This window comes from Nonomuraea dietziae (assembly GCF_014195505.1).
GTDB classification, from domain to species: Bacteria; Actinomycetota; Actinomycetes; order Streptosporangiales; family Streptosporangiaceae; genus Nonomuraea; species Nonomuraea roseola.
On the sequence record NZ_JACIBV010000001.1, the window covers coordinates 277,951 to 501,210 of the forward strand.

Annotated in this window: 227 protein-coding genes and 16 pseudogenes (1 of these 243 only partly in view); 124 read left to right on the plus strand and 119 right to left on the minus strand. The window is 69.1% G+C overall.

Features of this window, described 5'->3' with window-relative positions:
* Together FHR33_RS01385 and FHR33_RS01390 are read right to left on the minus strand one after the other, a co-directional pair.
* Window positions 1-38 carry the 5' portion of an alpha/beta fold hydrolase gene (locus FHR33_RS01385; protein ID WP_183642387.1) on the minus strand. The gene continues 1,180 nt to the left of window position 1, outside the view, so the window shows 38 of its 1,218 coding nt (coding positions 1-38); the start codon lies at window positions 36-38; the stop codon falls past the left edge of the window.
* Window positions 39-232: 194 nt separating this feature from the next.
* Window positions 233-583: a DoxX family protein gene (locus tag FHR33_RS01390; RefSeq protein ID WP_183642390.1), complete on the minus strand. Its 351-nt coding sequence runs from the start codon at window positions 581-583 to the stop codon at window positions 233-235.
* Between the two features lie 988 nt (window positions 584-1,571).
* On the opposite strand from FHR33_RS01390, the gene FHR33_RS48860 reads away from it, so the two are divergent.
* From FHR33_RS48860 to FHR33_RS01410, 4 genes are all read left to right on the plus strand, one after another.
* Window positions 1,572-1,949: a TetR-like C-terminal domain-containing protein gene (locus FHR33_RS48860; RefSeq protein ID WP_221240863.1), complete on the plus strand. Its 378-nt coding sequence runs from the start codon at window positions 1,572-1,574 to the stop codon at window positions 1,947-1,949.
* Between the two features lie 160 nt (window positions 1,950-2,109).
* Window positions 2,110-3,246 carry a sensor histidine kinase gene (locus tag FHR33_RS01400; protein ID WP_183642396.1) on the plus strand — a complete coding sequence of 379 codons (1,137 nt, stop codon included), beginning with the start codon at window positions 2,110-2,112 and terminating at the stop codon, window positions 3,244-3,246.
* The gene (locus FHR33_RS01405) at window positions 3,243-3,932 is read left to right on the plus strand and encodes a response regulator (protein WP_183642399.1); all 690 of its coding nucleotides are present in this window, start codon (window positions 3,243-3,245) and stop codon (window positions 3,930-3,932) included. The genes FHR33_RS01400 and FHR33_RS01405 overlap by 4 nt, the downstream gene beginning before the upstream one ends.
* 57 nt (window positions 3,933-3,989) lie before the next feature.
* Entirely contained in the window at window positions 3,990-4,976 is a 987-nt protein-coding gene (locus FHR33_RS01410) for an NAD(P)-dependent alcohol dehydrogenase (protein WP_183642402.1), read from the plus strand.
* Window positions 4,977-5,227: 251 nt separating this feature from the next.
* On the opposite strand, the gene FHR33_RS52365 is transcribed toward FHR33_RS01410, so the two are convergent.
* The gene (locus FHR33_RS52365; RefSeq protein WP_183642405.1) at window positions 5,228-6,367 is read right to left on the minus strand and encodes a cytochrome P450 family protein; all 1,140 of its coding nucleotides are present in this window, start codon (window positions 6,365-6,367) and stop codon (window positions 5,228-5,230) included.
* Between the two features lie 300 nt (window positions 6,368-6,667).
* Here FHR33_RS52365 and FHR33_RS01420 point away from each other — a divergent pair, with 300 nt between their 5' ends.
* From FHR33_RS01420 to FHR33_RS01460, 9 genes and pseudogenes are all read left to right on the plus strand, one after another.
* Window positions 6,668-7,072 (plus strand): hypothetical protein, encoded by a 405-nt coding sequence (locus tag FHR33_RS01420; protein WP_183642408.1) that lies wholly within the window; start codon window positions 6,668-6,670, stop codon window positions 7,070-7,072.
* A 405-nt stretch (window positions 7,073-7,477) separates the two neighbouring features.
* Window positions 7,478-8,017, plus strand: coding sequence for a hypothetical protein (locus FHR33_RS01425; RefSeq protein ID WP_183642410.1), 540 nt, complete (start codon window positions 7,478-7,480; stop codon window positions 8,015-8,017).
* A gap of 368 nt (window positions 8,018-8,385) precedes the next feature.
* Window positions 8,386-8,970, plus strand: a complete 585-nt coding sequence (locus tag FHR33_RS01430; protein ID WP_183642413.1) for a DMT family transporter — start codon at window positions 8,386-8,388, stop codon at window positions 8,968-8,970.
* Window positions 8,971-9,046: 76 nt separating this feature from the next.
* A pseudogene (speD, locus tag FHR33_RS01435) lies at window positions 9,047-9,379 on the plus strand (adenosylmethionine decarboxylase); the annotation flags it as partial.
* Window positions 9,366-10,157, plus strand: a complete 792-nt coding sequence (dhbA, locus tag FHR33_RS01440) for a 2,3-dihydro-2,3-dihydroxybenzoate dehydrogenase (protein ID WP_183642419.1) — start codon at window positions 9,366-9,368, stop codon at window positions 10,155-10,157. The pseudogene speD and the gene dhbA, both read left to right, overlap by 14 nt.
* Window positions 10,158-10,176: 19 nt before the next feature.
* Window positions 10,177-11,310 carry an isochorismate synthase gene (locus FHR33_RS01445; protein WP_183642422.1) on the plus strand — a complete coding sequence of 378 codons (1,134 nt, stop codon included), beginning with the start codon at window positions 10,177-10,179 and terminating at the stop codon, window positions 11,308-11,310.
* 5 nt (window positions 11,311-11,315) lie between these two features.
* A complete protein-coding gene (locus FHR33_RS01450; protein ID WP_183642424.1) occupies window positions 11,316-12,038 on the plus strand; it encodes an isochorismatase family protein in 723 nt (240 codons plus the stop codon).
* Entirely contained in the window at window positions 12,035-12,367 is a 333-nt protein-coding gene (locus FHR33_RS01455) for a hypothetical protein (RefSeq protein ID WP_183642427.1), read from the plus strand. The genes FHR33_RS01450 and FHR33_RS01455 overlap by 4 nt, the downstream gene beginning before the upstream one ends.
* Before the next feature lie 34 nt (window positions 12,368-12,401).
* On the plus strand, window positions 12,402-14,108 hold the full coding sequence (locus tag FHR33_RS01460) for an MFS transporter (RefSeq protein ID WP_183642430.1): 1,707 nt from the start codon (window positions 12,402-12,404) through the stop codon (window positions 14,106-14,108).
* Window positions 14,109-14,118: 10 nt separating this feature from the next.
* Here FHR33_RS01460 and FHR33_RS01465 read toward each other — a convergent pair whose 3' ends face one another.
* The 6 genes from FHR33_RS01465 to FHR33_RS01490 form a co-directional block, all read right to left on the minus strand.
* Window positions 14,119-15,570, minus strand: a complete 1,452-nt coding sequence (locus FHR33_RS01465) for a hypothetical protein (RefSeq protein ID WP_183642431.1) — start codon at window positions 15,568-15,570, stop codon at window positions 14,119-14,121.
* A 660-nt stretch (window positions 15,571-16,230) separates the two neighbouring features.
* Window positions 16,231-16,659 (minus strand): DUF6623 family protein, encoded by a 429-nt coding sequence (locus FHR33_RS01470; protein ID WP_183642434.1) that lies wholly within the window; start codon window positions 16,657-16,659, stop codon window positions 16,231-16,233.
* Window positions 16,660-16,924: 265 nt separating this feature from the next.
* Window positions 16,925-19,726, minus strand: a complete 2,802-nt coding sequence (locus FHR33_RS01475) for a protein-arginine deiminase family protein (protein WP_183642437.1) — start codon at window positions 19,724-19,726, stop codon at window positions 16,925-16,927.
* A gap of 2 nt (window positions 19,727-19,728) precedes the next feature.
* The gene (locus FHR33_RS01480; RefSeq protein ID WP_183642439.1) at window positions 19,729-22,803 is read right to left on the minus strand and encodes a hypothetical protein; all 3,075 of its coding nucleotides are present in this window, start codon (window positions 22,801-22,803) and stop codon (window positions 19,729-19,731) included.
* 830 nt (window positions 22,804-23,633) lie between these two features.
* Complete coding sequence (locus FHR33_RS01485) at window positions 23,634-24,899, minus strand: serine hydrolase domain-containing protein (RefSeq protein WP_312895305.1); 1,266 nt, start codon at window positions 24,897-24,899, stop codon at window positions 23,634-23,636.
* A 370-nt stretch (window positions 24,900-25,269) separates the two neighbouring features.
* Window positions 25,270-26,256 (minus strand): alpha/beta hydrolase, encoded by a 987-nt coding sequence (locus tag FHR33_RS01490; protein WP_183642442.1) that lies wholly within the window; start codon window positions 26,254-26,256, stop codon window positions 25,270-25,272.
* A gap of 136 nt (window positions 26,257-26,392) precedes the next feature.
* On the opposite strand from FHR33_RS01490, the gene FHR33_RS01495 reads away from it, so the two are divergent.
* On the plus strand, window positions 26,393-26,911 hold the full coding sequence (locus tag FHR33_RS01495; RefSeq protein WP_312895306.1) for a TetR/AcrR family transcriptional regulator: 519 nt from the start codon (window positions 26,393-26,395) through the stop codon (window positions 26,909-26,911).
* Between the two features lie 530 nt (window positions 26,912-27,441).
* Here FHR33_RS01495 and FHR33_RS01500 read toward each other — a convergent pair.
* From FHR33_RS01500 to FHR33_RS01515, 4 genes and pseudogenes are all read right to left on the minus strand, one after another.
* The gene (locus tag FHR33_RS01500; protein ID WP_183642446.1) at window positions 27,442-27,828 is read right to left on the minus strand and encodes a hypothetical protein; all 387 of its coding nucleotides are present in this window, start codon (window positions 27,826-27,828) and stop codon (window positions 27,442-27,444) included.
* Between the two features lie 310 nt (window positions 27,829-28,138).
* A complete protein-coding gene (locus FHR33_RS01505) occupies window positions 28,139-28,432 on the minus strand; it encodes a hypothetical protein (RefSeq protein WP_183642448.1) in 294 nt (97 codons plus the stop codon).
* Window positions 28,433-28,854: 422 nt separating this feature from the next.
* A pseudogene (locus FHR33_RS01510) lies at window positions 28,855-29,088 on the minus strand (lamin tail domain-containing protein); the annotation flags it as partial.
* Window positions 29,089-29,289: 201 nt separating this feature from the next.
* Entirely contained in the window at window positions 29,290-30,093 is an 804-nt protein-coding gene (locus FHR33_RS01515) for a tyrosine-type recombinase/integrase (RefSeq protein ID WP_183642449.1), read from the minus strand.
* A gap of 512 nt (window positions 30,094-30,605) precedes the next feature.
* Here FHR33_RS01515 and FHR33_RS01520 point away from each other — a divergent pair.
* A complete protein-coding gene (locus tag FHR33_RS01520) occupies window positions 30,606-31,001 on the plus strand; it encodes a DUF6766 family protein (RefSeq protein ID WP_183642452.1) in 396 nt (131 codons plus the stop codon).
* A gap of 127 nt (window positions 31,002-31,128) precedes the next feature.
* Window positions 31,129-31,644, plus strand: a complete 516-nt coding sequence (locus FHR33_RS01525; RefSeq protein WP_312895307.1) for a low affinity iron permease family protein — start codon at window positions 31,129-31,131, stop codon at window positions 31,642-31,644.
* A 119-nt stretch (window positions 31,645-31,763) separates the two neighbouring features.
* Here the strand turns inward: FHR33_RS01525 and FHR33_RS01530 are convergent, their stop codons facing one another.
* The 3 genes from FHR33_RS01530 to FHR33_RS01540 all read right to left on the minus strand — a co-directional run bounded on the left by FHR33_RS01530 (window position 31,764) and on the right by FHR33_RS01540 (window position 33,879).
* The gene (locus FHR33_RS01530; protein WP_183642454.1) at window positions 31,764-32,333 is read right to left on the minus strand and encodes a hemerythrin domain-containing protein; all 570 of its coding nucleotides are present in this window, start codon (window positions 32,331-32,333) and stop codon (window positions 31,764-31,766) included.
* A gap of 261 nt (window positions 32,334-32,594) precedes the next feature.
* Window positions 32,595-32,918, minus strand: coding sequence for an isoamylase early set domain-containing protein (locus tag FHR33_RS01535; RefSeq protein WP_183642457.1), 324 nt, complete (start codon window positions 32,916-32,918; stop codon window positions 32,595-32,597).
* 172 nt (window positions 32,919-33,090) lie between these two features.
* Window positions 33,091-33,879, minus strand: coding sequence for a SigB/SigF/SigG family RNA polymerase sigma factor (locus FHR33_RS01540; RefSeq protein WP_183642460.1), 789 nt, complete (start codon window positions 33,877-33,879; stop codon window positions 33,091-33,093).
* A 584-nt stretch (window positions 33,880-34,463) separates the two neighbouring features.
* On the opposite strand from FHR33_RS01540, the gene FHR33_RS01545 reads away from it, so the two are divergent.
* Genes FHR33_RS01545 through FHR33_RS01555 form a run of 3 tightly spaced genes read left to right on the plus strand, consistent with a single transcriptional unit; the run spans window position 34,464 to window position 37,972 of the window.
* Window positions 34,464-36,017: a TnsB C-terminal domain-containing protein gene (locus FHR33_RS01545; protein WP_221240865.1), complete on the plus strand. Its 1,554-nt coding sequence runs from the start codon at window positions 34,464-34,466 to the stop codon at window positions 36,015-36,017.
* A 33-nt stretch (window positions 36,018-36,050) separates the two neighbouring features.
* The gene (locus tag FHR33_RS01550) at window positions 36,051-36,992 is read left to right on the plus strand and encodes a TniB family NTP-binding protein (RefSeq protein ID WP_312895308.1); all 942 of its coding nucleotides are present in this window, start codon (window positions 36,051-36,053) and stop codon (window positions 36,990-36,992) included.
* Window positions 36,993-37,003: 11 nt separating this feature from the next.
* Entirely contained in the window at window positions 37,004-37,972 is a 969-nt protein-coding gene (locus FHR33_RS01555) for a TniQ family protein (protein WP_183642462.1), read from the plus strand.
* A 17-nt stretch (window positions 37,973-37,989) separates the two neighbouring features.
* Here the strand turns inward: FHR33_RS01555 and FHR33_RS01560 are convergent, their stop codons facing one another.
* From FHR33_RS01560 to FHR33_RS01575, 4 genes are all read right to left on the minus strand, one after another.
* Complete coding sequence (locus FHR33_RS01560) at window positions 37,990-38,331, minus strand: tryptophan 7-halogenase (protein ID WP_221240866.1); 342 nt, start codon at window positions 38,329-38,331, stop codon at window positions 37,990-37,992.
* 71 nt (window positions 38,332-38,402) lie between these two features.
* The gene (locus FHR33_RS01565) at window positions 38,403-39,626 is read right to left on the minus strand and encodes an FAD-dependent monooxygenase (protein WP_183642464.1); all 1,224 of its coding nucleotides are present in this window, start codon (window positions 39,624-39,626) and stop codon (window positions 38,403-38,405) included.
* 273 nt (window positions 39,627-39,899) lie between these two features.
* A complete protein-coding gene (locus FHR33_RS01570) occupies window positions 39,900-40,913 on the minus strand; it encodes an NAD(P)/FAD-dependent oxidoreductase (protein ID WP_312895309.1) in 1,014 nt (337 codons plus the stop codon).
* Between the two features lie 74 nt (window positions 40,914-40,987).
* On the minus strand, window positions 40,988-41,923 hold the full coding sequence (locus FHR33_RS01575; protein WP_183642468.1) for an alpha/beta fold hydrolase: 936 nt from the start codon (window positions 41,921-41,923) through the stop codon (window positions 40,988-40,990).
* 230 nt (window positions 41,924-42,153) lie between these two features.
* On the opposite strand from FHR33_RS01575, the gene FHR33_RS01580 reads away from it, so the two are divergent.
* Window positions 42,154-42,903, plus strand: a complete 750-nt coding sequence (locus FHR33_RS01580; RefSeq protein ID WP_183642470.1) for a TetR/AcrR family transcriptional regulator — start codon at window positions 42,154-42,156, stop codon at window positions 42,901-42,903.
* A gap of 229 nt (window positions 42,904-43,132) precedes the next feature.
* A complete protein-coding gene (locus tag FHR33_RS01585; protein ID WP_221240867.1) occupies window positions 43,133-43,633 on the plus strand; it encodes an LmeA family phospholipid-binding protein in 501 nt (166 codons plus the stop codon).
* On the opposite strand, the gene FHR33_RS01590 is transcribed toward FHR33_RS01585, so the two are convergent.
* From FHR33_RS01590 to FHR33_RS01600, 3 genes are all read right to left on the minus strand, one after another.
* Window positions 43,605-44,264 (minus strand): TetR/AcrR family transcriptional regulator, encoded by a 660-nt coding sequence (locus tag FHR33_RS01590; RefSeq protein WP_183642472.1) that lies wholly within the window; start codon window positions 44,262-44,264, stop codon window positions 43,605-43,607. The genes FHR33_RS01585 and FHR33_RS01590 overlap by 29 nt on opposite strands.
* 70 nt (window positions 44,265-44,334) lie before the next feature.
* The gene (locus tag FHR33_RS01595) at window positions 44,335-44,721 is read right to left on the minus strand and encodes a hypothetical protein (protein WP_183642475.1); all 387 of its coding nucleotides are present in this window, start codon (window positions 44,719-44,721) and stop codon (window positions 44,335-44,337) included.
* Window positions 44,722-44,731: 10 nt separating this feature from the next.
* Window positions 44,732-45,322: a recombinase family protein gene (locus tag FHR33_RS01600; RefSeq protein WP_183642478.1), complete on the minus strand. Its 591-nt coding sequence runs from the start codon at window positions 45,320-45,322 to the stop codon at window positions 44,732-44,734.
* A 300-nt stretch (window positions 45,323-45,622) separates the two neighbouring features.
* On the opposite strand from FHR33_RS01600, the gene FHR33_RS01605 reads away from it, so the two are divergent.
* From FHR33_RS01605 to FHR33_RS01615, 3 genes are all read left to right on the plus strand, one after another.
* Window positions 45,623-46,495, plus strand: coding sequence for a recombinase family protein (locus tag FHR33_RS01605; RefSeq protein ID WP_221240869.1), 873 nt, complete (start codon window positions 45,623-45,625; stop codon window positions 46,493-46,495).
* 5 nt (window positions 46,496-46,500) lie between these two features.
* Window positions 46,501-46,968, plus strand: coding sequence for a hypothetical protein (locus FHR33_RS01610; protein ID WP_183642483.1), 468 nt, complete (start codon window positions 46,501-46,503; stop codon window positions 46,966-46,968).
* An 862-nt stretch (window positions 46,969-47,830) separates the two neighbouring features.
* Entirely contained in the window at window positions 47,831-48,778 is a 948-nt protein-coding gene (locus FHR33_RS01615; protein WP_183642486.1) for a sulfotransferase domain-containing protein, read from the plus strand.
* Between the two features lie 8 nt (window positions 48,779-48,786).
* On the opposite strand, the gene FHR33_RS01620 is transcribed toward FHR33_RS01615, so the two are convergent.
* From FHR33_RS01620 to FHR33_RS01635, 4 genes are all read right to left on the minus strand, one after another.
* The gene (locus tag FHR33_RS01620) at window positions 48,787-49,674 is read right to left on the minus strand and encodes an IS5 family transposase (RefSeq protein WP_312895991.1); all 888 of its coding nucleotides are present in this window, start codon (window positions 49,672-49,674) and stop codon (window positions 48,787-48,789) included.
* An 802-nt stretch (window positions 49,675-50,476) separates the two neighbouring features.
* The gene (locus FHR33_RS01625; RefSeq protein WP_030925166.1) at window positions 50,477-51,046 is read right to left on the minus strand and encodes a dihydrofolate reductase family protein; all 570 of its coding nucleotides are present in this window, start codon (window positions 51,044-51,046) and stop codon (window positions 50,477-50,479) included.
* A gap of 441 nt (window positions 51,047-51,487) precedes the next feature.
* Window positions 51,488-51,853, minus strand: a complete 366-nt coding sequence (locus FHR33_RS01630) for a hypothetical protein (RefSeq protein ID WP_183642494.1) — start codon at window positions 51,851-51,853, stop codon at window positions 51,488-51,490.
* Window positions 51,854-52,005: 152 nt separating this feature from the next.
* A complete protein-coding gene (locus FHR33_RS01635) occupies window positions 52,006-53,034 on the minus strand; it encodes a TerC/Alx family metal homeostasis membrane protein (RefSeq protein ID WP_183642508.1) in 1,029 nt (342 codons plus the stop codon).
* A gap of 406 nt (window positions 53,035-53,440) precedes the next feature.
* On the opposite strand from FHR33_RS01635, the gene FHR33_RS01640 reads away from it, so the two are divergent.
* Entirely contained in the window at window positions 53,441-53,593 is a 153-nt protein-coding gene (locus tag FHR33_RS01640) for a hypothetical protein (protein ID WP_183642513.1), read from the plus strand.
* Between the two features lie 443 nt (window positions 53,594-54,036).
* Here the strand turns inward: FHR33_RS01640 and FHR33_RS01645 are convergent, their stop codons facing one another.
* From FHR33_RS01645 to FHR33_RS01655, 3 genes are all read right to left on the minus strand, one after another.
* On the minus strand, window positions 54,037-55,323 hold the full coding sequence (locus tag FHR33_RS01645; protein ID WP_183642516.1) for an ArsB/NhaD family transporter: 1,287 nt from the start codon (window positions 55,321-55,323) through the stop codon (window positions 54,037-54,039).
* Window positions 55,324-55,408: 85 nt separating this feature from the next.
* Window positions 55,409-56,071 carry a response regulator gene (locus tag FHR33_RS01650; RefSeq protein ID WP_183642519.1) on the minus strand — a complete coding sequence of 221 codons (663 nt, stop codon included), beginning with the start codon at window positions 56,069-56,071 and terminating at the stop codon, window positions 55,409-55,411.
* 5 nt (window positions 56,072-56,076) lie between these two features.
* Window positions 56,077-57,114 (minus strand): HAMP domain-containing sensor histidine kinase, encoded by a 1,038-nt coding sequence (locus FHR33_RS01655; RefSeq protein WP_183642522.1) that lies wholly within the window; start codon window positions 57,112-57,114, stop codon window positions 56,077-56,079.
* A gap of 242 nt (window positions 57,115-57,356) precedes the next feature.
* Between FHR33_RS01655 and FHR33_RS01660 the strand changes: the two genes are divergently transcribed.
* The 3 genes and pseudogenes from FHR33_RS01660 to FHR33_RS53735 all read left to right on the plus strand — a co-directional run.
* Entirely contained in the window at window positions 57,357-57,980 is a 624-nt protein-coding gene (locus FHR33_RS01660; protein WP_183642526.1) for an SPFH domain-containing protein, read from the plus strand.
* A gap of 42 nt (window positions 57,981-58,022) precedes the next feature.
* The gene (locus FHR33_RS01665) at window positions 58,023-59,720 is read left to right on the plus strand and encodes a potassium/proton antiporter (protein WP_246451571.1); all 1,698 of its coding nucleotides are present in this window, start codon (window positions 58,023-58,025) and stop codon (window positions 59,718-59,720) included.
* Window positions 59,627-59,836: pseudogene (locus FHR33_RS53735) on the plus strand (cation:proton antiporter regulatory subunit); the annotation flags it as partial. The gene FHR33_RS01665 and the pseudogene FHR33_RS53735, both read left to right, overlap by 94 nt.
* A 60-nt stretch (window positions 59,837-59,896) precedes the next feature.
* Here the strand turns inward: FHR33_RS53735 and FHR33_RS01670 are convergent.
* From FHR33_RS01670 to FHR33_RS49650, 6 genes and pseudogenes are all read right to left on the minus strand, one after another.
* Complete coding sequence (locus tag FHR33_RS01670) at window positions 59,897-60,607, minus strand: cation:proton antiporter (RefSeq protein ID WP_376773087.1); 711 nt, start codon at window positions 60,605-60,607, stop codon at window positions 59,897-59,899.
* A 311-nt stretch (window positions 60,608-60,918) separates the two neighbouring features.
* The gene (locus tag FHR33_RS01675) at window positions 60,919-62,370 is read right to left on the minus strand and encodes an MFS transporter (protein WP_246451573.1); all 1,452 of its coding nucleotides are present in this window, start codon (window positions 62,368-62,370) and stop codon (window positions 60,919-60,921) included.
* A gap of 482 nt (window positions 62,371-62,852) precedes the next feature.
* Window positions 62,853-63,800: an aldo/keto reductase gene (locus FHR33_RS01680; RefSeq protein WP_183642534.1), complete on the minus strand. Its 948-nt coding sequence runs from the start codon at window positions 63,798-63,800 to the stop codon at window positions 62,853-62,855.
* Between the two features lie 647 nt (window positions 63,801-64,447).
* The gene (locus tag FHR33_RS01685) at window positions 64,448-65,089 is read right to left on the minus strand and encodes a WbqC family protein (protein ID WP_221240870.1); all 642 of its coding nucleotides are present in this window, start codon (window positions 65,087-65,089) and stop codon (window positions 64,448-64,450) included.
* 359 nt (window positions 65,090-65,448) lie between these two features.
* A pseudogene (locus FHR33_RS52370) lies at window positions 65,449-65,817 on the minus strand (YdcF family protein); the annotation flags it as partial.
* A 38-nt stretch (window positions 65,818-65,855) separates the two neighbouring features.
* Window positions 65,856-67,184, minus strand: a complete 1,329-nt coding sequence (locus FHR33_RS49650; protein ID WP_246451574.1) for an aminoglycoside phosphotransferase family protein — start codon at window positions 67,182-67,184, stop codon at window positions 65,856-65,858.
* A gap of 243 nt (window positions 67,185-67,427) precedes the next feature.
* On the opposite strand from FHR33_RS49650, the pseudogene FHR33_RS53090 reads away from it, so the two are divergent.
* From FHR33_RS53090 to FHR33_RS01720, 5 genes and pseudogenes are all read left to right on the plus strand, one after another.
* A pseudogene (locus FHR33_RS53090) lies at window positions 67,428-67,814 on the plus strand (LAGLIDADG family homing endonuclease); the annotation flags it as partial.
* A 137-nt stretch (window positions 67,815-67,951) separates the two neighbouring features.
* A complete protein-coding gene (locus FHR33_RS01705) occupies window positions 67,952-69,166 on the plus strand; it encodes a putative type IV secretion/conjugal transfer ATPase (RefSeq protein ID WP_183660634.1) in 1,215 nt (404 codons plus the stop codon).
* Window positions 69,167-69,346: 180 nt separating this feature from the next.
* Complete coding sequence (locus tag FHR33_RS01710; RefSeq protein ID WP_183642540.1) at window positions 69,347-70,174, plus strand: type IV secretory system conjugative DNA transfer family protein; 828 nt, start codon at window positions 69,347-69,349, stop codon at window positions 70,172-70,174.
* A gap of 4 nt (window positions 70,175-70,178) precedes the next feature.
* Window positions 70,179-70,463 carry a hypothetical protein gene (locus FHR33_RS01715; RefSeq protein ID WP_183642542.1) on the plus strand — a complete coding sequence of 95 codons (285 nt, stop codon included), beginning with the start codon at window positions 70,179-70,181 and terminating at the stop codon, window positions 70,461-70,463.
* Between the two features lie 223 nt (window positions 70,464-70,686).
* Window positions 70,687-70,992 carry a hypothetical protein gene (locus FHR33_RS01720; RefSeq protein ID WP_183642545.1) on the plus strand — a complete coding sequence of 102 codons (306 nt, stop codon included), beginning with the start codon at window positions 70,687-70,689 and terminating at the stop codon, window positions 70,990-70,992.
* Between the two features lie 599 nt (window positions 70,993-71,591).
* Here FHR33_RS01720 and FHR33_RS01725 read toward each other — a convergent pair.
* The 3 genes from FHR33_RS01725 to FHR33_RS01735 form a co-directional block, all read right to left on the minus strand.
* Complete coding sequence (locus FHR33_RS01725; protein WP_183642547.1) at window positions 71,592-71,837, minus strand: type II toxin-antitoxin system RelE family toxin; 246 nt, start codon at window positions 71,835-71,837, stop codon at window positions 71,592-71,594.
* Window positions 71,834-72,139 (minus strand): type II toxin-antitoxin system Phd/YefM family antitoxin, encoded by a 306-nt coding sequence (locus tag FHR33_RS01730; protein ID WP_183642550.1) that lies wholly within the window; start codon window positions 72,137-72,139, stop codon window positions 71,834-71,836. Before FHR33_RS01730 ends, FHR33_RS01725 begins: the two co-directional genes overlap by 4 nt.
* A gap of 424 nt (window positions 72,140-72,563) precedes the next feature.
* On the minus strand, window positions 72,564-73,259 hold the full coding sequence (locus tag FHR33_RS01735) for an NAD(P)-dependent oxidoreductase (RefSeq protein ID WP_183642553.1): 696 nt from the start codon (window positions 73,257-73,259) through the stop codon (window positions 72,564-72,566).
* A gap of 362 nt (window positions 73,260-73,621) precedes the next feature.
* Here FHR33_RS01735 and FHR33_RS48870 point away from each other — a divergent pair, with 362 nt between their 5' ends.
* From FHR33_RS48870 to FHR33_RS01750, 5 genes are all read left to right on the plus strand, one after another.
* On the plus strand, window positions 73,622-74,083 hold the full coding sequence (locus FHR33_RS48870) for an NAD-dependent epimerase/dehydratase family protein (RefSeq protein WP_221240873.1): 462 nt from the start codon (window positions 73,622-73,624) through the stop codon (window positions 74,081-74,083).
* Window positions 74,013-74,528, plus strand: a complete 516-nt coding sequence (locus FHR33_RS48875) for an NAD-dependent epimerase/dehydratase family protein (protein ID WP_221240874.1) — start codon at window positions 74,013-74,015, stop codon at window positions 74,526-74,528. The genes FHR33_RS48870 and FHR33_RS48875 overlap by 71 nt, the downstream gene beginning before the upstream one ends.
* Window positions 74,525-75,253: a sigma-70 family RNA polymerase sigma factor gene (locus FHR33_RS01745; protein ID WP_312895310.1), complete on the plus strand. Its 729-nt coding sequence runs from the start codon at window positions 74,525-74,527 to the stop codon at window positions 75,251-75,253. The genes FHR33_RS48875 and FHR33_RS01745 overlap by 4 nt, the downstream gene beginning before the upstream one ends.
* Window positions 75,190-75,447: a hypothetical protein gene (locus FHR33_RS52375; RefSeq protein WP_312895311.1), complete on the plus strand. Its 258-nt coding sequence runs from the start codon at window positions 75,190-75,192 to the stop codon at window positions 75,445-75,447. Before FHR33_RS01745 ends, FHR33_RS52375 begins: the two co-directional genes overlap by 64 nt.
* 119 nt (window positions 75,448-75,566) lie before the next feature.
* A complete protein-coding gene (locus tag FHR33_RS01750; protein ID WP_312895312.1) occupies window positions 75,567-75,908 on the plus strand; it encodes an SDR family NAD(P)-dependent oxidoreductase in 342 nt (113 codons plus the stop codon).
* A 15-nt stretch (window positions 75,909-75,923) separates the two neighbouring features.
* Here FHR33_RS01750 and FHR33_RS01755 read toward each other — a convergent pair whose 3' ends face one another.
* The 3 genes and pseudogenes from FHR33_RS01755 to FHR33_RS01765 all read right to left on the minus strand — a co-directional run bounded on the left by FHR33_RS01755 (window position 75,924) and on the right by FHR33_RS01765 (window position 78,048).
* Window positions 75,924-76,733, minus strand: a complete 810-nt coding sequence (locus tag FHR33_RS01755) for an NAD(P)/FAD-dependent oxidoreductase (protein WP_221240875.1) — start codon at window positions 76,731-76,733, stop codon at window positions 75,924-75,926.
* Window positions 76,733-76,876: pseudogene (locus FHR33_RS01760) on the minus strand (ferredoxin); the annotation flags it as partial. The pseudogene FHR33_RS01760 and the gene FHR33_RS01755, both read right to left, overlap by 1 nt.
* Before the next feature lie 77 nt (window positions 76,877-76,953).
* On the minus strand, window positions 76,954-78,048 hold the full coding sequence (locus FHR33_RS01765; protein WP_312895313.1) for a cytochrome P450: 1,095 nt from the start codon (window positions 78,046-78,048) through the stop codon (window positions 76,954-76,956).
* A 244-nt stretch (window positions 78,049-78,292) separates the two neighbouring features.
* On the opposite strand from FHR33_RS01765, the gene FHR33_RS01770 reads away from it, so the two are divergent.
* Entirely contained in the window at window positions 78,293-78,916 is a 624-nt protein-coding gene (locus FHR33_RS01770; RefSeq protein WP_183642559.1) for a TetR/AcrR family transcriptional regulator, read from the plus strand.
* A gap of 132 nt (window positions 78,917-79,048) precedes the next feature.
* Window positions 79,049-79,309, plus strand: a complete 261-nt coding sequence (locus FHR33_RS01775) for a winged helix-turn-helix domain-containing protein (protein WP_183642562.1) — start codon at window positions 79,049-79,051, stop codon at window positions 79,307-79,309.
* A 292-nt stretch (window positions 79,310-79,601) separates the two neighbouring features.
* On the opposite strand, the gene FHR33_RS01780 is transcribed toward FHR33_RS01775, so the two are convergent.
* The 3 genes and pseudogenes from FHR33_RS01780 to FHR33_RS01790 form a co-directional block, all read right to left on the minus strand.
* Window positions 79,602-79,910, minus strand: a complete 309-nt coding sequence (locus tag FHR33_RS01780) for an NAD(P)H-binding protein (RefSeq protein WP_312895314.1) — start codon at window positions 79,908-79,910, stop codon at window positions 79,602-79,604.
* A gap of 55 nt (window positions 79,911-79,965) precedes the next feature.
* Window positions 79,966-80,037, minus strand: a pseudogene (locus tag FHR33_RS53095) (hypothetical protein); the annotation flags it as partial.
* 445 nt (window positions 80,038-80,482) lie between these two features.
* Window positions 80,483-80,749, minus strand: a pseudogene (locus FHR33_RS01790) (transposase); the annotation flags it as partial.
* 214 nt (window positions 80,750-80,963) lie between these two features.
* Here FHR33_RS01790 and FHR33_RS53100 point away from each other — a divergent pair.
* Window positions 80,964-81,137: pseudogene (locus FHR33_RS53100) on the plus strand (copper transporter); the annotation flags it as partial.
* A 345-nt stretch (window positions 81,138-81,482) separates the two neighbouring features.
* Here the strand turns inward: FHR33_RS53100 and sigJ are convergent.
* The 3 genes from sigJ to FHR33_RS01810 form a co-directional block, all read right to left on the minus strand.
* Entirely contained in the window at window positions 81,483-82,409 is a 927-nt protein-coding gene (sigJ, locus tag FHR33_RS01800; RefSeq protein WP_183642566.1) for an RNA polymerase sigma factor SigJ, read from the minus strand.
* A gap of 5 nt (window positions 82,410-82,414) precedes the next feature.
* Window positions 82,415-83,359 (minus strand): NAD-dependent epimerase/dehydratase family protein, encoded by a 945-nt coding sequence (locus FHR33_RS01805; RefSeq protein ID WP_183642570.1) that lies wholly within the window; start codon window positions 83,357-83,359, stop codon window positions 82,415-82,417.
* Between the two features lie 250 nt (window positions 83,360-83,609).
* Entirely contained in the window at window positions 83,610-83,912 is a 303-nt protein-coding gene (locus FHR33_RS01810) for a hypothetical protein (protein ID WP_183642573.1), read from the minus strand.
* 490 nt (window positions 83,913-84,402) lie between these two features.
* On the opposite strand from FHR33_RS01810, the gene FHR33_RS51500 reads away from it, so the two are divergent.
* Entirely contained in the window at window positions 84,403-84,531 is a 129-nt protein-coding gene (locus FHR33_RS51500) for a hypothetical protein (RefSeq protein WP_281388131.1), read from the plus strand.
* Window positions 84,532-84,713: 182 nt separating this feature from the next.
* Here the strand turns inward: FHR33_RS51500 and FHR33_RS01815 are convergent, their stop codons facing one another.
* From FHR33_RS01815 to FHR33_RS01825, 4 genes are all read right to left on the minus strand, one after another.
* A complete protein-coding gene (locus FHR33_RS01815) occupies window positions 84,714-84,932 on the minus strand; it encodes a ferredoxin (protein WP_312895315.1) in 219 nt (72 codons plus the stop codon).
* A 7-nt stretch (window positions 84,933-84,939) separates the two neighbouring features.
* A complete protein-coding gene (locus FHR33_RS52380) occupies window positions 84,940-85,620 on the minus strand; it encodes a cytochrome P450 (protein ID WP_221240876.1) in 681 nt (226 codons plus the stop codon).
* Window positions 85,617-86,015: a cytochrome P450 family protein gene (locus tag FHR33_RS48885; protein WP_221240877.1), complete on the minus strand. Its 399-nt coding sequence runs from the start codon at window positions 86,013-86,015 to the stop codon at window positions 85,617-85,619. Before FHR33_RS48885 ends, FHR33_RS52380 begins: the two co-directional genes overlap by 4 nt.
* Before the next feature lie 172 nt (window positions 86,016-86,187).
* Window positions 86,188-87,090 carry an RNA polymerase sigma-70 factor gene (locus FHR33_RS01825; protein ID WP_376773275.1) on the minus strand — a complete coding sequence of 301 codons (903 nt, stop codon included), beginning with the start codon at window positions 87,088-87,090 and terminating at the stop codon, window positions 86,188-86,190.
* Between the two features lie 275 nt (window positions 87,091-87,365).
* Here FHR33_RS01825 and FHR33_RS01830 point away from each other — a divergent pair, with 275 nt between their 5' ends.
* Both FHR33_RS01830 and FHR33_RS01835 read left to right on the plus strand, forming a co-directional pair.
* Window positions 87,366-88,241, plus strand: a complete 876-nt coding sequence (locus FHR33_RS01830) for an SDR family NAD(P)-dependent oxidoreductase (protein WP_246451581.1) — start codon at window positions 87,366-87,368, stop codon at window positions 88,239-88,241.
* Window positions 88,242-88,533: 292 nt separating this feature from the next.
* Window positions 88,534-89,001: pseudogene (locus FHR33_RS01835) on the plus strand (IS5 family transposase); the annotation flags it as partial.
* 61 nt (window positions 89,002-89,062) lie between these two features.
* Here FHR33_RS01835 and FHR33_RS48890 read toward each other — a convergent pair.
* Both FHR33_RS48890 and FHR33_RS01840 read right to left on the minus strand, forming a co-directional pair.
* A complete protein-coding gene (locus FHR33_RS48890) occupies window positions 89,063-89,251 on the minus strand; it encodes a hypothetical protein (RefSeq protein WP_221240878.1) in 189 nt (62 codons plus the stop codon).
* A 38-nt stretch (window positions 89,252-89,289) separates the two neighbouring features.
* A complete protein-coding gene (locus FHR33_RS01840; RefSeq protein ID WP_221240879.1) occupies window positions 89,290-89,946 on the minus strand; it encodes a transposase family protein in 657 nt (218 codons plus the stop codon).
* Between the two features lie 591 nt (window positions 89,947-90,537).
* On the opposite strand from FHR33_RS01840, the gene FHR33_RS01845 reads away from it, so the two are divergent.
* The 3 genes from FHR33_RS01845 (at window position 90,538) to FHR33_RS01855 (ending at window position 93,029) form a co-directional block, all read left to right on the plus strand.
* The gene (locus tag FHR33_RS01845) at window positions 90,538-91,017 is read left to right on the plus strand and encodes a cation:proton antiporter regulatory subunit (protein ID WP_183642579.1); all 480 of its coding nucleotides are present in this window, start codon (window positions 90,538-90,540) and stop codon (window positions 91,015-91,017) included.
* 3 nt (window positions 91,018-91,020) lie between these two features.
* Complete coding sequence (locus FHR33_RS01850) at window positions 91,021-92,196, plus strand: cation:proton antiporter (protein ID WP_183642581.1); 1,176 nt, start codon at window positions 91,021-91,023, stop codon at window positions 92,194-92,196.
* 350 nt (window positions 92,197-92,546) lie between these two features.
* Window positions 92,547-93,029, plus strand: a complete 483-nt coding sequence (locus FHR33_RS01855; RefSeq protein WP_183642584.1) for a class I SAM-dependent methyltransferase — start codon at window positions 92,547-92,549, stop codon at window positions 93,027-93,029.
* A gap of 2 nt (window positions 93,030-93,031) precedes the next feature.
* On the opposite strand, the gene FHR33_RS01860 is transcribed toward FHR33_RS01855, so the two are convergent.
* A complete protein-coding gene (locus tag FHR33_RS01860; protein WP_183642587.1) occupies window positions 93,032-93,412 on the minus strand; it encodes a universal stress protein in 381 nt (126 codons plus the stop codon).
* Window positions 93,413-93,628: 216 nt separating this feature from the next.
* On the opposite strand from FHR33_RS01860, the gene FHR33_RS01865 reads away from it, so the two are divergent.
* From FHR33_RS01865 to FHR33_RS01875, 3 genes are all read left to right on the plus strand, one after another.
* Complete coding sequence (locus FHR33_RS01865) at window positions 93,629-93,937, plus strand: SpoIIE family protein phosphatase (RefSeq protein ID WP_221240880.1); 309 nt, start codon at window positions 93,629-93,631, stop codon at window positions 93,935-93,937.
* A 75-nt stretch (window positions 93,938-94,012) separates the two neighbouring features.
* The gene (locus FHR33_RS01870; RefSeq protein WP_183642590.1) at window positions 94,013-94,456 is read left to right on the plus strand and encodes a CBS domain-containing protein; all 444 of its coding nucleotides are present in this window, start codon (window positions 94,013-94,015) and stop codon (window positions 94,454-94,456) included.
* On the plus strand, window positions 94,453-95,745 hold the full coding sequence (locus FHR33_RS01875; protein WP_183642594.1) for an ArsB/NhaD family transporter: 1,293 nt from the start codon (window positions 94,453-94,455) through the stop codon (window positions 95,743-95,745). The genes FHR33_RS01870 and FHR33_RS01875 overlap by 4 nt, the downstream gene beginning before the upstream one ends.
* A 13-nt stretch (window positions 95,746-95,758) precedes the next feature.
* Here FHR33_RS01875 and FHR33_RS01880 read toward each other — a convergent pair whose 3' ends face one another.
* Window positions 95,759-96,223, minus strand: coding sequence for a GbsR/MarR family transcriptional regulator (locus FHR33_RS01880; protein WP_183642598.1), 465 nt, complete (start codon window positions 96,221-96,223; stop codon window positions 95,759-95,761).
* 62 nt (window positions 96,224-96,285) lie between these two features.
* Between FHR33_RS01880 and FHR33_RS01885 the strand changes: the two genes are divergently transcribed.
* Window positions 96,286-97,173, plus strand: coding sequence for an SDR family NAD(P)-dependent oxidoreductase (locus FHR33_RS01885; protein WP_183642602.1), 888 nt, complete (start codon window positions 96,286-96,288; stop codon window positions 97,171-97,173).
* Between the two features lie 175 nt (window positions 97,174-97,348).
* Here the strand turns inward: FHR33_RS01885 and FHR33_RS01890 are convergent, their stop codons facing one another.
* Genes FHR33_RS01890 through FHR33_RS01900 form a run of 3 tightly spaced genes read right to left on the minus strand, consistent with a single transcriptional unit; the run spans window position 97,349 to window position 99,270 of the window.
* The gene (locus tag FHR33_RS01890) at window positions 97,349-98,038 is read right to left on the minus strand and encodes an ABC transporter permease (RefSeq protein ID WP_221240881.1); all 690 of its coding nucleotides are present in this window, start codon (window positions 98,036-98,038) and stop codon (window positions 97,349-97,351) included.
* Window positions 98,031-98,972 carry an ABC transporter ATP-binding protein gene (locus tag FHR33_RS01895; RefSeq protein ID WP_183642605.1) on the minus strand — a complete coding sequence of 314 codons (942 nt, stop codon included), beginning with the start codon at window positions 98,970-98,972 and terminating at the stop codon, window positions 98,031-98,033. The genes FHR33_RS01890 and FHR33_RS01895 overlap by 8 nt, the downstream gene beginning before the upstream one ends.
* Window positions 98,947-99,270 carry a hypothetical protein gene (locus FHR33_RS01900; protein WP_183642608.1) on the minus strand — a complete coding sequence of 108 codons (324 nt, stop codon included), beginning with the start codon at window positions 99,268-99,270 and terminating at the stop codon, window positions 98,947-98,949. The genes FHR33_RS01895 and FHR33_RS01900 overlap by 26 nt, the downstream gene beginning before the upstream one ends.
* Window positions 99,271-99,341: 71 nt before the next feature.
* On the opposite strand from FHR33_RS01900, the gene FHR33_RS01905 reads away from it, so the two are divergent.
* The gene (locus FHR33_RS01905) at window positions 99,342-100,574 is read left to right on the plus strand and encodes a cation:proton antiporter (RefSeq protein WP_183642611.1); all 1,233 of its coding nucleotides are present in this window, start codon (window positions 99,342-99,344) and stop codon (window positions 100,572-100,574) included.
* Between the two features lie 3 nt (window positions 100,575-100,577).
* Here FHR33_RS01905 and FHR33_RS01910 read toward each other — a convergent pair whose 3' ends face one another.
* From FHR33_RS01910 to FHR33_RS01920, 3 genes are read right to left on the minus strand one after another with little or no spacing between them, the layout of a single operon-like run.
* Window positions 100,578-101,012 (minus strand): hypothetical protein, encoded by a 435-nt coding sequence (locus FHR33_RS01910; protein ID WP_183642613.1) that lies wholly within the window; start codon window positions 101,010-101,012, stop codon window positions 100,578-100,580.
* 2 nt (window positions 101,013-101,014) lie between these two features.
* Window positions 101,015-101,719 carry a TetR/AcrR family transcriptional regulator gene (locus FHR33_RS01915; protein WP_183642617.1) on the minus strand — a complete coding sequence of 235 codons (705 nt, stop codon included), beginning with the start codon at window positions 101,717-101,719 and terminating at the stop codon, window positions 101,015-101,017.
* A gap of 34 nt (window positions 101,720-101,753) precedes the next feature.
* Window positions 101,754-102,260, minus strand: a complete 507-nt coding sequence (locus FHR33_RS01920; protein WP_312895317.1) for a GbsR/MarR family transcriptional regulator — start codon at window positions 102,258-102,260, stop codon at window positions 101,754-101,756.
* Between the two features lie 170 nt (window positions 102,261-102,430).
* Here FHR33_RS01920 and FHR33_RS01925 point away from each other — a divergent pair, with 170 nt between their 5' ends.
* From FHR33_RS01925 to FHR33_RS51505, 4 genes are all read left to right on the plus strand, one after another.
* Entirely contained in the window at window positions 102,431-104,065 is a 1,635-nt protein-coding gene (locus tag FHR33_RS01925; protein WP_183642620.1) for a CocE/NonD family hydrolase, read from the plus strand.
* Complete coding sequence (locus FHR33_RS01930; protein WP_183642623.1) at window positions 104,062-105,060, plus strand: NAD-dependent epimerase/dehydratase family protein; 999 nt, start codon at window positions 104,062-104,064, stop codon at window positions 105,058-105,060. Before FHR33_RS01925 ends, FHR33_RS01930 begins: the two co-directional genes overlap by 4 nt.
* Window positions 105,061-105,077: 17 nt before the next feature.
* Window positions 105,078-106,223: an FAD-dependent oxidoreductase gene (locus FHR33_RS01935; RefSeq protein WP_183642626.1), complete on the plus strand. Its 1,146-nt coding sequence runs from the start codon at window positions 105,078-105,080 to the stop codon at window positions 106,221-106,223.
* A gap of 220 nt (window positions 106,224-106,443) precedes the next feature.
* The gene (locus FHR33_RS51505; RefSeq protein ID WP_183642629.1) at window positions 106,444-107,952 is read left to right on the plus strand and encodes a DUF4158 domain-containing protein; all 1,509 of its coding nucleotides are present in this window, start codon (window positions 106,444-106,446) and stop codon (window positions 107,950-107,952) included.
* Window positions 107,953-108,249: 297 nt separating this feature from the next.
* Here the strand turns inward: FHR33_RS51505 and FHR33_RS01945 are convergent, their stop codons facing one another.
* From FHR33_RS01945 to FHR33_RS01955, 4 genes are all read right to left on the minus strand, one after another.
* On the minus strand, window positions 108,250-108,936 hold the full coding sequence (locus FHR33_RS01945) for a sigma factor-like helix-turn-helix DNA-binding protein (protein WP_312895318.1): 687 nt from the start codon (window positions 108,934-108,936) through the stop codon (window positions 108,250-108,252).
* Complete coding sequence (locus FHR33_RS52385; RefSeq protein ID WP_312895319.1) at window positions 108,929-109,174, minus strand: sigma factor; 246 nt, start codon at window positions 109,172-109,174, stop codon at window positions 108,929-108,931. Before FHR33_RS52385 ends, FHR33_RS01945 begins: the two co-directional genes overlap by 8 nt.
* The gene (locus tag FHR33_RS01950) at window positions 109,171-110,103 is read right to left on the minus strand and encodes an NAD-dependent epimerase/dehydratase family protein (RefSeq protein WP_183642632.1); all 933 of its coding nucleotides are present in this window, start codon (window positions 110,101-110,103) and stop codon (window positions 109,171-109,173) included. Before FHR33_RS01950 ends, FHR33_RS52385 begins: the two co-directional genes overlap by 4 nt.
* A 76-nt stretch (window positions 110,104-110,179) precedes the next feature.
* Window positions 110,180-110,563, minus strand: a complete 384-nt coding sequence (locus FHR33_RS01955; protein ID WP_183642635.1) for a DoxX family protein — start codon at window positions 110,561-110,563, stop codon at window positions 110,180-110,182.
* 317 nt (window positions 110,564-110,880) lie between these two features.
* On the opposite strand from FHR33_RS01955, the gene FHR33_RS01960 reads away from it, so the two are divergent.
* Window positions 110,881-111,213 (plus strand): hypothetical protein, encoded by a 333-nt coding sequence (locus FHR33_RS01960; protein ID WP_183642637.1) that lies wholly within the window; start codon window positions 110,881-110,883, stop codon window positions 111,211-111,213.
* A gap of 88 nt (window positions 111,214-111,301) precedes the next feature.
* Here the strand turns inward: FHR33_RS01960 and FHR33_RS01965 are convergent, their stop codons facing one another.
* Complete coding sequence (locus FHR33_RS01965; protein WP_183642640.1) at window positions 111,302-111,697, minus strand: DoxX family protein; 396 nt, start codon at window positions 111,695-111,697, stop codon at window positions 111,302-111,304.
* Between the two features lie 258 nt (window positions 111,698-111,955).
* Between FHR33_RS01965 and FHR33_RS01970 the strand changes: the two genes are divergently transcribed.
* The 5 genes from FHR33_RS01970 to FHR33_RS01990 all read left to right on the plus strand — a co-directional run bounded on the left by FHR33_RS01970 (window position 111,956) and on the right by FHR33_RS01990 (window position 117,067).
* Entirely contained in the window at window positions 111,956-112,699 is a 744-nt protein-coding gene (locus tag FHR33_RS01970) for an SDR family NAD(P)-dependent oxidoreductase (RefSeq protein ID WP_183642642.1), read from the plus strand.
* Window positions 112,700-112,868: 169 nt separating this feature from the next.
* Window positions 112,869-114,095: a cytochrome P450 gene (locus FHR33_RS01975; RefSeq protein WP_183642646.1), complete on the plus strand. Its 1,227-nt coding sequence runs from the start codon at window positions 112,869-112,871 to the stop codon at window positions 114,093-114,095.
* Between the two features lie 290 nt (window positions 114,096-114,385).
* Window positions 114,386-115,216: an SDR family NAD(P)-dependent oxidoreductase gene (locus FHR33_RS01980; RefSeq protein ID WP_183642649.1), complete on the plus strand. Its 831-nt coding sequence runs from the start codon at window positions 114,386-114,388 to the stop codon at window positions 115,214-115,216.
* 104 nt (window positions 115,217-115,320) lie between these two features.
* The gene (locus tag FHR33_RS01985) at window positions 115,321-115,725 is read left to right on the plus strand and encodes a type II toxin-antitoxin system PemK/MazF family toxin (protein WP_183642652.1); all 405 of its coding nucleotides are present in this window, start codon (window positions 115,321-115,323) and stop codon (window positions 115,723-115,725) included.
* A gap of 400 nt (window positions 115,726-116,125) precedes the next feature.
* A complete protein-coding gene (locus tag FHR33_RS01990) occupies window positions 116,126-117,067 on the plus strand; it encodes a tyrosine-type recombinase/integrase (RefSeq protein WP_183642655.1) in 942 nt (313 codons plus the stop codon).
* A gap of 191 nt (window positions 117,068-117,258) precedes the next feature.
* Here FHR33_RS01990 and FHR33_RS01995 read toward each other — a convergent pair whose 3' ends face one another.
* The gene (locus FHR33_RS01995; RefSeq protein ID WP_183642659.1) at window positions 117,259-117,939 is read right to left on the minus strand and encodes a DUF998 domain-containing protein; all 681 of its coding nucleotides are present in this window, start codon (window positions 117,937-117,939) and stop codon (window positions 117,259-117,261) included.
* A gap of 118 nt (window positions 117,940-118,057) precedes the next feature.
* On the opposite strand from FHR33_RS01995, the gene FHR33_RS02000 reads away from it, so the two are divergent.
* From FHR33_RS02000 to FHR33_RS02015, 4 genes are all read left to right on the plus strand, one after another.
* Window positions 118,058-118,513 (plus strand): GbsR/MarR family transcriptional regulator, encoded by a 456-nt coding sequence (locus FHR33_RS02000; RefSeq protein ID WP_183642662.1) that lies wholly within the window; start codon window positions 118,058-118,060, stop codon window positions 118,511-118,513.
* The gene (locus tag FHR33_RS02005; protein WP_183642664.1) at window positions 118,510-119,673 is read left to right on the plus strand and encodes an FAD-dependent monooxygenase; all 1,164 of its coding nucleotides are present in this window, start codon (window positions 118,510-118,512) and stop codon (window positions 119,671-119,673) included. The genes FHR33_RS02000 and FHR33_RS02005 overlap by 4 nt, the downstream gene beginning before the upstream one ends.
* 373 nt (window positions 119,674-120,046) lie before the next feature.
* A complete protein-coding gene (locus tag FHR33_RS02010) occupies window positions 120,047-120,571 on the plus strand; it encodes an IS110 family transposase (protein ID WP_183642667.1) in 525 nt (174 codons plus the stop codon).
* On the plus strand, window positions 120,568-121,341 hold the full coding sequence (locus FHR33_RS02015; RefSeq protein WP_183642670.1) for a transposase: 774 nt from the start codon (window positions 120,568-120,570) through the stop codon (window positions 121,339-121,341). Before FHR33_RS02010 ends, FHR33_RS02015 begins: the two co-directional genes overlap by 4 nt.
* Before the next feature lie 220 nt (window positions 121,342-121,561).
* Here the strand turns inward: FHR33_RS02015 and FHR33_RS02020 are convergent, their stop codons facing one another.
* Both FHR33_RS02020 and FHR33_RS02025 read right to left on the minus strand, forming a co-directional pair.
* Complete coding sequence (locus FHR33_RS02020) at window positions 121,562-123,805, minus strand: alpha/beta fold hydrolase (protein ID WP_183642673.1); 2,244 nt, start codon at window positions 123,803-123,805, stop codon at window positions 121,562-121,564.
* On the minus strand, window positions 123,802-124,749 hold the full coding sequence (locus FHR33_RS02025; protein ID WP_183642676.1) for an ABC transporter ATP-binding protein: 948 nt from the start codon (window positions 124,747-124,749) through the stop codon (window positions 123,802-123,804). Before FHR33_RS02025 ends, FHR33_RS02020 begins: the two co-directional genes overlap by 4 nt.
* A gap of 239 nt (window positions 124,750-124,988) precedes the next feature.
* Here FHR33_RS02025 and FHR33_RS02030 point away from each other — a divergent pair, with 239 nt between their 5' ends.
* Together FHR33_RS02030 and FHR33_RS02035 are read left to right on the plus strand one after the other, a co-directional pair.
* Window positions 124,989-126,173: a sensor histidine kinase gene (locus FHR33_RS02030; protein WP_183659826.1), complete on the plus strand. Its 1,185-nt coding sequence runs from the start codon at window positions 124,989-124,991 to the stop codon at window positions 126,171-126,173.
* A complete protein-coding gene (locus FHR33_RS02035; RefSeq protein WP_183642679.1) occupies window positions 126,137-126,808 on the plus strand; it encodes a response regulator transcription factor in 672 nt (223 codons plus the stop codon). The genes FHR33_RS02030 and FHR33_RS02035 overlap by 37 nt, the downstream gene beginning before the upstream one ends.
* Before the next feature lie 108 nt (window positions 126,809-126,916).
* Here the strand turns inward: FHR33_RS02035 and FHR33_RS49665 are convergent.
* Window positions 126,917-127,097 (minus strand): annotated as a pseudogene (locus tag FHR33_RS49665) (response regulator transcription factor); the annotation flags it as partial.
* A 71-nt stretch (window positions 127,098-127,168) separates the two neighbouring features.
* On the opposite strand from FHR33_RS49665, the gene FHR33_RS02045 reads away from it, so the two are divergent.
* Entirely contained in the window at window positions 127,169-127,789 is a 621-nt protein-coding gene (locus tag FHR33_RS02045) for a hypothetical protein (protein ID WP_183642681.1), read from the plus strand.
* Between the two features lie 25 nt (window positions 127,790-127,814).
* Here FHR33_RS02045 and FHR33_RS02050 read toward each other — a convergent pair whose 3' ends face one another.
* Window positions 127,815-128,597 carry a phosphotransferase enzyme family protein gene (locus FHR33_RS02050; protein WP_183642684.1) on the minus strand — a complete coding sequence of 261 codons (783 nt, stop codon included), beginning with the start codon at window positions 128,595-128,597 and terminating at the stop codon, window positions 127,815-127,817.
* Window positions 128,598-128,818: 221 nt separating this feature from the next.
* On the opposite strand from FHR33_RS02050, the gene FHR33_RS02055 reads away from it, so the two are divergent.
* On the plus strand, window positions 128,819-129,307 hold the full coding sequence (locus tag FHR33_RS02055) for a Tn3 family transposase (protein ID WP_183642687.1): 489 nt from the start codon (window positions 128,819-128,821) through the stop codon (window positions 129,305-129,307).
* 51 nt (window positions 129,308-129,358) lie between these two features.
* Here the strand turns inward: FHR33_RS02055 and FHR33_RS02060 are convergent, their stop codons facing one another.
* From FHR33_RS02060 to FHR33_RS02070, 3 genes are all read right to left on the minus strand, one after another.
* A complete protein-coding gene (locus FHR33_RS02060) occupies window positions 129,359-129,502 on the minus strand; it encodes a hypothetical protein (RefSeq protein WP_183642690.1) in 144 nt (47 codons plus the stop codon).
* A gap of 343 nt (window positions 129,503-129,845) precedes the next feature.
* Entirely contained in the window at window positions 129,846-130,109 is a 264-nt protein-coding gene (locus tag FHR33_RS02065; protein ID WP_183642693.1) for a hypothetical protein, read from the minus strand.
* Window positions 130,102-131,061 (minus strand): LysR family transcriptional regulator, encoded by a 960-nt coding sequence (locus FHR33_RS02070; RefSeq protein ID WP_183642696.1) that lies wholly within the window; start codon window positions 131,059-131,061, stop codon window positions 130,102-130,104. The genes FHR33_RS02065 and FHR33_RS02070 overlap by 8 nt, the downstream gene beginning before the upstream one ends.
* 130 nt (window positions 131,062-131,191) lie before the next feature.
* Between FHR33_RS02070 and FHR33_RS02075 the strand changes: the two genes are divergently transcribed.
* The 6 genes from FHR33_RS02075 (at window position 131,192) to FHR33_RS02100 (ending at window position 137,501) form a co-directional block, all read left to right on the plus strand.
* A complete protein-coding gene (locus FHR33_RS02075) occupies window positions 131,192-132,223 on the plus strand; it encodes a fumarylacetoacetate hydrolase family protein (protein WP_312895320.1) in 1,032 nt (343 codons plus the stop codon).
* A gap of 87 nt (window positions 132,224-132,310) precedes the next feature.
* Window positions 132,311-133,450: an FAD-dependent oxidoreductase gene (locus FHR33_RS02080; protein WP_183642699.1), complete on the plus strand. Its 1,140-nt coding sequence runs from the start codon at window positions 132,311-132,313 to the stop codon at window positions 133,448-133,450.
* Entirely contained in the window at window positions 133,447-134,466 is a 1,020-nt protein-coding gene (locus FHR33_RS02085) for an amidohydrolase family protein (protein WP_312895321.1), read from the plus strand. Before FHR33_RS02080 ends, FHR33_RS02085 begins: the two co-directional genes overlap by 4 nt.
* Before the next feature lie 10 nt (window positions 134,467-134,476).
* Entirely contained in the window at window positions 134,477-135,415 is a 939-nt protein-coding gene (locus FHR33_RS02090) for a VOC family protein (RefSeq protein ID WP_183642702.1), read from the plus strand.
* A gap of 167 nt (window positions 135,416-135,582) precedes the next feature.
* Complete coding sequence (locus tag FHR33_RS02095) at window positions 135,583-136,542, plus strand: MBL fold metallo-hydrolase (RefSeq protein WP_183642705.1); 960 nt, start codon at window positions 135,583-135,585, stop codon at window positions 136,540-136,542.
* Between the two features lie 14 nt (window positions 136,543-136,556).
* Window positions 136,557-137,501 (plus strand): fumarylacetoacetate hydrolase family protein, encoded by a 945-nt coding sequence (locus FHR33_RS02100; protein ID WP_312895322.1) that lies wholly within the window; start codon window positions 136,557-136,559, stop codon window positions 137,499-137,501.
* Window positions 137,502-137,565: 64 nt separating this feature from the next.
* On the opposite strand, the gene FHR33_RS49670 is transcribed toward FHR33_RS02100, so the two are convergent.
* From FHR33_RS49670 to FHR33_RS02120, 4 genes and pseudogenes are all read right to left on the minus strand, one after another.
* Complete coding sequence (locus FHR33_RS49670; RefSeq protein ID WP_246451585.1) at window positions 137,566-138,249, minus strand: hypothetical protein; 684 nt, start codon at window positions 138,247-138,249, stop codon at window positions 137,566-137,568.
* A 95-nt stretch (window positions 138,250-138,344) separates the two neighbouring features.
* Window positions 138,345-138,719, minus strand: a pseudogene (locus FHR33_RS49675) (transposase); the annotation flags it as partial.
* Between the two features lie 335 nt (window positions 138,720-139,054).
* Window positions 139,055-140,029 (minus strand): annotated as a pseudogene (locus tag FHR33_RS02115) (IS481 family transposase); the annotation flags it as partial.
* Between the two features lie 90 nt (window positions 140,030-140,119).
* A complete protein-coding gene (locus tag FHR33_RS02120) occupies window positions 140,120-140,518 on the minus strand; it encodes a VOC family protein (protein ID WP_183642711.1) in 399 nt (132 codons plus the stop codon).
* Window positions 140,519-140,632: 114 nt separating this feature from the next.
* On the opposite strand from FHR33_RS02120, the gene FHR33_RS02125 reads away from it, so the two are divergent.
* The 4 genes from FHR33_RS02125 to FHR33_RS02135 all read left to right on the plus strand — a co-directional run bounded on the left by FHR33_RS02125 (window position 140,633) and on the right by FHR33_RS02135 (window position 143,887).
* Window positions 140,633-141,328, plus strand: coding sequence for a helix-turn-helix transcriptional regulator (locus FHR33_RS02125; RefSeq protein WP_312895323.1), 696 nt, complete (start codon window positions 140,633-140,635; stop codon window positions 141,326-141,328).
* Between the two features lies 1 nt (window position 141,329).
* A complete protein-coding gene (locus tag FHR33_RS51510) occupies window positions 141,330-141,599 on the plus strand; it encodes a WCX domain-containing protein (protein ID WP_312895324.1) in 270 nt (89 codons plus the stop codon).
* 23 nt (window positions 141,600-141,622) lie between these two features.
* The gene (locus tag FHR33_RS02130; RefSeq protein ID WP_183642714.1) at window positions 141,623-142,630 is read left to right on the plus strand and encodes a coiled-coil domain-containing protein; all 1,008 of its coding nucleotides are present in this window, start codon (window positions 141,623-141,625) and stop codon (window positions 142,628-142,630) included.
* A 279-nt stretch (window positions 142,631-142,909) separates the two neighbouring features.
* Window positions 142,910-143,887, plus strand: coding sequence for a DnaB-like helicase C-terminal domain-containing protein (locus FHR33_RS02135; protein WP_183642717.1), 978 nt, complete (start codon window positions 142,910-142,912; stop codon window positions 143,885-143,887).
* A gap of 131 nt (window positions 143,888-144,018) precedes the next feature.
* Here FHR33_RS02135 and FHR33_RS02140 read toward each other — a convergent pair whose 3' ends face one another.
* Both FHR33_RS02140 and FHR33_RS02145 read right to left on the minus strand, forming a co-directional pair.
* Window positions 144,019-145,896 carry an NACHT domain-containing protein gene (locus tag FHR33_RS02140; RefSeq protein ID WP_183642719.1) on the minus strand — a complete coding sequence of 626 codons (1,878 nt, stop codon included), beginning with the start codon at window positions 145,894-145,896 and terminating at the stop codon, window positions 144,019-144,021.
* A complete protein-coding gene (locus FHR33_RS02145; protein ID WP_183642722.1) occupies window positions 145,872-146,846 on the minus strand; it encodes a hypothetical protein in 975 nt (324 codons plus the stop codon). The genes FHR33_RS02140 and FHR33_RS02145 overlap by 25 nt, the downstream gene beginning before the upstream one ends.
* Window positions 146,847-147,261: 415 nt before the next feature.
* On the opposite strand from FHR33_RS02145, the gene FHR33_RS02150 reads away from it, so the two are divergent.
* Complete coding sequence (locus FHR33_RS02150; protein WP_183642725.1) at window positions 147,262-148,359, plus strand: hypothetical protein; 1,098 nt, start codon at window positions 147,262-147,264, stop codon at window positions 148,357-148,359.
* 342 nt (window positions 148,360-148,701) lie between these two features.
* Here FHR33_RS02150 and FHR33_RS02155 read toward each other — a convergent pair whose 3' ends face one another.
* Window positions 148,702-148,998, minus strand: coding sequence for a hypothetical protein (locus FHR33_RS02155; RefSeq protein WP_183642728.1), 297 nt, complete (start codon window positions 148,996-148,998; stop codon window positions 148,702-148,704).
* A 185-nt stretch (window positions 148,999-149,183) separates the two neighbouring features.
* Here FHR33_RS02155 and fxlM point away from each other — a divergent pair, with 185 nt between their 5' ends.
* Window positions 149,184-150,395: a methyltransferase, FxLD system gene (fxlM, locus tag FHR33_RS02160; RefSeq protein WP_183642731.1), complete on the plus strand. Its 1,212-nt coding sequence runs from the start codon at window positions 149,184-149,186 to the stop codon at window positions 150,393-150,395.
* On the opposite strand, the gene FHR33_RS53105 is transcribed toward fxlM, so the two are convergent.
* From FHR33_RS53105 to FHR33_RS02180, 4 genes are all read right to left on the minus strand, one after another.
* On the minus strand, window positions 150,301-150,657 hold the full coding sequence (locus tag FHR33_RS53105; protein WP_183642734.1) for a Tn3 family transposase: 357 nt from the start codon (window positions 150,655-150,657) through the stop codon (window positions 150,301-150,303). The genes fxlM and FHR33_RS53105 overlap by 95 nt on opposite strands.
* The gene (locus FHR33_RS02170) at window positions 150,636-150,863 is read right to left on the minus strand and encodes a hypothetical protein (RefSeq protein WP_183642737.1); all 228 of its coding nucleotides are present in this window, start codon (window positions 150,861-150,863) and stop codon (window positions 150,636-150,638) included. The genes FHR33_RS53105 and FHR33_RS02170 overlap by 22 nt, the downstream gene beginning before the upstream one ends.
* A gap of 105 nt (window positions 150,864-150,968) precedes the next feature.
* Window positions 150,969-151,430: a hypothetical protein gene (locus FHR33_RS02175; RefSeq protein ID WP_183642740.1), complete on the minus strand. Its 462-nt coding sequence runs from the start codon at window positions 151,428-151,430 to the stop codon at window positions 150,969-150,971.
* 288 nt (window positions 151,431-151,718) lie between these two features.
* On the minus strand, window positions 151,719-152,846 hold the full coding sequence (locus FHR33_RS02180) for an SMI1/KNR4 family protein (protein WP_183642743.1): 1,128 nt from the start codon (window positions 152,844-152,846) through the stop codon (window positions 151,719-151,721).
* 146 nt (window positions 152,847-152,992) lie between these two features.
* Between FHR33_RS02180 and FHR33_RS02185 the strand changes: the two genes are divergently transcribed.
* Window positions 152,993-153,190, plus strand: a complete 198-nt coding sequence (locus FHR33_RS02185) for a hypothetical protein (RefSeq protein WP_183642746.1) — start codon at window positions 152,993-152,995, stop codon at window positions 153,188-153,190.
* A 241-nt stretch (window positions 153,191-153,431) separates the two neighbouring features.
* Window positions 153,432-153,833 (plus strand): hypothetical protein, encoded by a 402-nt coding sequence (locus FHR33_RS02190; protein WP_183642749.1) that lies wholly within the window; start codon window positions 153,432-153,434, stop codon window positions 153,831-153,833.
* Window positions 153,834-153,938: 105 nt separating this feature from the next.
* Here FHR33_RS02190 and FHR33_RS02195 read toward each other — a convergent pair whose 3' ends face one another.
* Window positions 153,939-155,279, minus strand: coding sequence for an FAD-binding oxidoreductase (locus FHR33_RS02195; RefSeq protein WP_183642752.1), 1,341 nt, complete (start codon window positions 155,277-155,279; stop codon window positions 153,939-153,941).
* 297 nt (window positions 155,280-155,576) lie between these two features.
* Between FHR33_RS02195 and FHR33_RS02200 the strand changes: the two genes are divergently transcribed.
* The 3 genes from FHR33_RS02200 (at window position 155,577) to FHR33_RS02210 (ending at window position 158,306) form a co-directional block, all read left to right on the plus strand.
* Window positions 155,577-156,506 (plus strand): RNA polymerase sigma-70 factor, encoded by a 930-nt coding sequence (locus FHR33_RS02200; protein WP_183642755.1) that lies wholly within the window; start codon window positions 155,577-155,579, stop codon window positions 156,504-156,506.
* A 301-nt stretch (window positions 156,507-156,807) separates the two neighbouring features.
* Window positions 156,808-157,386, plus strand: coding sequence for a GNAT family N-acetyltransferase (locus FHR33_RS02205; RefSeq protein ID WP_183642759.1), 579 nt, complete (start codon window positions 156,808-156,810; stop codon window positions 157,384-157,386).
* 149 nt (window positions 157,387-157,535) lie between these two features.
* Entirely contained in the window at window positions 157,536-158,306 is a 771-nt protein-coding gene (locus FHR33_RS02210; protein WP_183642762.1) for a PIG-L family deacetylase, read from the plus strand.
* 180 nt (window positions 158,307-158,486) lie between these two features.
* Here the strand turns inward: FHR33_RS02210 and FHR33_RS02215 are convergent, their stop codons facing one another.
* The gene (locus FHR33_RS02215; RefSeq protein WP_183642764.1) at window positions 158,487-159,077 is read right to left on the minus strand and encodes a TetR/AcrR family transcriptional regulator; all 591 of its coding nucleotides are present in this window, start codon (window positions 159,075-159,077) and stop codon (window positions 158,487-158,489) included.
* A gap of 62 nt (window positions 159,078-159,139) precedes the next feature.
* Here FHR33_RS02215 and FHR33_RS02220 point away from each other — a divergent pair, with 62 nt between their 5' ends.
* The 10 genes and pseudogenes from FHR33_RS02220 to FHR33_RS02260 all read left to right on the plus strand — a co-directional run bounded on the left by FHR33_RS02220 (window position 159,140) and on the right by FHR33_RS02260 (window position 165,834).
* A complete protein-coding gene (locus FHR33_RS02220; RefSeq protein WP_183642767.1) occupies window positions 159,140-159,565 on the plus strand; it encodes a DUF6463 family protein in 426 nt (141 codons plus the stop codon).
* 220 nt (window positions 159,566-159,785) lie between these two features.
* On the plus strand, window positions 159,786-160,184 hold the full coding sequence (locus FHR33_RS02225; RefSeq protein WP_183642770.1) for a VOC family protein: 399 nt from the start codon (window positions 159,786-159,788) through the stop codon (window positions 160,182-160,184).
* A gap of 54 nt (window positions 160,185-160,238) precedes the next feature.
* A complete protein-coding gene (locus FHR33_RS02230; protein WP_183642773.1) occupies window positions 160,239-160,577 on the plus strand; it encodes a YciI family protein in 339 nt (112 codons plus the stop codon).
* Window positions 160,574-161,854, plus strand: a complete 1,281-nt coding sequence (locus FHR33_RS02235) for an RNA polymerase sigma factor (protein ID WP_183642777.1) — start codon at window positions 160,574-160,576, stop codon at window positions 161,852-161,854. The genes FHR33_RS02230 and FHR33_RS02235 overlap by 4 nt, the downstream gene beginning before the upstream one ends.
* A 119-nt stretch (window positions 161,855-161,973) precedes the next feature.
* Window positions 161,974-163,404, plus strand: coding sequence for an FAD-dependent oxidoreductase (locus FHR33_RS02240; protein WP_221240885.1), 1,431 nt, complete (start codon window positions 161,974-161,976; stop codon window positions 163,402-163,404).
* Entirely contained in the window at window positions 163,391-163,972 is a 582-nt protein-coding gene (locus FHR33_RS02245; RefSeq protein WP_183642783.1) for a TetR/AcrR family transcriptional regulator, read from the plus strand. Before FHR33_RS02240 ends, FHR33_RS02245 begins: the two co-directional genes overlap by 14 nt.
* Before the next feature lie 298 nt (window positions 163,973-164,270).
* On the plus strand, window positions 164,271-164,858 hold the full coding sequence (locus tag FHR33_RS02250; RefSeq protein ID WP_183659830.1) for an isochorismatase family protein: 588 nt from the start codon (window positions 164,271-164,273) through the stop codon (window positions 164,856-164,858).
* Between the two features lie 200 nt (window positions 164,859-165,058).
* Window positions 165,059-165,229 (plus strand): annotated as a pseudogene (locus FHR33_RS53110) (Tn3 family transposase); the annotation flags it as partial.
* A complete protein-coding gene (locus FHR33_RS53115) occupies window positions 165,177-165,542 on the plus strand; it encodes a Tn3 family transposase (RefSeq protein ID WP_376773276.1) in 366 nt (121 codons plus the stop codon). The pseudogene FHR33_RS53110 and the gene FHR33_RS53115, both read left to right, overlap by 53 nt.
* A 46-nt stretch (window positions 165,543-165,588) precedes the next feature.
* Window positions 165,589-165,834, plus strand: coding sequence for a Tn3 family transposase (locus tag FHR33_RS02260; protein WP_183642788.1), 246 nt, complete (start codon window positions 165,589-165,591; stop codon window positions 165,832-165,834).
* 143 nt (window positions 165,835-165,977) lie between these two features.
* Here FHR33_RS02260 and FHR33_RS02265 read toward each other — a convergent pair whose 3' ends face one another.
* Window positions 165,978-166,622 carry a TetR/AcrR family transcriptional regulator gene (locus FHR33_RS02265; protein WP_183642791.1) on the minus strand — a complete coding sequence of 215 codons (645 nt, stop codon included), beginning with the start codon at window positions 166,620-166,622 and terminating at the stop codon, window positions 165,978-165,980.
* Between the two features lie 104 nt (window positions 166,623-166,726).
* Here FHR33_RS02265 and FHR33_RS02270 point away from each other — a divergent pair, with 104 nt between their 5' ends.
* Together FHR33_RS02270 and FHR33_RS53120 are read left to right on the plus strand one after the other, a co-directional pair.
* Complete coding sequence (locus FHR33_RS02270) at window positions 166,727-167,338, plus strand: NADPH-dependent FMN reductase (protein ID WP_183642793.1); 612 nt, start codon at window positions 166,727-166,729, stop codon at window positions 167,336-167,338.
* Window positions 167,339-167,445: 107 nt separating this feature from the next.
* The gene (locus tag FHR33_RS53120) at window positions 167,446-167,682 is read left to right on the plus strand and encodes an aldo/keto reductase (protein WP_183659831.1); all 237 of its coding nucleotides are present in this window, start codon (window positions 167,446-167,448) and stop codon (window positions 167,680-167,682) included.
* Here the strand turns inward: FHR33_RS53120 and FHR33_RS53125 are convergent.
* The gene (locus FHR33_RS53125; RefSeq protein ID WP_376773088.1) at window positions 167,570-168,028 is read right to left on the minus strand and encodes an aldo/keto reductase; all 459 of its coding nucleotides are present in this window, start codon (window positions 168,026-168,028) and stop codon (window positions 167,570-167,572) included. The two genes, FHR33_RS53120 and FHR33_RS53125, sit on opposite strands and share 113 nt — an antisense overlap.
* Here FHR33_RS53125 and FHR33_RS49685 point away from each other — a divergent pair.
* On the plus strand, window positions 167,961-168,173 hold the full coding sequence (locus FHR33_RS49685) for a hypothetical protein (RefSeq protein ID WP_183642796.1): 213 nt from the start codon (window positions 167,961-167,963) through the stop codon (window positions 168,171-168,173). The two genes, FHR33_RS53125 and FHR33_RS49685, sit on opposite strands and share 68 nt — an antisense overlap.
* Before the next feature lie 473 nt (window positions 168,174-168,646).
* Window positions 168,647-168,931 (plus strand): putative quinol monooxygenase, encoded by a 285-nt coding sequence (locus FHR33_RS02290; RefSeq protein ID WP_183642798.1) that lies wholly within the window; start codon window positions 168,647-168,649, stop codon window positions 168,929-168,931.
* Window positions 168,932-169,147: 216 nt separating this feature from the next.
* Here FHR33_RS02290 and FHR33_RS02295 read toward each other — a convergent pair whose 3' ends face one another.
* The gene (locus FHR33_RS02295) at window positions 169,148-170,146 is read right to left on the minus strand and encodes a helix-turn-helix transcriptional regulator (RefSeq protein WP_183642802.1); all 999 of its coding nucleotides are present in this window, start codon (window positions 170,144-170,146) and stop codon (window positions 169,148-169,150) included.
* Window positions 170,147-170,206: 60 nt separating this feature from the next.
* Here FHR33_RS02295 and FHR33_RS02300 point away from each other — a divergent pair, with 60 nt between their 5' ends.
* Complete coding sequence (locus FHR33_RS02300; RefSeq protein WP_183642805.1) at window positions 170,207-170,794, plus strand: DinB family protein; 588 nt, start codon at window positions 170,207-170,209, stop codon at window positions 170,792-170,794.
* Entirely contained in the window at window positions 170,791-171,252 is a 462-nt protein-coding gene (locus FHR33_RS02305; RefSeq protein WP_183642808.1) for a VOC family protein, read from the plus strand. The genes FHR33_RS02300 and FHR33_RS02305 overlap by 4 nt, the downstream gene beginning before the upstream one ends.
* 27 nt (window positions 171,253-171,279) lie before the next feature.
* Here the strand turns inward: FHR33_RS02305 and FHR33_RS02310 are convergent, their stop codons facing one another.
* From FHR33_RS02310 to FHR33_RS02330, 5 genes are all read right to left on the minus strand, one after another.
* On the minus strand, window positions 171,280-172,251 hold the full coding sequence (locus FHR33_RS02310; RefSeq protein WP_183659832.1) for an NAD(P)-dependent alcohol dehydrogenase: 972 nt from the start codon (window positions 172,249-172,251) through the stop codon (window positions 171,280-171,282).
* Between the two features lie 30 nt (window positions 172,252-172,281).
* A complete protein-coding gene (locus tag FHR33_RS02315) occupies window positions 172,282-172,992 on the minus strand; it encodes a DUF4386 domain-containing protein (protein ID WP_183642811.1) in 711 nt (236 codons plus the stop codon).
* 70 nt (window positions 172,993-173,062) lie between these two features.
* A complete protein-coding gene (locus FHR33_RS02320) occupies window positions 173,063-173,287 on the minus strand; it encodes a helix-turn-helix domain-containing protein (protein WP_183642814.1) in 225 nt (74 codons plus the stop codon).
* 2 nt (window positions 173,288-173,289) lie between these two features.
* A complete protein-coding gene (locus FHR33_RS02325; protein WP_183642816.1) occupies window positions 173,290-173,727 on the minus strand; it encodes a hypothetical protein in 438 nt (145 codons plus the stop codon).
* Between the two features lie 255 nt (window positions 173,728-173,982).
* A complete protein-coding gene (locus FHR33_RS02330; protein ID WP_183642819.1) occupies window positions 173,983-174,411 on the minus strand; it encodes a hypothetical protein in 429 nt (142 codons plus the stop codon).
* A gap of 321 nt (window positions 174,412-174,732) precedes the next feature.
* Between FHR33_RS02330 and FHR33_RS02335 the strand changes: the two genes are divergently transcribed.
* Window positions 174,733-175,941, plus strand: coding sequence for a serine hydrolase domain-containing protein (locus FHR33_RS02335; RefSeq protein ID WP_246451590.1), 1,209 nt, complete (start codon window positions 174,733-174,735; stop codon window positions 175,939-175,941).
* Here the strand turns inward: FHR33_RS02335 and FHR33_RS02340 are convergent.
* From FHR33_RS02340 to FHR33_RS02350, 3 genes are read right to left on the minus strand one after another with little or no spacing between them, the layout of a single operon-like run.
* On the minus strand, window positions 175,929-179,147 hold the full coding sequence (locus tag FHR33_RS02340) for an AfsR/SARP family transcriptional regulator (RefSeq protein WP_183642824.1): 3,219 nt from the start codon (window positions 179,145-179,147) through the stop codon (window positions 175,929-175,931). The genes FHR33_RS02335 and FHR33_RS02340 overlap by 13 nt on opposite strands.
* 42 nt (window positions 179,148-179,189) lie before the next feature.
* Window positions 179,190-179,915, minus strand: coding sequence for a response regulator (locus FHR33_RS02345; protein ID WP_183642827.1), 726 nt, complete (start codon window positions 179,913-179,915; stop codon window positions 179,190-179,192).
* Window positions 179,912-181,138 (minus strand): sensor histidine kinase, encoded by a 1,227-nt coding sequence (locus tag FHR33_RS02350; RefSeq protein WP_183642830.1) that lies wholly within the window; start codon window positions 181,136-181,138, stop codon window positions 179,912-179,914. The genes FHR33_RS02345 and FHR33_RS02350 overlap by 4 nt, the downstream gene beginning before the upstream one ends.
* A gap of 258 nt (window positions 181,139-181,396) precedes the next feature.
* Here FHR33_RS02350 and FHR33_RS02355 point away from each other — a divergent pair, with 258 nt between their 5' ends.
* Window positions 181,397-183,613: an MMPL family transporter gene (locus FHR33_RS02355; protein ID WP_183642833.1), complete on the plus strand. Its 2,217-nt coding sequence runs from the start codon at window positions 181,397-181,399 to the stop codon at window positions 183,611-183,613.
* 897 nt (window positions 183,614-184,510) lie between these two features.
* A complete protein-coding gene (locus tag FHR33_RS02360) occupies window positions 184,511-186,046 on the plus strand; it encodes a SulP family inorganic anion transporter (RefSeq protein WP_183642836.1) in 1,536 nt (511 codons plus the stop codon).
* Window positions 186,047-186,135: 89 nt separating this feature from the next.
* On the opposite strand, the gene FHR33_RS02365 is transcribed toward FHR33_RS02360, so the two are convergent.
* Both FHR33_RS02365 and FHR33_RS02370 read right to left on the minus strand, forming a co-directional pair.
* Entirely contained in the window at window positions 186,136-187,326 is a 1,191-nt protein-coding gene (locus FHR33_RS02365; protein WP_183642839.1) for a TolB-like translocation protein, read from the minus strand.
* Window positions 187,323-187,826 carry a SigE family RNA polymerase sigma factor gene (locus FHR33_RS02370; RefSeq protein WP_183642842.1) on the minus strand — a complete coding sequence of 168 codons (504 nt, stop codon included), beginning with the start codon at window positions 187,824-187,826 and terminating at the stop codon, window positions 187,323-187,325. Before FHR33_RS02370 ends, FHR33_RS02365 begins: the two co-directional genes overlap by 4 nt.
* Before the next feature lie 290 nt (window positions 187,827-188,116).
* Here FHR33_RS02370 and FHR33_RS02375 point away from each other — a divergent pair, with 290 nt between their 5' ends.
* Complete coding sequence (locus FHR33_RS02375; protein ID WP_183642845.1) at window positions 188,117-189,139, plus strand: LacI family DNA-binding transcriptional regulator; 1,023 nt, start codon at window positions 188,117-188,119, stop codon at window positions 189,137-189,139.
* Here FHR33_RS02375 and FHR33_RS49690 read toward each other — a convergent pair.
* The 3 genes and pseudogenes from FHR33_RS49690 to FHR33_RS02385 all read right to left on the minus strand — a co-directional run bounded on the left by FHR33_RS49690 (window position 189,131) and on the right by FHR33_RS02385 (window position 191,376).
* On the minus strand, window positions 189,131-189,532 hold the full coding sequence (locus FHR33_RS49690; protein ID WP_246451598.1) for a hypothetical protein: 402 nt from the start codon (window positions 189,530-189,532) through the stop codon (window positions 189,131-189,133). The genes FHR33_RS02375 and FHR33_RS49690 overlap by 9 nt on opposite strands.
* 37 nt (window positions 189,533-189,569) lie before the next feature.
* Window positions 189,570-189,932, minus strand: a pseudogene (locus FHR33_RS53130) (class I SAM-dependent methyltransferase); the annotation flags it as partial.
* A 49-nt stretch (window positions 189,933-189,981) separates the two neighbouring features.
* Window positions 189,982-191,376, minus strand: coding sequence for a hypothetical protein (locus FHR33_RS02385; protein WP_183642848.1), 1,395 nt, complete (start codon window positions 191,374-191,376; stop codon window positions 189,982-189,984).
* Window positions 191,377-191,475: 99 nt separating this feature from the next.
* Between FHR33_RS02385 and FHR33_RS02390 the strand changes: the two genes are divergently transcribed.
* Together FHR33_RS02390 and FHR33_RS02395 are read left to right on the plus strand one after the other, a co-directional pair.
* Window positions 191,476-192,132 carry a response regulator transcription factor gene (locus tag FHR33_RS02390; protein WP_183642851.1) on the plus strand — a complete coding sequence of 219 codons (657 nt, stop codon included), beginning with the start codon at window positions 191,476-191,478 and terminating at the stop codon, window positions 192,130-192,132.
* On the plus strand, window positions 192,129-193,274 hold the full coding sequence (locus tag FHR33_RS02395; RefSeq protein ID WP_183642854.1) for a sensor histidine kinase: 1,146 nt from the start codon (window positions 192,129-192,131) through the stop codon (window positions 193,272-193,274). The genes FHR33_RS02390 and FHR33_RS02395 overlap by 4 nt, the downstream gene beginning before the upstream one ends.
* Before the next feature lie 67 nt (window positions 193,275-193,341).
* Here the strand turns inward: FHR33_RS02395 and FHR33_RS02400 are convergent, their stop codons facing one another.
* Both FHR33_RS02400 and rsgA read right to left on the minus strand, forming a co-directional pair.
* Window positions 193,342-193,911 (minus strand): GNAT family N-acetyltransferase, encoded by a 570-nt coding sequence (locus FHR33_RS02400; protein ID WP_183642857.1) that lies wholly within the window; start codon window positions 193,909-193,911, stop codon window positions 193,342-193,344.
* Window positions 193,908-194,984, minus strand: a complete 1,077-nt coding sequence (rsgA, locus tag FHR33_RS02405) for a ribosome small subunit-dependent GTPase A (protein ID WP_246451604.1) — start codon at window positions 194,982-194,984, stop codon at window positions 193,908-193,910. The genes FHR33_RS02400 and rsgA overlap by 4 nt, the downstream gene beginning before the upstream one ends.
* A 405-nt stretch (window positions 194,985-195,389) precedes the next feature.
* Here rsgA and FHR33_RS02410 point away from each other — a divergent pair, with 405 nt between their 5' ends.
* Window positions 195,390-195,887: a GNAT family N-acetyltransferase gene (locus tag FHR33_RS02410; protein ID WP_183642860.1), complete on the plus strand. Its 498-nt coding sequence runs from the start codon at window positions 195,390-195,392 to the stop codon at window positions 195,885-195,887.
* Window positions 195,888-196,037: 150 nt separating this feature from the next.
* Here the strand turns inward: FHR33_RS02410 and rox are convergent.
* The 3 genes and pseudogenes from rox to FHR33_RS02425 all read right to left on the minus strand — a co-directional run bounded on the left by rox (window position 196,038) and on the right by FHR33_RS02425 (window position 199,734).
* Window positions 196,038-197,463, minus strand: a pseudogene (gene rox, locus FHR33_RS02415) (rifampin monooxygenase).
* A gap of 394 nt (window positions 197,464-197,857) precedes the next feature.
* Complete coding sequence (locus FHR33_RS02420) at window positions 197,858-198,991, minus strand: ricin-type beta-trefoil lectin domain protein (RefSeq protein ID WP_183642862.1); 1,134 nt, start codon at window positions 198,989-198,991, stop codon at window positions 197,858-197,860.
* Between the two features lie 212 nt (window positions 198,992-199,203).
* Window positions 199,204-199,734, minus strand: a complete 531-nt coding sequence (locus tag FHR33_RS02425) for a PadR family transcriptional regulator (protein WP_183642865.1) — start codon at window positions 199,732-199,734, stop codon at window positions 199,204-199,206.
* Between the two features lie 55 nt (window positions 199,735-199,789).
* On the opposite strand from FHR33_RS02425, the gene FHR33_RS02430 reads away from it, so the two are divergent.
* Window positions 199,790-200,563 (plus strand): alpha/beta fold hydrolase, encoded by a 774-nt coding sequence (locus tag FHR33_RS02430; RefSeq protein WP_183642868.1) that lies wholly within the window; start codon window positions 199,790-199,792, stop codon window positions 200,561-200,563.
* A gap of 30 nt (window positions 200,564-200,593) precedes the next feature.
* Here FHR33_RS02430 and FHR33_RS02435 read toward each other — a convergent pair whose 3' ends face one another.
* A complete protein-coding gene (locus tag FHR33_RS02435) occupies window positions 200,594-201,115 on the minus strand; it encodes a CGNR zinc finger domain-containing protein (RefSeq protein ID WP_183642870.1) in 522 nt (173 codons plus the stop codon).
* Between the two features lie 26 nt (window positions 201,116-201,141).
* Between FHR33_RS02435 and FHR33_RS02440 the strand changes: the two genes are divergently transcribed.
* From FHR33_RS02440 to FHR33_RS02460, 5 genes are all read left to right on the plus strand, one after another.
* Complete coding sequence (locus tag FHR33_RS02440) at window positions 201,142-202,494, plus strand: MFS transporter (protein WP_183642873.1); 1,353 nt, start codon at window positions 201,142-201,144, stop codon at window positions 202,492-202,494.
* A gap of 75 nt (window positions 202,495-202,569) precedes the next feature.
* Entirely contained in the window at window positions 202,570-202,803 is a 234-nt protein-coding gene (locus tag FHR33_RS02445) for a hypothetical protein (protein ID WP_183642876.1), read from the plus strand.
* A 246-nt stretch (window positions 202,804-203,049) separates the two neighbouring features.
* Window positions 203,050-203,355, plus strand: a complete 306-nt coding sequence (locus FHR33_RS02450) for a PadR family transcriptional regulator (RefSeq protein ID WP_312895326.1) — start codon at window positions 203,050-203,052, stop codon at window positions 203,353-203,355.
* Window positions 203,352-204,230: a hypothetical protein gene (locus FHR33_RS02455; protein ID WP_183642883.1), complete on the plus strand. Its 879-nt coding sequence runs from the start codon at window positions 203,352-203,354 to the stop codon at window positions 204,228-204,230. The genes FHR33_RS02450 and FHR33_RS02455 overlap by 4 nt, the downstream gene beginning before the upstream one ends.
* A gap of 31 nt (window positions 204,231-204,261) precedes the next feature.
* Window positions 204,262-205,092, plus strand: a complete 831-nt coding sequence (locus FHR33_RS02460) for a hypothetical protein (RefSeq protein WP_183642886.1) — start codon at window positions 204,262-204,264, stop codon at window positions 205,090-205,092.
* Between the two features lie 73 nt (window positions 205,093-205,165).
* On the opposite strand, the gene FHR33_RS02465 is transcribed toward FHR33_RS02460, so the two are convergent.
* From FHR33_RS02465 to FHR33_RS02480, 4 genes are all read right to left on the minus strand, one after another.
* Window positions 205,166-205,597: a carboxymuconolactone decarboxylase family protein gene (locus FHR33_RS02465; protein ID WP_183642889.1), complete on the minus strand. Its 432-nt coding sequence runs from the start codon at window positions 205,595-205,597 to the stop codon at window positions 205,166-205,168.
* A 113-nt stretch (window positions 205,598-205,710) separates the two neighbouring features.
* Window positions 205,711-207,102, minus strand: coding sequence for a Dyp-type peroxidase (locus FHR33_RS02470; protein ID WP_183642891.1), 1,392 nt, complete (start codon window positions 207,100-207,102; stop codon window positions 205,711-205,713).
* 26 nt (window positions 207,103-207,128) lie between these two features.
* Window positions 207,129-207,797 (minus strand): HD domain-containing protein, encoded by a 669-nt coding sequence (locus FHR33_RS02475; RefSeq protein ID WP_312895327.1) that lies wholly within the window; start codon window positions 207,795-207,797, stop codon window positions 207,129-207,131.
* 5 nt (window positions 207,798-207,802) lie between these two features.
* On the minus strand, window positions 207,803-208,147 hold the full coding sequence (locus FHR33_RS02480) for a DUF3817 domain-containing protein (protein WP_183642897.1): 345 nt from the start codon (window positions 208,145-208,147) through the stop codon (window positions 207,803-207,805).
* 183 nt (window positions 208,148-208,330) lie between these two features.
* Between FHR33_RS02480 and FHR33_RS02485 the strand changes: the two genes are divergently transcribed.
* Both FHR33_RS02485 and FHR33_RS02490 read left to right on the plus strand, forming a co-directional pair.
* A complete protein-coding gene (locus tag FHR33_RS02485; RefSeq protein ID WP_183642900.1) occupies window positions 208,331-209,293 on the plus strand; it encodes a GlxA family transcriptional regulator in 963 nt (320 codons plus the stop codon).
* Complete coding sequence (locus FHR33_RS02490) at window positions 209,290-209,892, plus strand: DJ-1/PfpI family protein (RefSeq protein WP_183642903.1); 603 nt, start codon at window positions 209,290-209,292, stop codon at window positions 209,890-209,892. The genes FHR33_RS02485 and FHR33_RS02490 overlap by 4 nt, the downstream gene beginning before the upstream one ends.
* A gap of 92 nt (window positions 209,893-209,984) precedes the next feature.
* Here the strand turns inward: FHR33_RS02490 and FHR33_RS02495 are convergent, their stop codons facing one another.
* On the minus strand, window positions 209,985-210,569 hold the full coding sequence (locus FHR33_RS02495; RefSeq protein ID WP_183642905.1) for a TetR/AcrR family transcriptional regulator: 585 nt from the start codon (window positions 210,567-210,569) through the stop codon (window positions 209,985-209,987).
* A gap of 64 nt (window positions 210,570-210,633) precedes the next feature.
* Here FHR33_RS02495 and FHR33_RS02500 point away from each other — a divergent pair, with 64 nt between their 5' ends.
* The 3 genes from FHR33_RS02500 to FHR33_RS02510 all read left to right on the plus strand — a co-directional run bounded on the left by FHR33_RS02500 (window position 210,634) and on the right by FHR33_RS02510 (window position 214,163).
* On the plus strand, window positions 210,634-211,677 hold the full coding sequence (locus FHR33_RS02500; protein WP_183642908.1) for an FAD-dependent monooxygenase: 1,044 nt from the start codon (window positions 210,634-210,636) through the stop codon (window positions 211,675-211,677).
* 103 nt (window positions 211,678-211,780) lie between these two features.
* On the plus strand, window positions 211,781-212,965 hold the full coding sequence (locus FHR33_RS02505; RefSeq protein WP_183642911.1) for an MFS transporter: 1,185 nt from the start codon (window positions 211,781-211,783) through the stop codon (window positions 212,963-212,965).
* 226 nt (window positions 212,966-213,191) lie between these two features.
* Window positions 213,192-214,163 (plus strand): MBL fold metallo-hydrolase, encoded by a 972-nt coding sequence (locus tag FHR33_RS02510; RefSeq protein WP_221240892.1) that lies wholly within the window; start codon window positions 213,192-213,194, stop codon window positions 214,161-214,163.
* A gap of 109 nt (window positions 214,164-214,272) precedes the next feature.
* Here the strand turns inward: FHR33_RS02510 and FHR33_RS02515 are convergent, their stop codons facing one another.
* Complete coding sequence (locus tag FHR33_RS02515; RefSeq protein WP_312895328.1) at window positions 214,273-215,157, minus strand: alpha/beta fold hydrolase; 885 nt, start codon at window positions 215,155-215,157, stop codon at window positions 214,273-214,275.
* 105 nt (window positions 215,158-215,262) lie between these two features.
* Window positions 215,263-216,243, minus strand: a complete 981-nt coding sequence (locus FHR33_RS02520) for a hypothetical protein (RefSeq protein ID WP_183642917.1) — start codon at window positions 216,241-216,243, stop codon at window positions 215,263-215,265.
* Between the two features lie 517 nt (window positions 216,244-216,760).
* On the opposite strand from FHR33_RS02520, the gene FHR33_RS02525 reads away from it, so the two are divergent.
* The 3 genes from FHR33_RS02525 (at window position 216,761) to FHR33_RS02535 (ending at window position 221,857) form a co-directional block, all read left to right on the plus strand.
* Window positions 216,761-218,203: an MFS transporter gene (locus FHR33_RS02525; RefSeq protein ID WP_312895330.1), complete on the plus strand. Its 1,443-nt coding sequence runs from the start codon at window positions 216,761-216,763 to the stop codon at window positions 218,201-218,203.
* 103 nt (window positions 218,204-218,306) lie between these two features.
* Complete coding sequence (locus FHR33_RS02530) at window positions 218,307-220,145, plus strand: ABC transporter ATP-binding protein (protein ID WP_183642924.1); 1,839 nt, start codon at window positions 218,307-218,309, stop codon at window positions 220,143-220,145.
* Entirely contained in the window at window positions 220,142-221,857 is a 1,716-nt protein-coding gene (locus FHR33_RS02535) for an ABC transporter ATP-binding protein (protein ID WP_183642927.1), read from the plus strand. The genes FHR33_RS02530 and FHR33_RS02535 overlap by 4 nt, the downstream gene beginning before the upstream one ends.
* A gap of 42 nt (window positions 221,858-221,899) precedes the next feature.
* Here the strand turns inward: FHR33_RS02535 and FHR33_RS02540 are convergent, their stop codons facing one another.
* Window positions 221,900-222,391: a nitroreductase family deazaflavin-dependent oxidoreductase gene (locus FHR33_RS02540; protein ID WP_183642930.1), complete on the minus strand. Its 492-nt coding sequence runs from the start codon at window positions 222,389-222,391 to the stop codon at window positions 221,900-221,902.
* Window positions 222,392-222,521: 130 nt separating this feature from the next.
* On the minus strand, window positions 222,522-223,118 hold the full coding sequence (locus tag FHR33_RS02545) for a TetR/AcrR family transcriptional regulator (protein WP_183642933.1): 597 nt from the start codon (window positions 223,116-223,118) through the stop codon (window positions 222,522-222,524).
* Window positions 223,119-223,260 lie beyond the last annotated feature (142 nt).

Consider the following 223,260-nt stretch of genomic DNA (forward strand, 5'->3'; position numbering starts at 1 on the left):
GGCACGATGAGCAGCCCAGCCGCTGCCTTTGCTCTCACGCTCTCGCGCTCGCTGTCGGCTGTACGGCCCGGCCCACCGCCCTCATCGCTCATGCCACGTCAACGTTCGGGCGTGCCGTCTTTTCTCCGTCCTCGAAGAAGGTTCGACACGCGCATGGATGGCCGCAGTGAGCCCGACGTAGCGCTGAGACACCTGACCTGCTGCGGTCTTCGTCCCCTCGTTCTGGGACGGCTCACCACGTCGCGATGCCGAGCAGCAGCGGGGCCATGGAGACGGCCGCGAGCACCGCCGGGATCAGGATTCCCTTGAGGTCCTTGACCCGCAGATGCGTGACCACCGCGCCGAGGAAGTAGAGCACGACGCCGACGGCGGCCGTGCCGCCGAGGGGACGGTAGAAGATCCCGGCCAGCAGCCCGAGCGCTCCGGCGATCTTCGCCACGGCCAGGAAAGGGAACCAGTCCAGCGGAACCCCCAGCTCGGTCATGGTCGCCGTCACCCCCTTCTCCTTGGCCAGCAGGAGACCTCCCGAACCCAGCAGGAGCAACGACAACAGGACGGCGACGACGACAAAGGCGATGAACATGGGTCTCTCCAACAAGGGTCCGGCGCCAACGAAGCCGGTACAGGTCCGGGGTGGCGCGGTGAAGCGGTCTGAGGACACTGTGACCAGGCCGACGGCCCACCGGAAGGCCCTGGTAAAGGGGGTACTGGCAGGGACACGATCAGCGGCCGGCGCCCCAGTAGGCTGCGATCGTGAGTAGCAACACACTGGGGGAGTTCCTTCGGAACCGGCGCGAGGCCGTCACCCGCCCCAGGTCGGTCTGCCCGGCGGGAGCAGACGGCGCACGCCCGGTCTGCGCCGGGCCGAGCTGGCCGCGGTTGCCGGGATCAGCGTGGAATACCTGACGGCTGTGATGCGCGACCGGCCTGGACGGAACGGGCGCACCGGACTCCGGCCCTCCCCGCGGTGCCGTAGCGCGGAGCTGCTCCCTGTGTAGTAGTCCGGCCGGTCGTCGACCCCGGTGGGGTGGCGCAGGGGCTTGGCGGACGTTCCCGTTCCATCACACACACGTCCCGGGCGCATCGGGCGCTGGGAGGCGTCGAGGGGCCGGTTCAGGTGGGCGGCGAGGACCAGCCAACGGCGGCGCCGGACTAGGACTAGGGAGAGGGCAGAAACGACCAGCTGCCCCAACTTGATGCGCGACTAAGTAGAGCGGTTGCTGTGGTCGTTCACGGTGTGTAGTCCTGGACCAGCATGGTGATCTCCGTGCCGTCCGAGGACTTGACGGTGGCGGTGTGGAAGGAGCGGAAGTGTGGGTCCAAGATCCTGAACGGCGACGACCCGACGCAACTGCCCCCACCGGGTGCGTGATCAGCGGGGTCTCGCGGCTCGCCGGCGACCTCGGAGGGCTGCCGCCACGACCTCCTCGCACGCCCGCGCCGCGGGCGGTCACGCCCTGGAGACCGGGTCCGGCCGAGATACGGCCAGAACCGGCCGCGAGCCATCCACCTTCGGTGCGAACGTTGCGCCCAAGGCGGACGACCTGGAGCTGCACCGCACTCGGGCGCAGGTGGTGACGAGGGTGGCCGAGGAGGAGTTGACCGTGCTGCCCCAGCGGTACCTCCTCATCTACGGCACCCCCGTCCCCGGCTACCAAGCGCCCGAGGACATCACGCTCATCTCATCCGAGATCATGGCGATGCTGCTCGACGCCGGCTCGGCGTCAGCCCCGGAACGCCCCGCCACGCCGTTCGACAGCCATCTGGAGCACCACCGGGAGTGGGCGGGCAGCCACCCCGCCCCGCCCGCGGTCCTGCACCAGGCCCTGAGCTTCTGGACCCGGCTGCACGGTGTCCTGTCCCTGGAACTCGCCGGCCACTTCACCGGAATGGGCTTCGACCCTGCCTTGCTCTTCGCAGCCGCACTGGACGACCTGCTGGCGCACTGAGCAGGGACGAACCTGTGTGAGACACCGGACTTGTCCGGTGTGCTGTGCCCCCACGGGCATGGAGCAGGTCACACCTCAGTGCGGCGCAGCCCCGCGATGAAGCCGTAGTTCGGGGACCTGACCACCGGCTGAACGGCAGACGCCCCCGTACCATGAGGGCGTGCACGGCCTCATGCGCTCCGTGTGGAACGAGCCGCCTCCCCCCGACCCGCCGGCGCGGGTGGGGCGCGACTGGGCGCTCGCGGGCGTGCTCGTGCCGGTCGCGGTGCTGGAAGGATTCCTGCGGCCCGACCTGCCCTGGCGGGTCCTCGCGGTGGCCGTCACCGTCGCGCTGGTGCCCACCCTGCTGTGGCGCCGGACCCGGCCGCTGCCGATGCTCGCGATCGCCTTCGGCGTCACGAGCGTGGTCGCGCTGCTGACCGGCGGCGACGCCGGAGAGACGTACACGCTGGCGTACCTGCTGCTGCTGGTGTACGCGCTGTTCCGGTGGGGGTCCGGGCGCGCGGCCGTGACCGGGCTGGCCCTGACGCTCGTCTCGCTCGGCCTGTCGATCGCCGTCGGCCGGATCGGCCCCGCCGACGCGGTCGGGGCGGGCGCCGTCATGGTGGCTGCCATCGCCCTGGGCACCGCGTTCCGCTACCGGGCCAGGGCACGGCAGCGCGAGCTCGACCAGGTCAAACTGCTCGAGCGCGAGCAACTCGCCCGCGACCTGCACGATACCGTCGCGCATCACGTCTCGGCCATGGCGATCCGCGCGCAGGCGGGCCTGGCCACCGCGGCGTCGCGGCCGGACTCCGCGATCGAGGCGCTGCGCGTGATCGAGGCCGAGGCGGCGCGCGCCCTCACCGAGATGAACGCCATGGTCCGCGTCCTGCGCCGGAACGAGCCGGTGGACCTGGCGCCCGGCCGGGGCATCGGCGACCTCCCGCGACTCGCCGGCCGTGACCCGTCCGGCCTGACCGTCGACGTGGAGCTCTCGGGCGACCTCGACGATCTCCCTCCGTCGGTCGCCGCGGCGATCTACCGGGTCGCCCAGGAGTCGGTCACCAACGCCCGGCGGCACGCGCGGCACGCCACCCGCGTCGAGGTGCGCGTCGCCGCCGACGCCACGTCGGTGCGCCTGCGCGTGAGCGACGACGGCGACGACGCGGGCCGCCAGAGCGGGTCGTCCGGGTACGGACTCATCGGCATGATCGAACGCGCGGTCCTGCTCGGCGGCACCTGCGTGGCCGGCCCCGATCCCGATCGGGGCTGGACGGTGACCGCCGTGCTGCCCCGCGCCGGGACGGCGACATGACCATCCGGGTGGTCGTCGCCGACGACCAGGAGATCGTCCGCACGGGGCTCTCGATGATCCTCGGCGCCCAGCCGGACATCGAGGTCGTCGGCGAGGCCGCCGACGGGCGGCGGGCCGTCGAGCTCGCCCGCCGCCTGCGCCCCGACGTGTGCCTGTTCGACATCCGCATGCCCGGCCTCGACGGTATCGAGGCCACCCGGTCCCTCGCCGGGCCGGCCGTCGCCGATCCTCTCGCCGTCGTCGTCATCACCACGTTCGACCTCGATGAGTACGTGTACGCCGCCCTGCGGGCAGGCGCCCGGGGTTTCCTGCTGAAGAACTCCGGCGCCGCCCTGCTCTCCCAGGCCGTCCACGCCGCGGCCAGTGGCGACGCGCTCATCGCGCCGAGCATCACCGCGCGGCTGCTCGGCGCCTTCGCCCGCACCGGACGCGCCACGCCCTCGGTCCACCCGGTCGAGGCGCTCACGTACCGAGAAGAACAGGTGCTCGCCACCCTGGCGCTGGGCCGCACCAACAGCGAGATCGCCGACGAGCTGCGCATCTCGCTCAGCACCGTCAAGTCGCACATCGCGAGCCTGATGGCCAAGCTCGGCGCCCGCAACCGCGTCGAGCTCGCCATGTGGGCGTACGAGACCGACCGTGTCCAGCCGGCCGATCGGCCGCCGAACCGGCGTACTTTCGGCTGATGAGCCGTGCGGACGGCCTTTCTACGCTGATGCTCCGCAGTGAATGAGGAGACGGTGATGAAGGCGTTCGTTCTGCGCTCGTACGGTTCTCTCCGGTTGGCCGAGATCGACAAACCCCTGCCCGGCGACGACGAGGTGCTCGTCCGGGTGCGGGCCACTTCCGTTCAACCGTACGACTGGCACTTCATGAGAGGGCAGCCGTACATCGCGCGCCTGATGGGCGGCGGGCCCGGGCTCCGAAAGCCCACGTTCGCCGTTCTAGGTGCCGACGTCGCGGGTCACGTCGAGGCGGTCGGCCGGAACGTGACGGACTTCCGCCCCGGCGACGAGGTGTTCGCCATGCCCAAGCAGGGCGGCTTCGCCGAGTACGCCCTCGTCGCGGCGGCGGAGCTCGCGCCCAAGCCGAAGAACCTGACCTTCGAGCAGGCGGCGGCGGTGCCGTTGGCGGCCAGCACCGCCCTGCTGGCGCTGCGCGACCAGGGAGGGGTCCAGCCGGGGCAGAGGGTGCTGGTCAACGGGGCCTCGGGAGGCGTGGGCACATTCGCCGTGCAGCTCGCCAAGGCGTTCGGCGCGGAGGTCACCGGCGTCTGCGGCCCCCGCAACGTGGACCTGGTCCGGTCGCTCGGCGCGGACGAGGTCGTCGACTACACCAAGGAGGACTTCACCCGGACCGGCCGACGCCACGACCTCCTGGTGGACATCGCGGGCAGCCGCTCCGGACGCGCCTGCCGCCGGGCGCTGACCCGCAAGGGAACCCACGTCCTCGTCGGCGGACCGGGCGGCCGGTGGCTGCAACCCGCCGGCCGCATGGTCGCGACGCTCGCGGCATCGCTGTTCGCGTCGCAGCGCACGGTCCTGACGGACGTGGTCCGCTGCACCGCGAACAAGCGCAATCTGATGACGCTGACCGAACTCATCGAGGACGGCAGGGTCATGCCGGTCATCGACCGCAGCTACCCGTTCGAGGAGATCCCGGCGGCCATCGCCTACCAGGAAGAGGGCCACGCCGCGGGCAAGGTCGTCATCGGGGCCCGGCTCCAATAGCTGTCGCTCCAGCGGCCCCGGATGTGCTTGAAGGTCGAGTCGACGCGTGGGCGGCCTGCTCCCGCTTCTGCAGAAAGCCGCTGAACGACGATGAGCCGGCATCGCAGAGGTGGATCTTGGCTTCACTTGGCCGAGCGTGAGGCCGGTCGGCCCACCCGCTCCATACCGGTCAAGAGCTGACCCGGTGAGCGGGACGCGCGGGAACCGGTTCGGCCCGGCAACCGTGGGCTGCAGGGCCATCCGATGCCACGTCAGGGCTTGGCGATACCGAGGTTGACCGGCAAGGACATCGGGCCGACCGTGAAGAACGACGGGGAGTACGGGATGTCGTCGGGGTCGATCGCGAGGCTGAGCTCCGGCAGCCGCCGGTACAGCGAGGCGAGCGCCAGCCGACTCTCCAGCCGGGCCAGCGGCGCCCCGATGCAATACCGCGGGCCGTGGCCGAAGCCGAGGCGTCCGGCCTGCTCGCGGGTGATGTCGAACTGGTCCGCGCTGGTGCCGTACTCCGCCGGATCGACGCCGCTCGCCTGGTAGACCACACCCACCGCACTGCCCTTGGGGATGTGCACCCCAGCGATGGTCACGTCCTCCGCCGTGAAGCGGAAGCTGGTCATCATCACCGAGTGGCGGTAGCGCAAGGTCTCCTCCACCACGTCGGCCCACCGGTCCTCGGCCTTCGCCAACCCGAGCTGGTCAGGGTTCTGGGCCAGTGCCACGACAGCGTGCCCGAGCAGATGGACGGTGGTCTCGTGGCCGGCGACGAGCATGAGCCACAGCACGCCGACCAGTTCGTCGGTGGTGAGCCTGTCACCTTCGTCACGGGCCTGAACCAGGCCGGAGGTGAGGTCGTCGCCCGGTTCGCGCTGCTTGCGCTCCACCAGTTCGTGCAGGAAGGCCTGCAGGTTGTTCTGCGTCGTGAACGCCACATCCGGCGGAGTGGTGTGCGCCAGCAGCGCGCCGGTCCAGTTTCGCAGCCGGAGCCGGTCCTCGGCGGGCACACCGAACAACTCGCAGATCACCCACATCGGCAGCGCCTCGGTGAAGGTGGGAACCAGGTCGACGCCGTCACCGGCGGCCACCACGTCATCCAGCAGGCCATCGATGATCTGCTGGATCCGCGGCTCCAATGCCTGCACCCGGGCCGGGGTGAACGCCCTGCCGACCAGGCCGCGCAGCCGCCTGTGGTCGCCACGGTCCATGGTCGACAGGTGACCGCCCTGAACGATGGCGCGAAGCGGCCAGTCCTCGGGGATTGATCCGTCGTGCAGAGCGGGCCAGTGCCGGGGATCCCTGAGGAAGGTCTTGTTGTCCCCGGCGAGAATCTCGCGTACGGCCTTGTGGGTCAGTGCCAGGTAGGCAGGCACACCCCCGGGGAATTCCACCTCCACCACGGGAGCGATCTCCCGTAACCGGATGCAGGTATCGAGAAGGTTCTCGTCAGCGGCAGGGAATGAGGGGAGGGTTGGCGTCATTTGACCCCTTTGGGGGAGGAGTGACAAGCGATCTCATCCAACATCCGTTGTGATCCGCAAACAACACGAGTCAGTGATCAGTAGCGTGACGGTTACCTTGCGTTCCCGCGGTTGCCGCCCGCCCGCGCGAGTGAGGCGAGATCCGGGACATCCGGATCGGTGCCTGCTCGCGCGCTGCCGCACAACACCCCCGAGCAACTCCAAGCCGTAAGCGACTGCATGCCCGTCGGCGGCCCTTCCGTCAATACCAACCCCAACTGGCGCGACCCGGCGCACGGCACCGTGGCGGATTTCCGCATGCTGGCGGAATACCGGGATAAGAATGGCTCCACCGCCCTGGTCGGTAGTGCCAAGGGCTTCGTCCTGTGCACGCCGAGCAAGGAGACGCCTGATCCTCCGGTGTTCACCTACTGGGGCAACAAGGCGCCGGGGAATCTGGCCGGGTTCTCCGGCAAGCTCAGCGTGGACGTCTACGCGGTGCACTACTGGTCCGGCCAGGGCAAGTCACACGACAACTACGTGCGCGTCGTCGCTGGTCGGGTCGCCTCCGACGTGCGCCGGGTGACGATCGACTGGTCCTCTGGGCGGCGCACGGACGCTGTGGTGACGGCGGCTTCTTCATAGCCAGGACGCCCGCCAAGACCGTTCGGAGCAAGGACCCAGGCGACGGGCCCGCACGATATATCGACTCCCCTCCCGTCACCGTGACCGTCCATGACGCGGCGGGCCGGATCATGGGGCAGCAGCAGAACGTGAAGTTCGGGTGGCGCGGTCCAGGAAGTCTCGGATGAGCGGGACGATCTCGCCGAGGCTGCCTTACGGGGTCCTAAGGAACCGGATGTTGAGGACCGGTGCCGAGCAGACCCAGCTGGCGCGCTAGGCGGAGGAATGGGCTGGGGGCCCAAGACACTGCCGCCGCGCTTTACCCTCCTGGTGGGGGTGGTATCTCAGTGGGGCCGGTCTGCGGCGGCTCGTCGTCCTGCTCGCCGGTGGGCGTGCGGCATCGACCCCGCCACCGGCAATACCACCGTGTACACCGGCCTCGCGCTCGGTGGCGCCCGTCCCTATACCTTCGCCACCGGCAGCCTGCCCGCTGACGGGCTGCGGATGGCTGCCGACCTCACCGTCATCACCGGTCATTGCCTGTGGCCTGAGGACGCCGTGCGCTTGGTGACGACGACCGGCAGACGCATGTCGCTGCTGGCTCTGCGCAGCTGCCGGCTCGTCGACGTCCCCGCGATCGTGTCGATCGAGTGGGACGGACCGGAGCTGACGGTGTACGAGATTGAGTCCTGCGCTCGGCTTGCCGGCTCCGTCGCCGTGCTGGCTGCGCCCGCCGGCTTGCGCCTACCGACGACGATCGCTGTGCAGTTGCCGAGGCTGCAGTACTACGGAATCGTCGAGCCTCTGCTGCGCAGCGGCAAGATGTGCCCGGAGCTGGGCGTTCACCTGTTCGACCTGAGACGATCATCGCGGGCGGCTCATCGCGCATTGGGAGCGGCAACTCGAGCTGCGGCTGCCGGCCGGCTGGCGCTCGTGGATCGAGGTGAGCGCCCGTCTCGAGCTTGATCACTTCGCTGATCGGGTCTACCACGGTCTGACCCGGGGGCGCGTTCTCGGCGTCCATGATCTTCCCGCCGCTGACCGGTGCGACCCCGTCATCGCGGCCGTCCTGCGCCACATGCGGCCGCGGACTGTGGCCGAGCTGGGCGTGGCCACCTATGTCGCGCAGTATCTGCGGGCGGGCGTGGGCGGCGGTCTGGCCGTCGCGGTGGAAAACGATCCCGAACGGCGCATTCTGAGCACGGCCCGCCGCGTGGCGCCCGAGCTTGGTACCCACCGCGGGGGGCCGGTTCGGATGGTGGGCCTGTATCCGCTGGGCCGTCTGTGGGCGACGCAGGCCGGGACCGTGACCCGGCCCGACCTCTACGCTCGGGATGGCCCTCAGCCTGCCGGGGGTGTGGCTGCTGGATGGCGCCATCACCTCGTGGGGGGACCGCACCGGCACCCTGTTGATCATGGCGGGCACGCTGTGCGCAGCCGCCGGCTCGGTGCTGGCCGCCAGGCTCATGCGCCACCGTCTCGGCCGGCCGCCGCTCGACCCGCTGTCAGTCACCGTCTGGCAGTTCACCATCGCGACCGCCGCGTTGACCATCGTGCTCATCCCACTGAATCTGGGCACGCCCTTCGCCTCGACCCCCGAGCTGACCCATTGGGCGGCCGCAGTCGCCAGCGGAGCCGTCGGCCTTGCTCTTCCCTACGCCCTGTTCAACCGAGCGGTCGTGGTGGTCCCGGTGGTGGAGGCGTCGCTGCTGCTACAGCTGACCCACGTCATGGGCGTCGGCGCAGCGGTCGTCCTGCTGGGTGAACGGCTCACTCCGGCCCAGATGGCGGGGGCGGCCCTGACCGTTCTGGCCGTGGCCCTGCACATCCTCAGCACCATCCAGCGTGCGCCCCGCTACCAACCGGCCCACGGCCGCCGCGGTGTCCACCGGACCTCATACGTAAGGAGCATGATGTGATCAGCGATCTTCTCTTTGGTAAGGCGTCGTCGCAAGCGTCAGCGCAGGCCCCGGTCAGGCTGCATACGCGGGGCCGCACGTGATCGCCACCCTGCGTGGCGTGGACGCCGCTGTCCTCAACGACGAAGTGCGCCTGCGCAGCGCGCTCGCACAAGCCCTGCTCACCGCCCGCGCCACCATCCTCAGCATGCACAGCGAGCGCTTTCCCGTGCAGGGTGTGACCCTGTTCGCCATGCTGGCCGAGTCGCACGCGAGCGTGCACACCTGGCCTGAGGCGGGCGTCGCCGAGGTCGACATCTACACCTGTGGGCCCACGACCGATCCCATGGCGGCGCTCGAGCATCTCAAGCACCTGGTGGGCTGCACCCAGTCCGAGCATCTGCTCCTGGAGCGCGATGTCCACGCGTGAGGCGTCCCTGCACGACGGGATCGACGGCAAGGTGGCCCTGGTCACGGGGGCCGGCCGGGGCATAGGAGCCGCAGTCACCAACGCGCTGCTCGCCGCCGGCGCGACCGTCGCCGCCGCCGATCTACTCATCCAACCCAGCACCCCGCGCGGCGCGGTGCCCTACCTACTGGACGTGCGCGACGCCGGCGAGGTGGACGACGTCGTCGCGGCCGTGGAACGCGATCTCGGCCCGATCGACATCCTGGTCAACGTTGCAGGCGTGCTGCTGCCGGGCTCTGTAGAGGAAACCGACCTCGAGCAGTGGCAACAGAGCATCGCCGTCAACGCCAGCGGCGTCTTTCTCGTCTCTCGCGCGGCCGCCGCGCGGATGATGCCACGCCGGCGCGGGGCGATCGTCACGGTGAGCTCCAACGCAGCCTCGACACCACGCATGGGCATGGCCGCCTATGCCGCCAGCAAAGCGGCCGCCTCCGCCTTCACCCGCTGCCTCGGCCTGGAGCTGGCCGGGCACGGCATCCGCTGCAACGTCGTCTCACCTGGATCAACCGACACCGACATGCTGCGCGCCCTGCACGGCAGCAAAAGCAAGACCCTCGCTGAGGCGTGGAAGACCACGATCAACGGCGACCTGACCACCTACCGGCTCGGCATCCCTCTCGGCCGCGTGGCCGCGCCCCACGACATCGCCGATGCCGTGCTCTACCTCGCATCCGACCGAGCCCGCCACGTCACCATGCACGACCTCGTGGTCGACGGTGGCGCCACTCTGCAGGCCTGACCGACCAGATGGGATCTCCATGCCACAACTGACCACCGCCGCTGATCCGCTGGCGGACTACGACCGGGCGACCAGCGTGCTGGTCGCCTCTTCCCGAGGCACACTTCTCACTCACGGGATCCGCGCCGCCGTCGACGGCCGCCTCGACACGCTGCCCGCGCGTGCGGCCGCCATCCTCGGCGCGGACGAACTGGTGGCCGGAGCAATCTCCTTCGACGGGGTGGCGGACCTGCTCGTGCCGAAATCAGCGATCTGGTCGCCAGCGCTGCCTGCAGGCGCACCGGCCTTCCTGCGTGGCGGGTGGTCGACCCGGCCGTTGCCCTCCCCGGCCGACTACATCCAGGCCGTACGGCAGGCGCTGGTCGAGCTCGGCACAGGCCGCCTGGACAAGGTCGTGCTGGCCAGATCCTTGGAGCTGCGCTCGAACGAGCCCGTCAACGTGGCCGAGCTGCTGCGACCGCTGCTCGGCCACGGCCACGGCTACGCCTTCGCCGCGCCGCTGCCGTCCGGCACCACGCTGGTCGGCTCCAGCCCCGAGCTGCTCGTCTCCCGCCACGGCCTGAGCGTGGTCAGCAACCCGCTGGCCGGATCGGCCGCACGCAGCCCCGATGCGGCCGAAGACCGGCGCCGGGCTGCCGCCTTGCTCGCCTCCGCCAAGGACAGGCGCGAGCATCGCTTCGTCGTCGAGGCTGTCACCGAGGCGCTGCAGCCGTACTGCGCTCATCTGGACGTGCCGCGCGTGCCCGAGCTGACGAGCACCGACACCCTGTGGCATCTGTCCAGCCGGATCGTCGGCACGCTGCGTGATGCGGACACCTCGGTGCTCACGCTGGCCGCCGCCCTGCACCCGACCCCGGCCGTGTGCGGCACCCCGACCGCCGAAGCCCGGCAGCAGATCCAGCGCCTGGAGCCGATCGACCGCGGCCACTACAGCGGCTTGGTCGGCTGGATGGACGCCCGCGGCGACGGCGAGTGGGCGGTGGCCATCCGCTGCGCCGAGGTCGCCGAGAACACCCTGCGCCTGTTCGCGGGCGCAGGCATCGTCGCCGGCTCCAACCCCCCCGCCGAGCTCGCTGAGACCACCGCCAAGTTCCAGACGATGCTCCACGCGCTCGGAGCCGACATCGACGCCCGCCACCTCGAAAGGACCTGACCATCATGGCGCTTCCCTCGATCAAGCCCTACGCGATGCCGACCCACACCCCAGCCAACCGGGTCGACTGGCAGCCGGACGCGAGCCGCGCCGTGCTGCTCGTGCACGACATGCAGCGGTACTTCCTCGATGCCTTCACCGCCGACGCTTCGCCGCTGCTGGAACTGATGGCGAACGTCGGCGCGCTGCGCGAGCAGTGCACGAACCTGGGCATACCCGTGATCTTCTCAGCGCAGCCGCCCGCCCAGCGCCCGGACCAGCGCGGCCTGCTGCTCGACTTCTGGGGCAAGGGCATCCCAGGCCCCGACGAGGCCGAGATCGCCCGGCAGTTACGCCCCCGCGACGACGAGCGCCTGCTGACCAAGTGGCGCTACTCGGCCTTTCAACTGACGGACCTGGCTCAGCTGATGGCAGAGCTCGGCCGCGACCAGCTCATCATCTGCGGCGTCTACGCCCACATCGGCGTGCTGATGACCGCCGGCGAGGCGTTCCAGCGCGACATCCAGGCGTTTGTCGTCGCTGACGCCGTTGCCGACTTCAGCCGCGAGCACCACGAGATGGCGCTGAGCTACGCAGCCGAGCGGTGCGCGGTCACCATGACGACCACGCAACTCAGCCGCGCGGTGGCCAAGGCGACGCCACTGCCCCAGAGCGGCTCCGCCGACTGGGACATCCCGCTCGTGTCGTTGGCCCAGGACCGCGTCGCCACCTTGGGGACGAGGGCATGAGTGCCGTCGGCGAGCGCCTCTGGCACATCTCGCCGGCCGACGGCCAGCCGCCTCATGGTCACCGTCAGCCAACCGTAGATCCGGGAACCTACTACGAACAGCTGACCGGTGAGCTCACCTATCGGCCGCCAGCCCGATCCGGTCGACACGTGCAATCAAGGCCTTGGGTGCCGGATGACCTGGTGCCCACCGATGTGCTGCCCGCGATCCGCGCCTGGCCGCAAGGCGAGGGCCTCACCCTGCGGCAACGTGAGGCCCTGCTCAGCCTGCGGCAGGCCGCTCAAGAGGTCATGTCCGCCTTTGCCGAACACCCCACACACGCCAGGTGATCCCCGTCTCAGCGCCGATGACCGGAGGCTGATCATGACTCTCACCCGCACCCCCTCAAGCACCGCGGTTCCCCATGCCACGCCGGTATCGAGCTCGTCGAGCTCGACTTCGGGGAGCCATCGGCGCAGGAAACGCACCCGCCACACCGGAATGTTCATGGTGCTCGGCTGCGGGACGATGGCGCTGGTCATGGGCGACACCATGGCCGGGACACTCGCCGTGCCGCTGGTGGCCTCCCACCGGCTCGGCGCCGGGGTCGCCTTGGTCGACCTGCAGTGGATCGCTAGCGCCGCGGCGATCACCTACGCCGCCGCGCTGGCCGCCGCTGGCCGTTTGGCCGACGCGGTCGGTCGCCGCCGGGTGTTGCTGGCCGGACTCCTGATCTTCGCCCTCGGTGGCGCGGCCGCCGCCATCGCCCCCGACCTCGTGGTGCTGGTGGCCGCGCGTGCCCTGCAAGGAGCCGGAGCGGGCGCGATCGTGCCCGCCTCCCTGGCGCTGCTGCTGACCCAGCTGCCGGCCACCCGCCGCGCGGCGGCGATCGGCGCATGGTCGGCCTCCTCCGGGCTGGGCGGCATCCCGCTGCATGGCGCTGGCGGCTGGCTGGCCGAACTGTGGAATTGGCGGCTGCTGTTCGCCCCCGCCGCGGTGGCCGGCCTCCTGCTAGCGGTCGTGGCGATGATGCTGCCAGCCGACCGCGGGGATCGGGCCGATCGGTGGCGACGCGTGCCGGATCCGATCGGCACGCTGATGCTGCTCGGCGGCCTTACCGCTCTGGTGCTCGCCCTGTCCAAGGGCCAGCAGTGGGGATGGCCTTCGCTGCTTGGGCTGATCAGCATGGCCTTCGGCATGCTGCTGATCGCGCTCGTCCGCTCCTGCGGTCATCGAGCGCCGGCGATCGACCTGACGCTGTGGCGGCGGCCGCGATTCCTGCTGGCCGCGCTGATCGCGCTGATGTATGGCCTGGTGTCCCTGGCGCTGCTGTCCACCGCGCCCTTTCTACTGCGGCACTGGCAGTTGCCCCTCCCGCTGATCGGGCTGGCGCTGGCGCCGCTGTCAGCCAGCGTGCTGACCTCCAGCCTCCTGGCCGGGCCGCTGGTGCGCCGCCGCGGCGTCCGGCCGGTGATCTATATCGGTGTGCTCGTCGTCGTCGGCGCCGCGCTCTGGCAGCTACAGGCGGGACTGCGGCCGGAACCTCAGCTCGCACTGTGGATGGCCGCCTGCCTGCTCATGGGCGTGGGACTGGGCATGATCAGCACCGGCGCGTCAGCGGCCGCCACCCTGACAGCAGGCAGCGACCATTACGCCTCGGCTGTCGGCGCGAGCATGACCGCCCGCCAACTCGGCGGCGCCATCGGCGTGGCCGTCGGCATGCTGCTGTTGGAGCACCCGCCGCTGCGCGGCCCGATGCCCGGCAACAGCGCGGTGTTCGCTCTCATCATCGGCGGCGTGGCGGTCGCCGGCTTCGCGGCTCTGTTCCTCCATCCGACAGCTGCCCCACCCGCTCCTGCGACCAAGGCCGCCGGTGGCAGTGACGCTCCCATCGGTGCGCCCGCCGCTCAGCGTTCGGCGCCCGCGCCTGCCACGCCCGGCCCAGTGCCCGCTTCAGCCGCGTCGTTGAGTCCGATCCCCGTGTTGGCAGGCCAGCTCATCGAAGCGATCGACTACGTGCTCGCCAGCCAGTCCACGTCAGTACGATCGCCCCGCAACCGGATCCGGCAACCCGCGGGCCGGCAGCCTTAGCTCGCGGCGGTCAGTAACTGGCCAGATCACCGACGCTCATCGCCCGCTGGTAGGCGCGGATGCTGGCTTCCACCTCGCCGCACTCTTCCAGCTCCGCGGCGCTGTCCGCGAACGCCCGGGATGCACGCCCAGGAGCCTTCATCTGCTCCAGTTGCTCACCAGTGGTGGTACGTACCTCGGCTGCCGCTTGCATCTGCTGACGCGCGCGCAGGGTGTCGGCGACGAGCAGCCGCGCGTCAGCGACGAGGTTGAGCGCAGCAGGGTGCCGGGTGGCGATCTCCTCAGCCTGCCGCGCCGCTGCCTCAACGTCTCCGGCCAGGAGCGCCGCGCGGGCCAGCCACAGCTGGCAGTAGCCTAAGTCGATGGCGCTGGCGGCGCTGCCTGCCAGCTCTTGCTGGGCGATGAGCAGCATCTGGCGCGCTCTGGCATGCTCGGCCGGGCAGTAGATGAGCAGGTTCTCGGCCAGCCTGGCTCGCAACCGGCCTGTCGAGCGGGGGTCGGTGAGGTGGGCGTGGGCGGCCAACGCCCGCTCACCCAGGTCGGCGGCCAGGCTCGCATCGCCGTCGATGGCCGCGACCGTCGCGCCATTCCAGCAGGCGGCCCGCAGCGCCCGCGGTGTACCCAGTTGCTCGGCCGCTTCCAGCAGTTGGGCGGCCAGGGCCCGGCAGATCGTCTGTTCCCCGCGTTCGATGTAGGCGGCCAGCAGCGTGGCGCCGAGTTCGATACCCCGGTCGGTCCAGCCTCCGGGCAGTTCCCGGGTGAAGGTGATCTCGCCGATGTTGACGCTCGCTGACAGGTCACCGACCTCGCGCAGGCATCGGCATAATGCCAGGGCGATGCCTATCCGGTGCTCGGTCTCTTCGCGGTCTTCGAAGGCCATCGGGGGCAGTTGCTGCTCATCGAGCGGCGCCAGGACGGCCAGCAGATACGTCAGGCGCTCGATGGCCTCGGGCAGGTCCCCATCGGCCTCCGCGGCCAGAGCCAGACCCAGTTCGGCCTGACACCACAGATCGGGGCGGCTGCCCAGGGCCGGATCATCGACGAGCGCGGCGTACTGGGCGCGGGCCTCGGCGGCCAGGCCTTCAGCGAGCGCCTCGTCTGCTCTGGCGAGCTCCTGCCTGATCTGCGCGCCGCGGTCTGCAGGGAGCCCATGGCGCAGGACCAGCGGTGAGCACCCGAGCGTGGCGGCCAGTTCCCGCAGCTCCTGCGCGGTGGCGTCGACGCCGTCTTCGAGCAATGTGAGCCGCCGGGTCGAGAGCTGGGATCCACTGAGGTCGTCCAGCGTCAACCGGCGCTGGTGTCGAAGGCCTCGCAGAATCACGCCCCCATGCATATCGGTCAGCATTCCACCGCCCTGGTCGCGATCTGCCTCGCATTCGATCAATGCGAACCGATCGCAGACACAAGCTGGGCAGATCACCACCCTTGGTGTCACCGACGCGAGGTCACCCAACGTGATCATGTTGTGGAGCAGACGACCGGCTGTCACAATCAGGGCCGGTCTGCAAGCTGCTCGACCGCGTGTCGACACGTCAGGAAAGCAGGAGGTTCGCTGTGCGTTCCCGCCTGGGACACCGCGTCCTTGCCGTCAGCGCCCTCATCGTCGCCGCGGTGCTGGTGACCTCTACCTCGGCTGCTGCTGACCCTGAGCCGGGCGCGGCTCCAACGGTCGTGGGAGCGGTTGGCAATCACTGCTGCTGAGCGGGCTAAACGCAGGCTCTTCCAGCCGGCGTCGTATGGCCAGCGCGTCGTCGGGAGTGGTTTCGTCGAGCTACTTCCACCTCGGCCCGAGCGCGCCGCCGAGCTTTGAGACCGCCACCGTCGACTCGCCGGGCGGGCCGTGGTTGCTGCACCACCTGTGCCATGGCGCCGGTGGTGTTCAGCGTTTCTCTCCAACTTGGTCGTCGTCCGGGCCGCTACCGGGGAAGGGAGGAAGCGATCCCGCCAGATGCTGTCGTTCCGCGCTGAGGTCGATGACAGCGACCCAGTCGTGCGCGCTCCACCTCTCCAGATCGTCTGCCAGGGCCTCGAGGTCGACCGCAGCTATGTGTGCACACCCGGCACGCCCTCAAACCGGCCACCGTCACCCCAGCTTCACCCTACCGGGATTCGCCGAAACGGATCATTCCCAATCGGCGCCGAATCCTGCAAAAAAGAACGTTACGTCGAAGACCGCATCTATAAACATTGTGACACTTAGCCCGAAATTAATGGTGTGGTCCATCAGAATTGTATTACTGGACGATATTGTGAGCCTGTTCCCGCATATAAACACCCCACGATCTGCTATCAGATTATTGTTGTCGAATATGTGTACTCTGGTAATACATTCATTGCCGGCGGTTGAGTTTGACAGAATGAATATGCGCTTAAGTTTCTGGCGTGCACCCCCTAGGAATACAGGTGTAGGCATCGGAACGTGAAACCATTGTTTGGTATTTCTTTTTAGCTTCACCTGCGTACCGAACCCAAAGCGCTTGCACTCATTGAGGAGCTCGGGCGTCTCAGGGATGACTGCATTGCCGTGAGTCCACATCGCCGTAAGCGCCATAATTCCTCCTAGTTATTGAGTAATCGATCTGTGGGTCATCTTCGGCATGCAGGCCAAGGCTTCACCGGCGCGGACGAGCGAATCTTCCACCGCTGGCAACTACCCAGCTGAGCAAATCTCCACTTCATCGCATCGCCAGCGCCCACGCGCTGGCACGGCAGACCGATCTTTCCGGGTCAGCAGAACCTGGCCGGTGCCCCGCTCCACAACGTCGCCGAGGATGACGGGGCACGCAGATGGTTGGGTGATGGCCTTGATGAGGCGGTCACCGCCACCACTTGAACGCGGTGGGGGCGGTGCGGAGAACATTGGTGCCGCAGTGGATGGAGCCCAGGCGGACGTGGTAGTACCACGCCTCCACCCAGTGCACGCGGTACCCGATACGCTCAGCGACCGCCTCGGTCCAGGCTTCGAACAGGTCGACCTTGTCTTCCGGGATCTGCAGCTTCCGCCATCCCTTCCCGCGGAGGGAGCCGCTGGCATCGAAGGCGCCCGGGTTTGCCTGAATGATCAGCTGGCGTACTTGGGCTGGTGTGTGCTTCGGGGGGAATCCGTCCAGGAAGGCGGAGGCCAGCTTGTCGGCGTCAACGTCGCCCTCTCCTCTGTCGCCCCTTACGGTGGAGCCCTGTCGTGCCCAGAAGAATGTCCGGTTGAGGCCGCGGGCGCGGAGCCATTGAGGAGTGAAGCGAGCGGGGTCCACGTCTCGAAGCTGTTCAGCCACCTGGCGTAGCACGCGGGTGGCGGAGTCGACGGTCATTCGTGGGCCGTGCGGCCGAGGGATGATCAGATGGTTGTCGGCCACCTGCAAGTTGGCCATGTTGGGGGTGAAGGCTGCGGTCTGCCCGGTGGCGTGTGAGCGGCTGTCGAAGAAGACCGGGATCTTCTTGATCGGGATGCTGCCGTACATTTTGGTGAGCTGTTCCTCCACCTGGGGGAGTTGCCCCTTGGCCGGGATCAGCTCGCCATTGGGGCCGCGTTGCGGCCCAGCCGGTTCGAGGTCCTCCAGGTCCGCGTTGACGTTGTCGCTGAAGTAGGCCAGTTCATAGATCGAGATGCCGGCGGGGAAGGTCCGGGCGGGCGGAGTCTGCCATGGGGAGTCAGGCAGCGGAAGGTTGTGGGTGGTGACGGGGAATTTGGCGTTTTCGGCCGCCAGGGCTAGGTAGATTTCCGGCGGCTCGGTGGGTAGCGCCTGGCCCGGATTGTGCCGGTGCAGCCACTGCAGGCCGCGGAGCAGGTGGGTGAGGGGATTTTTGCCCTGGTTGTTGAGCCGCGTCCGAAGGTTGTCGAACTTCCACTTCTCATATGCGCTGGCGTCGGGGGCGGACAGCCCGGCATAGAACTCCTTCGCGGCCTGCTCGAAGATCTTCTGCGCCACAAGCGGGGACGCGCGCAACACCGTGCCGAGGCCGTTGTGCGGATCTTTCAGATCGGGGACGAAGGCCAGCATCTCGTCGACGTGGCCCACGTCCAGCCAGCTCGTGTCCACTTCCAGAATGTCTTGGCGGCCGCGGAACTGCCCGCGCAGGAAGGAGAGCAGGTCCGGGTCCATGTCGGTGACCGATGGGCCGTCCGGCCGGCGTGTGGTCACGTTGCCGACCACGACCACTCCCGCCGGGGCGCTCTTGGTCGGTGGCCCGACTTCGATGTTGCCCCCGTAGTTGTGACTGGAGTGCCACAGGTGCAGCCGTTCTTCGAGTCGGCCGACTTCGTCCTTGGTCATCATGAAGTCGCGGGCGGGGGCGGCGCCGGCGGCCGGTACCCGTAGCCGCAGTTGGGGTGGCGGACCGTAGACAGGCATGTCCACCACGATGGCTTTGACCTGCTTGTCGGCGTCGCGGATGAGGAGGTCGAGTTTGGCCTGTTGGCCCTTCCACGGTGAGTCGTCCCGCTTGGCCGCCGCCTGGGCGGTGATCTTCAGCCATTCCAGCAACGGCAGCAGCTCGTGGCGAGACTTCCACAGGTCGGCCCCTGGCTCCCCGAGTGCCTTGGTGACCGCGGCCACGTCGCCGTCGGTGCCGATCCGGCCGATGGTCTCGAACATCTGCCGGCGCAGCGTCCGGACCTTGGTCATTGTCGTCAGTGCCCGGTCGCTATCGGCGAAGGTCATCCGGGTCTGCTGCCCGCGAGGGTCGGTGATCGTCAGCTCACGGTCCCAGAACGCCTGGCAGACTCCCAGGTCCTGGCTCAGGAAATGGCTGGACAGCACCGAGCCGAGGTTACGTCCGCTTCCCTGCGCGGCGTCGGATCTGGTGCGCGGCGCGTGCAGCAGGACCCGTTGCAGCCCGTCGGGGGTGTGGGTGAAGCCAAGCTGATACTGGTCCTGTATCCAGGTGTCTCCGCCGTGCAGCTGACCCGGGATCAGCATGAGCGGTACGCGCAGGCGATCCAGGACGGCTCGGATGTCGGCCACGGATGGTCCGTTGTCGTCCAACGGCTTGGCCGGGTCTGTCTCGAGCACCTCGCACATGTAGAACCGTTCGAGCCGCCCCGCATTGCCGATGAGCACCAGCGGGGCCAGCACGAACCGCGCCTCATCTTCGATCACCGGGCCGGTGGCGCTGTCGCGCTCCAGCCAAACCTTGATCAGGCTGCCGGGCGGACCGGCGGGTGTCGTCCCGGGCGCCGGACTGAGCAGGCGGTTGGTCGCCGGGCTCGCCGGCAAATCGACCGACTCCAGAGCGAGCTTCCTGGGGAACGGTCTGGCCGGGAGCGGGTAGCGGGCCCGCTTGCCGGCGCCGACCGGCGGGATCCGTTTGCCGCTGGAGTCGATCACAGCGATCCTCGCCGCGTCCTCGCTCATCAGCACCACGAACACCTGGCCCGGGGGAGCGGTGCTGACCAGCTCCACCTGCACCCGGATCGGCTCGTTGTCCCCCGCGGTCTTGACGTGCAACTCCCGGTCCGGCCGTACTGCGCCGTCCGGGCTCACCACGCTGGGCAGGCGCCGGGTGTCGGCGTCCAGGTTGGCCCGGAGCACGGCGCCGCGCCAGCGTGCTGCCCACTCGGCGTCCTGAGCGGTCAACCGACCGTTGCGGTCGTAGTCGGCGTGGAGACGATACGCGCCCATCGTCAGCCGTCTCCCACTACGCCGTCGCCCGCAGTCGTGCGGGTTTTGTCCGATGAAGCCGGACCCGCGTCCAAAGACGCCGGGGCACCGGTTTCGAGCTCTGACGGCATGCGCCCGTCAGCGCCGCTTTCCAGCGTGACGGTGGTGGCGGGGCGGAGCGCGTCGCGAAGCGGCGGCACCTCGCTGACGTCCTGGACAAGCACGAGATCAGTGGGCACCACCACCTCCCAGGGCTTGGAATTGGCCGGGTACGGCACGCCGCCCTCGATTTTGCCGAGGTTGGCGGTGATCTCATCAATGATCGGCACATACAGACCGTCATCGACCCGGGGCACGTCGTTGCCCTCCCAGATGTTGCCCGTATGGACGAAGTAGGCCACCGCGCTCTCGAACCCGGGCCTGACCGGCACCTGCACGCGGGCCGCACCGGCGCGCAGGAACGCGGCGAAGTCAGGGTCGGAGTCGGTGATGTTGAGCGCGGAGATCCAACGGGCCCGGCGCCCCCACATGTGGGGGTAGAACACGTACAGCATGTTCTGCCACTCGAACGCGTTCTCTAGGAACCGGATGAATTTGCCGTTGGCGTTGGCATTGGTCAGATGCAGAACCGGCTCGATGACCTCCCCTGGAGTCAGCGGCGGCTGGAAAGAGTCGAGATTCAGGTCAGGCTTTTTGGCCAGCATCATGATGACCCATTTCTTCAGCTCGTCCCGTTCCACACGCCGGTTGATCAGCGGGTTCCGGCCGAACTGCTGGCTGCTGCGCTGCAGTTCGCGCTGCGCCTTGCGCTCGTTGTACTCCGCGAGCTGCTGCTGATAGGCCGCCATGATCGCGTCGAAGGCCTGGTGCTGCCAGCGTGAATGGGCCTCGCTCGTCAGCACACTGTGCACGTCGATGCCGACCGCCCAGGAAAACGACACCACAGAGATCGAAACGGAGAGCTCCTTCTCCTTGGTGAAAATGGATGCGCTCTGCGCCCCCCATGAGTCCATGAAGTTGAAGATCTGCCCGCCGACCACGATCTGGAAGGCGTGCGGCCCACTGGGATCAAACAGGTGAGTGGCCTGAACAGTCACGGCTGAGGCCGAGTAGCCCTCGGGCACCTCGATCTTCCCGGCCCGCCCGTAGTTCCCGAGGGTGGCGCCGTCCTGCTTCTCGAAGAAGGTCGTGGTGCGTATCGCCGCCGGCATCGCCGGGGCGTTGACGACCCGATACTTCGCGACCAGGTCGCCGTACGTGCCGGGGCCGATGTGCGACGGCCTGAGCGGGAACCCCGCCACGGTGGGTGCGGTCGGCTTGACCAGTTCGCTGTCCTGCGGAGGGTTTTCCACCAGGCCGTACAGCAAGTACGCCGCCGGCTCGGGCACGACGAAGTCGAACATGAGCCGCTGGCCGTAGTTGAAGACCTGCGCGTCGTACACCTTGTTCATCCACCGGTAGATGCCGCGGTTGTGCTTCGCGGTGGTATTGGCGAAGCCGTGCCGGTTGTTCTCCTCGAACTCCTCCAGCGTGCGCCGGCGGACCAGGGTGCGGACCCGCTCACGCACCTTCTCCACGGTGCGCTGGGTGACCTCCTGGGAGAACGATGACGCTTTGCGCTGCGATTCCTCCGTGGTGGTGGAGTAACCGGCCTTGAGACTGGAAGTGAACGACACCGCCGGGCCGAAGCTGCCGCTCACCTGCAGGCCGGCCTCGATGTCGAGTTGGCTCTTGACGTGCTTCTCGGCCTCGTTCTGCAGTTCGTTGCGCTGGGTGGACTGCAGATCCTTCTCTTTTTCGGTCTCGACCTCCGTTTCGGTTTCGGTGATCTCTTCGATCTGGGTCAGCCGGCGGGTTCCGCGCTCTCTGGTCTCCCCTGCCATGACATTCTCGACATGTGCGAGTTCGCCCAGCTCGTATGCCTTGATTTTCTGCCGTACCACCAGCAGATCGGCCACTCCAGCCTCGGAGTGCTGGGGCACGGGCGGAGGCGCCGTGATCCGGCGGGTGTCGCTCAACGCCTCGCGGAAGCGTTGCACGTCGATCTCGCCGCCGTCGAAGGCGATCAGCCCGGTCGCCGCAATGTCGGAGATTTGACCGCTGGCATGGTGCATCTCCGCCTCGATCAGCGTGATCGCCTGGAACGGCATGACCTCGCCGGCGCGCAGGCCGAGCCGGTCCAGCACGGCCCGGGCCTCGTCGCTCAGCAACGCCACGCCCTCCGCCGAGAGCCGCGGCTGCACCGCCCCGCCGTCCAGTGGCGCATCCGGCGATGTGTCACCAGCCCGATCGGCGTCTTGGACGTCGCCACGCGCCATGTCGCCGTTCTCCTCCACCGGCGCGGTCAGCCGCGAGTACACGAGGTGGCGGCCGCCCATGATCTGGCGCAGCAGATCTCGGCGGGCGTGCTCCAGCGACGCGAGCCAGGCCCGGGCCTCATCCTGCGTGTGCGTTTTGGCGGACGGAGGCTCGACGGGAGCCGGCTCCTCGCGGACCGTTGCGAAAAATCGCGGCAGCATCGCAGGGGTGCCCGCGATCATCTCTCCGAGAGACTCCTGCGAGTCTTGAGTACTCACTTCTCTTGTGTACGATCCAGCCGGGGCAGGGGTGGCTGCGTCCGTCGGGGGGCGCCCTGCCAGCCTTGCGACAAGGCCCAGGAGCTTCGCGTCGAGCAGGTCCTGCTCGCCCGCATCGGTCTCATCGCCCAGCAGGATCGTCGTCAGCAGCCGGTCGGTCAGTCGGGCTCGTGTCCCGGCGTACTCGTCGCTGGCCACCATGTCGGCAAGCGACATTCCATAGGCTTCCTGGACCAGGCGGTCCAGGCCAGCCGATGCCAGCTGGTCTCCCTGATGCTCGTAAAACCACGTCCGCAGCGGCCCGAGGTCAAGCAGCCTGTCGGCGGGCGTCGAGGAGTCGTCTGATTCGGAGTAGTTCCGAGCGATTTCACGGAGCCTCTTGCGGTCAGCGCCCTCGGCCGCCGCCGAGGACAGCCGCTGGAAGAGCCCGGAGGTCTCGGAAAGGATGGTCAGGCCGGTCGTGGTGACCGCTGCCTTCGCTGGACGGACGGTTATGAACCGGAAGATGCCTTCGCTTGCCACTGTTACCTCGCCATAGACGATGCGCTGGTGTATTACGGGGCCTTGATGACGCGGCCCAGTGCGTCTGTCGTCGTGGCGGTATGAATCTGATGCCGAGAATGTCACATATTGCAGCCATGACGTCACTATGTGCAATATCCAGTCTGGTGACCTACCAAACGCGCCGTGCGCCCCCACCCCTCCGCCGCCCGCCCCCCGCTCTGGCTGACGTGGGACTTCGTCGCGCCCGGCGTGTTGTCGGAAGGCTCATCCGGTGTCCGACGACTTCCCGGACGTGCACACCTAGGGGTCCCGGGAGCAATCGCGGAAAATCCAACAGATATGGGTCTGACCTGCATGGATGGAGCTTGGCCCGTCGTCCCCTGAGCGTGTTTCTCAAGGAGACTCAGCAGGTCAGCAGCAGCATTGTTGGTTTCACCGCCATTACTACCGGCCCCCCAGCCCACACCGCGCGCATCGAGGCGGAGATGGACGCGGCCGCCCTGGCCGAACTGCACCAGGCCCGCGCCCTACAGGAGTTGCAGGCCGCCGCCTTGGCTCGCAACGACGCACAGCAGGACGAGCGCGCGGCCACCGAGCGAGTCCGCCAGGCCGCCATCGCCGCGCGCAGCCGGCGTCTCGGTTCGACGCCTCGCGGACGTCGGCAAGGTGAGCGTCGGCTCCGTCACCAGGCCGCATGCCCGGCTTCGCGCTGGGCATGCGACCTGTTCCGTCCTGTCCCGTCGTGTGACCCGGCCCCGGCCCGGTGCAGTGGACGCCGAAAAGCCTCCTGCCGGCGTCCTCAGCCGGCGAGCCTGCGGCGCTGTGGCCATGTAACCGAACGCCGGAACCTACGAGGCGTTCTCGGCCTGGGCGTCTTCGTCGCCGCACAGCGCCTGCTGCTTGAAGGCCGAAAGTGCGTCATCGATGGGGTGGTGCTGCGGCCTACCCGAAGAATCGATCTTGTTCCACCTCACGAGGTTCACCGCGACCGACAGCTGGCGCTTGCCGTCGGCGCGGATCCACGTCTCCGTTTCGGCCCCCCAGACCGTCCCGTCGTTGCCCCAGAAGGTGCCGCAACCCGGGATCTTGAGCTCGTGCAGGCCGAGGCCATAGATGATCTTCTGCCCGGACTGGCTGATGGCCGGGCCGGTGCGCTGCATCTGGGCCAGCGATGACGGCTTGACGATCTTGCCGTCGAGCAGCTTGCCGAAAAAGCGGTTGAGATCCTCCATGGTCGATACCAGCGAGGCCCCCACCCCTGTCCAGGACATGTCATAGACGCTGTAGTCGCGCGGCGGGTCGATCAAGCCGAAGAACGCCTCGTACATCCGCGGGTGCGGTCCCTTGATACGCGGCCCGACCGGAAACATGGTGTGCTTGAGCCCGGCGCGTTCGATGACGTTCTGGGTGATGTACTTCTCGGCGGTGGTACCGGTCACCTTCTCCAGGAGTTCGCCGAGGATCAGGTAATTGGTGTTGGCGTACACTCCCGGCGAGCCTCCGGGCTTGCCGACGGCGGGCGCCTTGAGCCCCATCTCGATCAGTTCAGCCGGGGTAAACCGCCTGAACCGGTTATCGTCCAGGCTCTTGGGTGACATGTCCGGCAGAGACGGAAACTTCTGGAGGGACGGGAACGCATAGCCGAGGTACTCGGAGATGCCGCTGGTGTGGTTGAGCAGCATCCGAACCGTGATCTTCTTGCCGCGTTCGCCCGGCACCAGCTGCGGCAGATAGCGGCCGATCGGCGCGTCGAGCTCGATTCGCCCCTTCTCAACCTGCTGCAGGACTGCGGCGGCGACGAAGGTCTTGACGAGGCTGCCGACGCGATGCCGCATGCCGGGCGTGACGGGACGGCCGGTCTTGAGATCGGCCACCCCGGAGGCGCCGCGCCAGATCTGGCCGTCGGAGCGCACCTCGGCGAACACGCCCGGCATCCCCGCGCGGTGGACATCGTCCATGGCGGACTTCAGCCCCGCAGGAGCCAAGCCGGTCAGCGGGCTCGTGCTTCCGGCCAGCACGACTTCCGTCTCCCTGGGCGCGGGAGCCGCCGTCACCATGCCCGCACCGACACTCAGTACGGCCACGCTTGCGCATGTCACCAGTCGAATCTTCACAACACTTGTCCTTTCATGATCAATGAATGCAACGGGGATTCTCCCCGTGTTGTCCGTCCCGCCTCGCTCGGCGCAGAGCGGCGCCGAGTTCGGGCCGGGGCAGCGTCAGCGAGCCTGAGAAGCGCGAGCCGGAACGTCTGTGGCAGGTACGCCACCTGCACTTCGCCGCCGCGGCCGGGGTGTATCTGCCGGTCGCCTTCCTGGCAGGTCTGGCCGGGGCGAGCCCACCGGTGACGATCACCCCTGAACATGGCTGCGTCGCGGTCGGCGGCTGGACGTTCGTGCCCGGCACGCCATGGGGGTTGAGGAAATTCCCCGTATCCCGGCTGGAGCCGATGATGTGGAACAGAAACCGGCAGGCCGGGACCCGTCATCCAGCGAGGAGGCCCCGGAGGAACTCAACGATCTCCGCCCGCGCGGCCTTCGCCTGCGGCACCACGCCCGGCATGCTGAGGAACGCGTGCGTCGCTCCGGGATATTCGGTGAGCCGCGCGGGCGTCCCGGCCGCTCGCAGTCGTTCGGCGTAACAGCGGCCGTGATCGGCCAGCGGGTCAAGGGTCGGCACCACCACGAGCGCCGGGGCCAGCCCGCTTAGATCGTCGGCATGCAGCGGCGACATCGCACGAGGATCCGTTCCCGGCGGAACGGCGAACCGGCGGAGCAGCCGCATGTACGACACGGTGAGGGTTGGGCTGCTGGCGTGCTCGGTGAACGAGGCGTGGTCGTACATCGTCGAGGTCAGGTCGACGGCGGGGTTGACCAGCACCTGCGCCCGCAGCAGCAGGCCTGACTCCCTGGCCCGGATCGCGGCCAGGGCGGTGACCATCGAGCCGGTGCTCTCACCGAAGACGGCGGTCCGCGCCGGGTCGACTCCCCACTGCGCGGCGTGCGCCACCACGTGCCGGAGCACGTCCCAGCCGTCGGCGACGGCCGCCGACAGCGGAGTCTCCTGGTCGAGGAGGCGGTGCTCGACCGAGACGACGACCGCGGGCAGTCGCGCGGCGAGGTGGCTGTTGACCCAGTCGCTCTGCGCCGCCGTGCCCACGAACCCGCCTCCGTGCACGTGGAGCACGAGCGGCAGGTCGTCGCGACCGGCGTCGCGCCCGGACGACGGACGGTACACCCGGACAGGGAGCCTGCGGCCGGGCAGCGCCACCTCCTGCCACTGGATCGCGGCGCCGCGGTCCGGACACCCGGTGACCACCCGCCCCAGACGGGATGCCCGCTTCCGGTTCTCCGCGTCACGGTAGGCGACCAGCTGCTCGGCCGTCATCGCCGACCAGTCCGGCTCCTTGCCCAGGGCGCGCAGCAACCGGATGCCCAGCGGCGGCCGCTCCGTAATGGTGACCTCGCTCATGTCTTCTCCTCCGCCGAATAGTTTCGCTACCGCAAGTATCGATACCGAGAGTAGCGTAAGGGGATATCGTGTGGCCATGAGCCGAGCGAGCACATCCGCCAGACCGCCCGGTCGTCCGCGCTCCGGCGTCAACGCCGTGGTCTTCGCCGCGACACTGAGCACGATCGACGAACTCGGCTACGCGCGTGCCACCGTCGACCGCATCGCCGCCGCGGCCGGCGTCGCCAAGACGACGATCTACCGTCGCTGGCCGTCGAAGGGCGAGCTGATCGTGGACTGTCTCCTGGACGCGTTCGGCCCGATACCGCTGGAGGGCGCCGGTCGAGCCGAGCTCATGTCCTCGGCCGTCCGCTGGATCGCGGCGAAGATCGGCGAGCCCGGGGTAGGCGACGCGTTCGCAGGCGTGTTCAGTGACGCCGTCAGCGATCCGGCCCTGCGCGTGGTTCTGTCCACGCGGCTGCAGGACCGCTACCGGCTCGCGCTCCAGGACGCGCTCGGCGAGCCGGAGCACCGGGTCCTGTTCTTCATTGACGTCGTCGTCGGAACCTTGCTCCACCGGATGGGCATGACCGGCGAGCCGATGGTCGACGCCGACGTCGCCGCCCTGGTCGAGATGGTGCTGCCGTACTTCGCTGACGGTGCCGGTCCGACCTAGACCTGGGTCTCGAGGAACATCGGAACCTATCGTGCGCTTGTGCGCACCGTGACGATCTACCGCAGATAACTGCCGAGTATCTGCGGTATCAAGCCCTGCCGACCTCTGCGGAGCGGGGGCGGAAGTCCTTCGGGAGCGGCTCACTCCAGGCGGATATCTGCGATAGCGCCTCGGCTTGTCGTTCCACCGGTCACGCAGCATGCAGACGCCCGATCCGGTTCCGATGTTCCTCGCACCCCGAGCTCACCGCCGAGCTGGCCGACGCGCTCGCCGCCATCCCCGCCGTCGACCAGGGCCAGGGCGCCGAAGTCGAGCCGCCGACCGGCTGGGAAGCCGAACTCGGCGAGCTGGCCCACCGCCTGACCAGGCTGGCCACCTCCATCACCACCAGCGCCCGTGAGCACCAGGCCGTCGCCACCGACTGGCGCCACGCCGCCCGCACCGCCGGGATTCGTCGTGCGCCGGCGCCCACCGCGGTGGGCAACGAAAGCCTCGTGCCTTGATCCCACGGTGAGATCTCACCGTGAGATTTATTGACTTTCCGCGACCGGTTCCAGCGGATAGGTCGCCGGCCAGAAGGCATCACGCCCGGGCTCGGCGAGGACCGTGGTGGCGCCGGTGTCGGCATCGTGCCGGCGGAACTCCATGGTCACCACCAACCCCTCGTCGTCCTCCTCCTCGTCGTCCTCCGGGCCGACGAGGAGGATGCGCACCCGGGCGCGCCCCTCCATCCGCCACCGGAACGCAAGCGGCTCGTCCTCGCCGAAGAGGGCCGAGTACGAGCGCAGCAGGCCCGTCCCGTCCGCGGCGAACACCACCTCCTCGCCGACGAGCGCGGCCGCCGTACCCAGGGCCGAACGCCAGCGCCCGACCGGTCCACGCTCCAGCATCAGCTCACGCCACGCGGATTCCCGCAACGCGCCACCACCCTGCCCCGCTCCGTTTGCCTGGAGTCTCTCGTACCGCCCCGGCGGTCCTGACGCAGGATGCCGCCGCTGGACGGACCGAACCCCGGAGGGGCCGTGGCCACCAGACAGCCTCAACCCGGGGTGCCACCGGAATACGGCTGGCATGGGCCGCCGAGCGGCGGGGACTTTTCGGACGGCGTTCGCGCAGGTGGGCTTGCCGTCCGAGAACGTCCGTTTCTGGACGGCGAGTGGTTGACCTTGCACCGTCGCAGGTCAGAGGATCGGCGGCCCGAATCCTCCGTATTCCGGTGGCACCCGACTAGAGGGATCTCGGGGTGGTCGTGGGCGGTGCGGGCCAGGGATCGCCGCAGTTCGCGGCCAAGGCTTCGGCTCGCTGCCGCACGTCGAGGGCGCGGTCTTCGGCGTCTTGCGCGAGGTAACGGGAGCCTTCCTCTCCCAGGGCGTCCACCAACCAGTGCAGCACCTGCGCCCGCCGTTCGAGGTAGGCCAGGCGTTGGTCGAGAGAGGCGCGTGCGTAGTGCTCTGCGTCGTTCAACAGGGCGAGGACGTCATGAACGCCGCCCGGCTCGCGCTGAGGAGCTGAAGTGGTCACCCACGTGACGGTACGCCGCCGCGCACAGCCCGCGTCCTGCAAACGACCGTCCCGATAACGGTAGTTTTCGGGAGCCTCCACGGCCCCCAGAGCCTGCACCTCGCATGATCATGTTGTTGTCGGTCTGCGGGGGTTCGATGTCAGTGAATAACGAGGGCGGACCGCGCGGCCGCTACGGTCAAGGCGGGGTGCCGTTAAGAAACGTGCGATGAGCCGCCAACCGCGCCTGAGCTGGGGCGAAGTGGGGGACAGGACGAAGATCTCAGGCCGGGTCTGGCGGATCGATGGCTGCGATCGACAATGGTTTAGATCGACTTTGAGGCGGTTCGGGCGTACCGCTGGCACAGACGCCGCCAGAATGCGGACGATGACGGCGAAGCGCCCGCTCCCCTACGGGTGGGCGGGGCGCCTGCGCTGCTTGATCAGCAGTTCTTGTAGTCATACCTCGTGCTGTCGTAGCCGCACGAGTCGATCAGCTTGCCGCGGGCGTTACGTACGTAGGCGACGTCTTCGTCGTTGTTCCACACGTACGCCCGCCGCCCCCAGTAGACGGTGGAGGTGCCGTCGCTGCCCTGGCCGGAGCGGATGGTGAGCTTCTTCTTGGCGCCGAGGATCACGCCCTCGATCGTGTAGGTGTAGCCGGTCTTGTCTTTGACGGTCCAGCCCTTTTCTGTTGGGGCTCCTGATCCGAGATAGCCAAGCGCCGCTCACTCTTCCTGAGAGGGCGATCGCGAGTCGTTTCACGATTCGGTGAGGTAGGCCAGGATGCGCTGGGCGGGGTGGCGGTCCGGCTGGTAGGGGGAGCGGTCGTAGCGGCCCGGAACTCCTACAGCTCCGGCCGGCCGCCATGCGGTTGATCAGTGGGTACGGCGGCGGGGTGCCAGGACCTCGGTGACCTTGGCGATGGCTTCGGCGCCGGGTTTGACGTAGCGCATGGCGGTGCGGGGGTTCTTGTGCCGGGTCTTGCCCATGATGAGCTGCAGCGGTACTTCGGCTTCGCCGAGGTGGGTGGCGGCGCTGTGGCGCAGCTGGTGCAGGTCGAGTCCGGCGTACTTGTCCAGCAGGACACGGGCGCGGTCGTAGCCGAGGCGGACGCGGCCGGTGTGCGGGCAGATGTCGGCGGCCGCCGGCCGCCGGGCCGGGACCGGGCGGCGCTCGGACAGGAACAGCGGACCGTGCGTGCGCGTGCTGCCATCGGGCAGCCGGAGCAGGCGGGGCAGCAGGTGGGCGGTGCCGCTATCCCAGTACACCCATTCGATCGCGCCGCCCTTGGAGCGGACGGGGGCGCGACGGTGCTCCAGATCGAGGTCCTCGACGTTCAGCGCGAGGATCTCCGCGGCCCGGGCGGCCGTTTCATAGAGCATCCGCCACAGCGTCTTCTCGCGCAGCGGGATGTCGCGACGGGACAGCAGCCGGTAAATGGTGGTCTTGGCGACCGCGCGGGTCTCGTCGACTTTGAGCTGGCGGGCGACGAACGCCACTGCGTCGTCGTGCAGCTCGGCGCGGCCTCGGGGAAAGCGCCCGAACCGGCCGTAGAACTGCAGCAGCAGCGCGTACCCGAGCTGCGTGTCACGGTGTTTGACCGCGACCAGGTCCTGCTCGGCACCGACCAGCGTCCAGTGCTCGACCAGGTCCCCAAGATTTAACGAGGATCGATCCACAGCCGCAGATCATTCCGTCGGCCACAACCCCGGCAACAGCCCTCAAACCAAGATCATCTATTTGGCGGCCGGTGTCACGCTTCTTACCAACACCCCCCGTAGGGTCAGCACGACAGCCGAGCCGTCCCGGCGCACGGTGATGCGCAGCGGCCCTCCACCCCCGGACCTGTCCCCCGAATCCCACGATCACCACCTCCCACCAGGCATTTCCCCTCCAACCAAGAAGAACGCTCCCCGCATGGCGCCACGCTGCCGCGTTACGGATTCGTCGCGCGCCCGCGAGCATCCCGACGGGCGACGAAGGCCCGCGCCCCGCCGCCGAACCGCCCACCGCACCATGAGATCGAACGGTGAGTTTCGGGAGTTTTGCGAGGCTCAGATCGAGCATTGTGTGGCCTGGCTCGAAGCCCAACTGTGTCGACAGGGCTGAGACGTTCGTTTGGAACACCGCACTTGTTTGGAATGGGCTGGTGGGGCAGTTGAGGATGACTGCTACCAATGGAAGGTACGCCATGTCACAGTCGACTGTCCCATCCAGCCCTCGCGCAGATAAGCCCTTCACCAAACCTCGTTTTACCAAGGCTTATTCTTTCGCGCTGGTCACGGGCGCTTTCTTCTTGTTTTCGTGGCTGGGGCAGTTCATCTTCCAGATGATCTCCTTCCGTAATGAACAGAGCGAACACGGCCAGGAGTTCGCCTGGGTCGAGTATCTGCCCCAGTTCTTGGCCTCCACGCTGGAGAATTGGCAGTCGGAGTTCTTGCAGCTGATCTGGCAGGCCGCCGGACTAGCGGCGTTGTACTACTGGGGTTCATCTCAGTCCAAGGAGAGCGACGAGCGCATGGAGGCCAAGCTGGATGCGCTATTGAAAGACCGTGGCATTGATCCAGGCGATCTCAGCCACGACTGAGCCAAGCCCCGTCATACGCCGAACTGGCGGGCCGCTGCTCGTTGGGCGTGGCTCCTGCACAGATCACTCAGCGCCTGATCATTTCGTCGATTCAGGTACTGGTGCCGACGGAAATAAGGTCTTCGGCGTGGTCTCCTCCGCCGTACCGGTGCAGGTGAGCGAGCGTTTGCCGGCTGCCCCGGCGGATACCTTCCCTTACTTACTACGCAAGGGTGTTGTCATGTCTGAGACCAAGCCTGACAAGTCGAAGCCGACCATGCCGTCGGAGGTGAGCTCGCGGCTGTCGTTGTTCGACCGGTTCGCCACCGCCGCGGCAGGCTTCGTCTCCCGCGGCTGGTTCTTCGCCATGTGCGTGCTGCTGGTGCTGGTGTGGGCGCCGTCGTTCTTCCTGATCGGCGATCTGGACACCTGGCAGTTGATCATCAACACGTTGACCACGATCGTGACGTTTCTGCTGGTCGCGCTGCTGCAAAACACCCAGACCCGGGCCGACGAAGCGGTGCAGCACAAGCTCAATGCCATCGCCGAGGGTCTGGCCCAGCTGATGACCCAGATCGCCGAGGACCAAGACGACAAACCCCTGCGCGGCGACGTGAGGGAACTGCGCTCGGCTGTCGGGCTGGAGGACAAGGAGAGCGCCTGACCTGCAGGCCACGCACCGGATACGCCCGCCTGTGCGTGACACGCCGGCATGCCAGCACGCCGGCATGCCAGCACGCTGGCGTGCTGGCATGCTCGCGCCGTCAACGTCTCTCCTGCCGGTCAGTCTTTGCCGCGGCCGCTGAGCGCGTCGCGCATCCGGTCGATCAGCCCGGTGGCCGGTCCCATCATCTTGTTGGCCGGTGGTGTGTCGGGCGCGGCCGGATGCGGCCTGGTCGGGGCGACCTTCTTGATCGCCTCCACCTTGCGGCCCAGCTCGTCCAGTTGCTCCGGGCTGGCGGCGCTGCGCAGCCGCAGGAACAGATCTCCCTCTTCCTCCGCGATGTGATCGCGGATCTCGGCCATGAGTCGTGCCAGCAGCTCGGCGTGCCCGGGCTCGCCGGCGTCGGTCCGCTCCAGCTGCTTCATCGTCTCTTCGGCCTGGGCGTGCTCGGCCAGCTCACGATCGGCCAGCTTGTCGCCGTCGGGAAGAATGTCGCGGACGGCCGGATACAGGTAGGCCTCTTCGGCGACCGAGTGGCGCACCAGCTCGATGATGACCTTCTCGGTGAGCTTCTGGCGCCGCTCGACGTCGGCCGTGCCGAGCTGCTCCAGCTCGGTGAACATCTCCTCCACCTCGCGGTGGTCGTGGGTGAGGACGTCGATGACGTCGTTGCCGGTGGGTGTGCTCATGCGCTGTGGTCCTGTTCCTTGGTGTGAAGACGGTTGCGGGTAGGGCGGCCGCTGCCCCTGACGGCACGACCGCAAACCGTCCCGATCCAAAGCCGACAGCGCCTGCCAGAAAGGCCAAGCCTGTTCGGCGGCACGACCGGGCGCCTGCCTGGATGTCTGGCTGCTCGACCTGGGCGGCGCACGGCCGTGGGATGCACCGCCGCCGCCCACCCCTGCGTCAGACGCGGGAAAGGGAGCCAGGCGGCGGCAGCCGATCAGTGGTCAGGCCGGCTGCGGTGCCGAGGCCGGCTCTCCTGACGCCACGGCGGGAATGTGCACGATGCCGCCGCGCTCGTCGTATTGGTCGGCCTGCGGGTCGTCGAACCATATGCCGCCCTCGCGCAGGTAGCGAAAGGCGAGGCTGAGGCCCTGTGGCACCTGCACCGTGACCGTGTGCCGGCCGTCCTGGCCCACGGTCATCGGGTGGGCGTGGGGGTCCCAGTCGTTGAAGTCCCCGACCACCGAGACGGGCCCGCTCACCTCGCCGGGCAACGAGAAGGTGAGCGCCACCAAGCCCTGCTTGTCCGGTTCGCTGCGCGAAATCATGCTTCCCCCTGCATTAGTGACGGATGTCGCCGCTTTCTGTCGTCCTACCGGTCGATCCCACCTCCGGTCATTTCCGCCGCGCCGTCCATGACGGGCTCTTGACCACCGTGGCGGCGTCCCCTCAACCCCCCGCAGATGCCGATGCGGTCATCCGGCCCCCAGCCGCGCTCTTTCATCCGCCTACGGGTCCGCCTTCGGCCGCGAGTTCGGCCCGCAACCCGTCGAGAACCGCGCGCAGGATGCGCGATACGTGCATCTGGGAGATGCCGACCTCGTCGGCGATCTCGGCTTGGGTCAGATCGCCGTAGAAGCGCAGCAGCAGGATGTTCCTCTCCCGCGACGGCAGGGCGTCGATAAGAGGTTTGACGGCTTGGACGTCGATGAAGACATCGAGGCAATCATCCTGGTCGGCGATGAGGTCGCCGAGGCAGCCGTCCTCGTCGCTGACCAGGCGGGCATCCAAGGAGTACGTGCTGTAGGCGGCGGCCGCCTCGAGAGTGAGCAGCACTTGCTCGTGCGTCAGCTGCATGTGCGCTGCCAACTCGGCGATGGTGGGCGAGCGCTGCAAGGACTGAGCCAGATCGAAGACGAGCCGGTTGAGCTCCGAACGGCGTTCCTGGCAGACGTGCGGCACCTTGACGGCCCAGGCATGGTCGCGAAAGTGCCGTTTGACCTCCCCGGCCATCGTGATGGCCGCATATCCCCGAAACTCGTGGCCGAGGCCGGCGTCGTAGCCGTTGATGGCCTTCATCAAGCCGAGGTAGGCGACTTGGAGAAGGTCCTCCACCGGCTCTCCGCGATTGCGGTAGCGACGGACGATGCTGTTAGCCAGCCAGCTGTGCATCTGCACCAGGCGTTCACGTATGCGCTCCCGATCAGGCCGTGAGGTCTCTGGTCGCGCCATGGCCGCCAACAGCTCTTCGGCGGTCATCGCGTCAAGCGTGATGTCCTGGACAGCCATCCCCGTTTCCTTGCTGTGAGACGGTCGCTGTTGAGGACAGCTAAGCCGTCGGCACGCCTATTCGGTCAGGGGCGAAGCCTGCTGCGGATCTTGCTGTCGCCTTCCCCTCGTGAAGGGACATATTCCCCCTCTGGCGTCGGCCTCTCCTTAGAGATCCCCCAGTACTCCTGAAGATTCCCAGACGTTCCCCTCCGCGTTCCTGGACTTCCGGACAGGTCTACGCGTGCGCGCGACCGAACCACGGTGGCGTCCGCCGCCCTGGTTGAAACCCGTCCCTAAAACGGTCGTTTACGGGACGGTGCCGAATCGAGCGGGAAGCGCGTTTCCCCAGGAGCGACCGTCCCGAAAGGCGTTGTCACTTTTCGAAGTCGTGTGCACGGCTGTCCTGGGCGTTCCGGGATCTGTGCAGAGGACTACGAACATCCGGTGCGTCCATAGTCCTGTGCGCTACCGTGCGTTTTGTTCCGTACTCGTGTGCGCGACGGTGAGGTCCCGGCATGGACAGCGGGCGGGCGCAGATCGTCGAGCGGGGCGTGCTGACCGCCCCGAATGAGACGTGGGACGTAGCCGTACGCCGGGCCGAGGTGATCGGCCGGCTGGCCGCCGGGCTGCGGGTGGGATTGGCGGCCGCGGACGCGGCGGCGGCCGAGTTGGGCCTATCGCGGCGTCAGGTGTACGTGCTGCTGGGGCGGTGGCGTGCGGGTGAGGGCGTCGTCTCAGACCTGCTTCCCCGGCGCTCCAGCGGCGGCCGGAAACTCGGCCGGGTGCCGGCGGCGGTCGAGACGGTGATGGCCGAGGTGATCCGTTCGCGGTATCTGGACCGGCAGCGGCGATCGGTGGCGGCGGTCTACCGGGAGGTCGTACGCCGGTGCCGGTCCGGCGGGCTGCCGGTGCCGGCCCGCAGCACGCTGGCGCGGCGGATCGAGGCGCTGGATCCGGCGGCGACCGCCACGGCACGGGAGGGCGCCGACGGGGCGCGCCGCCTGCGGCCGGCAGGCGGGGAACCGCCGAGCATCGAAGGTCTGCTGCAGCAGGTGCAGATCGACCACACGCCGGTCGATCTGGAGGTGGTCGATGAGCGGCATCGGCTGCCGATCGGCCGCCCCTATGTCACCGCGGCTATCGATGTGGCCAGCCGCTGCGTGGTCGGCCTGGTGATCACGCTGGAGGCGCCCTCGGCGCTGTCGGCCGGGCTGTGCCTGGCGCACACCGTGTGCGACAAACGGCCGTGGCTGGAGCGGCTCGGCCTGCAGGCGACCTGGCCGATGAGCGGCAAGCCGCACGAGATCCACGTCGACAATGCTGTGGGATTCCGCAGCGAGGCGCTGCGCCGGGGCTGTGCCCAGCACGGCATCACGCTGACGTACCGGCCCAAGGGCATGCCGCACTTCGGCGGCATCATCGAACGGCTGATCGGCACGATGATGCAGATGGTGCACGAACTGCCCGGCACCACTTTCTCCAACCCGGCAGAGCGCGGCAACTACGACAGCCAGGCCACGGCGGTGCTGACCGTCACCGAGCTGAACCGGTGGCTGGCCCTGGCGGTGGCCGCCTACCACGGCCAAGTGCACGGCACGCTGGGCCAGACCCCGGCCGGACGGTGGGCCGAAGGGCTCGCGGCCGGCGACCGTCCGGCCACGGTGACCAGCGAGACCGCGTTCCTGGTCGACTTCCTGCCGGTGATCCGCCGGACGCTGAGGCGGACCGGCTTCACGATCGACCACGTGCACTACTACAGCGACGCGCTCAAGCCCTGGATCGCCCGCCGCGACGGGTTGGAGAAGTTCGTGCTGCGCCGCGACCCGCGCGACATCTCCCGAATCTGGGTGCTGGACCCCAACGGGCACACCTACCTGCCGGTGCCGTACCGGACGCTGTCGCGCCCGCCGATCAGCGTGTGGGAACAGCGCGCCGCCATCGCCCGGCTGCGTCAGGACGGCCGCGCCCAAGTCGATGAGAACGCCCTGTTCGCCATGGTGGAGCAGATGCGGCAGATCACCGAGACCGCGGCGGCCAAGACCCGCCGGGCCCCGCCGGGAGGTCGAGCGTCGCTCGGCGACCCCCGCCCCGCGAGCAGCTTCGCCGGCGCCCCTGCCGCCGACCTCGCCGCCGGTCGAGGGGTGCGTGGACGATGAGCCGGTGCGGCCGTTCGAGGTGATCGAGCAGTGGTGAACAGCGAACCGAAGACCGGGCCGGAGATCGAGCTGGAGCCTGGGCTGGCAGACCTGTCGCACCTGCATGAAAGCGCCTGGCCGGTGGCCCGGCTGTCCGCCGCCGAACGGCTGGCCCGGGTACGGGCGGATCGGTGGATCGGCTACACCCGCGCCACGCAGGCGCTGGACCAGCTGAACACGTTGCTGAACTGGCCGGCCAAGCAACGGATGCCGAACCTGCTGGTGATCGGGCCGACCAACAACGGCAAGTCGATGATCCTGGAGAAGTTCCGGCGCCTGCACCCGCCGACCTCGCACCCGGACGCCGAGGAGATCCCGGTGCTGATGGTGCAGATGCCCTCCGACCCGCACGTGGCCCGTTTCTACACCGCGCTGCTGAGCGCGCTCGGCGCGCCGCTGCGCCCCCGCCAGCGGCTGGCCGAGCTGGAGCAGCTCGCGGTGCGGCTGCTGCGGCAGGCAGGCGTGCGGATGCTGGTGATCGACGAACTGCACAGTGTGCTGGCCGGACGCGACGGGCCGCGCCGCGAGTTCCTCAACCTGCTGCGCTTCCTGGGCAACGAACTGAAGATCCCGCTGGTCGGCGTCGGCACTCGGGACGCCTACCTGGCGATCCGCTCCGACGACCAGCTGGAGAACCGCTTCGCGCCCTTCGTGCTGCCGCGCTGGCAGCCCGGCCGGGAGGCGAGCACGCTGCTGGCCAGCTTCGCCGCCGCCTTCCCGCTGCGCCGCCCCTCCCACCTGGCCACCCCGGAGATGACCGACTACCTGCTGACCTGCAGCGAGGGCACCATCGGGGAACTGGCCGCGCTGCTCACCGAGACAGCCGCCGCGGCGATCGAGTCCGGCGAGGAGGCCATCAACCAGCGCACCCTGCTCATGGCGAGTTACGTCGGCCCGACCGAGCGGCGCCGCAAGTTCGAACGCGAGCTGGTGTGAGGTCCGCGCCTGTGCCGAATGGTGTGCGCCGCTGGCCCGTTCACCCCGAGCCCGGCCCCGGCGAGGCGCTCACCTCATGGCTCAGCCGTCTGGCCGGGCTGTACCGCCTGTCGGTCGAACAGCTGCTGACCCATAACCTCGGCCCGGCGTCGGCGCAGTTCGACCTCGTACGCCTACGCGACGCAGACCTTGACCACCAGGTACCCGCTGCCGTCTTGCGCGCGCTCGCCGCGCGGACCGGCATCGCGGTAGGCCGGCTGCGCCGGATGACGATCTCCGGGTGTGTGCCGTGGCTGGCGGACACCCTGGATCCCGCCGACGGCCAGAAGGCCTTCTCTGCCTATGTCCGGCAGGACTCGGTGCTGCTGCCGCCGGGCCGGGCCGAATATCACGTCGTCAAACGCTGGGTGCCCTGGCTGCCGGCGCGCAGCCGCCCGTGGCGGTCGGCACGACGGGTCTGCCCCACCTGCCCAGCCGACCGCGGCATCCTCCTGCTCGCCGCGCTTCCCCTCATGATCAGCTGCGCGGAACACGGATGCCGCCTGGAACGAGTCCACGAGGTTCGCCGGGCTCACCGCTACGGCGAGCCGATGACCCCCCGCCCGGTCCCCGACGCCGTTGCCGCGCTGGACCGGCTCACCTTCGAGGGCATCGCCACCGGGAGCGTCACGCTGCCCTCGCGCACGGTGCACGTCGGGGAATGGCTGCGGCTGCTGCGGACGCTGCTGGACGAGGTCAGCATGGTCGCGTCCCGGGCCGGCCCCGGCTCGGCCGCCATGCTGCACCAGGTCTGGGACGCCGTGGACTTGCCGTTCCGGGCTGGCCTGAACCTCTGGCGGCCGTACGAGCGGCTGAGCCCGGCGCGTCAGGAAGCAATGCTGCAGGCGGCGGCCACCGCGATGCAACTGGCCGCAGACGGGAGGATCATTCCCGGTGGCACGCTCGGCGCGGCGCTGCAGCCTGCTTCACATCGGCGGTAAGGCAACGCGCCTCGGCGTTAGAGGGCCGCGTCGGTGTCCGCGGTGGCCAGCATGCTGTTGATGTTGGCGCCGGCCATGCCGGAGGCGAAACCGCGGCCCATGTTCGGCAGGTCCTGCACCGGCAGGCTCAGACCTTCCAGGCCCTGGGTGCGGGCCTGCATCTGCGCGGCGACCGCGAGGACGCGGCGGGCCACGACCTGGCCGTCGGCCAGGCGCACCCCGGCGAGGGCACCGTCCTCGTCGTTGACGACCTCGGTGACCGGGGTGTCGATGATGCGGATGCCGCGGGCGGCGAAGCGGGCGCGGCTGTCCTCGTCCAGGTCAGTGCCGTGGGTGAAGTAGGTCAGGGTCGTGGTCATATCCGGCCGGAAATTCCCGCTGAGCCACCGGTAACGCGATCGCGTCCCCGCTCGTATTCGAGGAACTCCACTCACGCTGCAGCGGCGGCGATATCCAGACTTTTCATCCGTGCCCTGTTGGTCATCATCTTGGCGAGCAGCCGGCCGGCGATCGGCAGCCGGGCGAGGCGGATCATCATGGACCGAAGCAGCAACTCGGCGCGGTTGCCTGGGGTGAAGAAACCGCGCATGCTCACACCGCTGCCGAGGTGGTGGTCGATGAACGGGCGCAGGTGGTCCTCCCAGTCCTGCAGCGCTCGTGGCACGTCGTGCGGGTGGCGTTCCAGCATGGTGCCGAGCAGGTCCGCCCCGGCCAGGCCGGTGGATGCCCCCATGCCGGAGTAAACGGTCAGGCACCACGCGGCGTCGCCGACGAGCACGACTCGGCCGCGGTGCCAGTGGTCGAGGTGTACCTGCTCGGCGGAGTCGAACAGGTGGTCCGGGGCCTTCTCGAACTGGTCGAGCAGCCAACCGAGCGTGGAGCCGGTGGGCTCGGGGCCGTAGGCGGCGCGCAGCGAGTCGATGGCCGGCCGGGTGAACTCGGCGTCCACGTCGTCGGTGCGGTAGGAGAACAGCACCGACGGCGGACGGTCGGCGAACGAGAACACCCACACCGATCGGCCCGCCTCGGCCATGAGCAGCCCGTCCTGTAGGCGGTAGCCGGGTACCGGCTCGGGCAGGCTGTACACGGCGATCATGTAGTTCAGCCGACGGATCGGGCTCTGCTCGGGCTCGAACGCAAGCCGGCGCACCGTCGAGCGCAGTCCGTCTGCCCCGACCACCAGGTCGAACCGTTCGACGGTCGTCGTCTCCGTCGTCAGGTCGCGGATCTCGACGCCCACCCCGTCGAGGTACTGGTCCAGCGCGATCGGCACGGTCGAGTACCGGATCTCGACCCCGTCGGGCAGGGCGGTGAAGACCGCGTCTTCGATGTCGCCCCGCATCACCATTCGAGACCCGCCGAACACATCGGCGTAGCCCACACCGCGGCGGCGCCGGCCCGTGCGGTCGACGTCGAAGCTCACGCCTTCCGGAGCAAAGCGATTCGGCACCGCATCGGCGATGCCCAGCCGTTCGGCGGCGGCGAGCCCGGTCCCGAACAGGGCGATGAAGTATCCGCCGCGGCGCCGCTCGGGGGCCTTCTCCAGCACCACCACGTCCCAGCCCGCGCGATGCAGTCGCAGCGCGGAGGCAGTCCCGCTGATCCCGAGGCCGACCACCAGGGCCCGCTGACGCGATGTCGTGTTCTTGTCCATGACCCGAATGGGATGGCGCTCCGACATTGTCGTGTCCTCCATCTGGTTGGGGTGGGTCGGCCGTTCAGGAAGCCGAGGATGTGGAGTCGTCGAGGCGGGCGAGGAAGTCGAGGAGTGTGGCGTTGACCTCGGCGGGACGCTCCTGCTGCTTGCTTGCTGGGCATGGCTGAAAACCGCCTGGAAACTGATCGGTTTCCACCTGGGAAAACAGATCGGTTCCCCACCAACGAAAGTGAGGGAGCGGGTGACGGGCTGAGATCTCAGGGCTCAAGATCATCCTGTGGCCCCTTTTGGGCCTACCTCGGCGATCCCCTGGAGGGCCGCGTCGGTGTCCGCGGTGGCCAGCATGCTGTTGATGTTGGCGCCGGCCAGTGCGCCGGCCGCTGCGGAGGCCCCGACCTGGGCGACCGGATCGGTGGCGTTGCCGGCCACCCACACACCCGGCACCTCGGTGGTGCCGGCCATGCCGGAGGCGAAACCGCGGCCCATGTTCGGCAGATCCTGCACCGGCAGGCCCAAACCTTCCAGGCCCTGGGTGCGGGCCTGCATCTGCGGGCCGACCGCGAGGACGCGGCGGGCCACGACCCGGCCGTCGGCCAGGCGCACCCCGGCGAGGGCACCGTCCTCGTCGTTGACGACCTCGGTGACCGGGGTGTCGATGACGCGGATGCCGCGGGCGGCGAAGCGGGCGCGGCTGTCCTCGTCCAGGTCAGTGCCGTGGGCGAAGTAGGTCAGGTCCTCGGTCAGCTGACGGAACAGAAACGCGTGGCCGATGGAGGCCGCGCCGGTGGCGAGGATACCGATGGGCTCATCGCGCACCTCCCAGCCGTGGCAGTACGGGCAGTGCACCACACTGTGCCCCCAGTGCTCGGCGAGCCCGGGCACCTCCGGCAGCACATCCGTGAGGCCGGTGGCCACCAGGATGCGGCGAGCGGTGATGCTCCGGCCGTCGGCCAGGGTGACGGTGAACCGCAGGTCCCCGTCCGCCGACGGGGCGGCAGACTCGGCCGAGACCACCTCGCCGAACACGACGCGTCCGCCGTACTGGCGCACCTGCTCCCGGCCCCGTCGAAGGATCTCCGGCGGCGGGGTGCCGTCCAGGGCGATGAGGCCGTGCACGGCCTTCGCGGGCGCGTTGCGCGGGGAGCCGCTGTCGATCACGACGACCGAGCGGCGGGAGCGGGCGAGGATAAGTGCACCGTTCAGCCCCGCGGCGCCCCCGCCGATCACCACCGCGTCGACGGTCCCCTCGGCCAGTGCGTCGCTCGCGTACGGAGGAGTCGTCACAGCCATGGCCTCCTGCCTTTCCATATCAGTCATGGTTCGGTCAACCCTTCGAGTTCTGGGTGGTTGGAGGGGGGTCAGCTGTTCAGAAAGCCCAGGATGTGGTCGGCGACCGTCTTGGGCTGCTCCAGGTGCAGGAAGTGCCCTGCGCCGGGTATGACGATCCGTTCGAGGCCGTTGGTGAACAGGTCGTCCATGCCGTCGCTCAACTCCACGGACATGCAGTTGTCGTCGGCCCCGTGCAGGTAGAGCGACGGGACGGTGAGGGCACCGAACGCCCGGACTTGCAGGGATTGGGTCGCCTCGTCCGCGGGGGGCGTGAACAACTGGCGGTAGTAGCCCAGGATCTCGGTCAGGACTCCTGGAGCACCCAGGGTTTCCTTGAGCGCGGCACGCTCCGCGTCCGGCAGTTCGTAGCCGGGTGACCATTCCCGCCAGAGCCGGTCGATGAAGGCGAAATCGTCGAGCTCGACGGCCGCCTCCGCCATGGCCGTCTGGAAGAAGAACATGTACCAGCTGCGTCGCTGCTGGTCACCGTCAGTGACCAATGCGGTCAGCAGTTGACGGCCATGGGGAGCCGCCATGGTGACAAGCTTGCGGACACGCCTCGCGTCGAGGCTCGCTGCCGCGTACGCCGCCCCGGCGCCGAAGTCGTGACCGATGAGATCCGCCTGCTCGCGCCCGAGCGCTTTGATCAGGGCCAGGACGTCCTGGCCGGTCGAGGCAATGCGGTAGGAGCCGTCGGGGGCCGCGCCGCCGGGCCAGTATCCGCGCTGTGCGGGCGCGACCGCCCAGTACCCTTCCTGCGCAAGACGGTCGAGAATCCCTGCCCAGCTGGCGGCATGGTCGGGAAACCCGTGGAGGCACACAACGAGCGGCCCGCTGCCGGCCTCAAGGATCGGAACCTCCAGCCCGCCTGCCTGAACCGTCCGATGACGGACGCGGTCGGTCGCCTGGGACCCCCTGGCCGGGGAGCCCTCGCCAGACGACGGTCGCTGGGTCACCTGCGTCATGAGTTCAACCCCCAAGCCGCCTTCGCGGCGTCGCGGTCCGGCAAGCCCGGACCAAGTAGCAAGTACGGCTGACGGCGACCAGGACGCTGACGCCGATCACGGAGCGATCTGCTGGAACATGTTTGAGCGGAATCGCTTAATTGCCCATCGATGTGCAGATTAGTTTATTGCCCATCCATGTGCAAATATCGCGATGACTTCCTCCTCCCACCCGCCCTCGAGGTACCGACGTGACCAGCCGACCAGCACGAACACCGACGACGAGGCCGAGACGGTCTCCGGCCCGGCCCCACGAGACGCCGCCCCCTCCTGCTCCGACTTCGACTTCGTCCCCCTCGCCGACTTCGACCTCGACTTCGGCGCAGCGTCGGGACGCGCGGGCCACCCGTGCCCGGATCCTCGACGCGGCTCGGCGGGAACTGACCGGCGACCCCGACAGCCGCCTGGAGGACATCGCCGGTGCCGCCGGTGTGGCCCGGCGCACCGTGTACGTCCACTTCGCCGGCCGGACCGCGCTCGTCGAGTGCCTGGCCGCCGAGGCCGCGGAGGCGATCCGGCGCGCCGTCGCGGGTGCCCCGGCCCCGACCCCCGACGCCGCCGCGGACCTGGCGCGATTCGTCCTCATGGTGTGGCCCGTCGGCGACCACTACCGCACCCTCATCCGGCTGGCCCGCGGCCAGGACCTCACCCCCGCACGCGTCGACGAACTGCTGACCCCCGCCCGCGACATGGCCACGAGGGTCCTCGCCCACGGCTGCCGACAGGGCGTCTTCCAGACCACCGTCCCGCCCGACCCGCTCACCCGAGCCATCGAGGCCCAACTGGCGACCCTGCTTGACTGCGTCGAGCGCGGCCTGTGGTCCGACGACGGCACCAGCGCCGCAACCGCCGCCCTCATCGCCGCCGGAGTCGCCCCGGACACCGCCGCCGCGAAGGTCGATCACGTACGGAAGACCGGGTCGCCCCCGAGTCCCGTCTGAAACCCGTGCCAGTACCCCACTCGCACTCACACAAATGTCCGCCCCCAACTCCCTGTCCCCCGAAGCCCTTTGGAGGAGGGCCGATGTACCGCCCCCGCCCCGAGCACGACCGTGACCAGGAGTGCGAGTTTCGTACTCGTACTCGTACTCGTACTCGTACTCGTACTCGTACTCGTACTCGTACTCGTACTCGCACGAACCCGCCGACGGCTCCGACCGCCCGCTGCCGGTGACCGAACTCGCCCTGCGGATGGACGGGTTGACGAAGTCGGACGACGACAGCCAGGCCCGGGCCCGCTCGGCGGAGGCGACCGTCTTCCTGTCGTACGCGGACCTGTCCGACGCCCTAGGCCTGGAACTGACCCAGGGCTACGGTTCCGACCGGATCCGCGCCCGCGTCCTGACCACCCTCGGCTTCGAGGTCACCGCGACGACGACCGTCTCGGCGGCCTCCGGCAACCGCGTCACCTTCAAGGACTTCAAGGTCGCGGGCCGCGTCGCCCTGCCCGAGGCCGGTGAGAAGTTGCTCGGCCAGGTCTTCGCCGAGCCGATCGCACCGCGGAACATCCCCGACGGCCTTCGACTGCGCTCGGTCACCACCACGGAGCAGGGCCTCACCGCCCACTTCTCCGGGCAAGTCGGTCACCTTCCGCCGCGACGACGCCCGGGACACCTCGTCGAACGGGTCGGCCGGAGAGAAATCAGGTGCCGTGGGCCGGAAGAGCCGTAGCCATCGCCGACGCAACCTCCTCGACCACCGCGCTCGCCCGATCCTCCGGCACGCCGGCCGCGATGAGGGTGGCCGTGGCGATCCGGTGCCCGTCGTCCTCCAGCGCGCCGGTGTTGACGGACTCCACCAGAGCTACGATCATCGCCATCAGGCCTGCGCTCTGCACGGCCGGCGGCAGATGGGAGTGGAAGACGCCGTCCCGCTGCCCGCGCTCCAGGATCCCGGTGGCGGCCTCCCGGGCCGGCGCGAGCACCTCGGTGACGCGCTCGGAGCCGAGGTCCCGCCGGGTGAGCGCCAGCAGCATGCGGTAGCGGTCGCCCACGGGCCACATCTGGAGTACGAACCGCGCCAACGCCCGCTCGGCCGACTCCGCCGGCTCTCCCGACTCCGGCCCGGCCTCCACCATGTTCCGCAACGTCTCGGCGGCTTCCTCGGCGAGCGCCTCCAGCAGCGCAGCCCGCCCCGGGAAGTGCCCGAAGAGGGTGCGCCGGACGACTCCGGCGGCCCGCGCCAGCTCCTCCAGCGTGACATCGGGGTTCCGCCCCAGCTCCTCACGGGCCGTGGCCAGGATGCGCGCCCGGTTGGACCGCGAATTACGGCGCAGCGGCTCGCGGGCCACGTGCTTGCTCACGGAGAACCTCGCAGCATCAAAGGACGGACGAACGACCCCCATTTTGTCACGCCGAGCCGAAGCCCCCGTATCACGCCCCACCGGCCGCTGCCTCACGCGGGACCCGCCCCACCTCGTGGCCCGAAGCTCGGCCGACGCAGAACCGAGCGCGCCCGGTGCGGCCCTCGCGCTTGTTCCTCGACGAGAGCCCCGGCGCGCCGGGCGCCGCCGCCGACCTCGTCCGTCGCGGCCATCCCACCGGCCACCCCCGTCGGATCAGACCGCGAACTCCCGGAACAAGCCCGGAGTTCATCGCTGACTCCAGGTAGTTGCGAGCGTCGGGCAGCGCGCTCTTCCGCTCCTCGTCGGTCAGCTCGTCCCACGTCGGCAGAAACGTGCAGTCGTGGGCGAACTGCTGGCGGGCCTTGGCCAGGGCCAGCACGCGCGGGTCGTCGAGCGGGATCTGTGGCAGCGTCACGGCGTGCTCCTCAGGGAGTCGGGGGCTGGTCTGTGAGGTTGCCCTCGGCAGCGGCTGCGAGGGTCTTGTGGACGACGCCGACGGAGACCTTCACCCCGGCGGCGATGGTGCGGATGGATTCCCCGCGCCGGCGGCGGTCGAGGATCGCGGCGCGCTTGTCGTCGTCGACCACGGGGCGGCGGCCTCCGACCTTGCCTTGCTTGCGGGCGGTCTCCAGGCCGTTCTTCGTCTTGCGGACGATGTCGCGGCGGCGGTCCTCGGCCAGGGCGAGGGCCAGGTCGAGGATGAAGGAGCGCTCGGTGTGCTCGCCGGCGCCGATGCCCTCCAGGACCTTGACGCCGATGCCTTGCTGGAACAGGTCGTTGAGGACGATCAGTCCTTCCAGGAGGTTGCGGCCGAGCCGGTCGACCTCCTGGACGGTCAGCAGGTCGCCCTCGCGGATGTAGGACAGCGCGGTGAGCAGGTCGGGCCGGTCACTGGTGGCGAGCTTGCCGCTTGCCTTCTCCTCGATGACCTTCAGGCAGATCGGATCGAGGGCGTCATGCTGCCGCTGGGTGTTCTGCTTGTCGGTGCTGACCCGGACAAGTCCGATGAGCGCCATGGCGAAGCACCTCCGTTCATCAAACGTCACGCGCGAGGTATCTGAACGGTAGCAGGGAACGGCCGAAGATGAACGGCAAAATGAACATCCGAACCGGACACAGCGCACGGAGATCCCCCGTTCAGCCGGCTGTCCTTGTCGCGTTCGTCAAACGCTCGTTAGATGAACGCCACACCTGACGGCACCCGGCAGCGCAGACCACTTCGCGCATCCGTGCACACCACTTCGAAAAGTGACAGTCGTCCCGAAACCACCGCTTCATTTCTTGAGTTTCGGGACGGTTTTAGAGACGATGGACTCGTGAACGCCCCCACCGTCACCGCCACCAAGCCACACAGCCCGGCCAACGCGATCCGGATCGGCTACGCTCGCGTCTCCACCCGCGCCCAAGACCACCTGTCCCAGATGCAGGCCCTCGAAGGCGCGCACTGCCGCGAGATCGTCGAAGAGACCGCCAGCACCCGAAAAGATCGGCCCAAGCTGCGCGCCACCATCGAGCGGATGCACGCCGGCGACACCCTGGTCATCTACAAGCCCGACCGCATCGCTCGCAGCATGAAGGAGCTGCTGGTCTTCCTCGAAGACGAGCTCGCCCCGCGCGGCATCAACCTGGAGATCCTGTCCGGCATCTGCGCCGGCCTGCACCGCCCCAACGGTCAGACCATCGCCGACAAGATGCTGTTCATGGTCGCCGCCATGGCCGCCGAGATGGAACGCGACCTGATCAGCGAGCGCACCCTGGACGGCCTGGCCGCCGCCCGCGCCCACGGCCGCACCGGAGGCCGGCCCCCCGCGCTGGACGCGGACAAGCTGGCCGCCGCCCGCGCCCGCCAGGCCCGCGGCGAGTCCATCACCGCCATCGCCAAGCACCTCGGCGTCGGCCGCTCCACCCTGTACCGGGCCCTGGAGGAGGAAGACCGGCCCGCCGCGGCGACGACAACGGCCGCGCCGATGGTGGAGGCCGCGGTGACGAAGCAGGCCGCGCGCATGCCCTCCAAGGCCGAAGATGAAGCGTGCGACGCCGCCACCTACGCCATGGCCACCGCGCTGCAGGAGCGGCGCCCGGCTGCCTACCGCGCCATCGTGGATGACCTCACCCCGGCCGAACGTGACCAGGTGAGCCAGGCGTGCGTCCGTGCGGCCGCCCGCCGCGACCGCGACCAGAAGGGCTGACGACCATGGCCACTCCCACCCCGGCCCAAGCGCGTGAGCTGGCCGCCCGCGCCGACCAGCTGGCGGCCGCGATCGAGGTCCTGCGTGGCGAGCTGCGAGCGGGCGAGGACGCGCTGCACCGGACCGGCTACCGCCTCGATGACGCCGCCAGTTGGGTCCGCCAGGTCGCCAAGGATCTACAGGCGACCGCCTCTGACATGGCCCGCCTGGCCGCTCTCCCGGCCGGCGCCTGCGCCGTGCCGTGGGGCGTGTGCCCCGAGCACGGCAACACCCTCTTCTCCAGCGGCGGCGTGACCGCCTGCAAGAGCGCCGGATGCCGTCGCGCCTGGGGCTACAACCGAGACAACACCCCCTGCGCCGAACCCGCCACCCACCGCCTCACCGACGCCGACGGAGTCGAAGCGCTGATCTGCGACGGCCACGCCATCGACGCCCGCAACCGACTGATCGGCGGGCGGATCGAGCCGCTGTAAGCGTGTCCGGGACTGCAGGAATCAGCCCCGGACACGCACCCCAATCACACCACAGCCGCGGGCCCCGGCGTCATCTGACACCGGGGCCCGCAGCACGTATGGCCCGAACTCCTTGCTCGCCGGCCCGGATGGAAGGGCCGGAGGTCACCGAGCGTGATCGTCTCAACGTCTCAGTCCTCGCGCGCGCCTGCACACGTAGGGGCAAAGGCACGGATGAGACGAGACATTGAGACGATCACGCTTCGTGATGGCGCGGCACGTCCCTACCAGCCGCCGATGTCACGCCGGAGGTAGCCGCCCGTCGTCCTCGGAGTCGGCGCCCAGCCGGGGACATGCCCCCCAGCCATTCCCCCCGTCGTCGAGGCCGGAGCCCACCCGCCCACGTGTGCTGTGTGCCGCATCTGTCCTCCACGTCCGTTCGCGAAAGGCCGATCCTCGCGGCGACGGCCAGCCCGGGGCAAGAGGCCAAGGCCAGAAGGCCGGGCCAGATGGTTTCGTCCCGTCGGCCGCCGTTGCCGGCGGGCGACGCAACGTCCTCCTGCCCTTTCCTTCACTCCTTGTTGAGCGCGGGGAAAATGTCCATCGCGCAGATCTAATGTCAGTAGGAGCAGGGCTCTTAAACCGGTCGTGAAGAATTGGCTCTGTCTCACTCAATGGGGTCGAGCTGGCGGAGGTTACGGCCGGCATCGGATTCGAGGTCCTACCCACAGCTATCCGGACCGTGCTCGACCGTCGCGATGCTCACCGCTACTCGGCGCTGACCGTCTCTACCAGCGGCTGGCTACGACGGCTTGACTGGCCCCGCTCGGGCGGCTTGATCTGACGGTTGACGGCCCGATCTGGCTGCTGCCACTCTCCCCGCATGGGCTTGGGGGAACGCGTTCGCTACCAGACCTCCTTTACGGACTCGGCCCGCTGGGATGGGTTCGTGTTCCGTCCCGGCGACATCGTGATCAGCACCCCGGCGAAGTGCGGCACGACCTGGCTGCAGATGATCTGCGCCCTGGAGATCTTCAAGAGCGCGACATTCGACCGGCCGCTCGACCAGATCTCGCCGTGGCTGGACGTCCTGCTGCGCCCGCTCACCGGAGTGCTGGCCGACCTCGAGGCACAGGCGCACCGGCGGATCATCAAGACCCATACGCCCCTCGACGGATTGCCCTTCGACGACCGGGTCACCTACCTCTGCGCAAGCCGGGACCCCCGGGATGTGGCCGTGTCCTTGGACAACCATGCCAGCAACACCGACCGGGCCGTGTCCCTCGCATTGCGGGAGGATGCCGTGGGCGCCGCGGTCCTTGACGAGTTGCTGGCCGCCGCTCCGTCCCTGCCGAGCGGGACCGCGCGCGAGCGCTTCTGGTCCTGGGTCAATCCGGCCGCGCCCGGGAAGGCTGTGTCCGACCTGGAGATCATGCTTCACCATCTAGACACGTTCTGGCAGGTCCGCGACCAGCCGAACATCGTGCTGCTGCGCTACGAGGACCTCCTTGATGACCTCGAAGGGCAGATGCGCTACATAGCAGCCCGGCTCGGGATCGCCATCACCGAGACAGCCTGGCCGGACCTAGTCCAGGCCGCCACGTTCGCGGTCATGAAGGGCCGGGCCGTCGAGCTCGCGCCCGAAGCCAGCCACGACGGCTTTTATCACGATCGCAGCCAGTTCTTCCACAGCGGATCAACAGGCCAGTGGCGGCAGGTCCTCAGCGAGGAGGAGCTTCCCCGGTACGCTGCCCGAGTCGCCGAATGCGCGCCCGCGGACCTTGCCGCCTGGATCCATCGGCCCGCGCTGCCGGCGGCAGGCAACCTCTAGGGCGTGTTTCATAAGCCGCGGAGCCACTCGTTGATCGCAGCGATGGTGAGTGTGGCCTCGAAGCGGACAGCGAGCTTGTCGTACCGCGTAGCCATGGCACGGTTCTGTTTAAGCTGGTTGATGCCACATTCCACGGCATGACGCTGACGATAGAGGGTGGCGTCGAAGGCTGGAGGTCGCCCGCCCTTGGAACCCTTCGCGCGCCGGTGAGCGTCCTGGTCGGCCTTACTCGGGATGCATGCCTTGATCCCACGCCGGCGCAAATGATCGCGGTTGGCCTTGCTGGTGTAGGCCTTGTCGGCCAGGACCCGATCGGGACGAGTCCGGGGCCGGCCACCACCAAGACGGCTGATGCGGATCTTGTTCAGCACTGGGATGAACTGCGGGCTGTCACCCCGCTGACCGGCCGTCACCAGCAGGGCCAGGGGTTTGCGGCCCTGCTCGCAGACCAGGTGTGTCTTGGTGGTCAGCCCACCGCGTGAACGGCCCAACGCATGACCGTCCGGTTCGCTGTGCACCCCACCAGGCGGTTCCTTCTGCAGGTGACCGTCCCGGCGTGCCCCAGCGGCATGCTGGTGGGCCCGGCTGATCGTGGAGTCCACACTCGCCGTCCAGCCGATCTTCCCGGCGGCGTCCGCGTGCGCCTGCAACGCTGCCAGGATCTTCGACCAGGTGCCATCACGCTGCCAGCGGCGGAACCGGCCATACACCGTTGACCAGGGCGCATAAAGCTCAGGGACGTCCCGCCACGGCGCGCCGGTCCGAATCCGCCAGCGGATCCCGTCGATCAACTGCCGCCTGCTCCATTTCGGCGGACGACCGCGGCCCGAAGGGGCGGGTAACAGCGGTTCCAGCGCTGCCCATTGCCCGTCGGTCAGGTCGTGCCGCCTCGTCACCGCTACGCTGGCCACGAGGTCTCCGGTACTTGGCTCTTCTTGGTCGTTGAACCAACTACCGGAGGCCTCGTCGTTTATCGATGACCGCCACGCCGCAAGCCCTCAAAGACCCTTTTGGAAACACGGCCTAGGGGCGCGGTGCATGAGTGATGACGCGCCGGAGCTGACCGCGGAACTGGTGGCGGACGGCGTCGTGCCGTCGCAGCCGGTGATCTCGCACGACGGGTGCCAGTACAGCCTGCGCCTGACCCGCGGCGACCCCCTGGCCGATCCCCGGCCGGCGCCAACTCGAGCGCGTCCACGAACTCGGTGGCGATCTGCACCCACTGCCCATCGCTCAGCAGCGGATCGGCGGGATGCAGGTGCAACCCGCAATGCCAGACCGGCCGGTAGGGAGGCCGGACCCCCGCGAGTACCGGCTGGTCCAGCAGCGTGGCCAACCGCAGCACCGAGAACCCGCCGCCTGGCTATGTACGTGAGTTGCGGAGGCGTTTGTTGCTGGGACAGGGAAGGCGGCTTCGTGTGGTGAGGGGTGATGTCGCCGAGTTTTGACGGCAGTAGGGGTTCTTGCGGTGGGAGAGTCGGTGTGCTTCTCCCGTTTGGGGCCCCATGCGCATATCGGCGACCAAGGTCGAGCTGTATACGGCGATTCGCAACGTTTGCCCTGTCCGCTACCGGCACCTCGGGGCGATGTCCCCCGTCGATATGTCCGCGCGTTCGGGGGCACTGCCAGCGCGGCCAACGCGACTCCGAGCCGTCGTTCCGTCGCGAGGGAGCGGCCAACGTGCCAGGATAAATCACGTCAAGCCGTAACTCGCGTGGGCCGGTATCGCAGGGCGACCGCCCCCGACCGGAACTCACGGCGGTCCACGGGCTCGAGCTGGATGCGCTCGCGCAGACCGGCGAGCAACGTCGGCCCGTGTCCGGCAAGGACCGGCTGCACAAGGAACTCGTACTCGTCGATCAGTCCCAGATCTGCCAACGCCAGGGGGAGCGTCACGCCACCCACCCACAGGCCCTCGCCTGACTCCTGCTTGAGCCGCTGAACCGCTTGCCCGAAGTCGCCTCGCACCAGCTCGGCATTCCAATCGACCGCGCTCAGCGTGCTCGACACAACGTACTTCTTCGCCCGGTCGATGGTCTCGGCGAACGGGATCTGCCACTCATCCATCCAGTCAGGCCACGTGTCCGTGGCCGGCTTCCGCCACGCCGACTCCATCATCTCGTAGGTCACCCGGCCGAATAGCAGGGCATCGGCTCGCTCCATCTCAGCGGTCCAGTAACGCATCGACTCCTCGTCCGGGGGGAGCCCTGCCTCGTGATGGCAGCAGCCGTCGAGCGTGACGTTGATCGAGTATCGAAGTGGTCTCATCTCGTTGCTCTCCCTTGATGCGCGCAGCGCGTTTTCACCGGACGTCTACTTAGACGACTGTCGGCGCCATTTCTCATCGGCGCCGACCGCGGCCTGGTCCACCGCATTCAGGGCTGGCTCACCGAACGCTGCCTGACCGTGCACCTGCTCGACCCCACCGGCCTGCCGGATGTCGAACACCCCAGCGCCTACCAAGGCCCCGACTGGTGACCGGCCGGGCAGAGATGACGCGCGAGGACGGCATGGAGAGTGACGTGGACCATCACCTCTTCCAAATCCGGCTCCAGACCGGCGCACTGACCATCTGGGAACTGGGCGACCTGCTCGGCATCCACCCCCCACCTGCTGCACACCATGCAGCTCGAATACCTTGACCAGCTCCCCATCAAGACCATCATCGAGCTCGCCCGCCGCCTCGACATGCACCCGGCCGACCTCATCTCAGACCTCGACTCCGTCCTGAGACACCCGCGCGACCTCGAACCGCACATGCCCCGCCAGCAGAGCGGCGAGCTCGCCGACGACGCCCAAGCTCTGCTGGCCGCCCTCGCGCACGCCGCCGTCCCGCTCCTCATCGACGACATCGCCACTGCCCTGCAATGGAGCCTGCAGCGCGTCTACGCCGCCCTCGATCACGCCCGCGCCCACCCCGAGCTCGCCGGGCCGCATGCGATCGAGCGCATCCCGCCCCAGACCTACCTCCTGCGCCCGCGCCTGGACCTGCTCAGCCGTGCCCAGCAGCAGGCCATCCACAGCGCCGCCGACTACCATGTTGGACGTCAGGAGAATGACAGTGCTTTGCGACACGTCGTGTCAGTAACCGAGTGTGAGGGCATCAGGCTCAGAAGAGCGTGTCCAAAAGCATCTCCCCACCCGCCGAATAGCCCGGCAGGTCACAGCCATAGGCGCAAAGCGCTCTGGCGGCCCGAAACTCTTCCCTTCCAGAACCATGCACCTGTTCAGGGCCCCTTCGCCTTCTGCCGCTCGACAATGGCCGTGCGCCGACGGTCGCGCCGGTTGGCGTGCACGCTTGTGAGCGTGACGGCGACCAGGACCGCGACGATCACCCCGAGTGAGGCCAGGGTGGGAATCTCCGGCATCTGCGGCCAGATGCCGTGCGCCCAGTGCAGGACGAGTTTGACGCCGATGAACGCCAAGATCACGGCGAGCCCGTGGTTGAGGTGGCGCAGCTTGGTCAGCGCGCCGATCAGCACGAAGTACAGCGCCCGCAGGCCCAGAAGCGCGAAGGCGTTGGTGGCGAAGACCAGGAACGGGTCTTCGGTCACGCCATACACGGCGGGCACCGAATCGACGGCGAAGACGATGTCGGTGGCGAAGACGGCCACGATCGCCAGCGCCAGCGGCGTCAGGGCGCGGCGGCCTCGCTCGCGGACGATGAGGCGGGGGCCGCGGTAGTCGTCGGTGACCGGCATGAAGCGCCGCAGCAGCCGGATGGTGCGCATGGCGGAGATGTCGACCTGCTGCTCCTGGCCGGCCAGCGCGTCCTTGACGAGTTTCCCGGCGGTGACGATCAGGATGGCGCCGAACAGCAGGAACGCCCAGGTGCCGCTCTGTAGGGCGGCCGCGCCGAGCGCGATGAAGATTGCCCGTAGCACCAGGGCGCCGACGATGCCGTACAGCAGTACGCGTTGGGCCAGCGCGTCCGGGACCGCGAACGCCGACAGCAGCAGCATGAACACGAACAGGTTGTCCACCGACAGCGACTTCTCCACCATGTAACCGGTGAAGAACTCGACCGCTGTCGCGGAGCCGAACGCCTGCCACACGAAGGCGCCGAAGGCCAGTGGCAGCGCCAGGTAGAAGATCGACCATCCCAGCGCCTCACCCATCCGCACATGGTGCGGGCGTCGCGTCAGCATGAAGTCGGCGGCCAGCAGCACCGCCAAAGCGGCCACCGTGATGGTCCACAACTGCGGCGAACCGATCGTTTCGAGTGACGCCGTGATGTAAGCCGTCTGGGCTGGCATGGGGCCTCCTCGAACAGCCGAGCGTGTTCGAGGTCTCCTTCACCCGCACCGCGGGCGGCCGTCCGGGGACGCTGCCTGAGGTCCGTACTGACCGGGGCCGGCGCTTGGGAAGTACTCCCCTCGCCTTTCAGGCTAGGCCACCTGCTCGAGCACCTCCACCCCCTCATCGCTAACGGGAGGCCCGCAGCGGCCGCTCATGGCCATTGACCGCCATTCTGGACTGGGCGGATAGTGGAAGCACACGAAGGGGAGTACCCGCCGATCGCTTAGCCGATCGACACCCCGATCGTCACCACGGCCCCTGCCAAGGGCCCGGCGGGGTGGCCCACCCGCCCGTCGCGGAGGGCGCGGGAAGACCTTCGTCCCCATGACCGCATGGTCGTGGCGAGACGAAGGGAAGGCTCACATGTCCATCATCACCGAGATCCTCACCGGCATCCTGCTGCTGCTGGCCGCGCTCATCAGCGCCGCCGCCCTGTGGGTCGGACCACCGCGATCACACGCAGATCGACACCGCCGCAACGGCTCCTGGACACAGTTTCCCGACGACAGGGTCTGAGGATCACGCGGCGTAGGTGCCACTGGCTGGAGCGACAGGTCTTGGGCAGCGCTCGCCACATGGTGCGTCAGTGACAGCGCAACCCGTCGATTCTTCTATCTCAGGGTTCGACGAGGCCGGTACGGATCGCGTAGCGGGTCAGCTCGAGCCGATCCCTACCGCGCCGATCGGCTCCCCGTGGAGGACGCGCTCAAGCGCGTTGTTGGACGCGGAGAAGATGTCAGTGGGGGCGCGGATTTAATGTCAGCGCCTTGGTACCTCGGCCGCGCGACAGGATGCAGACGATCTCGTCCTGCGGATCCTCGATACCTCGTCAGCCGCGCCACGGCCACGCCCGGCCGTCCTCGACGGGCGACGTGCCCGAGACGGCGCGGCGGCGCTGACGAGCACGGATCGACTCCGCTCCATTGCGCTGCCGAAATCCGATGCCAGGCCGGAACCGCTCACATGAGATAGCGCAGCCACAGGTAGGGCGTGGCTATGGCGATGGTGACGACGGTGACGATCAGGCCGTACTTGGTGAACTGCCAGAAACTGATCGGGGTGCGGTTGCGGGCGGCGATGCCCAGGACGACGACGTTGGCCGCGGCGCCGACGGCGGTGGCGTTGCCGCCAAGGTCGGCGCCGAGCGCCAGCGCCCACCACAGCACCTGCGCCTGCTCGCCACCGTTCGCCTGGACGAGGTCGGCGACGATAGGGCTCATGGTGGCCACGTAGGGGATGTTGTCGACGATGGCCGAGATCCCGGCCGAGGCCCACAGCAGGCCCATGGTGGTCAGGGCGAGCCTGCCTTGGGTCGTCTCGGTGGCGGCTTGTGAGATCTGCCCGATGACGCCGGTCTTCACCAGTGCGCCGACCATGACGAACAGCCCGGCGAAGAACACCAGGGTCGGCCATTCGACCTCGGCGATGGCGTCCTGGGTCCGCACCTTGGTGGCGGCGACCAGCACGCCGGCGCCCAGCAGCGCGACCACTGACGGCTCGTAGTGCAGCACCGGGTGCAGCACGAACGCCGTCATCACCAGGACGAGCACGGCCAGGCTCTGGGCGAGCAGCTGCCGATCGCTGATCGCCTCCCGTTCGTCCAACTGCAGGACGTCGGCGGCGCGGTCCGGGTCATAGCGGAAGGACTTGCGGAACAGGATCCGGCACAGCCCGATGAAGACAGCCAGCAGCACGACGACGAGCGGGGCCAGGTGGAGGAGGAAGTCGTTGAAGGTCAGCCCGCTGCGGCTGGCGATGATGATGTTGGGCGGGTCGCCGACCAGGGTGGCGGTGCCGCCGATGTTGGAGGCCATCGCCTCGGCGATCAGATAGGGCGCGACCGGTAGTGCCAGCCGTTCGCATACCAGGAAGGTCACCGGGGCGATCAGCAGCACGGTGGTGACGTTGTCCAGCAGCGCCGAGGCCAGCGCCGTGATGACGACCAGCAGCACCATCAGGGCGAACGGCCGGCCTTTGGCGCGTTTGGCCGCCCAGATCGCCAGGTACTCGAAGATGCCGGTCTGCTTGAGCACCCCGACGATGATCATCATGCCGAGGAGGAGGAAGATGACGTTCCAGTCGATGCCGGATTGCTCGGAGAAGAACGCCGCCTGGGCGTCGGTGGCGTGGATGGCCAGCATGATGCCGGCTCCGCCGAGGGCGGCGGTGACCCGGGGGATCTTCTCGGTGGCGATCAGCGCATAGGCGCCGAGGAATACCACCACCGCCAGGGCGGCGACCGTCATGGCGGGTTCACCTTGTCGGACAAGTTCCCGGCCGGGATCGGCTGTGAGGGGCTGGCTGCGAGGGTCTGGTCGCTGTCGGGCGGGGTCATGGTTCGACCAGGCCCGCGCGGATGGCATGGCGGGTCAGTTCCAGCCGGTCGCGCAGGCCGAGTTTGGCCAGGATGTTGGCGCGGTGCCGTTCGACGGTTTTGACGCTGATGACCAGGATGTCGGCGATGTCTTTGGAGGAGTGGCCTTCGGCGATGAGTTTGACGATCTCCTCTTCGCGTGAGGTGAGCAGGGTGTCGGGGACTGGCTCGCCGTGCTGGTGGCGTTGCAGGTAGTCGCGGATGAGGGCGGTGACCGCTCCGGGGTAGAGGAACGGCTCGCCGCGCATGGCCGCGCGGCAGGCTTCCAGCAGGTCGCGGTCGGCGACCGATTTGAGCACGTAGCCGCTGGCGCCGGCCTTGAGCGATTCGAAGAAGTATTGCTCGTTGTCGTACATCGACAGCATCAGCAGGCGGATGCCGGGCGCGCGCCGCGAGATCTCGCGGGCGGCCTGGATGCCGGTCATCCGGGGCATGGCGATGTCGAGGATGGCCAGGTCGATCGCGGCGTCGGCGCGGGTGGCGAGGTCGACGGCCTCGGCGCCGTCGCCTGCCTCGGCCACGACGGTCAGATCGGGTTCGGCGTCCAGGATGAGCCGCAGCCCGTGGCGTACCAGAGCGTGATCGTCGGCGAGCAGGATCCGGGTCGGCTGCGGGTGCATGCTGATCACTTTCGTCCGTTGGCGATGGGTGCAGTGGGGGTGAGGGGGATGGTCAGGCGCACGTCGGTGCCCGTGGAAGGGGCGCTGTCGATGGTGAGGTCGGCGCCGATGAGCATGGCGCGTTCGCGCATGCCGCGGACGCCGGCGCCCTCGTGGATCGGGCCGCCGCGTCCGTCGTCGATGATGTGCAGCACCACGGCTCCGGTCCCGGCGCGCAGCGACAGCTCCACCTGTGAGGCGCGGGCGTGCCGGGCGACGTTGGTCAGGCATTCCTGCGCGATGCGGTAGATCACCAGCTCGGTGTCGCCGCTCACCTGTGGCAGACGTGGGTCCAGCAGCCGGGTCACCGGCACGCCGCTTACCGCGGAGAAGTCGCTGGCCAGGGCGTTCATGGCGCTGATGAGCCCCAGGTCCTCCAGCACGCCGGGCCGTAGCCGGCGGGCGACCTGCCGGACTTCATCCAGGCTGGCGCGGACGGTCTCAGCGACGGTGTGCAGCTCTTCGCGCAGGTCTTGCGGCGCGCGGTCCACGGCGCGTTTGAGTCCCAGCAGGACCACGGTGAGGCTTTGGCCGATCTCGTCGTGCAGCTCGCGGGCGATGCGCTGCCGCTCGGCCTCCTGGGCGGCCAGGGCATGGGCGGTGCTGGCGCTGCGTTCGGCCTCCAACCGGTCCAGCATGGCGTTGAACGTCGCGATCAGCGTCCCCAGGTCGCCGTTGCCGCTGTGAGCGATGCGGTCGCTGGAACGCAGCAGGTCAACCCGCTCCATGAGGGCGGTCAGCGCGCCGAGCGGGGCCAGGCTGGTGCGCAGCAGCACCGCGTTGGCGGTGAGCATCACCGCCAGGCCGACGGCGAGGATCGGCAGCTCCGTCAGCAGAACCGGCGAGGACACCGTGGCCGGCGACAGCGCCAGTATGGTCAGCCCGAAGGTGAAGACCAGCCCGTTGATCAGGAACAGGCGCCAGAACAACGCCGAGGCCGGGGAGCGCGGCCTCCGGTCCGCGCGTGGTGATGCCTGAGGACGTCTGCCGGCTAGCCCGCTCATGCCTCCAGCCTCACCACCGCGGCCGGCCTCTGTCCATCGGTGACACACCCCATCGCCTCACTCGCGGACATGCGCCTACCTGCGGCGACCTACAGGGTGCCCACCCGCGGGAATGGGTGCTGGCCCCGATGGCGGCGCGGCCGGCTGTCCTACCAGACTGGCCAGACGGGGAGCCTGAGCGGCGCTGGGCGATGAAGAGGCTCGCGCGTCGGACGGGTGAAGGCGACATGGGAGGAGGGCACATGCTCGCATCGGGCGATCACATGGCCTCCATCCCCATGGCGCCCGCCCTGGCCGAGCCTGCGGTGTGGGTGCTGCTGGGCGTCCTGCCCATTGTGGTGATCATCGCGTGGGCGCTTGGCGTCGTCGGCGACGATGAGCGGCTGGTCGTGCGCAGGCTGGGCCGCGTGGCCGGGGTGCGGGGTCCTGGGCTTGTGGTGGTGTGGCCTGGCTTGGAGCGCGAGGTGCGGGTATCGCTTCGGCTGGTGTGCCTGGACCTGTTCTGCGCCGAGACGGTCACCCGGGACGGCGTGACCGTGCGGGTCAAGGCGACCGCTGTGGCCGCGGTGGTTGATCCCGTCCGCTTCGCGATGACGATGGACGGGCCGCTGACGGCCACCACCGTTGTCGCCGAGGGGGTGCTGAGGCGGCAGATCGCCCAACGGAATCTGGCCGATCTTCCCGCCATGGTCACTTACCACTGCGCCGAGATGGCCGATCGGATCAACGACTCGGCCAGCCGATGGGGAGTCCAGGTCACCCTCCTCGACGTCGCCGATATTCAGGTCCCGCTCAGGGGCGAGCTGATCGCCTGGGCCCAGGGCAGGACAGGGGTCCGGCGGCGGGAGAAACATCCGCGTGGATAAGGGACGTTCTCACCGAGCTATCGAGGTCATCGAGGTATCGCCATGAGCCTGCAGCAGCTGTACGGGGTGTTGCTGGCCGGCGGGATCGTGCTGCTGGCCAGCATCGCCGCGGCGCGCACAGCCAGCAGGCTCGGCCTGCCCAGCCTGCTGCTGTTCCTAGCGGTCGGCGTGCTGCTCGGCGAGGACGTCCTCGGGATCGACTTCGACGACGCCCAACTGGCGCAGACGCTGGGCACCTCGGCACTGGCCATCATCCTCATCGAGGGCGGCCTGAGCACCCGGTGGGCCGACCTTCGCCGGCTTCTGCTGCCGTCTGCCTTGCTGGCCACCGTCGGTGTGGCGGTCAGCGTCCTGCTCACCGCGGCCGGGGCGCACCTGCTACTGGGCATGAACTGGCAGCTGGCGCTGCTGCTGGGAGCGATCGTCTCCTCGACCGACGCGGCCGCGGTCTTCGCCGTCCTGCGGGCGCTGCCGCTGCCCCGGCGTATGGCGGGGATGGTGGAGGCCGAGTCCGGTTTCAACGACGCCCCCACCATCATCTTGGTGCTGGTGTTCAGCACCGCCACCGCCGACCTGCCCGATCCGGCCGCCATCGCCGCCCAGATCACCTACCAGCTCGCGGCCGGGACCGCTATCGGGCTGCTGATCGGCTGGGCCGGCACCGCCGCGCTGCGCTACGTCGCGCTGCCCGCCACCGGCCTGTACCCGCTGGCCACCCTCGGCCTGGGCGTCATCGCCTTCGCCGCAGCCGGTTACGCAGGCGCTTCCGGCTTCATGGCTGCTTACCTGGCCGGCATCGTGCTCGGCAACGCCGTCCTGCCGCACCGGGCGGCCACCCGCTCCTTCGCCGACGGCGTCGGCTGGCTGGCCCAGATCGGCCTGTTCGTCATGCTCGGCCTGCTGGTCAGCCCCAGTGAACTCCTCGCCGCGCTGGTTCCCGCCGTAGTCGTCGGCCTGGTGCTGCTTCTGCTGGCCAGACCCGCTTCGGTCGCGGCCTGCCTGATCCCCTTCCGGATCGGCTGGCGGGAACAGGCATTCATCTCCTGGGCCGGCCTGCGTGGCGCGGTGCCCATCGTCTTGGCCACCTTTCCCATCGTGGCCGCGGTGCCCGGCAGTCAGCAGTTGCTGAACATCGTCTTCGTCCTGGTCGTCATCTTCACCCTCATCCAGGGACCGACCCTGCCGGCCGTCGCCCGGCTGCTGCACGTCACCCAGCCCGGCCAGACCAAAGACATCGACATCGAGGCCGCACCGCTCGACGTCCTGAACGCCGACCTGCTCACCCTGACCATCCCGCCAGGCTCGCGCCTGCATGGCGTGGAGATCTTCGAGCTACGGCTGCCGGCGCCTTCGACGGTCACTTTGCTCATCAGGGACGGTGACACCATCGTCCCCGAACCCGACACCCGCCTGCGGGAAGGCGACGACGTGCTCATCGTCACCACCGCTGCCACCCGTGCGCGGGTCGAACGACGGCTGCGCGCCGTCGGACGCCGTGGCCGCCTGGCGCACTGGCACGGCGAACACGGCCACCCCGATTCGGATCCCCGCCACACGACTACGACGAGAGAAGACACCGCGCTGTGGACATCACGCACACCAGCATCCCGACCGGCGGCAGCGTCCACCACTGCGACACCCGGCAAGGAGACCACCTCGGCGTTATCGTCGCCGACACCGGCCGGCGCACCCTGCTGCTCTACAGCCGAGATGACCCCGACACTCCGGCGCACACCGTAGAACTCGAGCAGCAGGAAGCCGACAAGCTCGCTGACCTGCTGCACAGCCGGCCCCTCACCGAACGACTGGCCGCCGTAGAACAGCGCCTGGCTGAACTCACCAAAACCTTGCCCTAGCCCGCCCCGGACACGCGATGCCGCTGGGGCGGGCGGGCGCCCGCCGGTGCGATCGGCGGTTCAGGCGCGTTTGGCGATCGCCGTGATCAGCGGTTGGACCAGGCGAGCGGCCAGCGGACCGAACGCGGCCAAGATCAGCACATAAGCCGCGGCAAGCGGCCCAAGATCCGGATGAGCGCCGGCGGCCACCGCCAACCCGGCGATCACGATGTTGAACTCGCCTCGCGGGATGAGCGCGATACCCGCACGCGCCTGACCGGCACGGGCGATCCCGGCCCGACGGGCCGCGTAGAAGCCGGTGAGCAGCTTGGTGACCATACTGACCAGGGCCAGCAGCGCGGCCAGCCCGGCAACCGGCAAAATCTTGGTGGGATCGGTCTGCAAGCCGAAGAAGACGAAGGACACCGCGGCGAACAGGTCCCGCAGCGGCGCCAGCAACGCCTGCGCCTCCTCGGCCAGCTCGCCCGACGGGGCGATGCCGACCAAGAACGCGCCGACCGCCGCCGATACCTGCAGCTGCTGCGCGATCCCGGCCACCAGCAGCGCCAGCCCGACGACTTTTAGCAGCAGCACCTCGGAGTTGGGGCTGCGCACGAACGCCTCGATGAAGCGGCCATAACGCAGTGCCACCAACCGGACCATGCTGACGGTGGCCAGCGCGATGGCCACCGTCACCGCGCCGCCCACGAAACTCAGCCCGGCCAGCAGCGCGGTGAGCACCGGCAGGTAGATCGCCATGGTCAGGTCTTCGAAGACCAGCAGCGACAACACCACCGGAGTCTCCCGGTTACCGATCCACCCCAGATCTGACAGTGGGTGCGCTGCCGCGCGATCCGGTCGTCACCTGGTCCGAACGAGGCCGAGGCCCGCTGTCGTGGCCTTCCCCGTGACGACGCTTCCACCGTCACCACGTTCCGCCGAGCCCGCTCGTGGTCCTACCGCTCGCCAATGTACGGGGCACCCTCCTCACCGGCGGGCTACTGACCGTCGGTTCCAGCGCCGTCCTACTCGGCGACCAGCTGCTACGTGGGAGCCCTCCTCCAGAAGGCTCAACACGCCGATGAGGGACGCCGGCTCGTTTTTCACCGGTAGCTCAGACGAGCGCCGACCAAAACCGGGTGTGCCTGCGGACCTCCGGGGAACGCGCCCGCAGGGCAACGCACCCTCGAGGCGCGCCTGTCCCGTACATCGCGCTGATCGCGCACTATGCCGGTGCCGCCGGCCCTGGCCGCCTCGACCTTCGCCGCGTCGCGCTCGGGGTCGACCAACACGGCGAACAACACTCCTCCCACGATGGCCATACCGCCGGCCAGCATGAACACGATGGCGTAACCCTGGGCGAGGGTGCCCGCCGCCCGGGCCATGTCGAGGATGTGACCGGTGATCAATGGCCCGGCCGCGGCCAGGAGACCCGCCGCGGCCAATCCGGCCGACAGCACGCTTCTTTGCTGCCCGGGGGGCGTTATCTGCACGAGAGCAGGATTGAGCACGGCGCTGATGCTGATGGCCAGTCCGTAGCCCAGCATCAGCAGGGCGAAAGGCGCCACTGGCCCCGAGGCGAGGGGCAGGGCGGCGAGAAGGGCGCCGCCCAGCGCTAGCAGCACACCGCCGGACAGGCCGCGGGCGCGGCGGGCCGACGTCCCTTTCCTGAGCATCCGGTCGCTCCATGCGCCGTACCCGTACAGGAACACCATGGCGGTGATGCTCGGGACGCCGAACAGCGAGCCCGCGGTCACCGCGGAGAAGCCCAGGCTCACCTGGAAGTAGGACGGCAGCCATGTGAGGACGACGATCGCGAGCATCGCCACCGCGGTGTATGCGGCCACGAAGCCGGCGAAGGTGCCCGTCAGCAGGATGGAACGAAGGGGTGCACGCGACGCGACGGTCTCGGTCGCGGACGTCGCCCGGCCATGCGGCCCCTCTCGCCCGATCAACAGCCAGCCCATACTCCAGGCGAAGCCCAGGAGGGCGACGGCCAGGAATCCGGCCTCCCAGCCGAAGACGGCGATGACGACGGCCAAGGGCGGGGCGAAGAGCAGTTTGCCGAAGGACGCTCCGGTCGTGAGCAATGCCGTGGGGAAGCCGCGCCGCTGGTTCGGCCACCAGGTGTAGGCGGTGGCGTACGCCGCCGGTGCAGCGGGGCCCTCGGTCGCGCCGAGCATGGAACGCGTCGCCAGGAGCAGCGCGCCCGAGGCGGCGAAGACGATCGGCAACTGGAGCAACGACCAGATGACGACAACGGTGAAGAGGGTCACTTTGACCGGCAGCCGGTCTGCTACCAGGGAGTACAGCAGTACCGAGAGCGGACTGAGCAGGCCCGCGGCGCTGCTGACGGCGCCGAACTCGGCTGCCGAGAGCTCGAGGTCGGCCATGGCCGGCTGGGCGACGAGCCCGAGGATCGCCTTGTCCAGATAAGAGATGAGAAGGACACCGAGCAGCATCACAGTGATGCTCCAGGCCCGCACCGGACGTGGCTCGGCCGCCATGATCGGCGTGGTGATCGGCTCACGCCGCGGCAGAACACGTTCGCTCATCATGATGGTTCCTCCCTGAGGGCCGATGGGGGTGGGTGCGGACCAGAGCAGTCCGCCGGGGCGGGTTCGGACGCGGCGGATCACAGTGGGCTCAGCCGTTGACGAAGGTGAGGCTGTTCGCGTCGTAGCGGGTGCCCGCGATCTGCTCGGGCGGGGCGGCGGCCTCGATGGCGGCCAGGTCGTCGGCGGACAGTGATGTCCAGGGCAGCGAGGTTCTCCTCCAGGTAGCGCTGCCGCCGGGTGCCGGGGATCGACACCACGTCCTCGCCCTGGTGCTGCGCGCGCGTCCTGCAGGCAGACCTGCAGTCCGCGCTCGATCAAAGCGATCACACCCGGCTTCTAAATAGACGTACTCGGCACGGTCCCGCCAGGAAACAGATCGGGCAATGGCTGAAGGCCGGAGTGATCGAAAACGGAACTTCGCCCCGACCGACGAAGAAAGCCCTCAGAGCGGGGCGATCAGCCCGTTGCTGATCAAACGCTCAGGCGACTGCGTCCAGCCGCGCGCGCAGTTCTCCGGGGAGTACCAAGGCGGCGCCGGCCAGGGCTTCCTCCAGCTGAGCCACGCTGCTGACGCCAACGATCGGTGTCACCGCCGGGACGCCCCCGGTCAGCCAGGCGAGCACGATCCGGTTGCGGGTGACGCCGACTTCGTCGGCCACCTCGGTCAGCACGGTCAGCCGGCGGGCCGTCCCCGGATGGTCATAAGCCTCGGCCAGGGGGCGGTCGTCGCGGGTGTAGGCGCCGTTGAGCAGCGGGGTATAGGCCCATAGGGTGAGCTCGCGCTCCGAGCCAACGTAGTCGATGACCTCGTCGGTCACCCAGCCGAATCGGTGACTTTGATCAGCAACGGCGGCGCCGGGGCGCGGTCTGAGATAGGAGTGGCGTAGCTGCAAGGCGGTGTAGCTGGGCCAGCCGTTGGCCTGGGCGACGAGGCGAGCGCGCTCCACGCGCCAGAGGGCGTGATTGGAGGCGCCGAGACGGTTCACCGCGCCGGACTCCACGAGCAACGCCAGTGCGTGTCCGGTCTCCTCCAGCGGCACCGACCGATCTTCCATATGGGTCCAGAACAGGTCGATGTGATCAGTGCCCAGGCGGCGAAGGCTGCCTTCGACCGCTGTCTTGATCGCTGGGGCTGACAGTCCCTCTCGATTGGCCGGCCACTCGCCGCCGCCGACCGGTTGGGCGCCCGCCTTGGTGCTGAGTCGTACGCGGTCGCGAACGCCGGGACGTCTGGCCAGCCATGTGCCGATCAGCCGCTCGCTGTGCCCGCCCGCGCCGTTGGGGTCGGACCAGAACGCATAGCAGTTCGCCGTGTCGATCAGTGTGCCGCCCGCGTCGACGAACCGATCCAGCAAGTCGAAAGCGGTCTGTTCGTCCACCTGGCTGCCGAAGCGCATCGCCCCGAGGGCGAAGTTCACCTGTGCCATGTCGTGCTCCCCTTCGTCAGGACGGGCAGGAGTCTGGCAGCTGGAGCGCACTCAAGGTCAACCCTGCGATCGTGGGACATGAGCATCCCGGCGGCTCGATCACGGCCGGCACCTGCTCCAGCGCGGTGCCGTACGTCGCAAGACATCGACGGTGAGTTCATAGCGGCGGCCGCCATCAGGGGCGCAGCCGGTGGAACAGCTCTACCTGGGCGGGGGTATTCGATGTCCGCCTCGTCGTGCGTCATCCCCGAGCGGGCGGCCTTGTGGAAGGAGGCATGCTCTGGCCTTCGGGGAGGATCAGAGCGGATTCTGGCGTTACCGGGTGCGGGCGCCGTGACCCCGGCCGCAGCGGACGCCAGGCCGCGGGAGCCGGAGGTGAGCGGCAGAGGAACACGCGAGCGGGCATCCGAGGAAGGCCGATCCCCGACCAGCAGCGCCGGGACCGGCCCTACGATACGGCGCGGACTCAGCCGGCCGTCGGCTGCCGGCCTCCGTGGCCTGAACCGGTCTGCGGCGCCGGGCGCGCTGCCCGGCCGCCTGCTGGGCGCGCTCGGCCAGATGGCCCGCCGAGCGCGCTGTCGCCTGCCACGTCGCGGCCGTCCGGGAGGACCGCATCGGTGGGGTGCGGCCTCCCGGCTCCTGCCCCGTCACGACTGAGCAGCCGCCACCGCAGACAGCTCCTGCACGAGCGCCACAGGCCCGAGCGCCATCAGGGCCCGCACCGCGCTCACCTCGCGTGCTGATGCCCAGGCCCCGCTGCTGGGGGTGCGGAAGGCGGTGACCTTGATCGCTTGCTGCGTGAACCCGTCGACGCTCAGATACCGCATGCCGCCGGTCCCGCACAGGTACGTGCGCGCGCCGCACGCCTCGGCCAGATCAACGAACCGAAGTGACCGGCCAGACCGCGCCGGGAGATCGCTGCCGGACACCACCTGCCCTCGCCAGCCCAGCAGCCTCAGCATGAGCAGCGTGGACGACTCCGAGATGACGGAGAGGCGGTCGGTGGTGTCGAACAGTGACAGCAGCGGACCCAGACGCTCCTGGAACAACGGCCAGTGGCGGCGGCCGTAGAGCTGCTGGAGCAGCTGCCCGACTCGCCGCTGGCAGCGTGCGGGGTCGGCGAGCCGCGCGTCCCGGATGAGCGTCTGGCGGCCTTCGGGCAGGTGCGTGGCCAGCGACAGCCACTGCCGCACGCCGGGATCGGGAAGGGCAGCCAGGCGGGCGCGATGCTGGTAGTCCCGCGGGCGAACTGCACGTTGTCCAGCACGACCCAGCAGTCCGCAGCCCACAGCTTGGCCAGGGTGGTCAGCCGCGGGAACAGGTTGGGCTGATGGATGGCAACCCGCCGCGCGCCCGCCAGTAAGGCCTCAGGAGCCGAGGAGGCGGCTGTCGAACCCGGCGCGGAGAAGAGACTCTTTGCGTCATACACATCTCCTGGAACGTCCTGCTCGATGGCGAATCCGAGCTTCGGATACTCGATCACCCGCTGGAGGTCCCCGACGAGCATGTCCACGACCAGCTTGTCGTCACCGATCGCCTTGATGTAGTCGTCGAACTCCAGCGGCTCAGACGCGCACACGACCTCTACCTCGGGCCACACCTGGCGGGCCGTGGCGTACGCCCGGCGCTCCATGTACGGCTTGGAGATCAGCAGCACGCTCCGCGGTTCAACCCCTGCCTCGGCCAGCACCTGCCGCGACAGCGTCACGTTCTGGCCGGTGTTGCCGGCGCGGGTCTCCAGCAGGATCGCTTCGTCGGGCACGCCACGCTTCAGGGCGCGCTCACGGTAGTGCACCGCCTCCCCGCGCGGGAACCGCGCCGCAGTAGTCGGGCTGGTGGCGCCAGAGAAGACCAGCGTGGGGAAGAGGCCGGCGTGGTAGAGGTCGGAGGCGACGTCGGCGACGCCGAGGTCGTGGCTGCCCAGTCCGATCGCCGCGTCACAGCGCCGCACCGGGTGGGGCATCTGATGTGGGAGCGCTGGGCATACGATGCCAGTCTCCGAACGCAGATGGCTCATCAGGGATAGACAAAAGGCCGAGGTGACGGCTGCGACGATCAGCTGAACAGGTGCAAAACTCGTTCGGCCTGGCGTTCCAAGGTGCCTACTGGGTTATGGGGTGTGGCTGGCCCGTCAGGGCCGAGCATGAGGAACCACCCCAGCGCAAACAGGCGGCGAAACTCCCGTACGCGTTCGGCTTCCTGCTGGGTCAGGTCGATATAGGCCAGTAGCCGCTCTACGTCTAGAACGCCATCGACGCGGGAGATGTGCTCGGCTACCTCGCCGAGTTCGAAGGCGCGATCACTGCGGCCGGAGTCTTCCCAGTCGATGAGCCGCACCTGACGCTCACGCTCGTCCCACAGGTAGTTGGCGTGGTTTCCGTCAGCCAAGCCGAGGATGGGCGGCAGCGGGTTCACGGTGAGTTCGTCCGGAACGGAGGAGGCCAGCCAGGCGGCGCCCGCTTGGAACGCCTGCCGCACCACAGGGTCGTCGCCAAGGTCGGGTTGTTTGTCGGCCCAGGCGCGGACTTTGTTTACGGCGGCCGCAGGGTGCCACGCGGCGGGCTCGACCTCCTCGATTACGCGGGCGGGGATCTGCTGGTGCAGCCGGTTCAGCGCGGCGGCCATCGCGCCAACCTGCTCGTCGGTGATGTGCTCACCGCGCAGGACGCGGCCGGGCAGCCTGGTCATCACGATCGTAGGAGGACAGGCTTCGAGTTCGGCTCGGACGGGCGTGGGCGCAAGGCCGGGAACGTGTTCTGCGAGGAGGGTCAGTGCCGCCCATTCCCGGTGGGGTTCTCCTCGATCCCAGGAGGTGTATCGCTTGGTCACGACGTCGTCGCCGAGCTCGAGGTTGTGCGTACTGAATCGGTCAGCCGTCATCGCTCGTTTCGCCCTTCCGTCCCCCCGCTGGAGGAAGATCCTCCAGTTCGCCCTCCTGGGAGGGAGGAAGGCCACGGAGACTACCGCAGCTGGCGCATGTCGCGGGTGGAAGAGGCCGCTGACCGGCAGCGGCTCATGGCCGAGGCACGCGCGCCTCGTCAGCGACGCCCGCTCGGCACCCTCGCCGAGCTGGCCGCTGTGGCCCAGGCCGTCGCGGCGACCACTCCCGGCAGCACTGTGACAATCGCCTCGCTGGCTCGTGAACTGGGCTGGGCCGATACCGGCCGCGGATGGGACAAGGAACGGCTGTATCGCTGGACGGTCGATCTGCCCGCTGTCGGCGAGCCGCGAGGAAAGGCCCGCCTGCTGGACCGCAAGCTTGTACTCGACCGGATCTACGAGCATCTGACCGCGCTGGTACAAGATCAGCGTCCGGCCGTCCAGACCCCGATCACCACGGCGCAGATTGGTGCGACCCTGACAGCTGGCGGGAAGAGCAATCATGCTGTGCCCGTCTGCGGCGCGCTGCGTCTACCTCCTGCTCGCCTCCTGATAGACCCGTATATCTTAGGCGCGTGGCTGGGCGATGGCGATACCGCGGCGGCGCGGATCGCCACCGCAGATGCGGAGATCGTGACGTACCTGGAAGCTGCGGGCTACGTGGTGCGCAAGCTGTCAGGGACTTATGCCTACAGCATCCGTCGATGTGCTGACGGTGTCGACATCCCGGCGGTCCTCGTGTGCGCCATGTGCGAGGGGGACTTTCCCCCGAGCCATCGCCGACAGAGATACTGCTCGCGACAGTGCCTTGGCGAGGCCGTCAAGTCCGGCACTCACCGTGCCGCAGCACCTCGCCGGTGCGCCGAGTGCCAGGTCCTGCTCGCGCGCAGCTCGACAGGGGAGCGGTGCCGGGCGTGCTGGCGGCTGGCCACCTTCAGCGGTCAACTCAAGGCGTTGGGAGTGCACGGAAACAAGCACATCCCTACCGCCTACCTTCGTGCCGGCCTCGACCAGCGACGTGCGCTCTTGGCCGGTCTCCTGGATACCGACGGCACCGTCAGCCCTGCTGGGCAGGTCCAGTTCACCACGACGAACAAGGACCTCGCGAACGGCGTACACGACCTGATCTGTTCTCTTGGGCTGCGACCGGCCATGGCTCAAGGCCGAGCTCGCCTAGGTGATCGCGACTGCGGCCCAAATGGACTGTCTCCTTCACGACCGCCACCCAGGTCTTCCGGCTCACTCGCAAGCACCTGCTGCATCAAGAACGCATGCGCCAGCCGGCCGCCAAGTCCTGGACGAACGCGCGCACGCGCAGCCGCTACATCGTGGCCGTCGAGCCGGTCGACTCCCGTCCCGTGCGGCGGTGCATTCAAGTCGCCAATCCCACCGGGCTGTTCCTGGCGGGCACGTCGTTCATCCCGACTCACAACTCCGCGATCGCTAAGCGGCTGTGCCTGGGCCTGGTCGCCTACGGCTACAAGCTCGTCGTGCCCGGCGACGTCAAGGGGGAATACGCCGAGCTGGTGCGCGCGCTCGGCGGGCAGGTCGTCCGCATCGGCCGCGGTCTGGACGCCATCAACCCCCTCGACTCCGGCCCGCTCGGCCGCCACCTGCCCAGCCTGGGCGCCAGCGAGCGGGAACGGATGCTGGCCGAGGTCAACGGCCGTCGCGGCGAGCTGCTGCACGCATTGCTGGCCACCCCGCACGGCTTGACCCGCCGCCCCGGCGCTGAGGAGAGCACCGCGATCAACACCGCGGTCCAGCTCGCCGCCGACGCCCAGCCCGCCGGTGTCGACCCGACGATCCCAGATGTGATCGCCGTGCTGCGCGGAAGCCCGCAGGCGTTGCGTGATCGCCTCATCACCCGCGACGAGAGCACCTATCTGGCCACCGTCCGCCCGGTGATCGCTGCGATGGAGAACCTGTGTGACGGCCCGCTGTCCGGGTTGTTCGACCGGCCGACGACCGCGCCGCTGGATCTGTCCCAGCCCGCGGTGGCGATCGATCTGTCGCCGATCCTGTCGGCCGGTGACCAGGTGGTGGCCGCTGGGCTGCTGGCCACCTGGGCCTACTCCTACGCCTCGGTCGACACCGCACGCGCGTTCGGGCTGCTGGACAAGCAGGTGGTGTTGCCGCTGGATGAGCTGTGGCGGGCGCTTCGTGCGGGGCCAGGCATGGTCGCCGCGATGGATGGCATCACCAGGCTCAATCGATCCAAGGGCGAAATCTCTCTGATGATTACCCACTCGCTGCAGGACCTCGAGGCGCTGCCGACCGAGGAGGACCGGGCCAAAGCGCGCGGGCTGATGGAGCGCTGCGACACCCTGATCCTGGCCGCCATGCCGGTGAGTGAGCTGGCCCGCGTCTCTGAGCAGAAGCCGCTGACAGCCTCGGAGATCTCGCTGGTGGCCTCCTGGGCCTCGCCGACCTCTTCTGGCCTGGACGCCGCCGCGGCGATGCATCCCGGCCGCGGCAAGTATTGATCAAGATCGGGCAGCGGGTCGGCATCCCGGCGCGGCTGCAGCTGACCGCGGCTGAGCACCGGCTGTACGACACCGATGCGGCCATGCGGCGAGGACGCTCGTGAACGCCCCACGACGCCGCACCCATGTGCCGCCATCTCCGAGAAGAGCGCCCCAGGGGCCACGGGCGCGGTGGGTTCGATGAGCGGGGAAGGGCGAGGCCACGACCCTGCCGACGTCGCGCCTTGGCTGATCCTCGCGGTCACCGCGGCAGCTGGCGTGCTGGTCGCCATGATCTGGCTCGGCGGCACGCTCGGCGCCCTGGTGTCCGGCGCCGGCTGGCGGCCCCCGCCGTTCAGCCTGACGCTGCTTCTGCGGTTACCCGACGGCACCGAGCAGGACTGGCCGGGAGTGCCGCCGCTGGCGGTCTGGAGCGGCATCGCCGTCACCTCCGGCGCTACCACGGCGCTCGCCGCACCCGTCGTCACCGCCGGCTATCGGTGGTTCTCCCGCAATCCGGGCCTGGCCGGGCTGCGCGATCTGCGTGGCCTCACCCCGCGCGGCGCGGCCAAGGTCGCCCGCCGCCTGCGCCCGTCGCTGTCCGGCGCCAAGAACATCCCGCCGGACCAGGCTGGCATGCTGATCGGCGAGCACAACGGCGTGGAACTGCGCGGCTCCTGGGAAGACGTCTACCTGGCGCTGATGGCTCCCCGCTCAGGCAAAACCACCGCGCTGGTGGCGCCGATGGCGATCCGGGCGCCCGGCGCGGTGCTGCTCACCAGCCGCAAGTCCGACGCCTACACCACCACCTGGGCGCCCCGCAGCGCTCGCGGCCACCTGTGGGTGTTCGACCCGCAGCAGATTTGCCACGCCGACCAGGACTGGTGGTGGGACCTGCTGGCCGAAGCGATCACGGTGGAAGGCGCCCGCAGGTTGTCCGGGCACTTCATCGCCTGCGCCTTCTCGGCCAGCGAGCGGAGCAACTACTGGGTGGCTGGATGTCGACCCGACGTTCCTGCGCTACGGTGATCGCGTGCAGCAGGCGCTGCAGGCCGTCCTGGAACGCCGCGACGAGCAGCATCGGCACGCGGTTCAGGTCATCGACATCGTCTTCGCCAAGTGCCGCCCCGACGACGTGGTGACGTGCGAGTCGACCATGCTGTCGGCTGATGACAGGGAGGTCACCACGCTGACGATCGTCAAGCGGCGCGCCACCGAACTGGAGAGGGCCACCTCTCAGCTGGTGATGCCCGCGCAACGTCCCGCGCTGCCGGAGGAGTCGCTCGCCGGGGCGGTGCTTGGCTCACCCCTGCCATGAGGCAGGGTCGGACCTGCCCGATCATGTGGACGGCCTGACCGGCAGGGAAGCCACCGGACCAGTCGAACATGTGCACGAGTAGCGGCTAGCATGGGATGCATGAGCGACCCGCCGTCGGAGTGGCTGCCGATCGACCAGGTGGCACCCGTACCCGGCCAGAGCTACACGTCCGTCCCCCGCACCCCGGCTGGCCAGCACAGGTGCCTGCCCCGGGCGTCCCCGGATGGGAGAACACGCCCTGGCCTGGTTGTACGACCAGATGCCCGCTGACTACCGGCAGCACCAGGTGCTCGCCGACTACCCCATCGCCCTGGCGTGGGCGGCGATCCTGCATCTGCAGCACGACTACCGCGCCCTGATCGTCAGCTACCGGCGCGCCTCCTTCGAACTGAAAGCCCATCTCCCGCCCGAGGCTGTCGAAAGCGTGCTGGCCACCTACAAACAGGAGCGGGAACGGCTTATCCGGTGCGGGCAGGCGGCGCGGCTACTTGAGCAAGCCCTGCGCGCCCCGTCCTGCTCAGCCCGTTGAAAGGTCAGCGCGGACAGGAGGGGGTCCGGCGATCTGCCGTAACTTGTTGGCCCTGTACTCCCGGAACTACGGTGCCAGAGACGTACGTAGCTGATCGAGCTTCGTCTGGAAGCGATCCACAGTCGCCAGCAGTTCCTGGGAGGTCTGAGTGGTGGACGCTGCTGCGGCCATAGCGCGTGGCCGGGCTCGCGGCCGATATTACTTGGACGGCGGGCGAACCCGGCTCGGTTCTACCAGAATTCCTGACCGAACCGAGCCGGGCTCACTACTTCGCCCAGTAGACCATCCGACCGTACGAACGCAGCGTCGTCGGCTCGGGTGCCCCATCATGGACTCTTGGCTCGATTAGAGGACCCTCTCCAGAAAGGAGAGCTTCCATCTCAGAGACCGCATCTTGAATGTCCTCGTCGAGTTCGCTCGTATGGCGTCGAACCCAGAAGTTCAACTCGACGCGATCCTTCTCTACGCGGACCGCTACGGCAATCACATCTGGAGAGATAAGGCCCAATTGTGCCTGGACCGCGTCCAGAACTATCCCATTCTCTCGCTCAAGCTCCTCCGGACTCCCCATCCTTGGGCACCCGCTCTGGCTGTGGTCGTCACGTGTTGATGTGGAGCACCCAGACCGACACGTGATCGAGGTCGGGGCCGTAGGAGTAGAGCGCTCGGAAGGTAGGCGTGACCAGCTCGTACGCCTCGGGGATGTCGGCGTACGGCATCGCTCCGGGCGGCGTCGGGTCGTCGGCCAGGTCCAGTAGCGCGTCGACGATCGACGCCCGCAGCGTCGGCGCCGCCGAGCGCAGGACGTCCTTGACCTTGGGGGTGAAGTGGACGGGACGCTTCACTGGTCGGCGCCGTCCAACCCGAGGTCGGCGTATGCCGCCTCACGCGAGTCGTAGACAGTCATCTCGATCTCGCCGCGACCCGCGGCTGCCATTAGCTCGCGCAAGTCCGCCGCCTCGCGCTCGCGCTTGAGGCGCAGGTACTCCTCGAACGCCTCCTCGGAGATGAGGACGGCGTGCTCCTCATCGGAGCGCTTGATCCGGGTGGGGCGGTGAGACATGACCGCGCGGGACACGAGCGGGCCGAGCTTGTCGCGGGCCGCTGCGATGCCGAGTGTCTCCATGCTCGTCTGGTCGATCGTCATACACCTCACCATACGCCCATCATGCCAAATTCGGCATCATGCCAAGCATGGAGGAACGAGTTCCTGAACGAGGCGGGCGGCCGGTCAGCGCTCCAGATCAAGATTCAGCGGCACGTCGGCCGCCATCAGATCTGGTCGTAGACGAAGGAATCTCGCCGCGTGCCGCCATCGGCGGTGCTCGGCTGCCACGTCTACCGAGACTTCCACCACTACACACGGCTGCACCCGCACGTAGATGAGCGGCGGGTGACCTCGATCGAGCGGACGGCGTATCCGCGGTTCAAGCGGCTGATCACGGCGCGTGAGCTGCTTGTGTTCTTCTCTCCGAGCGGGGAGGAGGCCGCGTGGGCGGCCGAGCGCACCCAGTCGGGGACCATCGCTCGCCCACTGCTGTGGCGCCTCGGCGGGATGCGGACGCATCGGCTCAGCTTTTGGCGAGTGCTTCGCGGCGGATCCATTGGAGCAAGGTGGGGTTGTCGGCGGTGGTGATGACGCTGACGGTGGTGCGGAGGTAGCGGTCGTCGTCCAGCAGGGCCAGCATGCTCGCGGCCAGGTCCGCACGGGCGGTGAACCTGCCGTCGGCGTGGCCCTTGACGAGGGTGTAGTCGGTGACCGACGGCAGGTGGTAGAGCCCGCTCGGGCGCAGGATCGTCCAGTCCAGATCGCTGGCGCGGACCAGCGTTTCCATCCGCCGCATGTCGTCGTACAGCGTCTTGCCCAGCACCCGCGTCACGTATGGCAGCAATAGTCGGTTGAACAGGAACCCGCCCTCGGAGTACGGGTGCGGGTCGACCCCGCTCGAGCTCACCACGGCGAGGCGACGCGCCCGATGCCGTTTCATCGCAGTGACAATATTGGCCACACCACGCGAATAGGTGCTGATCGGTTCTTTCCCGGCGGGTACCCCGAGCGTCGACAGCACCGCATCCCGCTCCGCCACCGCGGCATCGACGGCCACCGGATCGAGCACGTCGGCACCGACCACCTCGAGCCGATCATGGCGCAGTGGAAACGAGTCCGGCTGCCGGGTGATCGCGGCGACCTGATGTCCGGCAGCGAGTGCCTGGTCGGTGAGGAGGCGGCCGGTGGGGCCGTTGGCTCCGAAGACTGCGATACGCATGACGACTGTCCTTCCTTGGTTCTTTCCGAGTTTCTGTGGTGTTGTTCGCCTGGAGCTGGAGGCGGCCGCGCGGGCGGTGGAGAACGCGCTTGGCGTACGTTTTCCGTTCCTCCACACTCCGAGGGCCGAGACCGTCTCCCCCGAGACGAGACAGTCAGGCCGTTCTGTGACATGGGGGAAAACACAGCCGAGCCGGAGTCGGCCGGCGACCATCCGATGACGGCGCTCTCCTCGGCCCTCCACCTGCGAAAGGCATCCGGGCTGCGAACGATCTTTCTCGACTGTCTTGCCTGCGATGTCACAGAACGGCCGGGCTGTCTCGTCTCGGGGAGACAGACACTGACGTCGGGAAGGTGATGGTCATGCGAGTGTTCGTGGCCGGCGGAGCCGGGGTGTTGGGGCGGCGGCTGGTGCCACAGCTCGTGGCGCGGGGACACGAGGTGACGGCGACGACGACGAGCACGTCCAAGCTGGGCTTGCTGGAGCAGTTGGGCGCCGAGGTGGTCGTGATGGACGGGCTGGATGCGAGGTCGGTCGCCGAGGCGGTGGCCCAGGCCCGGCCAGAGGCGATCGTTCACCAGATGACCGCCATCTCCGGCAAGCCCGATATCAAGCACTTCGACCGCTGGTTCGCCACAACCAACCGGCTGCGCACCGAAGGGACGGACCACCTGCTGGCCGCCGCCCAAGCGACCGGCGTGACTTCGTCGCGCAGAGCTACGCCGCGTGGAACGGCATCCGCCAGGCGGATGGGTGAAGACCGAACAGGACCCGCTGGACCCGACGAGCACGGGCAAGGGGGCCGAGGCGATCCGCCACCTTGAGGACGTGGTTATCGGAGCAGGTGGCGCGGTGTTGCGATACGGCGCGTTCTACGGGCCGGGCGCCACTGACGACCAGGTCGAGCTCGTGCGCAAGCGGCAGTACCCGGTCGTCGGGAACGGCGGCGGCTACAGCTCGTGGGTGCATCTCGACGACGCGGCCAGCGCCACCGTCCTGGCCGTGGAGCGCAAGGCGAAGGGCGTGTTCAACATCGTCGACGACGAGCTGGCCCCTGCCCACGAGTGGCTGCCCTTCCTGGCAGCGTGCGCGGGGGCGAAACCACCCATGCGGATCCCCATCTGGCTGGCTCGGCCGCTGGCCCGGAAAACAGCGGTGACGATGATGACCGAGGGGCGCGGCTTCTCCAACGCCAAGGCCAAGCGGGAGCTCGGCTGGCAGCTGCGCTACCCCTCCTGGCGGCAGGGCTTCAAGGAGGAGCTGGCGTGAGGCGGGCTGGGGAGTTCGAGGATCTGCGGCCGCTGCTGTTCTCCATCGCCTACCGGATCCTGGGCAGCGTGAGCGAGGCCGAGGACGCGGTCCAGGAGACCTGGCTGCGCTACGAGGCCTGCCCGACCCGGCCCGACTCGGCCAAGGCGTTCCTGTCGGCCATGGTGTCTGGGATCGCGATCGACGTGCTGCGCTCGGCGCGCGTGCGGCGGGAGGAGTACGCCGGACAGTGGTTCCCAGAGCCACTGCTGGTCGACCCGTATGAGGACCCCGAGCGGTCGGCGGAGCTGGCCGACACGGTGTCGATGGCGGCCCTGCTGCTGCTGGAGCGGCTGTCCCCGCTGGAGCGGGCGGTGTTCGTGCTGCGCGAGGTGTTCGGGTTCAGCTTCGGCGAGGTCGCCGCGGCGCTCGGGAGGTCAGAGGCGGCCTGCCGCCAGCTCGCGGTGCGGGCGCGCCGCCACATGGACGCGGGACGCTCCCGGTTCGAGGCCGATCGCCGGGAGCGAGAAGAACTCGCCGGGCGCTTCTTCGACGCCTTCCGCGAGGGCGATGTGGGCAGGCTGCGCGAGCTGCTGGCGCCGACGTGCAGATGGTCGGCGACAGCGGCGGCAAGGCCCCGCTATGGGGTACCGGCGTCTTCGGCGCCGGAAACGTGGCCCGGATGCTGGCCGCGTTCGTCACGCCGTTCATCCGGATCGGCGGCGTCGTGGAGCCGCACGAGGTGAACGGCCAGCCGGGCGCGATCTTCCGCGACCGGGACGGCAAGGTCGTCAACACCCTGGCGCTCGACATCTTGGACGGGCAGATCCAGACCATCCGCGCCGTGATCAACCCCGACAAGCTCGGGCACCTGGGCCCGGTGGCGGACGCCTGGGCAATCGTCCGCGAGACGAACCAGGCCCGCCGGCCCGAGCACTGACCCCGTCTTACTGCTGCAAACCATCACCACAGTCATGGGCAAGATTTGGTTCGTCACCGGTTCGTCGCGCGGCTTGGGCCGCAGCTTCGTCGAGGCCGCCCCTGTCCCGCGGCGACCAGGTGGCCGCGACCGCCCGGAGTGTCGGAAGCCTTGATGACCTGATCGCCGCCCGTGGTGAGGCGGTGCTCCCGCTGGAGCTGGACGTGACCGACAAGGCCGCCGTCTTCACGAGCGTGCAGCGGGCCAAGCAGCACTTCGGTCGTCTGGACGTCATCGTGAACAACGCCGGCTACGGCCTGCTCGGCGCCGTCGAAGAACTGACCGAGCAGCACCTGCACGAGCTGATGCTGATGGCCAAATCCCGGCACAAGAAACCAGAAAACCTGCGGCGCTACTTCAAACCCTCACCGGACGCCATCGCCGAGATCACCAGCCTGCTCGCCCCCAGGACCAGCGGCTGACCTGCCTCGACTCGCTCAACCAAGATCGCGATTGTGGGTTTTGGGCTTACCTTTGCTACACCCCACCGTGGCGTGGTGACTGCGGGCGGTGCCAGCGATGGTGGTGGCCACCGAGGCGGCGCGGCGGGCCAGCTCGGCGAGTGCCGGCTCCCATCCGGTCGACGGGCCGCGGCCCGGGTCGCCGGCGGCGCCGAGCGCGGCGTGCGCCTGGTCGAGCTCGGTGGCCAGCGCCGCCAGCTGGTCGACATGCAGTGCGGCCAGCAGCTCCGAAACACGCTTGCCGAGCGCCCGCGCCATCGGTGCGGCGGACGGATCGACCATGGTGACCGACAGGCCGATGCCGCGAGCCACCGCGGCGGCCTCGGCGCCGATGAACCCGGCACCGATGACCACCATTCGCGATTCCGGTCGCATCCGCGGTCGCAGTGCCAGCGCGTCGTCCAGAGTGCGCAGATAGTGGACGCCGGCCAGGTCGTCACCGGGCAGCCGCCGTGGGGCCGCGCCGGTGGCGATGATCAAGCCGTCGTAATCGACCGGCTCTCCTGCGGCCAGCGCGATCTCCCGCCGGCGCGGATCCAGGCCGGTCGCGGTGGCGTCCAACCGCAGGTTCAGGTCCAGCTTTGTCAGCTGTTCGGCGCTGCGTAGCCGCAGCCGTTCCGGTTCCCACTGGTCCGACAGCAACTGCTTGGACAGTGGCGGCCGGTCATAGGGCAGATGGGATTCGCTGCCCAACAGCGTGATCCGGCCGGTGAAGCCGCGTTGTCGCAGGGAGTCCGCGGCACTGATGCCCGCCGCGGACGCGCCCACGATGACAATCTTGTCCACTATGGTGATCCATCGATCGAGATCGCCTGTCCTGGACACACCATGGCTGCTTCCTGGACGGATTCGTGTTGCTCCGAATCAGCGTATGGATGCAACAGAACCGCGATCCCGTCCTCCTCTCGCTGATCGAAAAGCTCAGGGGCGGTAAGCGCGCATTAGCCTGAACCGCAGCACTTTTCCTCGTCCAAAGTGATCTTCATCATGAAGGCGTCTCTTCCGGTTACCAGGTCACCGGCAGCCGGTGGATGCCGTAGACGAGTGCGTCGCTCTTGAACGGCAGGCGCTCTACCGGGTCCGCCAGTGCCAGGTTCGGGATCCGTGCGAACAGCGTGTTCAGCACGACCTCTAGTTCCAGTCGGGCCAGGTTCTGTCCGAGGCACTGGTGGATCCCGAAACCGAAGGCCAGGTGGTGCCGTGCACCGCGATCGATGTCGATCTGATCCGGCCGCGTGAACACGTCCGGGTCGTGGTTGGCGGCCGCGGCCGCCACGATGACGCCGTCGCCGGCGCGAAAGGTGACGCCGTCCAGTTCGAAATCCTCGACGACCACCCGGGAAGTGGCGTTGTCGACGATGGAGTGAAAGCGCAGCAGCTCTTCGACCAGCTGCGGGGTCCGCTCGGGCCGCTCCCGCAACCCGGCCAGCAGTTCCGGATCGTCCAGAAGCGAGGCCACGCTCAGCGAGATCATGTTGGCGGTGGTCTCGTGACCGCCGACCAGTAGCAGTAGCCCGATCCCGGTCAGGGTCTCGCGGTCATAGGCGTCGATGTCGCGGTACTTGTCGATCAGCCGGCTCAGCAGATCCTCGCCCGGCTCGGTCTCCTTGCCCACGACCAGGCCGTTAATGTACTGGCGCAACCACAATGCGGTGTCACGTCGCTGCTCGCTTGTCGCGTTGCGACTGAGAATGATCTTTGTTCTGCCCTGGAACTGACCGCGATCAGCGTAGGGCACTCCCAGTAGCTCGCAGATCACCAGCGACGGCACCGGCAACGACAAGGCCTCCACCAGGTCGGCCGGCCGCGGTCCGGCCAGCATTTCGTCGATGGATCGGTCGGTGATCCGCTGGATCTCCGGCCGCATCTGCTTGACTCGCTTGACGGTGAACTCATTGGTGATCATGCGTCGGTGCTGGGAATGCTCCGGCGGGTCCATGGCAACGATCGTGCCCTTCAGCGGCACCGAGGCCACCCCGGGAATCAGCTGCGGAAAACCTGGGTTCGCGCGGTTCGAGCTGATCTTGTCACTGGACAGGAATTCCCGCGCGAAGGCGTGCCCGGTGATCAGCCACGCTTGCTTGCCGTCCTGCAGGGTCACCCGCGAAATCGGTGCCTCCCGTCTGACTTGCTCGTACTGCGGCGGCGGACCGAATGGGCAGGAGCGGGGCATCGGGAATGCCGGCGGAGCCTGAGTAACGGAATTTGTCATGATGTCACCTCTCGAAATAAGGAACCCTTGGTTCCTTATGCCCAGGCTAAGCTCGGCGATCAGGGAACGCAAGGTTTCTTGGGGAGCTGTGATGCCGAACGCACCGAGGACGGACCCATCTACAGGTGAGACCATGTCGCGCCGCCGGGGAGCCGAGCTCGAGGACGCCATTCTGGACGCGGCTCGCGAGGAACTGGCCGAACGGGGTTACGCGAAGTCCACCATGAGCGGTATCGCGAACCGGGCCGGTACCAACAAGGCCGTGTTGTACCGCCGCTGGAGCAGCCTGCCCGAGCTGTTGCTGGACACGCTGCGGAGCCGGTTCGCCAACGTACCGGTCCCCGACACCGGCGATCTGCGCGACGATGTGCTGGACCTATTGCGTCAGGCGCAAACGAACCTCGGCGACACCCGCCGCGACACGGTCTCCGGACTGATCGCGGACACGGTTCACGACCCGCGGCTGGCACAGCGATTGCGGGACCTCATCGCTGACTCGACCCTGTCGGACGCCATGTCCACGGTGCTGGAGCGCGCGGCCGAGCGCGGTCAGATCCCGCCCGGCCCCTGGCCGCGACGGGTGATAACCCTGCCGATCAGCCTGCTGCGGGACGACTTCGTGGTCTTCGGGATCTGGCCATCCGATGCCGACCTGGCCGCTGTCACCGACGAGGTCTTCCTTCCGCTGCTGGGTTACGCGTCACCTTCCAGCGCGGTTCGGAATAGCGATCGTCCGTCGAGCGAGCATCGAGGGTGATACACGTCACTGATTGACGCTGTCAGGGGGCGTCTGAGGTGCGAAGTTTGTGATTGATTGCCGGTTACGTGTATCGCCAGGTTGGGATGGATTCGCCGGTTATGCGCCGGAGGGGGCCGTTCCGGAGGCCGCATGTGCTCCCCCGCCGAACAACGACTGTGGTCTCGCCTGGCGGTCTTCCCCGGCGGGGCCGACCTGGAGACCGCCGAAGAGGTCTGCGCCGGCGAAGGCATCGCCCCCGAGGACATCATCGAGCTGATCGCCGCTCTGGTGGAGCACTCCATCCTGACCGCCCATCCGTCCGCGACCGGCATGCGATACCACATGCTGCACCTGGTGCGCGCCTACGGGGGTGCAGCCAAGGTAAGCCCAAAACCACAATCGCGATCTTGAAGGTGCGTGGGTCGCGGTGCGGTGACTTTGGGGCCGGTGGGGTGAGATCGCCGCTACGGTGAGCGCGGTGGATCGGGGGGTGGGGCCGGCTTTGGGGAGATTGGCGGCGGCGGGTGACCTCGATCGAGCGGACGGCGTATCCGCGGTTCAAGCGGCTGATCACGGCGCGTGAGCTGCTTGTGTTCTTCTCTCCGAGCGGGGAGGAGGCCGCGTGGGCGGCCGAGCGCACCCAGTCGGAGGACCATCGCTCGCCCACTGCTGTGGCGCCTCGGCGGGATGCGGACGCATCGGCTCAGCTTTTGGCGAGTGCTTCGCGGCGGATCCATTGGAGCAAGGTGGGGTTGTCGACGGTGGTGATGACGCTGACGGTGGTGCGGAGGTAGCGGTCGTCGTCCAGCAGGGCCAGCATGCTCGCGGCCAGGTCCGCACGGGCGGTGAACCTGCCGTCGGCGTGGCCCTTGACGAGGGTGTAGTCGGTGACCGACGGCAGGTGGTAGAGCCCGCTCGGGCGCAGGATCGTCCAGTCCAGATCGCTGGCGCGGACCAGCGTTTCCATCCGCCGCATGTCGTCGTACAACGTCGTACCCAGCACCAGCGTCACAAACCTGCCGGTAGCCCAGGTCGGTGAACAACGCCGCGGCCAGCAGCAGGTACACCGTGACCCGTGCCGGCACCAGCCGGATCCTGCGTTCCAGCGCACGGGTCTCCGCCAGCACCTCGTCGACCATCTCGAACGGGACAGTCCGGGTCAGTTCGCCGATATGTCCCGGCGCGAACACTCCAGCCGCTACCCCGACCGTTCTAACTGTGGCAACCTGTTCCAACAGCGGAGCTCCTGTGGTGAGGATGTCTTGGAGTGACAGACCTCTTCTACAGCAGTTCCGCTGCTTTGTTCACCGGCCTTGACGAACAGCCCTCTTCCTTAACTGAACGGCGTTGGCTCTAGAAGGCGCGGCAGGCTTCCAGCAGCACGTCGCGGACCTGCTCCTCCGGCAGGTCCATCGTCTTGACCGCGCCCCACTGCGGCGCGCCGAGCAGTGCCCAGCTCTTCAGCCTGGTCTCGGGTCGGGGTCGTCGTCCACAAGCCTGTTGAAGATCTCGTCCTTGAACGTGCTAATCGTCGTGCGCTCCGAGTCCGGCGAGCCGGGGTCGTCGGTGGCCAGGTCCTCACGGCGGCAGAATCGCCGAGAAGAAGCGCCGGCGTTCGCCCGTAGTCGCGTCGATGCGCTTGTCGTCGACGCGCGGGGCGCGGACCTCGATCGCACTTGCGCTGGTCAGCACGGTCCGGGGTGCGTGGTGGCCGTTGCGCACCACCAGGCGGCCACCAGTCTCATCACGTTGGTCGGCGAACTGGGCGATGTAGGCGTCAACCTCGGCCTTGAGCGCTTCGGCGAGCATCCGGCGGGCGCCCTCGCGCACGAACTCGTCGATCAGCGCCAGCGACGCGGAGGTGGTAGCTGCAGCGTGGTCGCCGTCGGCGGGATCAGGGGTCGGACGGCATGAGCATCAATCCCGCAGCCAGCACTTATGAGAAAAGCGCCATGCTGCTCGGTAGCACTCTCATGACCAGCGACTCTGCCCAAGCGGGAACCCGCAACGAGGAAACCCTCACGGTGCTTGACGAATTTGAGCGAGCCGGGCTGAGCGAGCCGGGCTGCTCAGCATCGACGGGAAGCCGGGCAAGCGCGCGACGATCGCCGTCATGATCTCTCCCGAGGATCCGTTTGAAGGCGAGGGTGCCGAAGCGCAAGCCAGCACACTCGTCTCCCTGGCAGCCGGAATCGATGCGGTGAGCCGAGGCGCCGTACTCGCCTCATCGCCGCCTTGCGCGCCCAGGACGAGACCGTCAAGCAGTCGCCACGGTGACCGGGCCGAATTCGTGGGGAAGGCCGGGGCCAGTGCCTGGAGGGACTCGAGCGGCGCCGCCGGGCGGACTGCCGTGCTGCGGCGTCGGAACAGCCAGGCCGCCCGATGGGACCAGCTTGGGGCCCGGGGCGAGGTCACCGCGGTGAACTTGCCCCGGCACGTGGCCCCACGACGTTCGCACGTGTGGCCGTCAGGGCGCCCCTCCGCTCCTGGTGATGCCGAGCCGGGTCGGCATCACCAGGCCCAGTGCAGAGCCGGTGACACGGCAGGTTCGTCTCGCCGGCTACGTCGCGGGCGCGACCGTCGGTCAGGGGTTGCCGCCGGATCGGCGTTGTGCGCGCAGCCGGGCGCCGAGGTCGCTGACCTGGTCGAGGTGCCGGAGCTTGTCGGGGTTGACGATGGAGTGGATGGTCTGAATCCGACCATCGTCGGCGATGCCGAGTCCCATGACCCCGACGAGCCGGTCCTGCGTGTCGTACGCCATGGCGCCGGGCTGGCCGTTGACCTCGGTGAGACGGATGCGGACGCCGAGGCGTGCGAATGCGGCGCGGACGGCCAGCACGGTGCCTGCCACGCACTCCCGGCCGTTGACCGGTTGGCCCAAGGCCGGCACGTTGCCGCCGCCGTCGACGTGCAGCGCCACGTCCTGGGCCAGCAGCTCTTCGAGTGCGCTCAGGTCGCCTTGTTCGGAGGCGGCGAAGAAGCGCTGGGCCAGTTCTTCGCGTTGTCGCCGTGTGGCGTGGTAGCGGGGCCGGTGCTTTTGGACGTGGTTGCGGGCTCGGGCCACCAGGTGCCGTGTGCTGTCCACGTCGGTGCCGATGATCTCGGCGACCTCCGTGTACGGGTAGTCGAAGACCTCGCGCAGGAGAAGGGCGGCCCGCTGGTGCGGCGACAGGTTCTCCAGCAGTACCAGGAACGCCAGTGACAGCGAGTCGGCCCTCTCGGCGTGCTCGGCCGGTGTCGGGCCGGTGACCAGCGGTTCCGGCAGCCACTCACCGACGTAGTGTTCCCGCCGCACCCGTGCTGAGCGGAGCTGGTCGATGGCCAGCCGGGTGGTCAGGGTGGCGATGTACGCCCGCGGCGAGGCGATCGGCTCGCCGCGTTGCAGGGTATGGTGCATCCGCAGAAACGCCTCCTGCACCACGTCCTCGGCTTCGCTGACGCTGCTGAGCATCTGGTAGGCGATGGCGAACGCCCGCGGGCGCAGCTCGCCGTACAGGTCCGAGACGGACATGTAGGCTATTCCAAGCCCTTGGCGAAGCCCGTGCGCCAGCTCGGATACTGCAGCGTCCAGCCCAGTTCGCGCTTGGTCTTCTCGCTGGAGATCCCGCGGGCGCGCGTCATCATGTCCACCGCGGCCGTACCGGCCAATGCGCGCACGAGCCAGGCCGGTACGCGGCGCGGTGGCTTGGCGCCGAGTACGCGGGCCAGGTCAGGCAGCCAGTCGCGCACGGGTGCCGGGTCGTCGTCGGCGACGTGGTAGATCCCGGCCCGGCCGCGTTCGACGGCCGCGACCGTGGCCGACGCGGCGTCGGTGATGTGCACCAGCGACAACACCCCGCCACCGCCGCCGACGATCGGGGACCTCCGCTTGCGGAGCTCCTCCGCCATCATGGCGTCCGGCGCGGTGCTGATACTGGTCCCCGGGCCGTAGAAACCGCCATAGCGAAGCGCGATGCCCTCAGCCCAGGTGATGCCGGTTACCGAGTCCTCCAGGTAGCGCAGTGCGGCCACCGCCTCCGCCGCGTCGGCAGGGGGGTTCGGCTCGATTCGGCCGTCCTCGTCGGCAACCGGCCCGCCGGTGCGTTCCATCCACTGAGCGTTGCTCTGCGCCACGAACCTGCGGACACCGACGGCGCGCGCAGCGGCCAGCAGGTGGTCGGTGCCCTCGGTGCGCAGCCGGTTGGTCGCGGCCCCCATCAGCTTGTACTGCCGGAAGTTTATCGGTCCGCTCAGCGCGGTGAGCTGGTGCACGATCACCTCCGGCTCCGCCTTGGCCACCGCGTCGGCCACCGACTCGGGGTCGAGCGCGTCGACGATAACCGGCTCGGCACCGAGTAGGCGCAGCGCACCGGTCTTGGTGGCCGAGCGGGTCGTGCCGACGACCTCATGGCCGCGCGCCACGAGTTGGACAACAATCTGGCTGCCGATGGTACCGGACGCTCCGGCAAGGAAGATCTTCATGACGTCTCCGTTCGTCGTGCTCACATACAAAGACGAGACGCCCCGGCCCTCCATGATCGGCTGTGATCCATTTCACAGAGCGAAGCGTTCGTAGCCCCCGTGGCGGCGGGCGTGCTTGATCCAGGCCCAGGAGGTGGCCGTCACATCGACCGAGCGGCCGCATGGCCACCCACCTCAGGCGTCGCCGGGTGCGAGTAGTTGGCGTACAGGAAATCCGGATGAGATTGATCTTCTCGGCGGGCGCTACGTCCTACGTCGCGCGGCGGGATCTCGCTCCGCGACGTGCCGGGCGACCGCGTCGACGCCAGGGCGGGCGTACCGCTCCAGGGAGCGGACGGAGGCGTGGCGGGAGCGGGCCGGCAGCATCGGTGGAGGCGCCGCCCTCGGCGTCGTGGGTCTGGGCGCTGTGGCGGAGCCGGTGCAGGGTCCAGCCGTCCAGGTCCTCGACGTCCTCGGGTGAGGCGAGCGGGTTGGCCAGCAGCCGGGTGTTCTCCTCGAAGATCTCCTCGGCCCGGCGGTAGGAGAGCCGGGCCCGGCCGGTCTCCGGGCCCACGTCGAGCGTCGGTGTCCCGGCCGGTGAGGAACAGTGGGTCGCAGGCGCGGCAGGCGATGAGGCGGGGCAGCAGTTGGGCGGTGCCGGACTGCCAGTGAATCCACTCTGTCGCCCCGCCCTTCGCGGTGATCCTGCCGCGCTTGTCCTGCGGGTACGGGTCTTCCACGTTCAGGGCCGTCACTCTCGTCGTCCACGATCACAAGCGCCTCGGCCGCGGCATCGTCCTGGCGACGCTCGCCGAGGAGCTGAAGGTGTCTGACATCGGGCTGGAGTTCCTCACCGGGGAACTCAAGGGACTCCCACGACCCCTCCTGCTTCGTGTTCACCGTGCTCGCCGGGCTGTCCGGCATGGAACGCGAGTACATCCGCGACCACACCCTCGAAGGCCACGAGTCCGCCCGCAAACGCGGCAAGGCCATCGGCGGCGCCAGCGTCGCCGACGACGACAGGCCCGCGATGGCTCTGCACTACCCGGGACCAGGGACTGGGGTTGCACGGCATCGCCGCCAAGCTTGTCATCACCACCGACAAGAAGAAGGGCAGCACCCTTCACCGGCCACCCATCATGCGAATGCTGCGCGACCACGACGAACCGGTCGACACAGCGGTGAATACGTGATCATCTCGCTACTTTGCACCGTGGGTCACGGATAGGAGTCCGGAGCCCATACGGCACGCCTTCCTCAGGGCAGGTGAGGCGCTGGTGGAGGGGTGACCGGTCGGCGTTTGCCCAGATCCCGGTTCGTCTTGCCTCCAGTTCGGATGAACTGGAGGCAATGCCTGACTCGCGTCGCCCCCTCTTTAGTCCTGCAGGATGGACAGTTTCTCCTGCAGGATGGATAGGGCTCGGGATGGGCACAGGGTGACGGCGTGGCGCACCTGTGCGGCGCTCTGGTCGTCGGGATGATCGGTCAACAGGGCCACGATGCCGTCGTCGTCCTGGTCGAAGACGGCCGGCTCGGTCAGGACGCACTGGCCGGAGCCGACACAGAGGCCGGTGTCCGCTTTGATCCGCATCATGTCCTGCTCACCAGGTGACCGGGAGTTCGTGAACGCCGTAGATGACGGCGTCCGCCTTGAACGGCAGGTCCTCCATCGGTACGGCGAGCCGCAGGGAAGGGATACGGCGGAACAGTGTGTCGAAGACGATCTGCAGCTCCATCCGGGCCAGGTTCTGGCCGAGGCACTGGTGCGGGCCGAAGCCGAAGGCGAGGTGGTGGCGAGCCCCGCGCTCGACATCCAGGTCAGCCGGGTCCTTGAACGCCGCCGGGTCCCAGTTGGCCGACAGGCCGGAGACGATGACGCCCTCGCCGGCCTTGATGCTCGCGCCGCCGATCTGCACGTCTTCGGTGGCCACCCGGGAGGTGACCCCGTCGGCGATGGTGAAGTAGCGCAGCAGTTCCTCCACGGCCATGGGCGTTCTGCCCGGGTCGGCCTTGACCACGGTCAGTTGCTCCGGGTGGGAGAGCAGCCCGACCACGCCGAGCGAGATCATGTTCGCGGTGGTCTCGTGCCCGGCGGTCAGCAGCAGGAAGGCCAGGCTCACCAGGCCCGCGTGGTCGAGGGCGCCCTCCCGGCGTTGCCGGGCGATCTGCCGGCCGAACAGGTCGTCGCCGGGTTCGGACTCCTTGCGGGTGATCAGGTCGTCGATGTAGGCGCGCAGTTCGGCGAAGGCCCGCCGGCGGTCGTCCATCGAGGTCCGGCTCACCAACATGGTGGTGCGGCTCTGTCGACGATGTCCTGGATCCGCGGGCGCAGCGCGGCCAGCCGCTTCACGGTGAACTCGCCGATCACCGGACGGCGGACCGCGGAGTGTTCCGCGCCGTCCATGCCGATCATCAACTGCGGCTGGCTGCGGACCTGTTGCAGGGTCGCCGCATCGAGGTTGAAGAGCGGGAAGCCGTCCTTGCGCCGGTCAGAGGAGAAGCGGCCGTCGGCGAGGACGGCACGGGCCTCCTCATGCCCGGACACCCACCACGCCTCGCCGCCGCTGGTCAGGCGGACCTTGCTGATCGGCGCCTGCTCGCGCAGCCGCTCGTAGGCGGCGGGCGGGGCGAACGGGCAGCCCCGCTCGACCGGCAGCTCGACGACGCTATTCGTCATGAATAACCTCCTGGTAATGGATTTGGCCCGAGATTTGTTCTGCTTGCCGGCGACCTCGGCGTGATCGACTCAGCCACCAGTGGGCTCGCGACCTGCCGGACCGTCCTGCGCAGGACGAGAGGCTCTTGTGTCACCGTCAGGTCCAGGTCGTTGCGAGGTTGCGCCCGGCTTGTCACCGTGTTGATCGCAGGGTGAGCGGGGTCTCGGAGTCGATGCGGGTCAGCTTCTCCGGGTTGCGGACGTAGTAGAGCCCGGAGATGCGAGCGTCCTCGACACGGACTGCTATGACGCCGTCGATCTCGCCGTTCACGCGTAGGACGAGTGCCGGGTTGCCGTTGATCACCGTGTGGATACTGGTGAGCGCGACTTGGGCCTTGCCGAGGCCGCCGACGATGAAGCGGGCCACCTTGTCGGCGCCCGTGATGGGCAGCGGCGAGGCCTGCTTGACGCCGCCGCCGTCGCTGATCAGGACGATCTGCGGGGCGAGCACGTCGAGGAGGCCTTGCAGGTCCCTGGTTTCAAACGCGCGCTGGAACGACTCCAACACCGCCCGGGCCTGGTTCGGGGCGACCTCCTGGCGAGGGCGGCGGGCATCGACGTGCTCTCGGGCGCGGTGCGCGATCTGGCGGACGGCGGCGGGGCTCTTGCCGACGGCGGCCGCGATCTCGTCGTGACTGATACCGAAGGCCTCGCGCAGCACGAAGACGGCGCGTTCGGTCGGCGACAGCGTCTCCAGGACGATCATCAGCGCCATCGACACGCTCTCGGCCAGCTCAATGTCCTCGGCCACGTCCGGCGCGGTGAGCAGCGGCTCCGGCAGCCAGGAGCCGACGTAGTCCTCCTTACGGCGACTCATGGTGCGCAGCCGGTCGAGCGAGCGCCGGGTCGCGATCCGGACCAGGTAGGCCCGCCGGTCACGTACCTGCTCCATGTCGACCTTCATCCACCGCAGCCAGGTTTCCTGCAGGACGTCTTCGGCGTCGGCCGCCGATCCGAGCATCTCGTAGGCGACAGTGAAGAGCAGGTTGCGGTGGGCGACGAACGCCTCGGTGGCCGAGCCCATTCCGCAGCCCATCCGGCCGCAGCCGGCGAGCGATTCGGCTGTGCCCGTCGTTGGCTCGCTTCGCTTGTTCATGGCCGGCTCCTGCCTGTTCGCTCTCAACGGTGCTCTATACACAAGGCGCCGGTCCGCACCGCCGTGTGACACCCGTGATCGGTGGCGTACGTCACATGACCGTCCTGTCACAGAAGCCGGGTCGCCAGCGCCTCATGGTCGTCAGGACGCCGCGCGAGTGATCGCCTTGGCCCCCGTCGCGTGGTGACCATCGCGCGACCGCCACCGTAGAAAGAATGGAAAGACATCATGAACAAGATCTGGTTCGTCACCGGTTCGTCACCGGTTCGTCCCGCGGCCTCGGCCGCAACTTCGTCGAGGCCGCCCTATCGCGCGGCGACCAGGTGGCCGCGACCGCCCGGACCACCGAAAGCCTCGACGAGCTGGCCGCCGCCCATGGCGACGCGGTGCTTCCGCTGGAGCTGGACGTCACCGACAAGGCCGCCGTCTTTGAGGGCGTCAAGCGGGCCAAGGAACACTTCGGCCGCCTCGACGTCATCGTCAACAACGCCGGCTACGCCCAGATGGGCGCGATCGAGGAGCTGACCGAGCAGCACCTGCGCGACCAGCTGGAGACCAACCTGTTCGGCGCGGTGTGGGTGATCCAGGCCGCGCTGCCCTACCTGCGCGAGCAGGGCGCGGGGCACATCATCCAGCTGTCCTCGGCCGCCGGGCTCCTAGCCATGCCGCTCGGCGGCGCCTACCACATCTCCAAGTGGGCCCTGGAAGCCCTGAACGAATCCCTCTCCCACGAGGTCGCCGACTTCGGCATCAAGGTCACCGTGGTCGAGCCCGGCGGCTTCGCCACCCGGTCCGGCAAGAACCCCGACCCACTCAACAACGGCCACATGGCCGAGGCCAACCCGATCTACGACGGCCTCCGCCAGCGCCTCGCGGGGTTCGCAGGCAAGCAGCCCGCCGGCGACCCGGCCGCCGCGGCCCAGGCACTCCTCAAGATCGTCGACTCAGACAACCCACCCCTGCGCGTACTCTTCGGCCAGGGCTTCTACCCCCTGCTCCAGCAGGTCTACGCCGACCGGCTCAAGACCTGGGCCGACTGGCAGCACCTTTCAGCGGAGGCTCACGGCAGCCTCGATCAAGAAGCTCGGTAATCCTCCGCCAGGGCCGCCCGCTTCAACATCACCAGGATTTCCCCTGTCCACATGGACGTCGAGGCTAGGGTGTGTCTCAAATGATCGCAGCCAGAAGATCAGGCAGGCGACGGTGACACCGCGGTGTAGGACGTGGCTGTGACGGCGTCCCTTTACGACGGCATCACCGATCACGGGCGCGGGAGGAGCCTGAGGGTGGTGAGCCCGACGTGGGCGCCGGCGATGTTCACCTCCGACGCTCCAGCCGGTAATACGGGGAATCGGGACGATCCAGGGTACTGAGCCAGCAGCCAGGCGGACGCAGACCGGCCCGTCCCCGGTCGATCGGGGACGGGCCGGCAGCAAGCACCACCTGATCACCGATGCCACCGGCATCCCCCTCGCGGCCATCTTGACAGGCGCGAACCGCAACGACGTCACCCAGCTCATGCCACTGCTGCACGCCATCCCCAAAGTGCGCGGCAAGCGCGGCCGCCCACGCCAGCGCCCCGACGCCGTGCTCGCCGATCGAGGCTACGACCACGACAAGCACCGGCGGCTGGTCCGCGCACTGCAGATCCGGCCACTGATCGCCCGACGCGGCACCGAACACGGCTCTGGCCTGGGCAAACAACGCTGGGTGGTGGAGCAGTCCTTCGCACTCCTGCACGCCTTTCGCCGCCTACGCATCCGGGGGGAGGTCCGCGCAGACATCCACGAAGCCTTCCTCAGCCTGGCCTGCGCACTCATCTGCTGGCGACGCCTCGCCTCATTGCGTTAGCAGCTCTAACGACCTCGTGCATAGCTGGGATTGAGGCGCGGTGGCCTGTGGTCAGGCTCTCTTATGCGGTCTGCTGGTCGGACAGGAGTCCAGCGATGGCGGTGACGATCTCGGGCAGGTGGTCGCGGCGGCCGTGGTGACGGGCCAGGGCTCGCCAGTTCTTCAGGTGAGCGATGCCGTGCTCGACCGGTTGTCGGCGGGCGGCATGGGCGTGGCAGGCCGCTTCGTGGTGGGCCATCAACCACTGCACGTCATCGAGGTGTTTGCCACGGCGTTTGCGCGGTGGAGTCACGATCTGGCCTCCGGTTTGGCTGCCCAGGCCCTGATAGCCGGCAGCAGCTCCACCAGCCCTGATTGCCGTGCCTCGGTGATGTCGGCGACCGATCCGGCACAGACCTGGCCGCAGTACAGCACCGCGCCATGGGCGTCGGTGAGCACCATCGCCTTCATCGCGTTGATCCGGCTCCTGCCCGAAATGAAGCGAGCACGATCCGCAGTGCCGGCAGCCGGTCGGCGCACGCGGATCTCGGTCGCGTCCAAGATGGCTGTTTGGCCGCTGTCGCCCAGGTAGTCGATCACCTCGGCCAACGTGGTGAGCCTCTGGCCGGGGGCGATTCGGCACCCGCGCTGGGCAAGCAGGGGGCGGATCTGACCGATGGCGCGGGTGATGGTGGAGCGATCAACGCCGAACCAGCAGCCCAGCACATCGTGAGTGACGCCATGTCGCAGGTGGACCAGCGTGGCCAGGAGCCGGTCAACGAAGACCAGCTTGTGTCGGGCGCCTGCCCCGATCCGGCGCCGCCGAGGCCTGGCCAGCAGCTCGGCCTGCCGTTGGGCCTCCCATAGCGGCCCAATCTCGGCGACCAACTCCGCCAGCACATCCACCGGCAACCCGGTGACACGCCGGTTGTTCACCACGATCGAACGCCTGACAATCCTCTCCACACGTAGATCAACGATCACCCCTGCCGCAGGCCGCGGCTAACCATGCACGAGGTCGTAAGCACTAAAGACGCGTTCTTAGCGGCTTACCGTAAGAGGCCGGGCGCACGCCGCTCCTGGCTTCTGGCGGAGAACGCCTCCACCACTTCGAACGCTCCCGGCCTGCTGCGGGATGGGATCGCCGTCTCCGACGATATTGACGCCGTCCTCGGAGTCAACGAGTGCGCCAACATGATCGCATTGCGTTATCTCGTCCCCGAGGACAGCAGATCAGGACTGCCTGCCGATCAGAACTGCCCACCGACGTCGTGACCGGTTGGAGGGCGGCCGAATGCCACTGATGCAACCTCGCGGGCCACCTACGGGTCTCGTCGCATCAAACGAAGGCAGCGAGGTCCCGATCTTCCGGTCACCGTTGGCTCATGACCCAACGCACATCCTGATATGCGCTAACCGTCATGCGGCAGCTATGGCGCGCACTGGTTGGGAAGCAATCTAGCTCGACTGGCCAGTGCGTGGCGGCACTGGTCTGCAGAGCCGGGATCGCGGTAAGCCCGCCCACGTTCACGCAGGTCACAGCGCGATGATGAGTACATGGATGTGAACGAGGTGCTCCTTCCGGGGGTGGGGCTGCGGTATGAGTTCACCAACCAGGACGGTGACCGGATCGGTGTGGTGGCGCGGCGGACGGGCGAGTTCGAGCTCGTCGTCTACGGGAGCGAGGACCCCGACCAGGGCCGGTCCATGCTCCGGCTCAACAGGGAGGAGGCCGACACGCTCGCCGAGATCCTCGGCGCGCCTCGCATCGCGGAGCGGTTCGCCGACCTCACCAAGGAGGTGCCGGGACTGAGCGCGGGGCAGACGGGGGTGCGGGCCGGCTCTCCGTACGTGGATCGCCCGCTGGGGCACACCAGGGCGCGAAGCCGTACGGGAGCGTCCATCGTGGCGATCGTCCGCGGGGAAGATGTGATCGCGTCCCCCACGCCTGATGAGGTGCTGCGAGCGGGTGATGTCCTGGTGGTCATCGGAACCCGCAGCGGTATAGCCGGAGTGGAAAAGATAATCCGGGGCTGAGTCGTGCAGACCTCCGTCGCGCTGCTGCTGGAGCTGGGTGTCATCCTGGCCGCCCTCAGCGTCCTCGGTGCTCTGGCACGGCGGTTCGCTCTCTCGCCCATTCCGCTCTACCTGCTCGCCGGCCTGTCGCTGGGCGAAGGAGGCATCGCTCCCGTACCCGCCGCCGGCGAGTTCGTCCAGGTCGGCGCGGCCATTGGGCTCGTCCTGCTGCTGCTCGCCCTCGGGCTGCAGTTCTCCATCCACGAGTTCTCCGTCAGCCTGCGCCGCCACGTGCCCTCGGCAGGCGTCGACCTCGTACTGAACGCGGTTCCCGGCGCGCTGGCCGGCTGGTATCTCGGCCTGGACGCCGTCGGCATCCTTGCCCTGGCCGGCGTCACCTACATCTCTTCCTCAGGCATCATCGCCAGGCTCCTTGATGACCTACGGCGGTTGGGCAACAGGGAAACCCCTGCCGTGTTGTCGGTCCTGGTGCTGGAAGACTTCGCCATGGCCGCCTACCTGCCGCTGCTCGTCGTTCTCGCCTCCGGCGGCACGTGGTGGCAAGCGGCGCTGGGCGTGCTCGTCGCGGTCGGCGCGGTGCTGGCCGCCTTCGTCGTGTCGTATCGATGGGGCCACCATCTCGGGCGGTTGCTTTCCGATCCAGACCCTGAGCAGCTCATGTTGAGAGTCCTGGGCCTCACTCTGATCGTGGCGGCACTGGCCGAGCTCGTCCACGCATCGGCCGCGGTCGGTGCCTTTCTCGTCGGGCTCACCCTCACGGGGGAGGCGGCCAGGCGGGCTCGCAATGTCCTCACCCCGTTGCGTGACCTGTTCGCCGCGGTCTTCTTCCTGGCGATCGGTCTATCGGTCAGCCTGAGCGATCTTGTCCCTGTGCTCCCTGTCGCCCTCGCCCTGGCCGCCGTCACGGCCGCCACGAAAGTGGTCACCGGTCAGTACGCGGCGTTGCGGGAGGGAGCAGGGCCGCGTGGCCGCTTGAGAGCGGGGACTGTGCTTATCGTTCGCGGCGAGTTCTCCATAGTGATCATCGGCTTGGTCGGCGCTCATCATGACAGGCTGGGTCCTTTGGTGGCTGCCTATGTCCTCGTGCTGGCCATAGCCGGGCCGCTCGTCACACGTCTGGGAGGCGCGCCACCGTACCGCTCACGGCTTCTACCCGGCACGAATGCCGGCAACAGCTAGAGACGAGACGCTGGACATGGCGGAGGACCCGGTGGCGGGGCCGAACGCGACAGGCACGTTGTTACGGGTGGCGTGTGTCCGGGCCCTGGCGCGCAGAAGTGCCACACCGGCGCTTCGATCTTCGCGCTCTCCAGGACCGCTGCCGACGCGACGTCGCGGCCCACTGGACAGGGCGGTGAGATACCGACGATCCTGTCATCAATCAATCACTGTCGCTCATCCTGGCGCTTGACAAGGGCCACGTCATGGAACAGTTTCACCACCCCCGCGCCGTGATGAACGGCAGAGGGACGGCGGCCAGACCAACCCCGCAACGCGAGTGGCTGCTGTCCGGGATCTCCGGACGGGTGGTGGAACTCGGCGCCGGTGACGGTACCAAGCTCGCCTGTTATCCACCGGGCCTGGACGAGATCGTGATCGTCGAGGCGGATCCGTCCCTGCGCCAGGCGGCACGCGAGGCGGCCTCCTCCGTGTCCGCGCCGGTGCGGGTGGTCGACGGCAGCCTGACCAGGCTGCCTTTTCCTGACGACTTCGCCGACGTCGTGATCTGCTCGCTGATGCTGTGCAGCTCACCGCGTCCGGACGCCACGCTGGCGGAGGTGCGCAGGGTGCTGCGCCGGGACGGCGAGCTCCGCTTCTACGAGCACACACGCTCGTTCAATCCGGTCGTGGCTTTCGCCGAAGGCTTGATCACGCCTGTCTGGGCACCCGCCTGTGGCGGTTGCCATCCGGCGCGGGATCCATTGGCCGCCATCGAGAAGGTTTTCGCGGTCCGCCGACTCGAACGTTTCTCCTTCGACCATGTCGCACATGTGATGGGCGTGGCTGCCTGATATCAGTGGATCACGAGCACGGGGCAGGGCGCGTGCCGTAGCACCGTCTCGAGCGTGCTGGAATGCGCGCCCCAGCGACTGTGACCGACGATGAGCAAGTCCGCGCCCAGATCACGCGCAACCTGGAGTATCTCTGTCGCCGGATGCCCTATCCGGAGCTCGGTCCGGATGCTCTGATCCTTTTCGCGGGCCTGACGAGCGGCTTCGCGCAGCCATACCTCGCATGGCCGCGGCTGGTCCTCCGCGCGAGTCGGGCTCCGTTTGTCGACCGCCACGGCGATCACCTCGCACGGCGAGGACTTCGCCGCACGCTGAAGCGCTTCTCCGAGCGCCCGACGGGTACTCGGCGAATCGTTGTAGGCGACGACGAGCCGACCAGTCACCCTTCCAGTGTCAATGGTTCGTGCAGCAGACGCCAAGCCCTATCCGATCCAAGTAGACCCTGCCATGCGCCGGAAAGCCAGGTCGGCACGACAGAGGTAACTCCACCCGGGAGCCCCGTACGTGGCGCGCATCGCCGTCTTGGCCGAGACCAACTCTATGGGCAACTTGACCTTGCTGAACTACGGGCATCCGTCGCCCTTCGCGCGGACGGAAGCGTGTCCCTCGCCGATCCGGATGCGCATGCGCCTCCTTTGGGGCTAGTCGAGCGTCCGGAGCCGCACGAGATCGTCTTCGGCGCCGGTGCTCAGATTCTGCTTTACACGGACGGTGCCATCGAGGCCCGAGACCGGCACGGCCGGTTCTATCCACTGGCCGAGCGTGCTTTCCTGCTCAAGGACGAAGACCCGGAGAGGGCGTTGGAAGCGCTGAAACAGGACCTCGTCGACCATGGGGACGCGCCGTTGCACGCTGACGCGGCGATGCTCCTGCTACGCCCGCGCGAGTCAAAGATCAACAGATGTTGATAGGGTCGTTCGTGGTGCGCCGGGAAGTCTGGTCGGCAATGTCCTAGTCGACCCCCGACAGATAGGCCGACAACTGTGCGCGCGCGTGATCTGCTTGCCGATTTCCCGACCGTGGGGCTCGACACCCCCGTGATCGAAGCGGCCAGGCTCCTGGCCGACCAGGACCTACCCGGTTTGATCGTCGTCGACGCCGACGGCCTGCCCTTCACAATTCTTCCCGGCACCCAGGTGCTGCGCATGGCCGTGCCCGGCTACTGTCAGGACGACCCCGCGCTGGCCCGCGTGATCGACGAGGCGCACGCTGACCTGTTCCTGCGCCAACTCAGTGAACGGACCGTGCGTGAGGCGCTTCCACGAGAACGGCGTGAGCTGCCCGTCGCCGATCTGAACGCCACCGTGCTCGAGCTGGCCGCGCTGATGGCCCGCACACACAGCCCGCTGGTCGCCGTCGTGGCCGGAGGCCGGTTGCACGGCGCGGTCACGCTGCAGGCGCTGCTCGACCGGGCGGTGGAGGCGTGACGGTCACCGCATGGCTGGCGGTGGCGATCTTCCTGTGCGCCTACGCCCTCATCGCCACAGAGAAGATCCACAGGGTGGCGGCAGCGCTCGGCGCGGCCGGCCTCATGCTGCTCATCCACGCCACCGACGCCGAGGCCGCCTTCTTCTCCGAGCACTCCGGCGTCGACTGGAACGTCATCTTCCTGCTGCTCGGCATGATGATCATCGTCGGCGTGCTCAAGCAGACCGGCGTCTTCGAGTACCTGGCCATCTGGGCGGCCAAACGGGCCAGAGGGCGCCCCTTCAGGCTGATGGTCCTGCTCGTGGTCATCACGGCGGTCGCCTCCGCGATGCTCGACAACGTCACCACGGTGCTCCTCATCGCCCCCGTCACGTTCCTGGTCTGCGAACGGCTGGCGCTGCCCGCCGCGCCGTACCTGATCGCCGAGGCGATGGCCTCCAACATCGGCGGCGCGGCAACGCTGGTCGGCGACCCGCCCAACATCATCATCGCCAGCAGGGGAGGGCTGTCGTTCAACGACTTCCTCATCCACATGGCGCCGCTGGTCGTGGTGCTGATGGTGGTCTTCGTCGGGCTGTGCAGGATCCTGTTCCGCAAGGTGTTCGTCTACGACCCCGAGCGCGCCGCCGAGATCATGGCGCTCAACGAGCGCGAGGCCATCCGCGACCCGCGCCTGCTGTGGCAGGCACTCGGCGTCCTGGCCCTGGTGATGGTCGGATTCGTGCTGCACCCCGTGCTGCACTACGAACCCTCCGTCGTGGCGGTGCTGGGTGCGGGCGTCCTGGTGGCGGCGACGAAGGTCACCACGGAGGAGTCGCTCGAAGAGGTGGAGTGGCCGACGCTGGTCTTCTTCGCGGGGCTGTTCGTCATGGTCGGCGCCCTGGTGAACACAGGGGTGATCGGGGAGCTCTCCCAGATGGCGGTCAGCGCCACCGAAGGCCAGCTGGGATTGACCACCATGGGGTTGCTGGGGGTCTCGGCGGGGCTGTCGGCGATCGTGGACAACATCCCGTACGTGGCCACCATGAGCCCGATCGTCGCCGAACTGGTTCAGGCCAACGGCGGCAACGGCGCAGGGCAGGTGCTGTGGTGGGCGCTCGCCTTCGGCGCCGACCTGGGCGGCAACGCCACCGCGGTCGGTGCGGCGGCCAACGTCGTCGTCCTGGGCATCGCCGCACGTAATCGCACGCCGATCAGCTTCTGGGAGTTCACCAAGTACGGCCTGATCGTGACGTTGGTGACGGTTTCACTGACGGTGCCGTACCTGTGGGTTCGTTACCTGATGTGAGAAAGCCCCCGTCTCAGGGACTCTGCCGACTTTCACGTTCCTGGTCCCAGCGGTCCAGGAGTTTGGGGAATTCACGGGCCATGAAGCCGTACATGTCCCGCATGAGTTCCAGCCGCCGCCTGGGTCCAGGGGAGTCGCCGACCGCGCGCAGACCTCGCTGTGCCAGCGCGCTGAACGCGTCGAACTCGCTCATCTTTGCGCGGAAGGCGCGGGCGAAGACGTCCTCCTCCAGCCGATAGCGATCCCTTCGCTCCTGCGGCGGGCGAAAGCGGACGATCAGCCCAGCCCCCTCCAGTTGGCGTAGCGCCACGCTCATGCTGCTCTTCGCCACACCCAGCCGCCCGCCCAGCTCGGACGCGTCAGCCGTGCCATCGGAACTGGCCAGCAGCCATCCGATGGCGCGGCCGGAGGTACGACTGAGACCCAGCCGTTCGAAGTACAGCCCCGCTTCCTCAACGAACTCCTCCACGTCACCCATGGAGACAGTGTAGGGTTCGGATTGTTCGGACACTACCGAACCAACCGAAGGGCGGTTTCGAGATGCACCACGGGCAACTCACCGTCGCCATCACCGGCGCCAACTCCGGCATCGGCCTCCGAGCCGCGCGCCGCCTTGCCGCCCAGGGACACCGTCTCCTGATCATCTGTCGAGATCCTGGGCGCGGTGAGGCTGCGGCGGCCACGATCGAGAACAGCCGACTGATCGTCGCCGATCTGGCGGACCCCACCTCGATCGACGAGGCCGCCGCCACGATCACCCGCCAGGTCGGCCACCTGGACGTACTGATCAACAACGCCGCCGTCTTCGACCAGGCGATGCGCGAACCTGCCATCACCCCGGCCGGTCATGAGCTGTTCTGGGCGACCAACCATCTCGGGCCGTTCCAGCTCACGGCGCGGCTCAGCCACCTCCTCGCCGCCGCGCCGAGGCCTCGCGTGATCAACGTTGCCAGCAAGGGGCTGGTCACGATGCCGCGCATCAAGATCCGCTTCGACCAACTGGATGAGACGGACTGGTACAGCCCGACGCGGGCCTACTACCACGCCAAGCTGGCGCAGATCATGTTCACCTATTCGCTGGCCATGCGGACAGGTGACAGTCTCGATGTCGCCTGTGTGCGCGTGCCCTCCGTCCGGCTCGACGCGGAGCGGGTCGCCGCGATGCCCTGGTTGCTACGCACCCTCTACGCGCCGAAGAACCGAGCCGCTCTGCCACCGGATCGGCTCGGCGAGTCCTATGCTCTCCTGACCACGCGAATCGAGTCCTGGCGCGATCGGCCCGCATCCGGCGGGCCACTGCACGGCATCTACCTTGACGAGGACCTCCACCCTGTCCGGGCCCCGGCACAGGCCTACGACGCCGCAGCGCGCGATCGGCTCTGGTCCGTATCCCAGCTCGCCACGGGCCATCCGCAGTGGGCCTGGTGACATGGACCTGACCACCCGACGCGTCTCCACCCGGTGGCGTGACGACGCAGCACCGTGGCGGTGCTGCGGGGGTCTCTTTCGGCTGCCAGCGGCTACCGATTGTGGTCTGCTTTCCGCCACCAAGCGGCGGTCGCGTACACACCAACAGAGCCGGTGCTCAGCACCAGCAGGAAGCTCAGGACGTTGGGTGGGTCGTGGCCAGGGCCCGCGGTACCGGCGAACAGGCCGGGCACCGACCAGGGAAAGTAGGCGCCGAAGCCGAGTGCGGCGACGACCTGGGCGGTGAAGAGCGCGGCGAAGAGGGCGGCCACAGCTGCCAGGTAGCCGCGGCCGGTGCTGGCGGCCAGGGACAGCTGAGCAGCGAGGTCAGCGACGCAGCGATCAGGACTCTCGCAACGCCCTCGGCGACGTGTTGTCCCGACCAGCCAGGTAGGCCCAACAGCGCGCCGATCAGCAGGCCGAGCCCGCAGACCTGGACGGCAAGGAGCACTGACCAGAGCCCGGCGATGATGAATTTGGCTCCGACGATGGCAGATCGGGAGGTGGGCAGGGCCAGCAGGTCCTTGGCGGTATGGTCGCTGAACTCACGGCCGAACAGCCAGATGGCGATCACTCCGTAGATCAGCAGGCCGCCGACTGCGACGGCCTGGGCCAGCAGTGCCAGGTAGCCGGTCCAGTCGGCGGTGGCGCCGCTCAGCTGGGCCTTGGCGCCGAGCAGGCCGAGAGCCTGCGCTCGCTGCGGGTCTTGCAGGATGAACATGAACAGCCCGCAGACGAGGGTGGCCACGGTGAAGGCCAGGGCGCTGATCCAGGGTAGGCGACTGCGCCGCACTTTCAGCAGCTCCGCCCATAGCGCTTCACGCATTGTCGGCTCCCACCACGCGCAGGAAGTAGGTCTCCAGATCTTCTTCCTCGACGAGGAGCTGGACGGGTGGCACCCCACACTTCACCAGCACGGTGGCGACCTGTTCGGGGTGCTCTATGGCGTGGTCGTCGGTGAGCACCAGGTCGGACGCGGGGTGGTAACCGCGTGTGCTGAGCACGTGGTGGGCCTTGGTGTCGTCACGGGTGGCCACCCGTAGGCGACGCCGCAGCTGCTGGTCCAGGCCGCTGGCGGCGAGTTCCTGGAGCAGGCGGCCGTGATGGAGGATGCCGATGCGCGTAGCCAGCCGCGCGACCTCGGTGAGCAGGTGGCTCGACAGCAGCACCGTGGTGCCGTGCTCGCGGGCAAGGTCGGCCAGCAGAGCGCGGATCTCTACGACGCCGGCGGGATCCAGGCCGTTGACGGGCTCGTCGAGGATGAGCAGTTCGGGAGCGTGGACAAGGGCCTTGGCCAGGGCCAATCGCTGCAGGTTGCCCATCGACAGGGCCTGTGCGCGGCGGTCGGCGTAGGAGGTGAGGGACAGGCGCTCGATGATGGCGTCGACCGGTCCTGGCGCCGGTCGCGTGGGCAGGCGCCGCAGCCTGCGCACGACCTCCAGGTTCTCGCGGACGGTCAGCTCAGGGTAGGCGGCGGGAGCTTCCACGAGGTAACCGGTCCGGCCCCATGCTGCTCGCTCACCGCGGGACACCCTGGCGCCCAGCACGCTCACCGAGCCCTCGGTGGGCGTGATCATGCCGAGCAGCATGCGGATCAAGGTCGTCTTGCCGGCGCCGTTGAGCCCGAGCAAGGCGTAGATCTGACCGGCCTGCACCTGCAAGCTGACGCCATCGACGGCCACGACGTCGCCGTAGCGCTTGGACGCGTTGACGACCTCGATGACCGGCACGGGTTCACTCTGCCCGATCTTGACCGTCATTGATAGGTTCCTGTCGGGTGCGCCGGGAAGTCTGGTCGGCAGTCATTTTGTCGATCACGAAAGGGGTGCCTGGCGCGTGTGCACTCGTGTCCTGGTCGTGTCCTGCCCGACCGTCACGGTCGCCGTCGTAGACGGTCATGGGCTTGCGGCCCTCGTCCTGTCCGGAACGCAGATGCCAGGCCCGGCTGCTGTCTCTCGGCGTCGACCTCGCCGGCACCGCCACCTCCGTCGGGACGCCGGCCCGCAAGGCGGCCATCAGCGCAGGTGACCGCGCTGCCATCAGCTTCTCGACCTTCACCGCGCCACCGTGATCACGGTGGACCTCGTGGCTACCCCCATCTCCCCCTGTGACCATCGATCGAGGTTTCTGTGAGTGTTCTCCTGCTCGTGTTCGCCGGCCTCCTGCTGCTGGCGGTGCTGCTGTCCAGCCTGGCCAACCGCACGATCCTGTCAACGGCGGCGCTGTTCCTGGTGGCGGGGTTTCTGCTCGGCGACGGGGCGCTTGGTGTGGTCTCGCTCGCCCCAAATGACGAGATCGTCGCGACGCTGGCCGAGCTGGCCCTGTTCGCGGTGCTGTTCACCGACGGCATGCGGGTGGGCTGGAAGGATCTGCGCACCGCGTGGCGCCTGCCTGGCCGGGCCCTGGGGTGGGGACTGCCGCTCACCCTGGTTGTGACCGCGCTGGGCGCGCACTATCTGGTCGGCCTAGGTTGGATGGAGTCCTTGCTGATCGGCGCGATCCTCGCGCCCACCGACCCGGTCTTCGCCGCCGCGCTGGTCGGCAACGAGAAGGTGCCGCCCCGGCTGCGTCAGCTCCTCAACGTCGAGTCCGGTGTCAACGACGGGCTGGCGCTGCCGTTCGTGATGCTGTTCCTGGCGGTGGCCGCTGGATCGGAGAGCCTGCACCTGGGTGAGCTCGGCCTGGAGCTCGGGTTGGGCATCGTCATCGGGGTGGCGGTGCCGTGGGTGGCGATCAAGCTGGAGCGCACCCGCTGGTTCTCCGCCTCCACCGCCTACGAGCCGCTCAACGCCCTGGCGATCGGGCTGCTGGTGCTCGCGCTGGGCAAGGCCACGCACGGCAACCTGTTCCTGGCCGCCTTCTGTGCCGGCATCACGGTGGCCACTTTCGGAGAGCGGCAGCGCGAGTCGTTCGAGCACTTCGGCGAGCTGATCGCCGAGCTGTTCAAGCTCGCGGCCCTGCTGGTGTTCGGCGCGTTGATCAGCCTGCCGCTGCTCGGATCGGTCGGCTGGCGGGGATGGCTGTTCGCCATCGTCGCGCTGGTGCTGGCCCGGCCGCTCGCCATCTGGATCTCCTTCCTGGGCTCCGGGCTGAACGTGCGGGAACAGGCCGCGGTCGCCTGGTTCGGACCCAAGGGCTTCGCCTCGGTGGTCTACGGCCTCATCGTCCTGGCCTCCGGCATCGCCGCCGCGCAGGAGGTCTTCCAGTTGGTCGCGGTCACCATCGTGGTCTCGATCCTGCTGCACTCCTCCACCGACATCGTGGTGGCCCGATGGTTCGACGACGAGCAGGAGGTGCCCGCCTGGTACGGCGTCGCCCGCCGCCTGCGCGAGCGGGTGCGCAAGGAGCGGGGAGCGTCCTGACGCTCAGCCGCCCTGCGTGATCAGCGCCACCAGGGCCCAGGCGAACAGTGCGGTCTGGATGACGAGCTCGCGCCAGGCAAGCCGTGGGTTGGCCTGGATGGCGTACGACATGGTCGTGATCGGCGTGCCGGGTGGCGGGGGTGTCCGGTCCGGCGGGAGAGGCTGGGTGAAGCGGTGGAAGAGCACCTGGGTCAGAGTCAGGCCGACCAGCAGGCCGGTGATGAAGCTGAGGTGCTCGAGCCCGACTGTGGCCAGCAGCGCCACCAGGACGGCCATGAGCGTCAGCAAAATGTGGTCGAACACCTTGCTGGCCTGGCTGCGATGGTAGGCGGCGATGCGCTTGATGCGGACGTCGTAGGGGATGGCGAACAGGTTGATGAACTTGATCAGCGCCTGCAGGATGTACAGGCCGAGCAGGATCTTCAGGGCGAGGGCCATGTTCACTCCTTGACGGGGTCGCCCCCGTCGAACCAGGCCGCCAGAGTCACCACATCCACGAGCCGTAGTGAGCCGGACGGCAGGCCGAGGACGCGCTCGAGCGCGTCGGTGTAGGCCGCGACGACCGGCCGGACGCGGGTGGCCGAAGGGGCGTGCGGCTTCTGGGTGAGGAACAGCTCGCCCAGGGCGTCATTCAGGTCGTTGACGAGCGACAACAGAACGCGCGCCGTCTGTTGCGGGTCGCGCGCGGTGAAGGTCCCTTCTGCGACACCCTTGCCCACGATCGCGGCAAGCAGGGGCACGATCCGCGCGGACACCACCGAGCGCGTCTTGTGTCGGACGACGGCGTTGTCGTCGGAGTACCAGACCCTCAGCAGCGCGGTCAGGAGATCCCGTCGCTGCGTCTTCCACCCGGCCAGGGCGGCGAAGAAGCGTTGGAGGTCGTCCAGTGCCGAATGGTCGGGCGTGTCCACGAACGGCGTCAGATGCGTTTGCAGGAGGTCGGCATTGCGCTCCACCACGGCCTGCAGGAGGGCCTGCTTGGAGTCGAAGTAGTGATAGAAGGCTCCCTTGGAGGTGCCGACCTCGGCCAGCACGTCCTGCACGCTCATCCGTGCGTAGCCCTGGCTCTCGATCAGGAGCTGTGCGGCGTCGAGGAATTCCTCCCGCCGAGCTGTGTGCGCAACCGCGTCGATCGTCCGGGCCATGAGCGACTCCATTAATAAACCGACCGTTGGTTTATTAATGACCCGTGCTCGGGTGGCTGTCAAGCCTCCACCTCTTCGCCTCCTTGCTGCTGTGCTGATGCCAGCGTTGCAGCAGAGCGGGCAGTTCGCCGAGCAGGAACTCGTAGAAGTCGCGCATCTGTGTGAGCCGCCGGTGTGCGGGATCGTCGGCCTCGGTGGAGTCGATCCCGGCTCTCGCAGCCTGGAGCATGGTCTGGATGACCGTGTTCTGGCTGGTGAAGAGGGTGGCCCAGGCGTCGTCGCGCAGCCGGTAGTGCTCGCGGCGGCTGCCAGGGGCGGGCAGCCGTTCGATCAGGCCGACCGTCAGCAGTGATTTCACCGCGCCGGAGACCGCGCCCGCGCTGGCCTCCAGCCGTTCGGCGATCTCGCCCGCCGTCACGCTCTCCTGGTCGGTGAACAGGAACACCGCCAAGGTCCGCGCGGCCATCCGCTGCAGCCCGCCCTCGGTCAACACCAAGGCCAGCTGCTCGGCCGCCTGCCACTGCTCACGCTTGTCGTTCACGCTCAACCTCCGTGGCGAGGATATCCAACATCACGTGACTTCAGAATTTTCTGAAAATTCGGTATACTGATGGCCATCGGGGTCCGCTGTGCGGAGAGGCCGATGGTGTGCCGGGAAGCCTGGTCGGCGATGTGTGATCCAACCCACGTCGACGAGGAGATGACCCCGCGATGACCCTGCTCAGCCGCCTGTTCGGCGTGCGTCCCGCCGTCCGGCACCCGGTACGCGTACGGCGCGACGTCCAGATCCCGGCCGCCGACGGCGTGCCGCTGCTGGCCACCCACTACTACCCGGCGGGAGTCCACCGCCCGCCTCTGGTGCTGCTGCGCAGCCCGTACGGCAGAGGCAACCCGCTGGACCAGTTGCCCAGAGTCCTGGCCGAACGCGGCTACCAGGTGCTGTATCAGAGCCTGCGTGGCACGGCCGGCTCCGGCGGACGCTTCGACGGATTCGTCATCGACCCGGCCGACGCCGACGGCACGCTGAGCTGGCTGCGCGCCCAGCCGTGGTTCGGCGGCGTGCTGGCGACATGGGGAGCCAGCTACCTGGGTTATGCCCAGTGGGAGCTGGCCGCCCGGCAGATCCCCGAGTGGAAGATCGCCGTCATCCAGGACGCCCCTTCGGCCTTCGCCGAGGGGTTCATGTACCCGGGCGGCGCCTTCGCCCTGGGCAACGCGCTCGGCTGGGTCCAGCTCGTCGACACCATGTTCAGCGGCGACTTCTCGCTCGTCCGGCAGTTCCTGGCGGTGCCCGCCGCCGGCCGTAAGCTGCGCCGCGCCAGTGCCACGCTCCCGCTTGCCGAGGCCGATCGGGCGCTGACGGGGCACCGGGTGAGCTGGTTCCAGGAATGGATCGGCAACGGCCCCGACCAGGCGTACTGGTCGCGCATGGACCACCGCGCCAACGTCGGGCGGATGCCGCCCGTGGTGCACCTGCAGGGAGGCTGGTACGACTTCTTCCTCCCCGGCATGCTGACCGACCACGCCGCGCTGCTCGCGGCGGGCCGTACGGTCCGGCTGCTGATCGGGCCGTGGGGCCACGGCAAGGGCCTGTACACCCGCGACGGCATGCGTGACGCGCTCGCCGCGCTGGACGCGGCCCTGCTCGGCAGGCGAGCCCTCTCGGGGGTGCGGGTATTCGTCACGGGCGCGAACAGGTGGCAGGACCTGCCTGGATGGCCGCCCGCCCATGAGCCGACACCCTGGTACCTGCATCCCGGCGACGGGCTGAACCGCACGCACGCCGACCCCGCAGCCGGCCCCAGCCGCTACCGCTACGACCCGGCCGCCCCCACGCCCACCGTCGGCGGCACGACGGTGAGTATGTCGTCGGGCCCGGCCGACAACCGCGCCATCGAAGCCCGGCCCGACGTGCTCACCTTCACCACCGCCCCGCTCGCCCGCGAGGTCGAGGTCATCGGCCCGGTCCGGGTCCGCCTGCACGCCCGCGCCTCCATCCCGCACGTCGACTACGTGGCCCGGCTGTGTGAGGTGAGCCCGCGCGGCCGCTCGGTCAACCTCTGCGACGGCGTCGCGCGTCTCGACCCTGCGAGCGACATCCCTCGCGACAGCGACGGGGTGATCACCGTGGACATCGCGTTGTGGCCACTGGCGCACCGCTTCCGCCGCGGCCACCGCATCCGGCTGCAGGTCTCCAGCGGCGCCCACCCCCGCTACGGCCGTAACCCGGGCACCGGCGAGCCCCTGGCCACGACGCTCGCGTTGCCCGCCTCCATCCACGAGATCTTCCACGACCCCGACCACCCGTCAGCCCTCTGGCTACCCCTCACGGAGGAAACCTCATGAAGCTGCTCGTCCTCGGCGGTACCCACCACGTCGGCCGCGCGATCGCCGAGACCGCGCTGGAGCGCGGCGACGAGGTGACCACGCTCAACCGCGGTCTCAGCCGCCCACCGGCCCCCGGAGTCCGGGCGCTGCTCGCCGACCGCACCGACCCCGAAGCCGTGACGGCCGCGCTCGGCGACGGCGAATGGGACGCCGTGATCGACACCTGGGCCTGGGCACCGCGCGTGGTCGCCCACAGCGCCCGGCTGCTGGCCGGCCGCGCCGGACACTACGGCTACGTCTCCAGCCGCGGCGTGCACCGCTGGCCCTGGCCGGCGGGCGCGGACGAGAGCGCCCCGCTGGTCGACGGCGATCCTGCCAGCGACGACAGCGCCGACTACGCCGCCGCCAAGCGCGGCGGCGAACTGGTCGTCACCGAGGTGTACGGCGAGCGCGCCCTGCTGGCCAGAGCCGGGATGATCCTCGGCCCGTACGAGGACGTCGGCCGCATCCCGTGGTGGTTGCGCCGCCTGGAGAAGGGCGGACGCGTCCTCGCCCCCGGCCCGGCCGAGGCGGCGCTGCAGTACATCGACGTCCGTGACCTGGCCGCCTGGATGCTGCGCTGCGCCGAAGGCGGCGTGGGCGGCGCCTACACGGCGACAGGCCGCCCCCGCGCCGTGACGGTCGGGCAGCTGCTGACCACGGCGCTGGAGGTGACCGGCTTCGAGGCCGAGCTGGTCTGGGCGCCCGCCGACCTCCTGCGGCAGGAAGGCCTGTCGCTGGGCGCGGAGCTCGGACTGCGCCTGCCCGACGGCTCGACGCCCAGCGGCATGCACGACGCCAACGTGGACGCCGCCTTCGCCGCCGGGCTCACCACCCGCCCGCTGCGCGACACCCTCGCTGACACCTGGGCCTGGCTGCAGGCCGAAGGCGACCCCGTCCCGCGCCCGGACGCCCCCTCACCCGACACCTGGCTCGACCCGGCTGCCGAACAGCGCCTCCTGCGCCGGCTCTGACCAGCAAGGAAACCCTCATGCGCGCCATCATCATCGGAGCGGGAATCGCCGGCCTGGCCGCCGCTCTGCGCCTGTCCCAGATCGGCTGGGACACCCTCGTCATCGAGCGTGCCCCCCAGCGCCGCAGCGGCGGCTACGCCGTGACCTTCGGCGGCATCGGCTACGACGCCGCCGAACGTATGGGCATCCTGCCCGACCTGCAGAAGAAGTCCTTCATCACCGAGGAACTCGTCTACCACAAGCCCAACGGCGAGCGGCGCTTCTCCCTGACCCGCGAGACCATCGCCGCAACCACCGGCCCCCGTTCGATGACCATCCTGCGTGGCGATCTCGAAACCGTCCTGTACGAGCGCGTCCGCGACCATGCCGAGATCCGCTTCGGCACCTCCATCACCGCCGTCGACCAGGACGCGCACGCCGTCCACGTGGGGCTCAGCGACGGCACCGTCGAACAGGCCGACCTGCTGATCGGCGCCGACGGCCTGCACTCGGCCACCCGCGCCCTGGTCTTCGGCCCCGAGCGCGACCACTTGCTCGACCTGGAGCACAAGGTCGCCGTCTACATGCTCGACAAACGTCCCGACGCCATCGCGCCCGGCACCACTGGCACCCTGTCCGCCGGCGGCCGTACCGTGGCGGTCATCAGCGTCGGCGACGGCCGTAACGTCGCCTTCTTCGGCTACCGCTCCGGCCACGCTCGCCCAGGTGAGGGCGCGGCTACCGAGCTGCACCGCATCTACGGCGACCTCGGCTGGGTGGTCCCCGAAGCGCTGGCGGGACTGGAGCGAGCAGGCTCGGTCTACTTCGACACCGTCAGCCAGGTCGTCGCCCCCACCTGGCATCGCGGCCGCGTGGTCCTGCTGGGGGATGCGGCCTGGTGCGTCACGCTGTTCGCCGGATACGGCTCTTCCCTGGCCGTGGGCGGTGCCGACCGGTTGGGGGCCGAACTCGACGCCCACCCCGGCGACATCGGCGCTGCCCTGACCGCGTGGGAGAAGGCGCTCCGGCCGGAGGCAGAGAGGAAACAGAGGCTGGGACGCCGGGTCAAAGGCGTCTACGCGCCCGCCAACCCCCTGCTGCTGTGGCTGACCCAACTGCCACTGCGCCTGGCCGCCCTCCCGGCGGTACGCCGCTACATGATCCGCCGCTTCATCAAGGGCTGAACCCCTGGGTCCAGGAGCGGGCGGGAGTCGTTTGCGGGGGAGGGCGATCTTTGTCGGGCCCCCACTCGGGTCCGCGCGACCAGCCCCAAAGTAACGCATGCAATGTTTCAAGAGCGGCACGTAGTGGTCACGGATGGGCGGTACCGGACCGTAGCGACATCTATGCGGAGCAGGGTGCTTTGCGCATCTATGGCGATCGGAGGAGAAAGGATCCCTGCCGATGCGCAGAGAGTGGGAGCTGGAGGACCTCATCGAGTGCTGGACACTGGATGAGGCCGAGGCCGAGTTACTGGCGAACAAGAGCGGTGCCACCCGTCTCGGATTCGCGCTGATGCTGAAGTTCTTCGAGCTGGAGGGCCGCTTTCCGCGCCGGGAGGACGTGCCGAAGGCCGCGGTGGACTACGTGGCGGGGCAGGTGAAGGTCGATGCGGCGCTGTTCGCCGAGTACCGCTGGTCGGGCAGCACGATTGAGTATCACCGGGCGCAGATCCGCCGGTTCCATGGCTTTCGCGAGCCGACGGTCGCCGATGAGGACAAGCTGACGTTCTGGCTGGCCGACAAGATCTGCCCGGTGGAGACCTCGCGGGAGCGGCTGCGTGCCGCGCTGCTGACCCGCTGCCGAGAGGACCGCACTGAGCCTCCCACGCCCAAGCAGATCGAGCGGCTGGCCGGCGCGGCTGAGGCGCTGTTCGAGCGGGAGTTCACCACCACCACGATGCGACGGTGCCCCATCTCGGCAGCGGCTGCGCTTGAAGACTTGATCACAGTCCCCGACCCTGACCCCGATCCGGACGGCGAGGGCGGGGCCGGGGCAGCCGGAGCGCGCAGCTTCCTGCAGGAGCTGAAGGAGGACCCCGGACCGCTGCAGTTGGAGACGCTGCTGGCCGAGATCGTCAAGCTGGAGCGGGTGAAGGCGATCGGGTTACCGGAGGAACTGTTCGAGGGGGTGTCGGAGAAGGTGGTGGAGGTGTGGCGGGCACGGGCGATGCGCATGTACCCGTCCGATTTCGCCGCCGCGCCGGAGCCGATCAGGCTGACCTTGCTGGCGGCGCTGTGCTGGGTGCGCAAGGCCGAGATGATCGACGGTCTGGTGGAGCTGCTGATCCAGCTCGTCCACAAGATCAGCGTGCGGGCCGAGAGGAAGGTCGAAAACGAGCTGAGCAGCGAGTTCCGGAGGGTGGCCCGCCGTCTACGGCTCGGATCGCTGCCGGATCGGCAGGCCGGTGGCGGGGTCGAACGACTCCCAGCGTTGCACGACGGTCTGCCGCACCCCCTGGTCGAGCTGCGCCGCCACGCGGTGTTGCCCCTCGAAGTAGCGCCATTCGGCGTTGGGTTCGGTGTTCGGCTCGATTCCTCCGGTGCAGGCCAGGGCGAGGACCGCATCTTGTTCCCGATCGCCGAGACCTTGCTCGTCAAGGCGTTCGATGGCGTAGTCGCTGATGCGTTCGCCGTGAAGGCCGGCGGCTTGGGCCTGGCGGACCAGACGAATGGCCGCCTCTGCGGCCTGGCTCCAGTCCACCTGGTGGTGCCAGCGGCACGCACGCGGGGCCTGACGGGGCACGAGCCAGGGAGCCAGGCGGCGGATCCGCCGCCTGGCTCCCTGACCTTCGGGCCGATCATGCAGTCCGGTTCGCGGATCTCGTTGGGCACGGGCAGGCGGACGACCTTCACCACTTCATACACCGGCTCATACACCGGCTGGATCGACTCGCTCGGCTCCGGCATGTAAGCCATCTTTGCCTGCCCGGAGTGGGCGGGCCGGGGCAACGGGCGAAGTCATCGAGCCGCCGCGCCCGCCGCATCGGGAGCAGTGCTGGTCTTGTCGTCATGGTCGCGGAGCATCCGCACGACGGTCGCCGCCGAGGGGCGCCGTCCTTTCCTCTTGCCCCTGGTGACGACCAGGCGTGCGGCGATGTCGCGCGGTAAAAGGCTGCCCGGACCGTGGTGCCGGGCCCTCATCGAGGGTGGTTTTCGACGGCTCGCTGCCCTGCCCGGCCGCTGGGGTTCGAGGTGCCGGCCGTAGCGGCTATTGCGTAGGGCGCAGTGCCTGCCTTACTTCGCGGTTGATGGCCCAGGCGTCCGCCACTGGGCCTACGTGCCCGAGCTTGTCGGGGTTGATCACCGTGCGGATCGTCTGGATCTGCCCGTCGAGCACATCGAGCGCCAGGGCGTGCAGCACCTTGCCGCCCCGGTCGCGGAAGATCGCGCCCGGCTGGCCGTTGACCTCGTGCGGCTCGCCCGTCACGCCGATCAGGGCCATCTGAGGGAAGACCGAGGCGAGCAGCCGGGCCACGTTCTGGGCGCCGATAACGGCCTTGGCCAGTTGCGGGGCCTTGCCGCCGCCGTCACCGACCATCGATACATCGGCAGCCAGCAGATTCTGCAGGCCGGCGACGTCGCCTTCACGCAGGGCGTCGAAGAACCGCGACGCCAGTTCTTCTCGCTCCTTGCGGCCCGCCTGAAAGCGGGGCCGGCCTGCGGCCATATGGCGCCGCGCCCGCACCGCCAGCTGTCGGCACGCCGCCTCCGAGCGCCCCACCGCTGACGCGACCTCGGGAAAGCCGAAGTCGAACACTTCCCGCAGCACGAAGACCGCCCGCTCAAGCGGGGACAGCCGCTCCAGCAGCACCAAGGCCGCCATCGACAACGAGTCCGCCAGCTCCGCCGACCGCTCCGGGTCCTGGTATGGATCGGCGAGCAGCGGCTCAGGCAACCACGGCCCGACGTACTCCTCCCGCCGGACACGGGCCGAGCGCAACACGTCGATCGAGATCCGAGGTCACCGTGGCCGACAGGAACGCCTTGACCGTCCTGAGCTCGGTCGGGGCCGCTTCGAAGCGCAGCCAGGTCTCCTGGACCGCGTCCTCGGCCTCGCTCACGCTGCCCAGAATCCGGTAGGCGATCGAGAACAACAGCGGCCGCAGCTCCTGAAACTTCTTGGTCCTGCTCATGCCAGCTCCTCCGTGAAACCCTGCCGCCACGACGGGTAGCGCAGCTGCCAGCCGAGCTCCCGCTTGGCCTTGGCGTTGGAGAAGCCGCGCCCCTCGGTCATCATCGTCACCGCCACCTGTCCGACCAGCAGCCGGGCCAGCCATGTGGGCACCCGCTTCGGCCGCTTCGCTCCCACGCACTCCGCCAGATACGGCAGCCATTCGACGGCCGGGGCCGGTTCGTCGTCCACGATGTCGAACACACCTCTGGCCTTCTGCTCCACCGCCAGGACCGTGGCACTCGCCGCGTCGTCCACATGCACCCAGGAGGAGTAGCCGGTGCCGCCCCCCACCAGCGGAAACTGCCGCTTGCGGATGAGTTCGACCTGGTCGTCTATGGCCCCGTGCCCGTACAGCCCGCCATAGCGTAAGGCTGCACCGCCGGCCTTGACGATCACCTCCTCGACATGGCGGATCGCCGCCGCCCCGGCGCGTGCCACCGTATCCTCCTCCGGGTCCAGCGGGTCCTCCTCGGTTTTCACCCATCCGCCCTGCCGGATGCCGTTCCATGAAGCGTGGCTCTGCGCGACGAGGTGGGAGACCCCGGTGGCTTCGGCGGCGGCCAGCAGGTGGTCCGTCCCCTCCGTGCGCAGCCGGTTGGTCTGGGTGAGCCACCGGTTGAGGTGCTTGATGTCGGGCTTGCCCGCGTGCGTCCTCGACATCGCGCTCATCTGGTGCACGAGCGCGTCCGGCCGAGCGGTGGCCACCGCCTCACCGACCGACATCGCATCCAGGCCGTCCATCACCAACCCCTGCGCGCCCAACTCCGCCAGCAGCCCCAGCTTTGCCTCAGTCGTCGTCGTGGCCGTCACCTGGTGGCCTCGCGCCACGAGCTGCGACACCAGCCGCCGCCCCAGAACCCCACTCCCGCCTGCCACGAACACTCGCATGGTCATCACTCTCCATGGTCGGCCACGATCCCTCCGCGGAGGGGGCCAGATGATCGGAACTGGGTGTCGCCGCCCGTCAACCGGTGAAGGGCTCAAGGACGAAGCGGCCCCACGCGATGAACGCCGCAACCGCGAGGTAGACCAGGTTCAGCACCACGAACGCGGATTCGCCGCGTCGACCGTGGGTGATCATCGCGCCGGCCATCAGCAGGATCCAGCAGACTGCGGTCACCGGCACCAGAACCGGCGCGATGCCGAGCGTGGCGGGCAGGATCAAGCCCGCCGCGGCCAGGAGCTCAAGGACGCCGAGGGTCTTGACGAAGCCGACGCTGGCGTCTGCGGTCCATCCCCCACCATGGACCGCAGCCAGTTTCTCCTTGGGCACGAACGCCTTGCTGATGCCGCCGCTCAAGGCCACCACCGCCAGCAGTCCGGCAGCGATCCACAACGCTAGGTTCATCGTCCACTCCTTGATCGAGGATTGTCTGCACCCCCTAGACGAGACAGCGACCCCCGCAGTGACATCTCCCAGCCTTCGCAACCCTGCGGCCCCCAGGCCGCACCCGTGGCCCGCACCCCGCCACTGCTCGGCGGGCAGGGGTTTTCTCAGGGCAGGCGCAGGTTGGTGACGAAGGCGCGGGCCAGGCAGAGCTGGGTGTAGGCGGCCGGCATGAGCCAGGTCCACCGCAGTCGTGGCGCTAGGCTGCACGGCCGCGTGCGCGGTGGTGGTCTCCGTCGCGCTCATGGCGAGCGGCTGGTGGACGTTCGCGTACGGCGGTGCGGCGGGGGCAATTGGTGTGGCCGGCGCCCGCGCTGTGGCTGGCGGCGCTCGGGTTCTTCGCGGCCGCGGCGTTGCGCAACACCGCGGCGGCCACGTCACCGGTGGCGTTCGTGTGGACTGGGGAGCAGCTCTTCGGCGGCGCGCTGGCGGACAATGCGGCACACCGGCTCCTGCACCTGTTCGCGAACACGTCCTGGGGGAGTCGCGCCCAGCTTCGCCAGCAGCCCCAGCCTCGCCTCAGTCGTCGTCGTGGCCGTCACCTGGTGGCCTCGCGCCACGAGCTGCGACACCGGCCGCCGCCCCAGAACCCCCGCTCCCACCTGCCATGAACACTCGCATGGTCATCACTCTCCAAGATCGACCACCGCCCCTCCGCAGGACGGGGCCAGAAGATCGGGAACTGTGGGTCGCCGCCCGTCAGCCGGTGAAGGGCTCGAGCACGAAGCGGCCCCACGCGATAAACGCCGCAACCGCGAGATAGATCACGCACACCAGCACGAACACGGATTCGCCACGTCGAACGTGGGTGATCACGGCGCCGACCATCAGCAGGATCCAGCAGACCGCGGTCACCGGCACCAGAACCGGCGCGATGCCGAGCGCGGCGGGCAGGATCAGGCCGGCCGCGGCCAGGAGCTCAAGAACACCCAGGGTCTTGAGGAAGCCGACACTGGCGTCTGCGGTCCATCCATAAGCAAGCGTCCTCTGATGGAAGGCAGCCAGCTTGTCCTTGGGCACGAACGTCTTTTGGATGCCGCTACTCAGCGCTAGCACGGCCAGGAACCCGGCAGCGATCCACAACGCGAGGTTCATCATCTACTCCTTGATCGAGGATTGCCTGCACCCCCAAGACGAGACAGCGACCCCGCCAGTGACATCTCCGAACACTCGCGCGTCCTGTCTTCAGCGGGATCCCCGGCGGGGCCGCATGTCGTGTCCATCGCAGCGACCCTGATCTGGTGACCGGCCGGCCGATGGACAAAGCTCCCGCCGATACCAGCCCACAAGCTCGCGATTGTGAGGCCGCTCACACCGTGTCACAGCCCATCGGGGCATCTCGTCTCAGAGGGCATGACGAACTCGGAACAGACCTCAGTGCTGATCACCGGTGGCAACAAAGGACTTGGCCTTGAGACGGCCCGGCGGCTCGGCGAACAGGGCTGGACGATCTTTCTCGGCTCACGCGACGAAAGGCGAGGACGAGCGGCTGCCGACAAGCTGAGCGACGGCGGCGCGAACGTGGTCATGGTCCCGCTGGACGTGACCTCGGACGAGTCCGTGACCGACGCCGTACGGCTCGTCCGGGAGCACACCGATCGGCTGGATGTGCTGATCAACAACGCCGGCACGCCAGGAAAGGGCATTACGCCGGTAGACGCGACGGCCGACGAAATTCACTCCGTCTACGACACCAACGTGTACGGACCGGTCAGGGTCACGCACGCGTTCCTTCCCCTGCTGCAGGCGGCGGACCATCCGCGGGTGGTGATGGTGTCCAGCGCCGGCGGTTCCTTCGCGGTCGTGACCGATCCACAGCAGGCCGTCTCGAAGATGCACGAGCTCGCCTACACCTCGTCCAAAGCGGCGCTGAACATGATCACCATCCGATACGCCCAGGCGATCCCGCAGGTCAAGTTCAACTGCATCACTCCCGGAGAAGTCGCCAACCACAAATTCACCGCCACCGACATGAACAACCACACCGGCCAGCTGACCGTCACCGAGGGCACCGATCCGATCGTCAAACTCGCGCTGAGCGACGCCGACGGCCCGACCGGGACCTTCACCGATCGGCTTGGCCCCGTTGCCTGGTGACCACCGCGCACCCCACGGCCCTTTGCCGGCGAGCCCGCAAAGGCCGAGGTGACACCTCTCGCAGCCACCGTTGTCCCCCACGAGGGCGGCGGTCGGTGCGGCGCGCGTATGAACGCCGACCCTGAACGACCGGAACAACTCAGCCAGATCAATCACTGGGAGGTCATTCATGACGAAGAGCGTTGACAGCGAACTCGCCGACCTGGAACTGCCGGTCGAGAGGGGCTGCCCGTTCACCCCGCCCGCCGCCTACGAGCGACTGCGCGAGAAGGCGCCGATCAACAGGATCCGCCTGGTCAATGGTGGCGAGGCGTGGTGGGTGTCCGGGCACGAGGAAGGCCGCGCCATTCTCGCCGACCGCCGCTTCTCCTCCGACAAGCGCAAGGACGGCTTCCCGCTCTTCAACGTCGACGCCGCCACCCTACGGCAGCTCCGCAGCCAGCCGCCGCACATGCTCAGCATGGACGGCAACGAACACGCCGCTGCCCGCCGTCCGGTGATCGGCGAGTTCACCGTGAAGCGGCTGGCCGCGCTGCGCCCGCGGATCCAGGACATCGTCGACCGCTTCATCGACGACATGCTCGCCGCCGACCAGCGCCCGGTCGACCTGGTGCAGGCGTTGTCCCTGCCGGTGCCGTCCCTGGTGATCTGCGAACTGCTCGGCGCGCCGTACACCGACCATGACTTCTTCCAGGGCCTCACCGCCGTGGCGGTGCGGCGGACCTCCTCGCCGCAGGAACGCCAGCGGGCCTTCGCCGAACTGCGCGCCTACCTCGACGAGTTGATCACCCGCAAGGAGTCCGAACCAGGCGACGACCTGTTCGGCCGGCAGATCGCCCGGCAACGCCAGGAGGGCACCCTTGATCACGCGGGCCTGGTGAGCCTGGCCTTCCTGCTGCTCACCGCCGGGCACGAGACCACGGCGAACATGATCTCGCTCGGTGTGGTCGGGCTGCTCTCCCATCCGGAGCAACTGGCCCTGATCAAGGCCGACCCGGGCAGGACGCCCATGGCCGTGGAGGAACTGCTGCGCTACTTCTCCATCACCGACACGGTCTCCTCCCGGCTGGCCACCGACGACGTGGAGATCGCCGGGGTGAGCATCAAGGCAGGCGAGGGCGTCATCGTCTCGGGCCTGTCGGCTAACTGGGACCCGGCGGTGTTTGAGAATCCGGCCGAACTGGATGTCGAGCGCGGAGTCCGCCACCACCTCGCCTTCGGATTCGGCCCGCACCAGTGCCTGGGCCAGAACCTGGCCAGGATGGAGCTACAGATCGTCTTCGACACGCTGTTCCGCCGCATCCCCACCCTGCGGCTCGCCGTACCGGCCGAGGAAGTGCCGTTCAAGACGGATGCCGTCATCTACGGCGTTCACGAACTGCCGGTCACCTGGTGAGGACATGATGCGGATCAAAGCCGACACCGGGGTCTGCGCCGGCTTTGGCCAGTGCGTACCGAGTCGGCCGTGTTCGCCCAAGACGACGACGGCATTGTGGTCCTGCTGACCGACCACCCCACGACGAGACCACGGCACAGGCGCGGCGCCGTCAGTACCAACTTGGTTGGTGATCCTGGGGTTCTGTCGCCCGTGTTGGAGATCTCCGACGTCGCTGATGTCGTGTTCGACCAGAAGACTCGATCTCGGGTCAGGAAAGGAAGCAATTGATGACTATGACGGAGCAAGGAATGGGTTCGTTGGCCGGGAAGGTCGCGGTCGTGACCGGAGCGGGGTCCGGTATCGGCGCGGCGACCGCGGCGACGCTGGCGGCTCTGGGAGCGCGGGTGTGCTGCGCCGGACGTACGCTTGAAAACGTCGAGCGGACGGCCGGGGAGATCGTGGCTGCTGGTGGCCAGGCGTTCGGGATGCGGGTGGACGTGGCGTCGCCTGAGGACAACGATGCGATGGTGCGCGAGACGGTCGCCCGTTACGGGGCCGTGCACATCGCACACCTCAACGCCGCGACGGGACACTGGGCCGGTGTGCTGGACCACCCGCTGGAGGAGTGGGACCGCACCATGGCGGTGAACCTGCGTGGTGTGCTGCTCGGTTTGCAGGCGGCGGGCCGGGCGATGCGCGACGGGGGTGGTGGCTCGGTCGTGGTCACCTCCTCGGCTGCCGGGCTCACCGGTGTTCGGATGTCAGCGGCGTACGCGGCGTCGAAGCACGGTGTGCTCGGACTGGTCAAGTCGGCCGCCCTGGAACTGGGGCCGGTCGGCATCCGGGTCAACGCCATCTGCCCGGGATACATCGCCAGCAACGACCTCACCCGGAAAATGGGCGAAGAGCTCGACGTCGCCAGCCGATTTCCGCTGGGCCGACCGGGGCGCAGCGAGGAGGTCGCCAATCTGGTCGCGTTCCTGGCCGGTGAGAGCGCGTCGTTCATCACAGGCAGCGTGTTCACCATCGATGGCGGCTGGCTGGCCGGCGGCATCGAACTCGGGGGCGATGCCGAGCAACCAACGACCAGCGACGACCGCATGGCTGCCATTGCCAACACGTCCTCCCTGAACTCGTAAGAACTGGCCGAACAGATCACCCGCATCGCCGACGCCGCGGCGGTGTCACCGAAGAGGCATGACCTGACCACCGTCCGGTCTGCCGCCCTGTAACAGGAGGACATGTGCAACGTGGCGAAGTCTGGTGGGTCGCGTTCGACGAGCGGCGGCCGGTCGTACTGCTGTCGGGAGACGACGCGTCCGGGATCCGGGCGATGCAGGTCGTCGCTCCGGCGGGCGTCGACATCAGCGGCCTGGGCGTCGAAGTGGTAGTAGGAGCCGTGGAAGGACTGCCCTTTGAAGGCGTGCTGCGGATGGCGTTCCCTCATCCAGGCGTTACTCCGTGCACGTGGCTGACCACGGTGTCCCGGGACGACCTGATCGAGCAAGCGGGCGTCCTGTCCTCCGCGAAACTCAGCGAGATCGAGGATGCCCTCCGTCTCGGGGAGCAGGCGAAGGAGTGGACCCCAGCGACGACCGCGAAACTCAGCGAGATCAGGGACGCCCTCCGTCTCGGCGGACTCAGGTAGGCGGAGAAGGCGAACCCCGTCCTGGACGACCGGCGAGGCACAGCGCATGCTCGCCTCCGGCAGGCGCAGCGTGCTGACCGGGCAGGACCCGGACGCCTTTAAATCTCGTGAAGGGCAGGTCCGTGGCCCAACGTCTACCGCATCCTCGCCGACCGCCACGTGCGCCCATTCTGGCATCTACGCGCAGGGCGCCCCGCTCATGCCAGTTATGGAGAGTTACTTCGATAAGGACCCGAGCGGCGGAGCAATGCTGATGTACGTGATAACGATCTATTATCACGTACATGAGCGATCACGGCGGCGCGGCGACCAGGACAACACTTCGCAGGGACGGTGCGCGACTCCGGCACGTTATCCGGTACATCATCCGGGCCGCAGCATGCTCCGCCGGGCGGTCGGCATGAGCGCCGCGCCAAAGATCACCGCCCTGCGCGGCGGGCACGTCACGCTCGCCGCGGCCGCCGACGCCTTCCTCGCCACCCCGCGCACCGCCAACCCCAACACCCACCGCGCCTACGCCTCCGCGATCGACCGCACCATCGAGCGGCTTGGCCGCGACCGGCCGCTCGCCGAGATCGCCGACGCCGAGATCGGCCAGGCGCTCGCCGAGCTGTGGGGCCGCTGCGCGCCGGCGACCTGGAACCGCAACCGCGCCGCCGTCACCTCCTGGCTGACCTGGTGCCAGACCAAGAAACACTGGGCCACCCCCTCGGTCCCGGCTGAGGCCGAACGCCACAAGGAGAGCGCCGACGAAACCCGCGCCGTCGCCAAGACCACCATCCACCGGCTGCTGTCACGCCGCGACATCCCGCTCCGGGAGAAGACCCTGTGGCGGATGCTCTACGAAACCGCCGCCCGGGCCGTGGAGATCCTGGCGCTCAACGTCGAGGACTTGGACCTGGAGCATCGGCGGGCACCCGTCCGGTCCAAGGGCGGCGCGCTCGAGTGGGTGTACTGGGAATCCGGGACCGCCCACCTGCTGCCCCGGCTCCTCCGGCTCCCGGACGGCAGCACCCGCACGCAGGGCCCGCTGTTCCTGTCCGAACGCCGCCCCGTCCCGGCCCGCCGCCCGGCGGCCGCCGACATCTGCCCGCACACCGGCCGCGCCCGCCTCGGCTACGACCGCGCCCGCGTCCTGCTGGACACCTACGCTGGGCTCGACCTGCACCAGCTGCGCCACAGCGCCGCCACCCACCTCGGCGACGCCGAGATCCCGCTGCAGCTCATCATGGGCAAGACCCGGCACAAGAACCCGCGCACCGCCATGCGCCACGTCAAACCCGGCGCCGAAGCCATCGCCAAAGTCACCGAGGTCCTGGCACCCCGCCGCCGTACCCACTGATCAACGAGTGGCGGCTCGCCGGAGCTATACGGGAGTTCTGGAGCCGATTCAGCGGCTCCAGACACACTCGGTGACGAAGGCTACAGAGAGTTACTTTTGGGCTGGTCGCGCCGACCCGAGCGGTGGGCCTTGTCAGAGTGGCGGGAGGCACCAGCCGACCGCTGTGGGTGCAGGGCCGCGCACCGACTTGGTCACCCCGCGCGATGTGCCTCTTCACCGCGCCCCGCCGACACAGTGGCCCGGCATCGCAGCAACCTGACGGCCACGGCGATGATCCAGCTGAACCCGGCCAGCAGGGACAGGTGCTCGAGCAGCCCAGCGGGGGCGGGCCGCCAGATGCCGAGCGTGTCGAGGGGATAGGCGATACCGGCGGCGAAGGCGAAGGCGATGACGAGAGCGCCGGCCAGCCGCAGGTAGCGGGCCCAGGCGTGGCTGGCCTCGCCCAGGCGCCCGGCCAGGACGAAAGCGGCGGCGCTGAGACCGGCGAACAGGGCGAGCCCGCCGACCTGGTGGACGCCTCCGGCGGCGGTGAGGCCCTCGGGCTGTCCGGGCGGGTAGCCGAGGGCGGGGTCGGTGGGTACAAGTCCGGCCACGGCCAAGCCGGCGGCCGCGGTAGCGATGAGGATGGGTCCCCAGGTGGCGCCGCGGCCGGTGCGCAGAACCCGGCGCAGGCCGATGGCGAACAGACTCAGCAGCAGGGCACCGAGCAAGAAGTTGGCGGTCTGTAGCCAGGCGCGCTCGCCGATACCGAGCTGGCTGGCGCCGTGGCGCCAAAGGCTGTAGCCCGAACGGGTGGCACCGTCGGCCCACAGCACCGCCGGGACCAGGACACCGGCGACGAGGCCGCAGCGCAGCAGCCATGAGGTGGACATGGGGAAGCCCTCCTGTTGCTCCGCGACGCCTGTCGCGGGCCGACCAGACTTCCCGGCTCACCATCTTGTTCGATACACGGATTTTAGTTCATACTAAAACTGGCGAAAAGAGGGGTGCATGAGCGAGGACGAGCAACTGCTGGAATGGGCCGAGCAGGTCGCCATGTATCTGGCGCGCGATGGCGTACCACCGATCGCGGGGCGGATACTGGGCTGGCTGATGGTCTGCGATCCGCCGGAGCAGTCAGCCGGCCAGATCAGCGCCGCCATCGGCGCCAGCCGCGCGTCGCTGACGCTGAACCTGCGACTGCTGACCGGCATGGGATTCCTCACTTGGCGTACCCGGCCAGGCGATCGCACCATGTACTACCGGATGGCGGAGGACGCCTGGCAGACGGTGGTACGGCGCCAGGTCGCCGGCATCAGTTCGTTCCTCGACATCACCCGCCAGGGCCTCGACCTGCTCGGCCGGGACGACGAAAGGGCCGCACGCGTCCGCCAGGCGCACGCCACCTTCGCGTGGATGGCCCAGGTGTTCGAGCAGGCGCCGCCTCTGGAAAAGGAGGCACCATGACCGGCCACGCGATCGTGATCGGCGGCGGCATCGGCGGCCTGGCCGCCGCCGTCGCCCTGCGCCGCACGGGCTGGCAGGTGAACGTACTGGAACGGGTGAGCGCCTTCGCAGAGGTCGGCGCCGGCCTGTCGCAATCACCCAACGCGATGCGCGCTCTGGCCGCGCTCGGCCTCGGCGAGCAGGCCCGGCAAGTGAGCATGCCCACCTGGGCCACCCACACCATGCGCCTGCCTTCGGGCCGCCACCTGATGCGCGCCCCCGCCCAAGGAGATCCGCCGCTGCGCGCCTTCCGCCGATCCGCCCTGCACCGGCTCCTCCGCCAGGCCCTGCCCGAAGACGTGGTGCGCACCGGCATCGAGGTGACCGGACTGACTCAGGACGCCGAGAAGGTGACCATCACCCACACCGCCGACCGGCAGGAGGCCGACCTGGTCATCGGCGCCGACGGCATCCACAGCGTCACTCGCCGCCTGCTGTGGCCGCATGCACCCGGCCCGCGCTTCCTCGGCTACACCGCCTGGCTCGGCCTGGCCGACACCCCCATCGCGGTGAGCGGCAGCATGACCATGGGCCGCGGCCGTTACTTCCTCATCCACCCCGTCGCTCCCGGCCAGGTCTACTGGGCACTCGGCACCGCCGCCGACCAGCCCGGCGTTCGCTTCGACGACGAACTGGAGCAGGTACGGCGCCGCATCGACGGCTGGCACGATCCGATCGCCACGCTGCTGAAGGCCACGCCTCCAGAGCAGGTCCGCCACATCGACATCCACGACCTGCCCGACCTGCCCAGCTTCACCAGCGGCCGCGTCGCCCTGCTCGGCGACGCCGCCCACGCCATGAGCCCCGACCGCGGCCAGGGCGCCGGCCAATCCATCGAGGACGCCGTCGTCCTGGCCGCCGCCCTCGCGACGCACGGCACCGTTCCCGAGGCGCTGACCGCCTACGACGCCCAGCGCCGTCCCCGCACCCAGACCACCGCCCGCAACGCCCGTCAAGCCGGCTCACAGGTGATCCACGCCGGACCTGTCGCCCACATCCTGACCGCCCTCGCCCTCCGGCTCACCCCGTCGGCTCTGTGGGAACGCCTTGCTCCACGCGCACTCGGCCCTTTGTGGGACTGGGTGCCTCCGACACTCCCCGACGGAGCAGCACCTAAGTGACCCACAGCACGAGCGCTCCTGTTGACCTTGCTGGAGTTACGGGCATCCGCCGCCCTCGTCTCGGGCAGAAGGGCATTCGCGCGTACGACCGGTGCTCAGAGAAGTCGGCCTCAACGCGATGGCAGTGCACGGCCTCGTAAAGACCCCATGCCACTTTGTGGCGCCCTCGGATAAGTGAAACTTGGGGTGCGTCGCCCGCTGACGTCGTACTCGCTTGGACCTGCGAGGCCGTTCTAAAGACTGACGCTGGAGCCTGCCCGGTAGATACCCCGAATTGCCGCTACGAGCGCGTGTCACAGCATCTCGATGTTGTCGCGGGCTCCGCGGGCGACGCACCTGTTGTCCATCTTCAAGGGTTGACCACGGAGGCGCAATGGAGGTCGTCCACCCGGCGGTGGCCGGGATCGATGTGCACAAGAAGATCTTATGGGTGTCCATGTCCATCCGGCTGCCCGGCGAGCAGCAGCCGTTCGTCCGGAGCTACCGCACGTTCTGGAGAGCGCTGCAGAAGATGGCCGCCGAACTGGCCGAGCTGGGGGTCGCGGATGTGGCGATGGAATCAACCGGCGTTTACTGGTGGCCCGTCTACCACGCGCTGGCCCAGACGGGTCGGATCGAGGTGTGCGTGGCCAACGCCGAGCATCTCAAGAGCGTCCCAGGTCGCAAGACCGACATCCGTGACTGCCAGTGGATCGCCGAACTGCACCAATTCGGCCTGCTGTGCCCGAGCTTCATCCCCGCCCAGAACGTTGCGGCGCTGCGGCACCGCACCCGCTACCGCAAAAAGCTGATCGAGGCGCGTATGAGTGAGGGTCAGCGGCTGGCCAAGGTGCTGGAGGACGCCGGAATCAAAATCGACTCGGTCGCCTCCAAACTGCTGTGCGTCTCCGGGACATGATCGAAGCGCTGATCGCCGGGGAACGCGACCCGCACCTGCTGGCAGGTCTGGCCCGCGGCGTCCCGCGGCACAAGCACGAGGACCTGGTGGCGGCTTGCGACGGGCGCTTCACCGCCACCCACGCCGCCATGTGCCGCCTGCATCTGGACGCCTACGACCACACCACCGGCAAGATCGCCGAGCTGGATGGCCTGGTCGCCGAAGCCGCCGCAGCCTTCGAGCCGGTCATCACCCGGCTGATGACCATCAGCGGGATCGGACGGCGCACCGCCGAGGTGATCGTCGCCGAGACCGGCGCGGACATGTCCCGCTTCCCGACCCCCGAACAGCTGACCGCCTGGGCCGGGCTGGTCCCCGGCAACCGGGAGTCAGCCGGCAAACGCCGGCGGGCCGTCACCCGCAAGGGCAACAAGCACCTCAAAGCCGCTATGGTCGAAGCCGCCTGGGGCGCCTCCCGCACCCGATCCAGGATCGGAGCCCGGCTGCGCCGCCTGGTACGCCGCTTCGGCAGGCAGCACGCCAAGAAGGCCGCAGTCGCCACCGCGCACACGCTGCTCCGCGTCTGCTGGGCCGTCATGGCCCGAGGCGAGGACTACCGCGAAGACGGTGGCGACTTCTACGACCGGCGCGAAGCCCGCCAAACCCACTATCTGGCCGCCCGCTACCAAAAGACCCTGGAACGCCTCGGCTACCAGGTCACCCTGATCGCACCCGACCCCGGCCCGGCACATCATCCCGACCCCGATCAACCAGAGGAACCGGCAGCCTGAAATCCCGCAGGCCAGTGGCCGGTCACACCATCACGACCGCGCCACCGATCCCGTCTGCCCATCTACTGTTCGCTACCGCGCGATGGCCAGGACCCAAGTTTCGTCACAGCACGGATTCGATGCCCACCGGAGGCCGACAAGGCCGCCGCCCTGGACGCCCTCATCACCGACCACTCTGTCACGCTCGCGCGGTCGCTCCAGCGTCAGGACCGGCTGACCGTCAGGTGACGGCCTTGCGGCACACGGTGCCCGGCGCGGGGAGGCGCAGGCTGATCAGGTAGCGGTTGACGTGGGAGATGATGCAGGAGTTGCCGGCGTTGTAGAGGCCGTGGCCGAGCCCCTGGTACTGGACCGCGGCCGAGCCGGGCACCCGCCGCACGATGTCCGCCGACCCCTCGAAGTCCGTCCAGGAGCCGACACCCAGGTAGGGCGGCAGGCCCTTGGCAGGCAGCGGCGCGGGCGGGTTGGTGACGGGGGCCGGCCAGCCGACGCAGGCGAGCGGGTGCCAGAGCTCGATCCCGGCGAGGTTCGGCAGCAGGCGCTCACCCTCGCGGCGCTTGTCGCGGTACTCCTCGTAGTCGCGGAATCCCGGGCCGTCGAGGCAGTGGGTCATGTTCATCCCGGTGAATGAGGGGACCTTCGGGCTTTTCGTGCTCTGCCGGACGTAGTCGGCGAACCCTGAGGCGTCACCGCCGGCGGCCCGCTTGATCGCCTCGGCGAGTTCCGTCCATCGGGGGAACTCGGGCTCCGGACCCGGTGAGATGATGCTGGGGGCGGCGGCCTCCTTGATGTCGAACCCGCTGTAGGCGGCCTGCGGCGATTCGCCCTCGACCGGCACCGGGACGCGGTCGGCCCGCGCCACCAGCGCCCGCCAGATTTCGCCGACGTCCTGGCCGTGCAGCGCGCAGGTGGCGGTCGCCGCGCACCAGGCGGCGAACCGGGTGAAGGACTCCTCATGGGGGACCCTGCCCTGAGCGCGGTCCATGTACGGGCTGACCGCGCCGTCGAACACCATCGCGCGCACCCGGCCGGGGAACAGCCGGGAATAGTCGATCCCGGGTCTGCCGCCGTAGGAGTTGGCGATGAAGCTCAGCTTCTCCTCGCCCAGCGCGACGCGGATCGCCTCCATGTCCCGCGCCACGGAGGCCGAATCCATGTGGTCGAAGAACTCGGGATCGGCGGCGCGGCATCGCTCCGCCGCCGCCCGGTTGCGCCTGCCCAGCTCGGCGTACTCGGTGCGGGTGTCGGGCCAGGTGATCCACGGGCCCGAGACGAGGCAGTCGTACGGCAGCACGCCCTTGTCGATGGTGTTGCGGGGCGCGACGCTGACCACGTCGAACCGATCGCGCAGCTCGGCGAAGCTGCCCGCGTTCTTGCTCAGATCCGCCACGCCCGAGCCGCCCGGCCCGCCGGGGATGGCGAACACGGTGCCCATCCGGCGTTGGGCACCGGTGGCCGGCAGCATGCCGACGGTCAGGTCGATCGTCCGGCCGGACGGCTTGGCCCAGTCCACGGGCACCTTGATCGAGGCGCAGCGCAGCTGCTTGACGAGGTTCTTGTCCTCGCAGTCCGCCCAGGCCAGCGTGGACGGGCCGGAGTCCGGTGATCCGGCCGCGGCGGCGGGCACCGCCGAGACCAGGATGGCCGCGGCCGTGCCGATCGCCAGCACCTTGATCCGGCGTCCGGTCAGCGCGATCATCGTGGCGCCCGCCGTCAACGCGGCGATCACGTACGCGACCAGTAGCCCCGCCGCCGCGGCAGGTGGCAGGGTCCCGCCGCCGACCCCGGCGATCTGGAGCGGCAGATTCTCGATCATGAAGGAGCCGGCCTGCGCGCGCAGTGGCATGGGCAGCGTCCTGGCCGCCACCGGCAGCACCACGATGATCACGGTCAGCACGACCAGCGCGCCGGGGGTGGAGCGGACGGCGGCCCCGACGCCGAGCCCGATCAGCGCGACCGCGGCCATCGACAGCCCGGCGACGACCACCGAGGCGAGCACGCCCGGCTCCGACAGCGACGTGCCCAGCGTCACCCCGTCGCGAAGCAACTGCTCGGCCCGGTCGCCGAGCACCGCCATGGAGGCCGCGTGCATGACGAACGCCAGAACCTGACCCGCCACCAGCGCGACCGCGGCCAGGCCCGGCACCTTGGCCAGCAGGAGCACCTGCCGGCGCGGCACGGCCACCAGGCTCGTCTGGATCATCCTGGTGCCGTACTCCGAGGTGATCGCCAGGGCGCCCAGCAGGGCGAACACGAAGTAGGCGACCGCGATCCCGTTGCCGATGCCGTCCCCGTTGCCGGGGAAGGCCATCCTCTCTTCCATCGTCTGGTTGTCGAACCCCCGGCCGATCATGAACGCGATCCCGGCGCAGGCCAGGACGGCCGCCACCGAGCAGGCCAGCAGGTAGAGGTTCGAGCTGAGCGAGCGGAACTTCAGCCACTCCGAAGCGATCACGTCGATCATCGGACGGTCCCCTTCCGGGTGGCCCGGTTCCCGGTCCCGGTCCCGCTCTCGGTCCTGTACTCGGTGCTGTCCTCGGTGAGCCGCATGAACGCCTCCTCCAGGGACGCGCCCCGCAGAGACAGCTCCGCCAGCGCGATCCCCGCCGACAGCGCCAGCTCCCCGATCCGGGCCGCGTCCAGCTCCCGCACCGACAGGGCGCCGTCTTCCTCGGTGACCACCGCCGCGCCGTGTGCGCGCAACACGCCGGCCAGCCGCTCCGGGAGGGGCGTGCGGACCAGCACGTCGCCCTGGAAGTGCCCGGCCAGGGCGTCCATGCCGGTGTCGGCGATCAGCCGGCCCCGTCCGATGACGATGACGTGGTCAGCGCTGAGCGCCATCTCGTTCATCAGGTGACTGGACAGCAGCACGGTACGGCCCTCGTCCGCCAGCGAACGCAGCAGGTCGCGCAGCCAGCGGATGCCCTCTGGATCCAGCCCGTTCAGCGGCTCGTCCAGCATCAGCACCCCCGGGTCCCCGAGAAGCGCCGCACCGATCCCCAGCCGCTGCCGCATGCCGAGCGAGAAGCCGCCGATCCGCCTGCTGGCCACGTCGGTCAGGCCGACCTGGTCAAGGACATCGGCCACGCGGGCGCGGCCGATGCCGTTGCTGCGTGCCAAACAGGCCAGATGCGCGTACGCGCTGCGGCCCCCGTGCACCGCTCCGGCGTCGAGCAGCGCCCCGATCGACCGCATGGGACGGGGGATAGAGGCGTACGGGCGGCCGTTCACCAGCGCCTTGCCCGCGCTGGGCACCTCCAGGCCGAGGACGGCGCGCATGGTGGTGGACTTGCCTGCACCGTTCGGGCCGAGGAAGCCGGTCACCAGCCCCGATTTCACGGTGAACGTCAGGTCGTCGACGGCGACCTTGTCCCCGTATCTCATGGTTAGCTCCCTCACTTCAATCACGTCTCACCCTCATTCGCTGGTCTGATCGAGCCTGGCCATCCTCGCGATCCGTAGCCTCGGCCTCCATGGGTGCGGACCCACCGGCCGGGTGGGAAATTGCCCCTACCGGAGGTAGGGCTGGCCCCACCGACATCTCCTCGCCGGCAGGGCAGACTGCATCTGTGATGGGGATACGACCTGCGCCCGGCGGACGGGCGGGGAAGGCCGCTATAGGGGTGGCGGCGTACGCGGTGAACGGGATGGCCGGCCTGGCGCTGAACGCCGTCACAGGGCTGGCGGCGCTGGCGCTGCTCGGCCTGGTGCTGGCGAGCGTCGCCCTGGTGCCGGTGGCCGGTCTCGGGCGGGCGCCGCTCGGTCGCGGGCTCGTCCTTGTCCGCCGCCTGGCCGTTTTCCAGCGCCGCTGGGCGGGCCGGGTGCTCGGCCTGGACAGCGCCACAGACAGCGACCCCGGCTACTCGCGCGAGAGTGGCAGGAGGCGGCGGGCCGGTCCGGAGCTGGCGTTGCGCGACCCCGGCACGCGGCGCGAGTTGACGTGGCTGGCCGTGCACGGCGTCACAGGCCCCGCCCCCGTGGTGGCGGTGTGGGCGATGTTGTCCGCCCTGGACTACGTCTTCTTCGGGCTGCGCCCGATGGACCCCAGCAGGCTGACCACGTTCGCCCTCAGCATGTCCATTGTGGCCATCGCGGTGGTCACCCTCATGGCCGTCTCCCTTTTCCGTACCGGCCAGGCACGGCTGGCGCGACTGCTGCTGGACCCGGACCCCGCACCGGACGCGCGGATCCGGGAGCTGGCCGCGTCACGGGCCGCGGTGGTCGACGCGAGCGCGGCCGAGCTGCGCCGCGTCGAGCGTGACCTGCACGACGGCGCGCAGGCCAAGCTGATCGCCATCCGGATGAACCTGGGCTTGGCCCGCGGCTGCCGCGACCCCGGCGAGATGCTGCAGATGATCGACGAGGCGCGGCAAGTCGCCGGCCAGGCTCTGACGGACCTGCGTGACCTGGTGCGCGGCATCCACCCCCCGGTGCTGGCCGACCGCGGCCTGGCAGGCGCCATCGAGGCGGCCGCGCTGCTGTGCCCGATGCCGGTCGAGGTCGACATCGACCTGCCCGGCCGCCTGCAGCCCCCCGTCGAGTCCGCCGTGTACTTCGCCGCCGCCGAGGCGCTGACCAACGTGACCAAGCACAGCGGCGCCTCCCGCGCCTGGGTGCGGCTGCGGCACGCCGCCGGCGTGCTGCGCCTGACCGTAGGCGACGATGGGTGCGGCGGAGTCCAACGCGCCGGGGGCACCGGCGTGCGCGGCATCGAAAACCGCTTGTCCGCCTTCGACGGCTCGCTCACCGTGAGCAGCCCTCCTGGCGGCCCCACCGAACTGACCATGGAGGTCACGTGCGCGTTGTCATCGCCGAAGATCTCGCACTCCTGAGGGACGGGCTGGTACGCCTGCTGTCGGCGAACGGCTTCACCGTGGTGGAGGCGGTCGACAACGGCCCCATGCTGCTGCGGGCGCTGGTCCGGCACCGTCCGGACGTGTCCGTGGTCGACGTGCGGCTGCCGCCCGGCTTCGCCGACGAGGGGCTGCGCGCCGCGCTGGAGGCACGCAGCCGGGTTCCGGGGCTGCCCGTGCTGATCCTGTCGCAGTACGTGGAGCAGCTGTACGCCAGGGAACTGCTCTCCGACCGCTCCGGCGGGGTGGGGTACCTGCTGAAGGACCGGGTGGGCGACGTCGACACGTTCGTCGACGCGGTACGCCGGGTCGCCGGCGGCGGCACCGCGATGGACCCCGAGGTGGTCACCCAGCTCCTGGCCCGGCGCAGCCGGGACGAGCCGCTGGCCGCACTGACCCCCCGGGAACACGAGGTGCTGACGCTGATGGCGGAGGGGATGTCCAACCTGGCCATCGCCGCCCGCTTCCAGGTCACCGACAAGGCCGTCGGCAAGCACACCAACAACATCTTCGCCAAGCTCGGCCTTCCTCCGTCCGACGACCACAATCGCCGCGTCATGGCGGTTCTGACCTATCTGCAAGCCACGCCCGTAGCGCCAAGATCACCGATGTAGGCGTCCCTCCCCGGTCACGTTCCCATAAATGACCAGTCGATCATGCTTAGCGAACCAAGGGGGATGGATGCCTGGTTCCGGCGTTGGTGGCTGACCTTTGAGCCGATGTCACGCGCCGGGCCGTATCAGGCCGCTCTCGTAGGCCAGGAGGACCAGCTGGACCCTGTCGCGCACGTTCAGCTTGGCGATGGCCCTGGTGATGTGGGGTCTTGGCAGTGAGCGGACTGATGACGAGGCGCTCGGCGATCTCGTTGTTGGAAAGGCCGAGCGCCACGAGCTTGACCGTCTCCGTCTAACCTCGCTGGCCCCGCGGATCAGCCCTCAGCGCCAATGGCCCAGGGCGGATTGTCCTGCCTCGGCGTGGAACACCACGTCACCGCGGGTCAGGGGCGGATTCGTTGGATTCTGTTCCATTGCTACTGGGTCACCGCCATCACCGCGCTGCACGAGGAACTGCGCCAGGGCGACGACGCGGTGCGCCGGACAGGCTTCCGGCTGAACGACGCCGCCGGTTGGGCCCGCAAGATCGCCCAGGACCTGCAGGAGACCGCCTCCGATATGGCCCGGATCGCCGCCCGCCCGGACGACTCCTGCGCCGTGCCGTGGGGCGTGTGCCCCGAGCACGGCAACACCCTCACCTCCACCGGCGGCACCACTCGCTGCCGAACCTGCGGTCGTACGTGGGGCTACAACCGCGACAACGCTCCGTGCGCCGAACCCGCCACCCACCGCCTCACCGACGCCGACGGAGTCGAAGCGCTGATCTGCGACGGGCACGCCATCGACGTCCGGTCGACTCACCCCTGCACGCGTCCGCCGCGGGTTCAGGAACCTCCGCCCACATCTCGTCTGCCCGGCCCGTGCGCCGAAACCCAACCGGCCCGGCCCCGGACGCCCGCTCGGCTCGAAGAATCAGCGCCCTGCCACCCGCTACGACGTGGGCAAGACGACCAGACGCCTCGGCACCATCGCCGAACGTGACCAGGTCAGACCATGAAGGACAGGCTCAGCCGGCGAGCAGGGCGTGCACCCACTGGTCTTCGCGTTGCTCGATGTATTCGGCGTCGTTTCGCCAGGCGTCACCGTGGCCTTCAACCCACAGCCTTGCCCAGGGCTGGACACCTTGGGCTGCCTGAGTTCGCAGGAAGTCGTGCATGGAACGCGTACGGCGCCCCAACAGAGGGACCAACCGACGACGTTCGGACTCATCGAGACCGTACGCGTCGGCGAAGACTCGCAGTCGTTCCGCCGCGTCCGGGCGCTGCCAGTCTGGATGTGCGGACAGCGGGATGAACCCGTGAATGGCGTATGCGACATCCCACAGAAGGGAGCCGGGACCTGCTGCGTCCCAGTCGATGAGGGCCCACCGCGTCTCGTCTGCGACCACGAGATTCCAGGGGGCCAGGTCGTTATGTGCGATGATGTCGCTGCCCTCGGGAGGGATCAGTGTCTGCCAGTGCGCGTCGGACGGGGGCGTGAAGTCCTGCACGGCATCGTGGAAGTCGCGGATGAGGCGTGCAACGCGAGCCAGTTGTCGAGCGGGTTCCATCAGCGAGAACCGGTCGGGCCAGACCACATGTCCCGGCATGAAGGTCAGGACCTCACGTCCTTGATCGTCAATGCCGAGTGGGCGAGGCGCCGCGCTGAATCCCACCTCGTTCAGGTGGGCAAGCAGGGCATGCACGGAGGGAGTCCACGGTCCGGCCGGACGACGAACGGTGTCTCCGACGCGAACGACACCATCACTTACGTGGCCGCCAGGCAACGGCTGTTCATCATCGTGCTGCATCGAACCAGTGTGTCGGACCAGCTCGCCATGATCACCCCATTAACAGAGGCTCTCACAAACATTTCTCAGAACCACGCCGTCCGGCGTTTACGTGAGAACGGGTTCTGAGAACCGATCGACGGTCCGGCACATCCTCGCCACCGCTCTTTGATCTTGCTCTGGGAATGGATCGTTTCTGAGAACCAGCGATTGACCGCGACCGTCCAGTGCACCCCAAGATCTTGCGCACCGCCGAGTCACATCAGATGCTGCGCCGCTTCACCCGCGGCGGCCCCAAGCACCCCACCTACCAGGCGATCGAGGAGCTCGGCCGCGTCATCAGGACGATCTTCATCTGTGAGTATCTGGTGGATGAGGAACTCAGGAGGGAGATCAACGAGGGTCTGAATGTGGTGGAGAACTTCAATTCCGCCAGCAAGGACCTGTTCTACGGCAAGGCCGGCGACCTGACAGGCGACGACCGCGAAAACGTTGAAGTCTCCGCGCTGGCGCTGCACCTCATCGCCGCCGCCATCACCTACCTCAACACCCACCTGATCCAGATCGTGCTGCGCGATCCGGCCTGGCAAAAACGGCTGAGTCCAGCCGACCGGCGCGGGCTGACCGCTCTGTTCTGGTCCCATCTGAACCTGTACGGGCGCTTCGAGCTCGACATGAGCCGCCACCTGGAGCTGGACGGTGTCCCACTCTGGCGGCTCAGCACCCCGTGACGCACGGGGTTGAGCCAGGGCCGGCGCCGCTCAGCCCTTCGGCCCCGCCGTCTACTGCCGGATCGGCAGGCCGGTGGCGGGGTCGAACGACTCCCACCGTTGCACGACGGTCTGCCGCACCCCCTGGTCGAGCTGGGCCGCCACACGGTGGTGCCCCTCGTAGTAGCGCCATCCGGTGTTGGGTTCGGTGTTCATCGGCACGATGTGAGCCCAACACGACTCCCAACCCGAGACCCACCAGCAACCACAACCCCCGAAACAGGCCGTTGCCTCTCCACCAACTGAGCGGGCAGCGGCCTTGGAGCTCTCGAGGAACTCAATCCAAAGCATCAAGATCGCGAACCAGTAACCACGACACATAGCGATCCCAAAATGACGACATCGAACGATCCAAGTCACATACCGGCACGGGCGGGAGTTCGCGCTGCGGTTCGGCGCGGACGCGGCTACAGCGGCGATCTGGCCCTTGATCGTCGATGGCATGACGAAACACCGTTGGCCTCGGTGACCGCGGTGCGCACGGTCGTGCCCATGTCGGTCAGGCGGCACACGCCGGAACGTTCGTCAGTCGCGCACGAGCGGATGCGGACTGCCTGTCGTAGATGCCGGTCACATGCGCGTTGATCATGCTGACGTCCGCAGACGACTTGACCGTGATGCGCGAGTCGGCCCCGAAGCTGCCGTCTAGCACCAGTTTCGATGGCACACCATGGATGGCGGCCGCGGCGCGGACCGCGCCGTCCTCGGCCTTGTCGGCCTCCGCTTGCACCCTCAGCAGCGCGACGCCTCCTGCCTCAACCACGTTTCACGACGCGCTCTCCAATCGGCGGGCTGGAGCTCGTGGGCCGATCGGCCTCGACGGCCTCGCCGACCCTGGCCGCCGTCTCACGCAGCCAGATGTGCGCCGCGTCGTGTGTGTGCGCCGGGTGCCACCACAGGGCTTCCTGGAGTGGCACGGCGTCGTAGGGCGGTTCCATGACGCGGACCGGGACGAGCCCGCCCAGCCGCTCGGCGAGACGTCCCTGGATGAGAGCCACCCGGCGGGTGCCTGCAACCAGCAGGGGCATCAACTGGAAGCTGTCCACGGAGATCTCCACGCGCGGCTCGATGCCGAGCAAGCCGATCTGGCGAGCGGCGGGCGCGTCGTAGGTGCGCTGGTACGTCACCCACGGTAGCCGGGCCAGGTCGTCGAGCGTGAGCTGCTCGCCGACCTCGGGGTTGTCGTCGGCGACGATGTAGACCCAGCTGTCCCGGTAGAGATCGACCGTGGGAAAGCCGCGAATGATGCCGTGTGGCATCAGCAGCCCGTCGACGGCACTCAGCAGCGCCGTGGTGTCCTCGATGGCTTCCGTCGGCGCCTGTTTGAACCGGAGCCGGATGCCTGGCGCCTCGGCATGGATGGTGCGGGCGAGTTCGGCGCCGAAGACGGCCACCGCGTAGTCGGAGGCGATCAGGGTGAACTCGTGTTCCTCGCGGGCGGGGTCGAAGTCGGCCTGGCTGGTGAAGACGCGCTCCAGTAGGTCGCAGGCGGTGGCGGTGCGGTCGAGGAGAGCCAGGCCGAGGGCGGTCAGTTCGTAGTGTCCGCCGGCCCGGGAGAGCAGGTCGTCGTTGAAATGGCTTCGCAGCCGGGCCAGGGCAGCGCTCGTGGCGGGCTGGCTGAGCCCGATGCGTCGCCCCGCCTTGGTGACGTTGCGCTCCTCCAGCAGCGCGCGCAGGGCGACGACGAGGTTGAGGTCCAGGCTTGCCAGATTCACGAAGCATCCCAGTGCGGAGTCGGAACGTGACGAGTATTTGTGCGCTGGATTTAGTCTATCCAAGAAATCTATTTGCCAGATCACACCTTACGGGCCAGATTGGTGACATCTCAATCGGGAGGACATCTCCGTGACATCCACAGCCGCGTCAGTTCCCTTCTCCGGCCCGTTCGCCATCGGCACCCTTTCGGCTCCGGGCGGGGCCAGGTTCCCTGGCCTGGTGGCGCCGGACGGCCGAGTGCTCGACCTGTGCACGGCACTGGGCGAACCCACGCTGACCACGCTGGTGCTCTTGGAGCGCTGGGACGAGCAGCTGCCACTCCTGCGCACCCTCGTGGAGGACCCGGCGGGCGACTGGCAGCCGCTGGCGGACCTGGCGGTGCACGCGCCCCTCGAGCCCCGGCAAATCTTCCAGTCGGGCGCCAACTACCGGCAGCACGTGATCGACCTGGGGGTCGCGCACCGCGCCCCGGACGACCCGCGCACCGTCGAAGAGGCCCGCGCCGAGATCGCGGCGATCATGGACAAGCGAGCCGCCGAGGACCTCCCGTACGTCTTCATCGGCCTGCCGACCGCGATCAGCGGTCCCTACGACGACGTGGTGCTCCCCGCGTGGGCCGAGAAGCCCGACTGGGAGCTGGAACTGGCCGCGGTGATCTCCCGCCCCGCCTACCGGGTCACCGTGGAACAAGCCCTGGACCACGTCGCGGGATACACCATCGCCAATGACCTCACCGACCGCGCGACCGTCTTCCGCCGGGACATGCCCCCCATCGGCACCGACTGGCTGCGCTGCAAGAACGCCCCCGGTTTCACTCCGCTGGGCCCCTGGATCGTCCCGGCAGGCTCCGTCGCCGACCCGTCCGATCTGCAGGTCACCCTCAAGCTCAACGGGAAGACCATGCAGGACGAGTCCACCAAGGACATGATCTTCGACGTGGCGCGGATCGTCTCGTACATCTCCCAGACCGCCCGGCTGCTCCCCGGCGACCTGGTTCTGACCGGCAGCCCGGCAGGGAACGGCATCCACTGGGGCCGACTGCTGCGCGACGGCGACGTGATGGACGGCTCGATCACCGGGCTCGGCGCCCAGCGCACCCGCTGTGTCGCGCAGGAAGCGGCAGCCGTCGGCGCGCCGGTCGACCCCATCGCCGTCAAGTAGCGCCCTGAAACGGCCGGGCGGCCCCGATAGCCGCGCCCCGCCCCCGCCCTTGCCGCCCACGCCGTGCGGCCCCTCACAGGAGACCCCATGACAGATCCCCGTCCTCGCAACGTCCTCGTCATCGGCGGTGGCGCGTCCGGCAACGCCGTGACCGTGTTGCTGCGGCGGGCGGGCACCACCGTGGACCTGGTCGAGGCACAACCCGACTGGAACGTCCTCGGCTCCGGCATCACCCTGCAGGGCAACGCGCTGCGCGTCCTGCGCGAACTGGGCGTATGGGACAAGGTCTGCAAGACCGGTTACGCCTTCGACTCCGTGGGCCTGGCCGCGCCCGACGGGAGGGTGTTCCACGTCCAACAGGGCATCCGCACGGGTGGCGAGGATCTGCCCGCGACCGCCGGCATGCAGCGGGCACAGCTTCAGGAGATCCTGTGCGAGGCCGTCCGCGCCAGCGGCGCGAGCGTGCGACTCGGCACCACCGCGAACGAGCTGATCCAGGATGGGACCGGTGTCACCGTCCGTTTCAGCGACGGCACCGAGGGGCGCTACGACCTCGTCATCGCCGCCGACGGCCTCAACTCCGCCACCCGCGCCATGATCGGCATCAGCGACAAGCCCGAGCCGACCGGCATGGCCATCTGGCGCGTCGCCACGCACCGCCCTGAGGGCGTGGAGCGCTCCGACCTGATCTACGGCGGCCCCTGCTACATCGCCGGTTACTGCCCCACCAGCCAGAACACCATGTACGCCTACCTCGTGGAGGCCAACCGCGACCGCACCGCCATCGACCCTGCCTCATACGCGGAGGAGATGCGCCGGCTGGCCGCGGGCTACGGCGGCGTGTGGCCGGAGATCGCCGCGAGCATCACCGACCCGGCCAAGGTCAACTACACGTGGTTCCACCGGCTGCTCGTCGAGGGCGCCTGGCACCGCGGCCGGGTCGTCCTGATCGGCGACGCCGCCCACGCCTGTCCCCCCACCCTCGCCCAGGGCGCGGCCATGTCGCTGGAAGACGCCTCCGTGCTGGCCGAGATGCTGAGCGAGGAGCAGGACTGGCGTTTTCTGGACGCCCTGCTGACCGGCTTCTACGAACGCCGGATCGACCGTGTCCGCATGGTGGTCGAGGCCTCGGTGCAACTCGGTCAGTGGCAGCTGGACGGCGTCCGGAACGCCGACATGCCCGGTCTGATGCACCGCACGATGTCCGTCATCAAGGAAACCCCGTGAACTCCGTGAGTCCGCTGAGCAGCGCAGCCACGATCGACGTGCACGCGCACGTCCTGCTCCCGCGGATCGAGGACGCCGTCGCAGGACGCCCCGCCCTGGCCGCCGCCCGCGCTCTCGAGGCCCGCCGCAACGGCCCCGAGGCCCTTGCCGTCAGCGGCCCGATGTTCCGCGACCGCGTCCCGAAACTGACCGACGTCAAGGCCCGGCTCGCCGCGATGGACGCCTCCGGGATCGACGTCCAACTGGTCTCGCCGTCCCCCTCGCACTACCACTACTGGGCCGAGGAGGCCCTGGCCCGCACGGTCTGGGAACAGGCCAACGCCGGCACCGCCGAGCACGTCGCCCAAGCCCCGGAACGACTGCACGGCCTCGGCCTCGTCCCACTCCAGCACCCGGCCCTCGCCGTCGAAGCGCTCGACCACGCCCTCGGCTTGGGCCTGCGCGGTGTCGAAATCTCCAGCCACGCGCCAGGGCGCGAGCTGTCGGACCCCGCATACGAACCGTTCTGGAAGCGTGCCGAGGAAACCGGGGCGATCCTCTTCCTGCACCCCTTCGGCTGCACACTCGACGAACGCCTCGACCGCTGGTACCTGTCCAACACCGTCGGCCAGCCCGCCGAGAACGCCGTCGCGCTCTCCCACCTCATCTTCTCCGGCGTCCTGGACAACCATCCCGGCTTGCGCGTCGTCGCCGCCCACGGCGGCGGCTACCTGCCCACCCACATCGGCCGCTCCGACCACGCCTGGCGTGCCCGCACCGACGCCCGCGGCTGCGCGCACCCGCCCAGCAGCTACCTCAAGCGGCTGTACTTCGACTCCCTTGTCCACGACCCGCACGTCCTGCGCGAACTGATCCGGGTGGCCGGCCCCGACCGGGTGCTGCTCGGCTCCGACTTCCCCTTCGACATGGGCACCGACGACCCGCTCGGCGCCCTGCGCGCCGTCGAGGACCTACCCGATCCCCACTTCCACGCCGTGCGCGGCGGCAACGCGGCAGCGCTGCTGTGCCTCACCTGAGGAGTCCGACATGACCAACCGTCTACTCACCCATTTGCGGCACGTCGACCTCGCCGTGCCGGACTACGACAAGCAACTCGACTTCTACGCCGGCGTCTGGGGCCTGACCAAGGTCGCCGAAGACTCCGGCATCTCCTTCCTGGCCGCCGAGGGCTCCCCCGAGCAGTACATCGTCCGGCTCCGCAAGGCCGGGGAGAAGCGCCTCGACCTCATCTCCTACGGTGCCGCGAGCCCCGCCGACGTGGACACGCTCGCCGAGCAACTGCTCTCGGGTGGCGTGCAGTTGATCTCCCAGCCCGGCAAGCTCGACACCCCCGGCGGCGGCTACGGCTTCCGCTTCTTCGACATCGACGGCCGCACCATCGAGGTCTCCGCCGACGTCGAGGCACGCAAGCACCGCCGTGTCGAGGAGAAGGAGGCCATCCCCGTCCGTCTCTCGCACGTCGTCCTGAACTCCACCGACATCAACGCCACCCGCGCCTGGTACGAGCAGCACCTCGACTTCCGGCTGTCCGACACGATGAGCATCCCGCACATGGGCGAGCTCATGCACTTCATGCGGATCAGCAACCAGCACCACTCCATGGCCATTGCCCGCGGCCCGCACACCTCCCTGCAACACCTCTCCTTCGAGATGCGCGGCATCGACGAGTACATGCGCGGCTCCGGTCGCGTGATGCGCTCCGGCGCCACCAAGATCTGGGGCCCCGGACGGCACATGGCGGGCGACAACACCTTCACGTACTTCCTCGACCCGCACGGCAACACCGTGGAGTACACCACCGAGCTCGAAGAGCTGGACGAGGACACCTGGCACCCGCACATCTACGACCTGACGAAGCCCGAGAACGCCGACCAGTGGGGCACGGCCAACCCAATGAACGAGATGATCGCCAAGGAGATGCACAACGACGTCGACCGCGGCGTCTTCGTCGCTCCGCCGGTCTGACCCCCTTGCCCCGGGGGCTCGGCGCACTCCCCGCTCTGCCATGCCCCCGCGCCCCCCGGCCTGTACCAACTCACCCAGATCCTGAGGATTGCCATGAGTTTCGCCAGGTACGAACAGCACGGTCGCCGCCGCGTCGCCACCGTGAAGGACGACGGACAGCCCGGGTCATGACCGACACCCCGGACACGAACTCCGCTCCTCCTCCCACAGCGGACGCGGCGGAACTCCAGGAGTTGCTTCCCGGAATCCACGCCTGGGTGCAGCCGGACGGGACCTGGTGGGTCAACAACGCCGGCGCGGTGGCCGGCGACGACGGGGTCCTGGTGATCGACACCTGCGCCACCGCGGCTCGCACCCGCCGGTTTCTCGACGCCGTGGACACGGCCACCGGCGGGGCGCCCGTCCGGCTGGCGGTGAACACCCATCAGCACGGTGACCACACCTACGGCAACAGCCTCCTCCCCTCCACGACAGTGATCGTCGGGCACAGCCGGATGCGGGAAGGGCTTCAGGCCGACCCGATCATCGACGGCTGCCCACCGCTGTGGAACCCGGTCCCGGACTGGGGGCCGGTGGCCCGCAGGCTTCCCGACATCTCGGCCGGCTCCGCACTCACCCTGCACGTCGCAGGTCGGCGGATCGAGCTGCTGCACCCCGGCCGCCCGGCGCACACCACCGGAGATCTGATCGCCTGGCTGCCCGAAGAACGCGTGCTGTTCTCCGGCGATCTGGTGTTCGCCGGACTCACCCCGCTGGTCTTCATGGGCTCGGTGGACGGGGCCCTCGCCGCGGTCGACTGGCTGGAGTCCCTGCAACCCGACGTCGTCGTCCCCGGCCACGGCCCGGTCCTCACCGGCACCGGCATCACCCGGGTCCTGGACGAGCACCGCCGCTATTACCGTCTCATCCTCGACACCGCCCAGGACGGGCTCTCCCGGGGTCTGACGCCCCTGCAGGCCGCCCGCCAGGTCGACCTGGGCGAGTTCACGGGCTGGGCCGACGCCGAACGGATCGTGCTCAACCTGCACCGCGTCTACGCCGACCACGCCGGCCGGGACCTCGACGTGATCGCCGCCTTCGGGAACGCGATCGCCTGGCTCGGCCGCCCAATGCACACCTCCGTCTGAAGGGAAGCGCGACTGTGCGGTTCGTGACCTACGCCGACGACGACGGTGATCGGGTCGGCGTCCTCCACCACGACCAGGTCCATCCCCTGGGTCGCGGCGTCACGATGCTCGGCCTCCTGCGCGACGGCACCCTGCGGGCGGCCGGTGAGCAGGCCCTGGCCGCGCCTGCCGCGACCCGGGCGGTCGGTGACCTTCAGCTGCGCGCGCCGATCCCCGATCCTCCCGCTGTGCGGGACTTCATGACCTTCGAACGGCACGTCGAAGGTGTCTCCAGACTCGGCGGAACCGACGCGACCGTCCCCGAACGCTGGTACGAGGCACCCGCGTTCTACTTCACCAACCCCTACGCGATCCTCGGCCCCGCCGACGACGTCCCCGTCCCGCCCGGCAGCCGGATGTTCGACCTGGAGCTGGAGGTCGCCGCCGTCATCGGCCGCACCGGCCGCGACATCCACCCCGACGACGCCGACGCCTACGTTGCCGGCTACACCATCCTCGTCGACTGGTCGGCCCGCGACGTCCAGTTCGCCGAGATGCAGGTCCGGCTCGGCCCCACCAAGGGCAAGGACACCGCCACCACCCTCGGACCGGTCCTGGTCACCCCCGACGAACTGCAACCCTGGCGCACCGACACCTCGTTCGACCTGACGATGACCGTCGAGATCAACGGCGAACGGCTGGGGCAGGACCGCTGGTCGTCCATGGCGTTCTCCTACGCCGACATGATCGCCTACGCCTCCCGTGGCACCGAGATCCGCCCCGGCGACGTCCTCGGCTCCGGCACCTGCGGCGGCGGCTGCCTCGCCGAACTGTGGGGTCGCGAAGGCCTGAACGCCCACCGCCCCCTGCAACCCGGCGACGTCGTCACCGTCACCGTCGAACAACTCGGCACCCTGACCACCCGCGTCGTGCCAGGAGTCGAGCCGATTCCCATCCCACCCGCACGACGGGGCCGGTAGGCCCAGTCTGTCCGGAACGGCGACCCCCGTGGGGTCGCCGTCGCCCGCCTAGCCGAACAGACGGTCACCACGCCCCCGAACACCCTTCGGCGGTCATCCTGCCGGTCCGGCAGACGTCGTAGCCGTGAAGCCCGAACCAGTACACGTCCAGCGTTGCGAGGGGAGTCCGATGAACGAGTTCGTCATCGTCGGTGCGAAGGTGTTCGACGGCGAGAAGAACCTGGGCCAGGTCGACGTGCACGTCGCCGACGGCGTCATCGTCTCGGTGGGCGGGCCGCGTGTCACCGGGGTGGAAGTCGTCGACGCCACCGGCGCAACCCTGCTGCCGGGCCTGATCGACGCACACACCCACACCGATGCCGCGATGCTGCGCCAGGCGCTGACCTTCGGCGTCACCACCGAACTCGACATGGGCTCGGTCCCCGCCACCATGAATCCGCTGCGCGCCGAGGTCGAGGCCGACCGGACTTTCGCGGACGTGCGGAGCGCCTCCTTTTCGCTCACCCACCCCGACGGCCACCCCCACCAGTTCCGGAAGGGCCTCAACGATCCGGTCTGGCCGACCGCGACCACCGTGGCGGAGGCGGCCGGGTTCGTCGACGACCGGATCAGCGAGGGCGCCGACTACATCAAGCTGATAGCCGAAAGTGGCGGGGCGTTCGGCTTCCAGTTGCCGCACGTACCACTGGAGATTCACACCGCCGTGATCGCCGAGGCGCACGCTCGCGGGAAAATGGTGATGGCCCACGCCATGACGCTGCACGAGACATCTGGCGACAGGGCACCCGCCTCGCGGCCGCATCCACGCTCGGCTCCCGGTGAACCCGCCGGGAGCGACGAGGGCGTGTCTCCTAATTCCGGGATGCGGTGCGAGTGGTCATGATTGTTGCGGCGAGTAGGACGCCGCCGAGGAAGGTCAGGGCGTACTTGTCGTAGCGGGTGGCGATGCCGCGCCACTGCTTCAGGCGGTTGAATGCCCGTTCCATGGTGTTGCGCTGCTTGTAGATCTCCTCGTCGAACGCTGGTGGGCGGCCGCCGGCCGAGCCTTTCTTCTGCGGGCCGCGATCTGGTCACGCCGTTCGGGGGATGGTGTGCTTGATCCGGCGTCGGCGCAGTTCGCGCCTTGGTTGAAGGGTGCGAGTACGCCTTGTCGGCCAGCAGCCGGACCTCCGGAGGCTCGGCGTCGGTGTAGCCAGACGCGAAGTAGTCGTCCAGCACGGCAGCAACTGGGAGGTGACAGAAAGCCTGCCTATGTGACAACTACCGTGCTTCGGCTCAGCCTCCCCCGCTCCTCGAGCGCGCGGAGCTTGCCAACTCAGGCGCACATCCGCCAACTGAAGCGCTAAGTCACATTCGTCGCCCAAAGCTGCTGACAGAACGTAGCGGTGATTACAGAGAGCTACTTTGGGGCTGGTGGCGCGGACCCGAGTGGGGGGCCGGTTAGGTGTGGTGTCTCAGGACGTTGGTTCCACGAGGTCCTCGATGGTCAGCTGCTGAGGGAAGGTGTCGAGCGGTTCCGGCGGCTGGTCGAAAGTGACACGGTAGTCGCTGCCAGACGTCCGGCTGATCGGCGGCTTCCCGCCCAGGGCGGCATGCGGCCGATCGTGGTTGTAGTAGTTCAGGAAGTCAGCGAGTGCGACGCGGCGTTCGTGCTCCGAGGTGTAGTCGCGCACGTAGGTCCACTCCCGGGTCAGTGTGCCGTTATAGCGTTCAACCTTCCCATTCGTCCGCGGCGTGTACGGCCTGGTCCGCTTGTGCTTCGTACCGGTCGCGGCGAGCGCATCACCCCAGGTCTGGGAGCGGTAGCAGGCGCCGTTGTCTGTCAGGACGCGACGGATCGGGGTGATGCCGTGGGCGGCGAAGAACGCTACTGCCCGGTGCCAGAAGGCGACCGCGGTGACGGCTCTCTCGTCGTCCAGGGCCTCGGTGTAGGCGAGCCGGGAGTGGTCGTCGAGCGCGGAATGCAGGTACGTGTAACCGACCTTTCCGGTGCCGGGACCAGCATGTTTGGAGGCGCGGGCGGCGTCTGTGCCCACGCCGTGCATGCGCCAGCCGCCGCCCTGCGGGATGCGTCCGAGCTTCTTGATGTCGACGTGGACCAGGTCACCGACCCGGTCGTGCTCGTAGCGGATGACCTCGCGTAGCAGCTCGCCGGTCGGCGGGTCGAGGTCACGGAGCCGGTTGAGTCCTCGCCTCACCAGGATGCGGTGGACGGTCGCTGGCGCGACCGTGACGCCGTGCAGCCGCTGAAGGTCGGCGGCGAGCCGCGCGGGCCCATGCTTGGTCTGCCGCCGCAATGCCTCCACCAGGTCAGCTATGTCCTCGGCGGTGCGGGCCGGGCTCGTGGCGGGGCGGGAGGAGTGGTCAAGCAGGCCGTTCTCGCCGTGTGCGCGCCAGCGGGCGTACCACTTGGCCAGGCAGCGGCGCGATAGCCCGGCCTCGGCAGCGATGTGCGCGATCGGCCGGCCAGCGTCGATCCGCAGGCACAACCGCAGACGTCCCTCCGGGGTCAGCGGTGCGTTCCAGTGCCCCTGCTGTTGGCGCTCCTGGACTTGGCGGACGCGTTCATCGGGAGCCCTGGGATCTCAGGGCTCCCGCGTGAGCGGCTGTGCGTGGCGTCAACGTGCGAACTTTTCGATGGCTGCCGGGGTGACGGGGGTGAAGAAGTTGACGAGGTTGCCGTCGGGGTCGCGGAACAGCAGCGACCGGTTACCCCAGGGCATCGTGGTGGGCTCGGTGACGAAGTCGGTGACGAAGCCGGTCAGGTTCTGGTGAATGCGGTCCACGTCGTCGACGAGGAACTCGGTGATCACGCTCTGGTTGTCCGCCGGGCGGGCAGAGCCCGGGGCGAACAGTGGGACGGTACGGGTGCTGGCGATCGCGAGGGTGGCGTTGGGGGTCTTGAGTTCGGCGAAGTCCTCGGTGGCCCACGTCGCCCGCGCCCCTGTGGCTCGCTCGTAGAACTCGACCAGGCGCGCTACGTCGCTGGTAATGATGCGGATCGAGACGAAGTCCATGGGAATCTCCTTGGCTGTGCTGGAGGCGTGCACGTCGCAGACTAGGAGAAATAGTGGACAGAATCGGTCCTGTATTCGCGTTAGGCTGCGAACATGCCTCGACCAACCGCCCGCGTGCTGACACTCCTGGAGCTGCTGCAGTCGGGCGGCACCCGGACGGTGGCCGAACTCGCCGACCGGCTCGGCGTCGAAGGGCGCACCGTGCGGCGGTATGTGGACCAGCTGATCGACCTGGACGTGCCCGTGGAATCGGTGCGCGGCCGCTACGGCGGGTACCGGCTCGCCCCCGGGTACCGCTTGCCTCCGCTCATGCTGAGCGACGACGAGGCGCTGGCCGTGCTGCTCGGCCTGGTCGCAGGCCGCCGAGCAGGGTTGACGACGACGGAGAACACGGCAAGCGAGACGGCATCGGCGAAGATCCGGCGGGTGCTGCCCAAGCACATCGCCCGTCGGCTCGACACACTCCTGGAAGCTCTCGCCTTCACGGATCAGCCCGGCGAGTTCGACACCCCGGACGCCGAGGTCCTGCTCGCCATCGCCGATGCGGTGCGCCACCGCCGACCGGTCTCGATCCGCTACACCGACCGCGACGGACGGTGCAGCGAACGCACGCTGCACGCGTACGGGATCGTCGCCCATTCCGGCCGATGGTACGTCACGGGCAAGGACGCCCAGATCGGCAAGGACCGAACCTTCCGGCTCGATCGCATCGCAGACGCGAGGACCCTGCCCGGCTCATTCGAAGCGCCCGTGGGTCCCGGTCCGGCGCAGCGTGTTGTCAGCGTTCGCCACGGCCGAGTACCGGCATGAGGTGACCTTGCGGATCCACGGGACGGTCGGGCAGATCCGCGCCCGCCTTCCCGCCAGCGTCGCGAGCCTGGAGGAGTACGCGCCCGTGGCAGGCGAGGACCGGGCGACCGAGCGCTGGCTGCGCGTCGAGCTGCGGGTGGAGCGGCTCGACTGGTTGCCTCCGGTACTCGCCTCACTCGACCGGCCGTTCGTCGTCGAGCGCCCCGATGAACTGCGCAACCTCGTCATCGCGCTCGCCCAACGCCTCGCGTCCTACGCCCGCCAAGCCTGACAGCGAGGAACCAATGTCATGAGATGGCACAGTTAGGCGATGCTGACGCCGACCGGCGCACGCGCCAGACGCGGCCCTCGACGCCTGGCGACGCGATCGACGGGGCGGTCTGGGTCCGCCAGCTCGGCGAGCACGCCGCCGCCCGCACCGAGCTCGTCGAGAAGGTGCTGACCGTGTTCACCGCCGACCGCGAGCTGTTCACCCAGATCCGCGACGACTTGCTGCGCCGCCACGCACACCTGGAAGCGAGCACCACGGCGGCGCAGGAAGCCGCCGAGCGCTCCGAGCGCCGAGCCGCCAACGCCGAGCGCGACCGCGACATCGCCCGCGAGCAGGCCGATGAGGCGCAAGCCGCCCGGCAGGCCGCCGAGCGCCGCGCCGACGACGCCAGCGCCGAGGCGGCCGCCGCCCACCGCCAGGCCACCGAGGAGGTCCGCCGCGCCGAGCGGCGGGCCGCCCAGGCCGAGGGGCAGGCCCGCGGAGCCGAGGCCGCCCGCGAGCGCGCCGAGGCCGCGCTGACCGAGGTCCGGGAACTGGCGCAGGCGGAGCGGGAGCAGGCGGCCGAGGCTTCCGCCGCCCAGCAGGCCCGGATCGCCGAGCTGGCGCGCGCGGTGGCCACCAAGGACGCCGAGGTGCACGCCGCTCGGGAGCAGGCCGCCGAGCTGCGTCGGCGGCTGGAGGAGCAGGCCGGGCAGCTGCAGCGGCTCCAGAGTGACCTGGATCAGGCTCGGACCGAGACGAGGGCGGTACGGGAGGACCTCGGGCGCGAGCTGGGTGAGGTCCGCCGCCAGGCGGAGACGGAGACCGCACGGCTGCAGACCCAACTGGGCGAGGCTCAGCAGCAGGCCGCCAGCGCAGCCGTCGACGCTGCCGCTCGGATCTCCCGTGCCGAGACCGAGCGGGATCTGGCACGCGAGGAGGCGGGGCGCCTCCGTCGGGAGCTGGCCGAGTCCGTCGCCGAACGCGAGCGTCAACGCGCCCGTGCTGAGCAGGCCGAGGCGCAGGCACTACCGGAGGGCAGCACCGAGTAGCAGTCCGCGTTTCTGAAGGCCGCGCACCAGGCGCATGATGGAAGGCAGGGGAGGGCTCAGCCAGCCGATCGCTCACGGCCGTGGGATAGAGAGCTGCGGGGAAGCCATGGTCAAGAAGCCGCTAGGTGACCTGGTCATGCTGATCCCGCGCCGAGCTCACGTCTTGGTCCGCTCAGCGCCTGACACTCCATGGAGATGTAGCTGTAGCGCCATGCGATCAGTCAGTAGGCAGGAGTCACACTGGGGAGGTTGCCGTCCCTGGCGAGGGAGCCTGCGCGTATGTCTCAGCACTCTGCTGACCATGAGTCTTACGTCACAACGGGCCTGCCGACTTTGGATGCCGCCCTGGGCGGGGGGCTGCTTCCCGGGGGCTTTTACGTGTTGGCCGGCAGAGGTATCTCCGGCAAGTCCCTTCTTGCTCAGAAGCTGGTGCTGGCGGCGGCCCGCCAAGGCTGGCAGGTCGTGGCGGCTTATCTGGAGGGTTCCACGAAGTCCTTCGCCGAGCGTCTTGTGTCGATCATGACCGGTCTGCCCGTCAGATCGGTCATGGAGGTGGGTCGCCTGCCCGAGGACGACAGGCACGCGGTTGAGGCGGCGGTGCAAGAGCTGAGGACGCTGAGTCTGGCGTGGTTCGAAGGGCCCAGCTTCGTCGACGGACGGCCCGTCGATTGGGCGGACTGGTTGCAGCGCCTCCGGGTGAGCGTTCAGATCCAGCGGGGACGTGGCCCCCAGGTGGGGTTGGTGCTCATTGACTACCTTCAGCTGGTGCCCCGGGATGACTCCGTTTCGCCCAGCAGCCGAGCTGTCCACGACATGGTCGGCGGTGGCCTTGCCGATCTGGCCACCAACCTGCAGGTACCGGTGCTGTTGGTGAGCCAGCTCGACCGGCCTGCCGAGGACACCTCGCCGACGCCGCCGACGTTGACGGACCTGGATGCGATCGCCCCGGTGCTCGCCCAACGCGCGACGGGCATCCTGTTGGTTCATCGTGACGACGTCGACATTTCCGGCCAGGATGACGCTGGGCAGATCGATATCATCGTCGCCAAGGCGCCGCCCCTCGGCACGTCGACAGTCGCGCCACTGATGTGGGTGGGGCACATCGGCACCGCCACCGACCCTGAGCTGCTTCCTCCGCTCCTGCGTGAGCGGCTCGCCACACCGGCGATTCACGTTGCTGACGTTCTCGCCGAGGTCCTGCAGGGCATGCCGGACCACATTCGGCGCCGAGTCCAGGACCCGCCCCAGCCTCAGTAGGCGGGGCCACGCCAGTCACTCGGTCAAGGTGATTTGCCGGCGAGTCTTCACGTCGGCAACCTATTCCAGCGAGTCAAGGCCGGGCGCGGGTACGGCTATCGGGCCCGGACTCCTACTCTCTGCACCGTCAGCTACCGCAGGAGTTCGCCGACCGCCGCACGATAGACAGCGGGCAGGACACCATCTCGCAGCACCCTGACAAGATTCCATTCGTGGGCTGTGACGTGGTGCAGCGCCGCAGCCAGAGCCAGCGCCCCCTGATCATCTGCGAGGCCGGCGATGATGGCATCCACGTCTTTCTCGTCCCAATCCGTCCCGCTTTGTTGGCTCATCCGACGGATCGCTGCGACAGCACTCGTCACCTTACCGAGCGCGTCCTCGGATAGGGGATGGGTTGCTATTTCGTCGTCGAAGTCTGCCCAGCCGTCAGCTGGCGCAGGTAGCATGCTCCCGCCTGGCCGCCTGAGGACTTCGGCCAACCCCCGGGTCCCCGGCCTTGAATAAGGACCCTCGTGCACGAGACCGACCAGCGCCTGAAAGATTTCCGCGGTACTTCGTGCGATCTGCGACCCACCGAGCGCGTCCCGCAGCCCCTCCGCGACCGTCTTACGTTGCTCGTCGCCGACATCAGCGAAACGCGCCAGAATGCGGGCAACCGCATGGAGATCGGTAGATATCGGCTCCTGCAGCACCCGAAGCCCGTGGGCGATGAGCCGGTCCCGCCACTTGGGCAAAGAGCGCGCCATCCCGTCGTCGATGAGCTCGAGCGCCAGCCTCGGCCCGATGGGAACGACGTGGCCCAGCCGGGCGTGGGCGCCGTCATCGATCGATTCCACGAGTTCGACCAGAGCCTTGTGCTCGTGGTGTTGAGGGGTGGAGAACAGCCGACCGGCGGCGAAGATCCACGTATTGCGCCAGTGGGGGCTGGGGGCAGCTGTGCGCAGGCGCGCGGTCACGACATCCAGCGGGCCCGCAGTGAGGTACATCGCGGCCATGAGTTCTTGCAGGGACCGCACGTCGAATCCGTAGCCTTCATCTCCGCGGGGCGCGATGAGCACCAGACGCCGAGTAGCGGCTGCGACGATCTTGGAACGCAGGTCCGCGTCGATACCCGAGGGCTTGAAGCCAGCTTCGTGCAGCACCTCCCAGGTGAAGTCCTCCAGTTCCTGGTGGGTGAGGGTGGCGTTGGAGCGGTCGCCGGCTTCGCTGCGGGCCTGAAGTTCGAACCCGATGCGTTCGTGCAGCTGCTGAATCTGCTGTCCATGCTCCTGGAGGATCCGGTTCAAGCTGGTCTGCTTGTCCCGCTCTCGCCTGAAGACGATGTCGTAATAACCCCAAAACAGGCTGAACCGGTCAGGCGCCAAGCGGCCTGCCGCGCCGACGATAATCGTCATAATGAGCACCTGCAACGGCGTACGCAGCAAATTCCGTAACGCTTCGTCCTCGGCTGCCTTCTCCAGCTGTCGGACGACCTTCTCGATTCGGTCGAGATCGTTGCGAAGTCGAACCTTCGTCACCAAGGTGCCGTAGTGCACAGCTTGGCGAGGTTCAAGATAGTCCAGATCGATGCGCTCGAACTGCGTGGGGGCGATGTTCTCGGTGTAGCCGATCGGCCGGGTGGTGAGCACGACGAACAGGTCGCAATCGTCGGCTTCGGCGTGGGTGACGAGCTCGGTGACCCGCTCGATGAGCCGCTTGCGCACGGTCGGTTCCGTAACTTCGTCCAGCCCATCCAGCACCAGGAACCAGGGCCAGCGCTTCATCCACGCGAGAAGCGCACTGGGCATGACGTTGCCGAGATTCGAGCGCTTGGAGACTCTCTCGGCGATGTAGCGGATCAGGGTCGAGTCTTCCTCGAACCCATGCTCGTGGGCATACTCGGCAAGGTCAATGCGCATGGCCCAGCGCCGATGCTGGGGCATCGCTCTGCCGAACCGCTTGAGCGCCCCCTCCATACCGGAGATCACTTCCTGGTGTTCCCTACTCAGGTCACTCGCGCCAGCGAGCATGGCAGCCCGGTAGGCCTGGACGAGGAACTTGGAGATGGTGGTCTTCCCGTTGCCGGGGGCGCCGGCGACGATGAGATGGCGTGGCCGCTGTGCATGGTCAGCTTGGGCCGCAGCATGTGCTCGCCGCGGTCGAGCACATGCTGGATCACGCTCCCGCGCTCAGTCTCGTTTCTGAGTGTGACCGGTAGGTCGATGGCCACCTGGTGAACTGGGAGACCGTTCCCGTCGCCGCTGCCGGCCTCGTCGAAGTAGATGGTGCCTTCGCCGATCAACGTGGTGCGAGCGTGAGCGCGCAGGCCTGGTTCAAGTCGCTCAATGGGAAGGGAACCGGTGAATTCGGCCAGGTTGGCGAACACGTCGGCTGCCGTGAGGAAGCCGGGGAAAGCCTGTCGCACGCCTGGATACATAGTCAGCAGGGCCTGGATCTGGTTGCCGTCCCACAGGCGCCACTTGCGTAACCGCGAGATACGGGCGTGCTTGGCCTTCCGCTCGGCGCCCGTGCCGACATCGCGGCTGCCATCTGCCAGGTCGTTGACATAGCGCTGGATGTTCTGGTTCAGCCAGTCATGGCCACCAGAGTTGGGTACCGGAGTCAGCGGGACGTTGGTGATGATGACGAGGTGGTCAGGGACGGGGTTCCTGCCGGAGGAGGGATCGGCCCATGTCTCCAGCTCGTCTCGGATGTGCCCCCACAGCCAGGCCGCATCATCGGCTGGTCGCGCCGTCAGTTGCTTCTTGTGCTTGACCTGGAAGACCGTGTACCCGTCCCAGACCTCGCCATCTTGTTCATCGGTCCTCTGCCAGACAAGCGAACCTTTGCAGTACAGGTCTCGGCCGCCGTCGCGGCCCGCCCCCATCACCTGAACACCCGAGCCGAACGTCTGCACGGCGAGCGCCGCCGCGAGATCTTGAAACCCGATGGTGCCCAGCTGCTCCAGGTTGTACGCCACTGCGTACCTTTCTCACGCCTGCGGGCGCCCGCACCAAGGAAGATCCAGAGCGATCAATCTATCGTCTGACAGCCCCGAGCCGCCCACGTTGCCGGGGATCTGGCCGGATTCGCGCCTTTGGAAGAGGATCGCCCAGCCGCGGCGAAATCGCGGACCGGCTCGCTGCGACGCGCTGAGCATCGCGGCGCAATCACTTCGGCCAGAACCGCGACAGCGGTTCATCGCGCAGGACGACGCCCATGCAGCCATGGCGGCCAGGAACAGGCCAGCTCATGACGGCCGACCCTGCCAGGGCAATCGAGGCCTGGCTCCGGTTCGGACGGACGGTTGAGGAGCATCGCACGGCGCGGCATCCGCGACGACACCAGATGCCGCCCCTAAGATTCCGGTGGTCATCCGCGAGGGGAGACACACCATGGGCAAGCCCAACCCGCAGCATCGCCGCGCGAAGAAGGCAGCACGTCGCAAGCAGCGGCTCACCAGCCGCCAGACGAGCCCGGAGCGGTCCAGCAGGCAGCAGACGGCCTCGCTTGCGCCACTGCCTGCGCCCGGGCCCACGTTGGCCGATCTCGGCTGGCTGCCACCCGTGAGCCGGCTGGTCCCGCTCGAAACACCACGAACGCTGGAGCAGCTGGCCCGCCGCCACGGGATGACCGACGACGCTCACGTCTCCGTCGACGGCCAGTGGTGGACTCCCGAGGAATTCCGTGCCCTGAAGTGGATCGACGAGCTCTGCGACGACGAGGCTGATCAGGCCCGTGACGACATCCTGGCTCACTACGGGGAAAAGATCCCCGCCGACCTCGCCCTGCTGGACTTCAGCGCCCGCAACTTCATCGGCGTCACGACCTGGAACGACTACTGCATCGAAACTGAAGCCGAGCACCTCACAGCTCTCGCCCAGACGCCCGACCTGCGCGAAGCGCTCGGCATTCTGCACCGCGAAGGCTGGATCACCCCCATGGCCGACGGCCTCCTTTCCGCTCCCGGCCTCTTCCTGCAGCCGGTGCCGCCCGCGCCGTCGTACGTGCGTCGTTGGCCCACCGCCAGCCACCTGCATGCGCGGTTCCGGCTCGACCCGCTTCCCGCGGACGAGATCCCGACCCTGGACGAACTGCTCTATGCCTGCGAGTTCCAGTTTGCCTTCCAAGGTCTGCACCCGGTCGCTGGCACGACCTGGACCCCAAAGCAGTTCAGCCGCCACCCCTGGCTGGCCGCAGGGGAAGGCGAGCCCGACCCGCTGATGGTCGATGAATACGAGCGCATCCTTATCCGCTACGGTGACCATATCCCCGCAGACCAAGCGGTCTTGGACCTCGCGGCCGTGGCCTTGCCCTACATTGTCACCGGCAACTTCGACGTCCTCGATGATGAGCAGCTCGTTTTGGCCTTCACCCAGACCGACGACCTTCGCCAAGCCTTCGGCACCCTGCATCGCGACGGCTTGCTCGTCCCGCTGGCCAACGGTCTGCTCCTGGCACCCGGTCTCGCCAAGGTCATCGACGAGACCTGATCGAAACGCTCCGGGTCACTGCGCGCTCAGGGTCCGTGGCCATGATCTGATCGCCCCTTGATTCGACTGGCCAGGGCTGTGGTTCCAGTCATAGGTGAGCCTGAGGACCCAGTGCTCCTCCACCGGGACGAGGACGGCCAGACGCCCGTCGCGTTCGACGACCTCGTGGTCGCCCAGCCGTGTGCATGCGGGGGTCGAGGCCGCCCTAGTCACGACCCCGACAGGCTCAGCTCGGTCGGCATTGCCTTCGGTTGTCATGTTGTGCTTCCCCAGGGAATGTTGAGGACCGCGACCTCGTCCGCAGTGTCACCCGCGCGTTCGGGCAGGACGGCCGGCCCGTGACTACCGTACGGGGACGGCGAGCTCGCGGCCGTAGTAGAAGCCTTCCCGCTCGTCGACCACGTAAGGGGCCATGGCTTCACGTCGATGTGTCTCGCCCTCGGAGGTCCGCCAGGAGTCGCACGCCTCCTTCGTATCCCAGAACGACACCCCGGTGATCTCCTGTTGGTCCTCGGACCAGTACGCGTAGGCGTGGCGCAGTCCCTGCGGGTAGGGGGCCGGGCGCCATGCCCTTTCGAACTCCTCCAACGTCCCCGGCTGGATGCGGCGCGTCGTCACCCAGACGAAGTGCTCCCTCATCGTGGTCTCCTCTGAAACGCCTTTCGGCCTGATGACGCTCTCCATCCACCATAGGTCCGTGGCAGGACGGGCCGAGTTAGCAGCTTCTGGCAGTCTCTGGGCGCGGCTCTCCGCACCTACAGGAGTTCCCTGAATCTGTCCCCGAGCGAAAGTACCGTCGACCAGTGACCACAGACACTCTGCCGATGGAGTCCTCCGACCATCTTCGCGCCGACATGATCGCCGCGCTGATCGAGCAGGGCTCGATCAGCTCGCCGGAGGTCGAAGCCGCTTTCGCGGCGGTCCCGCGCGAGAAGTTCGCCCCGGAAGCAGCGCTGCCGGCTGTCTACTCCGCGCGAGACGTCGTCGTCACCAAGCGCGACGCTTCAGGCAGGGCGACGAGTTCGGTCAGTGCGCCCTGGCTGCAGGCCGAGATGCTGGAGTCCGCGCGGCTCTATCGCGGGGCGAAGGTGTTGGAGATCGGGAGTGGAGGCTACAACGCGGCGCTCATCGCTGAGATCGTCGGCGATGAGGGCCTGGTGGTCACCGTCGACATCGACCCGTTCGTCACCGAGCGCGCCAGACGCTTCCTCGCCGAAACGGGCTACCCGCGGGTGAAGGTCGTGCTGGGGGATGCCGAGCACGCGGCCGAGGAGCACGCCCCCGAGGGCGGCTTCGACGCCATCCTCGTCACGGTGGGGGTCTGGGATGTCCCGTGGGGGCACCTGCTCGCCCCGCGCGGCCGGATGGTGGTGCCGCTGCGGTTCTCCACGGTCAGCCGGTCATTCGCCTTCGCCCGCGCCGGCGGCCACTTCATCGGGTTGGACCCGACGGTGTGCGGCTTCGTCGCGATGCAAGGCGCCGGCGCGCATCCGGATCAGGTGGCGGTCCTTGCCGAGGGGGCGGTGAAGCTGACCTTGGAAGAGGGCCCTGCTCTCAATGTCGCGGCACTCGACCAAGCGCTGACCGCCGATCGGACCGAGCTGTGGACCGGCGTCACGGTGGCCCATGGGGAGTCGTTCGATTCGATGAACCTCTGGATCGCGACCGCGGACGAGCGGCTCGGCATGATCTGGCGGGATCCGGCTCGTGACTGCGGCCTCATCGAGCCGGCGATGCGCTGGTACTGCCCGGCGCTCATCGCCTCGGACAGCTTCGCCTATCTCGCCATCCGCGAACTGCCCCGCGCCGATGAAGCTGAGGAGCGGCGGTGGGAGTTCGGGGTGTGCGGGTACGGCCGCGCCGGCGCCAAGCTCGCCCAGCAACTCCATGACCATGTGCAGCTCTGGGACCGCGACTGGCGCGAGCACCCCGGGCCCGACTTCACGCTCCACCCCGCCGACGTCGCGGTGCCGGTTCCGCCCGTTGGCCGGATCTTCCGGAAGCGCCACACCCAATTGGAGATGACCTGGGCGTGACCGCCTCAGCCGCCGGCCGGTACTCGCGGTCCAGCAGATGCGCCAGCCCAAAAACAAGATCACTATATGAGCCGGTGTCGGTCACGATGACGTCCGCGCGACGACCCTCACCGGAGGAGAAGATGACGTCCAGGGCGGACGGGGCCCCTTGCCCCAGTCGTATTGCATCCAGAGCCCGGGTTCGGCGATCCAGGGCTGGTGGATGTCCCCACCGCTTGACCAAATCGCCACAGCTCCAGGTCAGCGGCTTGCGCTCGACCACACCAGAGCAGAGGCCTCGCCGGCATAGCGCGGCAACCGCGCTCGAGCACCTGGCCGCAGCGAGCGCGGCGCCGGGGCGAAGCGCAGCCACCCCTGGTGAGCCAGCGCATTGATCGCTGCCCGCCACTGACTGATGGTCCAGCCGAAGGCATGCCCAACCTCAGCCCAGGTCGACCCCTCGCCGGTGTTGGCCACCACGTCGGCCACGAAGCGGGTGACCTCCAGCTCACGGCCGGCACATGACGTAGGCCCCGCCGGCGAGGAGCGCACGTCTTCTTCGGCCTGGCTTGCGACCGATCCCGCTGCACGTGGTCATGCGCCCGACGCAGGACCTGCCGGGGTGGGCACGTCACCCTGCGCCACCACGTCCTTCCACGCCTGGAATTCCTGCCACGTCAGGCCATCGGCCTTGAGAACCGTCGGTGCCACCGCGGCGATCTTCTCAAGGGTGACCTCTTGGCCGAGGATATCCAGCCACACCATCGCGATGACCGGGCGCGGCAACTTGGAGCGGAACGTCTTGTCCGGCCCTCCCCATCCCAACAACTCATCCGCCCACTGCTCCGGCATCATCCCCCTGGTTTCGCCAGATGCCCGCGCATAGTCGACCAGGTAGCCGCGCCAAGCTGCCCAGCGCGCCTCGATGGCCGCGTCATCGGGCACGATGCTCCGTCGCACCAGATACTCCGTCGCAAGCGCCCGCCAGCTTCCGGCCTGACATCGATGCCACTGCCGGGAACCCGCTTTCAGCATGGCCGCGTCCGACTTCGGCACACCCAGCCGCCACAGTCACGAGCGTGATGCTCTGTCCATGGCCTTCGCGCTCCGACCACTCTCCGCACGCTGAATGGCGGGAGGGTCGGCCGGCTGCTCCGTCATGAGCAAACCGCTACACCCTCGCCGCTCTATCGCAGCCGATGACACGCCGATCCCCACGGCTATTCGGGGAGGTAGTCACTCCCCGGCACGGCTTCGCGCGATGATCACCACCCCGAAGCCTCCGATTCGAGGGCCTGATGGAGCCGTTCCGTGTTCCCCCGGCGCGTAGCGGCTGACCTGCGTTCAGCCCCGTCTCGTGGCCAGGAGTTCGCGTCCGCGCTCCGGCGTGATCAGGCGGGCGGCCCGGGGGTCGGCCAGCAGGGCGATCGGTGCGAGATGGTCCTCATGCAGTGGCCGCCAGTGGACAAGGGCGTCGCGCAGGCGCGGCCAGGCGTCCTCACCGGCGTCGAGAGCGGCGTGCGCGGCCGCGTCAAACTCCGGGTTGCCGAAGCAGAGTCGGAACCCCGGCTCTTTCCGCCGCGCCTGGTGACGGCCGAGCAGGTGCTTGACTCGCTGTGGGGCGCGCTCCCTCAGGAACTGGAGCGTGGAGGCGGAGCCGAAGCGGCGGGCCTGTTCGTGCGCGGCGAACAGCAGGGGCAGGGCCTGCGCGGCGAACAGGTCCTCGTCGAGGGTCCACGACCGGGTGTCGCTGTTCGTGAGCATTTGGTAGAACGGGTCGTCGTCCTCCTCCCTCAACAGGGTCCGCATCTGGAAGTGCAGGAACGAGGCGCGATCGCGGCCGAAACGCGCGGCCTGCGCAAACACGGCCAGCGGGCGGTCCACCTCGCCGCGCAGGCTCGCCAACCGGGCGTCCTCGACCTTGGCGTCCCACGCACGCTGGGTCTCGCATTGGGGGCGATCGAGGGCGTGGAACCCGGCGTAGAAGTCGTACATCTTCTCGTAGAACGAGCCGTGCCGGTCGGGGCCCATGGCCGTCCACGAGAACACGTCATAGGCCGCCCATTCACCGCGCTCGTCGACGTCACCCGGGTCGAGGTAGACGACGCCGGCGTCCGCCTCCAGGGAGATCAGCAACGATCGTGCCGCCGCGGGCTCTTCCTCCTCCTCATCCCAGTCGGCGTAGGCATCGGCCCACATCGGCTCCAGATCGGCCAGCCAGCCGATCTCCTCGGTGCCGCGTAGGCTCCAGACGAAGTTGCCCGCGTGCCGCCAGCCGTTGGTGACCAGTAAGAACTCCCGAAATGATGGAGGCAGCACGCATCCCAGACGCGCCTCCAGTGCCCGCACCTCGTCCTCGGTGGCGGGAGGGCAGCCGAGCCAGGGGTCGCCGTCCGGCTCCTCGTCGGGGTGGGCGATGCGCCACTCCTCGCTCCAGCGCTGGAGGAACGGCTTCCATGCATGACGGTCCACGGCGGGCTCCTACGATGTCAAACGATCTGGTCTCGCGAATTCCATCAGGTACCACCGACAGCGCCGGTGCCGGGAGATGGCGTCCATCGTGCGACCCGTATCGGCCTGTCGGTAAGGTCGGCCAACCAGCCGCCAGATGAGCGTCGATGGCCTCGACCGCCCACGGCAGCGGTCCGCGCGTTGCGCAGATCGTCGAAATGCTCGGCGAGCGCCTCGACAACCCCGAGTTGTCCCTGCTGTTCGCACGACCATTCCGGCTCGCACTCCTTCGAGGACGACATGCCCAGCTTCGCCCGCCAGGGCCCTCGCCCGACCTCCAGCGCAAGATGGACGACTTTCGGTGAAGGGCGGCGTCGCGGACGTGCTCTGCTCATACCTTTAGGCGACCGGTGAGCCACCAGCGCCAGAACGTGGCCACGTCCGGAGCGGCCCACGTGCGGCTGTCGTCCTCGTGATCCCAGCAGAACACGTTCTCGCGGGTCACCGGAGGAAGTCTCAGGGCGAACCGGTCGCCGTTGCCGGAGCGGCACTTCCGGCAGGACGCGGGCGCCGCTGCCGGCCAGCGCGGTACGGGCGCGAACGACGATGCGGCGCACCAGCGCCGCGATGGTGCGGTGGTCGCCGAGCACCACCAGCTCGGCGGTGAGCGTCGGTGTCCATGACGCCGATGGACTCTCCGCTTGGACCGCGGGCATGGAAGCTGATCCCACATCGGTCGTGGTGCTTCTCCTCGAGCACAATGCCGCGCGCCGCCGCCAGCGTCTGCGCCGCACCTCGGATCGGCTGCTCAGAGGCAATGTCAGGCTCTGTCGCGATCAGTCCACAACCCGATCCTCACTCACCCCGCACACCGGGCCAACAGCATTTCTGTTCACGATGGATGACGTGCTCGTCCTCATCCTGGGTGTCCAGGAAGACGTGACCTGGACGACCCGCACCGCGCCCAGGACTCGAGAGCACCGAGCAGGTCTTCTGGGGTGGCGGTGAGGGACGAGGTGTGGGTCAGTCCTGGCACGTGGCGACCGGCGGGGCTGTCTCGTGCGGGGCGAGCGGTGCACGGCGCCGGTCGGGGCTGGTGCTTGTCCGCAAGGCCTACTGAGGCCGGACGTTGTGGTTAAGGGCGAACAGGTTGCCGGGGTCGTACTGGCGCTTGACCGCCGCGAGCCGCTCGTAGGTCTGCGCTGGATAGATCGCGGCGACATCCTCCTCGGTGGCCGAGGCGAGGAAGTTGGCGTAGGCGCCGTTGACGTGGGGTGCGAGCCTCGCCCAGATCGCTGCCAGAGCGGGACCAGCGGCCTCGACGACCGGAGCCGGACCCGCGGTGGTGGTCACGAACATCAACTCCGCTCGGCGATGCGCGTAGGCGGTGGCGTCGTCGGGGACGCGGGCCACCGCACCGCCGACGCTGCGAACGGCGATGAACGGCGACCCCTCCGATGCCCCGACCTCGGCAAGGATCTGAAGGACCTCTGGCACCGATTCCCTGTCGACGAATGCGCTTCGGGTGACGAGCCGGATGCCGGGCGGCGGTGTCACGCCATCCACGAGCGTGTCGGCATAGGGCTTCAGCGCGACATCGTCGTCGATCACCGTGCCGAGGCGGCGGATCGGGTCGATGGCCTTCGTGGCGAGCTCCGTGTCGTCGCCGTCGAAGGCGAGGTGGATCTCGACCGGCGCTTCGGGCCCGCCGGCGAAGGGATTGGCGAAGCTCGCGATGGAGGTGAGCTCTTCGGGGGCGGTGCGGAGGTAGTCCGCCCAGCCCTGGAGCACGGCGGCAGCCTCCGACGCCGGGAAAGCGATCTTGCCGTAGAAGACGTCTGTCGTCGGGTGTGCCGCGAACTCGAAGGCGGTCACGATCCCGACGTTGCCGCCGCCCCCGCGAATCGCCCAGAACAGCTCCGGGTTGTCCTGCGCGCTGGCGTGCAGGACCTCTCCGCCGGCCGTGACCACCTCTGCGGCGACCACGTTGTCCAGGGCCAGGCCGTACTTCCTGACCTTCCAGCCGATGCCGCCGGTCAACGTCAGCCCCCCGACACCGACGCTCTTGGTGTCGCCCGAGGAGATAGCCAGGCCGTGCGGGGCCAGGGCGGCCGCGACCTGACCCCAGGTGGCGCCGCCGCCGATCCGCACGAGGTGACGATCCTTGTCGATGAGCTCCACGTTCGCGAGCCTGCTGAGGTCGATCACGATGCCGCCGTCGTTGGTGCCGAAGCCCGCGAACCCATGGCCGCCGCCACGGACGGACAGCACAAGCCCTGCGCCGGCGGCGAATCTGACACCCGCCTGCACGTCCCCGACGCTCTCGGGCCGCAGGACATAGGCCGGACTACCCGAAGACAGGACCGAGCGGCTGGCCGACTCGTACTCCGCTCCGCCCGGTTCGATGATGTCGCCGCCGAAGTCACGGCGAAGGGTCTCAAGCGCTGAACTCATGACGTTCCTTCCACAGGAGAAAACTCGTTGTCGGAACCGACCGGGCCGACAGTCGCCGCCCGGCGGCGTGCTGAACGAACACAAGATGCCGGCGACCCGATCCTTGTGACAGCGCGGCCATGTGACCTGCACCACACAAGGGACTCATCGGAGATATCTGACGCACGGCCGCTCACGACGCTGCCCCGGCGTCAGGCCGTGCGGCAGTGGGCGGCAAGGATCGGCTACCGTCGCGGTGTCACAAAGCGGCCTGGCTCGGCGTCTGGTGGTGACACAGTCGAGGAAACAGGAGCATCCATGGCCGGCACGTCGCAGACCGCGCCCGGAGATCGCGGCGGGGACATGAGCCGGGACGACCGCCCCGACCCCGCGACCGAGGCGTTCGTCGCCCACCGCAGCCTGCTGTTCACCGTCGCCTACGAGATGCTCGGCTCGGCCGCCGACGCCGAGGACGTCCTGCAGGAGACCTGGCTGCGATGGGCGGGCGTCGATCTCGACACGGTGCGGGATCGGCGTGCCTACCTGGTCCGCATCGCCACGCGCGAGGCGCTGAGCCGGCTGCGTACGCTCGGCCGTCGCAAGGAGTCCTACGTCGGCCCCTGGCTGCCCGAGCCGCTGCTGACCGCGCCTGATGTGGCCGAGGACGTGGTGCTGGCCGACAGCGTCTCGATGGCGATGCTGCTGGTGCTGGAGACCCTCGGGCCGACCGAGCGGGCGGTGTTCGTGCTGCGCGAGGTGTTCGACCTGGACTACGACGAGATCGCCGAGGCCGTCGACAAGAGCCCGGCCGCGGTCCGTCAGATCGCGCACCGGGCACGGGCGCACGTCGCGGCGCGCCGGCCGCGCGGGGTCGTCTCTCCGTCCGCGACACGAGACGCGCTCGAGGCGTTCCAGCGGGCGGTCGAAACCGGCGATCTGCAACGCCTGCTCGACGTTCTCGCGCCGGAGGTCGTCCTGCTGGGTGACGGGGGCGGCGTCGTGCCGGCCGCGCTGGAGCCTGTCGTGGGAGCCGACCGGGTGACCGACGTGCTGGGCAGGATCTCCGCGGCGATGCTGCTGCAGCTGGCACAGGTCAACGGCTACCCGGCGCTGGTCTTCCGGCTGAACGGCGAGATCGAGACCGTCATGGCGGTCCGCGTCGACGACGGCCTCATCACCGGGCTCTACGCCGTCCGCAATCCCGAGAAGCTGTCGCACATGGAGCGGGAGACCACTCTGCACCGCTGAGCCAGGCGACGAACCCCACCGCGCTGCTGACCTCTGGCCTCCGCCCGGCCTGCCGTACCAGCCCGTCGGTGTCGCGTGCCGGATCAGGCGCCACGGCCGGCCTTGCGTGCGGCCGCGGTGTTCACCTAGTTCCATGATCGGTTTCCTTCCTCGGCGGGTCCTGTCGGTACGACGACACAGCCCCCCGCGATGGCCGCTGATCAATCTGAGCGCCGCTGACCGGAGGCCACCGCCGCTGCGGGCCCCGCGCAAGAGGGGCGGAGAATGGAAACTCCGTGCCCCCACGTGATGGAGAAACCGTATGCCCGAACTCGTCCTCCCGGTCATCGCGCCCGGTTCGCTGAGTCACACCCCGCAGCCGGTCCTGACGTCAGAGAGGAGCCTTCTTCTGAGGCCCTGGAGGAGGGAGGACGCTCCCATGATCCTCGACGCCTTCAAGGACCCGGGCACGCGGCACTGGCACGCGCGCACCGTTGACTCGATCGGCGAGGCCGAAGAACTCATCGAGGGCTACACACAGGGCTGGCGCACCGAGTCCAGCGCGACCTGGGCGGTTGTCACGGCGACGGACGAGGTGCTCGGCAGGGTCGCGTTGCGTGGCATCGACCACGCAGCGGGAGAGGCCGAGGTGGCCTACTGGATGCGCGCCGCGGCCCGAGGTCGAGGCGCGGCCACGGCCGGAGTGCGGACGCTCAGCGCATGGGCGTTCGGCGTGGGCGTCCATCGGCTGTACCTGAACCACTCGACCATGAACGAAGCGTCCTGCAGGGTCGCGCAGAAAGCCGGGTTCGCCCTGGAAGGGACCAGGCGCAGCGCTCATCTCCACGCCGACGGGTGGCACGACATGCACCTGCACGCCCTGATCAGTCCCTCACCCTGACGGCACGCGTCCGCAGGGGACAAGCCGAGAGCGAACGCGTCCAGTCCTCGTCCGCGTCGAGTCGCACGCCTCTGTCGCTGCGAACCGCGAACGGCAAGGAGGCACGAGCGTTACGATGACCGGCCATTGATCATTCAGGAGGTGTTCGCATGGATTTCGGGGTGCTGTGTGTGCATGCGCATCCGGACGACGAGGCGATCTGGACCGGCGGGACCCTGGCCAGGTACGCCGACGAGGGCGCCAGGACCGCCGTCGTCACGTGCACCTGGGCGGAGGGGACCCGACGGGCAGGAGAACTGGAGCGCTCGCTGGACATCCTCGGCGCGGGCAAACCGAGGCTGCTCGGTTACGCCGACGCCCGCAAGCCCGAGTCCGCGCCCGGCAGCCCACGTTTTCTGGACGTCCCGCTCGACGAGGCGGTGAGACGGGTCGTCGAGCACATCAGGGAGTTCAGGCCCGACGTCGTGCTCACCTACGACGGATGGGGTTCATACGGACATCCAGACCACGTGCACGTGCACCGGGTGACCATGGCCGCGGTCGAAGCGGCCGGGTACGACCAGCTCTACACGGACGCGGGCGCTCCGTGGCGTCCGCACGCCCTCTACCTGGCGACCATCCCGCGATCTGTCGTGGCGTCGCACTGGCAGGCGGTGTTCGGAACGCCTCCCGAGCCGGGCCAGACGCTGCCAGGCGTCCCCGACGAACACGTCACCACGCATCTGGATGTCGGGCGGTGGGCCGAGCGCAAGTGGGCTGCCATGCACGCGCACGAGTCCGAGGTCGGGCGGGGCGCGTCGATGACCTTGCTCACCTCTCTGCCGGAGCAGGCCCGCGCCCAGATGCTGGCGAACGAGTGGTACCGGCGCGTCTCCTACACCGGGCCTTCGGAGACCGCCCTGTCAGGACCGCGGTCCTGAGCCGTTGAGACGGCCATGCGCTCAAGTGACGCCCCTCCGTCCTGGGCGAACCCGATGGGCGGCCGAAACCCCGCCATACTCGTGATCGCCGTCATCTCAACCCCGGCATCGGGGCCGGAGCGTACGGCTCGGAGTCTGTGGATCGGGGGAGCGGACACCTCCTGACCCTCGAAACGCCGCCTAGCGTGTGGTTCCGGTCAGGCCAAGCGCGACCGTCGTGGCGATGGCTTCGAGACGCTCGTCATCCATCGGGATCTGGTAGCCGTATGCCGAGAAGAAGATCGGGCCGCTGACGAGCAGGTGGACGAGCTCCGGATCCACGGGACCAGCGAGCTCTCCGCGGTCGGCGGCTCGGTTGAGGACTGTGGCGTACGACTGCCTTTCGGCGGCCAGAAGGCCCTGCTGGAATCTGGCCGCCAGTCCCGGACTTCGGCTGAGTTCCGCGATGATCGCCGGGCCGACCTGGCGGGCGGCTGGATCGTTCATCCGGCGCCAGACCCGGTGGGCGATCACCAGGAGGTCGCCGCGCAACGACCCGGTGTCGGCCGGGGGCGGCAGGTCGTCGACGTCATGCACGGTCGCGGCGAAGGCCAGCTCCGCCTTGGACGCGTAGCGCCGGTAGATGGCCGCCTTGCCTACCTTGGCTCGCGCGGCGACTGCGTCGATGTTCAGGCGCTCATAACCCGATTCGGCCAGCAGCTTTCTCACCGTCTCGATCACGGTGTGATCTATCTGACTGTCGCGCGGTCGCCCTTGCCTCTCCTTCGGCATGGCGGCAGTATACGGAACTCGAGTTCCGAAACTGGAGTTCCATAAATAGCGAGGGGCATCTCATGGCCACTACGGCGTCGGCCGCCACGACCGCGCATCCGGGACTGAACCGCTGGGTTCCCCGACTGGCGATCGCAGCTGCCGCACTGCACTTCGCCGTTGCCTTCACGGTCGCCGACTGGCGCGGCATCGTCGGCAACGGCTTCGTCAACACCGTCGGTGACGCTGCCGTCCCCGACAACGACGTCCGCATGTCGACGCTCTGGTTTTTCATGGCCGGGATGGGATTCCTCGCCTTCGGCACGTTCGCCCGGTGGGCCGTCAAGATGACCGGCCGCATGCCCGCCCAGATCGGCGGCTATCTTCTGGCCGCCGGTGTGCCGATGACGATCATCCAGCCTGTCTCCGGAGGCGTGCTCCTGACGGCCATCGGAGTGCTTGCCCTGCGTGCGGCCCGCCATGACCCGGCCGCCAAGCCAGCCGCGTAGACCTCCGAGGCCGCCACCACCCTGGAGGTGTCCGCTGTCGCTACGCCTGCACCCGCGCCGAGGTCGGGGGGCCGGTTGAGAAGGCGGGACGAAAGTCCGTGCCGGCAGATGTCGTATCGAGGCCTGCGCCGATCGTCGTACTGGTGAAGGCCCCGGTCCGGGTTGCCGCCAAGGCGGCACCGCACGGGCACGACCGACCAGGAAGACAGGAAACACGATCATGAATCCGACGCTCAACACCATCGACATCGTGGTGTCCGACATCGACGCCTCGATCGGCTTCTATGCCCGTCTCGGGCTGGATTTCAAGATCGACGACTACTCGCCCGAGCACGCCGGCTGCGACCTGCCGAACGGGCTGCACATGATGCTCGACACCGAGGGCTTTCGTACTCCGTTCCTGCCCGGCTGGAGCAGGCCGTCCGGCGGCCCGCGCACCCTGCTCTGTTTCCAGTTCGAGACCCCGGCGGGGGTGGACGCCAAGTACGCCGAGCTCGTCGCGGCCGGCTATCGCGGGATCGCCGAGCCGTTCGATGCGTTCTGGGGGATGCGTTACGCCACGGTGGCCGACCCGGACGGGTGCGGCGTCGACCTGTATGCCGCCCTGCCGTCCAGCTGAGCACTGGCACGGCAGGTACCGGGTACGTCATCGTCGAGCAGGAGGTTCAGCAAGGTGAAGTACGTGTTGATGTTCATCGAGACCGAGCAGTTCTCCCGGCAGTTGGAGGCGATGGGCGAGCTGGAGCAGCGCCAGGCCTACGAGGCGGTGGGCCAGTGGTTCGCCGACAACGCCGAGGTGATCACGCATCATACGCATCTGGGGCCGGCGCACACCGCCACCACGCTGCGCCTGGACGGCGCCTCGCCCGTGGTCACCGACGGGCCGTACATGGAGGGCAAGGAGGTGGTGAGCGGGTTCGCCGAGGTCGAGGTGGCCGATCTGGACGAGGCGTTGAAGCTGGCCCGCTCGTGGCCGGCGTGCCCGATCGTGGAGATCCGCCCCGCCTCATGACCGGCCCCGCAGACCAGCCCGCCGCCGAGCTTGCCGGCGGCTCTCCCGGAGAGCGGCCCGGCCGCACCGGTGCGAGCCTGGGCGGAGACAGCGGAGGCGTGCTGGCCCGCGTGGTGCGTGAGCACGCGGGCCGGTTGGCGGCGAGCCTGATCTCCCTGCTGGGCGACTTCTCCGCCGCCGAGGACCTGGTACAGGACGCCGTCGAGATCGCGCTGCGCCGCTGGCCGGTGGAGGGGATTCCGGAACGGCCGCAGGCGTGGCTGTACATGGTGGCACGCCGGCGGGGGCTGGATGTGCTGCGCCGGGAGTCGAACTACCGGGCCAAGCTGGCCCAGTTGCGCTGGCCGGAGCCGCAGGCGGCCGATGACCGGCTGCGGCTGATCTTCACCTGCTGCCATCCGGCGCTGGCCCCGGCGGCGCGGATCGCGCTGACGCTGCGGGTGGTGTGCGGGCTGTCCACGGCGCAGATCGCCGCGGCGTTCGTGGTTCCGGAGGCCACGGTGGCCCAGCGCATCACCCGGGCGAAGAAGAAGATCGGCCAGGCCGGCATCCCCTACCGCGTCCCCGCGGCCGAGGAACTGCCGGAGCGGCTGGCCTCGGTGCTGGCGGTCATCTACCTGCTGTTCAACGAGGGCTACCTGTCCAGCACGCCTGAACGGGCGCGGGCGCGTGACCTGGTCGACGACGCCGAATGGCTGGCCGCCCTGCTGGCGGGTCTGGCGCCGGGCGAGCCTGAGGTGGGCGGGCTGCTGGCGCTGATCCGGCTGCACCGGGCCCGCGACGCGGCCCGTTTCGACGAGCACGGCCGGTTGGTGCTGCTGGCCGATCAGGACCGCTCCCGCTGGGATCATCATGCCATCGAGGAGGCGACCGCGCTGTTGACGGGGGTGGCTCGCGCGCACCGCCGGCCGGGGCCGTACCAGCTGCAGGCGGCGATCGCGGCCTGTCACGCCGAGGCGCGGTCGTTCGAGGACACCGATTGGGCGCAGATCCTGGTGCTGTACGACATGCTGCTGCACCTGGCACCCTCGCCGGTCACTCGGCTGCACCGGGCGATCGCCCTGTGCCGCGTGCACGGGGCCGCGGCGGCGCTGGCCGAAGTCGACGCGCTGGAACCCGACCTGGTCTCCTACGGATTGTGGCACGCGACCCGCGCCGAGCTGCTGCGTGAGCTGGGCGAGGCCGAGCAGGCGCGCGCCTGCGACGAGCGGGCGCTGGACCTGACCGCCAACCCCGCCCAGCAGGCGCTGCTGGCCGAGCGGCTGACCTGGACCTGATCGCGGGCGGGGCGTTCAGCTGCGCGACGGCCAGGGCGCGCCCCGACGGGAGAGTTCTCGGCGAACGGCACCCATGCGCTATAAATGTAGCGATACAGATGTAGCGAATGGAGAGTGTCATGCATGACGTTGTCATCGTGGGGGCCGGCCCCACTGGGCTGATGGCCGCCTGCGAGCTGGCACTGGCGGGCGTGTCCTGCACGATCCTGGACAAGCGCGACAGCGCGTCCAACATCACCCGAGCGTTCGGTCTGCACGCCCGCGCCCTGGAGCTCCTGGACGCGCGAGGCATGGGCGACGAACTGGTCGCGGAAGGCAACCCCCTCAGGACGGTGTATCCCGCCTACGCCTCACGGGTCGACTTCGGGCGGCTCGACACGCGGTACCCGATGCTGCTGCTCGTGCCTCAGAACGGCACCGAGAAGCTCCTTCAGCAGCGCGTCGCCGAACTCGGCGTACAGATCCGCCGCAACGCTCATGTGGTCGGACTGACCCAGGACGCCGGCTCCGTACGGCTGAGGCTCGAGGCTGGAGGCGAACTGGAGGCCGGGTACGTCATCGGCGCCGGCGGCGCCCACAGCACTGTCCGCGACCTGGTCGACGTCGGCTTCGCCGGCGCGGCCTACAGCCTGCCCCTGCTGCTGGCCGACGTCCGCATCCCCACCTTCGAGCCGCCACCCATCACACAGGTCGGCACCCAGGGCGTGGTGGTGACCCTTCCCTTCGGCGACGGCTGGTTCCGGGTCGGCGCATGGCTGCGCGAACAACAGAGCAACCCGGACTTCGCCCAGATCCGCGAGGCGTTCCGGCACATCGCCGGCACCGACTATGACATGAGCGAGCCGCGCTGGTTCTCCCGCTTCACCGCCGAACGCCGCCAGGCTCGCAGTTACCGATCAGGGCGGGTCTTCCTCGTCGGGGACGCCGCCCATGTGAACTCACCCATCGGCGGCCAGGGCATGAACACCGGCATCCTGGACGCCGCCAACCTGGGCTGGAAGCTTGCCGCCACACTGCACGGCTGGGCCCCACCCTGGCTGCTCGACACCTACCACGCCGAACGGCACCCCGTCGGCTCCGCTGTCCTTGCCATGACCGACCACCTCACCGGGCTGGTGCTCAGCGGCTCACGAGTACGCCTGGAGATCAACCGGCGCGTCATGGCGACCCTGCTCCACACCGGTCCCGGCCGCCGCCGCATCCTCGGAAGGCTGTCCGGCCTGGAGTTCGCCTACCCGCCAGGCGAGCCGGGCGCCCACCCGCTGGCCGGGCGCCGCGCAGCCGACGGCCCGACGGATGCGGGCCGCCTGTACGAAGTGCTGCGCGCCGGCACCTTCGTCCTGCTCTCGGACAAGGGCGTGCCGACCTCCTGGCGCAATCGCGTACGGGCGGCCAGACCTCTTGCCGGCACCCGGTCCGAGGCGACGCTGATCCGCCCGGACGGCTACGTGGCCTGGGCCGGAGATCACAACGGTATCGAAGCGGCTCTGGTGAAATGGTGTGGCCCGGCCGACCACCCCAACGGAGAAGGTATCCATGCCGCCGCCTAACCCACAGCGCCGCGACCACCTGGCAGACGCGGCCATCACGGTGCTGGCCGAGCAGGGGTCACGCGGGCTGACCCACAGAGCCGTCGACACCGCCGCCGCTGTGCCGGCCGGCACCACCTCGCGCTACTTCCGCACCCGCGACGCCCTGCTCGACGGGGTCATCGAGCGAATCACCCGCCGGCTCGGCGAACGCGTGGACGCCTACACTGTCCGGCCGATCTCACCCGCCGATCTGGAGGAGGCGCTGGTCGCCGTCCTGACCACGATGCTGACCGGGGGCCGGCACGATCCGCTGGCCCTGTTCGAGCTGCACCTGGAGAGCACCAGAAATCCCCGCCTGCGACACACACTGACCGACGCCCTGCACGGCCGAAGCGACCTCATCGTCCGCCAATGCCGCGCCGCCGGAATCGACATCAGCCAGGACGACGCCATGCTCCTGGAGATGAGCGTACTGGGCATCCTGTTCACCGCCCTCACCACTGGCATCCCCGACGCCCCGGGCGAGCCGATCCGCACCGCCGTACGGGCTCTCCTGGCCCACCATCGAACGCCGACAGCCACCTGACCGCCGCCACCTGGCACAACCGCGCCACCGGCCGGCCCATCCCGATCACTGATCGCCTACGACCACTAACCCTGACTTAGGACTTACTCGTCCAGCCCTTCTGTCATCACCATGTGACCACGTATGGTGAGTATAGTTACACTCAAAGTCACATTCGGGCGAATGTCGCCCGAATCTGGAGCGGTGAACCGTGTTGCCATGCACGCCTCGCCGGTCGGTGAACGTCCGGCGAGAGGCGTGCCCGCCCACCGGCGGAAGGGTGATTCGCCGCGGTTCACCCGAGGGAAGAGGATTTTCCGTGAGTCGTGCACTGATCATCGTGGATGTGCAGAAGGACTTCTGTGAGGGCGGCAGCGTTCCGGTGAAGGGTGGCGCGGACCGAGCCGCCGCCATCGCCGAGCTGGTCCAGCGCGCCGATGGTCAGTATGCCTTCGTCGTTGCCACCCGTGACCACCACATCGACCCGGGCGCCCACTTCTCCGACAACCCCGACTTCCAGGACTCCTTCCCCGTGCATTGCGTCGTCGGCAGCGAGGGAAGCGAGTTCCATCCGGATTTCGCACCCGCCGTCGACTCCGGACACGTCGACGAGATCTTCTTCAAGGGCGCGAACTCCGCCTCCAAAAGCGGTTTCGAGGGCTCGACCAAGGACGGCACGACACTGTCAGCCTGGCTGAAGGCCCGTGACATCGCCGACCTCGATGTCGTCGGCATCGCGACCGATCACTGCGTGAAGGCCACCGCTCTGGACGGAGCGCGCGTGGGCTTCACAGTGCGGGTCCTGCTCGACTACACCGCCGGCGTCGCGGCCGACACCACACGCACCGCCCTCGACGAGCTGCGCCAGGCCGGTGTCGCGCTGAGCGGCGAACCTGTCGTCGCCTGAACGAGGTCCCGTTGATACGGCGGCAGGAAACAACAGATATGCAGGTCAGCGGCCCGTCCTCCAGGCTGAGCTCGAAGGGGCTTACAGGGCTCCGACCTGCATATCCGTTGGAAATTTCGCTATTGCTACCGGAACCCCTGATTCGGCCTATGGACCGTTCGTAGTGCACTCCCAGACCCTGCGCGCGTCGGCCTCCGGAGGTGCACGCGATGATCGAGGGCGCGGTACGGCACGGCACCACCATGAAGGTCGAGGGCAACTACGTCGACTCACACGGCCAAACGGAAATCGGGTTCGGGGTGACCATGCTCCTGGGCTTTGACCTGCTGCCGCGCATCAAGCAGATCAACAAGGTCAAGCTGTATCGGGTGGAGAGCGGCGAGGGCGATCTGTCTGCGCGACGGACCCCGGCTGACCCGGTCGATCCGCTGGCATCTGATCGAACAGGACTACGAGCAGATGATCACGTACACGACCGCCATCAAGCAGGGCACCGCCTTCACCGAGGCCATCCTGTGCCGGTTCGCCGACTCCGCCTCCCACCCGGCCTACCGGGCCATGCTGGAGGTCGGCCGCGCGCAGAAGACCATCTTCGTCGCCCGCTACCTGCGGCTGTGCGAGCCGCATCGGGAGATCCAGGAAGGGTCAACATCGTGGAGTCCTCCAACGGAGGAAACTCGGTGATCTTCTACGGCAAGGGCGGCGACATTGCCACCAACCGGCGCGAGAGTTGGATCTGACCGTCTTGTGCCTGCGGATCCTCCAGGCGGCGTTCGTCTACATCAATACGCTGATGCTGCAAGACGTCTACGCCGATTCCACCATGGCGAAGCTGCTCAAGCCTGCCGGCCGGCGTGGGCTGACACCCTTGTTCTGGCAGCATGTCCAGCCCTTTGGCGAGGTCCGGCTCGATGTCGCGAAGCATCTGTCTCTCGGCGAGAACACCGGTCCAGCCCGTACAGGCGATCAGGCATAGATCACAGCTTGGCGGTGTCAGTCCCGTCGACCTGGTCGGATTCGGGTGTGCGGCGCCACGAACCGGAATAGCGTACTGCGGACCGTCTGCACCCCGGCCTGGTCGGCCCCGAATCGATCGCACAGGCCGGCTTCGCCGGCCATCTACCCGTCTCGGCGGAGGTGGCCGTGCAGGAAGGTGTGGATGCCTGCAGCGACTGTCTTGGTGAGCTCATCGGTGGGCAGAGCGGCGTGGTGGGCCGGCAGTTCGGCTGAGATCAGCAGCAACAGGTGTAGGGCCGCACGGTCGGGGTCGTCGATCCGCAGCAACCCCCGGTCGGCCATCTGTCGCAGGTGACCGCCCAGTTCACGGCGGACGCGGCGCGGCCCGGTCTGCTGCCAGGCATCGATCGCTTCCTGAGGAATGTGGCCCGCTTCGGCGTTGATCTGTGCGACCAGGGAGAAGTGGGCGGCGCTGTCGGGTCTCGGCGTCACCCAGTCCAGGCCGAACTCGATGAGGTCGGCCTCCACATCGGTGACCTTGCGTAGATGGCGGTCGATGACGGCGATCTGCACGTCGGCCGCCCGAGTGGCGCTCTCCTGAATCACGGCCAGGAACAGCCCGGCCTTGTCGGTGAAGTGGTTGTAGATAGTCCGGGTGGATACTCCGGCTTCAGCCGAGATCGCGTCGATGCTGGCGCGCGTGAAGCCCTCGCGGGCGAACACCGTCAGGGCGCCGTCCAGGATCGCCTGCCGCTTACCGGTCAGCCTGCCGCGAGGGTGCGTCTTTGCGGTGTTTTCCCTGGTCATCCAGACCCTCCTGCAGTTTTACAGTCATCGTTTTACTTTTTGCCATGCACGTTGTACTTTACCTCATGCCGGGCCACCACGGTCAGCAATGAGGAGTGACAAACATGATCAGGATTGCCATTGTCATCGGCAGCACCCGCCCGCGCCGCCGTACCGCGGTCGCGGCCCGCTGGGTCGCCGAGGTCGCCAACCGTCACCCCGCTGTCACCGCAGGGGAGGCGACGTTCGAGGTTGTCGACCTGGCCGAATGCGGGCTGTCGGTACTTGACGAGCCTCTGCCCGCGCTGTTCGGCGATTACCACCACGCCCACACCAACCAGTGGGCCCAGACGATCGCGTCGTTCGACGGGTTCGTCTTCGTCACCCCCGAGTACAACCACTCGGCCCCGGCCGCGCTGAAGAACGCCATCGACTTCCTGTTCGCCGAGTGGAACAACAAGGCGGCCGGTTTCGTCAGCCACGGGGTGCACGGCGGCGTGCGTGCCGTGGAGCACCTGCGGCAGGTCATGACGGAGCTCCAGGTGGCCAATGTGCGCACCCAGGTGGCGTTGTCGGTCTTCACCGACTTCGAGATCACCGACCCGGCCGAGCCCGGCATCATTGCCCCAGGCCCGCACCAGGAGCCGACCCTGAACGAGCTGTTCGACGAGGTGATCGCCTGGTCCCGGGCACTCAAGCCGCTGCGTGCGGCAGCCGGTCAGGCGGTGGCCGCGTGACCATGCGCCACCGGTCGCTGGGCCACACCGGACTGCGGGTCTCCGACTCGGCGCGCTGACCTGCGGCGAGGAGCAGATCGGCTCCTCGCCGCAGGAGGCCCCGTCGCATTCTCGACCTGTACGGCGAAGCGGGTGGCAACGGTATCGACACCGCGAACTTCTACTCCGGCGGCCGGGGCGAGACCATCCTGGGCGAACTGCTGGCGGGTCGCCGCGATCGGTTCGTGGTGGCTAGCAAGTATTCGGTCTCGCGCGACGGCGGCGACCCCGACGGCGCCGGCAGCCACCGCAAGAACCTCGTTGAACAGCGCCGTGGTGACGCTCAGCGTCTCGGGGCCCGCTGATGTACAGGCGGGCGTGATAGGAGACCTCCCACACACCTGGAAAGGCAGGGCGCTTGAATGGCCGCCAACGGGGTCCAGTCGCGTGTTGGCGTGGACGATGACGCAGGCCGGGGCCCGACATGCCGACGTAGAGGATCTTTCCGGCCCGTACGGCATCATCCAGCACCCGCATGGTCTCCTCGATCGAGGTATGCCTGTCCCACAGGTAGACCCAGTACAGGTCGAGGTAGTCGGTGCCCAGTCTCCGCAGGCTGGCCTCCAGCGACGGAGTGAGCGGCGTGCTCATCGCTGGCAGCGAAGCCATCAGCGGCATCAAGGCCTCGGACGTCGTCTTCCAGAACACCATCGGGCAGAGTGTCCTGCACACCTTCGCCGTCGGGGACACCCTGCAACTCCACGCATACCGCATCGGGCAAAACGGTTCGGCCTCGGTCCTCAGCACTGGCGACGGGCGCACCATGGTTGCGGCGCACTGGGTGAACGCAACCTGAGTAGAACCTGAGATTCTCCGACCCCGTCCGCGACGCCCCGCCCGGCCCAAGCCGTACGGCGGGGCATCACGATCAGCCGGGCCCACCAGAGCACAGCACTTTGCTGGGTGCGGCGGGCCGCGAACCATGGAGCACGGCGCAGGGGAGCGTGCGGAGTCCGGAGCATGGTGGTCCAGGTGGAAGAGCTGCTCGAACTCCCTGGCCGACGGCTCCTCGGGGGAGGGGAGTGGCTATAGGGGGCAACCTGCGCAGTAGGGAGAAGGGCATGGTGCGGACCTGTGGCCCCGACCAGCCTGAACGGGCGCCGTCACTGAACCGGAAGCAAGATCGACCCCCTGCCGCCGAGGCCGCGACGTGCTGAGCGAATTGATCTACTTTGTAAAGGCGCCCGGCTGTTACACCTCAAAGCCACGACCCAAGCAACCACAGCAACAAGGGGACAGGCGGACACGGGCGGTTCCTATGATGGCGGCTTGATCATCATTTCGGGCTGGATCAGTGTCGATCCCGATAGCCGCGACGACTACCTGCGGGGCTGTGTGAGCGTGGTCGAACAGGCGCGGGCCTCGTCCGGCTGTCTCGACTTCGCGCTCAGCGCCGACCTCGTCGAGGCAGGCCGGATCAATGTCTATGAGCGGTGGGAGTCCGGGGAGAGTCTCGACGCCTTCCGCGGCTCCGGGCCGAGCGACGACCAGGCGGCGGTGATTCGCGCCGCTGAGGTGGCTCGCTATGAGATCGCAGGTGTCGGCCCTGCCTGACGGGCCGGGGTGGGCCTGGGCGCGTGCTGTCGAGGTGGGCGATGAGGGGGAGCTCTCGAGTCTGCTGGCGCCTTGGGGATGGAGGGGGCCTCGGTCGCGGCGGAGGGTGAGCGGGGGTTCGATCCGTGCGAGCGGTGCTGGTTCTGGCAGGGCAGGCTGGTCTGCGTTCCCATCTGCATGTAGCGGGTGATCTCATCGCGTCGGGAGCGGCGCGGTTCATGGCTCCTCCGTGTCCGGCGCCGGTGAGGTGGTCGCACCGGCTGACAGGAGTTTCTCCGCCAGTGCGTGGCAGCGCTTTCTTAGTTCCGGGGGGTCGAGTGCCTCGAAGTCGTGCCCCAGGAGGAGCACGTGCATGAGGAGGAAGTCGAGGCTGCCGGCGCCGCTGATCACTTCGCAGAGTTCGCTCCCGCGTTGTCGTACGACGGCCGCCGAGGGTGGAATCTGTGCGCGCACCGTGTCGGCGGGGGCGTGCACGAGGAAGCGCGCCTGGTGGGGGTAGACCCGGCTCGCGACGCTCTCCTGGACGTATGCGGCCGCGTCGGGGGCCGGGCGTGGGTGGTAGTGCCAGGTCCGTGCGGACACATGGGTCATGCGGTCGACGCGGAAGTTGCGCCAGTCGTCGCGGTCGAGGTCGTAGGCGAGGAGGTACCAGCGGCGGTCGGAGGCGACCAGGCGGTAGGGCTCGACGCGTCGTTGTCGTGTCTGGCCTGCTGACGGGTAGTCGAAGCCGGCTTCGACCTGGTCGCGGCAGGCTTTGGCCAGCGTCATGAGTATGTCGGGGTCGGCTGGTGTGCGGCCTCCGCCGAAGGACTCGACTGAGGCGGAGAGTGCGCGTACTTCGTGTCGTAGCCGGGTGGGGAGGACTTGGTCGAGCTTGGTCAGTGCGCGGAGTGCGGCGTCGCCGGCGCCGGCGATGGCGTCGCTTGCGCCGGTGAGCAGGGAGACCGCGGTGGCGATCGCCTCTTCGTCGTCGAGGAGCAGGGGTGGCAGGTCTTGTCCTGGGCCGAGTTGGTAGCCGCCGCCGACGCCTTGGCTGGCTTGTACCTGGTAGCCGAGTGTGCGTAGTCGCTCGATGTCTCGGCGTACGGTGCGCGGTGTGACGCCGAGCCGGTCGGCGAGTTCGGGGCCGGTCCAGACCTGGCGCTGCTGCAGGAGTCCGAGGAGGGTGAGTACTCGCTCTGTCGTTCCCCGTTCTTGGCTGGTTGCCGGGTCCATGTGGCCAAGCCTGCCAGATAGCGGACCGATGCTGTCCGCTAGGGGTGTCAGGGTGGTTTCATGGATGCGGACGAACTGGACTGGAACCGGACGCTGCGTGAGCAGTGGGAGTTCCACTGGAATCATCAGGTTCGGGCCCGGCTCGAGGGCCTTACCGACGAGGAGTATTTCTGGTCGCCGGTGCCGGATGCCTGGAGTGTGCGGCCGCGTGGTAGTTCGGCGGCGCCTGTGCAGGTGGGGGCTGGGGACTTCACGTTGGACTATGCCTTTCCTGAGCCGGTTCCTGCGGCTTTCACGACGATCGCGTGGCGGCTCGGTCATGTGGTCGTCGGTGTGCTGGCCGCGCGCAACGCGGCGCATTTCGGCGCGCCGGCGGCGTCGTATGAGTCGTGGGAGTACGCCGGTGGCGCGGCCGCCGCGCTCGGCCAGCTCGAGGCTCAGCTGGAGGTTTGGCTGGCGGGGGTGGGGGGCTTGGGCGAGGTCGGGCTTCGGGTTGCGGTGGGGGAGAAGGAGCCCTTTCCCGAGGCGCCCATGGCGGATCTGGTGCTGCATGTTCATCGGGAGCTGATTCACCATCTGTCCGAGGTCTGCCTGCTGCGGGACCTCTACGTGCATACGAAGTCTGTGACGAACGGAGAAGATCGATGAGCCGCGACATTCAGGTCACTTTCGATGCGCGTGACCCGCGGGCGTTGTCGTGCTTTTGGCGCGACGTTCTGGGTTATGTCCATCCCGGCCCGCCTGGGGTCGATCTGCCGGGGGGTGCCGATCCGCTGGCGGCGTGGGATGAGTTTCTCGCGCGGGTGGGTGTGCCGGAGGAGCAGCGCAACTCGAGTTCGGCGCTTGAGGATCCGGACGGGCGGGGGCCGCGGTTGTTCTTCCAGCAGGTGCCGGAGGGCAAGGTCGCCAAGAACCGCGTTCATCTGGACGTTCGTGCGGCTCCTGGGCTGCGGGGGGAGGAGCGGATGGCGGCGTTGGAGGTCGAGTGTGATCGGCTCGTCGGGCTGGGTGCGAGGCGGGTGCGTCGCCACGAGCCTGCTCCTCCGATGAGCGCGGGTTTCATCGTGATGACCGACCCTGAGGGCAACGAGTTCTGCCTGGACTGACGTGGCTCGGTTTGGTGTGGCCGCGGGTCACACGGTGAGGGTGATCTTGCCGCTCGCGTGGCCGCTTCTCAGGTGGTGGAGGGCCTGCGGGGCCTGGCTCAGTGGGTATGTTCTGTCGATGATCGGCGTGAGTTTGCCGGTCTCGATGAGTTCTGTCAGGGTCTGCAGGTCTTGTCGGCGGGGTGTCGACATCAGTCCGGTCAGGTTGTGGCGGGTGAAGGGTGACAGTATTCCGGCTCGGAGTTGGCGGTCGGCGCCTTCTGTCCATCGTCCTGTGTGCGCGCCTCCGACGATGACGAGTGTGCCCGTGGGGGTGAGGGCGCGTCGTAGGTGGGTGAGGGGGCGGTTGCCTGCGGTGTCGAGGATGAGGTCGTAGCGGTCTGGCCTGTCGGTGAAGTCTTCGCGGGTGTGGTCGATGACGTCGTCGGCGCCGATGGATCGGACCAGTTCTGTCTTGGTCGTGCGGCAGACGCCTGTGACGTGCGCTTGGTATGCCTTGGCCAGTTGTACGGCGAAGGTTCCGACGCCGCCGCCTGCTCCGGTGATCAGTACTTTCTGTCCGGGCTGGAGTCGTCCTTTGTCGCGGAGGCCTTGGAGGGCGGCGCAGGCGGAGGCGGGCAGCGCGGCCGCCTGTTCGAAGGTGATGGTGGAGGGCTTGAGGACGATTGTGTCGTGGTGGGCGCCGGCGTACTCGGCGAAGGAGCCGTGGCAGGTGCCGAGCACTTCGTCGCCTGGGTGGAAGCGGGTCACGTTCTCGCCGACTTCTTCGATGTGTCCTGCGACGTCGTGGCCGGGTATGCGGGTTTTGGGGGTGCGTAGTCCGTAGCCTGCCAGGCGGAGCAGGTAGGGCAGGCCGGTGATCAGGTGCCAGGCGCCCTGGTCGACGCCGGCGGCGTGGACGCGGATGAGCACGTCGTCGTGTCCGATGGTGGGTTTGTCGATGTCGCCGAGTTTCAGCGCGTCGGGTGAGCAGTAGGTGTCTCGGAAGATCGCTTTCATGGTCGTCACGTCGTTGCCTTTCGGTGTGGTTCAGGCGGGGAGGGGGGCTTGGCCGTCCTGTTGCGGGGTTTTCACGCCTTTGACGAGCAGCCAGAAGAGCATGGTGATCTCGGCGATGGCGGCGGGGGTGACGAGGTAGGGGTTCAGGGCCGCTCCGAGGTCCGGGGCCAGGAACAGGGTGAGGGTGTCGAGGAGGTAGCCGGCGCATCCGGCGATGAGGAGGACGCCGAGGGGTCGGGGGAACAGGCGGGAGGTGTAGGTGAGGTATCCCAGTGGCAGGAGCCACAGGCCGAAGAAGATCTGTGCGATGAGGTAGCCGTGGTGGTGGAGGTCGAACATGAGCAGCACCAGGGCGTCGGAGGTGTGGGGGTCGAGGGCGTTGGTGTAGGGGGTCTGGGTGGCGAGGAGGAGGGCGGCGAGGTGGTGGACCATGTTGAGGCAGGTGATGGCGACGGCGATGGCGACGAGGGTGACCATGGCGCGGGCGACGTTGGCGTTGACGTGTTTGAGGAGGAGGTAGAGGGCCATGGCCACCAGGAGGAAGAAGGGGGCCTGTATCAGGTCGGCGACGAAGCCTGCGCGGACGAGGCCGGCGTGGGTGGCGGTGTTGTGCGCGGTGGTGGTGGCGTCGCCGGGGGCGTAGACGTTGGCGCGTACGTAGAGGTGGGCGAAGCCGCCGAAGAGGGCGACGATCAGGTAGAGCAGTCCGGCGGTTCTGGCGAGGCGCTGGGGTGAGCGCATGACTCTCCGTGGTTTCGGGTACGGCCGGCGGCGAGGCGGTTTGCTCGTGCGCCGGGTGGGGGTGTGGCGGCTATGTCTGGGTGTCGGGGTATTGGAAGACGTCGTCGAGCGGCACCTGGAAGACCCGCGCGATCTGGAAGGCCACTTCCAGTGAGGGGGAGTAGCGGCCCTGTTCGATGGCGATGATGGTTTGGCGGGTCACGCCGATGCGTTCGGCCAGGTCGGCCTGTGTCATCTCGCCGTGGGTGAAGCGCAGGGCTCGGATGGAGTTGGTGACTTTGGTGGGCTTGGGCACGGTCAGAGGCCTCGGCGGTACGCGACGATCTTCACGATCGACGAGGTGAGTGCGGACAGGACGAATGCCAGGTAGAGCGTGTGGGCGATCCAGAAGGGGGCGGATTCGGCCATGGTGAGGCCGAGTGGGATGAGGGCGAGGATGCTCATGACGTAGAACGCGATGTGTTCGCCGAGCCGGTTGATCTGCTTGTCGCGTTCGTCCTTTTTGTCGGCTTCCTTGGGGGAGGCGAGCGCGGCGGCGATGGTCGTGATGATGTTGGCGGCGATGGCGGCGCCGATGGCGGCGAGCATGGGGCCCACGTAGGCGATCTGTGTGACGTCGGTGGTGGGGATCTGGCGCAGGATGAGCGCGAAGTAGATCACGGGAACGCCGGCCGCGATCGCGGCATAGATCCATGCGCGTTTTTCTTCGAATGACATGTCCGTGCCTGCTCCCATGTAAAACAAACCTGACATGGTTCAACGTAAAGCAGGGCGGACATGATGTCAACGATTCTTAACTTCTCCTGGGGGGTCGCCGCGTTGGCTGCGGAAGCGGTGTTCCCTGTTGTCCGCCCTGACCAGGCGGTTTCCGCCGAAACGCGCGTCGCCCCGCCGACCGGAAGTGCCCGGCCGGCGAGGTGACGGTCCCTGCTCAGCCCATGTCGCGGGCTTGGCGGGCATGCCTACGCACGTGAGCGGCGCGGTCTCGCGTCACTGGCCCACGTTGGCGCAGATCGCGTAGGCCTTGACGCCGTAGCTGATGGCGGACAGGTTCGTGATCCCGATCTGCCACGCGTTGCCCGCCTCGTTGGGCCGGCTCGCGACCACATGCACGTCCCGGTCCTGGACGCGGTTTCCGGACTCGATGATGTGGCCGCCGCCGAGGACTCGCTTGCCCTCGCCGCACGACACCTCGACGACCCTCCCCAGCTGCCCCGGTGCCACGCTCGTGAGCGGTGAGACCACGCGCTCCCATCCGGAGAATCCCTTCTGGCCCTTGTCCGGCTCCGGGAAGTCGGCGGACGACCGCCCGGCGGCGTTGACGGGCGTCTGGTATGACGAGGCCACGGCGGCGGGTCCCGCGAACAGGAGCAGGCCCGTGGTGGCGGCGGTCAGCACCGGGATGACGTGCTTGTACATGCTGATGTGTCCCTCTGTGGGTGATGATCCGATCTTCCGTCGCGATAGTTACCCATAGTCACTGATCGAATACTCTATGTGTTCTAAGATCATTTATGACGGATGCGATCTTCGAGATGGCCGACGGCGTGCCTGGCCGGTGGTGCCTGGGGGGTGGCTGACAGCGTGCTGAGTGCGGTTTGTGAGTGGCGGGCTGGAGGGTGAGGTCGTCCGCGTCGCCTACAACCCCGGAGGAACGGGTCGATGTCATCACATGTTTTTTCCTCGGATCGCGCCGCGCGGCCGCGTTGGCCGCGAACGGTCACGGCGTCGGCGCTGGCCTTGAGTCTGTCCGTGGCCGCGGCGCACCCGGCAGCCGCCGCGGCGACGCCGTCCGCGGCCTCGAGTGACGCCGGCGCGCAGCGCGCTCAGCTCCAGCAGTTGGCGCGCAAGCTGGTGGAGGCAGGGGCGCCCGGCGTGATCGTGCGGGTCGACGACGGCCGCGGCCGTCCGGTCGAGATCGCCGAGCAGGCCCCCTGGACCCGACGGGATCACCTGCTCAAGGTGGGGGACGAGTTCCGGATGGGGTCCAACACCAAGACCATGGTGGCCACGCTCGTGCTGCAGCTGGTCGCCGAGGGCAAGCTCTCCCTGACCGACCCGGTGGAGAAGTGGCTGCCGGGCAAGGTGCCTGGCGGCAGGGCGATCACGTTGCGCATGCTGCTGAACCACACCAGCGGCCTGTTCGACTACACCGACGACGCCGCGATCCGGCCCTCGATGCTCGGCAAGGACCGGCGGCGGTGGACCTCGGCGCAGCTGCTCGCCGTGGGGGTGAAGCACGATCCGCTGTTCGCGCCGGGCACGAAGTGGTCCTACAGCAACACCGGCTACGTCGCGCTCGGCGCCGTCCTGGAGCGGGTCACCGGGGCGGGCCTGGCCGATCTGGTCCGGGACCGGATCGCCAGGCCGCTCGGCCTCAGGCACACCTACTACGCCGCGGGCTCGGCCTGGCGTGGCTCTCATGCGCACGGCTACGAACGGGATGCCGCCCACATGCCGCCGGGTGTGCCGGCCGAGTTCAGGGACCTGGCGGGCGAGCGCCGGCACGGTCACGTGGACGTCTCCGACAACGACCCGGGGTGGGGCGGGGCGGCCGGGGCGGTGGTGTCCACGACGCAGGACTGGTCCCGGTTCCACACCGCGTTGCTGTCCGGCAAGCTGCTGCCCGCCGCCCAGATGGCGCAGCTGCGCACCACGGTGCCGGTCGACTCACGCCAGCCGGACGGGCCCGGCTACGGGCTGGGCATCCAGACCGGCGCCACTCCGTGTGGCACGTTCTGGGGGCACGACGGCGGCATGCCCGGCTACCTGACGACCAACCTCGCCGACCGCACCGGCAGCCGCACGGCGACCGTCCTGGTCTCGACGGAGTTCTGGGCCGAGTTCGAGGCCGACCCGAAGATCGCCAAGGCCGCGCAGGCGCTCCAGGCCGCCGTGACGTGCACGATGTTCGGCAAGCCCGTGCCGGCCGCGGCTCAGGCCGGTTGACCGGCGCGCTCGGCCGCGGGTGCGGTGATGATCGCGGACACCAGGTGTTCGGCTTCGGCCCGCGACATCGCCGCGCCCGCGGCGTGCGCGGCGGCGAACCCTGCGGCGCCCAGGGCGGCGGTGGCCCCCTGTGTGGTCATCCGCACGTCGACGTCGTCGAGGTCGTTGCGGCCCCGCAGCGCGGTGGCGGCCCCGAGCAGCCGTCCCGCCCGCTGCGGCCGATCGCGGTACAGTTCGATCGCGGCGGCCACGACCGCGATCGAGGCCGCGACCGGCGTCTGCCAGGTCAGCGTCAGGTGCACCGCCGGGTGGTCGAGCCTGCGTGCCGCCTCCTCCGGGAGACCCTGCGCGAGGTCCACCTGGGCGAGCACGCCCAGCAGCAACGCGGCCAGGTGCGGGGTCGACCGGCCGGGTGGCGCCTCGGCCAGGCCGGCCCTGGCGTGTTCGCGGGCCGCTTCCGGCCGGCCGGCGCGCCACTCCAGTCGGGCCAGGCCCAGGCACACCTGAGCCCGCGACTCCGCCGAGCCGGCCTGCGCGACCTGGTCGAGCAGGTCGGTCAGCTGCCGCCGCCCGCCGTCCACGTCGCCTGACTGGGCCCGGTGCAGTGCGGCCGCCACCTCGCTCTCCATCGTGTGCTCGGGCATGCCGAGTTCCTGGAAGTACCGGCTGGCCCGCTCGGCCAGTCCCGCCGCACCGGCCGGGTCGCCGGCCCGCTGCAACGCCGCGTTCAGGGTGCTCAGCGTGATGCCCAGGCCCCACCGCTCGCCGACTTCCTCGAAGCCGGTCAGCGCGCGCGACAGCACGTGCGTCGCCTCGGCGGCGCGCCCGGTGTTCATGGCCAGCACGCCTCGGACCAGCAGCGTCAACGACCGGTTCCACGGATCGGTCCGCTCGTCAGGGGAGGCGGGCACGTCCGGTGCGGCTCGATCCGCCGAGCCCACGGCGAGTGCCAGCCGGGCCATCTCCACGATGGGGTGGGTGCCGGGGGCGACGTGCTCCAACGCCTTGCCGATCCGGTCGAAGGCCGCCTCGGCCTCGTCCGGCCGGCTGATGGTCTCGACGGTGGCGAGCGCGTGCGCGGCGACCACGAGCGCGCGGGCGCGCGGGTCGGTCGAGCCGCGCGCCTGGATCATCCGGCCGAGCAGGTCCAGCGACTCCGGCGGGTTGTCGCGCAGGAACCAGAACCAGCACAGCGCGACGCCGTACCTGACCGCCAGGTCGGCGTCGCCGGACTCGACCGCCCAGCGGATCGCCGCCGACAGGTTGTCCCGTTCCGCGGACAGGCGGACCAGCCAGCGCAGCTGGTCGGAGGTGCGCAGGTGCGGGTCCGCGCTCTCGGCCAGCTGAAGGAAGAATTCGGCGTGCCTGCCACGGGCGTCGTCGGTCTCGTCACGCCGGGCCAGTCGTTCGAGGCCGTACTCCCGGATGGTCTCCAGCATGCGGTAGCGCGGCTCGACCGGGTCGGCAGTCTCCACCGGGTGCAGCAGGGACTTGTCGACCAACGCCGTCAGCAGCTGTCGGACCTCGCCCGACCTGCCGATCGCCTCCGCCGCGTCCTCGGTGAAGGCGCCGGGCACGACCGACAGCCGTTCCAGCAGCGCTCGCTCGTCGGTGTCGAGCAGGTCCCAGCTCCAGGCCACCGCGGCGCTCAGGGTGCGGTGGCGCGGCAGTGCGGTGCGGCTGCCCCCGGTGAGCAGCCTGAAGCGATCGTCCAGCCGTGCCGCGACCGCCTCGACCGGCAGGGCGCGCACCTGTGCCGCGGCGAGCTCGATCGCCAGCGGCAGGCCGTCCAGGCGGCGGCAGATCTCGATCGCCGCCGTCAGCGCGCTGCCTTCGGCGGTGAAGCCCGGCCGCACCGCGGCGGCCCGGTCGTGGAACAGCCGGACCGCGGCGCAGGCGCGGGCCCGCTCGAGCGTCGCTCCCGGTTCGGGCAGCTTCAGCGGGAGCACCGGGTGCAGGCTCTCGCCGTCGATGTGCAGGGGTTCGCGGCTGGTGGCCAGCACCCGCAGCCTCGGGCATCGGCCGAGCAGGGTTCCTGCGAGCCTCGCGGCGGTCTCGATCACGTGCTCGCAGTTGTCCAGCACCAGTACCAGGTCGTCGTCGGCGAGCGTGTCGACCAGGTGGTCCAGGACCGTCTCGGCTGTGACGGGCCGCGGCGGCGGGCCCTCTTCGCGCACCCGCAGCAGCTCGAGCACCACGCGGGGCACGTCGTCGGCGCCGACCGGGGCCAGCGGGACGAACCACACCCCGCCGGACGGCGTGAGCTGTCGGCCGATGGTGTTGGCCAGCCGGGTCTTGCCCGCTCCTCCGGGGCCGACCAGGGTGACCAGCCGTCCTCGGCCGAGCAGGTCGGCCACGCGGCGGACGTCGTCGTCGCGGCCCACGAAGGTGGTGAGCGGGACGTCGAGGTTGCCGTGCGATCGGCGGGAGCGGGGCGGCTGGCCGCGCAACACCGCCAGGTGGGCCTCCTGCAGCTGCGGTCCTGGATCGCCGCCGAAACTGTCGGCCAGCAGGTCGCGGATCCGCTGGTAGGCGGCCAGCGCCTCGGCGCCGCGGCCGTTCAGCGCCAGGGCTCGGATCAGCTGGGCGGCCAGCCGCTCCCGCAACGGGTGCGCGGCGGTCAGCGCTTCGAGCTCGGGGAGCAGGTCGAGGTCGGCGCCCAGCGCGAGCTCGGCCTCGATGCGGTCCTCCAGGGCGGCCAGCCTGGCCCGCTCGAGCCGTTCGGCCTCGGCGGCGGCGAACGGTGCCTCGCGCACGTCGGCCAGGGCGGGGCCGCGCCACAGGCTCAGGGCCTCGCGCAAGGTGGCGGCAGCCTCGGCGGGTCGCGACTGCGCGTGCGAGCGCCGGCCCGCGCGGGCCAGGCGCTCGAAGCGGACGGCGTCGACCGCGTCCGGCTCGACGGCCAGCCGGTACCCGGCAGGGCCCGAGGTGAGCAGCCCCGGGTCGCCCAGGAGGCGCCGCAGCCGGGACACCAGCGACTGCAGCGCGTGCAGGCGGTCGGCGGGTGCCGCCTCCTCCCACAGCGCCTCGGCCAGGGTCTCGGGCCGGACGGCACGCCCGGCCTCCAGCGCCAGCCGGGCCAGCAACGCGCGCAGTCGCGCGCCCCCGACCGGCGTCGGGCCGGTGGCGGTGTCCAGCAGCAGGGGGCCCAGGACGCCGACGCGCATCCCTCCGCTGTCGCCGGACGCCTCGATCGCATCTGCCATGGCCAGCAGTGTGCCAGCTGGGGAAGGCAGCGCCGGTCCTCGCTATCGGGTGTGCCCGTCGCTGGGCGGGTCGCCGGCTGCCGCGCGGGCGGTGACCAGGCCCGATTCGTAGGCCACGATGACCGCCTGGGCGCGGTCGCGGACGGAGAGCTTGTCGAAGATGCTGGTGATGTAGTTCTTGACGGTGGACAGGCTGATGTCGAGGACGCGGGAGATCTCGGTGTTGTCGAGGCCGGTGGCCATCAGACGCCACACCTCGACCTCGCGGGGCGTGAGGTCGTCCAGGCCGGTGGGGGTCGGACGGGTAGCGTGGGGGGCCCGTACGTAGGTGGAGATCAGCCGGGTGAGCAGGCGCGGCGCGACGGCGGCATCGCCGGCGTGGACGGTGCGGATCGCGGCGCTGAGGTCCTCAGGGGAGCTGTCCTTGGGCAGGAACCCGTAGGCTCCCGCGCGCAGGGCGCCCACGAGGTAGTCGTCCATGTCGAAGGTGCTGAGGGCCAGGACCCGGCAGCCGGGCAGGGTGGCGGCGAGCTGCCTGGTCGCGCCGACCCCGTCGAGGACGGGCATCCGGATGTCCATCACCACGACGTCGGGGCGCAGCTGGTGGGCGAGGGTGACGGCCTGCGCGCCGTTCTCGGCCTCTCCCACCACCTCGAAGGACGGGTTGGGGGAGAGGATCAGCGACAGGCCTCGCCGGACCAGCAGCTGGTCGTCCACGATCAGCACCTTGATCGGCGGCGTCGGCGGCGTCGGCCCGGTCCCGGTCATCGGCGTGCCTCCTCGTGCTGGACGGCCGCCTCGGCCGCCTCGTCGGTGGTCAGCGGCAGGTCGGCCACCACGGCGAACCCCCCGTCGGCCTGCGGGCCGGCGGTGAGGGTGCCGCCGTGCAGGGCGACGCGTTCGCGCATGCCGATCAGGCCGTATCCGCCGGAGCCCACCGTCGTCGCCCCCTCCTGCGGCGGTGTGCCCCCGCCGTCGTCTCGCACCTCGACGGTGACCCGATCCTGACGGTAGGTCAGCTGGACGGACGCGCGGGCGGGTCCCGCGTGCTTGCGGGCGTTGGTGAGGGCCTCCTGGGCGATCCTGAACACGGTGAGGCCGATGGTCGGCGGCAACGGGCGCTGCGGCCCGCAGACGCCGAAGTCGGTCGGCAGGCCGGCGAGGCGGGACTCGGCCACCAGGAGGCCGAGGTCGTCTGCGCCCGGTTGGGGCTGCGACGGCGCGCTCTCCGGTTCGTCGCCGTCCCGTAGCACGTCCAGAAGCTGGCGCATCTCGCGCAGCGCGAGCCGCCCTGAGGATTCCAGGGTGAGCAGGGCGTCCAGGACCACCTCCGGTTCGGCGATGTTGGCCCGGGCTCCGCCGGCCATCATCTGCATGGTGGTGATGTGGTGGGCCACGATGTCGTGCAGCTCCCGTGCGATGCGGCGGCGTTCGTCGGCCACCGCGCGGTCGGCAAGGAGTCTGCGGTTGGCCGCCACCTCCCGCTGCCAGCGGTTGACCGCCATGGCGGTGCCGACGACGATCAGGGTGGTGAGGGGCGAGGTGACGGCCTCCTGCCAGGGCGGAACGCGGCCGTCGCTCTGGCTCAGCAGCGTCAGCGATACCGTCGCGGCGGCCGCGAGCGCCGTGACCCGGCCGGGGCAGGCCCTGGCGACGGAGTACAGGGCGACCACCAGGACGGCGCCGAAGTGCCTGGGCAGTGGCACGGTCAGGGTGGCCGTCGCATCGAGTACCAGGACGGCGGTGAGCGCCGCCACCGGGTGGCGGCGCCGGGCGAGCAGCGGCAGGGCCGCCAGCGCGACGAAGAGGAACCCGGCCACGCTCACGGCGTGATGGCCGTCGGGGGCGTTGAAGAAGACGTAGCTGAGCAGGTTCATCACGCAGGCCCCGCCGGTCACGAGCGCGTCGTTACGGGTCCACGGCGGCTCGGCGCTGTCGATGTGCGGCAGCTCCCGGGCCTCGCCAGGCCGCGCGTGTCGGCTCCTGCGCATGTCTGTTCCCCCTGTATCCGGCCTCCCGGCCCCCGGAACAGGGTCGCACAGCAGCCGCGGTGCAATGGCCGGCGACGGTGGTTGACCGACCAGGAGACCAGGACCAGGGGCCTGGTCGCCGGCCGGGGGAAGGCCCCAGGGCCCCGGTCCGGATCATCCGCTACCAGGAGGCTTGCCGCCTTTCGCCCTGATGGTCTGGATACCGGCCGGGAGCCCCCGGCAGACATCCGCCTGCAAGTCCGTCCGCCGGAGGACAACGTGATCCGCGCCCTGACCGGATACTCCACCAGACACCCGTGGAAGGTCATCGCCCTCTGGGCGGTGCTGGGTGTCGTACTGAGCGCCCTGACCCCGACGCTGTTCGACCGCGTCACCCAGAACCAGGCCGGGGACTTCCTGCCCCGCAGCTACGACTCGGCCGCCGCGCTGCACATCGCCAAGGAGCAGTTCGGGGTGAACCCCGACGCCACCACGGTGACGGTGCTGGTCGCCAGGGCCGACGGCAGGGCTCTCAGCACCGCCGACCGCAAGCGGGTCGAGGCCGAGGCGGCGAAGCTGGCCAAGCGCCGGGTGATCATGCCCAGGGAGGACGACGGCCCGCAGCAGTTCCTGATCCCCGACCGCTCCCAGACCCCCCGGATCGTCCCTGCCATGACGGCGCCCGACCGGAGTTTCGCACTGCTGTCCGTCGAGCTGATCGGCAATCGCGCGGACCCGGGGGTCCAGGGCGTCTACCGGGCCTTCAGGGACGCCGCCCGGACCCAGTTCTCCGAGGCGGGGATGCGCACCGGTTTCACCGGGCCTCTCGCCGACACCGTCGACACCGTCGATTCCCGCAAGACGGCCACGACGGTCGGGGGCGCCCTCATCATGGGGCTCATCGTCCTGCTCAACGTGGCGGTGTTCCGCAGCGTCCTGGCGGCCCTGCTGCCGTTGCTCGCGGTCGCCGTGATCGGCTCCGTGGCCGCGGGAGCCGTCGCGGTCGCCGCGATGCTCACCGGGCTCAGGCTCGACGCGGGCACGCCGGGGCTGATCAACGTGGTCCTGCTCGGCATCGGCATCGACTACCTGCTGTTCCTGCTGTTCCGCTTCCGTGAGCAACTGCGGGCCAGGCCCGAGCAGTCGGCCCGCGAGGTGGCCGGGCAGGTCGCCGGCCGGGTGGGCACCGCGATCGCCTCGGCGGCGCTGACCATCGTGGCCGCGTTCGCCACGCTGGGCCTGGCCACCTTCGGGCAGTTCCGCTCGATGGGCCCCGCGATCGCCGTCGCGGTCCTGGTGATGCTGCTGGGCAGCCTCACCCTGCTGCCGGCGCTGCTGGCGGCCACCGGGCGCGCAATGTTCTGGCCCTCCAGAGCGGCCCTGCGCCCCGAGGCGCGCGAGGGCCGTGCCGCCCGCCTGGGCGCGCTGGTCACGCGACGACCGCTGATGATGCTGACCGCCTCCGTCGCCCTGCTTGCCGCGCTGGCCGCCGGGTTGATCGGCATCCGCATGGACTACGGCCAGGGCGACCCCGCCGCACAGACCCCCGCCGCGGCCACCGCGGCCGAGATCTCCCGCACGCTGCCGGCCGGCGTGTCGGACCCGACGAGCGTCTTCGTCACCTCCACGGACGGCGGCGCCCTCACCGCCGGCGGGCTCGACGGTCTGTCCCGTGCGCTCACCCAGGTGACGGGGGTGGGCCAGGTCGCAAGGACGGTCCTGAGCAAGGACCACCGTGCCGCCCGGATCGACCTCTACCCGACCGCGGACCCGCAGAGCCCGCAGGCTCGCGACCTGGCCTCAGGACCGATCCGGGCCGCGGTCGCGCAGCACACGCCCGCCGGGACGAGGGCACACGTGGGCGGGACGCCGGCGATCATCGCCGACATCTCGACCGCCGTCGACCACGACCTCACGATCGTGTTCCCGGTCGCGGCCGCGCTGATCGCGCTGATCCTCCTGCTGCTCCTGCGCAGCCTGCTCGCCCCGGTGATCCTGATGCTCTCCGTCGGGCTCGGCTTCGCCGCCACCCTCGGCGCGGTCACCCTGCTGTTCCAGCACGCCCTCGGGAGGCCGGGAGTCAGCTTCACCCTGCCGCTGGTGCTGTTCCTGTTCGTCGTGGCCCTGGGCACCGACTACAACATCCTGATCGCCGACCGGATCCGGGAGGAGATGCAGCGACCGGGTCAGGCCCGCGCCGCGGTGGCCCGGGCCGTACGGCACACGACGCCGGCCATCGCGACGGCCGGCCTGGTTCTGGCCGCCTCCTTCGCCGGCCTGGCCATATCCCCGGGCAACGAGCAGATCGCCTTCGCGATGACGCTCGGCATCATGCTCTCCGCGCTCGTCGTGTCGCTGGTGCTGGTCCCCGCCCTTGCCGCGCTCTTCGGCAGGGCCATCTGGTGGCCGGTCCGCCCGGGGCCCGCCGTGGGCGGCCACCCGCAGGACCGTGCGACCGTACCTGCCCCGCAACCCGACCGGGTCACGGCCCGCTGAGGTGTGGATCGGAGCGCCGCAGGCGTCCGGTCTGCCCGGGTGGGGCGCTTCGACGCCCCGCCTTCCATCCAGTCCGGCGACGCCGCCAGGCGCAGCTCGGGTTGGGGCTGCTGCCGCTGCCACAGCGAGCCGACCGGCCGCGGCGGCGCCGCCTCGGGAAAAGGTGACGACCTCGTCGACGAGTTGCGGCTGATGACCCACCCGTTCGTGCTCGGGGCGGCGAGCGTCTCTTCGGCGAGACCGGCGAGCAGAAACCCCTGCGCCTCGCCGGTGCTCGTACCGTCGGTGACAGCCTCGTCCTCCTCACCTACCGGCCCTCCCAGACGCCTGACCGCCGTCGCGTCGGCGCCGGCCGGCGAGCTCCTCCATGGGTCACCGTCCCCGGCGATGCTCTCGCCAGACACCCTCCGACGCGCGTCCATCGAAGCGGGCCGTCAGAAGCAGGCTGTCAGCGGCGTGCGAGCTGACGGGCTCGGCCCCCGCTGCGTTCCAGAATCGATCGAAGGTAGAGTTGCCGAAGGCCGGGACGCCAACGGTGTCGTCCCCCATGACCGGCCGTGCAGGTCCCGGCCACGCCGCCGAAGGGTTCGGGCAGGACCGGACCGCAGGCACAAGGTCCTCAAGCAGCACGGCGGCGACTGACGGCGGGACGAAACGAACACGAGGGACGGACCATCGACGCGCGCATGCCCCTGACCGTCACCGCCTGCTGCCCGCCGTGACCTCCTCGCGGTAGGTCAGGCACCGCCACCGGCGTGCCGCACCCCGCCGTCGGGCGTCCGTCTGGTGCCTCGCGCCCCCGTCGAGCCGCCTTCTCTCCCCTCGGGCCTCTGCCCGCGCTGCGCGCCGTCGTCGCGCCCACCAGCACGGGTTGCCGCCTGCTCACGTTGCCCGCTCATGTTGAAGGATGTCCTGTTGCCCAGTTCCCCCACGCCTGCCCGCACGCCCGCCGCCCTGGCCACGCGTCTGCGGCCGGGCCGCCCCGCCTGGCTGTCGCCGAAGGTCGCCCGCACCGAGGTCCTGGCCGGGCTGGTGGTCGCGCTCGCCCTCATCCCCGAGGCGATCTCCTTTTCGATCATCGCAGGGGTCGATCCGAGCGTCGGACTGTTCGCCTCCTTCACCATGGCCGTGGTCATCGCCGTCGTCGGCGGGCGCCCCGCGATGATCTCGGCCGCCACCGGCGCCATCGCCCTGGTCGTGGCGCCGCTGGTGCGCGAGCACGGTCTGGGCTACCTGATCGCCACCGTCATCCTCGGCGGCCTCATCCAGGTGGTGCTCGGCGCGCTCGGGGTGGCCAAGCTGATGCGCTTCGTGCCCCGCTCGGTGATGGTCGGCTTCGTCAACGCCCTCGCCATCTTGATCTTCATGGCGCAGGTGCCCGAGCTGATCGACGTGCCGTGGGTGGTCTACCCGCTGGTCGGCGGCGCGCTGGCGCTGATGGTGTTCCTGCCGAGGTTGACCAGGGCGATCCCGGCCCCGCTGATCTCCATCGCCGCGCTGACCGCCCTGACCGTCGGCGCCCACCTGGCCGTGCCCACGGTCGGCGACCGCGGCGCGCTGCCGTCCTCGCTGCCCGTCCCGGGCCTGCCCGAGGTGCCGTTCACCTTCGGCACCCTGTCCCTCATCGCCCCGTACGCCCTGGCCTTCGCGCTGGTCGGGCTGATGGAATCGCTGATGACCGCCAAGCTCGTCGACGACCTGACCGACACCCGCTCCAGCAAGACCCGCGAGTCCATCGGCCAGGGCATCGCCAACATCGTCACCGGCCTGTTCGGTGGCATGGGCGGCTGCGCCATGATCGGCCAGACGATGATCAACGTGAAGAACGGCGCCCGCACCCGGCTGTCCACCTTCCTGGCCGGAGCCTTCCTGATGGTGCTGTGCATCGTCTTCGGCCCGCTGGTTTCCCAGATCCCGATGGCCGCGCTGGTCGCCGTCATGATCCTGGTCTCGGTCGGCACCTTCGACTGGCATTCCGTCGCCCCGGCCACCCTGAGGCGCATGCCCGCCGGCGAGATCACCGTCATGGTCGTCACCGTGGCCGTCGTGGTCGCCACCCACAACCTGGCCATCGGCGTCGTCGTCGGCTCGCTGACCGGCCTGGTCATCTTCGCCCGCCGGGTCGCTCATCTGGCGCAGGTCGCCGCCGTCGTCGACCCCGACGGCGGCCATGCCCTGTACGCCGTCACCGGGCAGCTGTTCTTCGCCTCCAGCAACGACCTCGTCTCCCGGTTCGACTACGCCGGCGATCCCGACCACGTCGTCATCGACCTGTCCGACGCTCACATCTGGGACGCCTCCAGCGTCGCCGCACTGGACGCCGTGCAGGCCAAGTACGCCGCCCGCGGCAAGACGGTTGAGATCGTCGGCCTCAACGAGCCCAGCGCTCGCATGCACGGCGCCCTGTCCGGCGAGTTGTCGGGCAGCCACTGACGCTCCGGCCACCGACCCTCCGGCTCACTGGCTCCCGGCGCCGAGCGCGGGCCGGGCCGTCCGGTGGCGGGTTCGCCGAACAGGTCGCCTCAGCGGATCCTGGCGAGGTCGATGATCACATACCGGCCCTCCAGCTCGTACGCGACCAGCCGATCGTAGGGGTCGATCCCCGGCTGGATGCTGCTCACTTGTCCCTTGGCGTCGGGGCGCAAGCCGAGGTCGCCGGACCGGCCGGTGGTCAGGTCGAGCAGCACCTGGCCGCGCCTGGGGTGCAGATGGACGGTCACGAAACGGTCGAAGGCCAAGCCGAGGGTGCGCTCTGGCAGCTCCTGTTCCCCGGAGCCGTCCCGCAGGCGGTGGAAGAAGCTCCCGTCGGACCTGCGGCCGGTGCACGTCGTCACGCCGCAGCGCACGTCTTCCTCGCCGGGCCGGACGAGCGCCTTGCTGATCTGCCCTGTTTCGGCATCGAGGATCTCCTCGAAGCTGGGCTCGTTGTCCGGCGTGTACTGGCCCGGCGTGCCCACCCAGGGCCAGTTCAGGATGTGGTGGCGTTCGGCGCCCTCGACGGGTGTCACGGCGCCGCCCTCCAGTGGAAGCGTGAAGACGCCGCCCTCATGGAGGGAGAAGGCGATCTTGTCGCCGGTCACGACGAGCCCGTCGCCGCGTCCCTTGATCGGTGTGTCGGTCTCGACGGCGGCGGGCTGCCCGCCCGACAGCGGCGCAGACCAGAAGTTCGTCCGCATCTTGTCGATCGTCTGCCAGACGATCCAGCCCCCGCCCACCGCGTAGTTCGAGGCGAAAACACCCTTCGGGGTGCGGATGTCGGTGATCTTCCGGGGCTGGTCGGTCTTGAGGTCGTAGGCGTAGAGCGCGTCGGCCTTCTCGAAGCTCTGCCACGTTTCCAGCAGGAGCGTGCGATCGTCGATCAGGGTCAGCGGGCGGCCTTTGCGGCCGTTGGGGAGTTTCATCGCGATGGTGTCGACCGCTTGCGGCCACACCTGGGCCACGGGGGCGGGCATCGGCATCGTGAGAGACGGCGTCGCCTCGGGCGTGGGGGTGGCCGCCACCGGAGGCTCGCCACTCAACGTCGCCCGCACGGCCACGCTGCCCCCTCCTGCGACGAGCACCACGGCCGCCGCCGTGAGGAGGGCCTGTGTCCGGACCTTGCGGCGGCGGGAGCGGGCCAGGATCTGAGTCGAGTAGTCGGCAGGGGCCCGTGGTGCGCGCTCCGCCGCGCGTGCGATGACCTGAGACAAGTCGCGTTCCGGCTCTACGGTCATAGGGTCGTCCTCCTCCTTGTGGGCATGACGTGCGGTATGGCCGAACGGAGCCTGCTCAGGCCGAGCGACGCGTGGCTGCGAACGGTGCCCTGGGAAATGCCCAGCAGAACGGCGATCTCGGAGTCGGTGAGCTGTTCGTAGAAGCGCAGGACGAGCACGGTGCGCTGTTTTCGGGGCAGCTCGCGTAGTGCCTGCCACAGCTCCTGGTCGGCTTCGAAGGGCAGCGCGTCCTCCAGCGGGATGTCCGGGACGGTCCACGTGAGTTGCTCGCGGCGTCGGCGCCGCCAGATGCTGATGTGCAGCCGCGCCATGATCATTTTGGTGTAGCTCTCCGGGTCCTCCTTCCTGCGCACGCGTGACCAGGCTCGGTGGAGCCTGATGAGCGCCTCCTGGGTCAGGTCGGCCGCGTCGTGCGTACTACCGCTCAGCGCGTAGCCGTACCGCAGCAATGCATCGGCGCGTTCAGCGACAAACTCGACAAAACGCGAGTCGTCTTCCACTTGGCTTCGCCCTTCCGTGGTCCGTCACCACGTAGACGGATTCGACCCCCGATTTGTTGAATCGCCGCCTCTGCCGCGCGACGAGTGCGGTCACCACGGCGGGCGAGGCCCCCAGCAGGTTCTCTATGGCGGTGATCGAGCGACGAGCCACGGCCCGTGGTCAGGACGTCACCGCAAGGCCTCCATGGATGGGAAGGCGCACGTTCAGCGGTGCGCAGGGCAGGGGGCTCAGGCGTGGTAGCTTTCGCGGCGCAAGGCATAGCGGATATCTGGTTGAGTCAGAGGGCCCGGTGAAGCGACCGACGATTGCTGACATCGCCCGGCGGGCCGGGGTGTCGAAGGTGGCGGTCTCCTACGCGCTGAACGGCCGGTCCGGGGTGTCGGAGACGACACGGGCCAGGATCATCGCCATCGCCGAGGAGGTCGGCTGGCGACCCAACAGCGCCGCCCGCGCGCTGAACGGCGCCCACGCCCGCTCCATCGGCCTGGTCCTGTGCCGTCCGGCGCGGACCCTCGGCATGGAGCCGTTCTTCATGGAGCTCATCAGCGGCATCCAGGACGAGCTGTCGGCCCGGTCCTACGCCCTGATGCTGCAGGTCGTCAAGGACCACGCCGAGGAGATCGAGATCCACCGGCGCTGGTGGGGGGAGCGGCGCATCGACGGCGCGATCCTGGTCGACCTGCATCTGCGCGACCCGCGCGTGGCGGTCCTGCAGGAGCTCGGCATGCCGGTCGTCGTGATCGGCCACCCCTCGGCGGCGGGGTCGCTCCCCTCGATCTGGTCCGACGACAGCGCGGCCGTCAGGCAGACGGTCCAGTACCTGGCCGCGCTCGGCCATCGGCGCATCGCCAGGATCGCCGGGCTGCCCGAGCTGGTCCACACCGTCCAGCGAGACCAGGCCTTCACCCGGACCTGCACGGAGCTCGCCCTCGACCATCACGTCGTCGAGCACACGAACTACACCGGCGAGCAGGGAGCGCAGGCGACCCGGCGGCTGCTGAGCGCGCCCGGCCGTCCTTCGGCGATCGTCTACGACAACGACATCATGGCCGTGGCCGGGCTGTCCGTCGCGCAGGAGCTCGGGATGGACGTCCCCGGTGAGCTGTCCATCGTGGCGTGGGACGATTCGCCCCTGTCGCAGGTGGTGCGTCCACCGCTGTCCGCGGTGGGCCGCGACATTCCCGCCTACGGCGCCCACGCTGCGCGGATGCTCATGTCGCTGATCGCGGGCGAGCAGGTACGGGACGTCCAGGACGTGACCGCCGGTCTCACCCCCCGAGGGAGTACCGCGACAGCGAAGCGGTCACCCTAGCTGCACGCCTCGTACCGCCCAGCACCTGGCGGTGAGGGGGATGGAGCCGTCCGGGCCCGAGGGCAGCCGGGCCCGCAGCAGGTCGCGCAGGGCGCGCCGGTGCTCTTCGGTGAGGGAGGCGAGGTAACCGGGCGCGGGACCCTGGCCGCCGAGGAACGGCCTCCAGTAGTCGTCGAAGCCGGCGAACACGGTCGCCACCTCGACCGCCCGCACCTCCACCTCGCCCAGCCCGGCCTCCGTCCACAACCGGGCAAGAGGTTCGGGCCCGCACAGCGGGAAACGACGCCCCTCGTCCAGTGCGGCCGCTGCGGGGTCGAGCGCGGCGGCGGCGTCCCAGAAGTGGCGCAGCATGGCCATGCCACGGGCGTAGTCCCAGACGTAGGCGGCGACCACGCCGCCCGGCGCGGCGACCCTGGCCCCACTCGGTCACGGCGCGGGGCGGGTCGGGGACGAAGTTGAGGGCCAGTCCGCTCACCACGGCGTCGAAACGGCGGCCGGGCAGCGGCAGCGAGCGCGCGTCACCGGCGTGGAAGGCCGCCCGGGGGTCGCTGATCAGCGTGCGGGCGTGTGCCAGGAACCCCTCGGAGGTGTCGACGCCGATGACCTCGGCGGGGTTAGCCACGGCCAGGACGGTGGCCGTCAGCGCGCCGGTGCCGCAGCCCACGTCCAGCCAGCGCCCGCCTGCCGGCACCTCCAGCCAGCGCAGGAAGGCCTGCGCGACGGGGCGGCTCCATCGCCCGACGTAGGCCTCGTAGGCGGCTCCGGCGGCCCAGGTCTCATGCGGGTGCGTCACACGGCGACGATACGGCCGCGGCCGTCGTTTCGGCGGGAGCGCGGGAGGCTCATCGTGGCCGTTCCCGGCCGAGCAGGCGACCCGCTCGCAGGGCGGTGAGCATGCCGTGCAGTCCCATCGCGGCGGCCAGGCAGGCCAGAGGTATGGCAGGCAGCACGTAGCGATGGTCGAAGTCGAGCGCGGCCACGGGCCCGACCAGCAGGAACATCGACATCGCCCACGGCAGCAGCGCGGCCCTGCGCCACAGCGCCCCGCTGAGGCCGCCGGCCAGCAGGAGCAGCCCGAACAGCGTGCCGTGCAGGAACCACGGGTAGCGGTAGTGGGACAGGATCGTGCCGTACGGCTCGACGGAGGCCATGCCGCGGATGCCGTTGTCGTACTCGGCGCGCACCTTGTTGACGAGGGGGAAGTGCCACGGCAGCTCCCACGCCCCCTTGGGGAAGGTCAGCGCGGGTGAGACCCGCTTGGGGTGGGCGACCGGTGTCCAGGTGAAGGCCAGGGAGGTGTCCTTGACCACCTCGCGCAGATAGTCGAGAGGCTGGGCGAGGATGACCTTGGTGGCGAAGGACCTGGCCAGGTCGTTGTGGGCGAACCTGCCTCCCGGCATCCGGTTGAGCGAGGCGCCGGCCGCCCAGACGTACTCCGAGGCGGCGTCGACCACGGTGCCGTTGGGGCAGAGCTTGGCCTCCTCGGGTGTCAGCTCGACGCGCCGGCAGTCGGCGAAGGTCATCGTCCTGGCCCACAGCGACACCCCGTCGGCGCCGGAGAGGGCGAAACGGCCGTGGTGGTGCTGGTACCAGCCGGCGTAGGCGGTCAGCGGGATCGCTCCTGCGAGCATCAGCGCGATGACGGGGCGCCGGCCGGCCCGCCGTACCAGGAGGTAGAGCAGGGCCAGGCCGACAAGGGGGACGGCCGCGGTGCGGGTGAGCCCGGCCAGCGCCAGCAGCAGGCCGGCGGCGGCGCTCGAGGTGATCGTGGTGCGCCACATGAGCAGCGTCAGCGCCGCCATGATGAGGAAGTACACCTGCAGGTCGGACAGGATCGCGTGCTCGAGTCGGATGAAGGCCGGGTCGAACAGCACCGGCACGGTGGCGAGCGTGGCCGCCCAGGCCGGCGCCGACCAGCGGCGCAGCAGCAGGTAGATCATGACGGCCACGCCCAGCCCCATGAGGTGCTGCAGGCCCGCCACCAGCTTCACGTCGGAGAACAGCCACAGGAACCAGGAGTATCCGGCCGGGTGGAAGGCGCCGCCAGGCCGCATGTGGAGCGCGGTGTCCAGGTAGGTGAAGGAGTCGTACCAGTACAGCTGGGCGGTGGTGTAGCCGAGCATCACCAGTGCGCGCAGGGTCGCCGCCGCGGCCAGCACGATCCCGAACAGGAGGTGGCCCCGCTGCCGGCCCGGGACGAGGGCGGGCGGCGAGGGCCGCAGAATTGTCGCGGTCATCGGGCCAGTCCATTGATCGCCCGCTAACCTGAGCGTCACTAAAAGTGGTTATGTCCGCGTTATATGCGTCTGTGAATCATCGGGGGAATGGAGGCGCGGGTGCGGGTGCTGATCGCCGAGGACGAGCGGATGCTCGCCGACTCGATCGCCGAGGGTCTGAGGGGTGAGGCCCTGGCAGTGGACGTCGCCTACGACGGGGAGGCGGCGCTTGAACGGCTGACCGTGCACGACTACGACGTTCTCGTCCTGGACAGGGACCTGCCGGGCGTGCACGGCGACGAGGTGTGCGGGCGGGTGGTCGAACAGGGCCTGATGGTCAGGATCCTCATGCTGACCGCCGCCTCAGAGGTGCGTGCGCGCGTGGCGGGCCTGTCGCTGGGGGCCGACGACTACCTGCCCAAGCCGTTCGCGTTCGAGGAGCTGCTCGCCAGGATCCACGCGCTGGGCCGCAGGGCCAGGCCGGCCGATCCGCCGCTGCTGGAGCGGGCGGGCGTCAGGCTCGACTGGGCGCACCGGCAGGTCTTCCGCGAAGGCCGCTACGTGCCGCTGGCCCGCAAGGAGTTCGGCGTGCTGGCCGAGCTGCTGCGCGCCAGGGGCGCGGTGGTCTCGGCCGAGGCGCTGCTGGAGAAGGTGTGGGACGAGCACATCGACCCGTTCACCAACACCGTCAGGACCACGATGACGAAGCTGCGCAAGAAGCTCGGCGAGCCGCAGATCATCGAGACCGTCCCAGGATCGGGGTACCGCATTCCATGAGCATCCGCCTGCGTTTCGGCCTGGCCTGCGGCGGGGTGTTCCTGCTCGTCGGCGCGCTCGTGCTGGCCGGTCTCTACCTGGTGGTACGGCAGACGCTCGAGCCCCGCACGGGCCTGATGACGCCGGAGTACATCAACACGCAGAACGGCTTCTACGGCAAGGGGAGCCGCGGTTACGAGATCACCGCGGAGAGGGCGGCCACCGTACGCCGCGTCTACCAGAGCGACGCCCTGGCCAACGTGCGCACCTACGGCGCGCTCATCGTGCTGGGCGGCGCCGCGGCCTCGGTCGGGGTGGGCTACGGCGCCGCGGGCTGGGGGCTGCGTCCCCTGCGAGCGGTGACGCGCACGGCCAGGCGGGTGGCGCAGGGCCACGACCTGACCGGACGCATCGGCTACAAGGGCTCCAGCGACGAGCTGGAAGAGCTGGCGGGCATCTTCGACACGATGCTCGGCAGGCTCGCCCGCTCCTTCGACGGGCAGCGCCGCTTCGTCGCCAACGCCTCGCACGAGCTGCGCACCCCGCTGACGATCAACAGGACGCTGGTGGACGTGGCGGTGCGCAGGCCCGAGGCGACCGACGACGTCAAGCGGCTCGGCGAGTCGCTGCTGCTGGTCAACGCCAGGCACGAACGGCTCATCGACGGACTGCTCGCCCTCGCCGAGGGGGAGAACAGCGTGCTGGACCGGCGTCCCTTCGACCTCACCGACGTGGCCGAGCACGTGCTGGACGCCGTGGCGGCCGAGGCCGCCGAGCGGGAGGTCACCATCCACCGGCTGCTGGACACCGCGCCGACGGCGGGGGAGGCGGTGCTGGTGGAGCGGCTGGTGCAGAACCTGGTGGAGAACGCGATCAGGCACAACCACGTCAAGGGCGAGGTGTGGGTGACCACGCGTCAGCGGGCCGAGCAGGTCGAGCTGGTCGTGGCCAACACGGGGCTGCAGGTGCCGCCGTACGAGATCGAGGCCATCTTTGAGCCGTTCAGGCGGCTGCACGGCGACAGGCTCCGCTCCGACAGGGGCAGCGGTCTCGGGCTGTCGATCGTGCGGGTCATCGCCGAGGCGCACCATGGCACGGTCGCCGCCCGTCCCCGTGAGGAGGGCGGGCTGACGATCACCGTCGAGCTGCCCGTCCAGCACTGACCGGGGGCGGCCGCTGCCGGGTGGCCCCCGCCACGCGCCGCGTGGCGGGGGCCTGTTGTTTCGGAGGTCAGACGCCGAAGGGGGCCGGGTAGACGATGGTGCCGGCGGGCACGGGCAGGGAGTCGTCGAACACCAGGCCCATCATCGCCTCGTCGGGGACCTCGAAGGACGGGCGGATGCCGTACCGGGAGGCCGGCACGAACCCGAACCTGGGGTAGTACTCGGGGTGGCCGAGAACGAGAACGAGGTTCTCGCCCAGGTCACGGGCGGCTCGCAGGCCCGCGAGGATCGCCGCCGAACCCGCGCCCCGCTTCTGGTGGCCGGGCAGCACGGCGCAGGGGCCGAGCGCCAGAGCCGGGCTTTTGTCCACGTGGCAGCGGGTGAGCAGCGCGTAGCCCGCGACGGTGCCGTCGGCGTCCTCGGCGACGATGGACAGGCCCGGCAGCCACGCGGCGTCGGCGCGCAGCGCCTCGACGAGGTCGGCCTCCAGCGGGGTGGGGAAGGCGCCGAGGTTGACCTCGCGGATGGCGGGGATGTCCCGCTCGGTCTCCGCGCGGGTGGTCCAGATCTGCGACACGGTGATGCTCTCTTTCGTGAGGGTGAAGTCGGTGAGGTGGATGGCGTCGATCTCGCTCATGAGCGGCGCTGCCTGTCTCGGAAGGCGTAGGTCTGGCGCAGCGAGCGGGTGATCGCCTTCTTGACGTCCTCGCGCTGGGCTCGCGCGTCGCTGCGGGAGGTCGCCCACTCGTTCTCGCGCTGCAGCTTGCGGTAGCTGGCCAGGCGACGCTGGTCCAGCTCGCCGGAGGCGATCGCGGCCTGTACGGCACAGCCGGGCTCGCGTTCGTGGGAGCAGTCGGCGAACCGGCAGTCCCTGGCCAGCTCCTCGATCTCGGCGAACACCTGCTGCAGGCCGTCGTCGGCGTCCACGAGGCCGATGCCGCGCAGGCCGGGGGTGTCGATGAGCACGCCGCCGTTCGGCAGCGGGACCAGTTCGCGACGGACGGTGGTGTGGCGGCCCTTGCCGTCCTGGGCCCGCACCGCCCCCGTGGCCAGCACCTCGGCGCCAAGCAACGCGTTGCCCAGCGTGGACTTGCCCACGCCGGAGGGCCCGAGCAGGACCACGGTCCCTGTCAGCACGCCGGCCAGCGCGTCGAGCCCCTGCCCCGTCTCCGCGCTGGTGGTGATCACGCTCACGCCCGGGGCCAGCCGGGCGGCATCGTCGGCCGACCGTGTGGGGTCGGCCACCGCGTCCGCCTTGGTCAGCACCAGGACCGGTAGGGCGCCGCTCTCCCACGCCAGGGCGAGCAGCCGTTCGACGCGGCCTGGATTGGACGCCGTGGCCAGGGAGGAGACCACCGCGACCGTGTCGACGTTGGCCGCCAGCGCCTGGCCGTGCGACCTGCGCGAAGGTGAGGAGCGGACGATGACGCTGCGCCGCGGGAGCAGCGCCGCGATCTCGGGTTCGGCGCCGGGGCGTACGGCGGCCCAGTCGCCCGTGCACGGGGAGGCCACCGGATCGGCCGCCTTGACCAGCGAGGTGCCGGCGCGCAGCGGGCCTGACTCGGTCACCGCGTCGCACCTGCCGCGGTCGACGGCGGCGATACGCGCGGGGACCAGGCCCGCGGCGCGGTGGGGGGCGAAGGCTCGATCGAGCTCGTCGTCCCAGCCGTAGGCGGACAGGCCGCCTGGAAGAGAGATGTAAGAAGACAACAGTCTGGAACCCTTTGCCAGAAGGGCCCTCGGTGAACGGGACAGTCGCGCCCGATGCGGGCAGCGGCTAGTGGAAGGTCAGCCGAGGACCAGGGACGTAAGGATGGACCCGGCGCTGCGGAAAGCAGCCATCGCCACGACGGTCATCAACCTCACCTCCCTTGCAGAGTTCCGCTACCTGTTGCCGCTCTGAACCTACCACATCGATCATCGTCGCCGGTCCGCGGTTCGCCTCGGTTTGCCCGCGGTGGACGAGGTTGCTAGCGTCTCCAGGGACGTGATCGTCCCGGGTGACGAGGGAGGTTGATGAATATGGCTGCCACCGGCCGTGTTCAGCATGCCCTTGTCCGGTCCGCGCGAGGTTGAAGCGCGGCCCGGTCGTTCGTCAACGACCAGGAGTGTCACGTGTCTTCTTTCGTCTCACCCGCCGATGCCGACCTGAGCACCGACCGCCTCATCCTGCGGACCTGGACCGCGGCCGAGGTCGCCGCCGTCCTGGACGGCCGCATGCTCGCCCACTGGGCCGAGGACTTCCCCGCCGAGGGTGACCGCGTCATCGCGGGTCTGTTCGGCGAGCACCCCGGCTGGCTGGGCGAGTACGGTCACCGCCAGATCGTCGAGCGCTCGACGGGCCTGGTGATCGGCTCCATCGGCCTGTTCTGGCCGCCCTCCGACGGCACCCTCGAGATCGGGTACGGCGTCGTCGCCTCCAGGCAGGGCCATGGCTACGCTTCGGAGGCCACCAGGGCGCTGACGCGTTTCGCCCTCACCGCCCCCGGCGTCCACACCGTGAGCGCCGAGGTGGAACTGTCGAACCCGCCCTCGCTCCGCGTGCTGGAGAAGGCGGGCTTCCAGCGGTACAGCTCTGAGGAGAACCTGGCCAGCTTCCGCGCCACGAGGTAACCCTCCGCGGGGTCGGCGGCACGCCGCCGACCCCGCGTCACGGCCCTGAACTCCTACAGCTGCGACGAGCCGCAAAGTAACGGGAGACCTCGCCTCTTCGCCCTTCGCAGTTCGGGGCCGTCTCTACGGATGACCACCGCGCAGGCGAGATCAGTCGGCGGGCTCGCCGAACCAGCGGGCGAGGTGGTCGTCCAGGTCCTGCTGATCGTCGCCGATCCAGGCGACGTGGCCGTCGGGGCGTAGCAGGACGCACGGAACATCCAGTGGCGCGGTGGGATCCGCGAGGTGATCGACCCGGTCGGACCAGCCGCCGACGGTCAGGCGTTCGGTGCGGTCCAGCAGCAGGCCGCGGCCGCGACGCAGCAGGCCGTAGAGGTGGCCCTGTTTCACGTCGATGTCGGGCAGGCGGCGGCCGAGCAGGTCGGGGCCTTCGCCGAAGTCGTAGCGGATGCGGGTCGCGGTGATCTTCTCGATCAGGTGGCGGTTCACCTCGTCGAAGTCCATCAGTTCGGTGAGCAGCCTGCGCACGGCCCGCGGGCCCCGGTTCGGTGGACAGCAGTTCCATCTGGGCACGGGTGTTGTCCAGCACGTCCTCGGCGACCGGATGACGTTCGGACTGATAGGTGTCCAGCAGGGTTTCCGGCGCCCAGCCGCGGATCTGTGCGGCCAGTTTCCAGCCGAGGTTGAACGCGTCCTGAACGCCCAGGTTGAGGCCCTGCCCGCCGATGGGTGGATGGATGTGCGCCGCATCGCCGGCCAGGAGCACCCGCCCGACGCGATAACGTTCGGCCAGCCGGGTGGCATCCCCGAAGCGGGACAACCAGCGCGGGGAGTGCACGCCGAAATCGGTTCCGGCGATGGTGCGCAGCTGTTGTTTGAAATCGTCGAGGGTGGGTGGTTCGGCGCGGTCGCTGACTCCCGCGGCGGGGACTACGACGCTGTAGACCCCTTCGCCGAAGGGCCTGAGCCAGAATCGCTGATGGGTTTGGCTGATTTCGGTTACCTTGGCGGCGATCTCCTCCTGCGGCACACCCACGTTCATCTCGCCCATGAGCGTGTCGGTCCGTGAGGGCTCGCCGGGGAAGCCGACGCCGAGCAGTTTGCGCACCGTGCTGCGTGCGCCGTCACAGCCGACGAGGTAGCGCGAACGCAGTTGTTTCCCGTCGGACAGCTCGACGGTCACGCCCTCGTCGTCCTGCTCGAAACCGGCGACCGCACAACCGCGCCGGACCTGCGCGCCCAGTTCGATGGCATGTTCCTCGAGCAGATGATCGATGACCGGCTGCGGGATGCCCAGCAGATAAGCGTACGCGGAATCCAGGCCCTCGGGCGCGGGTTTGGCGATGGCGGCGAAGACACCGCCGACCGGACGCTTTCTTCCGCGTTCGAGAAGGCGCTCGAGCAGACCGCGCATTGCCATCAGCTCGAGACTGCGGATGTGCAGACTGACTATGCGGACGAACGACGCGGGCTCGGTTTCCTTCTCCAGAACGAGTACCCGCACATCGTGCAGCCGCAGTTCGGCGGCCAGCATCGCGCCGGTCGGCCCGCACCCGGCGATGATCACGTCGAACATGAGGGGCGCGCGATCGGCCCCGGAGGCCGACGACCGGACTCCGGGGACGTCGCCCACGGTGAAGTCGCGCTCGACCGTACCGTCCGACGACGGCTCGGCGGTGAACTGCTGAGAGTGCACAGGTGTTGCCTTTCGGGAGTGCCTTGTTGTCGAGGCGCTCCCGGCGACACCTACGTCAATCGCCCGACCGTGACGGTAGGGGGAGCACCCACATCGATACAGCGTTCATGGGTCTCACCTCCTCAGGCGGTGTCACAGTCGACTGCAAGCTACAAGCCCGAGCATCACACCGTCCAATCCTTTCCCAGCCACACGGTCGACGCTCTCCGAGGCAGACCGGATCTCGGAGGGCGCTGCCCTGATGAACCTCCAGCGAAGCGACGGGACGGTGCGGTCAGGGCCTGGCCGGGATGGACCACTGCTGGTTGGCGTTGCTCCCGCAGGTCCAGATGATGAGGCGGGTGCCGTTGGCGCTGCTGCCGTTGGCCGCGTCGAGGCACTTGCCGCTGGCGGCGTTGACGATGCGGCCGTTGCTGTGACTCCATTGCTGGTTGGCGCCGCCGTTGCAGCTCCACTGGGTCACCGGCGCGCCGTTGGCGCTGCCGTTGGCGTCCAGGCAGGCGAACAGTTTCGAGCGGATGGTCCCGTCGTAGGCCCAGACCCACGCCTGGCCCGCGCCGCCGTCGCACGGCTGAAGGAGCGCGGGAGTGGCGTCGGCCGCGTCGGCGACGTTGACGCACTTGCCGCCGATGCCGCTCATCTGGCCCATCACCGAGTTGCCCATGGCGTTGACGTGCGTCGCCGTCGATCCGCTGACGGTGACGTGCGCGCTGGTGACCCTGGCCCGCAGGGTGCCGTTGTTGCCGACGGGCGCGGTGATCCTGGCGCGGGAGTAGGGCTCGGTGGCGCAGGAGGAGCGCGGATCGCTCCACCTGTAGTACTCGGTCCAGCTGACCGATCCCGGTGACATGGTGTCCGCGCCCACGCGGATGCTGCCGAGTTTGAACTGGGCGTTGGTCGAGGTGTTGGTGACGGTCATGCCCCACCAGCCGCCGCCTTCCGCGCGGTAGTGGAAGCGGTAGGTCTGTCCGGGGGTCCAGGTGTGCCAGATGCGGCAGCTCATGCCCTCGCCCTCGCCGCCGAAGGCCTGGCACCAGCTGCCCTGCGAGCCTGGCCTGGCCTCGGTGACGTCCCAGACGGAGAACAGGAACAGGCGGCGGGTGGTGCTGGCATTGGTCTGCAGACCGGCGTAGCCGCCGTGGCCGTTGGTCCAGGAGACCTGGTTGGACCAGTAGACCTGCGACTGGTCGCCGGGATCGGTGTCGACAGTGATGGTGTAGGCGACGTCGCCGAGCCCGCTGACGCCGTCGAACTGCCAGTTGGAGTAGGTGCCTGGGGTGTCTCCCGCGTGCGCCGCGCCGCCGGGTAACAGGGCGGCGGTGACGCCGGCGACGAGCAGGAGGATCAGCCGGAGTGGGTTGCGGTGGTGGCCGCGCGGCCGGGAGGGGGTGGGGGGTGTGTCGTCCACGGTGCTTCCTTTCTCGAGCTTCGGATGTGGTCGCGCCGGTATTGCGGGCGGCTGCACGAAGACCCCGAGCCGAGGAGCCGATCTCTTGATCGGACCTCTCGCCGAGAAGGTAACAACGGGTTGATATCCCTGGTAATGGACAAACGTCGGGTGGGCTTGGACGTTTCAGCGGGGCTGGAAAGTCGTGCACGCGCTTGCGGTCGCGTCCGGCTCTACGCCTGTGACTCCAGCGCGGCGAGCGTCTCGCGCAGCCAGGTCAGCTCCGTTCGTGTCGTGGCCGTCGCGATCGTGAACAGGCCCTGGCGGAACGGGTCGTCGAAGTCGGCGGCTCGCAGGGGCCGGTCACCGTCCCAGAAGAAGCTTGCCGGCTGGGTGAGGAAGTGCAGCCTGCGCCGCAGCACCGCCGCCTGCTCGGCGGGATCGTCCAGGTGCCGCAGGAAGGCCAGCAGGGTGAACCAGCGGTTCTCGTCGGTGATGAACAGCTCGTCGGGGTCGCGCAGCCGGTTCAGCAGCTCCTGCTCGCCGGCCGGGGTCAGCGACAGCATGTGCCGGGGCGCCGCGACCTGACCGGGCTGCAGCTCGCGGCGCAGCAGGCCGGCTGTCTCCATGCGCTTGAGCAGCGGGTAGAGCGTGCCGTCGGCGATGGGCCGCACGTGGCCGGTCAGGGCCGCGATACGTCGTCGCAGGTCATAGCCGTGTAGCTGCGCATCGTAGAGGAATCCGAGGACGGCGAGCTGCATCATGGCTCCACCGTACCCCGTTGGCAGGATATATCGGGTTGGAGGTATATTCGGCGCCATGCACAGCGCGCAGGTCCTCCCCGACGGCTCCCGCATTCGCTGGGTCGAGATCGCGGGCGTCGAGCCCACCCTGGTCTTCGTCCACGGGCTCGGCGCGAGCTCGGCCCCCTACTTCGCCCCTGTGGCGGCGCACCCGGCCCTCGCCGGGCGCCGGTCACTCATGATCGACATGCTGGGCTTCGGAATCAGCGACCGCCCCGCCGACCTGGCCTACACCCTGGAGGAGCACGCCGACGCCCTGGCCGTCGCACTGGAGCAGGCCTCGGCAGGGGGCGCGGACATCGTCGCGCACAGCATGGGCGGCGCGGTCGCCATCACGCTGGCCGCCCGCCATCCGCACCTGGTCGGACGGCTGGTCCTGGCCGACGCCAACCTCGACCCCACGCCGCTGCCGCAGACCAGGCGGCCGGGCACCTCCGGCATCGCCGTCTACCGCACCGAACAGGAGTTTCTCGACCACGGATGGAAGGAGACCATGGACTTCGTCGGCCCGCACTGGGCGGCGACGATGCGCCTGGCCGGGCCCGAGGCGCTCTACCGCAGCGCGATGAGTCTCCTGCGCGGCACCGTGCCGACGATGCGGGAGAACCTGGAGAAGCTGCCGATCCCGCGAGCGTTCCTCTACCCGGCCGCGGACGGAGTGCGCGCCGACACCGAAAGCCTCACCGGCGCCGGCGTCCGCGTCGTGGCGATCCCCGACTGCGGGCACAACATCATGCTGGACAACCTCGACGGTTTCGCCCACGCCGTCGCTGACGCGCTGAGCGTGTAGAGCGCGGCGGCACCCGCGTCACCGAAGGGCCTACGCCGTGGCTCGCGCGCGGTGCCGGCGTACCGCGTCGCAGTTGGCGCACCGCGGGGAGCAGTAGCGTTGCCGCCCGGTGCGGGAGGTGTCGGCGAAGATCGTGGCGCACTCTGTCAGGGCGCACCGCCGGAGCCGGTGCATGCCCCGTCCTGCCAGGTGCAACGCGGTGCCGACGGAGATGAGCGAGAACAGCACGGAGCCGAGCGGCTGGCGGTCGTCGCGGTAGTGCAGGTGCCAGCCGTGGCCGGCGTGGTCGGTCAGCCGCGGGTAGGCGGCGGCCTCCGCCAGCATCCGGTTGACCAGGTCCGCGCGTTCGTGCTCGTCGACGGCGTCGACGACCTTCTCCCACTCGTCCAGTACGGCGCAGACGTGGTCCACGTCCTGCGAGGTGACCGGGCTCTCCAGCACCAGCCCGGCGGAGCGGCAGCGGTCGGCGAGCTCCTCCGCGCTCGTCGGGCGCCGGTTGGCCAGGTCCGCGGCCAGGTTCACGGCGTCCTCGCCGTAAGGGTTGAGGTGCATAAGCCCATTACATCAGGCTGGTCGGCATGGAAGAAACCGGACACCATGCCGAGAAGGCCATGAGCGCGGCCGACGCGACGAGCGCCGGCGGGCCGGCCCGCCGTCCGCCGGTCACGCCGCTGCTCGCGGTGGACAACCTGCTGGTCAATCTCGGCCAGTACAGTCTCGTGCCGGTCCTCGCAATCCTGATCGCGACCCAGGACAGGAGCACGGGGGCCACCGCCGTCGGGGTGGGGCTGTTCGTCTACTTCGCGGCGGTCGGCGTCTCCTGCCTGCTGGTCAACCGGTGGCTTCCCCGATTCGGGTACACCACCGCGATGGTGGTCAGCGCGCTGCTGGCCGCGGTGGGCTTCGGGCTGCTCGCGTTCGTGCACGCCTTCGCCGCGCTGCTGGTGGTGCTGCTCGTGGCGGGGTTCGGCCAGAGCGTGCACCAGGTGCTGGCCCGGGTGCTCATCGCCGAGAACACCACCGGCGACGTCGAGCGGAACAAGGCGTACTCGACGATGAACATCGCCGTCAACGTGGCCGGGGCGCTCGGCCCGTTCATCGCGAGCGCCCTGTACGTGTCAGGGGACGGGCGGCCACTCATGGCGGCGGTGGCGGTGTGTTATCTGCTCGGTGCCGCGATCCTGTTCGTCGGGCTGCCCAGGGTGCTGAGGCAGGCGGTCCGGCGGCCGCGGCCCACGGTGAACGCCTGGCCGGTGAGCCGGGCGGGGGTCGCGGCGGCGCTGCGCAGCCCGCACGCGTGGCGGACCGTCGTCGTCGCCACGCTCGCGACGTTCCTGTACGCCCAGTTCTACTCGGCCTTCGCACTGATGATCGCCGACGAGATCACCACCCCGGTGCTGCGGGCGGTACTGCTGTCCGGCCCGGCGATCATAATCGTGGTGCTGCAGCCGGCGATCACCGCGGTGGTCACTCATCTGCTTCGCCGGGGGACGCGGCCGATGATGCTGCTCGGCGGGGCGGCCGTGGTCTTCGGTCTCGCCTTCCTCGCGCTCGGCTCGGGCCTGCCGCTCGCCGCCGCGTGCCTGCTTACCGTCGCGCTGTTCGCCGTCGCGGAGATGGTCTTCACGCCGATGCTGAACACCGCCTTCGCGGCGCTGGCCTTCGAGTCGCGGTTGGAGGCACTCAACTTCCGCCAGATCTGCTGGAGCGCCGGTGAGGCGCTCGGCTCCCTCTGCGGCGGCACCCTTTTCCTTCTGGTCAGCGACCGGGGGCTGGGCCGCTTCTACTGGCTGGCGCTCGGCGCCGCCGCCATCGTCAGCACCGTGCTGCTACTCCTCCCGCGACACCGGACAGCGCACGGGCCCACCGGCCGCGGCGACACCCGGCCGCCCTCCCCGGCCATCACGGCGAGCGCCGGATCGTCGCGATAGGGCTCCAGCTCGCCCCCTCTCCTGAAATACCGACCCGTAGGGGTTACCTGGCGCGACTTCGGATAGAGAGCATGCGTGGAAAACGACGGGATTTTGTGCCAGGTGTGCCAGGGAGTGCTGCTCGCTTCCGACCGCAAGGCGTACACGCCTGCCCGAGGCAGGCTGATCGTCACCAACGGTTACTGCGGGGGCGGCTGCGCCGAGCGCCTGCCGCGGCGGCGGGTTTCCGCCGAGGCGGAACGGCAACAGCAACCCTCGATGCCGGCTCCGCAGGCGCCGCCGGTGCGGACGCCGACCTTTCAGCACTGACTTTCTGCGAGAGGCGCCGCTCCCGGGGTGAGGGCGGCGCCTCTCGGCTGTCGCGGGGGGTACGTCCCGCCAGCGCCTCCTCGGACTCGAAGTACTCGGAGATGTCGACGCGGCCCGCCTCGGTGGGGCGGCGGACGGCTGACCTCCTGACAGGGCCTGCGATCTGACGCCCGAGGCGGCGGCGACATCTTGCGATACTCTGTTCAACAGAGTATGTTGCCGGTCGTGCCGAGAAGATCATCAGAAGTGAGCGAGCCGATGTACTTCGTGCTCACCGCGCTGCTCGACGGTCCGCTGCACGGCCACGCGATCCTCAAGCGGATCGGCGAGCTGTCGGCGGGCCGGGTCCGGCCGACGGTCGGCACCCTCTACGCCATCCTCGAACGCCTCGCCGCCCGCGGGGTGCTCGCCGTCGACCATGAGGAGACAGTCAACGGCCGGGTCCGCCGCTACTTCCGGATCACCGACGAAGGGACGGCGATCGTCAGGAGCGAGGCCAGACGCATGAACGAGGCGGCGGCCCTGGTCCTCAACCGCGAGGCTCTCGCGTGACGCGGCTCGAGCGGCGATACCGCAGGTTCCTCCTGGCCTATCCCGCTGGCTACCGCAAGGCGCACGGCGACGAGCTCATCGACATCCTGCTCGACACGGCTGAGCCGGGGCGGCGCACACCCGAGATCAGGGAGGCCCTGGGGCTGCTGATGGGCGGGCTGCGCACCCGCGTCGAGCACGCGGCGGCAGGGCCGGCCTGGCGCGACGGCCTGCACCTGGGGGTCGCCGCGCTGACCGTCGCCAACCTGGCCGCGTTACTCCCCTTCGTCACCGCGATCCCGCTGTGGACTGTCCTGTCCGCCTTCACCGTGCTGGCTGTCATACGGGGGCGGGTACGGCTGGCGCTCCCTCTCCTGCTTCTCACCGGAGCGAAGGCCACGGCGATCGCGTCAGGGGTGCCCCTGTTCGACCACGTGCTGATACCGATCACGTCAGGCCCCCGGTCGGTCGACGGGCTGTTCGCCACCACCGGCCCCCAGGTCGTCGCCCTGTCCTACGCGCTCGCCTTCGCCGGGTCGCTCGTGCTGGCGGCGGGCGCCCACCCGCTGAAGGCGCGCTCCTGGTGGTGGCTCGCGGTCGCGCCCGCCCTCTGCGTGGGCCCCGCCCTGATGGGAGAGTCGAAGTTCCCTGTCGGCGTGGTCCGGGCGGTCGCCGAGCTGGGGCTGCTGGCGGCGGCGGTCTGCGCGGCCCGCATGGCGAGAGACCCGCGCTGGGGCGTGGCGGCGCTGGTCTACCTGCTGTCGGTCACCGTCGCGATGGCCGAGCACGGGCCGTACCTCACCGTGCGGCATCTGGCCTACTGGGCCCTGCTCACCCTTCCCGCCGTCACCGCGGTCCTGGTGGCGCGCGAGCACCGCAGAACCGCCCTGCGCTGATCCCTCGGCGCGTCATTTCTTTGGAGATCTCATGAGAGCGTTCGTCACGGCTGCCCTGGCGCTTGCCGTACTGACCGGGTGTGCCACCGACGCGCCCGAGCCTGCCGCTCCGAGCGCCACCGGCGCCGGACAGGAGGCGAAGTGGAAGATGGAGCGGATCAAGGCCGACTGCATGAAGCAGAAGGGCTTCAAGTACACCCCGTTCGTCATGTCCGGCCCCAAGGAGACGGAGGCGCAGAAAAAGATGGCGGCCGGTGACTACGCCGCCGCCAAGGAGGTCAGGACGAAGTACGGCTACCGGATCTTCGCCCAGTTCGTCTATCCCGACGACTCCGCCTCGGGCGCGCTGGTCGAGAAGGAGTACGGGCAGGACCCCAACCCGGGGGCCCGGATGAACGAGACGCAGTTCAACGCCTACAAGAAGGCGGAGGACGCCTGTATGGCCAAGGCCTTCAAGGTGGTCCTGAACAAGGACGTGAAGAACCGGATGGACGTGTTCAAGATGCACTTCGACCTCAACAAGCAGCTCACCACCCGGCGGATCGACGGCGACGCCGAACTGGTGCGCCTGGCCGCGACGTTCGGCGACTGTCTTAAGGGCAAGGGCTACGCGATCACCTCGCTCAAGCCGAGCGACCTGGCCGGCAGAGGAGAGAAGGCCATGTTGGCGCAGGTCGGCAAGATAGGGAAGGAACAGGGAACGTCCTGGCCGGAACTCACGGCTGCGCAGGCCAGGCCGTACCTCGTCAAGGAGATCAAGGACGCCCTCGACGACCTCGAGTGCGGCAAGGAGTTCTACGCGCGCTACTCACCCGTGAAGACGGCCGTCGACCAGGAGGTGGAGGCGCAGCTCCCGTTGTGAGCCCGTTCGTCGGCTCCACCCCGCGCCCCCCGCGCCCGGGTGGAGGCGCGCGGAGGCTGCGACCGCCCAGGAACTAGGCCGGGGCGTTGCGCAGGGTGACGTTGATGCGATTCCAGGCGTTGATCGCGGCGATCGCCATGACCAGAGCGGACAGCGCCTCCTCGTCGTAGTGGTCGGCGGCTGCTTCCCACACGTCGTCGGGGACGCCGACAGGGTTGTCGGACAGCCGCGTGGCCGCCTCGGCGAGTGCGAGGGCGGCGCGCTCCTCCTCGGAGAAGAACGGGGTGTCCCGCCAGGCAGCGACCGCGTGAAGGCGCTGGCCGGACACGCCGGCCTCCGTCGCCTCGCGGGCGTGCATGTCCACGCAGAAGCCGCATCCGTTGATCTGGCTGACCCGCAACCGCACCAGGTCCAGCGTGGCTCGGGGGACAGGGCTGGCGTTGAGGTAGGTCTCCAGCGCGTACATCGCCTTCAGGCCGTTGGCGGCAGGCTTGCGGATGCTCATGCGCATCAGGGCTTCTCCAATCAGCTCATTCTGTACATCCTGGATATTACATAGCGAGAACTGTTCGGACAATCTGGGCATCCGTCCGAGGGATGAGCATCCGGTCCTTCGGGTCAGCGTTGCGGGAACAGGGCGGCTGCGAGATGCCGGCCGGGCTGGACCGCCGGAGGGATGGCGAAGATGGCGCTGCCGGTGTGCTGGATGAAGGCGTTGAGCCGGTCGGCGGCGGCCATCTTCCGCTGGGCGCGGATGAAGTCGCCGGGATCTCGGAGGTAGGCGCAGAACAGGGCGCCGGTGTCGTAGGTGTCGTGCCCGGTTCCTGCGTGGTCGTGCAGGGGATCGTCGTGGCTGTGACCTGGCTGGTCGGCTCCGTGGTGATCGTGCTCACCGGCTGCTTCGGCCCTCGCCTGGAAGGCGTAGTCGTAGTTGTAGGAGCGCCGCAGCATCGGGATGTCGCGGACCAGAGCCAGGTGGGAGTCGGACGGGATCACAGGCTCACCGTCCGGTCCTGCCCTGCCGAAGTCAGGAGGGGTGAACTCGTGGCCGCCACTGAGTGGGGCGCCGGTGTCGCGGCGACGGCCGATGGACTGGTCCTGCTGCAGCGCGGTGGAGGTGTCCCACTTCGGCAGGTCCATGCGGATCTTGCGGAAGACCAGATAGGTGCCGCCGGTGAACCAGGAAGGCTCGTCAGGTCCGCTGACCCAGACCGCGTCGTCGAACGCGGCGGTGCCGGCCCGCGGGTTGGCGGTGCCGTCCTTGTGGCCGAACAGGTTGCGGGGGGTGGCGTCGCCGAACCGGCCGAGGAAGCCCTGCTGGCTCCAGCGCAGCCGGGCGAGGCCGGGGGCGCGGCCACGGAGGGCGCGGAAGGCGTGGCTGATGCTCTGCGGGTCGTCGCCGCAGATCTGCACGAAGAGCTGACCGCCGCTCCATGCGGGTTGGAGCTGGTCGGTGGAGAAGGCCGGCAGCTCGCGCAGGTGCCGCGGCCGCTGCTCCTGTCTGCCGATCCTGTCGAACAGCTCCGGTCCCAGGCCGAACGTCAGGGTCAGCCGGGAGGGCGGCAGGCCGTCGGCGACGCCGCTGTCGGCGGGTGCGCCGGGGCGGTTGACGGGGAGCGGACCGGCGGGCCGGCCGCGCATGAGACGTTCGGCCGCCCCGCTCCAGCGCTCCATGAGGTGCTGGAAGTTGGTGGCGATCCGTTCGGTCGAGAGGCGCTTGCCCTTGGGGTCGCCGACTTCGAGGTCGAAGGCGGCGAAGTAGGCGTAGCGCTGCTGGGGCGTGGCGATGCCGGACTGGTGCGTCCCGTGGAACTGCTCCGCGGGCGGGCTTCCGGCGGCCGGGTTACGCGCTGGTGAGGCCGGCGCTTCGCCTCCGCCGACGGCGAGCGCCCCGCCCGCTCCCACGCCCGCGGTCACCACGAGCGAGGTGATCAGGGTGCGTCGGGAGAAGGCGGAACTGCCGCGGCCGTCTGGCGTGGCGCCCTGTCGGTCTGCGGATGGGCTGGGCATGTGAGGTGTCCTTCGAGTGGAGAGGGTCAGGTCCTCGGCTGGTAGCCGTCGTAGTCGCCCCAGCTCGGCGGCTGGGTCATCAGCTGCCGCCAGGTGGGCCAGTCCTGACCGGTGTGCTGGCGCAGGAGTTCGCCGGGCATGGTGAACGGCGGAGCCTTGTGGGGCTTGGCGAGCGCCTGGCCGACGATCGTGTCGTACAGCGCGGCGGCGGCGTGCAGGCGGGGAAGCACTGCGTGGATGCGGTCGGCGTAGCCGGTGGGGAGGGTGTGGCCCCCGTGGGGGCCGAGGTCGAAGCCTGAACCTGCCGAGACGAGCGCTATTTCGGGCCGCTTGCGCAGGGCGATGTCGGGATGCAGGTGCAGGGCGATGGCGTCCCAGACGATCTCGACGCGCTCGTCCGCTATCCCCTGATCGGTGAGGAAACGGGCGGCGTGGTCGGCGCCGTCGATGTCGAAGGGGTGCTCGCTGTCGCCCTGGTCACCGAGTCCGGCATCGTGGAGCACGCAGCCGAGGAACAGCAGTTCGTCGTCGTAGTCGACATCGGGGCGCCGGCCCTGCTCCTCGCCGAGGAAGCGGCCGTACAGGTAGCTGCGCATGCTGTGGTTGAAGATGGCCGGAGGCTCGATGTCCCTGGCGTGACGCATCGCGCTCAGGGCGAGGTCGGTGCGGGGAAAGGGCAGGGGGTCGTAGTCCACGGGAGTCATCCGTTCTGTGTGGTGTGAAGGTGCCGGAGGGCGAGCAGGCCGCCCACCCCCGGGACAAGGGCGCGCCAGCGCACGCCCTTGGCGGCCTGTGCCACCGACGCGGCGACGATGACGGTCACATAGGCCATGCCGTGCAGGGGGCCCGCGAGGCTGGTGATCGGCTTGGCGTGGATCGTGAGCAGGTTGGTGAGCAGGATCGTGAGTGAGACGGCTTCGACGGTGGCCGCTATCCGCAGGATGCGCACGGCGTCACGCTCCCGCTTCCGCGCCTGGCGCCACACGTGATCCCGGTTGCCGCAGGGGTGGGGCCGGACGGCGTGCGGCCGCCGACGAACGGGCATGGGTCATGGATGTCCTCCTCAAGCCTTCAGGCAGCCTGAAGCTTAGGGGGAGCTTCAGTCGCCCTGAAAGTGGGGGTCCAGCCTGGAGGAAACAGCAGGTCCGCGCACCCGTACAGGTCGGTGGCGCGATTTGTGGGATATGTGTCGTTGACGCCATGGAGGCGCGGGCTGGAACGTGGAGGGGTGCAATCACACCGCATCGCCTTCGTGATTTTCGATGGCTTCCAGTCACTCGACCTGGTCGGGCCGCACGAGGTGTTCCAGCGGGCAGGGGGCTACGACTGCGCGATCGTGGCCCCCGAGCCAGGGCCGGTGCGCGCTGAGAGCGGCCTGCCGTTGCACGCCGGGCACGGCGTGGCGGGGCTACGGCCGACCGGCATCGACACGCTGGTCGTCGTCGGCGGGGCAGGCGTCTACGCCGCCAGGCATGACTCGCGCCTGACCGGCTGGGTCGCCGCCGCGGCTCGCGGAGCCAGGCGGGTCGCCTCCGTCTGCAGCGGAGCGTTCCTGCTGGCCGAGGCCGGTCTGCTGGACGGCCGCCGCGTCACCACCCACTGGGCGAGGGCCGAACGACTCGCGCAGGACTATCCCTCCGTCACCGTGCAGCCGGACCCCATCTTCATCAGGGACGGCCACGTCTGGTCCTCCGCGGGGGTGACCGCGGGAATGGATCTCGCGCTGGCCCTGGTGGAGGAGGACCAGGGGCAGAAGGTGGCGCTGGAGGTCGCCCGTCACCTGGTGCTGTTCCTGCGCAGACCCGGCAACCAATCCCAGTTCAGCGTGGGCCTGTGGTCGATGCAGCCTGCCTCCGACCCCATCCGGCACGCCGTGACGGCCATCCACGCCGACCCCGGCGCCCGGCACGACATCGCCCATCTGGCCTCGCATGCCCGGCTCAGCCCTCGCCACCTGCAGCGCCGCTTCACCGCCGAACTCGGCATCCCGCCCGCCGCCTATGTCGAGCGGGTCCGGGTGGAGGCGGCTCAGCGAGCCCTGGAGAACGGCGGCGAGCCCATCGACGTCATCGCCCGCCGCTACGGCTTCGGCACCGCCGAGACCCTGCGACGCAGTTTCCACCGCTGCCTCGGCGTGGCTCCCTCCGACTACCGCGACCGTTTCCGATCCACCACGGGAGAACACCGATGACCACGTACGGACTACTGATCTTCGACGTCGTCGAAGAGCTCGACTTCGCCGGACCATGGGAGGTCTTCACCACCTCGGCCAAGCTGCGCGCGGACGCCGACCTCGCGGTGCTCGTCGCCGAACGGCCGGGTCCTGTCCGGTGCAGCAAGGGCATGCGGGTGCTGCCCGACTGCACCCTGGACGACCATCCGCCGCTGGACGTCCTGCTGGTGCCGGGCGGCCGCGGCGCCCGCGAGATCGAGCCGCACAACCGCGCGGTCACCGACTGGATCGCCAAGACCGCCGAGCAGGCCGCCTGGGTGGTCAGCGTGTGCACCGGCGCTTTCCTGCTGCACGCCGCAGGGCCCGCCCGCGGGCGGCGCGTCGCCACGCACTGGGGCTACGAGGACGCCCTCGAGGCGCGTGGGAACGTCACCGTCGTCCGCGACGCCCGCTACGTCGTGGACGGCAACCTGCTCACCAGCCAGGGAGTCTCCGCGGGGATCGACAGCGCGCTGTGGCTGGTCGGCCGGCTGCACGGCCGCGAGCACGCGCGGGCCGTGCGGCGCGAGATCCAGTACGACCCCGCCCCGCCCTACCTCGCCGACGAGCCCCTCTGACCGGGGCGGCCGGGTCCTGGGGCGCCTGACCGGCGGGACGGTGGCGGTGCCGGCGATGGTGCCCGTGGCCGGTACCGCCGCCCTCTCGCCGGTCAGGTCGTCGACCGGTGCGGATAGGCCGAGACGATGAGGCGGCTCAGGAAGGCGTCGAGGTCGTCGAGGCCGTAGGAGGCCCGCACGTCGGAGGGCTGGGTGAGCAAATGGCTCAGCGCCCCGTTGATCGCCAGCGTGACCACGGCGGCGCCATGGCGGGTGGCCGGGAGGCCGGCGGCCTGCTGGGCGGCCAGGTGCAGGTCGAGGTCGGCGCGGGAGAGCCGGGCCAGAGTCTGCCGCACCTGGGCGTTCCTTGCGGCTTCCGCGTGCAGTTCGAGGTAGGCCAGGACCCGGGACCGGTTGACCGTCAGCGCTCGGTCGATCATGTGGCGCAGCACCGCGAGCAACTGGTCGACGGTGTGGATCTCGGCCTGCTGGAGCTCGCTCCAGTAGCGCTCCACGCACCGCTCGGCGGCGGCCTGCAGGAGGCTGTCGCGGGTCGGGAAGTAGTTCTTGGTCGTGCCCTCCGGCAGCCCGGCGGACCGGTCCATCGCGCGGTGGGTCAGACCCCTCCCGCCCTCTTGCGCCAACACCTCGATGGCCGCGTCACGCAGCCGGTCGCGCCGATCCCTGTTCTCCACCATGGCCCCCTATTCTCCCGTTGGACACGACCACCACTTACGTGGTACCACATATGTAGTGATGAGAATGAGAAAAGCTGTCATTGTCGGCGCCGGAGTCGGCGGGCTGACGACCGCGATCGCGCTGCGCGCGATCGGCTGGGAGGTTTCGATCTTCGAGCGGTGGCCGCGGATCGTCGCCGAGGGAACGGCGCTCGGGATCCGCCCGGACGCCCAAGCCGGCCTGGCCGGTCTCGGACTGGGCGAACGACTGCGCGAGCGCACCGTCCCCTACCTGCGCGCGCAGATCCGCACTCCTGGCGGAAGGCGCCTGGCCGACCTTCCACTGGACCGCATCCAACGGCGTGGCGGAGCGCCCGTCCGCATGCTGTCGAGGGTCTCGCTGATCGAGATGCTGGTGCAGGAGGTGGATCCTGCGACGATCAGCACCGGCGTGGAGATCACCGACCCCGCCGCGCTGCGCGCCGACTACGACCTGGTGGTCGGCGCCGACGGGGTCCGCAGCGCGGTGCGCCAGGCGTTCTTCGCAGCCCCCACCCGGCCACGCTACGCGGGCATCGTCGCCTGGCGCGGAGTGATCCAGGGCTTCGAGCCGCAGGACTACGGCGAGACCTGGGGCCGCGGGCAGATGTTCGGGATGACACCGCAGTCTCCGGGCGTCACCAACTGGTACGCGCCCGTGCGGACCTCAGAAGGAGCGCGCGAGACTCTCGACGATCTGCGCGCCCGCTTCGCCGGCTGGCACGACCCCATACCCCGCGTGCTCGCCGCCGCCGAAGAGGACGCCGTGCTGAGGCATGAGGTCCACGACCTGGCGCCGCCGCTGGCCTCCTACGTCGCCGGGAACGTGGCGTTGATCGGGGACGCCGCCCATGCGATGACGCCCGCGCTGGGACAGGGCGCCTGCCAGGCCCTGCTCGACGCGATCGAACTCGCCGCCTGCCTGCGCGCCCAGCCCGGCGACGTGGCGCGGGCGCTGCGCGCCTATGACGCCCGGCGCCGCCCGGCGGCTCAGCGGATGGTCACGGCGTCCCGGTGGATGACCCGCCTGGCCGGAGCGGGCCGCCTGGCAAGACCACGCAACGCCCTGATGCGGGTCCTTCCCCTCTGAACACCTCCCGGTCGACCGTGCCCCTGTTTCACGGGTCGGGCCGCTCACTCCTAGCCCGAGCAGGCCGAACACCTCGACATCGCATCGTCAGGAGGCGAACGACATGCCGCTTCTGGTCTTCTCGCTCATGCTCGTGGTCTTCGGCCTGACCACCGGGGAGTTCGTCATCGCCGGCATCCTGCCGGACGTGGCCCGCGATCTGTCGGTGTCGATTCCGGCCGCGGGGCTTCTGGTCAGCGCCTACGCCGTCGGGATGATCGCCGGAGGGCCGGTGATCACGACCCTGACCGCGCGGCTGCCCCGCCGGCCGCTCATCGTCGGGCTCATCGTCACCTCCATCGCAGGCAACGCCGCGTCGGCGCTCGCACCCACCTACCCGGTCCTGCTGGCCGGGCGCTTCGTCGCAGGCCTGGTGGTGGCCACCTTCTTCGCCGTCGCGGTCGCCACCGCCGTCTCCACCGCCCCTCCGGGCAGGCAGGCCTCCACGGTGGCGAGGCTGACGTTCGGCATGAACCTGGGCATGATCGCCGGCACTCCGCTGGGCACCTTCGTCGGTCAGAACCTCGGCTGGCGAGCGACCTTCGCCGCGATCGCCGTGTTCACCGCCATCGCCCTGGCGCTGGTGCTGCGCTCCGTCCCCGACCGGCCCGCGCCGGACATCGGTTCCCTGCTCGGCGAACTGCGCGTGTTCACCAGCAGGGACGTCGTGCTGGCCATCGCCCTGACCGCGGCGGGGAACCTGGGAGTCGTCACCGTCTTCACCTACATGGCGCCGCTGGCCACCGACGTCAGCGGATTCTCCGGCGCGGCATTGCCGCTGCTGCTGCTGGTGTACGGGGCCGGCGCCGTCGCGGGCAACTTCCTGGGCGGATGGCTGGCCGACAGGGCGCTCATGCCCTCGCTCGCCGGCCTGCTGGCCGTCCTGGCGGGCGCGCTCGCAGTGGGCTGGACGGCCAGCGGCCACCAGGTGTCCGCCGCGGTGCTGTGGTTCGTGCTCGGTGTCCTGGCCTTCGCCGTCATTCCGGGGATGCAGACCCGCGTGGTGGCCACCGCCCAGGCCGCGCCCACTCTGGCCGTCGCCGTCAACGCCTCCGGTTTCCAGCTCGCCGCCGCGTTCGCCGGGTGGCTCGGCGGACGGCTCATCGACGGCCCTGGACCGCGTTCGATGTACCCGGTTGCCGCCGTCCTCACGGTCTCGGGCCTGCTCATCGCGCTCTACTCGTGGCGACGCGACCACCGCCGTCTCGCCGCCACGCCCTCCCCTCGACAACCGGTCACCCGCCAGTGACGAAGAGCCCGCTTCCCTCCGTTGAGCGACCCCGCACGCGGCTTTGTGCCAAGGTTCTGCAGAAGATCAGGACATCGGGGAGTTCGTTACCGGAGTCCCTTGTGCGCTCAGCACCTCCAGGACGAAGGGGAGTACATGCAACCGAGGAACCGAGGTGCCGGTCCGAGGCGCGCCGGCGCCGCCTGAACGAATGTACGGGGACGACCGAGAAATGACCCATACCGATATGACCCAAGCTGACCACCCCGCCCGCCTGGAGCAGGGACACCCCTTCCGGCAGTGGAAGACCTGGCGGATACCCGGCACCGAACTGACACTCACCGGCTACTCCCGCGCGAACGACAAGACGTTCTTCCACATCCCCGAACTGCGGTGCAGCCTCGACGCGGGCCTGTGTGAAGGACGGCGGGTGGACACGGTCTTCCTGACCCATACCCACCACGACCACTCCAAGGATCTCGACTATCTGGCCGCCAATCCCTCCGGCACCGACATCTACCTGCCCGCCGCGGCGGTGCCGTACGTGGAGTCCTACATCCGCGCATCCGCGGAACTCAACCACGGAGCAGGCTTCGATCCAGCCCTGGCGGCGAATCACCGCCTGCACGGCGTGGAGCGGGACGACGAGTTCAGCTTCGGACGCCAGGGACACCATGTGCGGGTGGTGGAATGCGAGCACAAGGTGCCCTGCGTGGGGTACGCCTTCTCGCAGCGGAGCAAGACGCTGCGACCGGAGTTCGAACAGCTGCGGCAGTCCCTGGTACAGCAGGGCAGGGGTGGCGAGTTCGGGCGCGTCATGGCGCGCAAACGCCAGGAGGGGATCGACGTCGACGTCGCGATCCGGCGACCGCTCTTCGCCTTCCTGGGTGACACGCATGTGAGCGTCTTCGAACGCAACCCCTGGCTGTTCGACTACCCGGTCATCATCACCGAGTGCACCTTCCTCGAGGACACCGAACTGGAGCGCGCGAACCGGGTCGGGCACACGGTCTGGAGCCAGCTGCGTCCCTGGGTCGAGGCCCACCCTCGGACGCTGTTCGTCCTGATCCACTTCAGCCTGCGCTACTCCGACCGGCAGGTTCTTACCTTCTTCCGGCAGCAGTGGGAGCAGGCGGACCCCTCGCGGCCGGACAACGTCCTCCTGTGGGTTCACCCGGACGGCCACCTGCCTGAGCAGCACCAGCACCGCAGTTCCTGACCCGCGATGGCGGTGAACGGATGGGGTTCGCCGGTCATCTCGTGGGGACGGCCTCGTCGAAGGCGGGGCACCGGGCCGGATGCGCGAAGGCGCCTGTGCCGGAACCGGTTCAGGCGAGGAAGTCGAGGAGGTGCCGGGCCGTCTCGTCGGGCGCCTCCTCGGGCAGGAAGTGGCCGGAGTCGATGGGGCCGCCGCGCACGTCGTCGGCCCAGGCCTGCCAGATGTCGAGCGGCTCGTACCACTCGGCGACCGGTCCTGCCGCGCTCCACAGCGCGAGCGTCGGGCAGCCGATGCGCCGCCGCATGCCACGGTCGGTCTCGTCATGCTCGCGGTCGAGCGTCGCGGCGGCGCGGTACTCCTCGCAGATGGCGTGCACGGTGGCGGGATCGGCGAACTGCGCGGTGTAGGCGGCCCGCACCTCGGGCGGGAAGGCGTCCGGCACCCGCGACCAGGAGTCGAGCATATGGTCCACGAGGACGGAGGGCGCTGCCGCGACCAACCGCTCGGGCACCGGCTCCGGCGCCGCCAGGAAGGACCACACCCAGTAGCCGAGGGCGAAGTCCGTGTCCGCACGGCCGAAGGCCTCGCCGGTGGGCACGACGTCGAGCACGGCCAGCCGGGCGACGGCCTCGCGATGGTCGAGCGCCATCCGGTACGCGCAGCGCGCGCCCCGATCGTGACCGACCACGGCGAAGCGTTCGTACCCCAGCGCGCGCATGACCTCGACCTGGTCACGGGCGATCGCGCGCATGCTGTACGGGGCGTGGTCGGGCGTGCTCGGCGGCGTGCCGCTGGCGCCGAAGCCACGCAGGTCGGTGGCGACCACGGTGAAGCGCTCGGCCAGCCGCGGCGCCACCCGGTGCCACATGAGGTGCGTCTCGGGGACGCCGTGCAGCAGAAGGACAGGCGGCCCCGCCCCGCCGCGGCGTCCATGGATGGTCGTATCGGAGGTGGCGATGTCGAACTCATCGAAGTCCTCGAACCCTGCCAACACACCGATCACTCTTCCACACGGGTCCGACGAATCCCTGTCACCGGACGACCGGCTCACGGAGGGGCGGCGCACCCCCCACCGTTCTCATGACCGCGGGCCCCCTGCTCACTGGACTGTCCAGTCCTCCTTCAGCGGCGGATAGGCGAACGTCTGGGTACCGCGCCAGCCCTCCCCGACGATGCGGTAGTCGTGCGCGGCTTCGCTGGCGGTGTGGTCGGGACCGATGTCGACCCTGTCGGCGGTCGACCAGCTCCCGTTGATCTTCTGCTCGATGACGTAGAGGAACTCGTTGAAGCCATCGGAGGACACGAACGTGTTGACGATGGTGAGCGAGCGCCGACCTGCGGTCAGGGCCGGCGGGATGTCGAAGATCTGGTTCCTCCACTTGTAGTCGCTGTCACCGAGCAGCGGCCGCCACCTTCCCGCCGGGGCCCCGTTCACGGTGATGGTGGCCTGTTGCAGGGGGACTCCCGCATCCAGGCGGCGGATCAGCCGTACGCCGGTGTTGGCGGGATCGACGACCACGGTGAACCTGCTCGAGCCGCCGGGTCCGAACGCACGGCCATCGTCAGTGACGATGGAGCCGACCACGGTGCGGTGAGGCGGCTCCTGCGACGCGCCGTGTCGCGGTGCCGCCCTCTGACCGATGAGGACGCCCAGGATCACCGCAGTCGCCAGCGCGGCCGCCGCCACCGCCGCCGGCCCGGCCGCTTTGCGCCGGCCTGGGCCGGGGTCGCGCGCCCCCGTCTCATCCGCCCCGGACGCCTGGACGGCGGGCGGCGTGTCGCGAGGGGACTCGCTCCTGTCGGTCTCGCCCGCCCCAGCGGGTAGCCGGGTGACGCGCACCCGCTCCCAGGCCCGTTCCCACGCGGGGAGCTGATCCTCGGCCACGTGGCACGCCTGCAGGAACGCCATCATCACCGCCCTCTTGGGGAAGCGCCGACCGGCCAGCATGTCCGCACAGGTAGCCCGCGGCAGCCGGGTACCGCCCGCCTTGTCCGCCCGCGCCTGCAGCTCCCGCAGCGACACATCGGCCAGCGCGAACTGCTCGGCCAGCAGCTTCACCAGGTCCTCGTGGCAGCTCACCGCCTCCGCCGCGGGTCCACGTGTCTTCGCGTCGGCGCGGAGATCTCCGCGACCTTCCGGGTCCGCGCTCATCGCCCCTCAGACCTCGTCCTCTCCTGCGCCGGGCGGCCCCGCCCACCTGACCCCGTCCTCTCTGAGAGTGTACGAGCCATCGCTCAGCGTGTCCGGGGATGAATGACTCCATCCGAGCGCGGGGCCTGAGCGTCTGCGACCGCGATCGAACGGGTGCCACCACCTCAGGAAGCCGACGTACTTCCCACGTCGTAGTCCGGCCGGTCGTTGATCCTGAGGTGGTAGCGGCAAATGACTCCGCCCGTAGGACGCCCCTGAGCGGTGGCTGGACGACGATTGCGGTCATGGGAACCTCGGTCAGCACATCCACGGGCCGGCGTCGTCGGCCATCGGGATGCCCTCGACGACGCGCTGTCGGCCTTCCATCGGCAAGCGCTGTGCGGTGACGGAAACGCGCATGTCAAGCATTCCCCCCTCTCAGAGGACTCCATCAGCAGGCGGAAGCGTGGTCAGCGAGCCGGGTGCCCGGCCGGGGCTCACCCTCGCCGCGGTGGCCGTCGTGCAGTTCATGGTGTCGCTGGACCTGTCGGTCGTGAACGTCGGACTCCCGCAGATCGCCGCCGGCCTCGGCTTCGGCGCGGTGGGCCTGACCTGGGTGATCCACGCCTACGCGCTCACCTTCGGCGGGCTGCTTCTCCTGGGCGGCAAGGCCGCCGACCGTTACGGTCGCAAGCGGGTCCTGCTGTTCGGGCTCGGCCTGTTCGGCCTCGCCTCACTCGTCGGCGGCTTCGCCCAGGAACCCGGCCATCTGGTCGCCGCCCGAGCCGTACAGGGCATCGGGGCCGCCGCACTGGCGCCTGCCGCGCTGGCGCTGCTGACCACGACGTTCCCCACGGGCAGGGCCCGCGTCCGGGCCTTCGGGATATGGAGCGCGACCAACGCCGCAGGGGGAGCCCTCGGCGTCCTGATCGGCGGCCTGCTCACCGAGTACGCCGGCTGGCGCTGGGTGATGTTCGTGAACGTGCCCATGGCCGCCTGCGCGCTGGCCCTGGCCTGGAGAGGTGTCACCGCCGGCCCGCCCCCGGCTCGCAGCAGCCGCCCTGATGTCCTCGGTGCCGTCCTGGCCACGGCGGGCATGACGCTGCTGGTGTTCGGCGTCGTCCGCACCGACCAGTATCCGTGGACTTCGCCGGTCACCGTGACGACCCTGGCGGTCGCCGCCGCGCTGCTGGTCGCCTTCGTCCACGTCGAGCGGACCACCACCCGCGAGCCGCTGATCCGGCTCGGCCTGTTCGCCAACCGGTCGGTCGTCGGTGCGAACGCCTACAACCTCCTGGTCGGCGCGGCCCTCGCCGCGGCCTTCTACTTCGTCTCCCTCTACCTCCAACGAGTGCTCGGAACGGGGCCGGCGCTGACCGGGCTCATGTTCCTGCCGTTGGCCCTCGGCGTGGTCGCCGGCTCGGTGCTCGCCATCAAACTCGGCTACCGCCTCGCGCCCCGGACGCTTCTGGTCATCGGTGGGCTGCTGACCGGGACCGGGTTCGCCTGGTTCGGTCTGATCAGCCCGGACGGCACCTTCACCACCGACGTCCTGGGGCCCTCGATCGTCGCGAGCGTCGGCTTCGGGCTCTGCCTCGGACCGCTCGTCTCCATCGCCACCACCGGCGTCGCGCGCCACGAGAGCGGCACCGCATCGGGCCTGCTCAACAGCTCACGCCAGATCGGCGCCTCGCTCGGGCTCGCCGTGCTCGGCACCGTGGCGCACCACCGCACCGGCCCGACCGTCACACCCGAGACCCTCAACGACGGATACGCGCTCGGCCTGACCCTCAGCGCCGCGCTCCTGGTCGCCGCGGTCCTCGTCGCCCTCACCGTCCTGCCCCGGACCAGTCCACCCTCAGGGGCTGTGCAGAGCGATGACCGCGATCCGCTCCCCGCCAGGGACTGACCAGCAATCCACCCCATGCCGCGACCTCCCGGTGGCCCGTGGCCGATCCACCATCGGCTCGGCCACGGGCCAGGTCGCGGCGAGAGACGAAGACGGGAGAGCGATGAACGCCACCCACCTTGCCGAGGCGAGGGAGCAGTCCACACCACGGTCGGACACCGGTTCCGCGACGGGCCAGAGCATGGCAAGGCTGCTGCGCCCCTATATCTGGAGTTTCGCCGCCGTTGTGATTCTGCAGGTGATCGGCGCTGTCGCGGGTCTGGCGCCGCTGCTGGCGGTCGTCGAACTGGGTCGTACGCTGTTGTCGCCCGGCCCCATCGATCACGGTCATGTCTGGATCGTCGTGATCGCGGGTGCGGTCGGCTTGTTCGTTCGGCTGCTGTTCACGGCAACATCGTCCGGAATCGGGCATCTTGTCGACGGCCAGGTGCAACTGACGTTCCGCCGGCAACTGGCCGCGCGGCTGGGACGCGTCCCGATCGGCTGGTTCTCCCGGCGCGGAACCGGCGAGCTGGCCAAGGTGGTGGGGGAGGACGTGGGCGCCGTGCACCCGTTCATCGCCCACACCCCCGGCGAGCTCGTCTCGGCCTTCGTGGTGCCGCTGGTGTCGCTGATCTACCTGTTCACCATCGACTGGCGGCTCACGCTGATCACGCTGATACCGGTGGTGCTGGCCGTGGCGCTGATCCCCCTGATGATGACCCCGACCCGGCTGCGCGAGCAGAAGGAGTTCGACGGGGCCATGGGACGGATCGCGAGCTCCGTCGTCGAGTTCGTGCAGGGGATCGCGGTGGTCAAGGCGTTCGGCGGATCCGGTCGCGCCCACCGCAGATTCCTGACGGCCGTGGACGATTTCGTCGGCATCTTCTCCCGGCTGGTGCATGGTATCTCCGGGATCGGCGCCGGGATGCAGGTGGCGTTGTCGCCGCCGTTCGTGCTGCTGGTCGTGCTGGTCGGCGGAACGGCTCTGATCACCTCCGGTGGTCTGGCCCCGGCCGACCTGCTGCCCTTCCTGCTGCTCGGACTGGGCCTGACCGCTCCGGTGGCGGCCCTCGGCCACGGGTTCGACGAGCTGCAGGCCGCAGGGCGCGCGGTCGGCAGGATCCGCGACGTGCTCGGGGTGGAGCTGCTGGCGGAGCCCGCGCACCCGGTCGCACCACAGGGGCACAGGGTGGAACTGCGTGACGTTCGATTCGGTTACGAAGCCGATCACGAGGTGCTGCGCGGAATCGACCTGGTGCTCGAACCGGGGACGGTCACCGCGATCGTGGGCCCGTCGGGAAGCGGGAAGTCCACGCTGGTTCAGCTGTTGCCGCGCTTCTTCGACCCGACCCACGGTTCGGTCGTCCTGGGCGGTGCCGATCTACGCCAGATCGGCAGCCAGGAGCTCTACCGGATGGTCTCCTTCGTCTTCCAGGACGTCCGCCTGCTGCGCGCGTCGGTCGCGGACAACATCGCGCTGGCGGTACCGCATGCCGACCTTGACGACGTGATCCGCGCCGCCCGGCTGGCGAACATTCATGATCGCATTCTCGAGCTGCCGCGCGGATACGAAACGGTGATCGGTGAGGAGGCCGGGCTGTCGGGTGGCGAGGCGCAGCGGATCTCGCTCGCTCGCGCACTGCTCGCCGACACGCCCGTGCTGGTGCTGGACGAGGCGACCTCCTTCGCCGACCCGCAGACCGAACAGGCCGTACGCCGGGCGCTGGCGACGCTGGGCGGCGATCGGACGATCCTGGTCATCGCCCATCGCCTGGAGACGGTCGCCGACGCCGACACCGTCGTGGTGCTGGAGAACGGGTCGATCGTCGAGCGAGGCAGGCCCGCGGAGCTGCTGGCACAGAACGGAAGGTTCACCGCGTTCTGGCAATCTCACCGATCGGCGATCGCTGACGAGACCGAAACCCACCCTGGCGTCCTGCAAGGAGACGAGCCCCGATGATTCGAATGCTGTTGCGCGTGCTCGGACACGAGTACGCCCAGCCGATCCGTCGCACCGTGGCCCTGATGACGACGACCGCGATAGCCGAGGGTCTGTCCTACGCACTGCTTGTTCCCGTGCTGCGGGCACTGTTCGGGAGCACGCCCGGGGACGCCTGGCCCTCGCTGATCGCGTTCGGGGCCGTGGTCGCGGTCTACGCGGCGCTGCGCTACTACAGCGATCTGTCCGGCTTTCGCGTCGGGATCGCGCTGCTGCGTGGGATGTATCAGCGGCTCGGCGGCCACCTGGCCCGGCTGCCCATCGGCTGGTACAGCGCCCGCCGCGTCGGGGAGGTCTCGGTCCTGGCCAGTGAGGGCGTCCTGCAGGCGATGAGCGTGATCGCGCACCTGCTGGCACCGTTCATCTCCGCCTGCGTGACCCCTCTGACGATCGTCGCCGTGATGCTCGCCTTCAACTGGCAGATGGGGGTGGCCGCGTTGGTCGCCGCTCCGGTCGTGGCCGCGATCCAGATCTGGACGGGACGCTCGATGGCCGCCGCCGACGTGGAGCGCGCCGAACGCGGCCAGGAGGCCACCGGGCGAGTCATCGAATATCTCCAGGCCCAGCCGGTGCTGCGAGCCGGCGGCCGGACCGTCGAACGCTTCCGGTTGCTCGACGACTCGCTGCGGGAGGTCCAGCGCGCCTCCCGCCGTTCCATCCTGTCGGCGCTGTCCGGCGCTGTGGGCCTGACGCTCGTGGTGCAGACGATGTTCACCGTGCTGCTGGTCCTGGGCGCCTACCTCGCGCTCGGCGGGAGCATCGGCGCGGCAGAGGTGCTGGCGATCCTGGTGCTCGCCGCCCGCTGCGCCGATCCGCTGCTGTCGCTGTCGGACATCGGTGGCAAGGTGCGCAACGCGCGTGCCGAGCTGGCGAGACTCGACACGGTGTTGCGTACCGAGCCGCTGCCGGAAGCCGCCGAGCCGATCCAGCCGGTGGGCCATGGCCTGGAGTTCGAGTCCGTCACCTTCAAGCACGGCGACCGCACGGTGTTCGACGACGTGTCGCTGTCCGTGCCCGAGGGACAGCGGCTGGCCGTCGTCGGGCCGTCGGGCGCGGGCAAGAGCACCCTGCTCCAGCTGCTCGCGCGGTTCTACGACGTGGACGCGGGCGCGGTGCGCGTGGGAGGCGTGGACGTTCGCGCGATCAACACCGAGGTGTTGATGGAGCAGATCGCCATCGTCTTCCAGGAGGTCTATCTCTTCGACGGCACGATCGAGGAGAACGTGCGCCTCGGCCGTCCCGACGCCGACGAAGCCGACGTGCGGGCGGCGGCGACCGCGGCGCGGTTGGACGAGGTGATCGAGCGGTTGCCGGGCGGATGGGCGACGAACGTCGGCGAGGGCGGCGCGCTGCTGTCGGGTGGTGAGCGCCAGCGGGTCTCGATCGCGCGGGCGCTGTTGAAGAACGCGCCCATCGTGCTGCTGGACGAGGTGACCTCCGCACTCGACCCGGTCAACGAGGCGGCCGTCCACGAGGGCATCGAGCGCCTGATGGCGGGCCGGACGGTGGTGATGGTGGCGCATCGGCTGCGGACCGTCCAGCGCGCCGACCACATCGTCTTCCTGGACGGTGGCCGGATCGTGGAGGAAGGCAGCCACGAGGAGTTGCTGCGCCGCAGTGGCCGCTACGCCGAGTTCTGGAACATGTCCCTGACCCCGGCGGCGAGTGAATGAGCCGGCATGTCACTCGGTCCATGGTGATGTGATGATCGATCATCAGGTCACGGTCGTACGGCCGGCGCGTGGTGTGAACCGCACGAACGGAATGCGCCGCCCGACCTCACGGTAGTCCTCCGCGCCGCCGTCGACCGCGAACCCCATGATCTTGCACAGCCGGCGGGCGGCGGCCGGGTGGCGCGGCGCGTACCGGGTCATGACGGTCGCGCCTTCGTCGGCAGAAAGGGGGATGGCGGTCACCTGGTGGATCCGGCCGCCGATCTGGACGGTGACGTTAGGGGTCTTCATGACGTTCCGGTACCAGTCGGCGCGCGGCCCGAAGCCGGAGGCCGCCACATAGCCGTGTTCGCCGTGTTCGATGACCTCGATGACGGCCTGACGGGGCTGGCCGGAGACTCGGCCGATGTGGGTGAGCAGCATGATCCGGCGGCCCAGCAACGGGCCCAGCCCCATCCGGTACAGCCGGATGGGCAGTCGCCACAGCATGCGGCGCAGGCCGGTCGGCGGGCCTGGCGTGTTGACGATCCGCATCGTTCAGTCCTTTCTGACGTCGGGGGATGTCTTGGCGTCCTGCGACGTCAGGATGGTGCCGGCGCCGAACCGGCGGCGTAGGACGGGCGCGAACGTGTTGCGCGCTCTGACCAGCCAGGGGCGAGAGATTTCATGCCCGCTCCTCCTCCAGCAGGTCCTCGACCGCGGCCAGCGCCTCCCCGACAGGCAGGTCGCGGTCGAGCATGTGGTGCAGCATCAACCCGTCGATCAGCGCGGCGATCAGGGTGGCCACTCCGGTCAGGCGTGCGGGCGGCCAGTCTGGATGCAGTTGGCCGACACGGTCGGCGATCTGTCCGCGGGCCTCGCGCAGCTGATCCTTCAGAACCTCGCCGAGGGCCGGGTCGCGCGTCGCCCCCACGATCAGCTCCACGGCCAGGCGGGTCGTCTGCCCGTCACCGGTCGCCGCAGGCAGCAGACGCCGTGCCGACGCCAGCGCCGCCCGCTCGTCCACCGCGGCGAGGAGCTCGGTGACCAGGGGATTGATGACCAGGTCCCCTGCGCGTCCGGCGATCGCCGCATGCAGACCGGGCAGTCCGCCGAAGTGATAGTGGATCAGCCCAGGGTTGGTGTCCGCGCGCTCAGCCACACCACGCGTGGTGACGGCCGGCCATCCCCCCTCGCACAGCAGCGCGACAGCGGCATCCACCAGTTGCTCGCGACGCCGATCCCCCCGCACCGAACTTGGTCGATCGCCTAACTTGGCCATGTGGCCAAGTTAGCACCTCGCCCCGTGCCATGAGCGCATCGACCGCCGCCTGCCCGTCCGGCCGCTGACGAAGCTGAGGGTCGACGACCATCGGAACGGAAAGTCCCGCCAAGGAACCACGCCGGGTGACCTGGCCCGGCTC

Excerpts from the sequence above, each read along its gene's own strand:
- FHR33_RS52375 (WP_312895311.1), top strand. The coding sequence starts at position 75,190 with ATGCTGGCCGCGTTCGTCACGCCGTTCATCCGGATCGGCGGCGTCGTG.
- FHR33_RS02325 (WP_183642816.1), bottom strand. The coding sequence starts at position 173,727 with ATGGGAGCAGGCACGGACATGTCATTCGAAGAAAAACGCGCATGGATC.
- FHR33_RS02155 (WP_183642728.1), bottom strand. The coding sequence starts at position 148,998 with ATGAGGGAGCACTTCGTCTGGGTGACGACGCGCCGCATCCAGCCGGGG.
- FHR33_RS02015 (WP_183642670.1), top strand. The coding sequence starts at position 120,568 with ATGATCGAAGCGCTGATCGCCGGGGAACGCGACCCGCACCTGCTGGCA.
- FHR33_RS01625 (WP_030925166.1), bottom strand. The coding sequence starts at position 51,046 with ATGAGACCACTTCGATACTCGATCAACGTCACGCTCGACGGCTGCTGC.
- FHR33_RS02205 (WP_183642759.1), top strand. The coding sequence starts at position 156,808 with ATGCCCGAACTCGTCCTCCCGGTCATCGCGCCCGGTTCGCTGAGTCAC.
- FHR33_RS02130 (WP_183642714.1), top strand. The coding sequence starts at position 141,623 with ATGGCACAGTTAGGCGATGCTGACGCCGACCGGCGCACGCGCCAGACG.
- FHR33_RS01910 (WP_183642613.1), bottom strand. The coding sequence starts at position 101,012 with ATGGCCCTCGCCCTGAAGATCCTGCTCGGCCTGTACATCCTGCAGGCG.
- FHR33_RS02495 (WP_183642905.1), bottom strand. The coding sequence starts at position 210,569 with ATGGTGGAGAACAGGGATCGGCGCGACCGGCTGCGTGACGCGGCCATC.
- FHR33_RS02005 (WP_183642664.1), top strand. The coding sequence starts at position 118,510 with ATGACCGGCCACGCGATCGTGATCGGCGGCGGCATCGGCGGCCTGGCC.
- FHR33_RS01565 (WP_183642464.1), bottom strand. The coding sequence starts at position 39,626 with ATGGACAAGAACACGACATCGCGTCAGCGGGCCCTGGTGGTCGGCCTC.
- FHR33_RS02120 (WP_183642711.1), bottom strand. The coding sequence starts at position 140,518 with ATGGACTTCGTCTCGATCCGCATCATTACCAGCGACGTAGCGCGCCTG.
- FHR33_RS01535 (WP_183642457.1), bottom strand. The coding sequence starts at position 32,918 with ATGATTTCGCGCAGCGAACCGGACAAGCAGGGCTTGGTGGCGCTCACC.
- FHR33_RS02490 (WP_183642903.1), top strand. The coding sequence starts at position 209,290 with ATGACCACGTACGGACTACTGATCTTCGACGTCGTCGAAGAGCTCGAC.
- FHR33_RS02440 (WP_183642873.1), top strand. The coding sequence starts at position 201,142 with ATGGAAGAAACCGGACACCATGCCGAGAAGGCCATGAGCGCGGCCGAC.
- FHR33_RS02195 (WP_183642752.1), bottom strand. The coding sequence starts at position 155,279 with ATGAGTTCAGCGCTTGAGACCCTTCGCCGTGACTTCGGCGGCGACATC.
- FHR33_RS01650 (WP_183642519.1), bottom strand. The coding sequence starts at position 56,071 with ATGCACCCGCAGCCGACCCGGATCCTGCTCGCCGACGATCACGCTCTG.
- fxlM (WP_183642731.1), top strand. The coding sequence starts at position 149,184 with ATGGAGTCCTCCGACCATCTTCGCGCCGACATGATCGCCGCGCTGATC.
- FHR33_RS02340 (WP_183642824.1), bottom strand. The coding sequence starts at position 179,147 with ATGGCAGATGCGATCGAGGCGTCCGGCGACAGCGGAGGGATGCGCGTC.
- FHR33_RS02270 (WP_183642793.1), top strand. The coding sequence starts at position 166,727 with ATGATCAGGATTGCCATTGTCATCGGCAGCACCCGCCCGCGCCGCCGT.
- FHR33_RS02470 (WP_183642891.1), bottom strand. The coding sequence starts at position 207,102 with ATGCCCAGCCCATCCGCAGACCGACAGGGCGCCACGCCAGACGGCCGC.
- FHR33_RS02245 (WP_183642783.1), top strand. The coding sequence starts at position 163,391 with ATGCCGCCGCCTAACCCACAGCGCCGCGACCACCTGGCAGACGCGGCC.
- FHR33_RS01680 (WP_183642534.1), bottom strand. The coding sequence starts at position 63,800 with ATGGCACAGGTGAACTTCGCCCTCGGGGCGATGCGCTTCGGCAGCCAG.
- FHR33_RS02300 (WP_183642805.1), top strand. The coding sequence starts at position 170,207 with ATGGATGCGGACGAACTGGACTGGAACCGGACGCTGCGTGAGCAGTGG.
- sigJ (WP_183642566.1), bottom strand. The coding sequence starts at position 82,409 with ATGTCCGTCTCGGACCTGTACGGCGAGCTGCGCCCGCGGGCGTTCGCC.
- FHR33_RS01720 (WP_183642545.1), top strand. The coding sequence starts at position 70,687 with ATGGGAGAACACGCCCTGGCCTGGTTGTACGACCAGATGCCCGCTGAC.
- FHR33_RS02010 (WP_183642667.1), top strand. The coding sequence starts at position 120,047 with ATGGAGGTCGTCCACCCGGCGGTGGCCGGGATCGATGTGCACAAGAAG.
- FHR33_RS02400 (WP_183642857.1), bottom strand. The coding sequence starts at position 193,911 with ATGAGCGAGATCGACGCCATCCACCTCACCGACTTCACCCTCACGAAA.
- FHR33_RS02315 (WP_183642811.1), bottom strand. The coding sequence starts at position 172,992 with ATGCGCTCACCCCAGCGCCTCGCCAGAACCGCCGGACTGCTCTACCTG.
- FHR33_RS01640 (WP_183642513.1), top strand. The coding sequence starts at position 53,441 with ATGTCCATCATCACCGAGATCCTCACCGGCATCCTGCTGCTGCTGGCC.
- FHR33_RS01830 (WP_246451581.1), top strand. The coding sequence starts at position 87,366 with ATGGAAAGACATCATGAACAAGATCTGGTTCGTCACCGGTTCGTCACC.
- FHR33_RS01540 (WP_183642460.1), bottom strand. The coding sequence starts at position 33,879 with ATGGCTGTCCAGGACATCACGCTTGACGCGATGACCGCCGAAGAGCTG.
- FHR33_RS02060 (WP_183642690.1), bottom strand. The coding sequence starts at position 129,502 with ATGAACACCGAACCCAACACCGGATGGCGCTACTACGAGGGGCACCAC.
- FHR33_RS01965 (WP_183642640.1), bottom strand. The coding sequence starts at position 111,697 with ATGAACCTCGCGTTGTGGATCGCTGCCGGGTTCCTGGCCGTGCTAGCG.
- FHR33_RS02395 (WP_183642854.1), top strand. The coding sequence starts at position 192,129 with ATGAGCATCCGCCTGCGTTTCGGCCTGGCCTGCGGCGGGGTGTTCCTG.
- FHR33_RS02220 (WP_183642767.1), top strand. The coding sequence starts at position 159,140 with ATGGCCACTACGGCGTCGGCCGCCACGACCGCGCATCCGGGACTGAAC.
- FHR33_RS02465 (WP_183642889.1), bottom strand. The coding sequence starts at position 205,597 with ATGAGCATCCGCAAGCCTGCCGCCAACGGCCTGAAGGCGATGTACGCG.
- FHR33_RS01430 (WP_183642413.1), top strand. The coding sequence starts at position 8,386 with ATGGCCCTCAGCCTGCCGGGGGTGTGGCTGCTGGATGGCGCCATCACC.
- FHR33_RS01520 (WP_183642452.1), top strand. The coding sequence starts at position 30,606 with ATGTCACAGTCGACTGTCCCATCCAGCCCTCGCGCAGATAAGCCCTTC.
- FHR33_RS02545 (WP_183642933.1), bottom strand. The coding sequence starts at position 223,118 with ATGGCCAAGTTAGGCGATCGACCAAGTTCGGTGCGGGGGGATCGGCGT.
- FHR33_RS01925 (WP_183642620.1), top strand. The coding sequence starts at position 102,431 with ATGACCCTGCTCAGCCGCCTGTTCGGCGTGCGTCCCGCCGTCCGGCAC.
- FHR33_RS02505 (WP_183642911.1), top strand. The coding sequence starts at position 211,781 with ATGCCGCTTCTGGTCTTCTCGCTCATGCTCGTGGTCTTCGGCCTGACC.
- FHR33_RS01615 (WP_183642486.1), top strand. The coding sequence starts at position 47,831 with ATGGGCTTGGGGGAACGCGTTCGCTACCAGACCTCCTTTACGGACTCG.
- FHR33_RS01930 (WP_183642623.1), top strand. The coding sequence starts at position 104,062 with ATGAAGCTGCTCGTCCTCGGCGGTACCCACCACGTCGGCCGCGCGATC.
- FHR33_RS01460 (WP_183642430.1), top strand. The coding sequence starts at position 12,402 with ATGACTCTCACCCGCACCCCCTCAAGCACCGCGGTTCCCCATGCCACG.
- FHR33_RS01775 (WP_183642562.1), top strand. The coding sequence starts at position 79,049 with ATGTGCTCCCCCGCCGAACAACGACTGTGGTCTCGCCTGGCGGTCTTC.
- FHR33_RS02135 (WP_183642717.1), top strand. The coding sequence starts at position 142,910 with ATGTCTCAGCACTCTGCTGACCATGAGTCTTACGTCACAACGGGCCTG.
- FHR33_RS01490 (WP_183642442.1), bottom strand. The coding sequence starts at position 26,256 with ATGAGCGAGGTCACCATTACGGAGCGGCCGCCGCTGGGCATCCGGTTG.
- FHR33_RS01915 (WP_183642617.1), bottom strand. The coding sequence starts at position 101,719 with ATGGCCCGGACGATCGACGCGGTTGCGCACACAGCTCGGCGGGAGGAA.
- FHR33_RS01975 (WP_183642646.1), top strand. The coding sequence starts at position 112,869 with ATGACGAAGAGCGTTGACAGCGAACTCGCCGACCTGGAACTGCCGGTC.
- FHR33_RS48885 (WP_221240877.1), bottom strand. The coding sequence starts at position 86,015 with ATGACGAATAGCGTCGTCGAGCTGCCGGTCGAGCGGGGCTGCCCGTTC.
- FHR33_RS01560 (WP_221240866.1), bottom strand. The coding sequence starts at position 38,331 with ATGACCACGACCCTGACCTACTTCACCCACGGCACTGACCTGGACGAG.
- FHR33_RS48870 (WP_221240873.1), top strand. The coding sequence starts at position 73,622 with ATGCGAGTGTTCGTGGCCGGCGGAGCCGGGGTGTTGGGGCGGCGGCTG.
- FHR33_RS02430 (WP_183642868.1), top strand. The coding sequence starts at position 199,790 with ATGCACAGCGCGCAGGTCCTCCCCGACGGCTCCCGCATTCGCTGGGTC.
- FHR33_RS01770 (WP_183642559.1), top strand. The coding sequence starts at position 78,293 with ATGTCGCGCCGCCGGGGAGCCGAGCTCGAGGACGCCATTCTGGACGCG.
- FHR33_RS01450 (WP_183642424.1), top strand. The coding sequence starts at position 11,316 with ATGGCGCTTCCCTCGATCAAGCCCTACGCGATGCCGACCCACACCCCA.
- FHR33_RS02080 (WP_183642699.1), top strand. The coding sequence starts at position 132,311 with ATGACAGATCCCCGTCCTCGCAACGTCCTCGTCATCGGCGGTGGCGCG.
- FHR33_RS01815 (WP_312895315.1), bottom strand. The coding sequence starts at position 84,932 with ATGATGCGGATCAAAGCGGACACCGGCCTCTGTGTCGGCTCCGGCCAG.
- FHR33_RS01730 (WP_183642550.1), bottom strand. The coding sequence starts at position 72,139 with ATGACGATCGACCAGACGAGCATGGAGACACTCGGCATCGCAGCGGCC.
- FHR33_RS02540 (WP_183642930.1), bottom strand. The coding sequence starts at position 222,391 with ATGCGGATCGTCAACACGCCAGGCCCGCCGACCGGCCTGCGCCGCATG.
- FHR33_RS02305 (WP_183642808.1), top strand. The coding sequence starts at position 170,791 with ATGAGCCGCGACATTCAGGTCACTTTCGATGCGCGTGACCCGCGGGCG.
- FHR33_RS01990 (WP_183642655.1), top strand. The coding sequence starts at position 116,126 with ATGAGCGCCGCGCCAAAGATCACCGCCCTGCGCGGCGGGCACGTCACG.
- FHR33_RS02215 (WP_183642764.1), bottom strand. The coding sequence starts at position 159,077 with ATGCCGAAGGAGAGGCAAGGGCGACCGCGCGACAGTCAGATAGATCAC.
- FHR33_RS01895 (WP_183642605.1), bottom strand. The coding sequence starts at position 98,972 with ATGACGGTCAAGATCGGGCAGAGTGAACCCGTGCCGGTCATCGAGGTC.
- FHR33_RS02030 (WP_183659826.1), top strand. The coding sequence starts at position 124,989 with ATGGCCGGCCTGGCGCTGAACGCCGTCACAGGGCTGGCGGCGCTGGCG.
- FHR33_RS01845 (WP_183642579.1), top strand. The coding sequence starts at position 90,538 with ATGGATGTGAACGAGGTGCTCCTTCCGGGGGTGGGGCTGCGGTATGAG.
- FHR33_RS02000 (WP_183642662.1), top strand. The coding sequence starts at position 118,058 with ATGAGCGAGGACGAGCAACTGCTGGAATGGGCCGAGCAGGTCGCCATG.
- FHR33_RS02140 (WP_183642719.1), bottom strand. The coding sequence starts at position 145,896 with ATGCTCGCTGGCGCGAGTGACCTGAGTAGGGAACACCAGGAAGTGATC.
- FHR33_RS01735 (WP_183642553.1), bottom strand. The coding sequence starts at position 73,259 with ATGCGTATCGCAGTCTTCGGAGCCAACGGCCCCACCGGCCGCCTCCTC.
- FHR33_RS02095 (WP_183642705.1), top strand. The coding sequence starts at position 135,583 with ATGACCGACACCCCGGACACGAACTCCGCTCCTCCTCCCACAGCGGAC.
- FHR33_RS02310 (WP_183659832.1), bottom strand. The coding sequence starts at position 172,251 with ATGAAAGCGATCTTCCGAGACACCTACTGCTCACCCGACGCGCTGAAA.
- FHR33_RS52385 (WP_312895319.1), bottom strand. The coding sequence starts at position 109,174 with ATGAGCAGGACCAAGAAGTTTCAGGAGCTGCGGCCGCTGTTGTTCTCG.
- FHR33_RS49650 (WP_246451574.1), bottom strand. The coding sequence starts at position 67,184 with ATGATTGCTCTTCCCGCCAGCTGTCAGGGTCGCACCAATCTGCGCCGT.
- FHR33_RS01610 (WP_183642483.1), top strand. The coding sequence starts at position 46,501 with ATGGCCACTCCCACCCCGGCCCAAGCGCGTGAGCTGGCCGCCCGCGCC.
- FHR33_RS01655 (WP_183642522.1), bottom strand. The coding sequence starts at position 57,114 with ATGAGCGGGCTAGCCGGCAGACGTCCTCAGGCATCACCACGCGCGGAC.
- FHR33_RS01950 (WP_183642632.1), bottom strand. The coding sequence starts at position 110,103 with ATGCGAGTGTTCGTGGCAGGCGGGAGTGGGGTTCTGGGGCGGCGGCTG.
- FHR33_RS02330 (WP_183642819.1), bottom strand. The coding sequence starts at position 174,411 with ATGTACAAGCACGTCATCCCGGTGCTGACCGCCGCCACCACGGGCCTG.
- FHR33_RS01935 (WP_183642626.1), top strand. The coding sequence starts at position 105,078 with ATGCGCGCCATCATCATCGGAGCGGGAATCGCCGGCCTGGCCGCCGCT.
- FHR33_RS01445 (WP_183642422.1), top strand. The coding sequence starts at position 10,177 with ATGCCACAACTGACCACCGCCGCTGATCCGCTGGCGGACTACGACCGG.
- FHR33_RS01405 (WP_183642399.1), top strand. The coding sequence starts at position 3,243 with ATGACCATCCGGGTGGTCGTCGCCGACGACCAGGAGATCGTCCGCACG.
- FHR33_RS01970 (WP_183642642.1), top strand. The coding sequence starts at position 111,956 with ATGACGAACTCGGAACAGACCTCAGTGCTGATCACCGGTGGCAACAAA.
- FHR33_RS02235 (WP_183642777.1), top strand. The coding sequence starts at position 160,574 with ATGACCGGCCCCGCAGACCAGCCCGCCGCCGAGCTTGCCGGCGGCTCT.
- FHR33_RS01890 (WP_221240881.1), bottom strand. The coding sequence starts at position 98,038 with ATGCGTGAAGCGCTATGGGCGGAGCTGCTGAAAGTGCGGCGCAGTCGC.
- FHR33_RS02190 (WP_183642749.1), top strand. The coding sequence starts at position 153,432 with ATGCGGCGCACCAGCGCCGCGATGGTGCGGTGGTCGCCGAGCACCACC.
- FHR33_RS01660 (WP_183642526.1), top strand. The coding sequence starts at position 57,357 with ATGCTCGCATCGGGCGATCACATGGCCTCCATCCCCATGGCGCCCGCC.
- FHR33_RS02265 (WP_183642791.1), bottom strand. The coding sequence starts at position 166,622 with ATGACCAGGGAAAACACCGCAAAGACGCACCCTCGCGGCAGGCTGACC.
- FHR33_RS02365 (WP_183642839.1), bottom strand. The coding sequence starts at position 187,326 with ATGACCGTAGAGCCGGAACGCGACTTGTCTCAGGTCATCGCACGCGCG.
- FHR33_RS01390 (WP_183642390.1), bottom strand. The coding sequence starts at position 583 with ATGTTCATCGCCTTTGTCGTCGTCGCCGTCCTGTTGTCGTTGCTCCTG.
- FHR33_RS01465 (WP_183642431.1), bottom strand. The coding sequence starts at position 15,570 with ATGATCACGTTGGGTGACCTCGCGTCGGTGACACCAAGGGTGGTGATC.
- FHR33_RS02425 (WP_183642865.1), bottom strand. The coding sequence starts at position 199,734 with ATGATGCAGCTCGCCGTCCTCGGATTCCTCTACGATGCGCAGCTACAC.
- FHR33_RS02050 (WP_183642684.1), bottom strand. The coding sequence starts at position 128,597 with ATGCAGCACGATGATGAACAGCCGTTGCCTGGCGGCCACGTAAGTGAT.
- FHR33_RS02530 (WP_183642924.1), top strand. The coding sequence starts at position 218,307 with ATGAACGCCACCCACCTTGCCGAGGCGAGGGAGCAGTCCACACCACGG.
- FHR33_RS01665 (WP_246451571.1), top strand. The coding sequence starts at position 58,023 with ATGAGCCTGCAGCAGCTGTACGGGGTGTTGCTGGCCGGCGGGATCGTG.
- FHR33_RS01705 (WP_183660634.1), top strand. The coding sequence starts at position 67,952 with ATGCGCCAGCCGGCCGCCAAGTCCTGGACGAACGCGCGCACGCGCAGC.
- FHR33_RS01880 (WP_183642598.1), bottom strand. The coding sequence starts at position 96,223 with ATGGGTGACGTGGAGGAGTTCGTTGAGGAAGCGGGGCTGTACTTCGAA.
- FHR33_RS01955 (WP_183642635.1), bottom strand. The coding sequence starts at position 110,563 with ATGAACCTAGCGTTGTGGATCGCTGCCGGACTGCTGGCGGTGGTGGCC.
- FHR33_RS02535 (WP_183642927.1), top strand. The coding sequence starts at position 220,142 with ATGATTCGAATGCTGTTGCGCGTGCTCGGACACGAGTACGCCCAGCCG.
- FHR33_RS02210 (WP_183642762.1), top strand. The coding sequence starts at position 157,536 with ATGGATTTCGGGGTGCTGTGTGTGCATGCGCATCCGGACGACGAGGCG.
- FHR33_RS02435 (WP_183642870.1), bottom strand. The coding sequence starts at position 201,115 with ATGCACCTCAACCCTTACGGCGAGGACGCCGTGAACCTGGCCGCGGAC.
- FHR33_RS01575 (WP_183642468.1), bottom strand. The coding sequence starts at position 41,923 with ATGACGCAGGTGACCCAGCGACCGTCGTCTGGCGAGGGCTCCCCGGCC.
- FHR33_RS02460 (WP_183642886.1), top strand. The coding sequence starts at position 204,262 with ATGAGAGCGTTCGTCACGGCTGCCCTGGCGCTTGCCGTACTGACCGGG.
- FHR33_RS02020 (WP_183642673.1), bottom strand. The coding sequence starts at position 123,805 with ATGATCGACGTGATCGCTTCGGAGTGGCTGAAGTTCCGCTCGCTCAGC.
- FHR33_RS02500 (WP_183642908.1), top strand. The coding sequence starts at position 210,634 with ATGAGAAAAGCTGTCATTGTCGGCGCCGGAGTCGGCGGGCTGACGACC.
- FHR33_RS51505 (WP_183642629.1), top strand. The coding sequence starts at position 106,444 with ATGCGCAGAGAGTGGGAGCTGGAGGACCTCATCGAGTGCTGGACACTG.
- FHR33_RS01805 (WP_183642570.1), bottom strand. The coding sequence starts at position 83,359 with ATGAAGATCTTCCTTGCCGGAGCGTCCGGTACCATCGGCAGCCAGATT.
- FHR33_RS02385 (WP_183642848.1), bottom strand. The coding sequence starts at position 191,376 with ATGACCGCGACAATTCTGCGGCCCTCGCCGCCCGCCCTCGTCCCGGGC.
- FHR33_RS01635 (WP_183642508.1), bottom strand. The coding sequence starts at position 53,034 with ATGCCAGCCCAGACGGCTTACATCACGGCGTCACTCGAAACGATCGGT.
- FHR33_RS01600 (WP_183642478.1), bottom strand. The coding sequence starts at position 45,322 with ATGGCGCTCATCGGACTTGTCCGGGTCAGCACCGACAAGCAGAACACC.
- FHR33_RS01675 (WP_246451573.1), bottom strand. The coding sequence starts at position 62,370 with ATGAGCGAACGTGTTCTGCCGCGGCGTGAGCCGATCACCACGCCGATC.
- FHR33_RS01980 (WP_183642649.1), top strand. The coding sequence starts at position 114,386 with ATGGGTTCGTTGGCCGGGAAGGTCGCGGTCGTGACCGGAGCGGGGTCC.
- FHR33_RS02295 (WP_183642802.1), bottom strand. The coding sequence starts at position 170,146 with ATGGACCCGGCAACCAGCCAAGAACGGGGAACGACAGAGCGAGTACTC.
- FHR33_RS02185 (WP_183642746.1), top strand. The coding sequence starts at position 152,993 with ATGGCCTCGACCGCCCACGGCAGCGGTCCGCGCGTTGCGCAGATCGTC.
- FHR33_RS01470 (WP_183642434.1), bottom strand. The coding sequence starts at position 16,659 with ATGGCGCTTACGGCGATGTGGACTCACGGCAATGCAGTCATCCCTGAG.
- FHR33_RS53125 (WP_376773088.1), bottom strand. The coding sequence starts at position 168,028 with ATGGTGTTCTGGAAGACGACGTCCGAGGCCTTGATGCCGCTGATGGCT.
- FHR33_RS02240 (WP_221240885.1), top strand. The coding sequence starts at position 161,974 with ATGCATGACGTTGTCATCGTGGGGGCCGGCCCCACTGGGCTGATGGCC.
- FHR33_RS02480 (WP_183642897.1), bottom strand. The coding sequence starts at position 208,147 with ATGCCCGTTCGTCGGCGGCCGCACGCCGTCCGGCCCCACCCCTGCGGC.
- dhbA (WP_183642419.1), top strand. The coding sequence starts at position 9,366 with ATGTCCACGCGTGAGGCGTCCCTGCACGACGGGATCGACGGCAAGGTG.
- FHR33_RS02200 (WP_183642755.1), top strand. The coding sequence starts at position 155,577 with ATGGCCGGCACGTCGCAGACCGCGCCCGGAGATCGCGGCGGGGACATG.
- FHR33_RS01995 (WP_183642659.1), bottom strand. The coding sequence starts at position 117,939 with ATGTCCACCTCATGGCTGCTGCGCTGCGGCCTCGTCGCCGGTGTCCTG.
- FHR33_RS02090 (WP_183642702.1), top strand. The coding sequence starts at position 134,477 with ATGACCAACCGTCTACTCACCCATTTGCGGCACGTCGACCTCGCCGTG.
- FHR33_RS02225 (WP_183642770.1), top strand. The coding sequence starts at position 159,786 with ATGAATCCGACGCTCAACACCATCGACATCGTGGTGTCCGACATCGAC.
- FHR33_RS02360 (WP_183642836.1), top strand. The coding sequence starts at position 184,511 with ATGTTGAAGGATGTCCTGTTGCCCAGTTCCCCCACGCCTGCCCGCACG.
- FHR33_RS01530 (WP_183642454.1), bottom strand. The coding sequence starts at position 32,333 with ATGAGCACACCCACCGGCAACGACGTCATCGACGTCCTCACCCACGAC.
- FHR33_RS01455 (WP_183642427.1), top strand. The coding sequence starts at position 12,035 with ATGAGTGCCGTCGGCGAGCGCCTCTGGCACATCTCGCCGGCCGACGGC.
- FHR33_RS01475 (WP_183642437.1), bottom strand. The coding sequence starts at position 19,726 with ATGGGCGCGTATCGTCTCCACGCCGACTACGACCGCAACGGTCGGTTG.
- FHR33_RS02350 (WP_183642830.1), bottom strand. The coding sequence starts at position 181,138 with ATGCGCAGGAGCCGACACGCGCGGCCTGGCGAGGCCCGGGAGCTGCCG.
- FHR33_RS01420 (WP_183642408.1), top strand. The coding sequence starts at position 6,668 with ATGCCCGTCGGCGGCCCTTCCGTCAATACCAACCCCAACTGGCGCGAC.
- FHR33_RS01885 (WP_183642602.1), top strand. The coding sequence starts at position 96,286 with ATGCACCACGGGCAACTCACCGTCGCCATCACCGGCGCCAACTCCGGC.
- FHR33_RS01645 (WP_183642516.1), bottom strand. The coding sequence starts at position 55,323 with ATGACGGTCGCCGCCCTGGCGGTGGTGGTATTCCTCGGCGCCTATGCG.
- FHR33_RS01410 (WP_183642402.1), top strand. The coding sequence starts at position 3,990 with ATGAAGGCGTTCGTTCTGCGCTCGTACGGTTCTCTCCGGTTGGCCGAG.
- FHR33_RS02510 (WP_221240892.1), top strand. The coding sequence starts at position 213,192 with ATGACCCAAGCTGACCACCCCGCCCGCCTGGAGCAGGGACACCCCTTC.
- FHR33_RS01825 (WP_376773275.1), bottom strand. The coding sequence starts at position 87,090 with ATGGGCTGCGGAATGGGCTCGGCCACCGAGGCGTTCGTCGCCCACCGC.
- FHR33_RS02345 (WP_183642827.1), bottom strand. The coding sequence starts at position 179,915 with ATGACCGGGACCGGGCCGACGCCGCCGACGCCGCCGATCAAGGTGCTG.
- FHR33_RS02150 (WP_183642725.1), top strand. The coding sequence starts at position 147,262 with ATGGGCAAGCCCAACCCGCAGCATCGCCGCGCGAAGAAGGCAGCACGT.
- FHR33_RS01710 (WP_183642540.1), top strand. The coding sequence starts at position 69,347 with ATGAGCGGGGAAGGGCGAGGCCACGACCCTGCCGACGTCGCGCCTTGG.